General features: G+C 65.0%; 201 protein-coding genes, 7 tRNA genes, 3 pseudogenes and 1 riboswitch (2 of these 212 running past the window's edge). Of the genes and pseudogenes, 78 read left to right on the top strand and 133 right to left on the bottom strand.

Going from position 1 to position 230686, the window contains the following annotated elements; genetic code table 11:
- The 9 genes from ACFVVC_RS04070 to ACFVVC_RS04030 form a co-directional block, all read right to left on the bottom strand.
- A protein-coding gene (locus ACFVVC_RS04070) for a VOC family protein (RefSeq protein WP_387449505.1) crosses the window boundary here: on the bottom strand, positions 1 to 391 show its 5' portion. The gene continues 71 nt to the left of window position 1, outside the view; the window shows 391 of its 462 coding nt (coding positions 1–391); its start codon is at positions 389 to 391; its stop codon lies beyond the left edge, outside the window.
- A 215-nt stretch (positions 392 to 606) separates the two neighbouring features.
- Positions 607 to 1356: an SDR family NAD(P)-dependent oxidoreductase gene (locus ACFVVC_RS04065; protein WP_387449503.1), complete on the bottom strand. Its 750-nt coding sequence runs from the start codon at positions 1354 to 1356 to the stop codon at positions 607 to 609.
- Between the two features lie 94 nt (positions 1357 to 1450).
- The gene (locus ACFVVC_RS04060; RefSeq protein ID WP_387449848.1) at positions 1451 to 2476 is read right to left on the bottom strand and encodes a Gfo/Idh/MocA family protein; all 1026 of its coding nucleotides are present in this window, start codon (positions 2474 to 2476) and stop codon (positions 1451 to 1453) included.
- 117 nt (positions 2477 to 2593) lie between these two features.
- Positions 2594 to 3817 carry a CynX/NimT family MFS transporter gene (locus ACFVVC_RS04055; RefSeq protein ID WP_387449501.1) on the bottom strand — a complete coding sequence of 408 codons (1224 nt, stop codon included), beginning with the start codon at positions 3815 to 3817 and terminating at the stop codon, positions 2594 to 2596.
- A gap of 144 nt (positions 3818 to 3961) precedes the next feature.
- Positions 3962 to 4954 (bottom strand): Gfo/Idh/MocA family protein, encoded by a 993-nt coding sequence (locus ACFVVC_RS04050; protein ID WP_387449499.1) that lies wholly within the window; start codon positions 4952 to 4954, stop codon positions 3962 to 3964.
- Positions 4954 to 5853 carry a sugar phosphate isomerase/epimerase family protein gene (locus ACFVVC_RS04045; protein WP_387449497.1) on the bottom strand — a complete coding sequence of 300 codons (900 nt, stop codon included), beginning with the start codon at positions 5851 to 5853 and terminating at the stop codon, positions 4954 to 4956. The genes ACFVVC_RS04050 and ACFVVC_RS04045 overlap by 1 nt, the downstream gene beginning before the upstream one ends.
- 3 nt (positions 5854 to 5856) lie before the next feature.
- The gene (locus ACFVVC_RS04040) at positions 5857 to 6423 is read right to left on the bottom strand and encodes a VOC family protein (protein ID WP_387449495.1); all 567 of its coding nucleotides are present in this window, start codon (positions 6421 to 6423) and stop codon (positions 5857 to 5859) included.
- Positions 6420 to 7415 (bottom strand): LacI family DNA-binding transcriptional regulator, encoded by a 996-nt coding sequence (locus ACFVVC_RS04035; RefSeq protein ID WP_387449493.1) that lies wholly within the window; start codon positions 7413 to 7415, stop codon positions 6420 to 6422. Before ACFVVC_RS04035 ends, ACFVVC_RS04040 begins: the two co-directional genes overlap by 4 nt.
- Positions 7408 to 8400 carry a Gfo/Idh/MocA family protein gene (locus ACFVVC_RS04030; RefSeq protein ID WP_387449491.1) on the bottom strand — a complete coding sequence of 331 codons (993 nt, stop codon included), beginning with the start codon at positions 8398 to 8400 and terminating at the stop codon, positions 7408 to 7410. Before ACFVVC_RS04030 ends, ACFVVC_RS04035 begins: the two co-directional genes overlap by 8 nt.
- A gap of 142 nt (positions 8401 to 8542) precedes the next feature.
- On the opposite strand from ACFVVC_RS04030, the gene ACFVVC_RS04025 reads away from it, so the two are divergent.
- The 8 genes and pseudogenes from ACFVVC_RS04025 (at position 8543) to ACFVVC_RS03990 (ending at position 15059) form a co-directional block, all read left to right on the top strand.
- Positions 8543 to 9190, top strand: coding sequence for a bifunctional 4-hydroxy-2-oxoglutarate aldolase/2-dehydro-3-deoxy-phosphogluconate aldolase (locus ACFVVC_RS04025; RefSeq protein ID WP_387449489.1), 648 nt, complete (start codon positions 8543 to 8545; stop codon positions 9188 to 9190).
- Positions 9190 to 9732 carry an AAA family ATPase gene (locus tag ACFVVC_RS04020; protein WP_387449487.1) on the top strand — a complete coding sequence of 181 codons (543 nt, stop codon included), beginning with the start codon at positions 9190 to 9192 and terminating at the stop codon, positions 9730 to 9732. Before ACFVVC_RS04025 ends, ACFVVC_RS04020 begins: the two co-directional genes overlap by 1 nt.
- 332 nt (positions 9733 to 10064) lie before the next feature.
- Positions 10065 to 11474, top strand: a complete 1410-nt coding sequence (locus ACFVVC_RS04015) for an MFS transporter (protein WP_387449485.1) — start codon at positions 10065 to 10067, stop codon at positions 11472 to 11474.
- A gap of 169 nt (positions 11475 to 11643) precedes the next feature.
- Positions 11644 to 12471, top strand: coding sequence for a sugar phosphate isomerase/epimerase family protein (locus ACFVVC_RS04010; protein WP_387449483.1), 828 nt, complete (start codon positions 11644 to 11646; stop codon positions 12469 to 12471).
- Between the two features lie 163 nt (positions 12472 to 12634).
- Complete coding sequence (locus ACFVVC_RS04005) at positions 12635 to 13426, top strand: SDR family NAD(P)-dependent oxidoreductase (protein ID WP_387449481.1); 792 nt, start codon at positions 12635 to 12637, stop codon at positions 13424 to 13426.
- A gap of 310 nt (positions 13427 to 13736) precedes the next feature.
- Positions 13737 to 13973: pseudogene (locus tag ACFVVC_RS04000) on the top strand (hypothetical protein); the annotation flags it as partial.
- A 148-nt stretch (positions 13974 to 14121) separates the two neighbouring features.
- Positions 14122 to 14349 (top strand): hypothetical protein, encoded by a 228-nt coding sequence (locus ACFVVC_RS03995; RefSeq protein WP_387449874.1) that lies wholly within the window; start codon positions 14122 to 14124, stop codon positions 14347 to 14349.
- Positions 14346 to 15059, top strand: a complete 714-nt coding sequence (locus ACFVVC_RS03990) for a transposase (RefSeq protein ID WP_387449846.1) — start codon at positions 14346 to 14348, stop codon at positions 15057 to 15059. The genes ACFVVC_RS03995 and ACFVVC_RS03990 overlap by 4 nt, the downstream gene beginning before the upstream one ends.
- A 201-nt stretch (positions 15060 to 15260) precedes the next feature.
- Here ACFVVC_RS03990 and ACFVVC_RS03985 read toward each other — a convergent pair whose 3' ends face one another.
- From ACFVVC_RS03985 to ACFVVC_RS03965, 5 genes are all read right to left on the bottom strand, one after another.
- Entirely contained in the window at positions 15261 to 16619 is a 1359-nt protein-coding gene (locus ACFVVC_RS03985) for an IS110 family transposase (protein WP_387449479.1), read from the bottom strand.
- 1840 nt (positions 16620 to 18459) lie between these two features.
- The gene (locus tag ACFVVC_RS03980; RefSeq protein WP_387449477.1) at positions 18460 to 19296 is read right to left on the bottom strand and encodes an ABC transporter ATP-binding protein; all 837 of its coding nucleotides are present in this window, start codon (positions 19294 to 19296) and stop codon (positions 18460 to 18462) included.
- A gap of 10 nt (positions 19297 to 19306) precedes the next feature.
- Positions 19307 to 20080 carry an ABC transporter permease gene (locus ACFVVC_RS03975; RefSeq protein ID WP_387449475.1) on the bottom strand — a complete coding sequence of 258 codons (774 nt, stop codon included), beginning with the start codon at positions 20078 to 20080 and terminating at the stop codon, positions 19307 to 19309.
- Positions 20077 to 20949, bottom strand: a complete 873-nt coding sequence (locus tag ACFVVC_RS03970) for an ABC transporter permease (RefSeq protein WP_387449473.1) — start codon at positions 20947 to 20949, stop codon at positions 20077 to 20079. Before ACFVVC_RS03970 ends, ACFVVC_RS03975 begins: the two co-directional genes overlap by 4 nt.
- A 99-nt stretch (positions 20950 to 21048) precedes the next feature.
- Positions 21049 to 22041, bottom strand: coding sequence for an ABC transporter substrate-binding protein (locus ACFVVC_RS03965; RefSeq protein ID WP_387449471.1), 993 nt, complete (start codon positions 22039 to 22041; stop codon positions 21049 to 21051).
- Between the two features lie 281 nt (positions 22042 to 22322).
- On the opposite strand from ACFVVC_RS03965, the gene ACFVVC_RS03960 reads away from it, so the two are divergent.
- The gene (locus ACFVVC_RS03960; RefSeq protein ID WP_387449469.1) at positions 22323 to 23090 is read left to right on the top strand and encodes an IclR family transcriptional regulator; all 768 of its coding nucleotides are present in this window, start codon (positions 22323 to 22325) and stop codon (positions 23088 to 23090) included.
- A 114-nt stretch (positions 23091 to 23204) separates the two neighbouring features.
- Here ACFVVC_RS03960 and ACFVVC_RS03955 read toward each other — a convergent pair whose 3' ends face one another.
- From ACFVVC_RS03955 to ACFVVC_RS03910, 10 genes are all read right to left on the bottom strand, one after another.
- Complete coding sequence (locus tag ACFVVC_RS03955; protein ID WP_387449467.1) at positions 23205 to 24167, bottom strand: alpha/beta fold hydrolase; 963 nt, start codon at positions 24165 to 24167, stop codon at positions 23205 to 23207.
- A gap of 102 nt (positions 24168 to 24269) precedes the next feature.
- Positions 24270 to 25952 carry a flavin-containing monooxygenase gene (locus ACFVVC_RS03950; RefSeq protein WP_387449465.1) on the bottom strand — a complete coding sequence of 561 codons (1683 nt, stop codon included), beginning with the start codon at positions 25950 to 25952 and terminating at the stop codon, positions 24270 to 24272.
- Positions 25953 to 26607: 655 nt separating this feature from the next.
- The gene (locus tag ACFVVC_RS03945; RefSeq protein WP_387449844.1) at positions 26608 to 26991 is read right to left on the bottom strand and encodes a transposase; all 384 of its coding nucleotides are present in this window, start codon (positions 26989 to 26991) and stop codon (positions 26608 to 26610) included.
- 813 nt (positions 26992 to 27804) lie between these two features.
- Positions 27805 to 28644 carry an SDR family oxidoreductase gene (locus ACFVVC_RS03940; protein ID WP_387449463.1) on the bottom strand — a complete coding sequence of 280 codons (840 nt, stop codon included), beginning with the start codon at positions 28642 to 28644 and terminating at the stop codon, positions 27805 to 27807.
- Between the two features lie 236 nt (positions 28645 to 28880).
- Positions 28881 to 29648 (bottom strand): SDR family NAD(P)-dependent oxidoreductase, encoded by a 768-nt coding sequence (locus ACFVVC_RS03935; protein WP_387449461.1) that lies wholly within the window; start codon positions 29646 to 29648, stop codon positions 28881 to 28883.
- 292 nt (positions 29649 to 29940) lie between these two features.
- Entirely contained in the window at positions 29941 to 30414 is a 474-nt protein-coding gene (locus tag ACFVVC_RS03930) for a cupin domain-containing protein (RefSeq protein ID WP_387449459.1), read from the bottom strand.
- 29 nt (positions 30415 to 30443) lie between these two features.
- Complete coding sequence (locus tag ACFVVC_RS03925) at positions 30444 to 31289, bottom strand: ABC transporter ATP-binding protein (RefSeq protein WP_387449457.1); 846 nt, start codon at positions 31287 to 31289, stop codon at positions 30444 to 30446.
- Complete coding sequence (locus tag ACFVVC_RS03920) at positions 31279 to 32052, bottom strand: ABC transporter permease (RefSeq protein WP_387449455.1); 774 nt, start codon at positions 32050 to 32052, stop codon at positions 31279 to 31281. The genes ACFVVC_RS03925 and ACFVVC_RS03920 overlap by 11 nt, the downstream gene beginning before the upstream one ends.
- On the bottom strand, positions 32049 to 32933 hold the full coding sequence (locus tag ACFVVC_RS03915) for an ABC transporter permease (RefSeq protein ID WP_387449453.1): 885 nt from the start codon (positions 32931 to 32933) through the stop codon (positions 32049 to 32051). Before ACFVVC_RS03915 ends, ACFVVC_RS03920 begins: the two co-directional genes overlap by 4 nt.
- Before the next feature lie 125 nt (positions 32934 to 33058).
- Positions 33059 to 34063, bottom strand: coding sequence for an ABC transporter substrate-binding protein (locus ACFVVC_RS03910; RefSeq protein WP_387449450.1), 1005 nt, complete (start codon positions 34061 to 34063; stop codon positions 33059 to 33061).
- Between the two features lie 647 nt (positions 34064 to 34710).
- Between ACFVVC_RS03910 and ACFVVC_RS03905 the strand changes: the two genes are divergently transcribed.
- From ACFVVC_RS03905 to ACFVVC_RS03850, 12 genes and pseudogenes are all read left to right on the top strand, one after another.
- Entirely contained in the window at positions 34711 to 35880 is a 1170-nt protein-coding gene (locus tag ACFVVC_RS03905) for a M24 family metallopeptidase (RefSeq protein ID WP_387449448.1), read from the top strand.
- 220 nt (positions 35881 to 36100) lie between these two features.
- Positions 36101 to 36850: an IclR family transcriptional regulator gene (locus ACFVVC_RS03900; RefSeq protein WP_387449446.1), complete on the top strand. Its 750-nt coding sequence runs from the start codon at positions 36101 to 36103 to the stop codon at positions 36848 to 36850.
- 522 nt (positions 36851 to 37372) lie between these two features.
- Positions 37373 to 38546, top strand: a pseudogene (locus ACFVVC_RS03895) (IS21 family transposase); the annotation flags it as partial.
- A gap of 85 nt (positions 38547 to 38631) precedes the next feature.
- Positions 38632 to 39290 (top strand): annotated as a pseudogene (locus ACFVVC_RS03890) (GntR family transcriptional regulator).
- The gene (locus ACFVVC_RS03885) at positions 39283 to 40803 is read left to right on the top strand and encodes an MmgE/PrpD family protein (RefSeq protein WP_387449444.1); all 1521 of its coding nucleotides are present in this window, start codon (positions 39283 to 39285) and stop codon (positions 40801 to 40803) included. Before ACFVVC_RS03890 ends, ACFVVC_RS03885 begins: the two are co-directional and overlap by 8 nt.
- Positions 40804 to 41709: a methylisocitrate lyase gene (prpB, locus tag ACFVVC_RS03880; RefSeq protein WP_387449442.1), complete on the top strand. Its 906-nt coding sequence runs from the start codon at positions 40804 to 40806 to the stop codon at positions 41707 to 41709.
- A gap of 29 nt (positions 41710 to 41738) precedes the next feature.
- A complete protein-coding gene (locus ACFVVC_RS03875) occupies positions 41739 to 42875 on the top strand; it encodes a bifunctional 2-methylcitrate synthase/citrate synthase (RefSeq protein ID WP_387449440.1) in 1137 nt (378 codons plus the stop codon).
- A gap of 1973 nt (positions 42876 to 44848) precedes the next feature.
- Entirely contained in the window at positions 44849 to 45220 is a 372-nt protein-coding gene (locus ACFVVC_RS03870; RefSeq protein ID WP_387449438.1) for a hypothetical protein, read from the top strand.
- Positions 45217 to 48771 (top strand): MobF family relaxase, encoded by a 3555-nt coding sequence (mobF, locus tag ACFVVC_RS03865; protein WP_387449436.1) that lies wholly within the window; start codon positions 45217 to 45219, stop codon positions 48769 to 48771. Before ACFVVC_RS03870 ends, mobF begins: the two co-directional genes overlap by 4 nt.
- Before the next feature lie 20 nt (positions 48772 to 48791).
- Entirely contained in the window at positions 48792 to 49322 is a 531-nt protein-coding gene (locus ACFVVC_RS03860) for a hypothetical protein (protein WP_387449433.1), read from the top strand.
- Between the two features lie 69 nt (positions 49323 to 49391).
- Positions 49392 to 49676, top strand: coding sequence for a hypothetical protein (locus ACFVVC_RS03855; RefSeq protein WP_387449431.1), 285 nt, complete (start codon positions 49392 to 49394; stop codon positions 49674 to 49676).
- Positions 49677 to 49771: 95 nt separating this feature from the next.
- Entirely contained in the window at positions 49772 to 49915 is a 144-nt protein-coding gene (locus tag ACFVVC_RS03850; protein ID WP_387449428.1) for a hypothetical protein, read from the top strand.
- A gap of 178 nt (positions 49916 to 50093) precedes the next feature.
- On the opposite strand, the gene ACFVVC_RS03845 is transcribed toward ACFVVC_RS03850, so the two are convergent.
- The 9 genes from ACFVVC_RS03845 to ACFVVC_RS03805 form a co-directional block, all read right to left on the bottom strand.
- Positions 50094 to 50597, bottom strand: a complete 504-nt coding sequence (locus ACFVVC_RS03845; protein WP_387449425.1) for a single-stranded DNA-binding protein — start codon at positions 50595 to 50597, stop codon at positions 50094 to 50096.
- Positions 50598 to 50654: 57 nt separating this feature from the next.
- Positions 50655 to 51737: an ArdC-like ssDNA-binding domain-containing protein gene (locus ACFVVC_RS03840; protein WP_387449422.1), complete on the bottom strand. Its 1083-nt coding sequence runs from the start codon at positions 51735 to 51737 to the stop codon at positions 50655 to 50657.
- Positions 51738 to 51898: 161 nt separating this feature from the next.
- A complete protein-coding gene (locus tag ACFVVC_RS03835) occupies positions 51899 to 52411 on the bottom strand; it encodes a hypothetical protein (RefSeq protein ID WP_387449419.1) in 513 nt (170 codons plus the stop codon).
- Complete coding sequence (locus ACFVVC_RS03830; RefSeq protein ID WP_387449416.1) at positions 52398 to 53942, bottom strand: type IV secretory system conjugative DNA transfer family protein; 1545 nt, start codon at positions 53940 to 53942, stop codon at positions 52398 to 52400. Before ACFVVC_RS03830 ends, ACFVVC_RS03835 begins: the two co-directional genes overlap by 14 nt.
- Before the next feature lie 275 nt (positions 53943 to 54217).
- A complete protein-coding gene (locus ACFVVC_RS03825) occupies positions 54218 to 55663 on the bottom strand; it encodes an ATP-binding protein (RefSeq protein WP_387449413.1) in 1446 nt (481 codons plus the stop codon).
- Positions 55660 to 57153 (bottom strand): SCO6880 family protein, encoded by a 1494-nt coding sequence (locus tag ACFVVC_RS03820; protein ID WP_387449411.1) that lies wholly within the window; start codon positions 57151 to 57153, stop codon positions 55660 to 55662. The genes ACFVVC_RS03825 and ACFVVC_RS03820 overlap by 4 nt, the downstream gene beginning before the upstream one ends.
- Positions 57146 to 58510, bottom strand: coding sequence for a type IV secretion system protein (locus ACFVVC_RS03815; protein WP_387449409.1), 1365 nt, complete (start codon positions 58508 to 58510; stop codon positions 57146 to 57148). Before ACFVVC_RS03815 ends, ACFVVC_RS03820 begins: the two co-directional genes overlap by 8 nt.
- Positions 58511 to 58513: 3 nt before the next feature.
- Positions 58514 to 58801 carry a hypothetical protein gene (locus ACFVVC_RS03810; RefSeq protein ID WP_056393728.1) on the bottom strand — a complete coding sequence of 96 codons (288 nt, stop codon included), beginning with the start codon at positions 58799 to 58801 and terminating at the stop codon, positions 58514 to 58516.
- A 40-nt stretch (positions 58802 to 58841) separates the two neighbouring features.
- Positions 58842 to 59153, bottom strand: coding sequence for a hypothetical protein (locus tag ACFVVC_RS03805; RefSeq protein WP_387449405.1), 312 nt, complete (start codon positions 59151 to 59153; stop codon positions 58842 to 58844).
- 215 nt (positions 59154 to 59368) lie between these two features.
- Here ACFVVC_RS03805 and ACFVVC_RS03800 point away from each other — a divergent pair, with 215 nt between their 5' ends.
- The 6 genes from ACFVVC_RS03800 (at position 59369) to ACFVVC_RS03775 (ending at position 63514) form a co-directional block, all read left to right on the top strand.
- Positions 59369 to 59896, top strand: coding sequence for a hypothetical protein (locus tag ACFVVC_RS03800; RefSeq protein WP_387449403.1), 528 nt, complete (start codon positions 59369 to 59371; stop codon positions 59894 to 59896).
- A gap of 3 nt (positions 59897 to 59899) precedes the next feature.
- A complete protein-coding gene (locus ACFVVC_RS03795) occupies positions 59900 to 60427 on the top strand; it encodes a hypothetical protein (RefSeq protein ID WP_387449400.1) in 528 nt (175 codons plus the stop codon).
- Positions 60428 to 61206: 779 nt separating this feature from the next.
- Positions 61207 to 61689, top strand: coding sequence for a hypothetical protein (locus tag ACFVVC_RS03790; protein WP_387449397.1), 483 nt, complete (start codon positions 61207 to 61209; stop codon positions 61687 to 61689).
- A 10-nt stretch (positions 61690 to 61699) separates the two neighbouring features.
- A complete protein-coding gene (locus ACFVVC_RS03785; RefSeq protein ID WP_387449395.1) occupies positions 61700 to 62350 on the top strand; it encodes a hypothetical protein in 651 nt (216 codons plus the stop codon).
- A gap of 39 nt (positions 62351 to 62389) precedes the next feature.
- Entirely contained in the window at positions 62390 to 62887 is a 498-nt protein-coding gene (locus ACFVVC_RS03780; RefSeq protein WP_387449392.1) for a hypothetical protein, read from the top strand.
- Positions 62888 to 62890: 3 nt separating this feature from the next.
- Positions 62891 to 63514, top strand: a complete 624-nt coding sequence (locus tag ACFVVC_RS03775) for a hypothetical protein (protein WP_387449389.1) — start codon at positions 62891 to 62893, stop codon at positions 63512 to 63514.
- 386 nt (positions 63515 to 63900) lie between these two features.
- Here the strand turns inward: ACFVVC_RS03775 and ACFVVC_RS03770 are convergent, their stop codons facing one another.
- A complete protein-coding gene (locus ACFVVC_RS03770) occupies positions 63901 to 65016 on the bottom strand; it encodes a C40 family peptidase (RefSeq protein ID WP_387449386.1) in 1116 nt (371 codons plus the stop codon).
- Between the two features lie 742 nt (positions 65017 to 65758).
- On the bottom strand, positions 65759 to 66658 hold the full coding sequence (locus ACFVVC_RS03765; RefSeq protein WP_387449384.1) for a hypothetical protein: 900 nt from the start codon (positions 66656 to 66658) through the stop codon (positions 65759 to 65761).
- 185 nt (positions 66659 to 66843) lie between these two features.
- Between ACFVVC_RS03765 and ACFVVC_RS03760 the strand changes: the two genes are divergently transcribed.
- On the top strand, positions 66844 to 67173 hold the full coding sequence (locus ACFVVC_RS03760) for an ArsR/SmtB family transcription factor (protein WP_387449381.1): 330 nt from the start codon (positions 66844 to 66846) through the stop codon (positions 67171 to 67173).
- 14 nt (positions 67174 to 67187) lie between these two features.
- Here the strand turns inward: ACFVVC_RS03760 and ACFVVC_RS03755 are convergent, their stop codons facing one another.
- Positions 67188 to 67697 (bottom strand): hypothetical protein, encoded by a 510-nt coding sequence (locus ACFVVC_RS03755; protein WP_387449379.1) that lies wholly within the window; start codon positions 67695 to 67697, stop codon positions 67188 to 67190.
- On the opposite strand from ACFVVC_RS03755, the gene ACFVVC_RS03750 reads away from it, so the two are divergent.
- On the top strand, positions 67666 to 68196 hold the full coding sequence (locus ACFVVC_RS03750; RefSeq protein WP_387449376.1) for a winged helix-turn-helix domain-containing protein: 531 nt from the start codon (positions 67666 to 67668) through the stop codon (positions 68194 to 68196). The two genes, ACFVVC_RS03755 and ACFVVC_RS03750, sit on opposite strands and share 32 nt — an antisense overlap.
- On the opposite strand, the gene ACFVVC_RS03745 is transcribed toward ACFVVC_RS03750, so the two are convergent.
- The 4 genes from ACFVVC_RS03745 to ACFVVC_RS03730 all read right to left on the bottom strand — a co-directional run bounded on the left by ACFVVC_RS03745 (position 68121) and on the right by ACFVVC_RS03730 (position 71223).
- Positions 68121 to 69026: an alpha/beta hydrolase family protein gene (locus tag ACFVVC_RS03745; RefSeq protein ID WP_387449373.1), complete on the bottom strand. Its 906-nt coding sequence runs from the start codon at positions 69024 to 69026 to the stop codon at positions 68121 to 68123. The genes ACFVVC_RS03750 and ACFVVC_RS03745 overlap by 76 nt on opposite strands.
- A 250-nt stretch (positions 69027 to 69276) precedes the next feature.
- Positions 69277 to 69654, bottom strand: coding sequence for a hypothetical protein (locus ACFVVC_RS03740; protein ID WP_387449370.1), 378 nt, complete (start codon positions 69652 to 69654; stop codon positions 69277 to 69279).
- 55 nt (positions 69655 to 69709) lie between these two features.
- Positions 69710 to 70738, bottom strand: coding sequence for a hypothetical protein (locus tag ACFVVC_RS03735; protein WP_387449368.1), 1029 nt, complete (start codon positions 70736 to 70738; stop codon positions 69710 to 69712).
- Positions 70735 to 71223: a hypothetical protein gene (locus tag ACFVVC_RS03730; protein WP_387449365.1), complete on the bottom strand. Its 489-nt coding sequence runs from the start codon at positions 71221 to 71223 to the stop codon at positions 70735 to 70737. The genes ACFVVC_RS03735 and ACFVVC_RS03730 overlap by 4 nt, the downstream gene beginning before the upstream one ends.
- A gap of 424 nt (positions 71224 to 71647) precedes the next feature.
- Here ACFVVC_RS03730 and ACFVVC_RS03725 point away from each other — a divergent pair, with 424 nt between their 5' ends.
- The 3 genes from ACFVVC_RS03725 (at position 71648) to ACFVVC_RS03715 (ending at position 75161) form a co-directional block, all read left to right on the top strand.
- On the top strand, positions 71648 to 72748 hold the full coding sequence (locus ACFVVC_RS03725; RefSeq protein ID WP_387449362.1) for a hypothetical protein: 1101 nt from the start codon (positions 71648 to 71650) through the stop codon (positions 72746 to 72748).
- A gap of 352 nt (positions 72749 to 73100) precedes the next feature.
- Positions 73101 to 73811 carry a hypothetical protein gene (locus tag ACFVVC_RS03720; RefSeq protein ID WP_387449359.1) on the top strand — a complete coding sequence of 237 codons (711 nt, stop codon included), beginning with the start codon at positions 73101 to 73103 and terminating at the stop codon, positions 73809 to 73811.
- Positions 73812 to 74168: 357 nt separating this feature from the next.
- The gene (locus tag ACFVVC_RS03715; protein WP_387449357.1) at positions 74169 to 75161 is read left to right on the top strand and encodes a hypothetical protein; all 993 of its coding nucleotides are present in this window, start codon (positions 74169 to 74171) and stop codon (positions 75159 to 75161) included.
- 191 nt (positions 75162 to 75352) lie between these two features.
- Here ACFVVC_RS03715 and ACFVVC_RS03710 read toward each other — a convergent pair whose 3' ends face one another.
- The 4 genes from ACFVVC_RS03710 to ACFVVC_RS03695 all read right to left on the bottom strand — a co-directional run bounded on the left by ACFVVC_RS03710 (position 75353) and on the right by ACFVVC_RS03695 (position 78070).
- A complete protein-coding gene (locus ACFVVC_RS03710) occupies positions 75353 to 75682 on the bottom strand; it encodes a histone-like nucleoid-structuring protein Lsr2 (protein WP_387449355.1) in 330 nt (109 codons plus the stop codon).
- A complete protein-coding gene (locus tag ACFVVC_RS03705) occupies positions 75673 to 76386 on the bottom strand; it encodes an HNH endonuclease family protein (protein WP_387449352.1) in 714 nt (237 codons plus the stop codon). The genes ACFVVC_RS03710 and ACFVVC_RS03705 overlap by 10 nt, the downstream gene beginning before the upstream one ends.
- Positions 76387 to 76770: 384 nt before the next feature.
- Complete coding sequence (locus ACFVVC_RS03700; protein WP_387449350.1) at positions 76771 to 77901, bottom strand: tyrosine-type recombinase/integrase; 1131 nt, start codon at positions 77899 to 77901, stop codon at positions 76771 to 76773.
- Between the two features lie 87 nt (positions 77902 to 77988).
- Positions 77989 to 78070 (bottom strand) — tRNA-Leu (locus ACFVVC_RS03695).
- A gap of 203 nt (positions 78071 to 78273) precedes the next feature.
- Between ACFVVC_RS03695 and ACFVVC_RS03690 the strand changes: the two genes are divergently transcribed.
- Positions 78274 to 78879, top strand: coding sequence for an ANTAR domain-containing response regulator (locus ACFVVC_RS03690; RefSeq protein WP_009358190.1), 606 nt, complete (start codon positions 78274 to 78276; stop codon positions 78877 to 78879).
- A gap of 117 nt (positions 78880 to 78996) precedes the next feature.
- On the opposite strand, the gene pyk is transcribed toward ACFVVC_RS03690, so the two are convergent.
- From pyk to hisI, 11 genes are all read right to left on the bottom strand, one after another.
- Positions 78997 to 80487, bottom strand: a complete 1491-nt coding sequence (pyk, locus tag ACFVVC_RS03685) for a pyruvate kinase (protein WP_387449346.1) — start codon at positions 80485 to 80487, stop codon at positions 78997 to 78999.
- A 64-nt stretch (positions 80488 to 80551) separates the two neighbouring features.
- Positions 80552 to 82009 carry a glutamate synthase subunit beta gene (locus tag ACFVVC_RS03680; protein WP_387449343.1) on the bottom strand — a complete coding sequence of 486 codons (1458 nt, stop codon included), beginning with the start codon at positions 82007 to 82009 and terminating at the stop codon, positions 80552 to 80554.
- Positions 82002 to 86615, bottom strand: coding sequence for a glutamate synthase large subunit (gene gltB, locus ACFVVC_RS03675; protein WP_387449341.1), 4614 nt, complete (start codon positions 86613 to 86615; stop codon positions 82002 to 82004). Before gltB ends, ACFVVC_RS03680 begins: the two co-directional genes overlap by 8 nt.
- Before the next feature lie 260 nt (positions 86616 to 86875).
- On the bottom strand, positions 86876 to 88057 hold the full coding sequence (gene lgt, locus ACFVVC_RS03670; RefSeq protein ID WP_387449338.1) for a prolipoprotein diacylglyceryl transferase: 1182 nt from the start codon (positions 88055 to 88057) through the stop codon (positions 86876 to 86878).
- Between the two features lie 3 nt (positions 88058 to 88060).
- The gene (gene trpA / locus ACFVVC_RS03665; protein ID WP_387449842.1) at positions 88061 to 88873 is read right to left on the bottom strand and encodes a tryptophan synthase subunit alpha; all 813 of its coding nucleotides are present in this window, start codon (positions 88871 to 88873) and stop codon (positions 88061 to 88063) included.
- An 11-nt stretch (positions 88874 to 88884) separates the two neighbouring features.
- Positions 88885 to 90204, bottom strand: a complete 1320-nt coding sequence (gene trpB, locus ACFVVC_RS03660; RefSeq protein ID WP_387449335.1) for a tryptophan synthase subunit beta — start codon at positions 90202 to 90204, stop codon at positions 88885 to 88887.
- A 122-nt stretch (positions 90205 to 90326) separates the two neighbouring features.
- Entirely contained in the window at positions 90327 to 91148 is an 822-nt protein-coding gene (trpC, locus tag ACFVVC_RS03655) for an indole-3-glycerol phosphate synthase TrpC (protein WP_387449332.1), read from the bottom strand.
- Complete coding sequence (locus ACFVVC_RS03650; protein WP_387449329.1) at positions 91148 to 91435, bottom strand: HGxxPAAW family protein; 288 nt, start codon at positions 91433 to 91435, stop codon at positions 91148 to 91150. Before ACFVVC_RS03650 ends, trpC begins: the two co-directional genes overlap by 1 nt.
- Before the next feature lie 103 nt (positions 91436 to 91538).
- Positions 91539 to 92183: a Trp biosynthesis-associated membrane protein gene (locus ACFVVC_RS03645; protein ID WP_387449326.1), complete on the bottom strand. Its 645-nt coding sequence runs from the start codon at positions 92181 to 92183 to the stop codon at positions 91539 to 91541.
- Positions 92183 to 93745, bottom strand: a complete 1563-nt coding sequence (locus tag ACFVVC_RS03640; protein WP_387449323.1) for an anthranilate synthase component I — start codon at positions 93743 to 93745, stop codon at positions 92183 to 92185. The genes ACFVVC_RS03645 and ACFVVC_RS03640 overlap by 1 nt, the downstream gene beginning before the upstream one ends.
- A 114-nt stretch (positions 93746 to 93859) precedes the next feature.
- A complete protein-coding gene (hisI, locus tag ACFVVC_RS03635) occupies positions 93860 to 94312 on the bottom strand; it encodes a phosphoribosyl-AMP cyclohydrolase (protein WP_387449321.1) in 453 nt (150 codons plus the stop codon).
- A gap of 111 nt (positions 94313 to 94423) precedes the next feature.
- Here hisI and ACFVVC_RS03630 point away from each other — a divergent pair, with 111 nt between their 5' ends.
- A complete protein-coding gene (locus tag ACFVVC_RS03630; protein WP_387449318.1) occupies positions 94424 to 95068 on the top strand; it encodes a TIGR03085 family metal-binding protein in 645 nt (214 codons plus the stop codon).
- A 10-nt stretch (positions 95069 to 95078) separates the two neighbouring features.
- On the opposite strand, the gene hisF is transcribed toward ACFVVC_RS03630, so the two are convergent.
- The 14 genes from hisF to ACFVVC_RS03560 form a co-directional block, all read right to left on the bottom strand.
- On the bottom strand, positions 95079 to 95855 hold the full coding sequence (gene hisF / locus ACFVVC_RS03625) for an imidazole glycerol phosphate synthase subunit HisF (RefSeq protein ID WP_387449315.1): 777 nt from the start codon (positions 95853 to 95855) through the stop codon (positions 95079 to 95081).
- A gap of 64 nt (positions 95856 to 95919) precedes the next feature.
- Positions 95920 to 96780, bottom strand: a complete 861-nt coding sequence (gene hisG, locus ACFVVC_RS03620) for an ATP phosphoribosyltransferase (protein WP_387449312.1) — start codon at positions 96778 to 96780, stop codon at positions 95920 to 95922.
- 84 nt (positions 96781 to 96864) lie between these two features.
- Positions 96865 to 97128: a phosphoribosyl-ATP diphosphatase gene (locus ACFVVC_RS03615; RefSeq protein ID WP_009358176.1), complete on the bottom strand. Its 264-nt coding sequence runs from the start codon at positions 97126 to 97128 to the stop codon at positions 96865 to 96867.
- Between the two features lie 105 nt (positions 97129 to 97233).
- Positions 97234 to 97719, bottom strand: coding sequence for a 6,7-dimethyl-8-ribityllumazine synthase (gene ribH / locus ACFVVC_RS03610; protein WP_308931252.1), 486 nt, complete (start codon positions 97717 to 97719; stop codon positions 97234 to 97236).
- An 18-nt stretch (positions 97720 to 97737) separates the two neighbouring features.
- Positions 97738 to 98472: a GTP cyclohydrolase II gene (gene ribA / locus ACFVVC_RS03605; RefSeq protein ID WP_387449307.1), complete on the bottom strand. Its 735-nt coding sequence runs from the start codon at positions 98470 to 98472 to the stop codon at positions 97738 to 97740.
- A complete protein-coding gene (gene ribB, locus ACFVVC_RS03600) occupies positions 98469 to 99221 on the bottom strand; it encodes a 3,4-dihydroxy-2-butanone-4-phosphate synthase (RefSeq protein ID WP_387449304.1) in 753 nt (250 codons plus the stop codon). The genes ribA and ribB overlap by 4 nt, the downstream gene beginning before the upstream one ends.
- On the bottom strand, positions 99218 to 99877 hold the full coding sequence (locus ACFVVC_RS03595; protein ID WP_387449301.1) for a riboflavin synthase: 660 nt from the start codon (positions 99875 to 99877) through the stop codon (positions 99218 to 99220). Before ACFVVC_RS03595 ends, ribB begins: the two co-directional genes overlap by 4 nt.
- Positions 99877 to 101016: a bifunctional diaminohydroxyphosphoribosylaminopyrimidine deaminase/5-amino-6-(5-phosphoribosylamino)uracil reductase RibD gene (gene ribD, locus ACFVVC_RS03590; RefSeq protein WP_387449299.1), complete on the bottom strand. Its 1140-nt coding sequence runs from the start codon at positions 101014 to 101016 to the stop codon at positions 99877 to 99879. The genes ACFVVC_RS03595 and ribD overlap by 1 nt, the downstream gene beginning before the upstream one ends.
- 170 nt (positions 101017 to 101186) lie before the next feature.
- Positions 101187 to 101334: riboswitch (FMN riboswitch) on the bottom strand.
- A 39-nt stretch (positions 101335 to 101373) separates the two neighbouring features.
- Positions 101374 to 102051, bottom strand: a complete 678-nt coding sequence (rpe, locus tag ACFVVC_RS03585) for a ribulose-phosphate 3-epimerase (RefSeq protein ID WP_387449297.1) — start codon at positions 102049 to 102051, stop codon at positions 101374 to 101376.
- Positions 102052 to 102120: 69 nt separating this feature from the next.
- Positions 102121 to 103752, bottom strand: a complete 1632-nt coding sequence (locus tag ACFVVC_RS03580) for an RsmB/NOP family class I SAM-dependent RNA methyltransferase (RefSeq protein WP_387449293.1) — start codon at positions 103750 to 103752, stop codon at positions 102121 to 102123.
- Positions 103749 to 104669 carry a methionyl-tRNA formyltransferase gene (gene fmt / locus ACFVVC_RS03575; RefSeq protein ID WP_387449289.1) on the bottom strand — a complete coding sequence of 307 codons (921 nt, stop codon included), beginning with the start codon at positions 104667 to 104669 and terminating at the stop codon, positions 103749 to 103751. Before fmt ends, ACFVVC_RS03580 begins: the two co-directional genes overlap by 4 nt.
- A complete protein-coding gene (gene def, locus ACFVVC_RS03570; RefSeq protein ID WP_387449286.1) occupies positions 104666 to 105256 on the bottom strand; it encodes a peptide deformylase in 591 nt (196 codons plus the stop codon). The genes fmt and def overlap by 4 nt, the downstream gene beginning before the upstream one ends.
- Before the next feature lie 77 nt (positions 105257 to 105333).
- Positions 105334 to 106194: a cytochrome gene (locus ACFVVC_RS03565; protein WP_387449283.1), complete on the bottom strand. Its 861-nt coding sequence runs from the start codon at positions 106192 to 106194 to the stop codon at positions 105334 to 105336.
- Positions 106195 to 106298: 104 nt separating this feature from the next.
- A tRNA-Val gene (locus ACFVVC_RS03560) sits at positions 106299 to 106370 on the bottom strand.
- A gap of 395 nt (positions 106371 to 106765) precedes the next feature.
- On the opposite strand from ACFVVC_RS03560, the gene ACFVVC_RS03555 reads away from it, so the two are divergent.
- From ACFVVC_RS03555 to ACFVVC_RS03525, 7 genes are all read left to right on the top strand, one after another.
- A tRNA-Gly gene (locus tag ACFVVC_RS03555) sits at positions 106766 to 106838 on the top strand.
- Positions 106839 to 106885: 47 nt separating this feature from the next.
- Positions 106886 to 106956 (top strand) — tRNA-Cys (locus ACFVVC_RS03550).
- Between the two features lie 37 nt (positions 106957 to 106993).
- Positions 106994 to 107065 (top strand) — tRNA-Val (locus tag ACFVVC_RS03545).
- A gap of 57 nt (positions 107066 to 107122) precedes the next feature.
- A tRNA-Gly gene (locus ACFVVC_RS03540) sits at positions 107123 to 107195 on the top strand.
- Between the two features lie 31 nt (positions 107196 to 107226).
- Positions 107227 to 107298, top strand: a tRNA-Val gene (locus ACFVVC_RS03535).
- Positions 107299 to 107445: 147 nt separating this feature from the next.
- A complete protein-coding gene (locus ACFVVC_RS03530; protein ID WP_387449280.1) occupies positions 107446 to 107709 on the top strand; it encodes an antitoxin in 264 nt (87 codons plus the stop codon).
- A 160-nt stretch (positions 107710 to 107869) separates the two neighbouring features.
- Positions 107870 to 109102, top strand: a complete 1233-nt coding sequence (locus ACFVVC_RS03525) for a benzoate/H(+) symporter BenE family transporter (RefSeq protein WP_387449278.1) — start codon at positions 107870 to 107872, stop codon at positions 109100 to 109102.
- Here the strand turns inward: ACFVVC_RS03525 and zapE are convergent.
- Entirely contained in the window at positions 109099 to 110136 is a 1038-nt protein-coding gene (gene zapE, locus ACFVVC_RS03520) for a cell division protein ZapE (protein WP_387449276.1), read from the bottom strand. The two genes, ACFVVC_RS03525 and zapE, sit on opposite strands and share 4 nt — an antisense overlap.
- Positions 110137 to 110351: 215 nt before the next feature.
- On the opposite strand from zapE, the gene ACFVVC_RS03515 reads away from it, so the two are divergent.
- Genes ACFVVC_RS03515 through ybaK form a run of 3 tightly spaced genes read left to right on the top strand, consistent with a single transcriptional unit; the run spans position 110352 to position 112293 of the window.
- Positions 110352 to 111275, top strand: coding sequence for a sulfurtransferase (locus ACFVVC_RS03515; RefSeq protein WP_387449273.1), 924 nt, complete (start codon positions 110352 to 110354; stop codon positions 111273 to 111275).
- 30 nt (positions 111276 to 111305) lie between these two features.
- Positions 111306 to 111767: a SufE family protein gene (locus tag ACFVVC_RS03510; RefSeq protein ID WP_387449270.1), complete on the top strand. Its 462-nt coding sequence runs from the start codon at positions 111306 to 111308 to the stop codon at positions 111765 to 111767.
- A gap of 13 nt (positions 111768 to 111780) precedes the next feature.
- Positions 111781 to 112293, top strand: coding sequence for a Cys-tRNA(Pro) deacylase (gene ybaK, locus ACFVVC_RS03505; RefSeq protein WP_387449267.1), 513 nt, complete (start codon positions 111781 to 111783; stop codon positions 112291 to 112293).
- Between the two features lie 25 nt (positions 112294 to 112318).
- Here the strand turns inward: ybaK and ACFVVC_RS03500 are convergent, their stop codons facing one another.
- From ACFVVC_RS03500 to ACFVVC_RS03485, 4 genes are all read right to left on the bottom strand, one after another.
- Entirely contained in the window at positions 112319 to 114103 is a 1785-nt protein-coding gene (locus ACFVVC_RS03500; protein ID WP_387449264.1) for a multicopper oxidase family protein, read from the bottom strand.
- Positions 114104 to 114209: 106 nt separating this feature from the next.
- Positions 114210 to 115043, bottom strand: coding sequence for an SDR family oxidoreductase (locus tag ACFVVC_RS03495; RefSeq protein WP_387449261.1), 834 nt, complete (start codon positions 115041 to 115043; stop codon positions 114210 to 114212).
- A 38-nt stretch (positions 115044 to 115081) separates the two neighbouring features.
- Complete coding sequence (locus tag ACFVVC_RS03490) at positions 115082 to 116653, bottom strand: succinic semialdehyde dehydrogenase (RefSeq protein WP_387449259.1); 1572 nt, start codon at positions 116651 to 116653, stop codon at positions 115082 to 115084.
- 1 nt (position 116654) lies between these two features.
- Positions 116655 to 117908, bottom strand: coding sequence for an alpha/beta hydrolase family protein (locus ACFVVC_RS03485; RefSeq protein WP_387449257.1), 1254 nt, complete (start codon positions 117906 to 117908; stop codon positions 116655 to 116657).
- Positions 117909 to 118065: 157 nt separating this feature from the next.
- Between ACFVVC_RS03485 and ACFVVC_RS03480 the strand changes: the two genes are divergently transcribed.
- From ACFVVC_RS03480 to ACFVVC_RS03440, 9 genes are all read left to right on the top strand, one after another.
- Positions 118066 to 118557, top strand: coding sequence for a hypothetical protein (locus ACFVVC_RS03480; RefSeq protein WP_387449254.1), 492 nt, complete (start codon positions 118066 to 118068; stop codon positions 118555 to 118557).
- 59 nt (positions 118558 to 118616) lie between these two features.
- Positions 118617 to 119093 (top strand): peptide-methionine (R)-S-oxide reductase MsrB, encoded by a 477-nt coding sequence (gene msrB / locus ACFVVC_RS03475; protein ID WP_387449840.1) that lies wholly within the window; start codon positions 118617 to 118619, stop codon positions 119091 to 119093.
- A 172-nt stretch (positions 119094 to 119265) separates the two neighbouring features.
- On the top strand, positions 119266 to 120633 hold the full coding sequence (locus ACFVVC_RS03470; protein WP_387449251.1) for a DUF6421 family protein: 1368 nt from the start codon (positions 119266 to 119268) through the stop codon (positions 120631 to 120633).
- Complete coding sequence (locus tag ACFVVC_RS03465) at positions 120630 to 121358, top strand: SDR family NAD(P)-dependent oxidoreductase (RefSeq protein ID WP_387449248.1); 729 nt, start codon at positions 120630 to 120632, stop codon at positions 121356 to 121358. The genes ACFVVC_RS03470 and ACFVVC_RS03465 overlap by 4 nt, the downstream gene beginning before the upstream one ends.
- 40 nt (positions 121359 to 121398) lie before the next feature.
- Positions 121399 to 122496, top strand: coding sequence for a threonine aldolase family protein (locus tag ACFVVC_RS03460; RefSeq protein ID WP_387449838.1), 1098 nt, complete (start codon positions 121399 to 121401; stop codon positions 122494 to 122496).
- 58 nt (positions 122497 to 122554) lie between these two features.
- Entirely contained in the window at positions 122555 to 123205 is a 651-nt protein-coding gene (locus ACFVVC_RS03455) for a DUF3000 domain-containing protein (protein ID WP_387449245.1), read from the top strand.
- Between the two features lie 39 nt (positions 123206 to 123244).
- Complete coding sequence (locus ACFVVC_RS03450) at positions 123245 to 124579, top strand: HRDC domain-containing protein (RefSeq protein WP_387449242.1); 1335 nt, start codon at positions 123245 to 123247, stop codon at positions 124577 to 124579.
- Positions 124580 to 124697: 118 nt separating this feature from the next.
- Positions 124698 to 125978: a thiolase family protein gene (locus ACFVVC_RS03445; protein WP_387449239.1), complete on the top strand. Its 1281-nt coding sequence runs from the start codon at positions 124698 to 124700 to the stop codon at positions 125976 to 125978.
- A complete protein-coding gene (locus ACFVVC_RS03440; protein WP_387449236.1) occupies positions 125975 to 128134 on the top strand; it encodes a 3-hydroxyacyl-CoA dehydrogenase NAD-binding domain-containing protein in 2160 nt (719 codons plus the stop codon). The genes ACFVVC_RS03445 and ACFVVC_RS03440 overlap by 4 nt, the downstream gene beginning before the upstream one ends.
- Before the next feature lie 60 nt (positions 128135 to 128194).
- On the opposite strand, the gene ACFVVC_RS03435 is transcribed toward ACFVVC_RS03440, so the two are convergent.
- The 11 genes from ACFVVC_RS03435 to ACFVVC_RS03385 all read right to left on the bottom strand — a co-directional run bounded on the left by ACFVVC_RS03435 (position 128195) and on the right by ACFVVC_RS03385 (position 143266).
- Positions 128195 to 129751 carry an ABC transporter ATP-binding protein gene (locus ACFVVC_RS03435; protein ID WP_387449836.1) on the bottom strand — a complete coding sequence of 519 codons (1557 nt, stop codon included), beginning with the start codon at positions 129749 to 129751 and terminating at the stop codon, positions 128195 to 128197.
- A gap of 7 nt (positions 129752 to 129758) precedes the next feature.
- Positions 129759 to 130547, bottom strand: a complete 789-nt coding sequence (locus ACFVVC_RS03430) for an energy-coupling factor transporter transmembrane component T (RefSeq protein WP_387449233.1) — start codon at positions 130545 to 130547, stop codon at positions 129759 to 129761.
- 10 nt (positions 130548 to 130557) lie between these two features.
- Positions 130558 to 131409 (bottom strand): ECF transporter S component, encoded by an 852-nt coding sequence (locus ACFVVC_RS03425; protein ID WP_387449229.1) that lies wholly within the window; start codon positions 131407 to 131409, stop codon positions 130558 to 130560.
- 183 nt (positions 131410 to 131592) lie between these two features.
- A complete protein-coding gene (locus ACFVVC_RS03420) occupies positions 131593 to 132630 on the bottom strand; it encodes a nucleoside hydrolase (RefSeq protein ID WP_387449226.1) in 1038 nt (345 codons plus the stop codon).
- Positions 132631 to 132664: 34 nt separating this feature from the next.
- Positions 132665 to 133642 (bottom strand): aldo/keto reductase, encoded by a 978-nt coding sequence (locus tag ACFVVC_RS03415; RefSeq protein ID WP_387449223.1) that lies wholly within the window; start codon positions 133640 to 133642, stop codon positions 132665 to 132667.
- A 9-nt stretch (positions 133643 to 133651) separates the two neighbouring features.
- Positions 133652 to 134212, bottom strand: a complete 561-nt coding sequence (locus tag ACFVVC_RS03410; RefSeq protein ID WP_387449220.1) for a hypothetical protein — start codon at positions 134210 to 134212, stop codon at positions 133652 to 133654.
- The gene (locus ACFVVC_RS03405) at positions 134209 to 134826 is read right to left on the bottom strand and encodes a DUF402 domain-containing protein (RefSeq protein ID WP_387449217.1); all 618 of its coding nucleotides are present in this window, start codon (positions 134824 to 134826) and stop codon (positions 134209 to 134211) included. Before ACFVVC_RS03405 ends, ACFVVC_RS03410 begins: the two co-directional genes overlap by 4 nt.
- The gene (gene dxs / locus ACFVVC_RS03400; RefSeq protein ID WP_387449213.1) at positions 134823 to 136796 is read right to left on the bottom strand and encodes a 1-deoxy-D-xylulose-5-phosphate synthase; all 1974 of its coding nucleotides are present in this window, start codon (positions 136794 to 136796) and stop codon (positions 134823 to 134825) included. The genes ACFVVC_RS03405 and dxs overlap by 4 nt, the downstream gene beginning before the upstream one ends.
- Before the next feature lie 129 nt (positions 136797 to 136925).
- Positions 136926 to 139739 (bottom strand): aconitate hydratase, encoded by a 2814-nt coding sequence (locus tag ACFVVC_RS03395; RefSeq protein ID WP_387449209.1) that lies wholly within the window; start codon positions 139737 to 139739, stop codon positions 136926 to 136928.
- Positions 139740 to 139904: 165 nt separating this feature from the next.
- Positions 139905 to 141293: a class I SAM-dependent RNA methyltransferase gene (locus ACFVVC_RS03390; protein ID WP_387449206.1), complete on the bottom strand. Its 1389-nt coding sequence runs from the start codon at positions 141291 to 141293 to the stop codon at positions 139905 to 139907.
- Positions 141290 to 143266: an APC family permease gene (locus ACFVVC_RS03385; RefSeq protein WP_387449202.1), complete on the bottom strand. Its 1977-nt coding sequence runs from the start codon at positions 143264 to 143266 to the stop codon at positions 141290 to 141292. The genes ACFVVC_RS03390 and ACFVVC_RS03385 overlap by 4 nt, the downstream gene beginning before the upstream one ends.
- Before the next feature lie 118 nt (positions 143267 to 143384).
- Between ACFVVC_RS03385 and ACFVVC_RS03380 the strand changes: the two genes are divergently transcribed.
- Together ACFVVC_RS03380 and ACFVVC_RS03375 are read left to right on the top strand one after the other, a co-directional pair.
- Positions 143385 to 144059 (top strand): potassium channel family protein, encoded by a 675-nt coding sequence (locus ACFVVC_RS03380; protein ID WP_387449199.1) that lies wholly within the window; start codon positions 143385 to 143387, stop codon positions 144057 to 144059.
- Positions 144056 to 144817, top strand: a complete 762-nt coding sequence (locus tag ACFVVC_RS03375; protein WP_387449195.1) for a potassium channel family protein — start codon at positions 144056 to 144058, stop codon at positions 144815 to 144817. The genes ACFVVC_RS03380 and ACFVVC_RS03375 overlap by 4 nt, the downstream gene beginning before the upstream one ends.
- Before the next feature lie 38 nt (positions 144818 to 144855).
- On the opposite strand, the gene ACFVVC_RS03370 is transcribed toward ACFVVC_RS03375, so the two are convergent.
- The 4 genes from ACFVVC_RS03370 to dut form a co-directional block, all read right to left on the bottom strand.
- Complete coding sequence (locus ACFVVC_RS03370; protein WP_387449191.1) at positions 144856 to 145650, bottom strand: DUF3159 domain-containing protein; 795 nt, start codon at positions 145648 to 145650, stop codon at positions 144856 to 144858.
- Positions 145647 to 145955, bottom strand: a complete 309-nt coding sequence (locus ACFVVC_RS03365) for a hypothetical protein (protein ID WP_387449834.1) — start codon at positions 145953 to 145955, stop codon at positions 145647 to 145649. The genes ACFVVC_RS03370 and ACFVVC_RS03365 overlap by 4 nt, the downstream gene beginning before the upstream one ends.
- A gap of 46 nt (positions 145956 to 146001) precedes the next feature.
- Complete coding sequence (locus tag ACFVVC_RS03360) at positions 146002 to 146715, bottom strand: DUF3710 domain-containing protein (RefSeq protein WP_387449189.1); 714 nt, start codon at positions 146713 to 146715, stop codon at positions 146002 to 146004.
- A gap of 105 nt (positions 146716 to 146820) precedes the next feature.
- Complete coding sequence (dut, locus tag ACFVVC_RS03355) at positions 146821 to 147339, bottom strand: dUTP diphosphatase (protein ID WP_387449186.1); 519 nt, start codon at positions 147337 to 147339, stop codon at positions 146821 to 146823.
- A 103-nt stretch (positions 147340 to 147442) separates the two neighbouring features.
- Between dut and ACFVVC_RS03350 the strand changes: the two genes are divergently transcribed.
- The 3 genes from ACFVVC_RS03350 to ACFVVC_RS03340 all read left to right on the top strand — a co-directional run bounded on the left by ACFVVC_RS03350 (position 147443) and on the right by ACFVVC_RS03340 (position 150137).
- Positions 147443 to 147931: a DUF3093 domain-containing protein gene (locus ACFVVC_RS03350; protein WP_387449183.1), complete on the top strand. Its 489-nt coding sequence runs from the start codon at positions 147443 to 147445 to the stop codon at positions 147929 to 147931.
- A gap of 192 nt (positions 147932 to 148123) precedes the next feature.
- A complete protein-coding gene (gene sepH / locus ACFVVC_RS03345; protein WP_387449181.1) occupies positions 148124 to 149437 on the top strand; it encodes a septation protein SepH in 1314 nt (437 codons plus the stop codon).
- Between the two features lie 115 nt (positions 149438 to 149552).
- Positions 149553 to 150137, top strand: coding sequence for a dihydrofolate reductase family protein (locus ACFVVC_RS03340; protein ID WP_387449179.1), 585 nt, complete (start codon positions 149553 to 149555; stop codon positions 150135 to 150137).
- A gap of 179 nt (positions 150138 to 150316) precedes the next feature.
- On the opposite strand, the gene ACFVVC_RS03335 is transcribed toward ACFVVC_RS03340, so the two are convergent.
- The 5 genes from ACFVVC_RS03335 to ACFVVC_RS03315 form a co-directional block, all read right to left on the bottom strand.
- On the bottom strand, positions 150317 to 151867 hold the full coding sequence (locus ACFVVC_RS03335; protein ID WP_387449176.1) for a DUF222 domain-containing protein: 1551 nt from the start codon (positions 151865 to 151867) through the stop codon (positions 150317 to 150319).
- Positions 151868 to 152021: 154 nt separating this feature from the next.
- Complete coding sequence (locus ACFVVC_RS03330; RefSeq protein ID WP_387449174.1) at positions 152022 to 152753, bottom strand: thymidine kinase; 732 nt, start codon at positions 152751 to 152753, stop codon at positions 152022 to 152024.
- Positions 152746 to 153978, bottom strand: a complete 1233-nt coding sequence (locus tag ACFVVC_RS03325; protein WP_387449171.1) for an alkaline phosphatase family protein — start codon at positions 153976 to 153978, stop codon at positions 152746 to 152748. Before ACFVVC_RS03325 ends, ACFVVC_RS03330 begins: the two co-directional genes overlap by 8 nt.
- Position 153979: 1 nt before the next feature.
- On the bottom strand, positions 153980 to 154723 hold the full coding sequence (locus tag ACFVVC_RS03320; RefSeq protein WP_387449167.1) for a DUF5998 family protein: 744 nt from the start codon (positions 154721 to 154723) through the stop codon (positions 153980 to 153982).
- Between the two features lie 41 nt (positions 154724 to 154764).
- Complete coding sequence (locus tag ACFVVC_RS03315; protein WP_387449165.1) at positions 154765 to 157449, bottom strand: GNAT family N-acetyltransferase; 2685 nt, start codon at positions 157447 to 157449, stop codon at positions 154765 to 154767.
- Positions 157450 to 157525: 76 nt separating this feature from the next.
- On the opposite strand from ACFVVC_RS03315, the gene ACFVVC_RS03310 reads away from it, so the two are divergent.
- Positions 157526 to 160039, top strand: a complete 2514-nt coding sequence (locus ACFVVC_RS03310; RefSeq protein ID WP_387449162.1) for a DNA topoisomerase (ATP-hydrolyzing) subunit A — start codon at positions 157526 to 157528, stop codon at positions 160037 to 160039.
- A 37-nt stretch (positions 160040 to 160076) separates the two neighbouring features.
- Here the strand turns inward: ACFVVC_RS03310 and ACFVVC_RS03305 are convergent, their stop codons facing one another.
- Both ACFVVC_RS03305 and ACFVVC_RS03300 read right to left on the bottom strand, forming a co-directional pair.
- Entirely contained in the window at positions 160077 to 160877 is an 801-nt protein-coding gene (locus tag ACFVVC_RS03305) for an ABC transporter permease subunit (protein ID WP_387449159.1), read from the bottom strand.
- A complete protein-coding gene (locus tag ACFVVC_RS03300) occupies positions 160867 to 161853 on the bottom strand; it encodes an ABC transporter ATP-binding protein (RefSeq protein ID WP_387449156.1) in 987 nt (328 codons plus the stop codon). The genes ACFVVC_RS03305 and ACFVVC_RS03300 overlap by 11 nt, the downstream gene beginning before the upstream one ends.
- A 70-nt stretch (positions 161854 to 161923) precedes the next feature.
- Between ACFVVC_RS03300 and ACFVVC_RS03295 the strand changes: the two genes are divergently transcribed.
- The gene (locus ACFVVC_RS03295) at positions 161924 to 162442 is read left to right on the top strand and encodes a DinB family protein (RefSeq protein ID WP_387449153.1); all 519 of its coding nucleotides are present in this window, start codon (positions 161924 to 161926) and stop codon (positions 162440 to 162442) included.
- A gap of 49 nt (positions 162443 to 162491) precedes the next feature.
- On the opposite strand, the gene cydD is transcribed toward ACFVVC_RS03295, so the two are convergent.
- The 3 genes from cydD to ACFVVC_RS03280 are packed head-to-tail and all read right to left on the bottom strand — an operon-like array spanning position 162492 to position 168638.
- Positions 162492 to 165938 carry a thiol reductant ABC exporter subunit CydD gene (gene cydD, locus ACFVVC_RS03290; RefSeq protein ID WP_387449149.1) on the bottom strand — a complete coding sequence of 1149 codons (3447 nt, stop codon included), beginning with the start codon at positions 165936 to 165938 and terminating at the stop codon, positions 162492 to 162494.
- A 1-nt stretch (position 165939) separates the two neighbouring features.
- Positions 165940 to 166989, bottom strand: coding sequence for a cytochrome d ubiquinol oxidase subunit II (gene cydB, locus ACFVVC_RS03285; RefSeq protein WP_387449146.1), 1050 nt, complete (start codon positions 166987 to 166989; stop codon positions 165940 to 165942).
- Positions 166990 to 167033: 44 nt separating this feature from the next.
- On the bottom strand, positions 167034 to 168638 hold the full coding sequence (locus tag ACFVVC_RS03280) for a cytochrome ubiquinol oxidase subunit I (RefSeq protein WP_387449144.1): 1605 nt from the start codon (positions 168636 to 168638) through the stop codon (positions 167034 to 167036).
- A 261-nt stretch (positions 168639 to 168899) separates the two neighbouring features.
- Here ACFVVC_RS03280 and ACFVVC_RS03275 point away from each other — a divergent pair, with 261 nt between their 5' ends.
- Both ACFVVC_RS03275 and ACFVVC_RS03270 read left to right on the top strand, forming a co-directional pair.
- Entirely contained in the window at positions 168900 to 169283 is a 384-nt protein-coding gene (locus ACFVVC_RS03275; protein WP_387449141.1) for a BlaI/MecI/CopY family transcriptional regulator, read from the top strand.
- Positions 169284 to 169289: 6 nt separating this feature from the next.
- On the top strand, positions 169290 to 170282 hold the full coding sequence (locus ACFVVC_RS03270) for a M56 family metallopeptidase (protein WP_387449138.1): 993 nt from the start codon (positions 169290 to 169292) through the stop codon (positions 170280 to 170282).
- Between the two features lie 46 nt (positions 170283 to 170328).
- Here the strand turns inward: ACFVVC_RS03270 and ACFVVC_RS03265 are convergent, their stop codons facing one another.
- Complete coding sequence (locus tag ACFVVC_RS03265) at positions 170329 to 172437, bottom strand: type IIA DNA topoisomerase subunit B (RefSeq protein WP_387449135.1); 2109 nt, start codon at positions 172435 to 172437, stop codon at positions 170329 to 170331.
- Positions 172438 to 172692: 255 nt separating this feature from the next.
- Here ACFVVC_RS03265 and ACFVVC_RS03260 point away from each other — a divergent pair, with 255 nt between their 5' ends.
- Positions 172693 to 172914 carry a hypothetical protein gene (locus ACFVVC_RS03260; protein ID WP_013600696.1) on the top strand — a complete coding sequence of 74 codons (222 nt, stop codon included), beginning with the start codon at positions 172693 to 172695 and terminating at the stop codon, positions 172912 to 172914.
- Positions 172915 to 173088: 174 nt separating this feature from the next.
- Here the strand turns inward: ACFVVC_RS03260 and ACFVVC_RS03255 are convergent, their stop codons facing one another.
- The 4 genes from ACFVVC_RS03255 to ACFVVC_RS03240 all read right to left on the bottom strand — a co-directional run bounded on the left by ACFVVC_RS03255 (position 173089) and on the right by ACFVVC_RS03240 (position 178475).
- Positions 173089 to 174405, bottom strand: a complete 1317-nt coding sequence (locus ACFVVC_RS03255) for an RNA polymerase sigma factor (RefSeq protein ID WP_387449131.1) — start codon at positions 174403 to 174405, stop codon at positions 173089 to 173091.
- 305 nt (positions 174406 to 174710) lie between these two features.
- Positions 174711 to 176039: a DUF4192 family protein gene (locus ACFVVC_RS03250; protein ID WP_387449128.1), complete on the bottom strand. Its 1329-nt coding sequence runs from the start codon at positions 176037 to 176039 to the stop codon at positions 174711 to 174713.
- Positions 176040 to 176138: 99 nt separating this feature from the next.
- A complete protein-coding gene (locus ACFVVC_RS03245; RefSeq protein WP_387449125.1) occupies positions 176139 to 177485 on the bottom strand; it encodes a nitrate/nitrite transporter in 1347 nt (448 codons plus the stop codon).
- Positions 177486 to 177536: 51 nt separating this feature from the next.
- Positions 177537 to 178475, bottom strand: a complete 939-nt coding sequence (locus ACFVVC_RS03240; protein WP_387449123.1) for a proteasome assembly chaperone family protein — start codon at positions 178473 to 178475, stop codon at positions 177537 to 177539.
- Positions 178476 to 178730: 255 nt separating this feature from the next.
- On the opposite strand from ACFVVC_RS03240, the gene ACFVVC_RS03235 reads away from it, so the two are divergent.
- The 5 genes from ACFVVC_RS03235 (at position 178731) to ACFVVC_RS03215 (ending at position 184839) form a co-directional block, all read left to right on the top strand.
- A complete protein-coding gene (locus ACFVVC_RS03235; RefSeq protein WP_387449119.1) occupies positions 178731 to 180254 on the top strand; it encodes a leucyl aminopeptidase in 1524 nt (507 codons plus the stop codon).
- 254 nt (positions 180255 to 180508) lie between these two features.
- On the top strand, positions 180509 to 181891 hold the full coding sequence (gene lpdA / locus ACFVVC_RS03230; protein WP_387449116.1) for a dihydrolipoyl dehydrogenase: 1383 nt from the start codon (positions 180509 to 180511) through the stop codon (positions 181889 to 181891).
- A 114-nt stretch (positions 181892 to 182005) separates the two neighbouring features.
- Positions 182006 to 183745: a 2-oxoglutarate dehydrogenase, E2 component, dihydrolipoamide succinyltransferase gene (sucB, locus tag ACFVVC_RS03225; protein ID WP_387449113.1), complete on the top strand. Its 1740-nt coding sequence runs from the start codon at positions 182006 to 182008 to the stop codon at positions 183743 to 183745.
- A 161-nt stretch (positions 183746 to 183906) separates the two neighbouring features.
- Positions 183907 to 184260 (top strand): hypothetical protein, encoded by a 354-nt coding sequence (locus ACFVVC_RS03220; RefSeq protein ID WP_018761078.1) that lies wholly within the window; start codon positions 183907 to 183909, stop codon positions 184258 to 184260.
- Positions 184261 to 184410: 150 nt separating this feature from the next.
- The gene (locus ACFVVC_RS03215) at positions 184411 to 184839 is read left to right on the top strand and encodes an OsmC family protein (protein WP_018761077.1); all 429 of its coding nucleotides are present in this window, start codon (positions 184411 to 184413) and stop codon (positions 184837 to 184839) included.
- Between the two features lie 84 nt (positions 184840 to 184923).
- On the opposite strand, the gene ACFVVC_RS03210 is transcribed toward ACFVVC_RS03215, so the two are convergent.
- Positions 184924 to 188460 carry a S41 family peptidase gene (locus tag ACFVVC_RS03210; protein ID WP_387449108.1) on the bottom strand — a complete coding sequence of 1179 codons (3537 nt, stop codon included), beginning with the start codon at positions 188458 to 188460 and terminating at the stop codon, positions 184924 to 184926.
- A 73-nt stretch (positions 188461 to 188533) separates the two neighbouring features.
- Here ACFVVC_RS03210 and ACFVVC_RS03205 point away from each other — a divergent pair, with 73 nt between their 5' ends.
- Positions 188534 to 189436 carry a TIGR01777 family oxidoreductase gene (locus ACFVVC_RS03205; protein ID WP_387449106.1) on the top strand — a complete coding sequence of 301 codons (903 nt, stop codon included), beginning with the start codon at positions 188534 to 188536 and terminating at the stop codon, positions 189434 to 189436.
- A 42-nt stretch (positions 189437 to 189478) separates the two neighbouring features.
- Here the strand turns inward: ACFVVC_RS03205 and ACFVVC_RS03200 are convergent, their stop codons facing one another.
- A complete protein-coding gene (locus ACFVVC_RS03200; RefSeq protein ID WP_387449104.1) occupies positions 189479 to 191140 on the bottom strand; it encodes a protein kinase in 1662 nt (553 codons plus the stop codon).
- 137 nt (positions 191141 to 191277) lie between these two features.
- Here ACFVVC_RS03200 and lipB point away from each other — a divergent pair, with 137 nt between their 5' ends.
- The 4 genes from lipB (at position 191278) to ACFVVC_RS03180 (ending at position 194273) form a co-directional block, all read left to right on the top strand.
- Positions 191278 to 191946 (top strand): lipoyl(octanoyl) transferase LipB, encoded by a 669-nt coding sequence (lipB, locus tag ACFVVC_RS03195; RefSeq protein ID WP_387449103.1) that lies wholly within the window; start codon positions 191278 to 191280, stop codon positions 191944 to 191946.
- Complete coding sequence (lipA, locus tag ACFVVC_RS03190; protein WP_387449101.1) at positions 191943 to 192962, top strand: lipoyl synthase; 1020 nt, start codon at positions 191943 to 191945, stop codon at positions 192960 to 192962. Before lipB ends, lipA begins: the two co-directional genes overlap by 4 nt.
- 90 nt (positions 192963 to 193052) lie before the next feature.
- Positions 193053 to 193805 (top strand): DUF4191 domain-containing protein, encoded by a 753-nt coding sequence (locus ACFVVC_RS03185; protein WP_387449098.1) that lies wholly within the window; start codon positions 193053 to 193055, stop codon positions 193803 to 193805.
- A 114-nt stretch (positions 193806 to 193919) separates the two neighbouring features.
- Positions 193920 to 194273: a DUF3817 domain-containing protein gene (locus tag ACFVVC_RS03180; protein WP_387449097.1), complete on the top strand. Its 354-nt coding sequence runs from the start codon at positions 193920 to 193922 to the stop codon at positions 194271 to 194273.
- A gap of 12 nt (positions 194274 to 194285) precedes the next feature.
- On the opposite strand, the gene ACFVVC_RS03175 is transcribed toward ACFVVC_RS03180, so the two are convergent.
- The gene (locus tag ACFVVC_RS03175) at positions 194286 to 194723 is read right to left on the bottom strand and encodes an RDD family protein (RefSeq protein ID WP_387449095.1); all 438 of its coding nucleotides are present in this window, start codon (positions 194721 to 194723) and stop codon (positions 194286 to 194288) included.
- A gap of 287 nt (positions 194724 to 195010) precedes the next feature.
- Between ACFVVC_RS03175 and glnA (ACFVVC_RS03170) the strand changes: the two genes are divergently transcribed.
- On the top strand, positions 195011 to 196435 hold the full coding sequence (gene glnA / locus ACFVVC_RS03170) for a type I glutamate--ammonia ligase (protein ID WP_285242527.1): 1425 nt from the start codon (positions 195011 to 195013) through the stop codon (positions 196433 to 196435).
- 281 nt (positions 196436 to 196716) lie between these two features.
- Here the strand turns inward: glnA (ACFVVC_RS03170) and ACFVVC_RS03165 are convergent, their stop codons facing one another.
- Genes ACFVVC_RS03165 through glnA (ACFVVC_RS03155) form a run of 3 tightly spaced genes read right to left on the bottom strand, consistent with a single transcriptional unit; the run spans position 196717 to position 201613 of the window.
- Positions 196717 to 197262, bottom strand: coding sequence for a GNAT family N-acetyltransferase (locus ACFVVC_RS03165; protein WP_387449093.1), 546 nt, complete (start codon positions 197260 to 197262; stop codon positions 196717 to 196719).
- The gene (locus tag ACFVVC_RS03160; RefSeq protein WP_387449091.1) at positions 197252 to 200263 is read right to left on the bottom strand and encodes a bifunctional [glutamine synthetase] adenylyltransferase/[glutamine synthetase]-adenylyl-L-tyrosine phosphorylase; all 3012 of its coding nucleotides are present in this window, start codon (positions 200261 to 200263) and stop codon (positions 197252 to 197254) included. The genes ACFVVC_RS03165 and ACFVVC_RS03160 overlap by 11 nt, the downstream gene beginning before the upstream one ends.
- 9 nt (positions 200264 to 200272) lie before the next feature.
- The gene (glnA, locus tag ACFVVC_RS03155) at positions 200273 to 201613 is read right to left on the bottom strand and encodes a type I glutamate--ammonia ligase (RefSeq protein ID WP_109864349.1); all 1341 of its coding nucleotides are present in this window, start codon (positions 201611 to 201613) and stop codon (positions 200273 to 200275) included.
- 277 nt (positions 201614 to 201890) lie between these two features.
- Between glnA (ACFVVC_RS03155) and panB the strand changes: the two genes are divergently transcribed.
- A complete protein-coding gene (gene panB / locus ACFVVC_RS03150) occupies positions 201891 to 202787 on the top strand; it encodes a 3-methyl-2-oxobutanoate hydroxymethyltransferase (RefSeq protein WP_387449088.1) in 897 nt (298 codons plus the stop codon).
- A 63-nt stretch (positions 202788 to 202850) separates the two neighbouring features.
- Here panB and ACFVVC_RS03145 read toward each other — a convergent pair whose 3' ends face one another.
- The gene (locus ACFVVC_RS03145; RefSeq protein WP_018763572.1) at positions 202851 to 203015 is read right to left on the bottom strand and encodes an SPOR domain-containing protein; all 165 of its coding nucleotides are present in this window, start codon (positions 203013 to 203015) and stop codon (positions 202851 to 202853) included.
- Between the two features lie 122 nt (positions 203016 to 203137).
- Here ACFVVC_RS03145 and map point away from each other — a divergent pair, with 122 nt between their 5' ends.
- Positions 203138 to 204016, top strand: coding sequence for a type I methionyl aminopeptidase (gene map, locus ACFVVC_RS03140; RefSeq protein ID WP_387449085.1), 879 nt, complete (start codon positions 203138 to 203140; stop codon positions 204014 to 204016).
- A 111-nt stretch (positions 204017 to 204127) separates the two neighbouring features.
- On the top strand, positions 204128 to 204931 hold the full coding sequence (gene ppgK / locus ACFVVC_RS03135) for a polyphosphate--glucose phosphotransferase (protein ID WP_018763570.1): 804 nt from the start codon (positions 204128 to 204130) through the stop codon (positions 204929 to 204931).
- Positions 204932 to 204982: 51 nt separating this feature from the next.
- On the opposite strand, the gene nrdR is transcribed toward ppgK, so the two are convergent.
- The 3 genes from nrdR to ACFVVC_RS03120 all read right to left on the bottom strand — a co-directional run bounded on the left by nrdR (position 204983) and on the right by ACFVVC_RS03120 (position 207542).
- Complete coding sequence (gene nrdR / locus ACFVVC_RS03130; RefSeq protein WP_387449081.1) at positions 204983 to 205483, bottom strand: transcriptional regulator NrdR; 501 nt, start codon at positions 205481 to 205483, stop codon at positions 204983 to 204985.
- A 150-nt stretch (positions 205484 to 205633) separates the two neighbouring features.
- Positions 205634 to 207007 (bottom strand): histidinol dehydrogenase, encoded by a 1374-nt coding sequence (gene hisD, locus ACFVVC_RS03125; RefSeq protein ID WP_387449078.1) that lies wholly within the window; start codon positions 207005 to 207007, stop codon positions 205634 to 205636.
- A 4-nt stretch (positions 207008 to 207011) separates the two neighbouring features.
- The gene (locus ACFVVC_RS03120; RefSeq protein ID WP_387449075.1) at positions 207012 to 207542 is read right to left on the bottom strand and encodes a hypothetical protein; all 531 of its coding nucleotides are present in this window, start codon (positions 207540 to 207542) and stop codon (positions 207012 to 207014) included.
- A 125-nt stretch (positions 207543 to 207667) separates the two neighbouring features.
- Between ACFVVC_RS03120 and ACFVVC_RS03115 the strand changes: the two genes are divergently transcribed.
- Positions 207668 to 208168, top strand: coding sequence for a flavin reductase family protein (locus ACFVVC_RS03115; protein ID WP_387449073.1), 501 nt, complete (start codon positions 207668 to 207670; stop codon positions 208166 to 208168).
- A gap of 94 nt (positions 208169 to 208262) precedes the next feature.
- Here ACFVVC_RS03115 and dnaE read toward each other — a convergent pair whose 3' ends face one another.
- From dnaE to ACFVVC_RS03020, 19 genes are all read right to left on the bottom strand, one after another.
- The gene (dnaE, locus tag ACFVVC_RS03110; protein ID WP_387449070.1) at positions 208263 to 211820 is read right to left on the bottom strand and encodes a DNA polymerase III subunit alpha; all 3558 of its coding nucleotides are present in this window, start codon (positions 211818 to 211820) and stop codon (positions 208263 to 208265) included.
- A 49-nt stretch (positions 211821 to 211869) separates the two neighbouring features.
- Positions 211870 to 212796, bottom strand: a complete 927-nt coding sequence (locus ACFVVC_RS03105) for an RluA family pseudouridine synthase (RefSeq protein ID WP_387449067.1) — start codon at positions 212794 to 212796, stop codon at positions 211870 to 211872.
- Complete coding sequence (gene lspA / locus ACFVVC_RS03100; protein WP_387449064.1) at positions 212789 to 213361, bottom strand: signal peptidase II; 573 nt, start codon at positions 213359 to 213361, stop codon at positions 212789 to 212791. Before lspA ends, ACFVVC_RS03105 begins: the two co-directional genes overlap by 8 nt.
- A 94-nt stretch (positions 213362 to 213455) precedes the next feature.
- A complete protein-coding gene (locus tag ACFVVC_RS03095) occupies positions 213456 to 214139 on the bottom strand; it encodes a DivIVA domain-containing protein (RefSeq protein WP_387449062.1) in 684 nt (227 codons plus the stop codon).
- A gap of 176 nt (positions 214140 to 214315) precedes the next feature.
- Positions 214316 to 214603: a YggT family protein gene (locus ACFVVC_RS03090; protein ID WP_387449060.1), complete on the bottom strand. Its 288-nt coding sequence runs from the start codon at positions 214601 to 214603 to the stop codon at positions 214316 to 214318.
- 134 nt (positions 214604 to 214737) lie between these two features.
- Positions 214738 to 215268, bottom strand: a complete 531-nt coding sequence (locus tag ACFVVC_RS03085; RefSeq protein WP_387449057.1) for a cell division protein SepF — start codon at positions 215266 to 215268, stop codon at positions 214738 to 214740.
- A gap of 89 nt (positions 215269 to 215357) precedes the next feature.
- Positions 215358 to 216110 (bottom strand): YggS family pyridoxal phosphate-dependent enzyme, encoded by a 753-nt coding sequence (locus tag ACFVVC_RS03080; protein WP_387449054.1) that lies wholly within the window; start codon positions 216108 to 216110, stop codon positions 215358 to 215360.
- Positions 216103 to 216792, bottom strand: a complete 690-nt coding sequence (locus ACFVVC_RS03075) for a polyphenol oxidase family protein (protein WP_387449052.1) — start codon at positions 216790 to 216792, stop codon at positions 216103 to 216105. Before ACFVVC_RS03075 ends, ACFVVC_RS03080 begins: the two co-directional genes overlap by 8 nt.
- 8 nt (positions 216793 to 216800) lie before the next feature.
- Positions 216801 to 218054: a cell division protein FtsZ gene (gene ftsZ / locus ACFVVC_RS03070; RefSeq protein ID WP_387449050.1), complete on the bottom strand. Its 1254-nt coding sequence runs from the start codon at positions 218052 to 218054 to the stop codon at positions 216801 to 216803.
- 185 nt (positions 218055 to 218239) lie between these two features.
- Positions 218240 to 219157 (bottom strand): cell division protein FtsQ/DivIB, encoded by a 918-nt coding sequence (locus tag ACFVVC_RS03065; protein ID WP_387449047.1) that lies wholly within the window; start codon positions 219155 to 219157, stop codon positions 218240 to 218242.
- Positions 219150 to 220526: a UDP-N-acetylmuramate--L-alanine ligase gene (gene murC / locus ACFVVC_RS03060; protein ID WP_387449045.1), complete on the bottom strand. Its 1377-nt coding sequence runs from the start codon at positions 220524 to 220526 to the stop codon at positions 219150 to 219152. The genes ACFVVC_RS03065 and murC overlap by 8 nt, the downstream gene beginning before the upstream one ends.
- The gene (murG, locus tag ACFVVC_RS03055) at positions 220523 to 221623 is read right to left on the bottom strand and encodes an undecaprenyldiphospho-muramoylpentapeptide beta-N-acetylglucosaminyltransferase (RefSeq protein WP_387449042.1); all 1101 of its coding nucleotides are present in this window, start codon (positions 221621 to 221623) and stop codon (positions 220523 to 220525) included. Before murG ends, murC begins: the two co-directional genes overlap by 4 nt.
- Before the next feature lie 6 nt (positions 221624 to 221629).
- The gene (gene ftsW / locus ACFVVC_RS03050; RefSeq protein WP_387449039.1) at positions 221630 to 222955 is read right to left on the bottom strand and encodes a putative lipid II flippase FtsW; all 1326 of its coding nucleotides are present in this window, start codon (positions 222953 to 222955) and stop codon (positions 221630 to 221632) included.
- A 2-nt stretch (positions 222956 to 222957) separates the two neighbouring features.
- Positions 222958 to 224535: a UDP-N-acetylmuramoyl-L-alanine--D-glutamate ligase gene (gene murD / locus ACFVVC_RS03045; protein WP_387449036.1), complete on the bottom strand. Its 1578-nt coding sequence runs from the start codon at positions 224533 to 224535 to the stop codon at positions 222958 to 222960.
- Entirely contained in the window at positions 224517 to 225626 is a 1110-nt protein-coding gene (gene mraY / locus ACFVVC_RS03040) for a phospho-N-acetylmuramoyl-pentapeptide-transferase (RefSeq protein ID WP_387449033.1), read from the bottom strand. The genes murD and mraY overlap by 19 nt, the downstream gene beginning before the upstream one ends.
- Complete coding sequence (gene murF, locus ACFVVC_RS03035; protein WP_387449029.1) at positions 225623 to 227086, bottom strand: UDP-N-acetylmuramoyl-tripeptide--D-alanyl-D-alanine ligase; 1464 nt, start codon at positions 227084 to 227086, stop codon at positions 225623 to 225625. The genes mraY and murF overlap by 4 nt, the downstream gene beginning before the upstream one ends.
- Before the next feature lie 6 nt (positions 227087 to 227092).
- On the bottom strand, positions 227093 to 228724 hold the full coding sequence (locus tag ACFVVC_RS03030) for a UDP-N-acetylmuramoyl-L-alanyl-D-glutamate--2,6-diaminopimelate ligase (RefSeq protein WP_387449026.1): 1632 nt from the start codon (positions 228722 to 228724) through the stop codon (positions 227093 to 227095).
- Between the two features lie 95 nt (positions 228725 to 228819).
- On the bottom strand, positions 228820 to 230625 hold the full coding sequence (locus ACFVVC_RS03025) for a peptidoglycan D,D-transpeptidase FtsI family protein (RefSeq protein WP_387449022.1): 1806 nt from the start codon (positions 230623 to 230625) through the stop codon (positions 228820 to 228822).
- Positions 230626 to 230672: 47 nt separating this feature from the next.
- Positions 230673 to 230686: the final stretch of a hypothetical protein gene (locus ACFVVC_RS03020; RefSeq protein ID WP_387449019.1), read on the bottom strand. Its footprint extends 679 nt past the window's final position; only the last 14 of its 693 coding nucleotides appear in the window; its start codon lies off the right edge, out of view — the gene reads right to left on this strand; it ends in the stop codon at positions 230673 to 230675.

Raw genomic sequence — 230686 nt, 5'->3', positions numbered from 1 at the left:
AGATCAGCAGGCCTCCTGAAACCGGGCCAGACGTGGGTGCGACCGGTTCGGACAAAGCCCTGTACCCGAGCGCTGTCATTCTGGCGTAAACCCGGCGCAGGTCAATATCGGTGAAGGCAAGATGGGCAGTCCCCGGCTGCGCCTCTGACGGGTTTACGGCCGGTGGCGGATCTTCAACCTGGACCAGCTCCAAGTTGAAGGTCCCGTCACCCGTTGAAAGCATCAGCGCGTGGACCCTGACGTTGGGACGGCCGTAAAGTTCGCCGACGTACGGGCCCGACGTCCACGCTTTCACGCGTGTAAGCCCAAGCCCTTCCACGTAGAACCGTGCGCTGCGCTCCAAGTCCGTGACGTGCAGGGCAGTGTGGTGATGACGGATTGCAGTTGTCATTTCTCCCACCCCAACATTCCCAAAGGCTTGAACCGGATTAAAAGAACGGACATAGGCTTCTCCTCCTAGTTTTGGACGCGAATTTCGCCGCGCTTGGTCACACACATCGTTGAGGGGTCGGTGCTGGTTTGCCTGGCGTACGGGCATGTTGTGCTGCCACTCTGCAAAAGGTGTGGCACGGGGCCCCTACGACTGCGAGGCACGGTACAGGGGTTTTAGGTTCCCATTCCCAGGTGCGCTCCGCCGGCCACATCCAGAGAAACTCCGGTGATGTAGCGGTTGTCGGGATCGGTCAGGAAAAGGATGGCGCGGGCCACTTCGTCGGGTTCGGCAAACCGGCGCATCGGCAGTTGGGCTGCCCGCTTTGCCCGGTTGGCAACCGCATCCGGGCCCGAATCTTTGGCGAACTGTGCCCACATAGGGGTGTTAACAGGACCCGGTGCGATGGCGTTGACGGAGATGCCTTGAGGACCCAGCAGTTCCGCGAATGACCACATGATGTGCAGGACGGCGAGTTTGCTCGCGTTGTAAGGCAGGTAGTTGAGGCGTGCTTCTTTGGCCGCGACGGAGGATAAGACCACGATTGCCCCGGTCGTGCCGGACTCAAGCATTGACTTTGCTGTCTCCCGTACCATCGAGAACGTTGCAGAGGCATTGATCCTCAGGATGGAGTCGAATTCCTCTGTGGTTGTCTCCATGATGTCGGGGGTGGTGCCGAGCACTCCTGCTGCATGGACGAGGACATCGATGCGGCCGAATCTGGTTTTAGTGTCCTGGACAACCGTTGCGCATTGTTGCTCGGAGGTGATGTCGAGCGGATAGAAGGCCTCCAGAGCCTGGTCCTCTTTGGGGGAACGATCAGCGCCAATGACGACGGCGCCGGCAGCTTTGTACGCGCTGACAGCAGCATCGCCGATTCCCCCGCTCGATCCGGTTACCAGAACTACCTGGTCTTTGAGGCTCATCGGTTCTCTCCCCTCTGGAGACGGCTGCACCGCGGTTCTCCTGCGGTCGGAGCGTAAGTTGCTGGCTTCATGTCTAGTTCCTTCGTTGTGTCGTTCAGTCGACGGTTGGTGTGGTGTTCAAGGTTTTGGAGATGCTACGGGGAGACGATGTCCCCGGCGCGGACGGCACCGCTGCCAGGACTGTATCTGCGATTTCTGTAGCGCGGAGCGCTTGGGCGAAGGCGACCGCAGGAATTCCACCTGCGCAGAAATTCAGCGCCGTCTCTGCCTGGCGAAGGAAAAGGTCGGAAGGCTCGAACGTCTTTTCGTACTGGCCTCCTTTACGCTCCCAGATGTGAAGCGAATCGTTCGACCACAACATCCGGCCTTCACTTGCCAGGACATCGATGGTGAGGCTCCAATCGCCCTGATTGAGACCTTCAGGCTCCCGCCAGGGTGACCAGTAGCTCTGCAAGGTGAGTACGACGCCCTCAGCAAACTCGAGGGTGGAAACGATATGCTCCGGCACCGGCGACCCATACAGACCGCTGCTGGCGCTGCTGGCCAGGACTTTCGGGGCGCCGTCGAACCAGGACGAGACCAGCTCGATGGCGTGAATGCCATTCACTACAGCGACGCCGCCCTCCTTCGGGTCAGCGCGCCATGAATTGAGGTTCTGTTTATGGGCCACGGAACGAACAGACACAGCGATCACGTCCTTGTTCCTGATCCATTGGGCGACCAGCGCGGCGGCGGGATGGTGGTGGAGCGTATACCCGACCATGAGTCTCTCGTTCACCCCGGAAGCGGCAGCCAGGACGGCAGCTCCTTCGGCATCTGCGGACACCGGCTTTTCAGTCAGCACATGAAATCCCCTGTTCAGCAGATCTGCGCATATGACCGGCTGCATGGTGGTTGGCAACGCAACGACTACAAGGTCCAGGTCCTCGGGGTTGAGTTCCGCGGTACTGGGCACCAACTGTGCGCCCAGATCCTGGGCGAGGGCGACGCCGCGACCGTCCTTCTCCACAAGGACGCTGACCTTGGCACCTGCCGCGGCGAATGCCCGTGCGTGCCGGGTTCCGGCCCATCCGGCCGCTCCGACGACGGCGACGCGCGGGGCAGCTGCCGTCCCGGTCATGTGGCTACACCGGAGGTCAGGCCGGCGGTAAACCAGGTGATCATGAGACTCTCCTTCGAGATCAGTTGCGGTTATGTGCTCCGCTGGAGCCGGGCTCTGCATCAGCTTCTTGGTTCTTCAGGGCCTTGCTGTCCCAACGGGGAAGGCGTCCTCGAGCAAGCGCGGCTTGTTGACCATCACCGCTCCTGCCGAAAGCACCAGGAGCCAGGCTACGAGCATGCCGAACGAGGGCACCCAGCCGTCCCCTGGATGATGCAGCAGGCCAAAAAGGAACGGGCCAACACTTGCCAGGGCGTAGCCGACTCCCTGGGCGAACCCGGAGAGGGCCCCTGAACCGGATTGCGTTCGTGTTCGCTTGTTGATCATCGTGAACGCGAAGGAGTACACGCCTTGGCCAAGTCCTGCGATGATGACCCAGATCACTGCAGAGGCCGGTGGAGCCCAGATGATGCCCGCATATCCGATGGCGAATGCGACGACAAACAGGATGGCGACGGGTAGCGGGCGAGGCATTCTCACCACGACCAGAGGCACAACTAAGGCAACAGGCAGGGCGAGGATTGAATAGAGCGCCAGCATGGATCCGGCGGTTTCCTGACTCATTCCTCTGTCGATCAGAACAGCCGGAAGCCATGTGAGAGCCGCAAATGTATTGCTGGAGCAACCGGCGAAGATCAGTGCCACGCCCCAGCCGATCGAGGATCTCCAGGGTTTGACCGCGTTTGTAGTGGGAGGCCGGTTGCTGGCTGGTGATGTCCTGGAGCGGGCCGCAGTCCGTTTGCCTGCGAGAACAAGCAGCCAAGGTATCGCTGCGACTGCACTGAAGGCCGCCCATATGCCGATGGAGAACCGCCAGCCATGAAGATGTGCAAAGGGTATGGCAGATTGGGCAGCCACTGCCGTGCTGACGCCCAGGAGAGTTACGTGGAGCGCTGCGAGGATGCCGGTTTTGTCCGGAAAGTACTTCACCAGCAGAGGCGGAATCACGACATTGACCAGCCCGATTCCGAGCATGGCGACCCAGGTGAACATCAGAAATGCCGGGATGTTCCATCCCAGTGCGCGGCCGACCTGACCAAGTGTTGTCAGCAGGATCGAAACCAATAGTAGGTGTTCCAGTTGGATTCGCCGGAGGAGCGGCAGAGCCAGGAAGCCCATCATCGCGAAGCCCGCGGTCGGAAGCATCCCCAGGATCCCGGTTGTCACCGCATCGAGGGGAAGATCCGCGCTGATTGGACCAAGGAGTGGGGACACCGCTGAAACGGCTTCTCTGGCGCTGAAGGCGACCAGCAGGATGCCGGCTAGCGCGGTGAGCCGGCCGCGTAAGGGTTGTCTCCCCACTCCCCCGATTTCTCGTCGACCCTGACGGAGGCGAAGTAGAGCTATGTCTGCACCTCCCTCTTTTCAGCAGGTTTGTTCAAGTAACGGTTCCACAGTGCTCAAGGGGCGGCGAGTGCCGTGGAGAATGGGTGGGCCCGGTTGTTGTTAGCTTTCGTTTACTGCGTGGCTGGCCCATTCCCGGCCGGCTTGCTCTTCTGTGGGCAAACCGGAGGCCGCGAGGATCCGGTCGAGCAAGCGTTGGGTGTGGACCGCTTCCCGGCCTGAGGTAAGTGGCTGCGCCCTGTCACTAACCCGGTCTAGGAAGTGATGAACGGCGGCCGAAAACCCCAGAGTGTCTGTCGCCGTCGCCCAGCCATACGCTTCGGCGCTGAGTTCACGTGATGTGGTGACACCCTTGACGGTGGTCGAAACCGTCTCCGGTGCCCTGACTTCGACGGTCTTTCCGTCGCCGTAGGCGTCCAGTTTTTCGTTCCACGCTCCTGCCGTACGGGCTGCCATCAGAACGCCGGTGTTCCCTGTGCTGAAGCGGATAGTTGCTGCGACGCCGTCTTCTTCCCACGGGTCGTCACCGGCGGCGTGGGCGGCGACGTCTACTGGTTCACCGCCGCAGTACCAGCGGAGGAGATCGACCATGTGAATGGCGTTCTCGAACGTCGCACGGTATTCCGATCCAGGACGGTTTTTCTGGGCGACGCAGAAGGTGGCCCCTTTGGCGCCGAATACTTCCCGGCCGGCCGTATAGACGGGCGCGTAACGGCGGTTGAAGTCCACCATCAGGATCCGGCCACGGTCGTCGGCGAGGTCTGCGAGGTGCTCTGCTTCATCAGTTGCTGGAGCCAGCGGCTTTTCGCAGAACACATCGACGTCTCGGTTCAGGCACAGCTGGACGGCGTGGGCGTGCTCGGAGCGTGGCGTCAGCACGAAGACTGCATCCAGCTCCTGGGAATCAAGCATGTCCTCCACCGTTTTGTAGGCGGTGTTGAACCCCCAGCGCCGGACCAGGCTGCTTGGATCCTCACGCCGGGACACCAGGGCGGCCAACTCAACGTCATCGCGTTGTACAAGGGTGGGTAATTGGGCGATGGTGGCGATGTTGCCTGCGCCGACAACTCCGACGCGGAGACGGGTGGTGTTCATCAGGCGTTCCTCACTTCAGCCAGATCAGAGAGCATTGAGCGCAGGACGGCGGCGGATTCCCGGAATCCGTTCTCGGGCGCAGGGAGGTCTTGCGGGTGCCAGCGGTACTCGAGCTCGATGCTCAGTACGTCGTCGTAGCCATGCTTCAGCAACCCGGCCAGGATTTGGGGCCAGGGAACGACGCCGCTTCCGACGATGCGGGAGCGGACGGCCCGCTCGGATGCGTTGACTCGGGCTGTTTCCGTGGCGCGGAAGGCCGCGTCGGGGTCGGTGAAGACGAGGTCCTTGACGTGGACGTGACCGATCAGGTCACCTTGAACAGCGAGGGCCTGTTCGTACTTTTCGTCGTGGGTGAATGTCAGGTTTGCCTGGTCGTAGAGAACACGGACGGCGGGGTGGGCTATCTCGCGGACCAGGGCAGCGGTGTCCGCCGCGGTCTGGGTCATGGTGCCGAAGTGGTTTTCCACGCAGAGACGAACCCCGGCCTGGTCCGCAACAGGGGCGAGAGTTTCCAGTGCTTCACGCAGTTTTGCCCAATGCGCTGCGTGGTCGTTGTCCCCAGGGTGCCAGGATCCGGCGTAGACCCGGACCCGGTTAGCGCCGAGCAGGTGCGCGGTGTCTATGGCGCCACGGAATTCATCGACTGCTGTGCGCCATTCCGCGTCGTCCAGGGAGTTGATGGCGGTGGTGTACGGCGTCAAACCCACGATGGGTACGCCTGCGCTTTCGGCTGCTTTCAGTGCCTCCCTCGCGGCGCGACGGTCACCTAACGGCAATCCTGACTTGTAGTCATTCTGGTAAATGACTTCGGCGGCGTCGAGCCCAGCGGCCCGGAAGAGATCAAGTGCTTGGGGAACCGTGTGGTCCGGGGTGCCTAGTGTGTGACCCGCTAGCCGCATTGTTCATGTCCTTTCTGAAGTGTTTGGAGCGGCTGTCCAGTCCGCAGGACCGACCAACCGGGGCGGGGCTGCAACGCGGGATCGATCCACGATTTCCATCAGCAATCCCCAGGGGGTGACGAAGTAGGTCCACCGGTTGCCGGCTACCCGGGGGCTGTCGCCGGCGACTTCCTTGCGCTCACCGAGCACCCGCACCCCAGGGATGTCCTGCAGCACGGCGATCGCTTCATCCACGTCTTCGACGACGAAGCACAGGTGGTGCCCGCCGGCGTCGCAGTGCCGCGGTGGCGTATCGCGCCGCTCAGCACTGCTCCACTCGAAAAGCTCGATGTTGAGGTTCGGTGGCAGGCGCAACATGGCGAGCGTGAGCTTGGCATCGGCCGGGACTTCGAAGTTTGTGGGCATGAAGTTTTCGTCAGGGCCGCGTTCGGAGCGGTACAGCACTTCAGCTCCCAGAACTTCAACGAAGAACCGGATGCCCTCTTCAAGGTTTGGCACCGTCAGGCCGACGTGGTCCGTGTGCCGGAGCCCCGGCAAACGCCGGAGCATCGGCTCCTGTCCCCCGCTCATTTACGAGGTCCAGAGGTGGAGCCGCGGACCAAAAGTTCAGGTTCGAGGACGATGTGGTCCACGGAGCCGTCTGCGTTCTGCTTCTCAGCCAATTCGATGGCAATGTGCCCCATGTCGGCGATGGGCTGCCGGATGGTCGTCAAGGCCGGGTTGAAGCGGGCCCCCAGTGCCAGGCCGTCGAAGCCGATGACCGACACGTCCTCCGGTACCCGCACTCCGCCTCGGCCGAGTGCCGATATGACCGCAAAGGCCACCATGTCATTGGCTGCAATGATCGCCGTCGGCGGATTGTCCATCTCGAGGAAGTGCTCCGCACCCCGCGTGCCCGCATCCAGATCCGACCCGCTGTCCAGCACGACAGGTGTGCCACCGCTCTCGGCGGACAGCTCCAGATACGCGTCCATCCGGTCCTGGGCGGTGTGGGTTCCGGCGATGCCGGAAACGTAACCGATTGAGGTGTGCCCCAAAGAATGCAGGTGATCCAAGGCCAGCATGATCCCGCGGCGGCTGTCGACGGTGACGGTCGGGACCGAATCGTCCCCCTCCACCCGGTCGATCACCACAACCTTGTGACCGAAGTCGAAACTCTTCAAAGCCTCGGTATCGACCTTTGTGGATGGGGCGACGATCCCGAAGGGAGCATACATGGCCTGCATGGCAGTGAAGTATCCGTCGGTTTTGGCCGGGTCCCCGTTGGTGACGCAGAGCAGCAGCTGGTAGCCCCGCTCGTCAGCTGCCTGAGTCATCGTCTTGGCAAGTTCAGCGAAGAACGGATTCGTGATGTCAGGGACAATCAGCGGGACAAAGGTGCTGGTCTTTCGGCGCAGAGCCTGGGCAAGTGGACTCATCGTGTAGCCGAGTCCCTCGGCGACCCGGAGGATGTGCTCCCGAGTTTCGCTCTTCACCGCTTCCGGGCGTGAAAATGCCCGGGAAACGGTGGACCGGTGGACGCCGGCAGCTTTCGCGACGACATCGATACTCAAGTCAGGCATGTTCTTTTCCTCCGTGCTGGTCGTCATAGGCCCGCCAAATGGGGCGCATGACGTCTTCGAGCTGGGCCAGCGTAGTCAGGCCCCGGAATCCATCTTCCAGCGTCCGGGCGACGCTCCGCACGAACGGGTCATAAAGAGGGTCACTGTCCACATTGATCTTGTCGACCTCCGTGGTTCCGTTCGCTGCCGTGAACGTAGCTGTGCCGTCCGAATCAACGGTGGCGAATCCTGCCTCGCCGACCGAGGTGAAGCTGCAATAGCGCTTAAGCGGGGAGCCGGGGAATGCGTAGCCAACCTCCACAATGGCTTCGCGTCCTTCCGGTGTCGTGATGATGAGGCTGGCATGATCCTCAACGGCCTGGTTGTGAAGAACCGATGAGAGCCGGGAGTCCACATGTGCCGCTGACTCCTTGCTGCCCTGGAGGAACAGATCGACAAAATGCGGTGCCAGGTTTGCCAGGCAACCCCCGCCCGCCTTGACGGGATCGAGCATCCAGGGATTGGCATTGTCGAGATACCGGGATGGTGGCCCGGCGATGAAGGTGCTTCGTTGGTATGTGGGCCGGCCCGCCTTGGCCAGCCATTTCTCCGTGGGTCCGCCGCGCTGGACTAGTGGGACAGTGGCGGGCACGCCCGCTGCCTCGGCGGCCTGCCGCACGGTGGAAAGCTCGCTAAGGGAAGTGCCCAATGGCTTTTCCACGACGAACGGAATGCCACGCTCAATCAGGGCAAGACACTTTCCGGCCATGCCGTCATGGGGACCAAAAACGTATGCGAGTCCGACGTCGGGGAGATCCACCAGTTTCTGCCAGTCGGCCTCAACCGGTGCACCCCATATTTTGGCCAGATTCTGCACCTGCACCCGGGATACGTCGTCGTCACCGACGCCGATCACCTCGTGCTCTTCGGCTATGGCCGGCGCACAAAGCGGAACATGCCAATGGGAAGCACCCAGAATGATTGTGCGTACGTTGTTCAACCGCAATACCCCCTTGTATGAGATCGGTTGCTGAGATCGGTTGCAATAACAGTATGGATGGTGGGAGAGTTTGTCAACGGAACCAAACAGCAACCAAGGTCGGGGCCCCTTCCGAAAGGTAGGGATTCCCGGCCAGAGAAAGGCCAGCATGTATAAGAAACTTCGCACCCTGCAGACCATTGACGAATCCGGGGCCGTCCTCATCGTGCGACTGGAGAACGCGGAGGTTGCCGAGCGCGTCGCGGAGGCTGCCATCGAAGGAGGGTTCCGGGCGCTCGAAATCACGCTCTCGATCCCCGGCGCTGTCGACGTGATCCGTCGGCTCGCCGACAAACACGGGTCCGCCGGCGTGGCCATCGGCGCCGGGACGGTGCTGGACGAGCACTCAGCGTATGAATGCATCCGGGCCGGCGCCCAGTTCCTGGTCAGTCCTCAGCTGAACCCCGCGATGATCCGTACCGCGAACCGGTACCAGGTGCCGACCATCAGCGGCGCTTACACACCCACCGAGCTCGTTAACTCCGCCGAAGCAGGCGCCGACATCCTCAAGCTCTTCCCCACCGAAGCCGGCGGCATCCCCTACGCCAAATCACTCCTCGCCCCGCTCGCACATCTGCCGATCATGCCGGCAGGTGGCGTGACGCTGGACAACGTGGGCGAATGGTTTGCGGCAGGCGTGGCAGGTGTCGGCGTGGGCAGCTACGTGACCAAGGCATGGCAACCCGATGGCGACTTCTCGCGTGTCACCGAGGCCGCCAGGGAGTTCCTGTCAGCTGTGGCAGAGGCCCGTAAATAATGTCTCCCCGCGTCTTCATAGTTATTGGACCGGCAGGCTCAGGGAAAACAACGATTGCGCAGCAAACAGCACAACGGCATGAAGCTGCGTATCTGGACAAGGACCGGGTCAGCGGCCGCTTCGTCGAATTCGCGCTGACCGCCACTGGGCATGATCCCACTGACCGCGAGTCCAACGACTACTACCGCGCCAATTTGCTGCCCCTCGAGTACGAGACACTCATGGACGTGGCCGGGATCAACCTGCGCCTCGGCAGGTCAGTCGTCCTCGATGCTCCCTTCGGAGCCTATTTCGGGGACCCGGACTACTTAACCCGTGCAGCAAAGGACTTCCAGTGGCCCTCGCCCGCCATCACCGTGGTACGGGTCCGGGTACCCCAGGATGTATTACGCACACGGCTCACGCTGCGCGGACTGGAGCGGGACCAGTGGAAACTTGCCCACTGGGACGAGTACTGGTCCATATACGGCAGCCTCGAGTGCGCCTGGTCCGGCGTGGAATTCCAGGACTTCAACAATGAGGCGCCCCTTCCGGTCAATTGATGCGGGCTGGTCTCGGGCGGCGTCAGCTTGCACACGACGGTCCACGGGGCCATGTGGTGCCCTCCCCCGGAAGCGAAGGCCTGTGATCAGCCCCTTCCGCGGCCCCACGGGATGTTGACAAGGATCACATTTCGCTCGTATCGTTGATTGCAACCGATCTCAGCAACCGATCTCATTACCGAAGTGCCAGGCAAGCGCCCGGCGTTGCCCCGGCTGCTGGGCAGTGATTGCCCCGCGAGTCGACTTACAGTCGGACGCGACCCGCACGCCGAGGTGTCGGGACAACTTATCTTTCCCTCCGCGACAAACGTGAAAAACATATGGAGAGCTCAATGAAGACCTCACAAGATGCCCTCAGCACCCCGGGCCCGGATCAGATCAAGGCGCCCGACCGAAGCCGCCACAACATCGTTGCAGGCACGATCGGCCACTTCGTGGAGTGGTACGACTGGTACATCTACGGGCTCCTGGCAGCTGTGTTCTCATCCCAGATATTCCCCAGCGATTCCCCTTTTGCCTCCCTTATCGCAGCTCTGCTCACCTACGCCGTCGGGTTCGTTGTACGCCCGCTCAGCGGCATCATCATCTCTCCACTGGCCGATCGCTTCGGCCGAAGGCTCATCTTGACGCTGTCCGTCTCCGGGATGGCGCTCGGCTCGCTCATCATCGGCCTCACGCCCTCATTTGCGACCATCGGTTATGCTGCCCCGGTTCTCTTCCTGGTTGCCCGCATCATCCAGGGCATCTCCGCCGGCAGTGAGGGGCAGAGCGCCATCGCGTTCATGGTTGAACACGCTCCTGCGAACCGGAGGGGCCTGTTCGGCTCATTCACCAACATGGCCAGCGGCCTCGCCACCCTCGCAGCCACCGGGGCTGCCGCGATGGTGACCTCAGCCTTTGCTCCGGCCGATCTCGCCGCCTGGGGCTGGCGCATCCCGTTCGTTATAGGAGGCATCCTCGGCATCGTCGGTCTCATCCTGCGGGCACGGGCAGAAGAGACCCCTGAATTTGAGGCAGAGGCCCTCGTCGATCAAAAGTCATCCGCGGCCCGGCTGATGGATTTGCTTCGCGAACACCCGAAGGCCCTGCTGCAGGCGGCAGCACTCTCCGCACCGGCCGTGGCCTACTACACTTGGGCCACCTTCCTTCCCACCTACGCCAAGCTGACCACCGGCCGGGACCTGTCCTCCACCCTGGCCGGCAGCGTCATCGGGCTGGCCTTACTCGTGATCATCGTGCCGGTCTGTGGATACCTTTCCGACCGACTCGGCCGGCGCAAAATCTTCCCCATCATCGGCGCCATCGGCATGATCGTGCTCTTCTACCCCATGCTCCTGCTGCTGAATCAGCCGGGCTTCGGCGTCTATGTTCTGGTGTCGGCCTCCGGGTGGGTTGTTCTCGGTATCTGGCAGTCGGTATATCCGACCATCCAGGCCGAGCTGTTCCCAGCTTCGGTACGGGTATCGGGCATCGGCTTTGCGCACCAAATCGTGATTGCCGTTTTCGGTGGCACCGCACCGCTGATCGCCGCTGCATTCGTCGGCGCCGGACAGCCAATGCTCGTTGCCGTCTACATGATCGCCATCGTCGCCCTCAGCCTCATCGTCTACTTCACCCTGCCCGAGACCGGCAGCCGCGCCACCCGGGCAACCGTAGCTCCCGTCGATCCTGAGGTACTCGAAGGCGAACGCCTGCTCCTGGGTGCTCCGCAGGCCGCCGACGAAACGACGCGCTCCCGGTAGGCACACTTCTCCGCAGGGAACCATGGACCGGGCAAGAAGGGGCGTATCCGGCCCGGGTCTCGTCGAGCCGCCCGGCTCGGAAGCGGTCCTCCAAGCAGGAACGGCATTTATGGCGTCAAGCATAGGACGCAATTTCTACACTGGCGCAGAACCGAGAGGATGTTTCCAAATGAACCAAAACCAAATGATCATTAACACGTTTTCCTATCTATGGTCATCCAGCGCAATTGATGCGATTGCTGAATTGGTCGACAACGGGTATGCGACTTTTGAGGTTCCGATCAGCTCCCCGCACTGCTGGCCCGATGAACTATCCGGCCCGGAGCGCTCGGCAATTTCTGCGCGGCTCAATGGGTACGGCGCGAAAATCAGGTCGCTGAATGCCGGCGGCTATGACATCAACCTGGCAAGCCCCGGCGCAAACATGCGCCGCAAGAGTGTCGAGCACATCAAACAGGTGATCGACCTTGCCGAAGCCTGGGACGTCTCCGAAGTGGTCATATCCCCGGGCACAAGACGTCCCATGATTTCACCGTCACTTGAAAACGTTTACGGGTGGATGTACGAAAGCCTGGAAAATCTCATCCCGCTGGCTAAACAGGCCGGCACCCGTCTGCTCTTCGAAAACACTCCCTATTGCTTCACCCCCACCATCCAGGACCTGGCAGGGGTCGTAAACACAATCAACGACGACTCAGTCAAAATCGTGTACGACGTCGCCAACGCTGCCTACATCGGAGAAGATCCAGTGGCCAGTTTGCTCTCCCATCATGAATCAATTGGACTGGTACACATTTCTGACACGGGCACTGACACCTGGGGCCACGATCCGATCGGCACCGGAGTGATCGACTGGAGCGGCCTGGGCAAGGCGGTCCAGGAAACGTGCGGGGTCAACAACGTAGTTCTTGAGATCATTCGCGAAGAGAATCCTTTGCAGGAGTTCAAGAAGGCGATGCAGGATCTCAAAGATCAGGGCTGGAAACTGGCGAACTAGCCAAATTGGTGGGGTCACGACGTGATAGCCGAAGACCAGAAAAAAGTTGTAAATAGTTCACATCGCGAATCGGTCGATGCCATGAACTGGGTAGGTCCCGGTTCTTAAGATCACTGCATCCGAAATTTTTCGCATGTGAACCACGGATAAAGGAGTATGTGCGATGAGAGCTTTGGTTAGTGGCGGAAGTAGCGGCATAGGAGCAGCGACCTGCCTGAGAATCGCAGAGGCCGCTCTGGCCCGTGGCGTACACCCGATGATCGCAGTGGCAGGACACGATTCGAACGGCAACCAGGAACAAGTCGTTCGTTCCATCCAGTCAATGGGCGGTACCGCTATCGCATTGGCGGGCCACCTTGGTGACCCAGAGGTGCCAGGCAAATTGGTAGAAGCCGCGGTAGCCGAATTTGGCGGGTTGGACGCACTCGTAGCAAACGCCGGGATCGCAAACCCAGGCGCCATCTGCGACGTGTCCCTTGAAGACTGGGACGAGATGTTCTCCGTGAACCTTCGCGGCGCGTGGCTTCTCGCGAAAGCAAGCCACCCACATTTGAGGCAGAGCCGCGGTTCCGCCTGCTTCACCTCTTCCATGTCTGGTCAGATACCACACGCTGGATCGGGTGCCTACAGCCCCAGCAAAGCAGCGCTGACGATGCTGGCCCAAACACTCGCGCTGGAATGGGCACCCGAAGGAATCCGCGTCAACGTCGTCTCCCCGGGCATGACCCACACGCGGATGACCGAAAAAATGTACGCAGATCCCCAAATCAAAAAGGCAAGGGAAAACATCATCCCCTTGGCAAGAATTGGAGAGCCCATGGACATTGCCAACGTGATCGAGTTCCTTATAAGCCCCCTGGCAGGCTACGTCACCGGGCAGGACATCTGCGTTGACGGCGGCTTCACCAAGTCAATCCTTAGCCATATACCTGGTCGACCCAGCTCCAAATCTTAACCCCGGTCCAAAGCGGTAACCGGGAAGTAACCTAGCTATCCCCAGGAAACAGCGGCAGCCCGCACCGCAGCGCCCACCACCGCAGGCGAACCACCCCCAAGCTGTGCCCTGACTCCCCATCGCGAGTCAGGGCACAATTGTGCTGGGTCTGGCCCGCTAGGCCTTCCGGCGTTCGTGCTCGGCTCAACGCTACTGCCGTCGTGCCGGAATCTGTCGGCTGCCGCACTTATGCAAACGGGTTATTCGTGGTTGATGGTGAAACAGGTTCCGTGTCTTGAAAGCTGACGGGCTCGTAGCCCTGCTGTGATGGATGTTCTCTACGCATTCATCAAGTCAGGAGCTACGAGCCTTGATCGAGCCTACTTTCCCATGCCCCGATGCTGGCACCGCGATTTTCAACTTGCCCTACTACCACGTCACCGATACTGACGTCCTTGCCTTCGGGCAGCGTCGGATTCATGTTGCGGCCACCGCCGAGGCCGGCTGCCCTTCGTGCGGGGTGATCAGCACCCGCGTTCATTCCCGCCGGTCACAACGTCTGCGTGACATCCCTGTCGCCGGGCCAGTCGAAGTGGTGTGGGCCAAGCGGAGGTTCTTCTGCGATGAGTACTTGTGCCCGCGCCAGACATTCACCGAGGAGACCGCCGAGGTCCCACGCTGGGCGCGGTCCCCCCCGCCGGCTCCGGGAGGCCTTGGTGGCCACCGTCATCGGATCGGGAAGAGCCGCCGCCGGGGCCGCCACCTCGTTCGGTGTCTCCTGGTGGCTGGTCCAGCGGGCTTTGGATTCCGCGGCGCTGACGCTACCGGATGTCGACGCCCTGGCACCGCGGATGCTCGGCATCGCGATGAACACCGCTACCGGTCCGTGCGGTTCTTCCGCGACCCGGCCACCAAGGCCTGGAAACGCCATGAACCATGGATGACCACCATCGTCGACCTGGACACCGGACAGGTCCTGGGAATCGTGGACGGCCGCGACAGCGAGGGTGTAAGGGACTGGCTGTTCGCCCGCCCGCTTCAATGGCGCTTGGGCGAGCAGGTCGTTGCCATCGACACACCGCTGTTTCAGTCGACGCGTATCACCTGGTCAAACTCGGTAGCGACATGCTCACCGAAGTCCGACAGCGCCTCACCCAGCAGGTCCATGGCTGGCGGGGGCGTTCCATTGATCCGGTCTGGGCCAATCGGCGACTACTCTTGCGCGCCGGTGACCCTCTCGGACCGGGCACGGGACAGGCTCCGCAACGTGTTCAAGACCGACGATGCCACCGGGAAACTGCAGGCCGCCTGGCTGGTCAAAGAACAGCTCCGTGCCCTGCTCACCACCGGTTCTCTTGCCGACGCGGCCGCAGCGAAAGACCGGCTGCAGGTTCTTGGGCGAGCGAGCCGCGCAGTCGGAGACGAACCGGTTCTGGCGCACGGTCTGTCGATGGTGGAAAAGATCGAAGTCCTCATCGTCACCGGTGCAACAACCGCGAAAGTCGAGGCCAACAACACTGCGATCAAGCACATAAAGAGCACAGGCCGGGGATTCACCAACGCACGCAACTACAAACGCGTATCCTATTGCGCAGTGCCGCCAGAACAGCGGCATGAACATCCCTCACGACAGAACGTTCACCACGAACCGTGACAAGATTCCCTAACGCTTGTCAACAGTTTTTTTAGCTCTGGACGGCAGGCAGGGTGAGTGCACCGTCACCTGAGCTCCGCGGTGACGGGAAGTGCGTCCATCGGGACGGGACCGGGTCGTTGGGTCGCTGGTTTGCACCCCCGGGCTGGTGGGGCGGAAGATCGCCAGCGGCCTCAGAAACGGGGTGGTGGTGATCAATACTTACCGTGTCAGGCGGGCCCGTTTCGCTTCGATCGTGTGGGACCGCGACTGGCTGCGTTGCTTGGGTGTGACGGTGTAATGGGAGGCGATGAGTTCTTTCGCGGCCCGTTTGGAGACTGGCTGTCCCTCGAGGTCCCGCAGCTCATACATTTGCCCGGTGCTGAGGGTTTTCCAGGTTCTTTCGGCCAGTTTCCTGGCGACAGCGATCGTGGCCTGTGTGTGGCAATGGCCGTGTTCGGTCATGAGCCGGTGATAGAACGCGGCCAGCTGGGGATCCATGGTCCGGGCGACGCTGCCGGCCTGGTAGAAAGCCAGGCGCAGGGGTGCAGGTCCTTCCTTGCTGATGGCCCGGCGGGACTGGTTCATCGTCCCGGAGGACCAGTTCGAAGGAGTGATGCCGACATAGTTGGCTGCCTTCTTGGCGCTATCGAACCCTGATCCGTCGCCGAAGTAGGCGCGGATGCAGGGACCGGTTGCCGGGCCAACACCTGGCAGGGACAGGATCAGGGGGTCATCGCCGTAGAGCTGCTCCCACCACTGACGTGCGTGGGAAGTGAAGCGCTCCACCCTTGCCCTGGATTCCTGCAGGTCCGTGAGGTGTTCGGTGACGTCGACGGCCAGCGCGTCCAGGTCCAGGTGACCGTCCCAGAAATCCGCCCATCCCCGGGCTGCGGTCTTGATCGCCGTCGCGCGGGCGGGTGTGTCGGCGACATCGCGAGTGTGCTCGGCGACCACAGCCGTCAGGGTCGCAGCGCGGGCCGATGCCAGGGAACGGAGGTGGGGCCAGCGGCCCAGCACGGCGAGGGCCGTGGATTCGGATCCGGCGAACGCGGTCCACACATCGGGAAACGCCCACCTCGCCAGCGACAGCAGCCGCCGCCAATACCGGTTCCCGTCGACCACGGCGCCGGCCCGGCGGACCACGGCCCGCCGCAACGCCAGCTGTCCCGGAGATGCCAGGACCAGGGGTGGAGGGTCGAAGATCTCCCCGGCATGGGTGAGGACTTCGGAGTCTATGACATCGGATTTATTCTTGCCCATGATGGCTCCGCGCAGCCGTGCGGAGTGGCGGGCACCGATCATTTCCATCTGGCCGCCGGCCCGTTCGACCGCGAGGGCCAGCGCCAGCCAGGTCATCGAGGTCGGTTCCACGACCGCTGTCACAGGTGCCGGAACTGCGGCCAGCCGCGCAGAGAGTCTCTCCAACCCGGCCAGTGTCGGGTCGACCGTGAAACGGCTTAGGTGTTCTGTTCCGTCGTCGAAAAACTCCCGCACCGCGATATGGTGGCGTGCCGTGATGGCCGCGTCGATACCCGCCACTGCGCGCACGACTCCGCCGGGTTTATCCTGATTTTGCATGATGGTTCTCCTCCTCGCATCAAATACGTGCGGTGGGAAAACCCGTCTTTGCCGGTCCACCAGCCGAGTCACCAGACCGGGCTTCCCCATCCGTGGGGAGAACCGTCATGCACTGTTCTGAGCGCCGGCGGCGACCTCCCTCACACGCCCGCGACTGCTGAGGAAGCGTCGGATACAGTTCCCGCGCTTGTGAGTCATTCGGTGCCCGCCCGGATGAAACCCGGTGCTGCGCACCGTTCTCCTCCGGCCACCAATTCCCTCAATCGGGTCTGCTTGGAAGACAGGCCGGGGGCGACGATCTCTTTCACGGGCCATGACGCCCAGCCGAAAACCGGAACCACCCCGGCCCCTCCCAAGGCCACCGTAAACGACGACCACCCCACGTCAACAGGGGTACTTAAGAGATACAAGCCTGAAAACGCCACGGCGGTCGCCTTGAGCAAGCGCCTCTGCGCTCCGGTGGTCTATGCGTTAGAAGACCCAATCGTGTAGATGGGAGCGGTGCCCGTCCGGTTCGCGTACACCCGAAACGGACGTCAGAGCCTCCCGACATCGGAGGACGTTGCCCGCGGGCGGAGCTCCCACTTATTCTCCGACGTCCAACCCAGTCGCAACATGTGACATGGCCACCCCTGCCGAAAACGGACTTCATCAAGTCCCACCTCGGCATCGACCGCTATACCTCCCGAGTCCGCATCCTCAAAACCATCGCCGACTATTTCACCATACACTGGCCCCCCGAACGCGAGATCAGGACCTGGCACCGCCGTCGAACAAGCCCGCCTCTACGCCCACCTTCGACCGGACCTCGTGTGGCTCGGCGCCCCTACTCAGGCATGGAAACTCATCGACGAACTCGTCGATGTGGTGATCGGCGTCCCTTAATGACCGCACCGACAATTTCCTCTTGTCTCCGACGTGTTCCCGACCGGCAAGGGCAGCGGCCCGTCAGCTCCAATCACGCTGCGGTTCCTCGAGGCAGTCATCGTGGCCGAAGCACCCAACTGCTCTGCCACACCCAGGCGAAAGGGGGCCGAATTTCCGCCGTAAATCCCGCTTCTCGCCAAGATGGCTGTCAACTCAGCTGATGCACCCCCGCGCGGCCCACGCTGCCCTGACCACAAATCTGCATTGTCAATTTCGCCAACTACGCTGGCAAGCCACGTAACCCGGCCCATCTTCCTTTTCGGTGTTCTCGCAGTTCAGATGGCAAGTCCTCGCCCCGACGAGGCGCTTCGGGGCATTGGATGCGTGCACTTGAGGGCTACTTCAGCGCATTCAAAGGGCTAACCGAGCCGCTTCTGGCCGCCGAGAGGAATGCAAACCGGACAATCTTTCTTACCCTCCCTGACTTCTGACCCTCCCGGCGATCAATCTATCGCCACCACCAGCTTGTACTTGACGTGGCGCAGTTCCGCGGCCACGTCGCCCCCTCGCTCAAGGACTACAACAACATGTCATGTCCCCAACGCAGCGTCGATCGCGTGGATAAAGGGCACAGGCGCCGCGGACTACGCCTCGCTGGAGGCCATACACGCCATCCTCGAGACCAAGAACAACGACGGCTCGGAGCAACGCATCGACGGAAACGTCCAGCGTCGGCTCGGTCCCTGTTGGACTCCTGGTGGTCCTAAGTCCGGAGCCCATGCCTATATGGTCGAACCCGAGCCCTCAGGCAGTGCTGTCGACACAGGCTTGATGTTTGCGAAGAAGCCTAACTCAAAAGATCTTTGGACAATCACAAGATTCCGGCTCGGTTCGGCTCCTGGACCTCGCCAATGAAAAGTTCAAAAACTCTCTCATCCGCAGGGTTGGGGATCGTACGGTGACTACGACTAGTTTATTTGGCGCCCCCAGGCCGGTGTCCTTGTTTGGCTAGCTGGATCTGTTCGTATACATGATGGCGGAGCTCAGTGAAACGGGGAAGCGAGCGGGTGTTGAGTTGGTCACGTTCCTCCGGGAGATCTATGGTGAGGTCCTCCTGGATAACGGTCGGCGAGGAGGAGAGGATGATTACGCGTTCGCCCAGGTAGACGGACTCGTCGATATCGTGCGTGACGAACAGGACAGTCACGCCGAGTTTGCGCCAGACGGCGCGGATCAAATCTTCCAGATCGGCACGGGTCTGCGCGTCCACGGCGGCGAAGGGCTCGTCCATCAGAAGCACTTCGGGTTGGTAGGCTACGGCGCGGGCGATTGCCACACGTTGCTGCATGCCGCCGGAGAGCTGCCAAGGGTAGGACTGCGGCACATGGGACAGACCCACGGCCTCCAGTGCGTCGTCAACAAGCTTGTCCCGCTCGGCCCGGGGCATGCCCTGGTTTTTCAGCGGCAGTTCCACGTTCTCGCGTACCCGCATCCACGGGAAGAGGGACCGGCCGTATTCCTGGAAGACAACTGCCATCTTCTTCGGTGGCCCGGTGACGCGGGTGCCATCCAGGAGCACTTCGCCTTCAGTTGGTGCCATCAGCCCGGAGATGCATTTGAGCAGGGTGGTCTTGCCGGAGCCTGACGGGCCCACCAGGCAGGCAAGCTCCCCGGCCTTGAGGTCGAATGTCAGATTCCGCACGGCCTCGATGTCGCCGCCGTCCGTCTTGTACACCTTCTTGAGGTTGCGGACCGAGAGCATGGCTTCTTTGGCTGGCACGATGCCGCCAGCCGGGGCAAGGTTGGTCATTGGTGTTGTTTCAGACTGCATTTTCTACCTCTCGCAGGCCGTGGTACCAGCGCAGCACACGCCGCTCGGTCCACTGGAAGATGAATGACAAAGCGACACCGATAAGGCCCAGGAGGACAATGCCGGACCACATTTCGGGGATCGCGAAGGACCGCTGGAACTGCACAATGGTGAAACCAAGTCCGGACGATGATGCGAACATTTCGGAAATGACCATGAGGATCAAACCGACGGACAGGCATTGGCGGATACCGGCCATGATCTGAGGGCCGGCCGAGGGAAGAACCAGATACTTCACCCGCGCCCAGCCCTGAATGCCATAAGTGCGCGACGAGTCAGAGAGCACTCCATCGACTGCTCGGACGCCTTCGATCGTGTTCAGCAGCACCGGCCAGACGCAACCGGAAATGATCACCACGATCTTCATGGAATCTGTGATGCCCATCACCAGCATCAGCACCGGTACGAGGACGGGCGGCGGAATAGCCCGGAAGAACTCGAGTGCGGGTTCCGTGAGATCCCGCAACCATCTAAACGACCCAATCAGCAGACCCAGCACGATGCCGATAGTCAGTGCAGAGGCAACGCCGACGATTAGCCGGCCGATACTGGGCAGCACGTCTGAAAGAATCCGCTCCCCGAACCAAGTCGCAGTAAACGCCTCAGCCAGGAGGGCCGGCGTCGGGAAGAAGAAGTTTGTTTCGCCCAGCGTTGAGGCCCACCAAATGATCAAGAGTAGGGCAGGCAGCGTCAACGCATACCCAAGAGATTTCAGGATGGTCATGCGATCACCTCGGAACGGATTGAGGAGTGCCATGACAACGCCTTGCGTTCGATGAACCTCATGGCCAGGTTTATCGCCACCCCGATCAATCCCGTGGCAAGAACGAGGGAGTACATGCCCGAGATCGAGCCTCCCGATTGCGCCAGCGCTATCTCGCGGCCCAAACCCGGAGCGCCGATTACCAGCTCGGCGGTAATCGCCAGAATGAGGGCCACGGAGGCAGCCAGACGGGCACCGGTCATCAGGTACGGGAGTGTGGTCGGGAACACCACGTGCCGGATCCGTGCCATGGTGCCGAGCCCGTAGGACTTAGCGGTCTGCATCGCGACATTGTCCACATCGGCCACGCCGTAGAGAACTTGGATGAAGACCTGCCAGAAAGAGGCATAAACCACTAGCAGCAATGTCGATTCAACCCTCACTCCAAACAGCAGCACTGCCAGCGGAATCAATGCCACTGACGGGATTGGGCGCAGGAATTCTACGGTGAAATGGGTTAGCTTCCGCAAGAACATTGATGAGCCAATACTGAAACCGAGCACTACAGCAAGTGCGGCCGCCGTCAGCAGTCCTACCGCCCAGGCCAACATGGTATCCCCGACGGCAAGCCAGAATGTTGCGAGACCGAAGTCCGCGATAAGCGTGGCGATCACCTCACTCGCCGGAGGCAAAAACCGTGGGTCAACAATGCCCGCGCGCGGCACGAACTCCCACACCACCAAGAGCCCAATAATGCCGGCAATACCGCGCGAGCCCCGACCGTATTGCCTCTTCGGCTGCTTGCGAAGTCGGCCACGGTCAGGAGGAAGGCTCCCAACCGGGTGAAGGCTGGGGCTGCTACTTCCATCCCCGGTTGCCAGTTGTGTCATGTTTTGTCCTTTGATGGCTCCCGTCGTAGGACGGGATGCTGCGGAGATTTTCGTGGGGCCTGTCCAACGTTTCGGGAGACCCGCGGCCGCTGTCTGCGGTCAGTTTTTGGCGCCGGTGTCTACTTTGATAACGAATTGCTCCATGTTGATGGGCTTGTTGATGATGCCTCGCTCGATCATGAGGTCTTGGACCTTGGAAAGGGTGGAAAGGTCGGATTCTTCGGCAAACGCAATGGGCTTCATCTTGTCCGCTACTTCCTTGGGAATCTTCGTGTAGGAGGTAATGGCATCCACGACCGCGGCTTGGTCTTTGACGGCGATGGCCATCGCTTTGTCCATGGCACGGACAAACGCTGCCGTTGTCTTCGGGTTTGCCTTGGCAAACTGATCCGTCACGGACCAACCAGCAACCGGAAGGTTCTCGGTTGGCCCCTCAAAAGCGCTGACGACTGACTTGACCTGGCCTTTGGAGGTTGTTGTGGTTACAAACGGCTCGACAAGCCACGCGGCGTCCACCTGCTTCAGTTCGAGAGCTGCTTCCATCTGTGGCGGTGCTATCTCGACGAACTTCAGTTGGTCCTGGTTCACACCGTGCGAGCCCAGAACAGCGCGAGTGGTCAGCTCCATGATGTTACCGAACCCATTGATCGCAATCGTTTTACCGGCGAGATCGGATGGCTTCGTGATACCGCTGTCGGACCTGACATAGAGGGCTTGGGCTCCGGGGCGGTCGTTCTCGCGAATGACACGCAGAGGAAGTCCCTTTGCTGCCCCCTGGATGAGTGAAACGTAGTTGCTGTAGACGATGTCAGTGTTTCCTGACACCAGGCCAGTGATTAGGCCGGCTCCACCTCCGGTGGAGTCTGTCAGCTTGACTTCCAGACCTTCATCCTTGAAAAATCCTTGCTTGATAGCGATGTGCAAGGGTGCCAGTTCAGCGAAGGCTTGCGTGCCGACCGTTATGGTCGATTTCTCCACGGCTGTGCCGCTTGATCCGGCGGGTGCCGACGCTGACCCGCAGCCTGTGAGTCCGGCCAACACGGCTAAAGCAGCTGCCAGTGCTGCCACCCTTTTGAGTGCTTTAAACGTCATTGTTTCCACAGTCTTTCTACATGAATATGGGCGGATTGCTTGCCCCTTCATCGGGACGCTTCGCGCCGGTAAGTAATTGTTGAAGCTAAAGCCAGCATGCCGGAAGAAACAGAGACATACGAAGTACCCTTCTCGCTGAGCGAGAATACAGTTATGACTGGAATCACATCGAACGCGTGCCCAGCAACCCGCACATCATTGGCGGCCCGCCCATGGCCCACTGGAACTGCAGACCACAACTGGGTTCCTGATCGGCGCCAGGCATGTGGGACCATAGGGCCGTGAAGAAACCAACCCCGGGCGAATCCGGGCTGAGCAGGGCGATGAAAATTTTGGCAGTGTTCAATAGCGAACACTCCACGCTGTCCCCCGCCGAGATAGCTCGACGGACCAACCTCCCCGTTGCCAGCACGTACCGGATGGTGAATGAGATGGTGAAACTGGGCATCTTGGACAAGACCTCAAGTGGAGTCCAGACCGGCGTCCGCCTTTGGGAACTGGCTTCTCGAGGCTCAAAAACAGTGAACCTCCGCAACACCGCCCTTCCCTATATGGAAGATATACAAAGGGCTATGCAGCAGCACACACAGCTGGGCGTGCTTGAAGGCAAGGACGTCCTATTTCTAGAGCGCCTCTCCGCTAGCGAAGGAGCAGTAGTCAATATCCTGAAAGTCGCGGAGCGGTTGCCCGCGATTATCTCTGCTCCAGGCTTGGTTATAGCGGCCTTTTCGCCGCTCGATGTGCAACAGGGGCTTTTGGCGGAAGCACCGAAACGATATACGTCTCTCACACCAACTGATACCAAAGGGTTTCCGGCAATTCTCGCCGACATTCGCCGCAAAGGCTTCGTTCAGATCGATGGCTGGATCGCTGAGGGAGTCTCGGCCGTGAGCGCTCCCATAAGAGACGCGGAAGGATCTGTCGTCGCCGCACTGTCCGTCCTCTTGCCCAATGACGGCAAGACGCCTCGTGTGGCACACCCGGTGGTACAAATTGCAGCTGCCGGAATTTCGCGTGCCTTAGGTTATGCCCCTGTCAGGGCGGGTTGATGACTTCACTAGGAGGGCAGGCCGGGGGTACGTCAAGGGTTCCTTTTGCATGGGCTTTATGAGTCGTCCGCGAGCGTAATGGTCAGGGACTGAGCCGCCTGCCCAGCGTGTGGATCAGGACTTGGCCTGGGCGTACTGGTTCGGCCGAAGTACCTCCGGCTCTTCAACCCGATTTTCGCTCCGGATTACGTTGAAGAACGTACTTGCGCGCTCGGCAGTCTGGAGATGCTGGAGGACTAACTCGGCAATTTCGTGGGGGCGGTCAAGATTGGGCGAGTGAAGGGAGTCAATCCGCTTTATGGTCGCGTGGGCAATGACGTCCGCGATGCGGTCGGGCCATTCCGGGTCGAAAAGTTGATCGTGCAAACCCGCTATAAGCAGGGTTGGTACATCACTTCGCTGAAGCGCATCGGGCCACCGGTCCGGCTCGATCGTGTTCCGCATGGATGCCGGAATTGACATGGCCGCGGAGGCGACCGCACGGTAGTGTCCGGGAGTGCTCGCGGCTTTGAAGCGCGCCGCAAGCTGGCGTTCAAAATGGTCATCCTCCTCCGTCAGGAATCGGAGTATCCTGGCGAGGTCGGCGCGGGAGCCGTCCCACCTGCCGAGTTGTTCCTTCATGATCTCTGTCTTCCCATGCCCCCCCGAGCCGCCAATCGACGTTACAGAACGTATCGGCAGGTTGCCTTCAACCAGAAGCCTGAGTGCAACGGACCCGCCAAAGGAGGTTCCGACGATGTGCACAGGCACGCTTATGCCAAGAACCTCCATGAGGTCTTCCAGTTGCGTGATGCGGGGCTGGTAAGGGGATCGATCGAAGAACGTGGCCTTGTCGCTCCCTCCGAAACCTAGAAAATCCGGGGCAAGTACCCGGTAGCGCTGCGCAAGCAGCGGTAGGCAACGGGACCAACTTACGTCGCTGGACCCGCCCCAGGCTCCGTCATGAAGTAGCAGGACGATGTCCGCCTGCGGGTCTCCTGCTTCAAGGAAGCGGGTCTTGAATCCACCGGTTTGTACGTGGCGCTCCGGTAGAGTCGTCGGGGCCAGCTGGCCGGTCTCAGCCGTCGTTTTGCTCAATTTCTGCTCCTTGCCTTGAACCCTGATCAACCCCGATCACGGTGTCCTTTTTCGGTACTTCCACTGTGGCCCGCATGGGGCAATGCCCTTGGCGGCTGGTGGTCAAGCGACGACGCTGGGCTCAGGATCCGTGGCTGACTCTTGCTCGGCTCTCGTGGATGTGTTCGGCTGCAGTTGCCCTGCATCGAATCGAAGGCCTTCGAATCCGGCTGCGGCCACCTCTGTTATCCGCTTGTGGTAGTTTCCTACTCCCCCGACATAGGGCATGAAGACCACCGGTTTGCCCGGGGTGTTGGCACCGTAGAACCAGGAATTCCGCGAATGCGCGTAGAGGGTTTTGCTTGCCAGATCACTTACGTGCTCCGTCCAGTTGTCCTGGGCTTCAACTGTTGCTTCGATTGTGCTCCGTCCCTCGGATTCCATGTGGGCAACACACGTGGCAACCCAGTCCACATGTTGCTCAATAGACGTAACCATGTTGCTGAACACTGAGGGGCTCCCGGGACCTGCAAGGATGAACATGTTGGGAAATCCGGCAACGGTCAACCCAAGGTAGGTGCGCGGTCCCGCCGACCAAGCCTCCGCAAGATTCACGCTGTTACGGCCCACGGGATTAATCCTCCTCATAGCTCCGGTCATGGCATCAAACCCGGTGGCGAAGACCAGAACGTCCACTTCGTAGTCGCCACCAGCCGTTCGAATTCCGGAGGGGATGACCCGCTCAATCGGAGCATCCTTGACGTTGGCCAAAGTCACGTTCGACCGATTGAAGGTCTCATAGTAGTTGGTCCCTGAACACAGGCGTTTCGTGCCGAGGTAGAGTCCGCGCGGAGAAAGGGCCTCAGCAGTCTGTGGATCCGCAACGATGTCGCGGATCTTTTCGCGCACGAACTCCGCTGCTTCATCGTTAACGTCGGCATCAGTCAGGATGTCCTTGAAGGCGCGCATCATGTACAGTCCCCCGAGTTCCCATCGGTTCTCAAATTCCGCGAGCCGTTCCTCCGAAGTCACTTCCTTGCCGGATTTAGGATTGCTTACCTGGTTATGACCAAAGTTTGAGGCCCACGCGAATTTCCGGCGCTCAGCGTACGAAGCCTTCCATTCTCTTTCGACCTCAGGCTTCATCGCATAGTTCTGCGCCGGCATAGTGAAGTTCGGCGTTCGCTGGAAGACATAAAGGTGCTCGGCCTCTTCGGCCAGTAACGGAATCATCTGCGTTGCGGAAGACCCTGTTCCAATGACGCCGACCCTCTTACCTGCGACCTCAACGCCGCCCTTTGGCCAGTCGCCGGAGTGATACCAAGGACCGTCGAACGACTCCAGCCCCGTCATGGAGGGGACCTGCGCTACGGACAGAACACCCGTCGCCATGACGGCATACTTAGCGGAAAAGACTTCCCCCGCCTCCGTCGTAATGGTCCATCGATCTTCCGCTTCGCTAAACGTGGCACCGCTTACACGAGTGTTGAGCTGAATGTCCTGACGCAGATCAAAACGATCAGCAACATGATTGATGTATTCGAGAATTTCCGGCTGCGACGCATAGCGTTCCGTCCAACGCCACTCCTGCTGCAACTCGTCAGAAAATGCGTATGAATAGTCCAGGGACTCTATATCACACCGCGCACCTGGATACCGGTTGTGATACCAAGTGCCCCCAATTCCATCGCCGGCTTCCAACCCACGGACGGAAAGGCCTAGCTCGCGGAGCCTGTAAACGGAATAGATACCGGCGAACCCGGCGCCCACCACGATCGCGTCAAAGTACTGCTTATCCTGAATCATCCTTGATTCCTGCACAATTGGTTCCCTTCTACAAAAGCTGTGTGAATACAACTATGCGAAGGTCGCTTGCTCACCCACAGCCCATTTCTCGCTCAGCGGTAATGAGAGTTTCGTGTTCCCACTGATCAGCACGGCTTACGCGCGCGCAGCGATGGATCAGACCACTGCTCTTTGTGTGAAGTGGCTTCCGAACCTGCCGCAGGAGAATGGGTGCAGTGGACGTGAAAACACTCGTCCCGAAAGACGCCGGGGTGAAAGCGCCGTCCGGAACGCCGCGGAGGCGTCGATCGCAACGACTTGCTCGGCCAGCTGCCACTCCAGATGCCGGGCGAGCAGCCAGTCCCCGACACACTTGTGGTCCCGCCCCCATCCACGACGCCAAGAACCTGCCCGGTGTCCAGGTCCGCGATCGGTGTCATCCTTGGTTCGAACCGTGCCCAGGCCTTCGTTTCCGAGCCTTGGAAGTCGTGCGCGGACCGGATGCAGCTCATCAATGCCGAGGCCAGCCAACACCGCGCGAGAAGACGCAGGCTGTAGGCCGTGGCCTCGGCCGCTGTGACCGGCTTTTTCGGTGGTCTCGACGTCGCCGGCACGGCGATCAGTTTGGTGTTTGACAGGTCACGGTAGCGGGCTCGGAGTTGCTCAGATGCTGCAATCAGCATGCCCTTGATTTGGTTGATCGTGGCGGTCCTGGCCGTGAATGCTGAGGATCTTGTCGTGCGTACCCCACGCCAGGTGGCCCGTAGCTAGACTCTACGAGGCCGTCACAGCCCTTTGGTGCAGCCGTTGCGCGCCCGAACAGTACCGCTTCGGCGGCCGAGTATGCGTCGAAGACGTCAGTCTTGCCCCGGAGCCTGCGATCGAAGCGGTTCGCCCGGTTGACTTCGTACACCTCAATACCGGCCTCGCGGACGACACGGGTCACCGCGGCCCCATAGGAACCGGTGCACTCGATGCCCACGCTCACGAATGCCGGCCACGTTCCCAGGAACCGTAACGCCGCTTGGTAGCCAGCAGCGGGTAGCCGGCACCTGCACATCCGCCACCCGTTGTCCTGTTGCGTCGATGACCGCGACGTATCGGCATGCGTGTCGATCCCGCCGTAGACCTTCATCTGCTTCTCGCTCACCATGGAAACTGCGCCCTTCCTCGTTGTCGGGTGCGCAGCTCGGTGGCGTCAGTCAGTTCACTATGGGGGACTCGCCAGACTCCTATCAGGACATGACGGCCTGCCGGGCTGCACTTCGAAAATGAGCCAGGTCGGCCGACACGTCGCGGTCAGGACAATCACCATGGGGGTGATGTCAGAAGAGCCGACAGTCAGACCCGCCTCACCAGACCATCCTGCGTCCAGCAAGCCGAGGCCGCCACGCCCATCCAGAAGCCAGACCAACCGGTCCCACGACTCAATAGTGAAGAGCCAATTTCGCCTATTAGGACAGGACGCCTAGGCAGGCCAAGTACGCAACCGTAAGCCCTTCCAAATCCAGCACGTCGGTCGTGATGGCCCAACTTTTCGGACCCGTCTCTGTTCGGCAACGTGGTTGGGTTTCAACTCCAGTACTTGCCGGCCGGCTTGACGGACGCCGCCAACACCCGGTGGTGGGTGCCTTCCACCCCAGTGCCGGATATCTCGAAGGTCAGCGGGCCCAATACCTGTGTCGACCGGAATCGGTCACCACCGACAGTGCTGCAGCATCCCCCACATTGACAGGGACCGCAAATTGGCCCCTCACCAGCCAAACAGGTAAATGGATGTCGCAGAAAAGTGAGCAAACCTAATTCCGCAGGTCTGGCTGTGGTCCAATACCAGTTTTAGTTGACTCGCCTCCTCCAGCGTCAACTTACGCTGTCAGCTTGCCTTTGATGATAGGAGTTCGGCCGCACGCAGTGCCGCGGAGGATCCACCGTCTACCATCAGGGTTGAGCCGGTGATACCTGAAGCGAGGGGACTGTTGAGGAACAGCAGCGCCTTCGCAGGCTCATCGGGGCGGAGGAAGGACCCTAGCGGAGTAGGGTGGGTTTCAGCCAAGCGATCACCGAATGTTTCACGGAAGTCCGTCGACATCGGAGTCTCCGTGAATCCAGGCATTAGGGCGTTGTGCCGGATCTGTCTGGCCCCGAGTGAAGGACCTCGCAGGACCGCCCAGGCTGTTACAGCCTCCTTGGAAACGCGGTAGCCGGCAGTTGCGGTAAATCCGGATGTGGGCACGATCTCGGGGTGCTCCACGAACCACGCGGCGGCTGAATCAAAATCGGGCGTTTCTAATAGCTCGTTGTAAAGAGCGGCATTCTGTTCCCAACCGCGACCGGCAACCGAAGCGATTGTTGCAATGGCGCCCCCGTCGTTCATGTTCTCGACGACGGACTCGGTGAGATGGCGGACTCCGGCAAAGTTGATTAGGAAGGTGTCTAGGTTGCTCGTTCGGGTTCCGGGCACGCCTACGCAGTTGAAAAGCGCGTCGACTCCGGGTCCGATCGCGTTAACCGCCTCATACATTGCCGTCGGGTCTTTCAAATCCACAGAGCGGTGACTGGCCACGACTACCGGTGGTTCTTTAAAGTCGAGCACGTGAACTTCAGCGCCCGCATGAACTAAAGCCTCGACGGTGGCCGCCCCCATTCCCTGACCACCACCGCCGGTCACAATGATCTTTTTTCCTTCGTATCCGAGTGGATCGTGCAATGTCATAATTTCCCTCTCGCTGTTCTTGCAGTCAATAGTTTTGGTCGGGGAGCAAAGTGCTCTCCGAGGTTGTGTTGTACTTGGAATCGCAAATGGGAGCGGATGTGGCTCGGAGACGTCGGAGAACCCTTATGGGCTAGACCACCATAACCAAGCAAGAGCACGACACTCAGGCACGGATTTCTGGCGACTAGGGTTGTCTGCTTTATCCGAAATGGACGCTCCGGCGGCGAGTGGAAACCCTAGGCTGTGAGGCCGCCGTCGACAGGCAGGTCAATCCCGGTGATATAGGCACTCTCGTCTGAGAGCAAATATCGAACCGCGTACGCTACGTCTATGGGTCGCCCAAGCTGCCCGAGCGGGATTTCCGCCCGGGCCTGGACTTCGAACGCTGCCCGCTCCTTCGCGGCCATTTTCGGAGTCGCGGCTTCGTGCATCCGGTTCTCCATAGGGCCGGGGTGCACCAAGTTCACCCGGACACCGTGGGGCGCGTATTCTCGTGCGGCGGATCGGCTCAGCAGCCTTACGCCGCCCTTTGCCGCATGATATGCAGACTTACTTCCGCTACCAACCAGTGCATCAATTGACCCCACGTTGACGATCGAACCGCTTTTCTGGCGCCGCATCACTGGGACGACCGCGCGCATGCCAAGCCATGTGCCCGTTAGATTGACATCCAACGTGAGTTGCCAAGCCGTCAAACTAGTAGCTTCGAGGCCCGCTGCGCTGTGGACTGCCGCGAAATTTGCCAAACCGTCGATGCGATCGAATCGGCCGAGGGTCCCATCGACGACTCGGGTCCAGTCTGTCTCACTCGATGTGTCGGCTTGAATGTCAACGGCTAGTCCGCCGTCCCTCTTGATCGTGTCCGCAGTTTGCCTGGCGCGCTCGGCAGAATTGTCTACAACGACCACCTTCGCTCCCTCGGCCGCAAAAAGGCTGGCGGAAACCGAACCCATCCCACCACCGCCGCCGGTGACAAGAACGACTTTTCCCTCAAGAGTTCCCATGAATTATGCTCTCCGTTGCTATTGCGAACCCCGTGGGTACAAATCCCAATAGGGAGGAGTTCGCGACTTTGTTTACTAGGTCCTCACCTGACATTGCCCGCGCGGCCCAGTTGTTTGCGCATTTACACCCGCGGGTGCCTGACACCCGTTGACGACAAAGCCTTCGCCTGATTCTCCTTGGACGCCGGGAGGATGGAACGATAGGCATTTCTGCCCCGCTCAGCCTTTTGTTCCCAGAGCGTTTACCGCCCTTCTCTGCGTGAACGACCTACTCTGTAGCCATCGGCAGGGGTCATGGCGTGTGGTGATCCTGGTTTCTTTTGGCACCGACTAGCGTCACTGCTAGTACGCATGGTTCATCGTACGGGTTGCGCCATTCGTGCAGCGTTCCGTGTTGCACGACGGTGTCGCCGGTATTCACTTCGACCACGCTTCCGTCGCCCATTTCGAGCATGGCCTTCCCGGCGAGAACGAGGGTGACGTCTGTGGTGTCTGTGGCGTGCATTCCCAGTCCTCCCGGCTCCCGGGAAGTTCCGTGGCCAGATGGGAAAGTGACTATTGTTACTCTCACCCCGCCGGCTGATGGGAATTGCTCGACTGCCGCCGGAACTGATCCGTCCTCCGGGTAGCTGAGTGTTTGATCGGCTCCCCAGACATGGTGCATGGCGAAGCCCGGACGCGACGGATCTTGTGTGGCTTCGATTGGTTCGTCGGAGACAATGGTGGATTGGCGGTTGGGGTCATAACCTGTTGTTACGCGTCTCATGGAGACCTTCCTCCTTCTGGTAGGGATTGTTACCCGTCCACCGTGGTTTTGCGGTGCCCTTGCTTGGCGAGCTGGATTTGTTCGTAGACGTGATGACGTAGCTCGGTGAACCGTGGGAGGGCTCTTGTTTCGAGCTGATCGCGGCGTTCGGGGAGATCGATGAGGATGTCCTCCTGTACCACTGTGGGCGAACTCGAAAGGATGATTACGCGCTGACCGAGGTAGACCGACTCGTCGATGTCGTGGGTGACGAAGAGGATCGTAACCCCAAAATCGCGCCAGATCTTACGGATCAAATCTTCGAGGTCTGCCCGCGTTTGAGCGTCCACGGCGGCGAACGGCTCATCCATTAGTAGGACTTCGGGCTGGTAGGCGATCGCACGGGCGATGGCCACTCGTTGTTGCATCCCCCCTGAGAGCTGCCATGGATACGACCGTGGCACATGCGACAAGCCGACTGCTTCGAGTGCTGCGGCGACGAGCGGCCCACGCTCGGCCTTGGACATGCCACGATTGCGTAGGGGCAGTTCGACGTTTTCCGCCACTCGCATCCACGGGAACAGTGAGCGACCGTACTCCTGAAAGACGACAGCCATCTTCTTGGGTGGGCCGTCCACTCGCTTTCCGTCCAGCAGCACTTCGCCTGACGTCGGTGCCATGAGCCCGGCAATGCACTTGAGCAACGTGGTCTTGCCCGACCCTGAGGGGCCCACAAGACATGCGAGCTCGCCTGGCCTCAGATCGAATGTCAGATCGCGTACTGCTTCCACGCTTCCGGCGTCGGTTCGATAAACCTTCTTTAGGGACCTGACCGATAGCAGAGCGTCCGCGTGGCTTTGAAGTTGATCATTTGTAACTGTTTGTTCAGGCAGCATTTTGTGTATCTTTCAGGCCGTTGTACCAGCGCAGTACCCTGCGCTCGAGGAATTGGAAGAGGAACGCAACGGCAACCCCGATGAGACCAAGGACCAGGATGCCGGACCACATTTGAGGGATGGCGAACGTGCGTTGGAACTTCACGATCGAGAAACCGAGTCCGGATGAGGCGGCGAACATCTCCGAGATAATCATCAGGATCAGGCCGACTGAGAGGCACTGACGGATGCCCGCCATGATTTGGGGGGCGGCTGAGGGAACTACCAGGTATCGGATACGCGCAGCGCCGCCGATCCCATAGGTCCGTGCTGTCTCGGCAAGCACGGAGTCAACGGCTCGAACTCCCTCGACGGTGTTTAGAAGGACCGGCCAAATACACCCGGTTACGATGACAGCGATCCGCATGGTGTCATTTATCCCAAGAACGATCATAAGGATGGGGAGCAGAATGGGCGGTGGAATCGCCCGGAAGAATTCAAGCCCCGGTTCTGTGAACTTGCGCAACCATCGGACTGAACCTATGACCACACCGGATACCGTTCCGATGATGATGGCCAGAATGACCCCGAGGAGGAAACGGGCAAGACTGGGCAGGACTTCTGTGAGGAATCGAGGGCCTATCCAGGTCTTGACGAACTGCTCGCCGATGCTTCGGGGCCCGGGAAAGTACAGGCTCGGGCTCTGGGCGGTCACTATCCACCAAACCGCGATGAGAATTAGTGGGAGGGCAAGCAGATAACCAACCCGGCGGACGATGCTCATGCGTAAGTCTCCGATCGAACCGAGGCGTGCCATCTCAGAACGAGACGTTCTACGCGCCGTGTGACTAGGTTGATAGCGACACCGAGAACGCCCGTGCTTAGGGCAAGAGCGTACAACCGCTCGTTCGCTCCGGCCTCTTGTGCAGATGCCACTTCACTGCCCAGTCCCGGCGTCCCGATCACAAGCCCAGCAGTGACGGCAAGAATGAGTGCGATGGCGGCGGACAGGCGAATGCCCGTCATGAGGTAGGGAAGAGCTGTGGGGAAAACAACGAACCGAATGCGGGAAAAGCCCGTGATTCCGAAGCTCCTTGCCGTGCTGTCAGCGACACTATCAACGTCGGCTACCCCGTACAGCATCTGGATAAAGACGGGCCAGAATGAGGCGATCACCACCAGCATCAGCGCGGATTCGATGCCAATGCCGAACAAAAGAATAGCCACCGGGATCAGAGCAACAGATGGGATCGGCCGAAGGAACTCAATTGTCGAGTGGGTGGCCTTGCGAAGGAACGGAGACGACCCGACGAAGAAGCCCAGCCCCACCCCGCTCACGATCGCGATCGCCAGTCCGAGCAGCCATGCCGCAAGTGTGTTGGCGACCGCCATCCAAAACGCAGCTGTGGCTATCTCCGTGACCAAGGTAGCGGCCACGGTGGTGAAAGCCGGCAGCACCTGCTCACTCACGAGCCCGACTGACGGTAGCAACTGCCAGATCAACAGGAACGCGACAATCCCCGCGGTTTCGAGGAACGGAACCCGAGACGCGATTTGGTGTGAAAGACCTTTCTTATATGGCTCAGGCGTCGTCTTTGGGCCTGGGTCATTGGCTGCTTTACTGGGTAAGACACCCAGATCAGCCGAATGCATTAACGCCTTCATAACTCTCCCTCGGTCGGACAGGCATGAGCAACCACATGCCGGGTCCTTTTCTTACTGAAAGACACTCCTCACGAAAATCGCCGGTGAGTATGCGTTCAACGGCCCGCCCCGGCGATTTTCCGTGCCTATGGTTTGAAAACGAGCTGTTCAAGGTCAACGGGCCCGTCCAGGATCTTGTAGCGGATCATCTCGTCCTGTAGCTTCGGCAAGCCATCGAGATCATTGGCGGGGTCGAAATCGAGATACGTGAACTTGCCGGCCACATCGGCTGAGATGTCAGTGAAAGTCGGAATGGCTTCCTTGACCTTGGCCTGCGCCTTGTCGGCAGTAGATTCTTCGAGAACCTGCTTCATCACAGTTGTGAAGGAAGCCAGCGCCTCTTGGTTCTTCTCGGCGAACTGCTTGGTGGTCACCCAGCCGGACTGAGGAATTCCCGCGGTGCGACCGTAAAACGCTGGAGCCACCTGACGAAGACCGCTGCTTTGGATGCCGATTGTCAAGAACGGTTCAGCAATCCAGGCGGCGTCGACCTGGCCGCCATCCAGTGCCGCAATCATATTCGGTGGCGGAATCTCAACCAGCTCGTAGTCACCCTCACCGACGCCGGCGTCCTCCATAATGCGCCGGGTGGTCATCTCCATCACTGCGCCCAGCGAGTTGATAGCGATCTTCTTGCCTTTAAGGTCGGCCGGCTTCTGGATGGGGGAACCCGGCTCAACCATCAGGCCGCTGTTTAGATCTTTGCCTGTACTGCCCAGGTCGTTCACGAGGAATATCTGCACCGGCAAGCCCTGCTGGGATGCCTGGAAAGCGGTGACGAAATTCGTGTAAGTGATGTCGATATCGCCGGCCATCAGCGCGGCAACCTGTGCCGCACCGCTGGCTGCTTCGTGTGTTTTGATCGTAAGTCCGGCGTCTTTGAACCGACCTTCTTCATCAGCGATGTGGAAAGGTGCGAGCGTCGAGAAAGGCAACGTGCCCACAGACAGTTCAAGGGTGGTTTTTGTACCTGCCGACGACACCGCCTCTCCCCCGCCTCCCCCGGCGCAGGCAGATAGTAGGAGCAGCGCGGTCGCGGCGAGGGCCGTCTTGACCAAGAATCGAGCACTGCCGTGGTGGGTTTTGCTCACAGATAGCCTCCTGGAATCTTCATTGACTCTGTCCGCGCACCGGGGTCCATCGCGGATGCGATGCCGGTCTGCTGCGGGTGTCTTGAGCCTATAGCCGCAATCAACAAGCCCATAGTGCTTTTCTGCAAAACGGAAACCCATCCTGGGTCGTGACGGCATCTGCCCGAACTGATTCGTCGACTTAGGACTTGGAAGTGCAGGCAGTGCGCTCGGATGGTTCTCTATCGATGTGCACCGGTGGCCCCACAAGTCGGTCCTGGGAAGATCTGGGCGACGTCCCGGTGCCGGCCGCGACCCCTTGGGCTCGCTTACTGACCACAGGCCGGGCTCATCCTGGCCCTGCGGTTCTCAGCGCGTTAGGTCGAGGCATCTGCCTTCGCCTGCAATCCAGAGCTGGACTACGGCCCGAGCGCCGTGTTTTCCGCTTTGAAGAATTTGGATAGCGCCCCTTGCACCCTACCTCGTAGAGTGACGGTGAGCCTGACTTCTGGGGGACGAGGCCGCACCGATTGCACCGCTGCTCACATTGCATACGTGCCTCACCGCGTTGCATCAAACTTCGCAGAACGGTGCCGCGCAGCCCTCGATCGTAAATGAGATCAGTCTCACGAACTACCACCATGCCAACGACGACAACGGAGGTCCTAATGACGACGGAGACACTGCAGTTTAGTTCCAAAGAGCGCGACAGGCGGTTCGCCGAATTGCGGACAGCGCTCAAGGATAACGGATTCGCTGCGATTGCATTAAGCGGACAGCACCACATTTTTGGTGAGGCAGCACTACGCTATTACACCAACACCATGGTTCTTCCCTCGGCGGTGAACCTCTTGCTGATTTCCGTCGATGACGATCCCATCCTGTTCGTAGACAAGCCAACTGACCAATACTGGGTATCACGACTATCCTGGATCTCCGATGTTCGGCTGTCACCTAACCACATCCATGAGAGTCTGGCCGATGAGATTCATGCTCGCTGGGGTACCGGCGACCGAATCGCCGTAAACGGCTTGATTGGTTGGCGAGCAGTGGACTACCTCACGCTGACCAACAGGAATCCTGGCGTCGAGTTCATCGATGCCGATGCAATGCTCATGAACCTGCGCGGGAACAAGAGCGAAGAAGAGGCGCACTTCGTGCGCGAGGCTACGCGGGTCTGCAGCCTCGCGCAGGAAGTCTTCGCCGCGAGCGTGCGCCCCGGCATGTCGCAGGCAGAAGCCGTAGCCCCGGTAGAGCATGCGATCAGGGCCGAGGGCGTCGAGGACCGGCTTTGGTTGATGACAAGCCGATACGACGACGGTGCAGCCTGGGTGCCTCGCGATGACAAGTTCATCACGGCCACGGACCCGATCGTTTTCAGCGCTGAAATTGTCCGTGGCGGCGGCTACGGGTCGCAAATCGTTCGGACATACAGCCCAACAGAGCCGACGGGACAGTATCGGGACATGTTCAGCGTCCGCGCCGAGATACGCGACCGGATTGCGGATTGGCTTCGACCGGGAGTTGTCCTACGCGATTTCGCGAAGCAAGTGATCGAACTGGGGGCGACCGCTGGACTGAATGTGCAGCAACTCGGGCACAGCGTCGGCGTGGACATGGCCGACGATCCCTTCATAAACGTCTCCCCCGACGGATACCGGGACCTCGGGGAATGGACAGTCGAGGCGGGACAGTTCTTCGCAATCCATCCGATGCTCCGTCCTGCTGTAGCTACCCCCCCACTTGTGTGGATCGGGGACGTATACTCTGTCGGCGAAGATACAACGTCCCTCGTCGAACACAACCTTCCAGCGGTCCCAGAGCACCTGGGCTGGTAGAGGTCAGGAGTGGGACTATGTGGAGGACTCGGGCTGGCGCATGGCGCCAGCCCCCGCCACCACGACAATCCTCGCGTTACTGCGGGGCATTGGGGTTTCTTCAGGGCGGAAATTCCAGGTATAGATCTAAGTTCCTGAAGTAGAGTGAGCCATCCATCAACGTAGCCGGACGGGAACTAACTTGGTCGATAGAGGCAAGATCCAACGTCCGTCGTACGCGGTGGCGTCCGTCGACAACGCCCTGCGGCTCATCCAGATTTTGCGAGACACAGGGGAACTGCGGGTCTCAACCGCATCGAATGAGCTTGGCATGGCAGTGTCAACCGTTCATAGGCTCCTCGCAATGCTTGTATATCATGGTTTTGCCATTCGCGATGACTCGAAGGCGTACTTACCTGGGCCAGCGCTGGGTGCCGTACCAGTGATGGGCCACTCATTGAAGACAGTACGGAACGCATGCCTTCCGCATCTCGAACTTCTCTCTGGCTACCTCAACGAGACGGTCACATTACACTTCCGAGTTGGCAGTAAGGTGCGGTTCCTGGACGCAGTCGAGTCCACAGCAGTATTGCGAATCGGTTCCCAACGAGGCGTGATCCTAGACGCCAGAAGCGCCTCGGGAGGGAAGGCTCTGCTGGCGGAGGCTTCCCTTCAGACGTTAGAGCGCCTGTATCGGAGCAGGGCAGCCGAGATTGCCGGCGAAGCACTAAACGATGCGGACTTCGAGAAGCTGCTACGCCAGCTCGAGCAGGTGCGTCGTGACGGCTATGCCCGCAATTTTCAGGAAACGGCTGCCGGGGTTTGTGCCATAGGCATGAGCCTTCACTCTCGTGATGGGAACGCCATCGCCTCGTTTTCCGTCGCGGTCCCAGCCGAGCGATCAACCTACCTCTTCGATGAGAAATTGCTTGCCCTTACCCGCGAAGCTAGAAGGGACATGGAGGCCGCCCTCGCGGAGGCCTTGACCTAACTTCCGCTCGCGACACCCTTCTGGGGTAACCGTCTTCACACCACCGCCGAAACACATCGGTCTTGCTCCTAACGCAGGTAAGCCGGCATTTCGACAATCGCCTGCCGCACTTACAGGTGGTCTGCACTTCCTCATGAACACGTTCACTGCCTCGACGTCGACCGCCAAGTTGCAGTACACCCAAACCTGACGTTAAAACCTCCTGAACAGGAAGGGCTTGGCCTGTGAGCGGAGCTCTTCCTGTTCTTCGACGCCCTATCCGGCCACAACCGATGATTTAGCAAACCGCTGCCCAAGCAGAGTTCATCAAGTCCAGAATCGTTGTGTTAGCGGCCATGAAAAACTGCCCATAGGCGGCCACGAAAATGCCCACTGACGGCCAGTAAAACTGCCCACCGGTGGCCATGAGATCTGCCCACTTCCTCAACTGAACCTGCCGCGTCTTAAGCGGCGGGGGCCTCTCCCTGGGATTTGATGACGGTGTCTAGTCGCACCAAATGTCGTCCCAGGAAGAGGCCCTGTATGAAGCATGACGGAGAAATCATGGAAATTCTTGCTGCCTACGATCTGACCGGATCGCTGCGCGCCACGGCGGAACTCACGGGCTGCTCGCACCACATTGTTGCCAGGCTCGTCGCCGCGCGGGACGCCGGCCGGCCGATCGCTGAGCCCGCGCCCCGCGATCGTGTCACTGACGCGTTCCTGCCCAAGATCGAGGAATGGATCGAGGCGTCCAAGGGCCGGATCGCGCCGATAAAGCCCACGAGAAGCTGCTGGCCCTTGGTTATGGGGGATCCGAACGGTCCACCCGCCGGGCGATCGCGCAGGTCAAGGCCGCTTGGCGGCTCGGCCACACCCGCGTTCACCGGCCGTGGATCACCGAGCCTGGGATGTGGCTGCAGTACGACTTCGGCGACGGACCACGGATCGACGGCGTGAAGACCATCTTGTTCGCAGCCCTGGACCGGTGCTTCCGGATCCTGGGCGGGGCACCGACCTACGTCCTGACCGATAACGAGAAGACCGTGACCACCGCCCACGTCGCCGGGGTCCCGGTGCGGAACCAGCAAACCTTGGACTTCGCCCGCCACTACGGAGTCACCGTGCTGACCTGCCAACCCGCGGACCCCGCGTCCAAGGGCGGCGTCGAAGCGTCCGTGAAACTGGCCAAGGCCGACCTTGTCCCGAAAGACACCAACCTCCGACCCGAGTATGCCTCCTTCGCCGAGCTCGAGGCCGCCTGCCAGGCCTTCATGGACGAGATCAACCACCGCGAACACCGCGCCACCCGCCGCAAACCGGCTACCGTGCTGGCTGAGGAACAGCCCCGGCTGCACCGGATCCCGGACCCTGCCCACACGGTCGCGTTCGGACTGGCCCGCACGGTCCCGGAGAACACCCCGATGGTGACCTTCGAGAACGCCCAGCACTCGTGCCCGCGCACCTGCTCGGGACCCGGGTATTCGTCCGCTCCCACGGCGCCGGGCCCGATGAGCAGGTCATCATCGTCCACCACGATCCCGCCGGCCCGGTCGAGGTCGCCCGACACCACCGGGCCAGGCCCGGCAGCCCCGCTGTCATCGAGGAGCACTTCCCCGGAACCAGGACCAGGACCCCGGGCGACTACGCGGTGAGGGCACGCACCGCCGGGGCAGCCGAGTTCCTGGCTATCGGCGAGGGCGCCAAGACCTGGCTGAGCCAACCCGTTTTCTATGTATACAAAAAACGCGTTTCAGAAGTCCTTATTGCCTAAAACGCCGTTCAATGTATACATTGTCTCTGTGCGTGCAAGCGAAAGGGCTTACAGGACCCTCCGTGACGAGATAGTCGAATGGCGTCTTCTGCCTGGAACAGTTTTGGCCGAAGTCGAACAGGCGGAACGTCTTGGCCTCTCCCGAACCCCGCTCCGTGAGGCTCTTGGAAGGCTAAGTGCTGAAGGTCTCACGCAGACTGCTCGGGGCCGTGGGGTGGTAGTCAGCGATATCTCATTGGAGGATGTCGATGAACTCTTCGAGCTGCGCGAAGTCCTGGAGTGCAGCGCGGCAGCTCTGGCTGCACGGCGCGGAGACAGCAGGGTCTTCGCGACGCTCCACTCGGAGCTACGCGGTGCGCCAAAGCTTCTGACTTCAGATGACCCTGCCCGACACAAATATTACGAATTGGTGGGCCGGTTGGATGAGGCCATCGACGCGGCGATTTCCAACTCGTATCTTGCCCAGGCCATGCGCAGTTTGCGCGTGCACCTTGTTAGGGTCCGGCGGCTGGCCGCCGACGATGAAGCCCGGCTCACTGCCGCCGCTGCGGAGCACTCGGCCATTGCCGAGGCCATAGCTGCGGGGAACCCTCGGCTGGCCGAGGCGGCCACCACTGTTCACCTGCACCGCAGCCTTTCCCATATCAAAGCAACCCACACGCCCCACTGAAGGAGCACCATGGTTAAGCTCAACCACGTCCGTGTTTACAAGAGCGAAGAGAGCCTGCCCCGCGAGGACCAGCTGGCGCACAAGATTGCCCTTGTGGCCGCTGACCAGGTCGACGTCACGCCGGAAGTGACGGAGATGGTGATCAACCGGATCATCGACAACGCGTCGGTGGCCGTCGCTTCACTGAACCGGGCACCGATCGTCGCAGCCCGGGCCCAGGCACTGGCCCATGCGCCCAGCACGGGCGGCAAGGGCGCGAAGGTCTTCGGTATCGGTGAACGCGTTTCCCCTGAGTGGGCGGCCTGGGCCAACGGGGTTGCTGTCCGCGAGTTGGATTACCACGACACGTTCCTGGCGGCCGACTACTCCCACCCCGGCGATAACATCCCGCCAATCCTCGCTGTCGCCCAGCACACCGGCGCCAGCGGCAAAGACCTGATTCGCGGCATCGCCACCGGCTATGAAATTCAGGTGAACCTGGTGAAGGCGGTCTGCCTGCACAAGCACAAGATTGACCACGTGGCCCACCTAGGCCCGTCCGCCGCGGCCGGGATCGGCACCCTGCTGGGCCTCGATGTGGAAACCATCTTCCAGTCGGTGGGTCAGGCGCTGCATACGACGACGGCCACGCGGCAGTCGCGCAAGGGTGAGATTTCCACGTGGAAGGCCCACGCCCCGGCGTTTGCCGGGAAGATGGCTGTCGAGGCGGCCGATCGGGCGATGCGCGGGCAGACCTCCCCGGTGCCAATCTACGAAGGTGAGGACGGTGTGATCGCGTGGTTGTTGGACGGTCCGGACGCCTCCTACGAGGTCCCGCTGCCCACGCCGGGTGAGGCCAAGCGGGCCATACTGGACACCTACACAAAGGAACACTCGGCGGAGTACCAGGCCCAGGCGTGGATCGACCTCGCCCGCAAACTGCACCGCGAACACCCCGACGCCGCGGACCCGGCCAAGGTTAAGTCCGTGCTGATCAGGACCAGTCACCACACGCACTACGTGATCGGCTCCGGCGCGAATGATCCGCAGAAGTACTCCCCTACCGCGTCGCGGGAAACCCTGGATCACTCGATTCCGTACATCTTCACGGTCGCGCTGCAGGACGGGTCCTGGCACCACGTGGACTCCTACGCCCCGGAACGCGCCGCCCGGCCGGACACCGTGGACCTGTGGCAAAAGGTCACCACCGAGGAGGACCCGGAGTGGACCCGCCGCTACCACTCCCTGGACATCAACGAGAAGGCCTTCGGCGGCTCGGTGGAAATCGTCCTTACCGACGGCAACGTCATTCGGGATGAGATCGCCGTGGCCGATGCCCACCCGCTCGGCGCCCGCCCCTTCGCCCGCGAACAGTACGTGCACAAGTTCCGCACCCTCGCCGCCGGGCTCGTAGAGGAGGCCGAAATCGAACGGTTCCTCGCCGCCGCCGAACGCCTCCCCGAACTCGGCGCCGGGGAACTGGACCAGCTCAACATCACCGCCGCCCCAGGCGTCATCGATCTCGATGCTGCACCGAAGGGACTGTTCTAATTGCTGTATTCCACCACCACACCCGAGCAAAAGCGTGCCAAGCTGCGGGAAATCCTCGCTTCGGGGACCATCGCCCAGTTCCCCGGCGCGTTCAACCCCCTGTCCGCCCGGCTTATCCAGGAAAAGGGCTTCGCCGGGGTCTATATCTCCGGCGCGGTCCTGGCCAATGACCTTGGCTTGCCGGACATCGGCCTGACCACCCTCACTGAGGTCGCCACCCGGGCCGGGCAGATCGCCCGCATGACGGACCTGCCCGCCATCGTCGACGCAGACACCGGGTTCGGCGAACCCATGAACGTGGCCCGCAGCGTCCAGGAGATCGAGAACGCTGGCCTCGCCGGACTCCACATCGAGGACCAGTTCAACCCCAAACGCTGCGGCCACCTCGACGGCAAAAACGTCGTGGACCTGGAGACCGCCACCAAACGCATCCGCGCTGCAGCCGACGCCCGCCGTGACCCGAACTTTCTCATCATGGCCCGCACCGACATCCGCGCAACCGAAGGTCTCCAGGCCGCGAAAGATCGGGCAAAAGCACTCGTCGATGCCGGAGCGGACGCGATCTTCCCCGAAGCCATGAAGGACCTGCATGAGTTCAGGGCTATCCGGGATGCCGTGGACGTGCCCATCCTCGCCAACATGACCGAATTCGGCAAAAGCGCCCTGTTCACCACCGAACAGCTCCAGGGCGTCGGGGTGAACATGGTGATCTATCCGGTGACACTTCTCCGCAGTGCCATGGGCGCTGCCGAACGGGTTTTGGACACGCTCAAGAGCTTGGGAACCCAGCAGGTGCGTGTGCCGGAAATGCTCACCCGCGCCCGCCTCTATGACCTCGTCGACTACGAGGCCTACAACAAATTCGATACCAGCATCTTTAATTTCCAGGTTCCCGACATTCACTAGCACACAGAACTGCAACGAAGGAGTTCAGCATGGCTGAAACAGAGATCAAAAAAGGCCTCGCCGGCGTCGTCGCTGACTACACCGCCGTCTCCAAGGTCAATGCAGAAACTAACTCACTGCTGTACCGCGGGTACCCGGTCCAGGAACTCGCCGCACGGTGCAGCTTTGAGGAGGTGGCTTACCTGCTCTGGAACGGGGAACTGCCAACGCAGGACCAGTTAGCCCAGTTCAGCAGCCGCGAACGTTCGGGAAGGGCACTTGATCCTGCGCTGAAAGCAGTCATTGATGCACTGCCAACCGGGGCTCATCCCATGGATGTCTGCCGGACGGCGGCCTCAGTCATGGGCGCCAGGCATCCCCTGGCCGAGGACTCCACCCCGGAGGCCAACATGGCAAAGGCAATCGACCTGTTCGCGGCTATGCCCGCCGTCGTGGCCTACGACCAGCGCCGCCGGCACGGCCAGGACCTCGTGGCGCCCCGCGACGATCTTGGCTATTCGGCCAACTTCCTGTGGATGACCTTCGGTGAAGAGCCAGTGGATGAAGTCACCGAGGCTTTCAACGTCTCAATGATCCTCTATGCCGAACACTCCTTCAATGCGTCCACGTTCACCGCCCGGGTCGTAACGTCCACCCTATCGGACCTGCACTCGGCAGTAACGGCAGCCATTGGTGCGCTGAAGGGCCCGCTGCATGGCGGCGCCAACGAAGCCGTCATGCACACGTTCGACGAGATCGGCATCCGACCCGAAGAGTCGTTGGAGGACGCTGCTGCCCGGGCCAAGGCATGGATGGAGAACGCCCTGGCGCAAAAGAAGAAAGTCATGGGCTTCGGTCACCGTGTCTACAAGCACGGCGACTCCCGGGTTCCCACCATGAAAGCAGCCCTGGACAAAATGATCGCCCACTACGGCCGACCGGAGCTCCTCGGACTGTACAACGGTCTCGAGCAGGCCATGGACGAAGCCAAGGCCATCAAGCCCAACCTCGACTACCCCGCAGGGCCCACCTACCACCTCATGGGCTTCGACACCCCCACGTTCACGCCGATCTTCGTGGCCAGCCGCATTACCGGCTGGACCGCACACATACTCGAACAAGCCGCTTCCAACTCACTGATCCGTCCCCTCAGCGCCTACAACGGCCCGGAAGAACGCTCACTATGACCACCGGTCTCTGAACCGGCACTAAAGCTGCGGTGAGGCGCTGGATGATCACCCGGATCATCAACTATTCGCAACGGCTCTCGGCGCCTCACCGCTTAATAGGGATCAAACAAGTCTGACACCCGCCGAAAATTAAGGGTCAGCACGAAGGATAGGGCCGGTAATTGAACCTTCACCTGCAACCAGACTGGCAACGCGCCTTGGGCCAGCATGTCGAAATACGCCGGCACGGTAAAACGGTGGGAGCGGGCACTGTTGAAGCGGTCATGCGTGACAACTCCATTCTCTGGCTGTCAGCGCATGGACTAAACCCGCGCATGATGGTGGAAAGATCTGACGGCAGCCAGGTCTACGCCCGGTACGCATGGGACGCGCCTCCCTCCCCCTGACGGGCCACCCTTTCGTACTAGGGCCAACCAGTAAGCCTTCGCGTAAGCGGACGTCAACGGTGATACGGGTGGTCTTTTGCACCTCATGCCCGGACAATGACCGCCCCGGTACAGAAATAACTGCAAGCGTACTTGGGTTTTGTTGGCTCCTGATACGTAGGATCCTCCTTGCTGCTGTAGCTCCCCGAGTCGATACGGCACCGAAATTTTCTCCCAAGGGTTCCCGGGGTGGCAAATACCGTCACATCATGGAAAGCAGCTAGCAGTTGGCCCGCTCCCAGCCAGTGGTCGCCGTGTGCATGAGTAATGTACACGTGCCGCAAAGGTCTTTCCTGAGTCCAGGATCCAGTTCCGCACCCGCTCCACCTGGCCGAAGGTGTAGGGCGCGTCCACCAGGACCGGATCATGCTGGCCACTGATCAAGGTGATGCTGAGGGGCGAGGAAACGATGGACTCCCCGCTCGGTAGCCGCTGATCGCTGACCCGGGGCGTCCCGTCCAGAACCAGCACTTCAAAGGTCAACTCCGTCATGTTTGTAGCTCCATCCGGCCTGCGGCGACCGCGTTCAATTGCTTGTAATAGCCATACCGCAAGTGGTTATTACATGAGTAGGTAAGTGATAGCCGCACACGTGATGCGTATTACGCAAGGGTAAGCATTCAGGGGAAAGGGTCTGTGCAAAGGGTTATCCAGCCAAGGCGGCCGAAGGTCTGCTATCGGGTGCATCTCTACGACCCCGCCAGCGTTCGAACGCTCTTGGTCGCTGCCGCACTCGTCATCGACGCCGGTTGTGGTTCAGGAGTACTACCGACTAAACCAAGGTGCCGGCCGCCTGCCAGGTCACCTTATGGGATGGAAGGCCGAAGACCAGTACAATCGGGTTGACCAGGAGCTTCTGGCCGTCATTGGACAGAATCGACCCAGACGCACGGCGCCAACGAGTTGTTTGCAGGTTCCAAAGAAACGACGCCGAGAAACCGGCAGTCCCGCAAGGGCACATCCCACCTGACGTCAGGAAACGCTGAAAAGACCGTCAGAGTAGGGTGCGAAAGCCAGTTTCTGCACACGCCCAGTGAACAGTCTTAGATTCAAACCTGATTGCCGCCCCTGTTGCTGAGCTGTATTGGCGGGTGCCTTGCAATTGTGCAACAGCGTGTTGCGCAATTGTCCAGAGGCCGTCTGGACAATCAGACATTCGCGCAGGCAGGGCTCCAAATGTCCGAGCCCTGCCTGCTCGAATGTGCGGCAATAGTGCCACAAGCTGTGGCAGTATTCAGCGGTCCGCCTCATCCTCCACACGCCCAGCGTCGATACCCATGCCAGAGCGTTGGCCTCCCCACCTGCCTATCACGGGATCAACTCCTCACACCTCTGGCATCCAAGGTCATCAGCGTGAGGACGACACAGGTCTGGTCATGTCGGAGTCTTTTCTCGCACTGATGAACCTTCGTGACCGTCAAGAACTGCGAAGAGTGCAAGGCAACTTTCAACCCCTCCCGGAATAGTCAGCGTTTTTGTTCCGTCCGCTGCGGCAATAGGCAGCGTGACCGTCGACGACGTGCTGGCAGGAGTCGCGCCGTGGTAGTGGCTAACGCGCGCGGCTCGGATCGGGGAAGCATACTCGATGCTGAAAAGCCCGAGACAGACACCACGACAAAAATTTGCCAGCGTCGCAACGAAATTCTCCATTCCAAACTCCGTGCACAGTCCTGCGAAATCGATCGCCTCGAGGCCGAGAACTCAGAGCTGCGTCAGAGCAATAATGTCCTTCATGCGGAGGTGGTCCGCCTCAAGCGTGCACAACGAACCAACGTGCAGGACCTTGCGCACATTGCTGCCTGGCTGGTCGCGCTGGCCAACGCAAAGGGCGTCGCCCTCGACTCCAGATCGTTGGACATTCTTAACCGCCGTGGATGGAGTCCGAGCAAACGCCGTACTGGAACCTCACGGCTATGACCATGTCCATCGCACGACTGTCCGCACAATCGGGCCTGCGCTACTTGTTCAAGACCACGATGATGGACGACCTCATCACCACTCCCACTGACGCCACCACCTACTACATGAAGTCCGGAACACCCCAAGGACGTTGGATAGGCTGCGGACTGCAAGGCATCAACAGAAGCACTGGTGAGGTTGTTATCGAGTCCGACGCCAAGGCCGTCTTCGACGCAGCCACGCATCCAGATACCGGTGGCCCGCTGGGCCGCCCGCACAGCCAACCCACCGCCGTCGACAGCAAAACCGGCCCACCCACGGTGAGACACGCCGTCGTAGGTTTTGACCTGACCTTCAGCGTGCCAAAGTCGGTGTCGGTCCTCTGGGCCCTCAGCCCTCGCAGTTTGCAAGACCACATTCTCCGCACACACCACGAGGCTGTCCAAGCAACCCTCGCCTGGTTGGAAGATCAGGTTATCCATACCCGAGCCGGCCGGAACGGGGTCGCGCGCGTCGGCACAAGGGGTGCCATCGCCGCAGCCTTCGACCACTGGGAATCTCGTACCGGAGACCCACAACTTCACACCCACTTGGTGATCGCCAACCGCGTCCAGCGCATCACCGACGGCGCCTGGGTAACCCTCGACTCCCGCACCCTCTACAAGGCCGCCGTCGCTGCCAGCGAGCACTACAACGGACTCCTGTTCGACGCCCTCCGCGCGCAACTTGGAACCGACACCGACATCCGCATTCCAGCCTTTAGTACGCACAACCCCAGCCAGCAGCTCACCGGAATAGACGAGGACCTCATCCGGGAGTTCTCCAACCGCTCGCGCCTCATCAACCTGGAAACGGACCGACTCGTTGCGGAGTGGACGAAGGAAAACGGCCATCCGCCAACCACCGCCACAGTCATCAAGCTGCGGCAGCAAGCCACTCTGACCACTCGCGTCCCCAAGGCCGAACTCCCCACTCCCCTGCGCGAGCTTTCAAGCCAATGGAAGGCCCGCGCCACCGCCAAAGAATTCCAGCCGGAGGACGTCATCACCGCAACGGTCAACCGCTCCAAAGTTTCCCCCTTCGTTTTCGAAGACTTCGCCCCGGACTGGATCTGCGCCCTTGCAACCGTTGCTCGTGAGCGTGTTGCCCAGAAACGCTCAACGTGGAACCACTGGAACCTCCTGGCGGAAGCCGAACGCGTCTGTGCCCAGGTTCGCTGTAGAACCGCAACCGACCGGAGCGTCCTCATGGACGCCGTCGCCACCACAGCCGAACAGCAGTCCGTCCCGCTAAACGAATACCGGTACACCGTTCCCTCCGACACTGAGGCAGACCTCCGGCACGGATCGCACAGCGTCTTCGACTTCCACGGGTCACGCCTCTACACCGATACGTCGACGCTGGCCTGCGAGGACGCGATTATGGCGGCAAGGAACGACGACGGCGGCCCAGCAGTGCGCGCGGACGTCATCATGGATCTACTCGACCAAGTCCAACAACCTGCCAGGCATGCGCTTCACTCCGACCAGCGGGCCGCGGTCGCCGACGTGATTCTCAGCGGCAACCGGCTCAACGCCATCGTAGGGCCAGCCGGCACAGGAAAGACCACAACCCTGGCAGCGGTGAAGGCAGTGTGGGAAGCAGAGTACGGTGCCGGCAGCGTTGTCGGGCTGGCCTCGGCTGCCACCAGCGCGGAGGTTCTGGGGCGCGAACTGGCCATGTCCACTGAGAACGTCAGCAAATGGCTCCACGAGTCGGCCGGCCAGGGCGCAAGTTCAAGGGCCGGCCGCTTCTTCAACGTCCAGACGCAACTGACCATGGCTCCTATCGGCGAGCGCCGAAGCATCGCGTTAGCGCAGGAGGCTGCGCGGCTCGCTGCCATGCAGCAACGTTGGTGTTTCCATGCGAATCAGCTGGTGATCATCGATGAGGCGTCCATGGTCTCCACTTTCCAACTTGCTGCGCTCGTGGACCAGGCGCAGGACGCCGGCGCGAAGATCCTCCTGGTGGGTGACCCTGGTCAGCTGGACGCTATCGACGCCGGTGGCGTTCTTGGTTGGCTGGACCGGCAGGAAAAGGCAACCCGGCTCAGTACCATCTGGAGATTCCATGAGGCGTGGGAACGGGCATCATCGCTCAAGCTCCGGAAGGGTGACTACTCAGCCATTCCCGAATACGAAAAACATGGGAGGATCCGGCACGGAACCTACCTGGATATGGCTGACCAGGCGTACCTCGCTTGGCTCACAGATACTCGGACGGGCAAGTCGTCCATCCTTATCGCCGCGGATAATGAGACAGTCGGGATGCTCAATGAGCGCGCCCAAGCGGACCGTGTGGCACAAGGGGAAGTAGACCCCGAAGTGACGATGCTGCTCAGCGACGGCCTATGCGTAGGTTTTGGTGACACGATCATCGCCCGCGGAAACGACCGGAAGCTCGTGGACAGCAACGGTGAGTTCGTCCGGAATGGCACGCTGTTCGACGTCGAAGGCATCAGCCAGCGTCACGGCTCCCTGCTTGCACGCCGTCGCGACACGGGCGCCAGCGTCAGACTCCCCCGGTCCTATCTTGAGTCGTCCGTTGAGCTCGGCTACGCCACTACCGCTCACCGTTCCCAGGGCATCACGGTGGACACCGGCCATACCGTGGTCACTCAGGGCAGGCTCACGCGCGAGCTGCTGTACGTCAGCATGACCCGCGGCCGTTACGGCAACTTCGCGTACGTCAGCGAAGGCGACGACGCCGACCACGCTGCTGTCGACCCGTCCCTGCAGCTGTCGTGGCGGGGCATCCTTGGCGAGGTACTCGCGGCTGAAGGCGCCGAACGGACTGCCCACGAAATGCGCGACGCGGAGCGAAGGAAGGCCGACAGCCTCGAGCGACTCTACGCAGAGTATGACTACCTTGCGCAGATCGCCGCAGGGCTGGATCTGAAACAGTGCCTGGACGAATACATACCTGGCGCGTCGCAGGGATTCGAGGACTCTCCGTCATGGGGCGCAACCGTAGCGGCATGGCGCAAAGCCACGGCCATCAGCCGGCACGAGACCGAACGTGTTCTCCAACAGTTCTGCCACGAAACCAGCAGCGCCAATGATCGCTGCGCCGTGCTCAGCGTGCGCTTACGTCGGCTAGCAAGGGGAACGACGGCGGCTGCGGAACCTTTGGTTGAAAAGCTCACCATTTCCCGTCCCGACTTAGCGGAGATGGTTGAGCAGGTCCGGGTCCGTATCTCGCACAGAACGGAGACCGTGAGCCTTGCAGCGCTGACAGATGAACCCGAGTGGAAGCGTGCTTTGATTGATGCCTCCGGAGGCTGCACCAGCGGCGAACTGTGGCAGCTGGTTCGTGACGTCGCCGTCTATCGGGACAGGTGGGCATTGCCGGACTCCGCCCTGCCGCTTGGGGTTGCGCCCGCCAACTACGAGTGGGAACAACTGACTCACCGGGCCCGGCTTAGCCAAGCAATTGAAAACGCTCGTTTCAGATCTGAACCAGGCATCAGCTCCGAGGGATTCTCCCTGCCACAGCAAGTCGTCCTTACGAGCGCCGGCTGGCAGCTCTAAGCTGATAAAGAGGTGAACGAATGGTCGAAAACCCGGCAGTGAAACCCAAGGTAGCGACAGCAGGGCTGGTGCTGACCAGCGCGGCGGTTCTCATTCTCCTTGCCCTCGTCCCCTCCACCCTTTTGGCTTCTGAACTGCCTGCCGTTGTGAAGGTCGTATTGGCGTGCGTGCCGCTGGCAGCGGCTCTTACGCTGTTATGGCTCTGGGGGAGGCGCTTTGCACAACGACGGACCTGGACTGCCAACGCGGACGACAGATGGCGGTCCTTTGACGATGCCAAGATGAGCAGTGGGACCTCGACTGAGCTGACCTTGCTGAGCGTTGAAGCGGTGCAACCCACAGGCACATGGGTGACCATTAGGTGGAACCGCTTCAATCACGTCCAGCCGGCTTGGATAGAAGCACTGCCCGAACCTCTGTGGGTCGGGTACGTGCTGCTCATAGCTCCCGACCCTGCCCAGGTCATGCCCGGAGCACCTTGGCCAGAAGCTTACTTCATTCGGGCCGCCGACTGCTTAGCATGGGCGCCCGCGCAGGGGCGGCAGGTCTAAGCCGCATCGACTGCCGCGCACACCACCGCCTCGATGCGACTATTCGAATATATGTTCTAAACTTCCTGCATGATCAAGTCCGGCTCTCCTGAAGATCTGGAGCGAATGATCATTCGGATGGACACAGAGGCGAATCGGCCGATAGACGACCCCGCGCCGTTGAGGGACTTCCCGAAGTATGGTCGGCCGCTCGTATTCGTCAGTGGCATTTACGGCAAAGCCGTGGGCTGGACGCAGAAGTACGGCCTCATCGAATGGCTGGATCCTTCAGGGAAGTACCACATGGGGTGGGCGCATTCCTCGAGTATCAAGCGCGTCCAACCCGAAGAGTGGAAGGGCAGCAGTGCCCTCTAGTTGGCAGCCCATCCGGCGAGGTTCTTGTAACCATTCAATAGCGCCGCGCATAGCAAAGATGCCGACGGCCTCTGGTCGTGCCTAAATTCATGGGCGTGGAACGAGACCCCTCGGGGGAGCTGAAAGGGCAGATGTCGATCAACGACCTGCTCGACGAACCGGTCGGGGCTTCGCCGGTGCAGCTCGCGCTGCCGATCCTGGTACAGGTGAAGCCTGGACAGTTCCTTCGCCTGTCTTAAAAGAGTGCAAACGGTTCTTGTCCGGCACCTGCGGCATATCGGCTGGAAGGAACCTGACCAACGCCATCGAAAACCAAGCCTTTGCCAGCGAAGGCGTCTTAGTGAACGGGGGGCACCTTTAAACAGTGATGGCCTGATCCAATTGAGGAACAGGCCATCAAGGTCCAGCACTAAACAGCTACATACTGATGTCAGCTCGCGCCGGCCCGCCTAAAGGGGGCACGGCCACCGACCCTTTCGTAGCGATGCTGTAGGCGGGCTGCGCCGCTTCCGGCGTCGCTTGCACCCCGTCGTCGAACCCAGCCTCCGGACCCGCAGCCACACGCGGTGAGCGCTGATAGGACGCCGTGCCGAACCGAAGGTCTGGACCAATGGTGTCGGCAACAATTCGGCGGGCTTCCCGCTTCTCGCCATCCTTTTCGAACGCGCGGAACTCAAGTTCACCCGACACGGTGACCGGGTCGCCCTTCTTCAGGGAGTTTGAGGCATTTTCTGCGAGCGCCCGGAACGCGGAGACGTTGTGAAACACGGGTTCGCCGTCGTGCCAGTTTCCGTCTGCGCCTTGAATGCGCTGGTTCACAGCGACCCGAAGCTTCGCGTGAGCGACACCGGACTCACCATAGGTGAGCTCAGGGTCTGCGACGAGGTTACCGGCGATGTTGACAGGGATTTTGGTATTCATGTGTGCTGCCCTTTCTTTTGCAGACGGGGCTCTCCCGTCCAACATCTCTTGGATCGCTTACGGACCCGATATTTCCAAGCCACGGGATGGCCCGCCTGGTAGCTGCGGGCCAACGTACGGATCCTGGCCTTGCACTCGCGGTGAGACGTCGACGGCGGGGACTTTCCCACCGAAGCCTGGAGGATCCGTGACTTCGAGGATGTCCTTGCCTGCCGCCGTAACGCGGCCCAAGACTGACTTCGCGATGTCCACCCTCAAAGCGGGCTGTTTCGGGGAACCGTCCCGCGCACGCGCTGAGTGTTCCGCTTCAATGACTGCGTCAGCCCAGCCCGAAAGGTAGCTTGCCGATTGCGGACCGCGGTCAATCCCATGGGCCTTCAGCACCGTGTATGCGACTGACTCCGCCTCGACTTCAGCAAGGCCGCGGTGGTCCATGCTGCTCCCGTACAGCCTTCCTACTTTGTCGTCGGGCCCGTGAAGCAAAACATGGCCGAGCTCATGCGCCAGCACGGCGACACGTTCCTCCGCGTTGAGCCAGCCGCCCACCTGCACTTGCCGCTGAGAGAAGTCGGTGAAACCGCTCGTGAGGCCAAACTGCGCGTCCGTGATGTGGATCGAGAATCCGTGCGCGCGAGCAACCTGAGTCAGGGGCTCCCACAGCTGCGGCGCATCCGCGGACGAAGCCGGTCCGGGCTTGGGAACCAGGAACGGAGTGCCCTGAGTTTGCGAGACATCGAAGACGGCTTGCCCGCGCCAACCCGTGATGAGGGTCTTCTTCCCCTCGTCGATTGCGCCCTTGGGAAGCTTGTCGCCCAGCGGAATGCGCTGGTGTGTACCGTCGGGCAGGAGCATCTGCTGCACACGGGCAGTCCGTGGTGCAATTACCCACAGCGCATGCTCGCCCTTAAGCACAGTGCGTCCGTGGCGTTCCCACTCCTTGTAACCCGCGACGAGAGTCGGCTCATCAGTCCCGCGCTGCGCCATCTGCATCATCAGCAAGGCGACGTTGCCACCGGAGTACCGCCACAGATTGGCTGATGCATCGAGCAGAACCTGCCATTGTGAAGGTGACTCGACAGCCTCCACCAGGATCGAGTGCAGCCCGTCCATCAGTGCGGCGATCCGCTCCTCGGGCGCCAAGCGGCGAGCGCCCTGCCCGGCTACTGGGGAACTCGAGTCGGGCAGGTTGCTGGGAGGAACTTCAGGTATAGCGGCCACGACAGCCACCCTTCATGCTTCTTGGACCGCAGCGTTGCTGCGCAGACACCCGTTCATGGTTGAGCGCTGCAGGAGCGGCATGACTAGAAGTCGGCGACCAGCTGATGGGCAGCCTTGCGCCACTCAACTAAGGCAGGATCGTCGTTCGCCAGGATTCGGGGCGCGGGCTCCTTGTGCGCCTGCAGCCCCACGCATCCGGCAGTCCTGGTGTGCATCCGCAGGCGTTCGACGGCGTGCGGGAGCCTTTCGTGAAATGCCAGCGGGCCAAAGCCCCGGTCATCCTGGGTGTAGGAGGCGAGCTCCGCGCGGTGCAGCGCGTACAGCTCAGCCACAATCTCGGGGTGACGCCACCAGCAATCCGGAACAACCGAAGTCGTCAGTTGGTAAGTAGCCACCAGCCACCGCACCCAAGCGAATAGGGCACCCCAGACTTCCTGGGACTGTTCGGGCGTCATGTCCCGCCACCGGCGCGTCACGCTCTTGTGGGCGGCAGCTCCACCAAAGGCGGATCGAAATAGCTGCGCGGTGATTTCATCGTCCCCAAAGGAGCCGGCGGACGGGATATCGAACTCCTCGGTCTCGTCATGGCTGCGCATCGGGCGCTCCTTCCGCCTTCTGCTGACGCTCCCTGTGCCCGTCGGCCAAGACGCGCTCCATCTCCGCTTTCAGGCGGCGCAACTCCCCGGCGTCCTTCCGCTTATGCCACCCCAGCAGGTCCAGCAGGATGGGCCGCGTGCGCCGGCCCAGCATGAGCGCCGTGCCAGCGGGCAGGCGCCGGATCTCGTCCAGAGCGATCACCGGACTTTCGCGTATTTGCTCCCCGTCCTGCCTGCCTGCAGAAGACCAAGACCGGGTGGTCAGGGTGAGGCTACGCTCCCCCAGCAACCCGGCTAGCGAGCGCAGGTCGCGTTCGTCCGATCCGCCGCCGAAGATGACTTTGATGATGGCCGAGTCCCAGATGGTCGATGCCTCGTCGATTGACCACCCTGAACGGGCCTGGGACAACGACTGCAAGACGACGAGCGTCGAGATCCCGATGCCGCCGCCGTCGGACAATGCCACAGGAAGCCCGGGCCAAGGGGCGAGATTCGCGATCTCGTCCAGGATCAAGGAAAGCGGCGGTTCCAGCCGCCCGCCGGGTGACACGAAGGCCATCTCCCGGGCCGCGTTGTCGATGTCATCGATCAGCGCCGAAAGGTATGGCCCCGCAGCCGCGGCTCCCGCCCGGGTGCCGATGAGATACAGCGTTCCCCGTTCCCGAATGAATGCTTTCGGCTCGAATTCCTCAGACTCATCCTGCGGATTCAGCGCAGCCAATACCTTGGGCGATGACAGCGGTGCCACCGCCGCCGAAACACCGATCCAAGAGTTCGATGTATTCCGCGGATCGTCCTCCAGGATGCCCATCAGGTCGGCCTGCCAACCCAGCGCGGCACCAGGCTGGCCCAGCACCTCAAGCGCTTCCCGCGCCAGGACTGGACTGGAAGACCAGCGTCGGAATGCCGCCACTCCCTCACCGCACAGCGCCGCAGCGTGAAGCAGACATTGAAGGACTATCAGCGAGCGCTTCTGCCACGCCGCGTTCTCACCCTTCATCTCGGTGTCCGCGGTAATGACCAACGCCCGCCGGGTCGCGATATCCGGATCTTCACATCCACGCACAGGCGACCAGCGAAGCGACGTCGGTATCCCCGACATGCCCTGAGGGTCGAAGACGGTCACGGGACGCCCATCCGAGGCCCGGGCCTTCATCGTCACCACCAGGTTGTCCGCCCGAGTGGATGTCGTGACGACGGCACCTGGTGCATCCAGAATGGCGTTGATGACCACGTATAAGCCCTTGCCGGACCGTGGCGCACCCTGGATCACCATCGACTCCTCCGTGGAGACATGAACGGTGACACCGCGGGAACGCCCCAGGGTCCACGACACGTCCTGCACTGAAGGATTCACAAGTCCGGGACGCGTGAACTTGCCCCGCTTACGCACTGCCCTTGCCCCGAAGTCGTGGAGGATTTCGGCCCGGCGGGCAACGCCGTCGCGGTTCAGGATATCCTGACGCAGCCACCCGCCTGATTGCTTCCAACGCCGCCAGGCAATAACGGCGCCAGCGGCGAGCGCGCCCACCAGGAGCAGTACAGGCGCAAGAAGCCACCAAACAGCATCAGTGCCGATTAGACAACCGGGGCTCGACACCACTATCCAGTCCATCCGGTTGGCCAGAAGTCCGACTGCGGCGCCCGGGTTGAAGGGCGACGGCGGCGTGGTGCCGCAGCGCCAAGAGGCAACCAGGTGGCCGGCAGCTTGAACTACCGCGCATAGGCAGACATAGGCCGCCGCCCCAACCAGGCCAGCGGTCACTAGTGGATTGTCGCTTGCAGCCCTTGAGCTGCCTGGCCGCCTCACAGCATCCTGTCATCAGTGCCGAATACGGCCAGCTCGTCAGTTGTCACGCGGTTGGCGACAATGAAGGAGCGGTTTCCGACTTTCCAGAGCCCGACGCCCTTGGGAAGGTTCTCGACGTGCTCGCACTCAGCTTCGGTCAGGCCGAGAGCTTCCTTGGTCAGGCGCATCGCGTCGTGCTTCTGGCGGTAGATGATCCGTGTATCAGCCTCCGTCAGCAGACCCAAGGCCTTCTGCCGGTGCCCACTGGTGCTGTCGCCGATCTCGTTCAAGTCAGCCACCTTGTGCATGATCAACAGGTTCGCGATCCCGTACGTTCGGGCCAGCCGCCACTGCTCGCTCATCTTCGCCAACATGTACGGATCGGCGAGCATCCGCCACCCCTCGTCGTACACCACGAGCCGCTTCCCGCCGTCGGGATTTGTGATGGCCGCCTCCAGCCAAGTGGCCCCGCAGGCCGCCGCCAGCGAAAGCGCCTGCTCCGAGGCCCCGATCAGGGCGGATGTGTCCATCACCATCATGGACGCGTCGGCATCGAAGGCTACGGTGGACGGCGCATCGAACATGCCTTCGAGGTCGCCGGACACGGTGCGCCTCAGGGAGTGACTGACGGCCGTCCCGCCCTCCGCGCCGACCAGTGCGATCATCTCCTTGGATGGCTTCAGCAGGTGGTCCAGCACCATGGGCAGGGTCGGGTTCGAATTCTCCGACATGGTCTCCATCAGGGCGATGTCCAAGGCCGTATGTTCCACCGGGCGCAGGGGCGTGCCCTGCCGCATGAGGGAGACCAGCGCCACGAGGAGATAGCGACGGCGTTGCCGCACCACTGCCTGCCACTGCGCCTCGGTGAGGGCGGTGGGGCGGGGACCGGCGTCGAGCGGATTGACCCGGGCGGGACGGCCGGGCCCGACGGAGATAACCTTGCCACCAACAGCTTTGGCGACGGCAACCCACTCACCCTTTGGATCGGAGGCGACAGCTGCCTTCCGCCCCAAGGTGATAGACCGCGTAACCAGCGACTTGCCGCACATCGACTTGCCGGTACCGACGGTCCCGATGACGACGATGGACGGGCCGCTGATGATGCCCTTGTCGTAGAGGATCCAAGGGTCATAGGAGAAGGCACCGGAGCCGAAGACGTCGGTGCCGATGTACGTTCCTTCGTGGCCCAGGCCGGACTCGGTGAGGAAGGGGTAAGCAGCGGCGAAGGTCAGGGTGGAGGCGCGGTGCGGGGCAGGACGCAGCCGGTGTGGTCCCCGCAGGGAGTTCTTCTCCTTGCTGCCCCAGTCTCCGGCGAGGTGCAGGTCCCCGAGATCGATCCGTTTGTCGGCGGGCGCCGCGTTCGTCCCGGTCGCCGCGGATGGCGACGTCCGCCGTCGTGCTTTCTCTTCCCTCCGCTTCTTCCCGGACGGAAGGTACTCGAAGCTCGTCGTTGCCCGTTTCACCGCAAGCCCCTTCCGAACGGCAGCCCGCCCGCGACAAACGCGGCCCATTGCTGACCGTAGAGAAGGCGCAACTCGACGAACGCTCCAGCGGCAGCGGACTCCAGTTCCTGGCGGTGCCGTGCGAGGTCCTCCAATGAGGTTGCAGTGACAGTGATGTACGCGGCCGGGCGCACGTCACCGTGGCCGGCGACAATCTCTTCCTCCCGCTGGAACACTTCTTCTTCCTCGGCTTTTTGCTCGCGAGTGAGTGGCCTGTCGAAGCGTGCATTGATGCGGCGGCGGGTCTCATGCGCTTCCTGCGCGGAACGGATGTCGCGCAGCGCCTCAGCCGTTGGAACCGCCCGGATGACTTCCGTGAAGGTGTGGCGGAACTCGCCGACGTAGATCAGGGGATGCAGAAATCCGGGAAAGACTTTCTGCCGCGGCCATTCGGCGACCCAGAAAGTCTGGTGGAACCCGCTGTCGGTGCGCAGGTAGGTCCAGTGTTCCTCCACGGCCATGGGACCATGGCCATGGAGGTGGTCTGTCTTTTTGCTTTGTGGGAGGTCCGACGGCGGCCCTGCCGCCACCGCCGTCTTGGCCGAGGGCACAGCAGCGGGGTCGAAGGCGCCACGGATGACGCCGAGCAATCCTGGTTCGCCGATCCACTCCTCCACTTTCACGTTGTGTGTCCCCAGCGATGTCTTCATTGCCTCAACCTCCAGGCGGAGGACGCGCTCCATGCCGGTGAGCCCACCGCCCGACTCTTTGATGCGGCGTCGAGACTTGCTCGTGTCCAGGACGATCGCCACCAGCAGCTCATGGCTCATGGTCGACCCGGCGGCACCCAGTAAGTCCTCATAGGCGCGTTGTCCCCAAGTTGCCTTCGTGTCCTGAGACTGCTGCGCGTTGTCGCGGTAGAAGTCCCAGAGCGCAGACGACGGGTACGGCACGGTGTAATCCTGAACAGAAATCCGGGCTACTCCGGGCCGTTGTGCCATGCCAGCTTGAACTCGTGACCATGCTTGGACAGCCCAGGCCTTGTCGTCCGAGTCGAGGAGGGCAAAGGACCGGGTACTGCAGCGCAGGACGGCGACCGCTTCCCTACCGTGTCGGTCAACGATGAAGCATTCGCCATTGGCCGTTGTCCGGATTTCGAGGTTGCCCAGCCCGCCGGGGAGAGCGAGCCTTCCGGCAAGTTGGGGCGCAGCCGGCCTGACGAGGAAACGCGTTTGCCCTGCAGCTGCCCGGTAGAAGTACAGAGCGATTTGTTTTGCCCAAACCGGGTAAGGGATGCGGGAGTACTGAAGGAGCCCGAGCAGCATAAGGCCGAGCCACATAGGGCCGGAGGTGAACAGGCCAGCCGGACCGCTGGTCGCCGATGCGACGATGGCGACCGCGCCTCCCCCGGCAACGATCAGCAGCTGGTACCACTTGAGCCCGAGGAAGAATCCCCGGCGTTCGTACCTGGGAAACTTCACGGACTCAAGGGCGCGTACGTCTTCAGACATGCGGATTGCCTCCGTTCGGAGGGTCGATTCTTGGTGGATGTGGTTTCGGTGGCTGGATTCGCGATGGGCCAGTTGCGCTCGCGTTCGGATGCGCTCGCGGTTCTGCTTCTCCTGATGGTGCATGCGGAGCAGGTGCTGGGGCTGCGCCTGTGTGTCTCGGCGGGACCGTGGGTACGAAGCCCGGTGGTTCTTGTCCTTGCAGGGCGTTTGGGGCCATAGTCGAGGATCCCGAGTTCAGGGCCAACTGGCCGCCGCCACGTCCGCCTGCGCCGCCAGAGCGGGCAGGCGCCAGAACTTGTGTCGGGATGACGTTGCGGCTTGAGCTGATTGGCCGGGTCATCGCCGAGCGACTAATCATGCTCGCGAGCGTGAACCGTCCGCCGGTTTGCCTGCTGATCTGCCGGGCCGCGATACTGCTGCTGCGGGACAGGACGTGCCCGCCTCCGGCAGTTTGTGCCGCAGCAGCCAGTTCCCCGCCGGCAAAGCTCACCAAGCGCGAGGCCATCAGAGGTGCGCCGCACGCGAGTGCCATGCCCACAGTACCGGCGGCCAAACCCGCAAAGGACTTGGACTCCGCAAAGAGCTTCACCGCCACGGCTAAGACTGTCGCGGCGAGTGGTTTTGCGATTACCAGGGCGACAACAACCTCGCACCAACGCCGTGCCCAGGATTTTGTCTTGTCCCAGGGAAGCAGCATGAGGGCAACAGGAGCGACGGCGGCCAAAACGACGAGAGCAAAAGACCGGAAGATCATCGAGCACATGAGGATGAAGGCGAGGATCCAGACGACAATGACTGCCATCACGGTCACCACGACGGCGCCGGGTGCGCCGCCGGTCGTTCCCGGCGCCAGTGAGACCAGGTTCCATTCCCGGGCTGCTCCTTCCGGTGCCCGTTCGAAGCCAAAGAGTCTCATGAACACCAGGTAAGGGTCAGAACCGATCGATTCGAGTAGAGCGGCGGCGGCTTGGTCGCTGGCTCGCGTCAGTTGCTGGACAAGATAGACGGCAGCGCCAACAAGGGGAATCGCCGCCGCTCCCCCGAGCATTGCGCGGCCTATGCGCCTCGGTTGCTGGCTCACCAGCCCTGACAGGACCTGCAGGATCATGACGACGACCAGCGGGGTCAGCATGACAATGACCCACCAGCTGGTTAGGCCTTCGACCGACAGCCACTGGGAGTCATCGACGTTCGATACGGCGAAGGCGCCGGTGATGAAGGCCCACAGCCAGGACGCCATGTTCTGAAGGATGTTGGCGAAGAGTGAGGTGACCGCACCAAGTGCATTGTCGTTCGCCTGCGAGACAAGCCCGCAACCGGGCGGCCACCATCCGTTGAGATCGCACTCAACAGGCATGAGTCAGAACCCTAGTGGGAACGCCGTCTGCGACCAGAGGATGTAGCCGTTGATGCCGCCGAGGATGGCGGCCACTGGTCCCGTCCAAAGCAGGATCACACCGCCACCGGAGGCGAGGCGTGAAGACTGGCTAAGTTTGCCGGCCAGCAGCATCGCGGCGCCGATGATGGCCACGATGGCAATGATGATAAAGGCGCCGACGAGAATGCCGCCGCCAATCTGTTTGAGCGATTCCAGGAAGGGAAAGCTCGCGTTTGGGGTGATCCCCGGGTCCACCGCTGCAAAATACATGGTGCTCCGTCCGTTTTGTTCCATGGAGTGAGCAATGAGCTCACGGGTTCATGGAGGTTGCGGGACGAAGCGACATGACTCCACCAGCGATCACCCTCATATGAATGGCAAAAGCACCAGAGGCACAATGACTCCAGACAAAGTTCAGAAGGGCTGGCGGGTCCTCATCACTCCATATCGGCGGGCTGAACGATTTTGCACCCGTATTGTCGGCGCCCTCACGGCTCACATCTACGGCCAATGCTTTTGAGGCATACGGAAATACTAGGTCTAGCTGCTCGATAATTTCTTTAAAGGTATAACCGGCGTTCCGTAGTTCTATTACTTTGTCGTGATTGAATAGCTTTATCATGTGGGCATTATGAGCCTCTAGTGGCATCCGACAATAGGCCCCCACAACGGCCATTTTTAGACTGAATGCCGACGGATTACGCGACGATGCACCTATATCGTGAACCGGGTAAAACTGGAGCGGCCGTCACGCTCAATCCGATGTTCGGGAATGCCCTCACTTGACACGGTGCCGTTGCCATGGCTGAGCATGTTCATCGTGCAAGACTGCTTGTCATGGATCAGGAGACGATACGGCTGCTGGTAACGGGCCTGCTGACGGCCAGCGCCGGTATCGGCGGCGCAGTCATAGCAGGCTTCTTCAACCGCAGGAACACGCATGCGGTCATCAGGGCGGGCGCTGATGCCGCAGAAGCTACGCGCAGGCACGAGAAATCCTTGGAACATACCCAGTGGCTCCGCGACCGCAAATTAGCCGCCTATACGACCTTGATGGCTCAGATGCAGGAACTGGACCTCCTTATTCAGGACACCCACAAATTCCCTGGATCCTCAGATACAATCCGGATACCGGAACTAGCGTCAAAACTCGGCAGCGATGAGCTTATGCTACTGGTGCCGAAGAAAGTAGACGCGGGAATCACGTCCCTGTTCCTCGGCGTAAGGGCAATGATCGCCGCCACCGAATCCTTCCCTGCAGGCGAAGAGCGGGAAGCAGCCTATGAAAAAGCAGCCGACGAATTCGCCACTAGGTTCGTAAAGCTCCGTTCCCTCATTCGTAAAGATTTGGGAGTTAAGGACTAAGGCATGGACTTCAACCCTGACACCTGGGGAACCGTCGCCGATTGGGTCGGAGGCCTGGGTACTACCGCTGCGTTCCTGGCGACCGCCTTGGTTATATACCGCGATGCCAAAGTACGGCGCTTGGCTCAGGCTCGGAAGGTGGTCTACACCTCAGAGCGCACGGACACCTTTTCGTTGGCCATGGTCGCCTTCCACGATGACGAGGATGAACCAGTTCCCTCAATCCGACGACACGTTATAAAGAATCTCAGCGATGAGCCGATTTACATGGCCTACTTCTACTACCAGGATCGTCACAAGCGCCCCCAGTTTCTTGCCAAGCAAAACATAGTCCTTCCTGGTGCGGAGTTCGTTTACGAAAGCGACGAGGCGCGGCTGCCCCTGGTTCTGTTCCGCGATAATTCGGGGGTCGGCTGGATTCGCACACTAGGTGGTTCTGTATACCCGGCAGGTGGGATATATAAGCTCAATCAAAGGCAGCTGGAGGATGTTTTGTTCGCTCAGTACATGCAAAGGCAATCAGTTCGGTGAAGTATCACTGGCTCCGTTCCCCCTCCTCTAGGGCGGTTAGCTTGGCGGTGACGGGATAGCGAGGTGCGGGGTCTACGCCAGCTATGGCCTTGCATCGGTCACGCATACTGTTCTTCAGGCCTTTGAACAGTGGGTCGACAGTGCGGTGAGCCGCCCCGCCGATTAGGCAGCTCGTCAATTACGCCGACCGCCCACGCTACGTCCCGCAGTTCAGCTTCCCTCCGGCCCTCAGTACGGGCGGCGGGGATGGCCCCCAGGTATTCCTTGCTGTTGAGGACTATTTTGTCACCAGGACGAAATTGTCGTTCAATCGTCGGTGATTTTTGGCCGATCTGCTTATAGCAATCTAGATTACCTCCCGTCAGCAACAACGCGTCGAATGCCAGGACGAACATGAAAGCGAGCGGGCCGAGCCAGCTTATTACTTCATTCCGCGGCAGAACGCCAGAAGGGAGAATTGAAATAGGAGTGTTTTAGACATTAGTATTGTGAGCTCTGTTTTCTTATATGCTTTATGAGTTATTATGCTTACGGGGTCAATACTAGTTATAAGTACCTGACAACAGCAGTTATGCACAGCAATTTGGATTTACCTGCGTTGAAGTGCTAATGCAATTGCATAACCCCGACCCAAACGTGCCTTGTTTTTGTCGGGGTTTGTTGTGTCTTACTTCGTCTTATAGTTTCGGTCGTATAGCCTTCAACTAAAGGTGCGCTGCTGGGGGAAGCTAGCTGGGCTCCTGACCCCAGCTACATCGCATCCGAAAGAAGTCCCGCCCATGTCCACCGAAACCACGCCAGACGCCAAGCCGTCCGGGAATCGCAACCTGCTCATCATCATCGGCTCCGCCATCGTCGTCCTCCTGGCGATCATCGCTGTTTCCGTCAGCTCACAAGCGATTCGAGCCGGCCAGGAGGCGGACGCCAAAGCCAGCGCTATCGCCGAGGAATCTAAGCTGGCAGCGATCGCGGCAGCCGGCGAGAAAGCTCTGGTTGACCAACGGACTGAAGAGGCCAAGGATGCCAATTACGTCTGCGAACAGCGTTTGTTGAAGAAGCATCCAACAGCCACGGTTCAGGCCGGCAAGACTAAGTCCACCTACAAGGCTTCGGACGGCAGCTTTGACACTGTGGGCGCGTACACTGACGCTCCGGCAGGTAACCCGATCCCAATGCAGTTCAAGTGCTCGTCAATCAAGGGCAGCGGCGCCAGTTGGACGGTATTCCTCAGCAATGACGGCCATGGTTCGACGATTCCTTAGTAGTGCGATATTGAGGACGATCAAGCGAAGCTACACACCGCCGCTGGTTCTCACGCTCATAAGCGTCGCTTTGCTGACCGTTGCAGCTCTCATCTGTCTCAACGCGCTCGGACCACACGGCGATCCTAAGCCGAGCGTTACGGACTGGATAAGTGCTGTGGGCCAGGCAGCCGGAGCCCTATTGACTGGTGGCGCAGTGATCTACGCGGCCCGCACGTACGACAAACAGCGACAGGACAAGCACGATGAGTTGGAAGATAGGCGCCAGGAAGAGGAGCGCAAGCGCAAAGAACAAACGGACAAAATCATCGTCCGAGTAGAGCGCGGCCTCCCGGATGGCAAAACTCTTGTGGATGTCAAAAACTCCACCAACTTGCCGATCTTCAAGATGAACCTGTATGCGATCAATGTTGATGGGCGGGTTATTGATGCACAGCCACTTTCTCAGGAAGTAGTCGTGGGTGACTATCCGGGCCACCAGTTTGAAAACTGGGCAAACGTCCACAGCGCCTATGCAGAGTTCACTGACAGTGCTGGAGTCGCTTGGATTCGCACGTCAAAAGGGACGCTGGTCGAGAAGGGGAAGGAGCCAGATGGCTTTGACCCAAGGGAGATGCCGAAACCTGGCGACCCCATGCATACATACATGGGTTGGTACTGACGTGGCCCTTCGATACCGCCTCAAGCAGAGTGACGAACTATGACAACTGAAGTAACTGACTGGATTAGCGCCGTCTCTGATGCGGCCGCCGCTGTCGGCACGGTGGGAGCCCTTTGGGTTGGAGCGATCACTCTCCGCCGGCAAGTGAATGACCAGCACCGGGCACAAGCGTCAGCAGTGACGGTATCGGTGCAAAAGACTAAGCAAAACGGTGAGATTTTAGAGTTCATGGTGCAAAATGACAGCCCGTTACCTATCTACGAGGTCATGCTCATTGCCAGCGACCGCGGCGATGATATTCACCAAGATTTTGTTGCCGCTATGCCTCCCCGAACCAGAACAAGTTTCCAGTTGAGGGAAACGTCCTACATGGGTTGCCGCGCAAAGTTTTACGATAGTTCCGGGAAACGCTGGGTTCGTCACTTCAATGGGCAGTTACGCGACATCACACCAAAGCGGACGAGCAGATTGGAATTGCTTTATATCGCCCTAAAAACCCATGATCCGGCTAGAAAGATCAAGCGGGGTATGAATTAGTTCATGAAACAAATTAGGAAACTGCGGAATTGGAAGCACTGGCCGGGGGTGCTGAGCAGTGCCGCGATCATACTGGGCATTGTTGCCGTGGTCATTTTCGTGTCAGGTCTCTTGCAAGGCCCAACGACTGCGGAACCGCCCAACGCGGCCGAGTGGTTGAGCGCGATATCGACGTTCTGGGGAGCGGTGGCGACTGCCATAGGTTCTTTGCTGACCGCGGGCGCTTTGCTGATTGCCGCTCTCAGCTACCGCAAGCAAGTAGCAGACAGACACAAAGCCCAAGCTGTGAGCGTGACCGTCGGGAGTCGCACTGAAGTGACTCCTGCTGTAAGCGCAAGAAGGGCCGTAAGTGGCTACTTCCCGACCAATGAGAAACACTTCTATTTTGTGCGCAATGACAGCCAACTACCCATATACCGGGTGGAGCTAAGGGTCGGCGAATCAGACGACTTGAAGAGTTCCACACGTGAAGTTCTGGCTCCTGGGGACGAAGAATCGTTTGAAGTGTCCTTCGCTCCATTTCCGGCTTATGCACGATTCACTGACAGCTCCGGGGTCACGTGGACGAGAGACAGCTCCGGTAAGCTGACCGAACTGTACGACGAGACTACCGTGCTGACATGGTGACTAGGCCGGGTGAAGGATAAACGCCTCGTAAATGATCCTGGAGCCAGTCTTGCTGCTCTGGTCAGGCACCACGATCGTGACACCTGAACGCTGACGTGGCCGGATTCGTAGGTGCGGACTAGCCGGTTCACCTGGTCGGTGACAAACTTGCCGGAATCGGCTTAGATGTACCCGATTTTTGCTGCCATTGCTGCTCTCCTTCTGCTGTAGTCAGTCGCTACGGTTTATGGCATCCAGCATCTGTTCGTCAAGAGTGCTTTAGTAGGCGCTCACGTTGGAAGATTTTTATTGCGTTGGGTATCTTCGTGTCTCTCTAAGATTGCTCTCACGTCGTGTCAGATTGTGTCCCCGGAGACAGCGGTGGGGTGGGTCTGCCAATGTCCGCCTTATCGCGACAACAGGTCGAAATAGGCCGCACCGCGATTCCAGCTAACCGGATGCAACAGCGTCCCTACTGATGGGTTCAATGCGCTCCACATCATGCCGTCCCCGGCGAAAATGCCGACGTGACCCCAGTTGTTCGGTCCTTGAGGATTCTGAACCACTAAATCTCCGGGCTGCGGGTCATTAGTCCGTACTCCTACCCGCCACTGCTCGACCCGCGGCAGCTCGATTCCCGCCTGCCGGTAAATCCACTGCACGTATCCCGAACAGTCCCAGGCCTTGAAAGCAGTACCGCCCCAGACATACCGCCCGCCCAGCCCTTCCTGCGTGAATCGCAGAACGTCCTGACGAACTTGGCTCAGGTTGCGTATGGATCCGACAAGATGCTTCCCTGCCTGGGAATCGTCACAGGCGGCAGGAGCCGTGTCCGTTTCCAGGACAGAAACAATCGCAGTAGCCGCTGGTTCCCAACGCGCATAAAGCTCGGGGAAAGCCGAAACCTGAACCGCCTGCGCGGCCATCCCTTTGTCCATCACCTCCCAGCCGCGGATATCAAGCAGCCCACGCGGACTTCCCCCGTTTGGTCCATCCGGTCCGCCATAGAAAGCACGGGCGTTGTAGGCGGCGTCCATCAGCTCCGGTACTGTCCCCCAGCCTGCAGCCGGGCGCTGTTGGGCCGAGCCAATAGAGTCGTGGTCCCGACCAAGGCCGTCATTCGGGTAGTTCAGGGAGTCCGGCACGGCTGGGTTGGCAAGCATACGAAGGCTCGACTCCTGCAGCGCCATCATGATCGCGATGATGTACCCAGAACGCGGTAAAGCAAGCTGTTTGCCCACGGCGATGTAGGTCCTTGCGACGTTTTCTTGCCGGGGCGTTAGAACGTAAAGCAACTGACCACCGGCCCGGATCTCCAGCCCTGCGCCAGTCTCATTGACCACTGTGCCAGGGCCAGACGGCGCACAGGCAACAGTGCGTTGTCCCCCAATGCCGGTTAGTACCACCACCCCTCCCACGAAAGCCATCAACACGGCAAGCAAGACGGCCACACCAGCGGCGCAGACACCCTTCAGCAATGCCCGTCGTCGTGCGAGAAGTGCGGCGGCTGCTACAGCTGCCATCAGTAGACGATCCGCTCGGCAGTCGCATAGAAGCCGACCACCGCACAGCGTCCAGCTGGAGCAGTGACCGCCGGCGGACAGTTGACCATCACAGTGACCGGTGCTACAAAGGCGTTTCGGCTGTTACTCGACTCGTCCACGACCTGAACTGTCACGGTGCACACGTGGAGGCCATCCCAAGGCGCCGGGTACTCCTGGACCTTGGCCAGCTCAAGGTCACACCGCAGGGTCTGCGCAACGCCGCTTCGCCGTGCGGACTGTTCTGCCAGCACAGCGAAGCTGCCTGCTGTCAGACCAGTCCCCTCAAATTCCCGGACCAACGCTGACAAGGGGTTCGACCCATCCGGGAGAAGCTCCCACCAGGACCGCACCCGGGCATAAATTTCGGAATACGACGACGACCGACTGTCCCACGTATAAATCCCCTGCGCTGCCGCCGAAGCAAGCGCCCTGTGATCCAGAGTGCGCGGCAGTGCGCCATCAGTGGGCTGGGCCGGCACCCTGACTTCGGTGGGGGCAGCGGAGGGGCGGCTCTGACCTGACGAAGTATCCGACGGCTTGGGTGCAGCGTCCGGCGCCGTCGCAGACGGCCGAGGCACGGCATCCCCGCCAGAATCGGCGGGACAAAGCAGGAAGACTGCGCTGACCATCAACAGTGCAACGAGCCCTGCAGCCAAAAAGCGTTGGCGGCCAAACCTCCACATCGAACTCATCGTTCCCCCTGAATTCTGAAAACCATGCTCTACACAAACGGCACATGTGCTTCATGCTGGATCACGCGCCAGGCGGCCCGGTACAGCTGCCGGGCGAAGCCAATATTCACGGCGATATACCTTTCCGAAACGCCTAACTCACTCGCTAGGGCAGCCATCTGCGCGGATCTCTCCGGTCCACGTAAGCCCGGGCGGACTATCGACATCGCAACCCGTCGAAGCACTTTGGTGGGAAGGCAGCTGGCAGCCAATCGGCATAGGCCGTCCAGCCCTACACCTGCCTCCGGGTGGCAGTTCAGCGCCGCGTTGAGTGTCTTGGCGGTCTGCCGGACGACAGTGACGGCGTGCCAGCGGCGTCGGTCCTGAGGAGACGGCGGTCCGTAATGCCGCGGGCTGACAAGGCTGGATATAGCCAGCTTCCAGGTTTCCTCAGTGACGCTTCGGTGAACCAGATCCAACATGGAGTGCGCCCATGCCTGATCGATGCAGCCTTCCGCACTTCCTGATACGGCTGAGAAGCCGATGACTGCAAGGACCTCCGGGGACCCTTCCGTCGTCGTGAAGTCCACGAGCAACGGCAGCGTTTGATGGCTAAGCTCGCGCCGGATGTGGGCAGCACAGATCTTGTTGCAGACTCCCTGCACCCAAGCTTCGAAAGGAATTCCTGGAAGCTCCCGGTAGCGGCCCTTCGCAACCCCGTCCCAAACAGCGACACGGATCTCCTGCATGACATCGTCTACATCGCAAGACCGTCCAATTCGTCGCAGGCGGGAGTCTACGTAGCGGTGGACACCATAAACCGCGACCAGAATCCGGTCGATGGGAATGATGAGTTCGCGCGGCGGGGGCGAACTCCGCAGCGAGACATCCACCCCAGAAGGAGCCGTTGGCTGGCTCTTGGTTTTCAAGGCCTCAGATTCGATTTCCATGGCTTCACCGGCTTTGACTGTTCAGATCAAGTACCTCGCAGGGCCACGGAACGCAGCCCCGGTGTGTGGATTTGAAGACCCAGCAACGATCAGAAGAAGCTATACGAATTATTGTCGAAGATACTTAAAGTATCGTCAAGAGTGCTGTTCTTACTTTTTCCGGATTCTTCGGGAAGAATGGCGCTATGCCGAGAATTACGCAGCCACATGACGAGGCCTGGTCGGCCGACGTCGAGGCTGCCGTCGCGACGTTCGGCAACAAGTCGCGCAATGAAATTCTCCGGTTCCTTTCCGCGAGCGGGCCGGCAACCCGGGGCGATATCGTCGCAGCGGTCAGCGCTGGCGATCCCAGCGTCGCCAAGCACCTCGCCGTGCTTGAGGAAGCTGGGGTGGTGATGGTCGACGTCGAGCCCGGCCGCAGGCACGGAAGGTCACCCCGGTATTCCGCCAATCCCGTCCGGATCAAGGAGTTGCTCGACGCTCACCTGAAGTACCTGCTCGAGGAACAGCAGTAGTCGTCGGCGGCGAGTCATTCCCCCCGCTCCAGCGATTCCGGTGGCTCCGTTTGCGAATGCACCGCGGCGCGCTCGCCTTCGGGCCGCCGACTGATGTCTCTGTTCAGGTACTCGGTGATTGCGCGAAGCGTGTCCGGGGACACGTCCCCAAGAGTGCGGGCCGCGAAAGTTTTTACCCTCGCAGCGCGCAGGGACTTCACAAATTCAAGCTGGGAGTCAATGCGTTGGGGCAGGTCCGCAGAATCGGCATCCAATAGATAGGCGGGATCTACATCGAATATCCCGCATAGGGCGCTTAGGAGGGCGGGGTCGCTTACTAGTCTTCCCGTACCGTCCTTCATATAAAACCAACGCGCCCGGGATAGCTTGATCCCTTTGTCCGCCAGCTTCTCCTGAACCTCTCGGAAGGTGATCGGTTGCCCCCGCTCCGCCACAACGACGTCGAGCAGCAGGTTCAGGCGGCGGGCCAGCTCAGCCTGGGGAGAGACACCCATGTTCGCCGCGTGCTTGTCGACGCTGGACACCGCTCACCTCCCGACGATGGCAAGTGCAGTTGTCACACTGCTTGTGATGCTCAGTATTCCGGGGGTTTCCACGGCACGCAATGATTCGCGCCGTTCGCTTCCATCAGCTCATATGCAGGCGTATCGTATTGCTGTAGACCCGTCTACAGCGGGAAACGGACTTCCTCATCACTTGGTTGTGGTCTCCATGGCGAACATCTTGATGCATAGGACGAGAAGCAAGATAATCCGCTTCTTGATGGCCCATGGTCCTGCAACCACCCACGAAGTCGCCGCCGCTATCAACGGGTCCGCGTCATCCCTCCAAAAGCACCTGAACCTCCTGTCCCAGACCGGTATCCTGATGCTCGAATCGGGCCGATATAGGGCGCGGCCGGATGAGATCGAGAGGCAGTCAGCCGAGCTTGCAGCTGCGTTTCAGCCTCAAAACAGTGACTTCACGAAACTCATAACGGACGCTTCCCATTTCTCGGTGTCGCCGTTCCACTCCAGCGAGTGACCCGGAACGTCGAACCGTTCCAACTGGACCAAGTCGGGACGCAGTTCCGCCAACCGCTCCGAAACGGCCACCGGCGTCGATTTGTCTCCGGCACCGTGCAGGATGAGCGTCGGCTTTTTGAGTTCCCCGGCGCGCGCCACCCAGTCCAAAGTAGAGAGGTCGATGGGCTGCGCAAGGCCAGTCACCCAACGACCGGCACCAGTGCCCAACATTCGTAGGCCCAGCCTTGTCACGGGTCCCGGTAGCCCACTGGAGCTGCCATTGGCCGTCAGGGTCACCCTCCAGTCCAGCACGGGAGCTACGAGTACCAGTCCAACGATCCGATCGGAGTGAATAGAGAGGTCTGCCGCGCGCATCGCCATCGAGCCGCCCAGCGACCAGCCGAACAACACTAGGCGCTCCGCGCCATTGTCGACCGCGAATTGGATCGCTGCCTCGAGATCAAGCCATTCGTTCTGCCCCAAGGAGTAGCGAGCATCGTTCGAAGGCGGAGCGTCGCCGTCGTTGCGGTATGACACCACCAGCGACGTGAGGCCTAGTTGGTTGGCAACGGGGACGCCACGAAGGGCACCGGCCCGCTTTCCACCCATACCATGGACGTGGATTGCCCACGTCGAGGATGCTGGACCTGCGGTCTCCGGAACGAACTTCCATGCAGGCGCCATTCCGTCAGTCACGGGGACGACTACATGTTCGAACGGCAGACCCAATTGCTCAGGCGCGGAATAGGCGTAGCCACTCCAAATTCCGGCCCTGGCACCGTAAAGGTTGCCTGAGTCGACGCGCTCGACGAGCCGCGTCACCGTTCCGGCCCTGGCGTCTTCATCCACCACCGCACCTATACAGGCGTGGCCCTTACCGCCGGCGAACCAAAGGCTGTACCTGCCTGGGGCCGCCGTCAGAGGGGAGCTCGGCAACTCAACGAGCAACGCGCCATCTTCTCCAGGAAAGACTCTTCGGATGGCGAGGTCCTCCCGCCGGGTAGCCGACGGGACCACGACCCGCCGTGCGAAGTAGCCAGCCGCCAACACTGTGGCGGCAGCTGCGCCGAGGGCGGTCAGGGAAAGAACCCCCAACAGCTTAGGAGTCCTCATCGTCTTCCCTGGCGTGCTCGTCAATGACTTCTCTGAGCTTGGCTAAAGTCTCGGGAGACAGCTCCTGCAGTTGCCTGGCAGCAAAGTTCTTGACCCGCGCTTCCCGCATCGACTTCAGGAGATCGAGCTGGGCCTCTACCAGTTCCGGCACCCCTGCCGAGTCATCAAGAAGGTAGCGGCGATCCACACCGAAAAATTCTGCGAGATTCTCCAGCAGCGCATGGTCCACGGCCAGCGAGCCATCACCGCTGCGCATGTAGGCCCAGCGCGACCGGGACAGCGGGGTGCCGCGATCTGCCATGTTTTCGCTGATTTCCCGATAAGAGATGGGTCCCCGCCCTTGGGACTCATAAAGGTCGAGCAAAAGGGTAAGTTTTCTAGCGAGTCTGGACTGGGGCGACTCCTGAGGCTCCGCGGCATCATCTTTCACGTATGCCGTGCCTCCTCCCCCACATCGCCGGGCTCAACCGACTTTCCTGCACCCCATGATGGAAAGCGAGGAAGTCTTCTGTCCGGACCACTGTTTGCATATCAACTTCATCCAGCAACCTAGCAGCAGATGGATCCATCAAGAGTGCGTCTTGAATTTCAACGAGCATCCGATGGAGTCTTCGCGTTTTGCCGTCGATGCCTTCTGCAGGTGCGGCCAAGCGGCTGTCTTCCCGGGTGGCTGTCGCCTTCTCCCAGGTGTCAGTGAGGCTGGTCAGCAATGCTTCTCGAGTTTTCAACTCGGTGCGTCGAGACATACGACGGGCGACCGGTGGCAAAGCCAGGCCGGCACACAGAAACAGCATCGCCCCGACGAAGCTCACGTCATAAACAACTGCTAACTGCCCCATCACGGCCAAGTCTCCAAGCAGATGGGCGACGTCCATTCCCAAGACTGCGAAGACGACTACCAGTGCCAGAAGGCAGCCGATGCCGATCAGTGTGAAGGCGAGCCGGAAATGAAAGGTGGCCATCCGCCGTCGGAATCTAATGCAGACGTAACCCGTTACGCTGACGACAACGCCGACGTAGACAAACTGGATGGCCGAGTAGAGGGCGGCAGCAGGCTGATCACCATAATCGAGCATGAACCGCGTCGACGAGGCCGGCGCTTCGATGCTGAAGAACGCAGCAACCAGTCCCGCGGCAACGCACGCCAGTATTGTCAGGCCGAGGCGGTCGCTGCGCACGGATGCATCGTTGAACTCTGCCGCCCGGAGGATCGCCTGGGAAAGGAAGTAGATTCCAACGACCATGAGGATGTTCGCGCACAGGTCCACAAGGTTGCGGCCGCCAAGCGCTGCATCACCGGCGATGTATATCGAATCAACATTCAAGGTGAGCGCGGTTGCGATAGCAACCGCAGCGACAAGAATGCTGTGATCCTTCCTAGTGCGCACGCCCGGGAGAAGGCACAGGACGAGGACCCAGATGACCGCAGCCCCGATTGTCTGGATCACCCGAAAACCTGCTCAAATGATTTCGGTTCCAGGCTGCTTTCGCGAATTGCTGCGGCGAGGAGGTCAGCGAGTGTCTCGGCCGCGGCCTCCATGTCGTCCACGAAACTGCTCCGCGCCAGCGCTCGGGACACCATCTCGCCGTTGAGGTTTGGGAAAAGACTGGCCGCGTATTCCGCCGAGATCCCTAATTCATCATGGCGCAGGATCATGTGGCCGAGCTCATGGAGGACGAACTGCTGCCTGTGGAGCACTGAGTCTGTGACTGCGTGGAGAATGATTTCCCGGGAATCGGTCGATAGCCACAAGCCGCAGACTTCTGTGCCGTTGAGTACGGTGGTGGCTTCAATTTCGATCGGACGACGGCGGCGGGCCGCCACGATCGCGATCAATTTCTCCAGAGTGAGATGACGGGGTAACCACAGCGCTTGAAATGCTGCCGCCGCAACCCGTGCTGGTTCCGTTCGCTTAATTCTTTGCTCGTCCATACCGCCCCCTCTTTGCAGTGGACAGCAAGGGTGGCCGATCGACCACCGCGGCGCGTTGGGCGCCTCTTCGTCAATTGAACGCCTGTGCTCTGGACATGTCCAGAGCGGTGACAGTCGGTTTTGCTTATCACATGCCCTGACTAATCGCGGGGCTTCTTCAGAATTCTGTCGACTCCCTCCTTCGCGCACTAGCTGAAGCTGATTCAGTAGGGGAAGGAAAACTGTTGGGCGCAAACCGTAACTCGTGCAAATTTTCATAACAGCCTCAGTGGCAGTGCAACCATGACGTGCACCGCAGATACTGAATCTGAAGGGGGTCCAGACGCGACCGACTCGCGTCTTCTCCCCCTCCCATGCCGTCAACACTGGCCTAAGGGCTTGTCTGGCACAGGCAGCTAAGGCTCTCGCCCACTAGGCTGTTTTCATGCAAACCGAAGGGCGATCAAAGCAACGTCCTGACATGGCCCCCTTTGACCTCGTCTGGCCGCCTGGCCTAACAAGACCAGCAACCCCGCCCGCATTGCTGTACCTGGATCTCAACCACTGGATCAATCTCACCAAGGCGAAACTGCAGCGCGGCAGTGCTGAACGCTACCAAGCACTCCTCTACGAATGCCGACTAGCCCTCGCTGAAAGACGAACTCGCATCCTGTTATCGGCCCCTTTGGTAGAGGAGATTTACGCAATACGCGATCCCCGCCAGAGGAATGACCTAGCAGACCTCATTGAGGAACTAACCGATTTCGAATACATGGCCAGCCTTGTGGACGTTAGAAAACTCGAACTGCAGGCAACGTTAGATGAAATGACGGGCACGCAGGGCTTATCATTTTCACCTATTCCCCTGATTGGTAAAAGCCTTCTCCACGCCTTCGGAAAGGTAGGTGGACTGCGTCTAATGGGCGCCGATGGTGAAGCCGTCGACAGAAACACTCTCGAGCCGGAGCGTCTGCAGCAGCTCAGAGCGCTGGAACACCAAGCTGAGCGGGCGCTTATTGCGGGGCCGAGCGACGAGGAAGTCCCCGGGATGCGAGAACGAGGATATGCGCCTGAGGTCCATCGCGAATCTCTTGCCGGCAACGTACGAATCGAGCAGCACTTCGCGGATAAACAGCTTAGCGAGAGCTGGCGCCGTGGGCGATTGAGGGATGTGCTTCTCGCGCGTGAGGTGAATCTCGAACTCAACGACATGCTCAGTGCCGAACTAGCTGCGCGCCACAGGACTCTTGGTGAAGTGGCGGGCAACCTCAAAGATGCCCGCAGACTGGTACTGAGCATGCCCAGCAGTTGCGTGACCGTTGAGCTAAAAACCCACTATCACCGCGACGCAAAAAAACGTTGGTCCGTCAATGACCTCCACGACATCAATGCCATGTCAATCGCCGTGCCGTACTGCGACATCGTTTTCACCGACGCCGCTGCAAGGAACGGTTTAATACGAGCAAAGCTTCATGAACGGCTGAACACCATCCTGCCCCGAACTCCCGAAGACCTGGCAGGCATTCTTAGAGACCTTAAGGTGTAATTCCTACGAAGGTCGGCACGTGCCTGATGAGCCCACCGCAGCATCCCGGGCCCTGAACCGCGGTAGAAATACCCCGACCCATCCTGCATGTGGTGTCCAGATAGGATTTTCAATGCGCCGAGACCTCCCGGGCTGGCGACTTGTACTCGAGTCGTTCAAAGCATCTCGTCCGCGTGGAATGCATGCCCAGACAGGGGTACACCGCCTCGCGGGAGGCGCAGCTTTGAGGCGCATCTGTGATCTGCTGAGGAGGCGCCTTTCCAAATCTTTGTCTCATGTCGTATGCCTAAGCGACTGAGAACACGCTAAATAGGACCCGCCAGCTATGGGCACACCCAGGAGCAACTAGAAGATGAAAATAACTCCCTTCCACTTTGCCTACATCAGCATCACCGTAGCGCTTGTGGCTTCAACGGTGGTTTGCGCCATCGGCTGGAGTTTACAGTTGGCCCCCCTTAAGACTGAATGGGGGGACGTTGCCACGTGGGTTGGAGCCGGCGGCACGATCTTGGGTTTTACCATCGCTATTGCGACGCTTTGGCACAATGAAAAAGCGGGCCGCGATGATGAAGAGGCTGAACGACTCGCCCAGGCGAGGCGAGTGGGCATCACCTCTCACATGGTTCTGGAGCGCGATCCCCTATTTTGGGAGGCGCACCAGGATGCATGGAAGGGCTGGCGGGAACATACTGGCTTGCCGTCAGTTGAGGAACGAATTCACCTGGACTCGTACGAAGGCCCATGGGATGGAAAGGTCACCTTCACCGTGCAAAATGGCAGCCCCTATCCCCTTTCTAATCCTGTAGTAAGAGTTCGCGATGTTTCGACGTTGTCCTCCACGACACCTGCTCCCCCGTTGAAGACGATCGCCATGCCTGTGATCTTGGCGGGAGGAACAGCCGAGGGGAAAGCCACCGTCAATCTGCCGGCCCACTCCGGAGAGTCGATGATTCCGGATCTCGTCGAGTTGGAATTTTCAGACGTCTGGGAGGGCCGATGGCTTAGTTCATCGAGCGGATGCCGCAAAGTCGAACCCGCGGATGGTCTTCCGCCGCAAGCCTGAGCAAAACGGCAGTCGCGCGCGAGTTAGGACACCCGCGGGAGCCCTGCACCGCGCCAAGCGCCCCATCGTGCCCGCGGTGGAGATCCCCGACATCCGACGCTGCCCTGATGCGCGGACGACGAGGACGGGGTCCTGCTGGGCAGGTGGTATCTGCGCGGTGCCAGCCGTGAGGCACTGTCGGAAGCTGTGGGCGCAGGACTGGGAAACGTGCGACAGCGGCTCTCCGTCGCGCGTTGATGACCGGGCACTGATCGGGCATCCAGACGGGCCCGAAACATTCGGTCCAAATAGCCAGGCCCCGGCCGTCCTGCGCATATCCTTGGCGTCAACGGCAGCGACGAGGACCGGGGGAAGCCTGTGGCACCACAAGACCAAGAGAGTGCACCAGAGCGGTCCGGTTTGCGACCTGATCGAACGAATGGCCGGCGCAGCCGTCCGACCGTCGCAGGCGAGAAGCTCGTTGACGCGATTGAGTTCTGGAAGAAGCACCCATGGTGGAGACTCCTTGCCTGCATCGTTGCCTTGCTGGCTGTACTTGGCAGCACAAACCAGCTCTTCGGATGGCCGCCCTCTTTTTCGATCCCTAAGGCGCTCGAGACGCTCGGTCAGTCAGGGCAAAGCCCTTCGGCCGCCCCCAGCGCCACGGTGTCTGAACCTCCTTCTCCCTCAGCGACGCCTTCTGCGACGCCGACCATCACCCAGCCCGCCCCCGAGGTGCTCCATGTGGCCTCCGCGGGTCGGGCATGTCCCAACCCCAACCCTTCAGACTTCAAGCTTCCTGACGTGGAAGTCTGCGTCACCATGTGGTGCCAGTCCCTAACCTACGAACGAGACGGGAGGCTCCAAGGGAACCAGACCCAGATCAAGCTGAAGGCCAGCGTTTTCAATAAGACCACGCAGCCGCTCGACATCTCGATTACCAATGCATCCGCCATGCGCCTCCTGGTCTCCCATAAGGACTTACCCGGAAGCTGGCGGCCGCCGGAGAAGACGGTGGCCGCCGGAGACAGCCCCGTGCTCGTTGAATGGTCCGGCACTGGATCGAAGCAGAACTACTGGGCGTTGCCCCCGAATGTTTTTGCTGATTCCTACCCGACGCCGGCCGGGGTCGTTACCGGTTTTTACACGCAGTGGGATCCTCCGATCCTCGAGTCGGGCGAAGGCTATTATCGTCCGAGGGCCGAGCCATTCGACCCCTTCTACGCGGACGGCAACCTGGTGTTCCAACTGCCGGTGGGAAGCGTTGTTACCGGGCTGGCTGTCGTGGATAAGACTGACCCGACCAAGATCATCGCCGTGACGCCGTTCAGCGAGTGGAAGGACCGGGAAGTCCCCCCGTACACCTTCTAGCCCGTGGTGCAGGTAAAAGCCCCGGCCGGACGAGCTGTCCAGCCGGGGCTTTTTCGGGTGAAGGTGTTTAGACGTCCTCGCGGACCAGCAGCTCGATCAGGCCCATCTCGGCCAGGCTCTCCAGGTAGGCGGTCTCCGTGTACGGGTCCAGCTACAGCACGTTCCCGGTGGGTTGCCCGGCACGTCTTCTCTCATGCCGTCAGGCTACTCAGTCGTCGCTGATGGACTCCAGCAGTAATTCGCTGCAGCCCAAGCTCGGACAGCCTTGGTGTCAGTGGCCGGTGCCAAACGGCGGACGACGGGGGTTTCCCGCGGCCCGCTTTGCGTTCAGCCTCCACGAAGGGAATCAGTTCGCCTCGGAGCGCTTCGGCGTTCTGCTTCGCCAGGTCAATTTCGTATTCGCCGCCGTCAAGTGCAAATCGGAATATGACATAAAGCGCAACTTCAAGGCAGGACCTCCCCCAAGGCCCTAAGACCGAACGGTGTCTCGTGCCCGATCTCAGCGCCAGCCCTATTCGCAATCATTCAGAATTCCGATGATCGCATCGTGTTCCGCCTGAGTGACCCAGAGGCCGTACTTGGCCTTCACGGCGATTTGACGAGCAACATACTCGCATCGAAATGCCTGGTTTGGCGGCAACCATGTAGCGGCGTCATTTTCGCCCTTGGCGGTGTTGGTTGGTCCGTCCGTGGCCATGAGGTTCAGCGGGTCGTTGGCTAGTTCCCGGCGAAGCTCCGCCGTGAGTTGCTGGGCGCCGTTCTGCCATGCGTCGCCGAGCGGGACGATATGGTCAATCTGGACGGCGCTGCTGGTGTTCTGGCCACGTACAAAGCGGGTGGTGGTGCCAGTGTACTTGTCGGCAAGCGTGCCTGTGGTGACCACGCAGTTGTGGCTACCGGGTTTAAAGGTCCTATTCGTGAGGTCCCGGGCGAGGATGTCGTTGCGGGTGTCGCAGCCGTTGTGGTCCGTGTCGGCCCAAGCCGGGCCAAACTCTTCGCGGGAGTAACCGGCTGCGGATGCACGCCCCTTCACCGGGATACCCTCCAATTCGGCCAGCGCCTTGTCCATGGCGACGGCAGGATGTGGGACATTTACAGCAACACCCGGATCGGAATGTATGGCTTCAACGGCGTTGCATGAGGCTCCGCACCCTGCCACGGAGACAGCCAGGAGAGCGCCGGTTAAGAGCCCGAAGAATTCAACGCCCGAGCGGGTCTTCTTCATGGTCCTGCCCCGTAACCCGTCATAGCGCGAGAACAGCTCAAGGTGCCGGGGCAAGGCGGACTTTGGCCCGCGTACCGATCAACCTCTCCTGAGACGCTAGTCGTCTCACCGGGAGCGGCTGACTCATGCTGCCGGGGAGAATCTCACTCAGCTTCGCGATTTCCAGGATGTGCTCGGAGGTAAAGATGATCTTTCCTTTTCCCCAGCAGGCATGAGGGAAGCGTCCGCTCGTCGCGCCGTCGCGAAGCCATGACTCGGTGCATCTCATGAGAGCGGCAGCCTCGGCTGGCTCGAAAAATTCGATGTCCATTGAAACCTCCAAGTGGAAGATCTGGTTTCCACGTTCATGCCGGCAGTTCAACACGCCTACATGACCAAGCACGGTCACCGCTGGAAGGCCGCCACCGAGCGTTCCATGGCATCGGCGCTCACCTGCAGGGCCTCCGGCATCAAGTGCCCGTAAACCTGCTCCGTCGTCTTAGTTGAGGCGTGTCCCAGCCGGCGGGAGATGGTGAACAAGGGCACCCCGTCCTGGATGAGCCACGAGGCATGGGTGTGCCGGAGGTCGTGGATCCGCGGATTCTTGGTCAGTCCGATGGCCTGCGCCGTGCGGACGGCAGGAATCCAGTAGTGGTGCCAGTAGAGTTTATGGATGATCCGCCCGCCCTTGGGTGTCGTGAACACCAGCTCCTTCCCCGGTCTGCTGGCGACCAAAGGAATAAGGATCTCCACCAAAGCAGGGTTAAGCCCGATGGTGCGCTTGCCGGCACCCGTCTTCGTCGGGCCAAGGTAGAACTGGGATTGCCCGTCACGTTTCCAGGCTTTGTTGATCCGCGCAATTGGCGGCTTGGATAACAGGTCCACGTCCGCTACGGTCAACGCGGTTGCTTCACCAAACCGCGTCCCAGTCATGACAAGAAAGTTCGTGAAGGCCTTGTACCGCTCCCCCATGCCCTCCATGATGAGGCTGAATTCGGCATGGGTGAGGAACATGGCCTCATCCTCCGCCTTCTCAATAGGCGGCAGCTGAACACCCCGGCAGGGGTTGCGGGGAATGTAACCCAGCATCTCCGCGGTGTTCATTGCGGCGGAGATCAGACCGTGGATATTGTGAATGGTCTTCGGCGCCAGCCCCTTCGCAGCCATCGCCTTCACCCAGTGGGCGATCAGGCGGTAGTCCAGCTTGTCCACCGGGACGTGTCCGATGACGTTCCGTATGTGCCGGTCCAGCATGGTCTGGTAGGTCTTAGTGGTTCCGCTGGACGGCCGGATCAGCAGGTCGATGTGCTCTTGGATGACGTCGGCGACGGTGGGCGTGCGCTTCTCGTTGGACAGCAGGGCATGCTGGGCAATTTCGAAGGATTGGCCATTCGCGTCGAGCAGGCGCTTCAACGTCTCAGCCTCGACGAGCGTCGTCACCGTCAGGCCCTGCGCCGTGTGGGTTTTCTTATCCCGCCAGCGCACCATGTAGGACTTCGTACCGTCCTTTTTGGTGCGTGCACTGATGCTGGCCATGTAGAAAACCGTACGCGCCTGTACACACTTTTGGTGATTTTGTACACCCAAAAGTGCTCAACCGGCCTCTGACCTGCAAAGACACTGTGCCCGAGGTGGGACTCGAACCCACACACCTTTCGATACCGCATTTTGAGTGCGGCGCGTCTGCCAATTCCGCCACTCGGGCGCGGAATACATGGAGGGAAACGCTACGCCCACAGCTGACTGTGAGCAACGCGATCGCTTCACGTACGCGGAATTACTCTACATGCAGATAGGCTGAATTCCAGAATCGCGCCGCCGTCGCCGCAAAGAAACCCTGCAAGCCAAGTACAGCCGCGGTGGCACCTAAGATAGTGATGTCCCGCCGTACCTTTTCAAGGAGATCCCGTGACTGAACAGACGGAGTCCAAGCCCACGTCCCAGCCGGCGCGCCGCGTCATTGTGGCAGAGGATGAAACCCTCATCCGCCTCGACATCATCGAGATCCTGCGCGGCGAAGGCTATGACGTTGTGGGCGAGGCGGACAACGGCGAGAAGGCCGTCCAGCTCGCCGAGGAACTGAAGCCGGACCTGGTCCTCATGGATGTCAAGATGCCCGTCATGGACGGCATTTCGGCGGCCGAGAAGATCGTCAAGGCCCGCATCGCCCCCGTGGTGCTGCTGACCGCCTTCAGCCAGAAGGAACTGGTGGAGCGCGCCCGCGACGCCGGCGCCATGGCCTACGTGGTGAAGCCGTTCACTCCGGCAGACCTCATCCCGGCCCTGGAGATCGCCCTCTCCCGCCACGAGGAAATCAAGGCCCTCGAGAGCGAGGTCTCCGACCTCCAGGAGCAGTTCGCCACCCGCAAGCTCGTCGAACGCGCCAAGAGCCTGCTGACCACCAAAATGGGCCTGACAGAGCCGGAAGCCTTCCGCTGGATCCAGAAGACCTCCATGGACCGCCGCCTCAGCATGCGCGAGGTCGCCGAAACCATCATCAACCAGGTCAACTAGGCCACAGGCCGGCCCTGCCGGGACCCCTAAGGGCTCCGACAGGTTCAATCACCGGACGTTCAAAAAAGGGAGGATCCCCGCCAAGCGGCGGGGATCCTCCCTTTTTTGTTCCGAAGGCTAGGCCTTCTTCTTCTTTTCCGGCCAGGGGCCGAGCTTTTCCTTGTTGCTGCTGACTTCACCGGCGCGGGTGGAATCTGCCAGGTCGCCTACCTTGTGCACCTTCAGGGAGTTCGTGGAGCCGGCTTTTCCGGGAGGGGACCCGGCAGCGATGACCACCAGGTCACCGTCCTGCACCAGGCCCATTTCCTCGAGGCTGCGGTCCACCTGCGCGGTCATGGCGTCCGTGTGGTCCACCATCTGCACCAGTACCGGCTGGATGCCCCAGGTCAGCGCCATCTGGTTCCAGACCTGCTCCACCGGGGTGAAGGCGAAGACCGGCTTGATGGGCCGCAGGCGGGACAGGCGGCGTGCGGAGTCGCCGGACTGGGTGAACGCGCAGATGTACTTGGCGTCCAGCTGGTCGGCGATTTCGACGGCGGCACGGGTGATGGCGCCACCACGGGTCTTGGGCTTGGTCCCCAGCGGGGGGACGCGCTCCAGGCCGTGGACCTCAGTGGACTCGATGATCCGGGCCATGACCTTCACGGTTTCGATCGGGTACTTGCCCACGCTGGTCTCACCGGAGAGCATGACGGCGTCGGCACCGTCGAGGACGGCGTTGGCGCAGTCGGAGGCCTCTGCACGGGTCGGGCGCGGGTTGTCGATCATGGACTCGAGCACCTGGGTGGCCACGATAACCGGCTTCGCCCAGCGGCGGGCCAGTTCGATGGCGCGCTTCTGCACGATCGGCACTTCCTCCAGGGGAAGCTCCACGCCGAGGTCGCCACGGGCCACCATGATCGCGTCGAACGCGTCGATGATCTCCGGAAGCTGCTCCACGGCCTGCGGCTTCTCGATCTTGGCGATGACCGGCACGCGGCGGCCTTCTTCATCCATGATCTCGTGCACGCGGGTGATGTCGGACGCATCCCGGACGAAGGACAATGCCACCAGGTCAACGCCGCGGCGCATGGCCCAGCGAAGGTCGTCCTCATCTTTTTCGCTCAGCGCGGGAACGTTGACGGCCACGCCGGGCAGGTTGATGCCCTTGTTGTTGGACACCATGCCACCAACGGTCACCTCGGCAACCACCTTGACGTCGTCGACCTCAATGGCGCGCATGGCCACCTTGCCGTCGTCGATCAGCAGTGCGTCCCCAACCTTGACGTCCTCGGTGAGGCTCTTGAGGGTGGTGGAGCAGATTTCCTGGGTGCCGGGGACGTCCTCGGTGGTGATGGTGAAAATGTCACCCACGGCCAAGGCGTGCGGACCGTCCACGAAACGGCCCAGGCGGATCTTGGGGCCCTGCAGGTCGGCCATGATGGCCACGGCCTTGCCCAGGCTCCCTGCCGCCTTGCGGACATTTTCGTAGGTGTTGTCGTGCACGGTGTAGTCGCCGTGGCTCATGTTCATGCGGGCGACGTCAACGCCGGCCTCCAGCACAGCCAGGGTGTTCTCGTAGCTGGCAATTGCCGGGCCAAACGTAGCCACAATTTTTGCGCGTCTCATATACCTACCCTATTGGTCTCTTGCATTGGTTAAGTTGTCGGCGAGGTGAACCCTCGATGCACCCCTAGAGGACGGCGATGGCGCGGTCCGTCGGCGCGACGGGAGCGGGAAGGATGGTGCTTCCCATCAGGTACTTGTCAACGGCTGCGGCGGCGGCACGGCCCTCGGCGATGGCCCACACGATCAGGGACTGCCCGCGGCCGGCGTCACCGGCAACGAAGACACCTTCGGTGTTGGTCATGTAGTAACCGTCGCGGGCCACGTTGCCGCGGCCGTCGAAGTCGGCGTGCACCTGGTCGGTGATCCCGGCCGGTTCGGCTCCGGTGAAACCCAGGGACAGGAACACCAGGTCTGCGGGAATGATCCGCTCGGTGCCCGCCTTGGGGAGGCGCTTGCCGTCGACGAATTCGGTTTCGGCCACCTTGACGCCGGTGAGCTTGCCGTTTTCGCCAACGAATTCCACGGTGGACGCGAGGTAGGTGCGTTCGCCGCCTTCCTCGTGGGCGCTGGCCACTTCGAAGAGGTTGGGGAACGTGGGCCACGGCTGGTGGCTGGCACGTTCCGCCGGCGGCTGCTTGCCGATCGCCAAGGTGGTGACGGACGCTGCGCCGTGCCGGTGGGCGGTGCCGAGGCAGTCGGCTCCGGTGTCGCCGCCGCCAAGGATGACCACGTGCTTGCCGTTGGCGTGGATCTGGTTGTCGATGGTTTCTCCGGCCACCACGCGGTTGGCGGGCACCAGGTAGTCCATGGCGAAGTGGACGCCTTCAAGGTCCCGGCCCGGGATGGGCAGGTCCCGCGGGACGGTGGCACCGGTGCAGACCACGACGGCGTCGTAGCGCCTGCGCAGCTGCTCCCAGGTCACGTCGGTCCCCACGGCCACGCCGGTCCGGAAGCGGGTGCCTTCGGCCTTCATCTGTTCGACGCGGCGGTCCACCTGCTCTTTTTCCATCTTGAAATCGGGGATGCCGTAGCGCAGCAGGCCGCCGATCTTGTCGTCCCGTTCGTAGACAGCAACGGTGTGGCCCACACGGGTCAGCTGCTGGGCGACGGCCAGGCCTGCCGGCCCGGACCCTACCACCGCGACGGTCTTGCCGGTCAGGCGCGCCGGCGGCAGCGGGTTGACCCAGCCGTTCTCGAACGCCTCGTCGATGATGGAAACTTCAACCTGCTTGATGGTGACGGCGGGCTGGTTGATCCCCAGGACGCAGGAGGCCTCGCAGGGGGCGGGGCACAGCCTGCCGGTGAACTCGGGGAAGTTGTTGGTGGCGTGCAGCCGCTCAATCGCTTCCTCGCCCTTGTCCCGCCACATGAGGTCGTTCCACTCGGGAATGAGGTTCCCCAGGGGGCAGCCTTGGTGGCAGAACGGAACGCCGCAGTCCATGCAGCGTCCGGCCTGCGCCTTCAGGACGCCTTTCTCCTGCGCCTCGTAAACTTCCTTCCAGTCCATGATGCGCACGGGAACGGGACGGCGCGGCTGGGTTTCACGCTGGCGTACTTTCAGAAATCCGCGTGGATCAGCCACCGGTCACCTCCAGGATTCGAGACCATACTTCTTCGCCGTCGGGGTCAAGGCCCTCTTCGATGGCGTCAAGACGGGTTTGCAGCACGGCCGCGTAGTCGCGCGGCAGCACCTTGGTAATGCGGGCAGCGGTGTCATCGAAGTTTTCGAGGAGCCGCGCCGCCAACTGGGAGTCGGTTTCCTCGATGTGCTTCACCAGCAGCCCATGGACAATGTCGCGGTCCTCGGCGTCGAGCTCGCGCAGCTGCAGCTCGCCGGACTCGAGGGCCTGCTTATTGACGCGGGTGGTGCGCAGGTCCAGCACGTAGGCGGTGCCGCCTGACATGCCCGCGCCGAAGTTGCGTCCGGTGCGTCCCAGGATCAGCGTCTGGCCGCCGGTCATGTACTCGCAGCCGTGGTCCCCGATGCCTTCGACGACGGCCGTCGCACCGGAGTTGCGGACCAGGAAGCGTTCGCCCACCTGGCCGCGCAGGAACATTTCACCACTGGTGGCGCCGTAGCCGATGACGTTGCCGGCGATGACATTGGTCTCCGCCTTGAAGACGTTGGTACGGTCCGGGCGGACGATGATCCGGCCGCCGGACAGGCCCTTGCCCACGTAGTCGTTCGAGTCGCCGAACAACCTCAGGGTGATGCCGGCCGGCAGGAAGGCGCCCAGCGACTGGCCGGCAGTGCCGTTCAGCGTGATGTCGATCGTGTCCGTGGCCAGTACGTCGGTGCCGTAGGTCTTGGTAACGACGTGGCCGAGCATGGTACCCACGGAACGGTCGGTATTGATGACGTCCACGTTGATCTTCACGGGGCTGCGGTCCGTCAGCGCCTCGGTGGCCATGGTGATCAGCCGCTGGTCGAAGTGCTTGTCCAGCTCATGGTTCTGGCCGGTCATGTTCCGCAGCGGCGCGTCGTCGTCGAACTCCAGGCCGTGCAGGATCGGGTCCAGGTCCAGGCCGTCGGCCTTCCAGTGGTTGACCGCCTCGCGGGCATCCAGGACCTCGGCGTGGCCAATGGCCTCTTCGAGGCTCCGGAAGCCAAGCTCGGCCAGGATTTCACGGACTTCCTCAGCCAGGAACTCGAAGAAGTTGACCACGAACTCCGGCTTGCCGCTGAAGCGGGCACGAAGCTCGGGGTTCTGGGTGGCAACGCCTACCGGGCAGGTGTCCAGGTGGCAGACGCGCATCATGATGCAGCCTTCCACCACGAGCGGGGCGGTGGCGAAGCCGAATTCCTCGCCGCCCAGCAGCGCGGCGATGACCACGTCGCGACCGGTCTTGAGCTGGCCGTCAACCTGGACCACCACGCGGTCGCGCAGGCCGTTGAGCATCAGGGTCTGCTGGGTCTCGGCCAGGCCAAGCTCCCAGGGGACGCCGGCGTGCTTGAGCGAGTTCAGCGGCGAGGCGCCGGTTCCGCCGTCGTGCCCGGACACCAGTACGACGTCGGCCTTCGCCTTGGTCACGCCGGACGCCACGGTGCCGATCCCCACTTCGGACACGAGCTTCACGTGCACCCGTGCGGACGGGTTGGCGCGCTTGGCATCGTAGATCAGCTGCGCGAGGTCCTCGATCGAGTAGATGTCGTGGTGCGGGGGCGGAGAGATGAGTCCGACGCCGGGGGTTGAGTGGCGGGTGCGGGCCACCCACGGGTAGACCTTCTGCGCCATCAGCTGGCCGCCTTCACCGGGCTTGGCACCCTGGGCCATCTTGATCTGGATGTCGTCGGCGTTGGTCAGGTACAGGCTGGTGACGCCGAAACGGCCGGAGGCGATCTGCTTGACCGCGGAGCGGCGCTTGGGGTCGAGCAGGCGGTCAACGTCCTCGCCGCCTTCGCCGGTGTTGGACTTGCCGCCCAGCTGGTTCATGGCGATGGCCAGCGTCTCGTGGGCCTCCTGGGAGATGGAGCCGTAGCTCATGGCTCCGGTGGAGAACCGCTTGACAATGCTGGAAACCGGCTCCACTTCCTCGAGCGGAACGGCCGGACGCTCGTTCTTGAACTTGAGCAGCCCGCGGAGGGTCATCAGGTTGGTGGACTGGTCGTCCACGCCCTTGGTGTAGGCCTTGAAGATGTCGTACCGCCGCTCACGGGTGGCGTGCTGCAGCCGGAAGACGGTCTCAGGGTTGAAAAGGTGCGGTTCGCCGTCGCGGCGCCACTGGTATTCGCCGCCGCCCAGCAAGGGCCGGTGCGGCTGTTCGATGCCGCCTTCCGGGTACGCCATCTGGTGGCGTGCGGAAACTTCGGCAGCGATAACGTCCAGGCCCACGCCGCCCAGCTGGGAGTGCGTGCCGGCAAAGAATTCATCCACGAGTTCCTGTCCAAGGCCCAGGGCCTCGAACGTTTGGGCGCCGGTGTAGGAAGCCACAGTGGAGATGCCCATCTTGGACATGATCTTCAGGACGCCCTTGCCGAGGCCCTTGATCAGGTTGTAGACGCCGTCCTGCGGGGTCACCCCGGTGACGTCCCCGGCGGCGATGAGCTGCTCCACGGATTCCATGGCAAGGTACGGGTTGACGGCGGAGGCGCCGTATCCGATCAGGACTGCCACGTGGTGGGTTTCGCGGACGTCGCCGGCCTCGACCACCAGGGCGGTCTTGGTGCGGTTGGCGCTGCGCAGCAGGTGGTGGTGCACGGCACTGACCAGCAGCAGCGACGGAATGGGCGCCCACTGGGCGTTGGAGTCGCGGTCTGACAGCACGATGTACTGGACACCGCGGTTGATGGCGCCGGAGACCTGCTCGCAGATTTCGGTGAGCCGGGCGCGGAGCGCGTTCTCGCCGCCCTCGGGGCGGTAGAGGCCGCGGACCTTCATGGCCACGCGGTCGCCGTCGGGGCTTTCGATGTTGGCGATCTTGGCGAGCTGGTCGTTGTTGATCACCGGGAAGGGCAGCTGGACCTGGGGCTGGCGCACCTGCTTGGTGTCCAGCAGGTTGCCGTTGGGGCCGATGGCGCAGGTCAGGGAGGTGACCAGTTCTTCGCGGATGGCGTCCAGCGGCGGGTTGGTGACCTGCGCGAAGGACTGAACGAAGTAGTCGAACAGCAGGCGGGGGCGCTTGGACAGCACGGCAACCGGGGTATCGGAGCCCATGGCGCCGAGCGGCTCGGCGCCGGTGCGGGCCATCGGACCCAGCAGGATCTTCAGTTCCTCGGTGGTGTAGCCGAAGGTGCGCTGGCGGATGTTCACGGACGCGGCAGTGTGGACCACGTGCTCGCGCTCGGGCAGCTCGTTGAGGTCGATCAGGTTGTCCTTGACCCACTCGGCCCACGGGTTGGCTGCGGCGACTTCGGCCTTGACCTCTTCGTCGTCGATGATGCGGCCGGCCTCGGTGTCCACCAGGAACATCTTGCCCGGGGAGACACGGCCCTTCTTGACCACCTTGGAGGGCTCGACGTCGATCACGCCCACCTCGGAGGCGAAGACGATCAGGCCGTCTTCGGTGATCCAGAAGCGGCCGGGGCGCAGCCCGTTGCGGTCCAGGGTGGCACCCACCAGGTTGCCGTCGGTGAAGGAGACGGCGGCAGGGCCGTCCCACGGTTCCATCAGCAGCGAGTGGTACTCGTAGAACGCGCGCCGTGCCGGATCCATGGTGGCGTGGTTCTCCCACGCCTCGGGGATCATCATCATGATCGAGTGCGTGATGGGGCGGCCGGAGAGCCAGAGCAGCTCGGCGACCTCGTCAAACGAGGCGGAGTCCGACGCACCCGGGGTGCAGATGGGGTACAGCTCTTCGGGAGAGTCGCCCAGCAGCGGGTTGGCCAACTGTGACTGGCGGGCACGCATCCAGTTCCGGTTGCCCTTGACGGTGTTGATTTCACCGTTGTGGGCGATGGTGCGGAACGGCTGGGCCAGGGGCCAGGACGGGAAGGTGTTCGTGGAGAAGCGTGAGTGGACGATCGCCAGCTTGGTCTTGAAGCGCTTGTCCGAAAGGTCCGGGTAGAAGGGCTCCAGCTGCGCGGTGGTCAGCATGCCCTTGTAGACGATGGTCCGCGAGGACAGCGAGGGGAAGTAGACGCCGAACTTGTTCTGGGCGCGCTTGCGGATCCGCCAGGCGCGGGAGTCCAGTTCGTTGCGGTCCAGTTCTTCACCGGTGGCCGAGGCCAGGAAGGGCTGGGAGAAGTAGGGCATGCAGGCGCGGGCCATGGCGCCCACGAGGTCCGCGACAACCGGCACCTCGCGCCAACCGAGGACCTTCAGGCCTTCATCGGCGGCGAGGCCCTCGATGCCTGCCTTGGCGGCGTTGGCTTCACGCTGCTCGGCAGGCAGGAAGGCCGTGCCCGCCACGTACAGGCCGGGGGCCGGCAGCTCGAACTCGGTGACCGCCCGGAAGAACTCGTCGGGGATCTGCATGAGCAGGCCCGCGCCGTCGCCCGTTCCCTCGTCGGCACCCACGGCGCCGCGGTGTTCAAGGTTGCGCAGGGCAGTCAGTGCGGCATCGACGATGTCGTATCCGGGCTCGCCGCGCAGGGTCGCGATGATGGCGAGGCCGCACGCGTCCTTCTCCTGCTCCGGGTTGTATAGCCCGGCAGCCTCCGGCATGGCGGCGAAGCGCTTGAACGGCGAGAGTGCAGTCTCAGGCTGGTCCGGTTCGGACCAGCTGGGAGTGTTAAGAGTTTGGGTCATGGGAGACGTCCTTCCTCCTGATCGTGCGTATGGAAGGGACACCGTTGGCCCCACTCGTCGGCGCCGTTGCAAGGGCACAACAAAGTGTTGATTACTGGAAATTGTAGGTCAGCGCAGCCTGCTGAACTAACGGTTACGCAGGCACCTGCCCGGGGCTGCATCCGGCAGCATCTCTTTGCTGCCAGGACGGGCCCCATGCCACGACATTGTGGTTTCGGGCCCTTCGAGCGGTGGCTCTGCTGCCCTGCCTGGCCGGCTTCCTACTTACCGGCGCCGGCCTCCGATGCGGGTCCTGTGGCTGTGCTGCCGGAAGTTCCGGAAGCCGTGGCATCCGTGCCAGGCTTGGAGCCTGCCGGAGCCGCCGCGGGTTCTTCCGTGGGGTCGGAAGCATGCCGGGAACCGCTTTGGTTATCAGGGAGATTACCACGCGAATCACTATCTGAGACAACAGTGTCCGGATCACGGACTTCCTGGTCGTCGTCGCCGGCTGCCCCGGCCACTGCCGTTTCGCCCGCGGCTACGCCGTCCGGTTCGCGCCCGGTCAGGTACACGGTGTCCGGCTCCGGCCGGCCCTTGAGGCCCAGCATGAGGAAGGCAACCAAGGCCGCCACGAAGACGAAGATGCTGGTCCACACGTTGAGCCGGGTGGTGATACCGAGGATGTTGATCTGTTCGGCGTCGTCGATGCGCAGCAGTTCGATCCAGACGCGGCCCAGGGTGTAGTACATGGCGTACAGCCAGAAGAGGCGGCTCCGGCGGAAGTGGAACCGCCGGTCCAGGGCGAGCAGGATGAGTACCCCTGCGACGTTCCAGAGCGATTCGTAGAGGAACGTGGGGTGGAAGAGGGTATCTGCAGGCATGCCGGCCGGGAAGTTCGGGTTGTTGGCGTCGATCTGCAGCCCCCACGGAAGCGTGGTGGGGCCGCCGAAGAGCTCTTGGTTGAAGTAGTTGCCCCACCGGCCCAGGGCCTGGGCCAGGAGCAGGCCTGGCGCGGCGGCGTCGACGAAGGCGCTGAGCTTGACCCCGCTGCGGCGGCACCCGATCCAGGCACCGACGGCTCCCAGGACCACCGCGCCCCAGATTCCGAGGCCGCCGCGCTGGATCTGCGGGATCAGCGAGAGGTCGCCGGTGCCGTTGAAGCCGGGCCCGAAGTAGGCATCGGGGGACGACACCACGTGGTAGAGGCGCCCGCCGATGATGCCGAAGGGAATGGCCCAGATGACGATGTCCCAGACGCTGCCTTCGGGGGCCCCGCGCTTGGCCCAGCGGACGGAGGTCAGCCACAGGCCAACCACGATCCCGGCCAGGATGCACAGCGCATAGGCGTGGATCCGCAGGCTGCCCCACGGCAGGGGGATGTCGAACCCGGACCAGCTGGGGCTGGGGATGCTGCCCGGCACCAGTGCGGGTGCCAGGGCGGCTGCCTGGATCAGTGCCTGCATGGGTTAGGCCCCGTCCGTGGTGTGGCCGGCTTCCGGCGCCAGGCCGGTGCTGAGGTCCTTGGTGAGGGCGGCGACGGCGTCCACTCCCCCGTCGCGGAGGGCAGCGACCAGCGCGGTGCCCACAATGACGCCTTCGGCGTAGGCGGCGATCTCGCGGACCTGGTCCGCGGTGGAAACTCCAAGGCCCACGCAGACGCGCTCTGCTCCGGCGTCGTGCGCGGCGGCAACCACGTCTTTGGCGGCGGTGCTGACGGACGTGCGGGCACCGGTGACGCCCATGATGGAAACGGCGTAGACGAACCCGCGGCTTGCATCCACGGTGCGCTGCATGCGCTCGGCGGTGGAGGACGGGGCAACCAGGAACACCCGGTCCAGGCCGTACTTGTCCGACGCTGCCATCCACTCGGCAGCCTCGTCCGGAATCAGGTCCGGCGTGATGAGCCCGGCTCCCCCGGCCTCGGCAAGGCGGCGGGAGAATTCGTCCACTCCCATGCGGACCACGGGGTTCCAGTAGGTCATGACCAGGACGGCGGCGTCGGTCTTGCTGGTGATGCCGGCGACGACGTCGAAGACCTGCTTGACGTGGAAGCCGTTGGCCAGTGCCTCGGTGGTGGCGGCCTGGATGACCTGGCCGTCCATGACGGGGTCGGAATAGGGGATGCCGATCTCGATCAGATCCGCGCCGTTCTCCGCCAGGGCGATGCCGGCGGCGATGGTGTCCTCGACGCTGGGGTAACCGGCGGGGAGGTACCCGATCAGTGCCGAGCGGCCCTGGGCTTGGGCCCGGTCAATGGCGGCCGCCGACTTGCTGGTCATCTCTGCGCTGTTCACAGCTGCTCCCCCTCTTTGCCGATTTCCGATTCGGCGGAATCTTTGTCCAGCAGGTCAAACCATTCGGCGGCGGTGGCCACGTCCTTATCGCCCCGGCCGGAGAGGTTCACGATGATGATCTTCTCCGCCGCGTTGGCGGGGTCTTCGGCGGCAAGCCGCTGGCCCACCTTGATGGCGCCGGCCAGCGCATGCGCGGACTCGATGGCGGGAATGATGCCTTCGGTGCGGCACAGGAGGCGGAAGGCTTCCATGGCTTCGGTATCTGTGATGGGTTCATAGCTGACCCGTCCGATGTCCGAAAGGTAGGAGTGTTCCGGGCCGACCCCGGGGTAGTCCAGGCCGGCGGAGATGGAGTGCGATTCGATGGTCTGCCCGTCGTCGTCCTGCATCAGGTACGAGCGGGCGCCGTGCAGGACGCCAGGTTTGCCCAACGAAATGGTGGCGGCGTGCCGGCCGGTCTCCACGCCGTCGCCCCCGGCCTCGAAGCCGTAGATCTTGACGGAAGGGTCATCCAGGAAGCCGTGGAAGATGCCAATGGCGTTGGAACCGCCGCCGATGCAGGCGCAGACGGCGTCGGGGAGCCGGCCCTCCTGCTCCAGGATCTGGGCGCGGGCTTCCTCCCCGATGACCTCGTGGAAGTAGCGGACCATGGCGGGGAACGGGTGGGCCCCGGCCGCTGTCCCGAGCAGGTAGTGGGTGTTGGCGACATTGGCCACCCAGTCCCGGAGGGCGTCGTTGATGGCGTCCTTGAGGGTCTGTGATCCGCTGGTGACCGGGATGACCTTGGCACCCAGGAGCTCCATCCGGGCAACGTTCAGCGCCTGGCGGCGGCAGTCCTCGGCTCCCATGTACACCACGCACTCCAGCCCCAAGAGGGCAGCCGCGGTGGCACTGGCCACGCCGTGCTGGCCGGCGCCGGTTTCGGCGATGATCCGGGTCTTGCCCATCCGCTTGGCGAGCAGCGCCTGGCCCAGGACGTTGTTGATCTTGTGCGAACCCGTGTGGTTGAGGTCCTCGCGCTTGAGGAACACCCGCACTCCCCCGGCATGCTGGGCGAACCGCTTGGCTTCGGTCAGCAGCGACGGCCGGCCGGAGTAGTTCTTGTTCAGGTCGGCTATCTGGGCCCGGAATTCGGGATCGTCCTTCGCCTTATTGAAGGTTTCCTCAAGTTCATCCAGGGCGGCGATCAGGGACTCGGGCATCCACCGGCCACCGTAGCTGCCGAAGTACGGCCCCGGCGCGTGGCGGAGGGATCCGCCCTGCAGGAATGCTTCCGCGGTGTTGTTCTCAGCGTTCCCTGAGGGTGCGTCGGCCATCAGTCCCGTCCTGTTCCAAATTGATCGGTCAAAAGTGAGCTGTTCCGGCCTGGGCCGGATGGTTGCAGGCATTGCGTGGCCGGTACGGACCGGCTCCGCAATGCAGGGTGTGCCGGCTGCCGTCAGCGGCGCGCGGCGATCGCGGCGGCACCCGCGGCAGTGAATTCGGCGATCCGTTCCCGGGGAGTCGCGTGGCTCACCAGCGCCTCGCCCACCAGTATGGCGTTGGCGCCGCTTGCGGCGTAATGCGTGACGTCATCGGCGTCGCGGACGCCCGATTCGGCGACCACCACGGCTTCGCCGGGGATCAGGCCCGCCAATGAGGCGAAGACTGAACGGTCGACGTCGAGCGTCTTCAAATTGCGTACGTTGACGCCGATGATCCGGGCGTTGGCCGCCATGGCGCGCTCGATTTCCTCTTCCGTGTGGGTCTCCACGAGCACGTTCATGCCCAGTTCGGCGCTGAGGGCACTGAACTCGGTGAGCTGGGCGTCGGAGAGCGCGGCAACGATCAGGAGGATGAGGTCGGCGCCGTGGGCACGGGCCTCCCAAATCTGGTACTCGTCAAGCGTGAAGTCCTTGCGGAGCAGCGGAACCTCGACGGCGGCGCGCACGGCGTCGAGGTCGGCGAGGGAACCGTTGAAGCGGCGCTGTTCGGTGAGGACGCTGATGACGGAGGCACCGCCGTCGGCGTACTGCCTGGCCAGCGACGCCGGATCCCCAATGCTGGCGAGGTCGCCCTTGGAGGGGCTGCGGCGCTTGATTTCCGCGATGACTTTCAGCTGTTCCCGGGTTGGCGAGGTGCCACCGAGTGCCGCCCAGGCATCGCGCGCGGGCACGGCTGCCTGGGCCCGGTCCTTCAGCTCAGCCAGCGAAACGAGCCGTTTCCTGGCCTCCATGTCCTCCCGGACACCGGCGTTGATGTCGTCGAGAACAGTTGCCATCAGTGGCCGGAGTTCTTCAGCTTGCTGCCTTCGACGCCGTAGCCTGCCTTGCGCATGACGTAACCGAGGATCAATCCGATCACCATGACCACGGCTCCGCCGATGAAGATGGGGGTGCTGGCGATGACGAACGCGATGGCTGCGATGAGTGCGCCGACGAGCATGACAATGACGCAGGTCCAGGCGGCCGGGCTGTTGCCGTGGCCAAGTTCCTGGCTGTGGTCAATGGCCCCGGGGGCCACCGTGCGGGTGCCGGGCGTGGAAACGGACGCAGGTGCTTTGCTCATGGAAATCTCCTCAGGATGGATACTGCTTACATTCTGCCATTTTTTGGCTGCCGCCCGCGTACCGTCAGGCGTCCCGCCGGTTCCGGCGCCGCCGGGGCCGGCCTCAGGTGGGGTCGTCGCCGCGGGAAAGCCGGTCCCAGCTGTCGATCTCGTCCACGGGTCCGGCCGTCGCGGCCTGCCCGGCCGCGACAGGTACGTCATATTTGGTGCGCGCCTTCCAGTGCCGCGACGCGGGAATGATCAGCAATGCGCCCAGGGCCAGCAGGCAGCCGGCGACGACGGCTATCGCCGGGAAAGCGGTGAGTTCAACGTGTGCCTGGCTGCCGGAGACGCCGGTCGCGGTGGCAATGGTTCCCTGCGCGGCTGCCAGCGGGTCGGCAAGGACGGTGGCGGCCGCGGTCACGACGCCCGCCGAGGCAAGGACGATGATGGCAGTGATCACCCACCGGGCGATCCTGCCGGCGATGGAGGCGGCAAGCCCGCCGGCCAGGGCCACCAGGGCCAGTGCCGTGACGGTGGTGGCCGCCTTGCTCCCCTGCACGGGCAGGACGCTTTGCGCGGCGCCTACCTGGTTGGGGTCCAAGGTGGCGGTCATCCACGTCTGGGTGGTGGTGCCGAACGCGGCCAGGGCGAGGAGTGTGATCAGCAGGACCAGCGTGGACTTGCGCGCCCATACCGGCGTGGTCCTGGCCTTCCGGGCTTTGCCCGCTGTGCCCGCGCTGCCGGCCGCCATCCCGGAGTCAGCCATCAGGCCTCCGTCCGGCCGGGAAGGGATTCCGCGGAGATGTTGTGCAGGGAGCCGGCCGTATGGACAGCACGAAGTGGGGCCGCGGCCTTGTTGACGGTTTCGAGGGCCTCCGTCGGGTTCACGGAATCAGCCACGATGCCGCCGCCGGCCTGGACGTATGCCCGGCCTTCGCGGATCAGCGCGGACCTGATGGCGATGGCCATGTCCATGTCGCCGGCGAAATCGAGGTAGCCCACCACGCCGCCGTAGATGCCGCGGCGGTGCGGTTCGAGTTCGTCCAGGAGGCGCAGCGCCCTGGGCTTGGGCGCGCCGGAGAGGGTGCCGGCCGGGAAGGTCGCCTTCAGGACGTCGTAGGCCTTGGCCTGCGGTGCGAGCCTGCCCACCACGGTGGACACCAGGTGCATGATGTGGCTGAAACGCTCAACCTCCATGAACTGGGTGACGTCGACGGTGCCGGCCACGCAGACCTTGGAGAGGTCGTTGCGGGAGAGGTCCACCAGCATCAGGTGTTCGGCACGTTCCTTCTGGTCGGCGAGCAGTTCCTCGGCGAGGGCCTTGTCCGCTTCCACCGTCTTCCCGCGGGGACGGGATCCGGCGATCGGGTGGGTGATGACTTCCTCACCGGTGACCGTGACCAGGGCTTCGGGCGAAGACCCGACGATGGAATACTCGCGGCCCTCGGCGTCGGCCAGGCTGAAGATGTACATGTAGGGGCTGGGGTTGGTGTTCCGCAGCACGCGGTACACGTCCAGCGCGGAGGCTTTGCATTCCATCTCGAACCGGCGCGAGATCACCACCTGGAAAACCTCGCCGTCCACGATGGCTTCCTTGCCGCGGTCCAGTGCGGCCAGGTACTCGGCCTCATCCCAGCGTTCCTGGACGCTGGACGCAAAATCCAGTGCCGCCGGTTCCAGCACGGAGACCGGCTGCGGCACGGGGGCGCTGATCTTGGCCAGGAGTTCCTTCACCCGCGCGACGGCGTCGTGCCAGGCCTCGTCCACGCGCTCGGAGCTGTTGTCGAAGTTGATGGCGTTGGCAATGAGCAGGACCGTGCCGTCAACGTTGTCGTGCACGGCCATGTCGGTGACCAGGTTCAGGGCCATTTCCGGCAACTGCAGGTCGTCCTCGGGCGGGCTGACCAGCCGCTCCCAGTGCCGGACGGTTTCCCAGCCCAGGAACCCCACCAGGCCGGAAGTGAAAGGCGGGAGCCCCTCGAAGCGGTCGGTGCGCAGCGCGTCGATGGTGTCGCGGACGGCGTCGACGGGGCTGCCGCTGACCGGAACACCGGCGGGCGGCTCGCCCAGCCAGTGGGCTTGTCCGTCCTTCGTGGTCAGGGTGGCGCGGGACCGGGCACCGATGAAGGAGTAGCGGGACCAGGCGCCGCCAACGGCCGCGGATTCCATCAGGAACGTTCCGGGCTGGCCCTGCGCCAGTTTGCGGTACAGGCCGATCGGTGTTTCGGCGTCGGCCAGCACCTTGAGCCTGACGGGGATGACGCGGCTGTGGCCGGCGAGTTCCCGGAATTCCTCAAGGCTTGGGCTGATGGTTCCAAGGTCCTGCATGGCTATGCTTGTCCGCCTGTTCTTCTAAAGGGCCGGCCGTGCCGGACTCCTTGAGTGTGCTTGCTGGGTTGGCCGCGGCCGGCCGGGACGCCGTGGCCCGGCAGCCGGTCCGGCCTAGCTTGCCTGGCCTGTGACGACGTTGAGGTCCCTGCCGTCGAAGCAGGTCCGCGTACCGGTATGGCAGGCGGCACCGACCTGGTCGACGCGCACCAGCAGTGCGTCGCCGTCGCAGTCCATGGCAACTGACTTGACCCACTGGACGTGCCCGGAGGTGTCGCCCTTGCGCCAGTACTCCTGGCGTGACCGCGAGTAGAACGTGACGCGTCCGGTGGTCATGGTCCGGCGCAGTGCCTCGTCATCCATCCAACCAAGCATCAGGACCTCGTTGGTGTCGAACTGCTGGACCACCGCTGCCACCAGTCCGGCGGCGTCGCGCTTGAGCGCTGCTGCCACGTCCTCGGGCAGCGGGCCGGCGGCGGGTGTTTCCCCGGCGGATTCAACGGACGACGACGGTACCTGGGATCCGTTGGATCCGGCGGTTGGGGCGGGGGTTGGCTGCTCAGACATCGGGTCAAGTCTAGTGCCTTTGGCGGCCGCCCTCCCGATGTGAACAACGGCACGCCACCGGGCGGTGCGATGCTGCCCAACTTCGCAGCTCTCGTGCTAGTTTCACAAGTGATGCATTTCGTCGAACCGTCCCGAGAAGTCCTGGCCGAGACCCTGCTTGCGGCCGGCCCTGATGCGCCCACACTGTGCAAGGGCTGGCGCACCAGGGACCTTGCCGCGCACCTCTACCTGCGGGAGCGCAAGGCCGCCGTCGGGCTCGGTTTGATCATCAAGCGCCTGGCCAAGGCCTCCGACCAAGCCACCGCCAAGCTTGCGGCCAAGCTGACCACTGCCGAGGACTATGCCCGGCTGGTCAACACCTTCCGTGCCGGTCCGCCGGCGCTCTCACCAATGAGCATCAAGGCCTTGGACGAAAGCGCCAACCTGATCGAGTACTTCGTACACACCGAGGATGTCCGCCGCGCGGTGGACCGGTGGGCGCCACGGGCCCTGGACGAGGCGTACTCGGATGCGCTCTGGGACGAACTGGTCAAGCGTGCTGCCATCCTGTACCGCGGCGTGGACCTCGGCATCGTGCTGGTCCGTCCGTCCGGTCCCCGGCACGTTGCCAAGCGGGCGCCGGTCTCCGTGGCCATCGTCGGTGAGCCGGGCGAACTGCTGATGCACGCCCACGGCCGCACGCGCCACGCCCTCGTCACCTTCGAAGGCCAGCCCGACGCCGTCGCCCTCCTCCAGTCCGCCGAAGTGGGCCTTTGACCCAGTTGGGTTAACGTACTTCGAAGCCTGCCGCTCGGATGGCGTCCTTGACCTGGGACATCATGTCGTCCGGGCCCCAGTGGAAGATCGACGCGGCGAGCACGGCATCCGCGCCGGCAGCAACCGCCGGCGGGAAGTGGGCGGGCTCCCCTGCGCCGCCGGAGGCGATGATCGGCACCCTGACGGCGGCCCGGACAAGCTTAATGAGCTCGAGGTCGAAGCCGTCCTTGGTGCCGTCGGCGTCGATGGAGTTGAGGAGGATCTCCCCCACGCCGCGGTCGGCGGCTTCCTTCGCCCAGGCGATGGCGTCGATCCCGGTGCCGGTGCGGCCGCCGTGGGTGGTCACTTCGAATCCCGACGGCGTGGGCCGGGACCCTGGGCGGGTGCGGCGGGCGTCGACGGACAGAACGAGCACCTGGGATCCGAAGTGGCGCGTGATTTCGTCGATGACGTCCGGCCGGGCCACGGCCGCGGTGTTGATCGAGGCCTTGTCAGCACCGTAGCGAAGGAGTTTGTCCACCTCGGCGACACCCCGGACACCGCCGCCGACAGTGAGCGGGATGAACACTTCCTCAGCGGTCCGGCGGACCACATCGAATGTGGTCTCGCGGTTCCCGGAAGAAGCCGTGACATCGAGGAAGGTGAGTTCGTCGGCGCCCGCCTTGTCGTACCGGTGGGCCAGTTCCACGGGGTCCCCGGCATCGCGGAGGCCCTCGAAGTTGACGCCCTTGACGACGCGTCCGGCGTCGACGTCGAGGCAGGGAATGACCCGTACTGCTACTGCCATGGAAGCTCCTGGAATGCTGCGGTTCTGGTGAACGGGGCCTGGACCGTGCTCTGCGCCGGAGGCGTCAGATACGGCAGGCGTGGATGCTGCTGACCAGGATGGCGCGGGCGCCGAGGTCGTACAGTTCATCCATGATCCGGTTGGTTTCCTTCTTGGGAACCATGGACCGGACGGCGACCCAGTCGGAGTCCCGGAGCGGCGAAACCGTGGGCGATTCCAGGCCGGGGGTCAGGCCGGCGGCCTTCTCGACGAGCTCCTTGCGGATGTCATAGTCCATCAGCACGTACTGGCGGGCCACCAGGACGCCCTGGAGGCGCCTGATGAGCACCTCGATTTCCTTGGCGGTGCCGTTCGCGGCGCCGCCATTGCCTGTGCGGCGGATCAGCACGGCCTCGGACTTCAGGATGGGATCGCCGAAAATTTCCATGCCGGCGGCCTTGAGGGTGTTGCCGGTCTCCACGACGTCGGCGATGGCGTCCGCGACGCCGAGCCGGACGGAGGACTCGACGGCGCCGTCGAGCCGGACGACCTTGGCGTTGATGCCGCGTTCGGCGAGGTAGTTGCGCAGCAGTCCGTCGTAGCTGGTGGCCAGGCGCTTGCCTTCGAGCTCGGCGGCGGAGCTGAAGTCGCCCACCGGACCGGCAAAGCGGAAGGTGGAGGCGGCGAATCCAAGCGGGAGCAGCTCTTCGGCTTCCACCTCGGCGTCCAGCAACAGGTCGCGGCCGGTGATGCCGACGTCGAGCGTTCCCCTGCCAACATAGACCGCGATATCGCGGGGGCGGAGGAAGAAGAACTCGATGTCGTTGTCCGGGTCCACCATGACCAGTTCGCGGCTGTCGCGCCGCTGGCGGTATCCGGCTTCGGAAAGCATGGCGGAGGCGGCTTCGGACAGGGAGCCCTTGTTGGGGACGGCTACTCGCAGCATGGGGAATTCTTTCTGGGGTGGAAGGTCTGGGTTTTCAGGCAATGCAGGCCACAGGGGGCCCGGCGGCAGGCGCCGGACCGGTGGCTACAGATGCTTGTAGACGTCTTCCAGGGTCAGGCCTTTGGCGAGCATCAGAACCTGCAGGTGGTACAAAAGCTGGGAAATTTCCTCTGCCGCGGCTTCATCGGATTCATATTCGGCAGCCATCCATACTTCGGCTGCTTCCTCAACGACTTTCTTGCCGATGCCGTGAACACCGGACTCCAATTCTGCGACGGTGCGGGAGCCTTCCGGACGGGTGGCTGCCTTCTCGCTGAGCTCAGCGAACAGCGTCTCGAAATTCTTCACGCCCTCCAGCCTACTTGCTGCGGCCGCACGGGCGCTTCCCGGGCCGTTCCATGACGGGCGCGATGTGAGCGAATACACACCGCGCCCGCCGCGCTGGATCCGGTCCTACGCGTACTGCTTCAGGACTACGGCAGTGGCGAGGGCAGCGGTGACGGCCTCGTGGCCCTTGTCTTCCTTGGAGCCCGGCAGTCCGGCACGGTCCAGGCCCTGCTGTTCGTTGTCGCAGGTGAGCACGCCGAAGCCCACCGGGACACCGGTGGAGACGCTGACGTCGGTGAGGCCCGACGTCGCGGCCTGGCAGACGTAGTCAAAGTGCGGCGTGCCGCCGCGGATCACGACGCCGAGGGCCACCACGGCGTCGAAATGCGGGGCCAGGCGTGCGGCCGCCACAGGCAGCTCGAAGCTGCCGGGAACCCGCAGGACGGTGGGTTCGCTGATACCCGCGTCCTTCGCGGCCCGCAGGGCGCCGTCCAGGAGGCCGTCCATGATCTGCGTGTGCCAGCTGGCTGCCACGATGGCCAGCTTCAGCTGCGAAGTCTCGGACGGGTTGAGGGTGCTGAGGTCAATGTCGGGGGCGCCGTGTCCGCTCATGGGTGTGTCGTGTTCCGTTCAGTCTTGTTCGTGGTCGTAGGGGGATTCGGGGGCTGTGACGGGCACGGATGCCACGTCGGTGTCCAGGAGCAGCCGGTGCTCCATCCGGTCCTTCTTGGTGCGCAGGTACCGGATGTTCTGTTCGCGGGAGGGAACCTCGGTGGGGACCATTTCCACCACTTTGACGCCCGCCTGGGCCAGCCTGTTCTGCTTGTCCGGGTTGTTGCTCAGCAGCCGGACCTCGTGCAGGCCCATTTCGGCGAGGATCTGGGCTGCGGCCTTGTAGCACCGCGCATCAACAGGCAGGCCCAGCTGTTCGTTCGCTTCCACGGTGTCGAAGCCCGCTTCCTGCAGCGCATAGGCCTTGATCTTGTTCGCGAGTCCGATGCCGCGGCCTTCCTGGCCGCGCAGGTAGAGCAGCGTGCCGCCATTGTCCCGGATCAGTTCCAGCGCGAAGGCGAGCTGTTCCCCGCAGTCGCACCGGTAGGAACCGAAGACGTCGCCGGTGAGGCACTCGGAGTGCAGCCGCACCAGGGGGGCCTTGCCGTCGGTGGGCGCGTCAGGCGAGCTGACGGCCAGATGCTCAACACCGGTGAGCAGGTCGGTCCACGCCTGGGCCACGAAGTCGCCGAAGGCGGTGGGCAGTTGCACAACGGGACCTCCGCTGACGGGGTAGGTCCCGGCGCCGGGTACGGAGTGGTGGTCCCTGTGGCCGTCCTGGTGGCTGTCGTCTCTGGCTGCCGATGCCGTCATGGCTTCTCCTTCTCTTCGCCCGGCGTGACCCGGACTTCCTCGCGCTGGGTTCCCCCGGCCCCGGCTTCAAGATACGCCACCAGGTCCTCGATCGAGATCAGCGGGCACCCATGGTCCGCCGCAAACGTCCTGAGACCGTCCAGGCGCATCATTTCACCGTCGTCGTACACTACTTCCGCAATCACCCCGACCGGCTCGAGGCCGGCAAGGCGGCACAGGTCCACCGCGGCCTCGGTGTGGCCCTGGCGTTCCCGCACACCACCCTCAACCGCACGAAGCGGGAAAATATGCCCCGGACGGGTCACGGACGCCGGAACGGCGTGCGGGTCCGCCAGGATGCGGGCCGTCAAGGCACGGTCCGTCGCGGAAATTCCGGTGCTCACGCCGGTGGCCGCGTCGCAGGAGACCGTGTAGGCGGTGCCCTTCGCGTCCTGGTTGACGGCCGTCATAGGGGGCAGCTCCAGGGCGTCGGCCCGGGCACCCGTCAGCGGCACGCAGATTACGCCCGAACTGAAGCGGATGGTCCAGCCCATCAGCGCCGGTGTGGCGTGCTGGGCCGCGAAGATGATGTCGCCTTCGTTCTCGCGGTCCTCATTGTCGACCACCAGCACCGGCCTGCCGGCGGCCATGGCGCGCACGGCGTCCTCGATCGGGTCCAGGCCTTTCCCCGGGCCTTGGGCCGGGGCCACCGGTTGGCCGGTTGCCGGGTCTCCGGCGACGGGCGTGTCCAGGCGTACCGCGGCGTTCACCGTGCACCTCCAGTGGCAGCCTCGCCGGCACCGGCTGCGGAGGCCGGTTCGCGGAAGGCCAGCAGCCGTTCGGTGTACTTGGCCAGCACGTCGACTTCCAGGTTCACCCTGCTGCCGGTGTGCTTGGTGCCCAGGCCGGTCTCGGCCAGCGTGGTGGGAATGAGGCCCACCTCGAACCAGGGTTCCTGCTCGGCAGCGGGGCTGACGGCAGTGACCGTGAGGGAGACGCCATCGATGGCGATGGAGCCTTTTTCGGCAATGTAGCGGGCCAGGTTGGCGGGAACGCCGAAGCGCAGCCGCTCCCAGTTGCCCTGGGCTTCCCGTTCCAGCAGGACACCCACGCCGTCCACGTGGCCTTGCACCACATGCCCGTCCAGGCGGCCGCCGGCGGGGACGCAGCGTTCAAGGTTGACGGAGTCGCCGGCGGTGAGTTCGCCGATGGTGCTCCTGACCAGGGTCTCGCCCATGACGTCGACGCTGAACTCCTTGCCGTCAATGGCGGTGGCCGTAAGGCAGACCCCGTTGACGGCGATGGACCCGCCAAGTGCGAGGCCCTCCGTGGAGCCGGGTGCGTGGAGCCGGACGGTGGCGCTGGTGTCGCCGTCGCGCTCCACGGACAGCACCTGCCCCTGCTCGGCAATAATTCCGGTGAACATCAGCGGCCTCCCTGGGCTTGCTCCGCGGTACCGCGGGTTGGTTGGTGGTCCAGTGCAACTCTCCGTTGCGGTCTTAGGTGAAGTCTCAGGTCCCGGCCGAGTGTCCGCACGGAGCCGCCGTCGGACTCGTCCCAGTCCCATTGCTGGGCATCGGCAAGGGTGGTGATGCCCAGCCCGTCCAGGGCGGGGGTGCCCGAGCCGAGCAGGGTGGGGGCCAGATACATGATCAGTTCATCCACGAGCCCGGCAGAGAGGAACGAGCTGAGGATCCGTGATCCGCCCTCCACCATGATGTGGCGGGAGCCGGCGTCGTACAGCATGGACAGGGCTTCGGCGGGGTCGCGCGTGGGCAGGTGGGTGGCCAGGCCGTCGTCGCCGCGGATTGCGGCGTCCTCGGGAATGTCCCGGAGCCCCATGACGGCCCGTACGGGCTGTTTGGCGGCCAGCCCACCGGAGGGGTTGCGGGCGGTCAGGCGGGGGTTGTCCACCAGCACGGTCTGCGTGCCCACCAGGATGGCGTCGATGCGGCCGCGGATCCCGTGGTTGTCTGCCAGCGACTCCGGGCTGGAGATCCACTGGCTGGTGCCGTCATCGGCGGCGATCCGGGCGTCCAGGGTCTGTGCGATGTGCAGCGTGACGAAGGGCCGTTTAGCCGCGACCGCCTCAAACCATTGCCGGTTCAGGTCCAGCGCTTTCTCGGCGCCGAGGCCACTGCGGACACTTACCCCGGCGTCGCGGAGGGTGGCGGCTCCCCCGGCGGCGGGGTCGTGCGGGTCGTCGATGGCGTAGACCACGTCGGTGATCCCCGCGGCGATAATCGCTTCCGTGCACGGCCCGGTGCGGCCCACGTGGTTGCAGGGTTCGAGCGTGACCACCATGGTGCAGCCGGAGAGGTCCAGGCCGACGGCGGTGGCTTGGGCTATTGCGTCGGCTTCGGCGTGGGCGGTGCCGGCTCCGCGGTGGTGGCCGGTGACGAGGTGGCGGCCGTCGGGGCCGATGACGACGGCACCGACCAGGGGGTTGGCGCCGCGCGGACCGCGCAGGGCTGCCTCGAGAGCTTCCTCCATGGCCCGGATTTCATCGGGGCTGAAGGCAGTGACTACTCCTGCGGCTGGTTTCAGTTCAGCTGCGCCGCTCATGCGGCGGCCGTCGGGGAGTTGGTGCCTGCCGTGGAAGCAGCAGGACTTGCGGCGTTTAAGAGCCATCGCTGGGGGTTCATTCGTGTCGTTCCTTCCCTCTCGAACCGCGATGGCTCCGGGGATATACGACAGCAGAACGCTGCGGAGCCCAAAGGCCCGCAGATACAGCTGTACGTGCTTCTCTCATCCAGACTTTAACTGTCGGTACCGGAATTCCACCGGTTCAACCGTCTGCCGGGTCCTCGTGGAAGGGCACCGGCTCGCGGGTCGCGGACTGTCACCGCCGGTTCGGACTTACACCGACCCCGGAGCACGTATGTGTGTTGTTATTGTGCCATAACCGGCAGGGGCAGCCGGTTATTCCGTCGCCGCACGTAATGTCCGGCTGCCCTTTGCACGGAGCAGCTCGATGGCTGCGGCGGGATCCTTCGCACCGTAGACCGCGGAGCCGGCCACGAAGACGTTGGCGCCGGCCTCGGCGGCGCGGGCGATGGTGTTCTCAGAAATGCCGCCGTCCACCTGGATGGCCACTCCCAGTCCCGAACCGTCCACCGCTTCCCGGGCCTTGCGGATTTTGGGCAGCGTGATATCCAGGAAAGCCTGGCCGCCGAAGCCCGGCTCCACGGTCATGATCAGCAGCATGTCCAGTTCCGGCAGCATGTCCAGGTACGGTTCAACCGCCGTGGCGGGCCGCAAGGCCATCCCGGCCTTGGCTCCCCTGCTGCGCAGTTCCCGTGCGAGCTTGATGGGGGCGATCGAGGCCTCGGCGTGGAAGGTGACCGACGCGAGCCCGGCGTCGGCAAAACCAGGTGCCCAGCGGTCGGCATCGGCAATCATCAGGTGCGCATCCAGCGGAACGGGGCTGACTGCCTGGATCCGCTGCACGACGGGCAGCCCGAGGGTGAGGTTGGGGACGAAGTGGTTGTCCATCACGTCCACGTGCACGGCGTCGGCATTGCTGATCCGCTGGAGTTCGGCCTCAAGGTTGACGAAGTCGGCGGAGAGGATGCTCGGGTTGATGCAGCATTGCGCCACGGATGTGCCTTTCGCTGAAGGTGCTTTGTGTGTTCGGAAGAAGTTCCCGCCGGGGCAGGAACTTCCCGGTCAGGATTTCTTTTTGATAAGGGCCAGGAACATGGCGTCGGTGTGGTGGACATGGGGCCAAAGCTGGGCCGTCAGCTCGTGTCCGGCGCCGAGGTTGCCGGTCAGGCTGACGGCGTCCAGGGCGGCGCCGGCGTCAAGGAGCTCAAGGTCGTCGCGTTTGCGGATGGCGTCAGCCACGACGGCGGTGGTTTCGGCCGGATGCGGCGAGCAGGTCACATACGCCACTACTCCCCCGGGACGCACCGCTGCCAGCGCGGAGGCCAGCAGCTCGCGCTGCAGCGGGCCGAGGTCTGCGATGTCCTTGGGTGAGCGCCGCCACCGGGACTCCGGACGGCGGCGCAGCGCACCCAGGCCCGTGCACGGCACGTCCACGAGGACGCGGTCGAAACCGCCGGGCTGCTCCGTTCCGACATCGCGGCCGTCTCCGGTGCGGACCTGCCAGCTGTCGTGCGGTACGGCGGCCAGGGCCTGGCCCACGAGCTTTGCCCGGTGCGGCGCCGGTTCGTTCGCCAGGAGCGTGGCGCCGCGCTGGTGGGCCAGGGCGCCCAGCAGTGCCGCTTTCCCGCCTGGCCCCGCGCACAGGTCGAGCCACGCCTCCGGGGAAGCATCCGCCGCGGCGGTTGGCACGGCAGCGGCCTCCGCCGCCGTGCCGAGGTCGACGCCGGCAAGCGCCCTGGCCACCAATTGGGAACCGACGTCCTGCACGCGGGTGGTGCCGGCGCGGACAGAGGACAGGCGGCCCAGGTCCCCGCCGCTGGACAGCGCGGATCCCTCCACCAGCTCGCCGGGGGTGGCACCGGTTTCCAGGGCTTCCTCCAGGCTCCCGAGCCCGGGCAGCGCCACCAGGTTGACCACGGGTGCGGCGTTGTCAGCTTCCAGCAGCGTGTTGATCTCTGCAGCCGGGCGGCCGTGCGCCACCAGCGATTGCCGCATGGCCCGGACAATCCACTCCGGATGGGCGTACCGCAGCGAAGCGACCTTCGTTTCGTCGGTTTCGCCCGCCACCAGCAAGTCCAACCATTCATCAAGGGTGCGGGCCGTGACCTTGCGCAGGACTGCATTGATCAATGCCGAGGGGCCTGCACCGATGACAGCGCGGGCAAGCCCAACGGTCTGGTCCAATGCCGCATGGGCCGGGACCCTCATGGCCAGCAGCTGGTGGACGCCGATCCGGAGGGCATCCAGGACGGCCGGATCAAGCTGGTCGAGCGGCCTGTCCACGCACCGGGCCAGGATGGCGTCGTAGGTGCCTTGGCTGCGCAGGGCACCGTAGCTCAATTCGGTGGCGAAGCCGGCGTCCCGTTTGTCCAGGTGGTGATGCCGGATCCGTGCGGGAAGCACCAGGTTGGCGTAGGCATCTTCCTGTGCGACGGCGCGCAGCACCTCGAAAGCCACCAGCCGGGCGGGGTCGGCGCGTCGGGTCCGCTGCGACGGCGCCTGCCCGGTGAAGCTCCGTTGCGGTCCACGGTTGCGTTCCCGTCCCTTGGCGTTCCGCCGGCTGGCATCGCCGGGACCGCCGTTGCCTCGTCCGCCGCCGGCGGACCCACTGCTGCCGCCCTGGCCGTTTCGCCCGGCGTTGCCCCGCCCTCCGGACCTGCCCTGGCCGCCCGGGTTTGCTCCGGAACCGCTCATTCGAACACCACGCCCTCCACTGAAGCCATACCGCGCGCCCAGTCGGCGGCAGCCATCATTTTCTTGCCGGCGGGCTGGATCCGGGTGAGTTCCACCGCGTGCGACCCCGTTCCCACCATGACGCTTTTTCCTTGGACGGACACCGACCCCGGCGCAAGGCCGGCAATATCCGGCCGGAGCCGGACGGGCTCAAGCTTGATCCGCTGGCCATTCAGCGTGGTCCAGGCTCCTGGCTCCGGGGTGACGCCACGGGCCTGCCTGCTGATGGCAAGCGCCGGATGGCCCCAGATGAGGCGGCCGTCGTCCAAGGTCAGCTTCGGTGCGAGGGTGACATCGCCCGTCTGGGGCTGCGGCACGGCTTGTCCGGCGTCGATGGCCGACAATGTCTGCGCGAGCAGGACCGCTCCGCTGTGTGAAAGCCGCTCGAGCAGGTCGCCCGCGGTGTCATTGGCGCCCACGGGCTCGGTCAGGGTGCCGAAGACGGGACCGGTATCGAGTCCTTCTTCAAGCCGGAAGGTGACGGCACCGGTGAGGTCGTCACCGGCCATCACGGCCCGCTGCACCGGCGCCGCGCCGCGCCAGGCCGGCAGCAGCGAGAAGTGCAGGTTGACCCAGCCGTGGCGGGGCACGGCCAAAGCGGCCGGCGGGACCAGGCCGCCATACGCGACGATGGCTGCCACGTCCGGCGCGGCAGCCGAGATACGTGCGGTGGTGTCGGCGTCGACCTTGGCCGCATGGATGATATCGATGCCGAGCTCGGATGCCCGCCGGGCAACCGGGGAGGGCGTCAGCACGCGCTTGCGGCCCAGCGGCGCATCGGGGCGGGTCAGGACCGCGACGACCTCAAAACCGGCGTTGACCAGGGCGTCGAGCGAGGGAACGGCGACGGCCGGAGTACCGGCGAAGAGGACCCTCATTCGACGGTGCCAAAGCTGCCTGGGGCACCAAGACTTGTGCCGCCGAAGCTGGACCCGACGCTCTTGGCGCGCTTGGCCGTGGTGCGTTCGGCGACGGCGTCGTAATTGGCGTTGCGGATGGAGCGCAGCGCTGCCTTCCGGTCGTCGCCCTCGAGCCGGTCGGTGTAGAGGATGCCGTCCAGGTGGTCGTTTTCATGCTGGAAGCACCGCGCCAGCATGCCCTCGGCGTCGACCGTCACCGGGGTGCCGTGCATGTCGACGCCGGATACCCGGGTGGCGCGGAAGCGGCGGACCGGGAAGCCGAGCCCCGGGATGGACAGGCAACCCTCCACATGGTCCGGCTGGTAATCCTCGCTGTTCTCCAACACCGGGTTGATGATGTGGCCCTCCACGCCGTCGATGCGGTAGGTGAAAACACGCTTGCTGACGCCGACCTGCGGCGCGGCCAGGCCGGCACCTTCCACGTCCTCCATGGTTTCGGTCATGTCGGCGACCAGTTTGGCAAGCTCGGGTCCGAATTCCGTCACGGGATCGGCCACTGTGCGGAGCACGGGATCGCCGATGATGCGGATATTCAGGATAGCCATGCGCAGTTATTCCTCACGGTTGGCGGCAAAGGGAACCTGTCCAGTTTAGGCGCAGTCCCCCGCGGCGCGGCTCCGTCCTAGGCGGTGCGGGCCTGTGCCAGCGGCGGCGGGGCGATGGGCAGCAGCGCCGTGCCGGCGCTGAGGGTGTCCGCGGACAGTTCCCACACCCGACGCAAGGCACAGAACTTCCACCAGTGATGCTTGAGGACTTCGGGATTGGCGCGCACTGGACGCACCTCGGTTTCACCGATGGCGACAGCCAGCAGGACCGGGTTGTCGCCGTATTTCCAGGGCTCCCAGGTTCCGGCCTCCCCATCCACCAGGCTTTCCTCCGCCTTCATGCCGGCGACCAGCTGCATGACCACTTTGTCATCGAGCGGTTTGACCAGTCCGTCGCGGGTGGTGCCCTTGGTCTTGTAGTCGATCAGGCAGACGCGTCCGTTAATCCGGGCCACAAGGTCAAGGGTGCCTGCATAGCCCACGGTGTTGTTCCAGACCGTGATCTCCGGGGCGATAGGTTCCACCCGGAAGAGCTCCCACCACTCGTCAAAGCGGACCGCGAAGGCTTCTTCGCCGTTGGCGGCCAGGGCCTCGCGGGCTTCCTTCATGGTGTGCGGGCGCCCCAGCGCGCGGAGCGCCACCTGCTCGCAGTAGTTGTGGACCCGGTCCCCCCGCCTGGCGGCGTCGTCCCGATAGGTTTCGGCAGCCTTCGCCGCACGGTTGATGGCCTGCTTGATTTTCGCCGGGCTCCCCAGGCAATCTGCGAGCAGGGGGTCGTTGGCCAAGCTGCTCGCACCCATGTATCCGAACCAGCCGTCGAGGCCGTGCGGCTGCTGGCTGATGACGGTGGTGATGGACGGCACGGAGAACTGTTCAGACGTGGACCGTGCGTACATCCGGCCGTATTCAGTGGCGTGGGCAAGAAGCGGATCAGTCATACAAAAGACTCTTTCACAGGGGGCCGACAAAATCTCCGGACGCTGGATCCGAACACAAAAAAGGTCCGTTTCCGCTGCGTATGAGCGGAAACGGACCTCTGCGGTGGGCGATACTGGGTTCGAACCAGTGACCTCTTCGGTGTGAACGAAGCGCGCTACCACTGCGCCAATCGCCCCGATGCATTTGAATGCTAGCCGACCATCCGGCCATTTCAAAAATCGACTCCTGGAAGCAGCAACCATGCACGGGGTTCGGGGTGGGGGTCTGGACTGCCTCCCGCCCGCCTAAGGACGTCCCGGTCGAAGAAGCGGGCGGCCCGCGGAACCCGTTCGCGGCAAACGGACCGTATTCGCTGCAAACGGATCAGCCCGGGCAGCCGCTCCCGCCCGCTCCGGCCGTTGCGAATTACACGCTTGTAAGTTGCAAAATCCGCGTCATGACGCGGAAGTGGGGCCGCATGACCATCACCGGCCGGGGGCAATTTGGAGAATCCCGGAACCTCCTATATTGTTTTTACTCGTTGGAACGCGAGGAAATGCCGGAAACGGCAAGGAATCAAGCCTCCAAAATGCGGACGTAGCTCAGCTGGTAGAGCACCACCTTGCCAAGGTGGATGTCGCGAGTTCGAATCTCGTCGTCCGCTCGCAGGACACTGTCACAGCTAACATTCTTTGGAATTGAAGCTAACACGGTGGGTTGGCCGAGAGGCGAGGCAGCGGCCTGCAAAGCCGTATACACGGGTTCGAATCCCGTACCCACCTCGGTGAAAACCATGGTTTCCGGGATACCGGAGGCAATGGGCGATTGGCGCAGCGGTAGCGCGCTTCCCTGACACGGAAGAGGTCACTGGTTCGATCCCAGTATCGCCCACTCGGCAAGGAAACTTGCCGGCAGTACCACCGGATTATCCGGGACAACCTGCAAAATGCGGACGTAGCTCAGCTGGTAGAGCACCACCTTGCCAAGGTGGATGTCGCGAGTTCGAATCTCGTCGTCCGCTCTCTTATATCCCATACCGGTCTTCCGGTTCCGGGCGATTGGCGCAGCGGTAGCGCGCTTCCCTGACACGGAAGAGGTCACTGGTTCGATCCCAGTATCGCCCACACAAAGGCAGCAGCTCTCCGGAGCTGCTTTTTTGTTGTCCCGGCATATGCTGCGGGCGAACGCGATTTCCTTGGCATGCCTTCGCGCCGCGGCTAGGATCGATTGCGCGAGGAGCGACCTGGCTCCGCGATCGAAGGGAGGTGCTCGTGGGTTTACTTGACGATCTAAAGGGCAAGGCTCAGGGTCTGATCCGAGGCAACGAGCAGACCATCAAGGACGGCATCACCAAGGCCGGCGATTTCGTCGACACCAAGACCGGCGGCAAGTACGCAGGCCACGTCGACAAAATCCAGGATGGCGCTTCCAAGCTCGTTGACAAGAACGGAACTCCGGGCCAGGCACCTGCCGCCGGGCAGGTTCCCCCGGTTGCTCCTGAAAATCCGGTTCCGCCGGCTGACAGGACGCCGTAGAAGGATTTGGCCAGGGGCCCTTGCCCCGGCACGTCAAGGAGGTGCAGGTCCCGCCGGGAGGCGGCACCTGCACCTTTGTCGTTTAAGGCGGGCCCCCGCTGCGACCGTCCACCGAGCACCCAATTGCCGGTTCGCCAAGCCACGCCGGTAGCCTGCCGGTATGCCAAAGTCCGCAGCATTTCCCAAAACAGCCCCCAGCGGGCGGTCCCGGCCGGATTCCCGGCCGGTGGTCGCCGGAATCGTCACGGCGCTGGTGGGCTTCACGTCGTCATTTGCTGTGGTCCTCGCCGGACTGAGGGCGGTGGGTGCCGATCCTGCCCAGGCTGCCTCCGGTTTACTGGCGGTCACGCTCGCCGTGGGAGTTGGTGTGCTGCTGCTTGCCTGGCGCTCCAGGGTTCCGGTGACGCTGGCGTGGTCAACGCCGGGCGCCGCGTTGCTGGCAGCTTCGGGAACGCCCGACGGCGGCTGGCCGGCCGCCGTGGGGGCCTTCCTCGTGGCGGGGGTACTGCTGGCACTGACCGGCCTGGTGCCTGCGCTCGGCAGGCTGATGGCAGCCATCCCGCCCACGCTTGCGCAGGCGATGCTGGCAGGGGTCCTGCTTCAATTGTGCCTGGCGCCCTTCAAGGCCCTGGGCACGGTTCCCCTGTTTGTGGCCCCCGTGATCCTGTGTTGGCTGGTGCTGATGAAGTTCGCTCCCCGGTGGGCCGTGCCGGGCGCCCTGCTGGTGGCATTGCTGGTGATCGGGATCCAGCTGGCGGCCGGCGGGACCGCCCTCGGCGCCGAAACCCTCATGCCCTCGCTGGTGTGGACTCCTCCCGCTTTCACCCTGCAGGCGCTGGCGGGCATCGCGGTCCCGCTGTTCGTGGTGACCATGGCATCGCAGAACGTCCCCGGGGTGGCAGTCCTGCGGTCGTTCGGATACGAGACCCCGTGGCGGCCGGCCATGCTGGTGACGGGTGCGGGGACCGCCCTGGGGGCACCGTTCGGCGGCCATGCCATCAACCTTGCAGCGCTCAGCGCGGCTCTTGCCGCCGGCGAGGAGGCGGGCGCGGACCGGAGCAGGCGGTGGATCGCCGGTTTCGTGTCCGGCCCCGCGTACCTGGTGTTGGCTGCGTCGTCCGCTGCCCTGGTGGCCGTGGTGGGTGCGGCACCGGCGGGGATGCTGGAAGCAGTCGCCGGGCTTGCCCTGCTGGGCACCCTCGCTTCGGCGGTGTCGGCCGCGTTGGCCGACCCGGAAGACCGGATTGCTCCCGCAGTCACCTTCCTGATGGCGGCGTCGGGCCTGGCTTTCGCCGGAATCGGGTCCGCGTTCTGGGCGCTCCTTGCCGGCCTGGCGGTGCGGTCGCTGCTGGTTCCTCGGCGGCGGCCCGCCCCGGAACGGGCCGCGAACTAGGAAGGTTCGTGGTTCTGGCCCTCACGGGCCAGCGCGGTGAGGCGGGACACGGCACGGAAGTACTTCTTCATGTATCCGCCGGTCATCATTTCCTCGGTGAACAGCTTGTCGAACGGCACACCGCTGGCAAGGATGGGAACGTCCTTGTCGTAGAGCCGGTCCGCCAGGACGACGAACCGGAGCGCCACGGCCTGCTCGCTGATGGTTTCCACGTTGCGCCACACCACGCCGTCGATGCCGTCGATGAGTTGCCGGTAGCGGCTGGGGTGCACGCCCGCCAGGTGGTGGATCAGGGTGGCGAACTCGTCCTGGGCCACCGTCTTGCCGTCGAATTCGGCCTTCATGTGCGTGTTCAGTTCGCTGTTCTTCAGCGGGGCGGGAGCGGCGGGAAGGCCACGGTGCCGGAAGTCCTCACCGTCGATGCGGATGACGTCGAACTGGTCCGCGAGCACCTGGATCTCGCGCTGGAAATCCACCGCGGCGAAGCGGCCGTCGCCCAGGGATCCGGGGAGGGTGTTGGACGTGGCAGCGAGCTTGACGCCGGCGTCGGCCAGCTCCCGCATGAGCCGGGACATCAGGACGGTGTCGCCCGGATCGTCGAGTTCGAATTCGTCGATGCACACCAGCTTGTAGCTGCTCAGCGCCTCGACCGTCTTGCGGAAGGACAAGGCGCCCACCAGGTTGGTGTACTCCACGAACGTGCCGAACGCCTTGGGCCCGGGCGCTGCGTGCCAGAGCGATGCCAGCAGGTGGGTCTTGCCCACGCCGAATCCGCCGTCGAGGTAGATGCCTGCCCTGGATTCGTCTTTCTTGCCGAACAGCTTCTTGAACAGCCCGCCTCCGTTGCCCGATCCCACGCCGCCGGCAAATTCCTCGAGGGCGCGCACTGCGGCAGCCTGGCTTGGCTGTTTGGGGTCCGGGCGGTAGCTCGAAAAGGAAACCTCCCCGAACCGCGGCGAGGGGTAGAAGCCCTTGAGGAGTTCGTCCACCGAAACTGCCGGAGTACGGGCGGCAAGCTGTTCGATCTGTACCAAGGTGGTCCGTTCTGCTCGTGGTTGGTCCCCAGAAAGGATACCGGCAACCGGGGGCGTACCCGGGGTTGGCTGGATCCCCGCCACGGCCGCGTGACCAAGCCAACATTTCGCCCTGTTAACGGAATACGGACAACGCCGGGGGTGCTGGCTAGGGTGGGAACAGGTTCCATTGCCGGTCCCACGGTCCTCCGTGCCCTTAGTGAAAGGCCAACGCCATGCCCTACCCGGTTGAACAGAATGAGAAGTTCGCAGCCTACGTCCACCCCGAGCGGCTCGTTTCCACGGAATGGCTGGCCGCCGCCATCGAAGGTGGCGCTGTGGCCAACGGCGAGCTCATCGTGGTCGAATCCGACGAAGACGTCCTCCTGTACGAAACCGGGCATATCCCCGGTGCCGTCAAGATCGACTGGCACACGGACCTGAACGACGACGTCTCGCGCGATTATGTCAACGGCGCCGCTTTCGCCGAACTCGCGGCGTCGAAGGGCATCTCCCGGGACAGCACCGTGGTGATCTACGGCGACAAGTCCAACTGGTGGGCCGCGTACGCCCTGTGGGTGTTCACGCTGTTCGGCCACCAGGATGTCCGGCTGCTCGACGGCGGCCGGGACAAGTGGATTGCCGAGGGCCGCGAACTGACCAGGGACAGGCCCTCCCCCGCATCCGGCAGCTACCCGGTGGTTGAGCGCGAGGATGCGCCCATCCGCGCGTTCAAGGACGACGTCCTGGCCCACTTGGGCAAGCCCCTTATCGATGTCCGCTCTCCCGAGGAATACACTGGCCAGCGGACGCACATGCCGGCCTACCCGGAAGAGGGCGCCCTGCGCGGCGGCCACATCCCCACCGCCGCATCCATCCCGTGGGCCCGTGCGGCCGCGGAAGACGGGACATTCCGCAGCCGCGAAGAACTCGAAGCCATCTACCTTGGCGAGTCCGGGCTGACGGAGGGTGACGACGTCGTGGCGTACTGCCGGATCGGTGAGCGGTCCAGCCACACCTGGTTCGTCCTGAAATACCTCCTGGGCTTCGAGACCGTCCGCAACTACGACGGCTCATGGACGGAGTGGGGCAACGCCGTCCGCGTGCCGATCGTCAAGGGCACCGAGCGCGGTTCCATTCCGGTCGGCGTCGGGGCCTGACCCCCTGCGTGTCCGCGTAGACTTGGAACGATGACTACTCAAGCCTTGCCCACCGCCCTGGCGGCGATCGTGGACGATTTCCAGGCCCTGTCCGAACCCGAGCGGCTCCAGCTGTTGCTGGAGTTCTCGGAGGGGTTGCCGGAACTTCCAGACCGACTCAAGGACCACCCTGAACTCCTTGAGCAGGTGGTGGAGTGCCAGTCACCGCTGTTCCTCACCATCGAAACGGAGAAGAACGACGACGGCCCGGCCGGTGTGGTGCACCTGTACTTCAAGGCCCCGGCCGAGGCTCCCACCACGCGGGGCTTCGCCGGCGTGCTGCACGAGGGCCTGGATGGCTTGTCCGCCGGGGAAATCTTGTCCGTCCCGGATGACATGCCGGAACTGCTGGGCCTCACCCGGGCCATCACTCCGCTCCGCATGCGGGGCATGACGGCAATGCTGGGGCGGATCAAGCGCAAGGTGGCCGCTGCTTCACGCGTCCACGGTTGACCTCGCCCCACCGATGGCGCGCAAGAATACTTTCCAGGGAACTCCGGCCACGGCGGCATTGACCGCGGCCGGGGTTCCCTTTGTGCTGCACCCGTACAACCATGATCCCGCCGCCGGCAGCTACGGCGCAGAGGCAGCCGCTGCCTTGGGTGTCGATCCGTCCAGGGTCTTCAAGACCCTGATGGTGGACGTCGAGGGGAGGCTTGCCGTGGGCATCGTGCCGGTCAGCGGGAGCCTTGACCTCAAGGCCATGGCCGCGGTGCTTGGTGCGAAGAAAGCGTCCATGGCTGATCCCGCTGCCGCCCAGCGGCGCACCGGTTACGTCCTGGGCGGCATCTCACCCCTCGGCCAGCGCCTGCCCTCCCCCGCGGTCCTGGATTCCAGCGCGTTGGCACTGGAGACCCTGCTGGTCTCCGGCGGCAGGCGCGGACTGGACATCGAACTGGCGACCGCGGACCTTATCAGGCTCACGGACGCCGTGGCGGCTCCCATCAGCTCTGTCACCGCCGGACATCCCGCCCCTTAGCCGGGCGGGCGTTGCCCGACCGCCGCTACTCAATCACATAGCGCTGCATCATGTCGTTGTCCTCATGCTCCAGAATGTGGCAGTGCCAGACGTATTCGCCCTTGAATGATGAGCCAATGGCCAGTGGAGCCCCGCCTGCCGCCGCTGCACCAAACGGCACCCGGATCCTGGTGACCTCGCCTGGGAACGCCACCACGGTGTCCTTCCACCCCTGCTCGTTGTCGGCCGGTCCTTTGGGACGGCCGATCAGGAAGGGCTTGACGGGGATTGCGCTTCCCCGGCCCGGCGTGACGAGGCCGGTCGCCGGATCTACATAGCCGGTCTCGCCGAGGTACGCCTGGACATCGAACTTCTGCCGGTCGCGCACCTGGAACTGGCTGAAGTGCAGATGGATGGGATGGGCGTCCTCCGTGGTGTTTATCAGTTCCCATTGTTCGAGGGTGTCGCTCTTCACAACAGTAACGTCCGGGCTGTCGAACATCCTGTTGTTCAGCAGCGCCATCACAGGCACGTCGTCCGCGTTGGCCACTTCCACCAGCGCCATCTGCCGGGTGGCGACGGTGTGCACCGACCTGAGGTCGGTGATGGGGGTAGCCCTCAAACGCGCGGGCAGCGGCACCGCGAAGCCGGCCAGGGATGTCACAGTGAACTGCATGATCTGCGGGAGGGGCAGGCCGCCGCGTACAACGGCGGCAGGCCCGTCCGGATACGGTGCGCGGGCACTGTTGCGCAGAATCACGCGGGAGCCGGCCGGGAGCCCGGCAAAATCCACGACAAGATCTGCCCGTTCACCAGGGCCAATCACCAGTCGGTTCAGCCGCACAGGTGCGTTGAGGAGGCCGCCGTCGGACCCGATCTGATGGAAGGCAAGTGCGGAACCCGCGGCATCAAACTTGAGATCGTAAAACCGGGCATTGGAGCCATTGAAGACGCGCAAGCGGTATTTGCCCCTGGCGACATCGAGGTTGGGCCGACATTTGCCGTTGACCGTGGCGACGTCGCCGAAGAACTCCGGCGCCCAGGGGCGCGGGCCGCCGTCGGGTCCGTTGAGGTCCGGGTTCGGCGGGTAGGCGAACGAGCCATCCGGTGTGAACATCCGGTCCTGGATGATCAACGGAACTTCGAAAGGTGGCGGCGGCAGGTGCGTGCCATCCCCCGTGTCTATTCCTGAGCCTCCAGGCCCGGGCGTATCCCGAAGCAAATACGCGCCGGCCAGCCCCGCGTAGACGCTAAGGCGGGTCATGCCCAGTGCATGGTCGTGGTACCAAAGCCCGGCAGCATCTTGGTTGTTCCCATAGCGGTAGGTATACGATTCGCCCGGTCCAAACGCCTGATCCGGGCCGCCGTCGGACTGCGGGCTGGTGTTGCCGCCATGAAGGTGGACGGCCATCCGGGGCCGCTTCGCATCGTCTCTGCCTGCTGGAAGCAGCTCGCTGTCAATGGCGAAGGCAAGGGGATGCAATATAGCCCCATTGTGGACGGTCAGCTCGAACGGAGTTCCTCTCCGAGCCACGATGACGGGGCCAAGGTAGGTCCGGGATGACCCGGCCTCCTGGTACGCCAAGGTGTTCGTCAGGCCCATTTGTTCCTGGAACCTGTGCCGGGCGTTGCGGATCCACAACGAGGTGCTCCCGCCGGCCTGCATATCCAAAACACCAAGATCGTCCAAAGTGGGGAGTTGCTCGGCAAACATGGCCTGCTGCCCGGACGCAGGTCCGCGCGTCGCGGCTGCCGGCGAGCCGGGCGAGGCCAGCAGCCCTGTGCCGGCCACCGCGCCGGCCTGCAAAAGTTGTCGTCTTGTAATACGCATTTGGGGGCCCATTTCTTCGCAGCGGTATCCCCCTGGGCAGCAGGATAGACCCGTGCGTTGGTCCGTCATAGGGTCCCCACTCCCCCGTCCCCTGAAAGGGGGGAGACTACCCGGAAATCCCTCCGGTCCGTCCCGCGCTGCGGCCGGTGAAGTGATCCATGGTCCGGTTGACGCCCAGCACGTCCATGAGCCGGTCGAAGGCACCGACCGGAAGGATCCGCAGCACGGGCAGCAGGTTGACGACGGGTGGCAGGAACAGTTTGCGGCGGCCGGCCTCGATGGCGTCAAGGACACTGGTTGCCACCTGCTCTTCGCGGAGGATGGGCAGGAGCAACGGCCACCGGGTCCGGACGCCGTCGAACATCCCGGTATCAATGTAATAGGGGCAGACCACAAGGGTGTTAACCCCCGCCTGCGCGGCCCGGAGCTCGGCGCGGAGGGACTCGTCGAAGCCGAAGGCGGCGAACTTGCTGGCGGAGTAGTCCGTCTGCCGGGCGACGCCCACCAGTGCGGCAGCGCTGGCCACGGTCACCACGGTTCCGCGGCGCCGACTTACCATGCCGCCGAGGAACGCGCGCGTTACCCAGTACAGGGACAGCACGTTGACCTGCATGGTCCGTTCGATGTCCTGGTCGGTTGCCTCCAGGAGCTTCCTGCCGCTGACCACGCCGGCGTTGTTGACCACTATGTCGACGGGCCCTGCCAGTTCTGCGGCAGCCTTGACGGCCTGGCTGTCAGTGACATCCACGGCCTGTGCTTCGGCGGAGCCGCCGGCGGCGCGGATTTCGTCACGGACTGCTGCACCGCGTTCCGCGTCCACATCCCAGACCACCACCCGGCTCCCGCGTCCGGCGGCACCCAGCGCGACGCGCCGGCCCAGCCCGCGTCCGCCGCCCGTGACCAGCAGCGTTGCACCGGAAAGCCGGGTTCCTTTAGCCATGTCAGTCCTCCTGGGATTACGGCGCCACGGACGCTGTCCTAGCGGCCTCGGGGAAGTCGGGCCATCAGGGTGATGGCCCGTTTCATGATGCGGGCGTATGCCTTGTTCGACATGCCCGCGGCCGGTGCCACCCGCAGCAGCCGCTGCACCGCAATGGTCTGCGGCTCGGTGTACTTCAGCATGCCTTCCCGGCCGTGGCGGCGCCCGGCCCCGGAATCCTTCATGCCACCGATCGGTGCGTCATGGGAAGCCCAGGTGGCGGCATATCCTTCGTTGACGTTGACCGTGCCCGTCATCAGCCGGCGGCCAACCTCTTCGCCGCGGCGGGCAGACCACACGCTGGCGTTCAGCCCGAAGTCGGAGTCGTTGGCCAGGGCGACTGCTTCGTCGTCGTCCGCTGCCCGGTAGATGGCAACCACCGGCCCGAACGTCTCTTCCCGGGCCATGAGCATGCCGGCGGTCACGCCTGCCAGGACGGTGGGTTCATAAAAGAGCGGTCCCAGGTCAGGCCGCCGCCGGCCGCCGGCGAGAAGTTCTGCGCCGTTTGCGAGCGCGTCCTGGACATGGCGGTCCACCCGCTCGACCTGCGCCTGGCTGATGAGGGAGCCCATGCCGATGTCCCAGTCGGGTCCCGGTCCCAGGCGGATGTCCTTCACCCTGGCGGTAAAGGCGGCCACGAAGTGGTCGTAGACTGCCGCGTGCACATAGATCCGTTCAATGCTGACGCACAGTTGGCCGGAGTTGGAGAAGCAAGCGTGCACCGCACCCCCTGCGGCCCTGCCAACGTCTGCGTCCGCCAGCACGAGCATGGGATTCTTGCCGCCAAGTTCGGCGGAGAAGCCAATGAGCCGGGCGCTGCACTGCCGGGCGACGGTCTTGCCGGTTTCCGATGATCCGGTAAACATCAGGAAATCGACGTGCCGAATCAGGGCGGGGCCGATCTCCGTGCCGGGCCCCGTCACCACCTGGAACAGGGTTGTTGGAAGCCCGGCCTCCCGGAGCAGCCTGACCATCAGGAGGGCCGTGAACGGGGTCTGCGAATCCGGTTTCAGGACGACGCCGTTTCCGGCCAGCAGTGCAGGAATCGCATCCGAGACCGCAAGCGTCAAGGGATAGTTCCACGGGCTGATGACGCCCACCACGCCCTTGGGCAGCAAGTATTCGGTGGTGCGGGTCAGAACCGGGAATGCTCCCTTCCGGCGGCGCGGCCGGAGGTACCTCTCCGCGTTGCGTTCGTAGTAGTCCGCCGTCATCACGACGTCTGCGAACTCTTCGAACGCACTCAGCCGCGATTTCCCGCTCTCGGCCTGGACCAGGTCCAGGACGTCCCGTTCCCGGTCCAGCAGGAGTTCCCGGAACCGCCGGATGACTGCCCGGCGTTCGGCGACCGTCCTGCCTGCCCAGGCACGCTGTGCCTCGCGGGCAGCGCCGACGGCGGTTTCGACGTCGGGCGTGCTGCACACCGGCACGTCCCCCACCGGCGAGCCGTCGAACGGTGCATGCGTGGGGTGCCGCAGGCGGCCCGGCGCCGCTGACACCAACCCCTGGAGTCCGGCAGCAAGGTCCCGGCCTCGGGCAGTCAGGGTGGCGACGCCGCCCGGCGCGTCCATGTCAGGCCCCGGCCGGGGTGGCCCGGCCAAGCGCCCCCGGATTGAGCCGGGGGGCGAGCTGTTGCCGCAGCCACGCTTTGACCAGGCGTTCCCAGCGCTCCGGGTCAACGTTCCATTCCTTGGTGTGCCGCGCGTGGTTGAACGTCTCGAACGTCACCATTTCGGGGTTGCGCTCGGCCAGCATGGCGGACGGTCCGTAGGGCACGTACTCGTCGTCCACGCTGTGGATGACCAGCGTGGGGGTCCGCAGCTCGACAGCACGGGAGACCCAGTCCATGACTTTCAGGTCGACGGGAGCCGAGAGGCCGGTGAGCCGGCGTCCCAGCGGGTGGCCCAGCATCAGCTGCCCGTACCGGCCCACCAGCGAGGGGATCCGGTTCAGCTGGGCGTGGTGGGCAAGTACCGTCACCCAGTCGATGACGGGCGCATCGAGCACCATGGCCCGGATCAGGTGCCGGTGGCGGGACAGGTCTGCAGTCTGCAGGCAGATGGCGCCGCCCATGGACCAGCCGAACAGAACCACTTCCTCGGCGCCGTTAGCCAGGGCGTACCCGATGGCGGCTTCGATGTCCTGCCATTCGGTTGAGCCCAGGCCGTAGCGCCCGTCATCGGCCGACGGCGCAAGGCCGTCGTTCCGGTAGGACACCAACAGGCTGGTCAGGCCCAGTTCCAGTGCCGGGCCCACCGCTCGCAGGGCTTCCTGCCGGGTGGCACCGCGGCCGTGGACCATGATGGCCCACGTCCGGGCGGCCCCCTTGGCACGCACCAGCCAGGCGGGCGCCTCGCCGCGTTCCACGGGGATGAGCACATCCTCGAACGGAATGCCGGCCGCGGCCGGGTCAGGATAGGTGGCGCCGCTCCACCATCCCCAACGGGCCGTTGACAGGTCCCCGCTGTAGACGGCTTCCACCTCGCGCAGGACTGTCCGCTCCGCCGGAAAATAGGACACGATGCGGCCGATCCGGGCGTGGCCCTTGCCGCCGTCGAAGAAGAAGCCGTACACACCGTCAACGGTGGTGTCGTCGTTGGCTGCCAGGATCACCTGCTGTTTGTGGCCGTCACGGATAACGGCGAGGACTTCCTTGTCCGCCGCTCGCTGCCGCGCCGGGGTGATCACGCGGCGCGCGAAGTACACGGCCAGGGCAGAAGAGCCGGTTCCGAGCAGGCCGGCCAGTGAACCGCCGGCAATGGCACCGCCCACTGCCCACTTCGCTCCCGGCGACATCCCGCCGGAATCCCGGGTGGGTGCAGTCATTGCAGGGCGCGCTCGCCGGAAAGGTGCCATGGCTCTATTCTTACCGGCGTTGAGGCAGATACCCGCATTCCTAGGCGGCTGCGGCATGCCCTGCGGCAATCCGCCGGTGTTCGCGGGGCGCAGTGCAGGCGTGCGCGGGCCGGACTAGGCTATGGCCATGAGTGATCCAATCGTCATCCTGACAGAAGAACCCCTGGGCGCGGACGACCGCCTGAACATCGAACAGCTCGTGGACGGGTCCGACAGCAGCCTGGTGGTCCTGGTGCCGGCCAATACAGAGCGGCACCTGCTGGTGGACTTCCTGGAGAACCTTTCCATGCTGGACGTGGCCAAGGCGTTCCGGGAGCTTGCCGGCGGCACTCCGGATGACGCCACCGAGCGGGCGCATGCTGATGAGACACTCGCCGCCTCCCTCGCAGCACTGGCGGGACTGGGCTCCGGAGTCACCGGCCAGGTGGTGGCCGGCAAGGCCGTGGACAGCCTCGTCTCAAAAGTCAAGGAAACCGGTGCCTCGCAAGCGGTGGTGATCACGCGTCCGCACGCCGTGGCAGATACATTCCACACCGACTGGGCCAACAAAGCCCAGGACCAGCTGGGCGTTCCCGTACTCCACCTGTACGCGGGTTCGGGATTTATCGGGGACTCCTGAGCGTTGGTATTGCCATGAGCATCTTTGGAAACAGTATTTTTGGTCATAAGGCAACAGGCATGGTGGACGTCGATGGGCAAGCGGACAGCAAGGAAAGCGCTGCAACGGAATCTCCCGTGCAGAAGAGCGATGCCCAGTGGCGGGAAGAACTGACGCCGGAGGAGTACCGGGTCCTTCGCAAGGCCGGAACGGAACGCCCCTACACCGGCGAATACTGGGACACGCATACGGCTGGGGTCTACCAGTGCCGCGCCTGCGGGACTGAACTGTTCACCAGCAATGAGAAGTTCGATTCCCACTGCGGCTGGCCCTCCTTCTGGGCCCCCCTGGCCGAGGAAACCGTGAGGTACATCCACGACCGGACCCTGGGCATGGACCGTGTGGAGGTCCGCTGCGCCGCCTGCGATTCGCATCTGGGACACGTGTTCGAGGGCGAGGGCTACGGCACTCCCACCGACCAGCGGTATTGCATCAATTCCGTGTCCCTGCGGCTCGTGGAGCAGGACAGCCCTGAAGACGCGCCGTCCGGGAAGTGAAGCTCGGGATCACCTGACGCCGGTGCCGATCAACCAGTCCCATGCGGGCCTCGGGGATCTTGGAAGCACCTGTAGACCAACAGTTTCTTACGCTCAGCGCCGCTGGGCATAAGTCATTCTGGTTGCTTGTTACGCTCGCCAAAGAAGCAAGCAACCAGAAAGGCAGCCGACGATGACACAGGCCCTGACCACCGCCGTGGCGGGAATTTCCGCCCGGAACGAAGACTGGCTCCGGCTCAAGGGCGCCGCAACTGCCCTGCAGGCCCTCCAGGCCCAGGACGGCTCGGTTCCCGAGGCCGGAAACCATCCCGAGGCGTCCAGGCACGTGTCCGCCATTATCGACGCCGTCCAGGCCTTGGCTCCCGCGTTCCCCCACGACGCTGCCTACCTGGACGCCCTTCGCCAGGACTTCTCCGCGTGGGCGGCCGGCGGATTCGCAGTGCCAGACTTCCTGTCCTCGCTGCTGGCGTTCCAGCCGCAGCAGCAGCGCCAGGACGGTCTCCAGCACCTGGTGGTCTTCCCCATGTACACCCAGAACGGCAGCAGCAACCGACTGGTTGAGGCAGTCCTCATCGAGGTCATCTGGCCCGAATTCATTGCCGGGCTGGAGGCCGGGGATTACTCGAACAAGCTGTTCGTCCCCATCCGTTTCCTGGACTTCACCCCCGGCTACGACACCAACTCTGCCGTGCTCTTTCCCGAAACCGTGGCGGTCAGCCAAACTCCCACCTTCACGTGGGGAGCCATCTTCGCAGACCGCGAAGCAGCGAGGTTCCGCCGCGTCCTCAAGGCCGCTGCGGACATCACGTCGCTGGAATTGCCGGCAGGCGCCGCCGAACTGCTGGCCGACCAGGACCTGACCGAAGCCACCTTCGTCATGTGGGACCTGATCCACGACAGGACGCACATGCGCGGCGACCTGCCCTTCGATCCGTTCATGATCAAGCAGCGGATGCCCTACTTCCTGTACTCCCTCGAAGAACTCCGCTGCGACCTCACCGCCTTCCGCGAATCGGTCCGGATCGAAAAGGACGACGACGCCGACCCGCAGGCCCGGCGCCACGCGAAGCTGGTGCAGTACGCCATCATCTTCGACCGGATCTTCCGCTTCGCCATCACCGGCAGCCGGGTCCGGAACTACGACGGCCTGGGCGGCCAACTCCTCTTCGCCTGGCTCCACCAGCAGCATGTGCTGCACTGGACGGACACCCGCCTGACCATCGACTGGGACGAGGTCGCAGACGCCGTAATCGCCCTGGGCGATAGCATCGACGAACTCTACTGGCGCTCGATCGACCGCCCCAAGACAGCACACTGGCTGGCCGCGTACCAATTGGTGTCGGCTACCGTCACCCCCAACCCGGCCTCTGTCTGGGCCAAGGGCCCTGACGCCCTGCCGCTGGCTGGAACCCCGCGCGGACTGACGGACCAGGTGCTGGACGACGAGTTCCCGCTGTCCATGTTCTACGAGGCATTGGAGAAGAAGATGCGTCCGGTCATCGAATCGACCGCCGGAATCACCGGCCGGTCGGCACTGTGAGCCAGTTGCCGGACGGCCAGGCACTGACCGTCCTGGTCGCCGGCGGCAGCGGCGCCTCCGGAATTGCCGTTGCCCGGGCCCTGGCCGCCGCCGGGCACCGGGTGGCCACGGTGGGCTCGGATGCAGCCCGCATCAAGGCGGCCGCAGAGGAGGCGGGCGACGGCGTCACACCGTTCGCGTGCGACCTCGCCGCGCTGGCGGAGGTCCGCCGGCTGCGCGACGACGTTGGCGATGCTTTGGGGACGGTCGACGCGGTGATCCACCTGGTGGGCGGCTGGCGCGGCGCCACGGGCATCGCCGACCAGTCCGACGACGACTGGGAATTCCTGGAACGCGGCGCCATTACCACCCTGCGCAATGTCTCTCGCGTCTTTTTCGACGACATTGCCGCCTCCGCGCACGGCCGCTTCGCCATGGTGTCCTCCACCTCACTCGATAGGCCCACCGCAGCTCTGGCCAGCTACGTGGCCGCGAAGGCCGCCGCCGAAGCCTGGACCATGGCCGTGGCGGACGGCTTCCGAAAGGCTTCGATGGACGGCGGCGGACAGGCAGCCGCTGTAGTCCTGGCAGTGAAAGCCCTGGTGGATGACGGACTGCGCCGCAAGCATCCGGAACGGTCCTTCGCCGGGGCGACGGACGTGGCCGACCTGGCGGCCGCCGTCGTGCGGCTGTTCAACACCCCCGCCGCCGAACTGAACGGTGCCCGGCTCCGGCTGGCGGACTGACCGCCGCGACTGTCCCTACACTGAAAGCGTGAGCAATCCAATGACGACAACAGCAGAAACACGCGCCCCGCAGAGGCTTCACGACCCCGGCGTGCGCGGGTTTGCCTCCGACAACTATTCAGGGGTCCACCCCGAGATCCTGGCAGCCCTGGCCGCCGCCAACGAGGGGCACCAGGTCTCCTACGGCGAAGACGATTACACCGCGCGGCTGCACGAACTGATGGTCGACCACTTTGGCCCGGGCATCGAATGCTTTCCGGTCTTCAACGGCACCGGCGCCAATGTCGTGTCGCTCCAGTCGCTGCTCCCCCGCTGGGGCGCCGTGGTGTGCGCCTCCACCGCCCACATCAACATGGACGAAAACGGCGCACCGGAACGCATCGGCGGCCTGAAGCTGCTCCACGTCCCCACTCCCGACGGCAAGCTGACGCCGGAACTCATCGACCGGGAGGCCTGGGGCTGGGGTGACGAGCACCGCGCCCAGCCACTGGCGGTCTCCATCACCCAGACCACGGAACTGGGCACCTGCTACACCCCCGAGGAAGTGCGGGCCATCGCCGACCATGCGCACGCGAAGGGCATGAAACTGCACATGGACGGGGCACGGCTGGCCAATGCGGCCGCCCACCTGGGCGTCCCGCTGCGGGCCTTCACCAGTGATGCGGGCGTTGACATCCTCTCCTTCGGCGGCACCAAGAACGGGCTGCTCTACGGGGAGGTGGTGGTGGCCCTGAACCCGGAGGCGGCGCACGGCCTGGTATACCTGCGCAAAATGGACATGCAGCTTGCCTCGAAGATGCGCTTCCTGTCCGCCCAGTTCATCGCCTTGCTCGAAGGCGACCTGTGGCTGCGCTCGGCCTCGCACGCCAACGCCATGGCAAGCCGGCTCCGCGCCGCCGTCGACACCATCGACGGCGTCCGGCCCACCCAGCAGACGGAGTCGAACGGCGTATTTGCCGTCCTTCCTCCCGGCGTGGCCGACCGGCTCCGCGGCTCCTTCCGTTTCTACGACTGGGACGAGGCCGCCGGCGAAGTCCGGTGGATGTGCTCCTTCGACACCACAGAGGAGGACGTCGACGCCTTCGCCGCCGCGATCCGCCACGAACTCCGGGACTACCGGGATGGCCGGACCGGGTGACCAGCCCGCGACGGCGAGCCTTCCCGCCGTACCGCCTCCGGCCCCGTAATCTGCCAAGGTGAACGCACTTGACCAGGTTCCCCCGGCTTTCCTCCACGCCTTGGGAACCCTCAGGAAGGCACAGTGCCGCAAGGAACTGCGCCTCGCCGAGATCCCGGCACCCGCACGCCTGGCACCCTTCGCCGTCGCGCTGGGCGCCGAAGTCATGGCACCCGGCGCCGGTACCCCCGCTACTCCCGTGCACGGTCCAGCGGCCATGGCCTTCGCCGCAGCCCCGGTTACGGGGGACGATGACGAAACGGAACTCGCCACGGGGCGTTTCATCCTGCTCCACGACCCCGACGGCTCGGCCGTCTGGGACGGCGAGTTCCGGATCGTCACCTACATCCGTGCTGAACTGGAACCGGACATGGGCAACGACCAGATGCTGGGAACCGTGGCCTGGACCTGGCTGGTGGAAGCGCTCGAAAACCACAAGGCGCCCTACCGGGCGGCCGGCGGCACCGCCACCCGTGTCCTTTCCGAAAGCTTCGGCACCCTGGCCGGCCGCCCGGGCTCCATCGACATCGAGCTCAGGGCCTCCTGGACACCGGATTCCTCCGACGTCCAGGCGCACCTGGAGGCGTGGTCGGACATGGTGTGCACCTTCGCCGGCCTGCCGCCACTCCCGGACGGCGTGACCGCCCTCCCGCACCGGCGCCGAAGCTGACCGGGCTTTGACGGACCTGCCCGGTAAACTGGGGAAACCATGACCCCAAACATTCCGGAAAACACCACAGCCGGCGTCCCGGCTGCTGCTGCCGCACCCCAGATCACCGTGGAGGGCTTCGACAGCCCCATCCCCGAAATCATCGACCTTGACTCGCCCCGCGACGGCGTTCCCCTTGTCATCGAAACGCAGTCCGGCCTGGAGCGCTGCGCCGCCGCCATCGCCGCCGGCACCGGACCGGCGGGTGTGGACGCAGAGCGCGCCTCCGGATTCCGCTACGGCCAGCGGGCTTTCCTGGTCCAGATCCGCCGCGAAGGCGCCGGGACCTGGCTCATCGATCCCGAACCCTTCGGGAACCTGGACATCATCAATGACGCCCTGCGAGGTGTCGAGTGGATCCTGCATGCCGCCAGCCAGGACCTGCCCTGCCTTTCCGAGCTCGGCATGTGGCCGGACAAGCTCTTCGACACCGAGCTTGCCGCGCGCCTGGCGGGGCTGCCCCGGGTTGGCCTTGCCGCCGTCATCGAGCAGTTGCTGGGGTTCGGGCTCGCCAAGGAGCACTCCGCTGCCGACTGGTCCACCCGCCCGCTTCCGGAACCCTGGCTGCGTTACGCCGCCCTCGACGTCGAGGTCCTCACGGAGCTGCGCGAGGAACTCATCGAACTGCTGCAGGCTGACGGGAAGCTGGAGTACGCGGAGCAGGAATTCGCCGCCATCCTGGCGGCCGGCATCGCACCGCCGCGGGTGGATCCGTGGCGGAAGACCTCAGGCCTGCACCAGATCCGGGACCGCCGGCAGCTCGCCGCCGTCCGGGAGCTGTGGCTTGAACGCGACTCCTTGGCACAAAAGCGCGACGTCGCACCGGGCCGGCTCATTCCGGACTCCGCCCTGGTGGCGGCAGCTAAGGCCATGCCCGCCACGGTGCCCCAGTTGCTGGGAACCAAGGGCTTCCATGGCCGGGCGGCGCAGCGCGAGGCCCCGCGCTGGCTTCGGTGCATTGCCGCCGCACGGGACCTTGAGGACCTGCCGCCCCTGCACCTGGCCACCAATGCCCCGCCACCGCCACGGGTCTGGGCAGACCGGGACCCGGAGGCCGCCGCCCGCCTTGCCACTGCCCGGCCGCTGCTCCAGGAGAAGGCCGAGGAGTTGAAGCTGCCGCTGGAGAACCTGCTGACGCCGGACTTCCTGCGGCGCGTCGCCTGGCGACCGCCTGCCGAGGTCACGGAGGAATCCATTTCCGCCGAACTGCGGGCGCTCGGTGCCCGCGAGTGGCAGGTGGATCTGGCGGCACCGCTGATCGCCGAGGCTTTCCTGAACCCGCAGCCGCTGCCGCCCAGGGAGCCCAAACCCGCTGCCGCCGCGGGCGGCCAGTAACCAGGGCCTCCGGCCCTTGCGGCCTAAGTTACTCGCGAGTAACATCGGTGGAACCGACGCCTTGCTGCTGCCGTCCTCCGGCATGCACCCGGCGCTACGTCTCGATGAGGAGTTACACGTGAGCCAGCACGGAAGCGGCGCATCCCCGCGCACTGTCCGCGACGTCGTCTTTGTGGACGGCATCCGCACACCCTTCGGCAGGGCCGGCGAGAAAGGAATCTACGCCGGGACCCGGGCCGACGACCTGATCGTCAAATGCATCCGCGGCCTGCTGCGCCGCAACCCGTCCCTTCCGGCGGAGCGGATCGACGAGGTAGCCGTCGCCGCCACCACCCAGACCGGGGACCAGGGGCTCACCCTCGGCAGGACCGCCGCGCTCCTGGCGGGACTTCCGCGGACAGTACCGGGTTTTGCCATCGACCGGATGTGCGCAGGCGCCATGACCGCCGTGACCACCACGGCAGGCAGCATCGGTTTCGGCGCCTACGACGTGGTGATCGCCGGCGGAGTTGAGCACATGGGCCACCACCCCATGGGCTCCGGCGCAGACCCCAACCCGCGGTTCATGTCCGAGCGCCTGGTGGACCCGGCAGCCCTGAACATGGGCAACACCGCCGAAAACCTGCACGACCGCTTCCCGGCGATCACCAAGCAGCGTACCGACGCCTACGCGGTGGCCTCCCAGGACAAGCTCGCTGCTGCCTACCAGGAAGGCCGGATCCAGCCGGACCTGGTTCCGGTGGCCGCCAGGAAGCCGGGCCAGGGCTGGACCGTCCACAGCAAGGATGAACCACCCCGCCCCGGCACCACGATGGCGGACCTCGAAGGGCTCCGCACACCCTTCCGCGCGCATGGCAGGGTCACCGCCGGAAATGCCGCCGGACTGAACGACGGTGCCACGGCTGCTGTCCTGGCGTCCTCCGATGCCGCCGCCGAACTGGGGCTGCCCGTGAAGATGCGTCTGGTCAGCTACGCGTACGCCGGCGTAGAACCCGAGGTCATGGGCATCGGGCCGGTACCGGCCACCGAAAAAGCCCTCAGGAATGCCGGTCTGACCATCGACGACATCGGCCTGTTCGAGATCAATGAGGCCTTCGCCGTGCAGGTCCTAAGCTTCCTGGACCATTACGGCATCGCCGACGACGACCCCCGGGTCAACCGCTACGGCGGGGCGATCGCCGTGGGCCACCCGCTGGCATCCTCAGGAGTCCGGCTGATGATCCAGCTGGCCCGCCAGTTCGAGGAAGACCCCTCGGTTCGCTACGGCATCACCACCATGTGCGTGGGCCTGGGAATGGGTGGCACCGTGATCTGGGAGAACCCGCACCACCCCGACTACAGTGGAACCCCCTCCGGGCAGACCGCCGCCACCACCGTTTCCGAAGGAGCCCCCGCATGAGCGCCGCAGATTACCGCAAGTTGGCGGACCTTTTCCCCAACGAAACCGTGACCCACTCCTACGTTCAGGACATCGTCCTGCCGGGCACAGACGGCAAGCCAGGACCTGGCACGTTCGCCCTCGTCACCCTCGACAACGACCTCGACCACACCAAGCCCACCACCCTGGGCCCCAACACGCTGGTGGAGCTCGGCACGACGCTGGAAGGCCTGCGCGAACGTGCAGCCCGCGGCGAGATCGTCGGCGTCGGCGTCACCGGAAAACCGCACTACCTGGTGGCCGGCGCGGACCTCTCCGCAGTGAAATCGCTGGAACAGCGTGAGCACGGCCTGTGGATGGCACAGCTGGGCCACGACGTCTACGCGACCCTGGCCAACCTCGGCGTCCCCAGCTTTGCCTTCATCAACGGGGCAGCGCTGGGCGGTGGCCTGGAAATCGCCCTGCAATCCACCTACCGCACCGTGTCCACCGGCGCCGGCGCCCTGGCACTGCCGGAGGCATTCCTTGGCCTCGTGCCCGGGTGGGGCGGCGTCTACATCCTCCCCCGCCTGGTGGGCCCGGAGAACGCCGTCAAGGTCATGATCGAAAACCCGCTCAGCAACAACCGGACCCTGTCCGGCCCGCAGGCGTACGCGCTGGGCATCGCCGACGCCGTCTTCGAGCCAGCGGATTTCCTGGAACAGTCGCTGGCATGGGCCGCGGAAGTCATCTCCGGCAACGTCATACCGGAACGCGCCAACGCCGTCGACCCTTCCGCCACCGGGGTGGAAGCCCGCTGGCAAGCCGCAGTGGCGGCGGGCCGGAAGTTCGTGGAGGCCAAGACGTCGGGCGCGTCGCCGGCGCCGGGAAAGGTCCTTGACCTCCTCGAGGCCAACCGCACCATGACCGCAGCAGAATCCGCCGCGGTTGAGTGCGAGACCCTGGCCGAGCTGATGCAGACCGACGAGTTCCGCAGCACCGTGTACGCGTTCCTGGACCTGGTGCAGAAGCGCGCCAAGCGCCCGGCCGGGGCACCCGACCGCAAACTGGCCCGCCCGGTCACCAAGGTGGGGGTGGTGGGCGCCGGACTCATGGCCGGCCAGCTGGCGCTGCTCTTCGCACGCCAGCTCAAGGTGCCCGTTGTGCTGACGGATATCGACCAGGCCCGCGTGGACAAGGGCGTTGCCTACGTCCATGCCGAAGTGGATAAGCTGCTGGGCAAGAAACGCCTCAGCCAGGAAGCCGCCAACCGCACCAAGGCGCTGGTGACCGGATCGGTGTCCAAGGATGCCTTCGCGGATGCGGACTTCGTGATCGAGGCGGTCTTCGAAGAACTCGGCGTCAAGAAGCAGGTGTTCAAGGAGGTCGAGGCGATCGTCTCGCCGGAATGCATCCTGGCCACCAACACGTCCTCGCTGTCCGTGACGGCGATGGCAGAGGACCTGGAGCACCCGGAGCGCCTGGTGGGGTTCCACTTCTTCAACCCCGTGGCCGTGATGCCGCTGCTGGAGGTTGTCCGCGCCCCGCGGACAGACGACGCCGTGCTGGCCACTGCTTTCGAACTGGCGAAGGCCTTGAAGAAGAGCGCCGTGCTGGTCAAGGATGCGGCCGCGTTCGTGGTCAACCGCATCCTCCTGCGGCTGATGGGAGAGGTCACCGCGGTATTCGATGAGGGAACCCCTGCGGAGGTGGCCGACAACGCGCTGCGGCCCATGGGGCTTCCCATGACGCCGTTCACGCTCCTGGCCATGGTGGGCCTCCCTGTGGCGCAGCACGTCCAGGAGTCACTGAACGCAGCATTTGGCAACCGCTTCCCGGTCTCCGGCAACCTGGCTGCGCTGATCGACAACAACGTGAAGGCGCTCTGGGAAACTGCCCCTGACGGTACCCGGGCTATCCCCGCCTCCACCCTTGAAATGCTGTCCTTTGGCTCCAGCCCCTCCACCGGGGAGCAGGTGCTGCGGCGCGTCCAGGATGCACTGGCCGAGGAGATCGGCCTGATGTTGGACGAGGGCGTCGTGGCAGGCCCGGAAGACGTGGACCTGTGCTTGATCCTTGGCGCCGGCTGGCCACTGTTCCTCGGTGGCATCACGCCATACCTGGACCGGGTGGGAGCGTCGGAGCGCGTGAACGGACAGCGTTTCCTGGCCCCCGGCGTGGCGTCCCGCCCGGCCTAGGCCCTCCCGTCCAACCTGGCCGCTCCCGTCCCGCCTGGGAGGCCCTTCCGGGCGGGATGGTCAGGCGGGGACCAGTCGGCCGCCGTCGAGCGCCAGGATGCGGTGCGCCGCCGAGCGCGCGTAGGCCAGGTCATGGGTGACCAGTACGACGGCGGCGCCTTCCGCGGCTGCCAGGCGGACGGCTGCATCCAGCAGGGCCAGTCCGTCGCCGTCCAGCGCCACGGTGGGTTCATCCAGCGCGAGGACGGCGGGCCTGCGTGCCAGGACGGTGGCCAGGGCCAGGAGGCGCTGGGCTGACGCCGGCAGCTCGGCGGGGTGTTCGTGCGCGGCCTCTGCCAGCCCGACTGACGCCAGCGCCGCCGCGGCACGGTGGGATGCCTGTGCCGGACCGGCCATGCGGTCAAGGCCAAAGCTGACTTCCCGCAGGGCGGACCGTTCAAACAGTTGGTCTCGGGGCTGCTGGAACAGCAAGCCCACCGAGGCCGCCGTCCGTCCCACGGGTGCGCCCGAGATGTCGGCGCCCTGGACCTGCACGGACCCCGAGCTGGGTCTGAGCAGCCCGTTGAAATGCCGCAGGAGGGTGGATTTTCCCGCCCCGTTGGGTCCGGTGACGGCGACGATTTCCCCCGGATGGACGGCAAGGTCGACCGCCCGCAGCACGGGTGCAAGGACAGCCGGCTCCCCAGTGTGTACAGCTCCCCGCCGCCTCCGGGCGGCTCCTGCCACGGCCGGGTATGCGAAGTCGACACCCCGCAGCTGCAACGCCGGGATACCAGTCTGCGGCACCACGGGCCGGGGACCGGCAACCGCGGCCGCCGCGGGTGCGGGCCGCCGGATGGCCGGCGGCAACACTCCGGGGCCGGCACCCATGGCGGCGGGCGGACCGCTGGCGGTGACGGTCCCCCCGGAAAGGACCACCCACGTCCCGGCCTCCAGGAGCAATGGATCGACTGCCTGGCTGAGGATGACGACGGCGGTCCCCCGCGCCAGGAGGTCCCGCACCACGGCGGCGAGCCCGTCGGCACCGGCCGCGTCAAGGGAGGCGAAGGGCTCGTCCATGACGAGCACCGGCGGTCCGGTAATAATGGCGCAACCGATGGCCAGCCGGCGGAGCTGGCCGCCCGAGAGCCGGGCGGGGTCCTGTTCCAATTGATCGTGCAGGCCCAGCAGCGCCGCAGTGCGCCCCACCGCGGCTTTCATGGCGGCACGCTCCATCCCGGAGTTCTCCAGGCCGAACGCCAGCTCCTCAGCCACGGTTGACCGGACGGTGGACAGGACCGTCGCAGGGTCCTGTGGAACGAAGCCCACGTGCCGGCCCCACTGGGCCGGATCGATCCGGGGATCTTCGGGGCCGCCGTGGAACTCAAGCCGGGAGCCGGACAGCTCCAGGAAGCCGGCCAGCGCTCCGTGGCCACCAGGCGGCAACCATGCCGCCAGCAGTCGGCCCAGGGTGGACTTGCCGCTGCCGGAAGCGCCCAGGATCGCCGTGAAGGTGCCTGCCGCGAAGGACACGGCGACGTCGCGCAGGGCGGCTGTCTCGTCGTCGTGGAATGTAAAGGACCGGATGCCGGCCGCCAGGACCGGACGGTTGCCTTGAATGGCGGTATCGGCATCCATCAGGCGCTCAGGCACTGGCACCTGCCTGTACCAGCCGCAGCACCAGTGCAGCCGCGGCCGCCAGCACCAGGACGATCCGTGCCGTACGCTGCAGCCGCGAGTCGGGCACTTCCCGGTAGCTGGTCCGGGGTCCGGTGTTGCTGAGTCCCCGTGCTTCGAGGGCCGCGGACCGGGTGCCTGCATCCTCCACCAGGGAAAGGACCAGGGGAACCGCCTGGAGCCGGAACGCGGCAAGCCTGGACAGGAGGCCCCGCTTCACTACCAGCCCCCGCGACTCCTGGGCCTGGCGGATCCGCCGCGCCCGGGCGCCGATGGCCGGAAGCAGGGTCAGGGTGGAGGCCAGGACGAAGGCAAACCGGCCCTGAACGCCACGGGCGGACAAAGCCGCCACGAGGTCCGGGAGGCTGACACTGAAGGAGAAAACCAGCAAGGCCAGGACCACGGCGCCCAGCTGCAGGATCCGCTGGCCGGCGAACCCCAGGCCCTCCGCCGTGACCCGGGCGGGTCCCCACGCCGCCAGGACGGTGGTTCCCTCGGGGAAGAAAAGCCCGTGCAGCAACAACAGCGACAGGCCCAGCGGAACCAGGATTGCCGCGGCGGCAGCCAGCACGCGGCGGGCGGTGCCGCCTGCCGCCGCGAGCCCCGCGGAAGCGGCGATCACGGTGAGCGAAAACAGCCAGTTGGCGGCCGCCGTCGTGATGACCGCTGTACTCCCGGCAGCAGCCAGCAGGGTCAGCGGATTCAGGCGCACCGGCCTTCCCGGCCCGGCGGCACTGCGTTCGGGAGATGCGGTCACGGCCGTGCGGTCAGTTGTTCCGGGTGGCGTCCTGCGCCGGCGCCTCGGTGGTCCCGGCCGGGGACTTGCCGGCCAGGACCCGGTGGCGGCGCAGGAACGGGAACTGCTGCCGGGCCCTGCGCGGCAGGGCGTAAACGAGGATGGCCACGATGGTGAACACGATGGCCTTGTCCATGGGGTCGGAGATCAGTGCCTGCTTGGTGATGGCCGCCAGGAGGGTGTCACCCATGGCCCGGAAGGCGCTGACGATCGCGCCGGTGGCCACGCCCGAGGTTCCGCCGAAGACAAACGCTGCCACTGGGGCAGACACCACGCCGGCGATGATGCCGGTGACGAAGCCGGCCACCGGGGCGAGGTAGAAACGGCGGAAGAGGCCGTAGCGGGCGGCGAGCCCGGCCAGGCAGCCGATGAGGGCGGCGCCGGCCGCGAAAGGCAGCACCGTGGGGTTGAAGAAGGACCAGACGATGCTGCTGAGGGCGCCGGTGGCAGCGCCGGCGGCGGGACCGGCCAGGACGGCGATCAGTACGGTGCCGATGGCGTCGAGGTAGAAGGGCACCAGGGTGCTGCCGACGAACTGGCCCAGCACGATGTTCAGGACCAGCGCCACCGGGATAAGCACCAATGTGGATGCGGGAAGCGTGGGCAGGACGGCCACGATCAGCAGGACCGCCCCGGCCAGGAAGCCGGAGAGTGCGATCAGGGCCGAGGCACTGCCCGGGCCTCCGGTGATGTCGGCGGGCTGGTTCAGGACCAGGTAAACGTAGGTTGCGGCGATGGCCAGGGCGCCGAGGATCTCCAGCAGCCGGCGGCGGCGGGCCGCCGGGCGTTCCTGGGACGGAAGCGTCAGGGAGGGCGATGACATGGGAAATGTTCCTTCGGGTGCGGGCAGTGGCCCGGCAGAACCGGGCTGGGGTGGGACTGCCTATGTCACCTCGGCAGCAGCCGGCGGCAACTGCGCCGGGCCGGTCCGTGGCCCATTCTACCGGGCATTTCGGGGCCGGAGGTGGGCCGTGGTCCGGTAATCCGGCGCGCCCTGGACGGGCCGCTAGGCCGGCGTCTGTCCCACCCGCCGGGCCAGGCCGCCGACGGCGGACACCAGTTCGCGGAACGCCTGGTCCGGGTTGTTGCCGGAAACAATCCTGGCGTTCGGCGGAGCGCCCCAGAGCCCGCGGAAATCGGCCACCGTGGTTCCCATCAGCAAGGGCGAGCCGGTTTCGACGTCCACCGTAGCCGGCCGGACGTCGTACTCGACCGTGCCCGCGGCAACTCCGGCGGCGAAGAAATCATGGACGTGTGCCAGGTAGCCCTGGTCGTACAGCCGGTGGAACTCGAAGTAGAACCGCAGCGCGTCGGACAAATGGCGGATCAGGGTGTTGCCGGACGTGCTGCGCAGGCCCTCAGGCTGGTCCGGCAGGACCAGTTCCGGCACGGCTGCACCGGCGGCCACGGCTAGCTGCCGGACGTGTTCCGGGCGCAACTCCATCCGCTCGGTGGTGTCCAGGGAACAGACAATCGGCAGCTTCGCCAGGGGCTTGCCGCGGTACGCCGCGTACACCTCCTTGGCTGCGTGCGGGTCCACGTGCGTGTTCCACTCGGCCGTCGGGGTGGTGTTCCCCTGGTGGTAGAAGCTCCCGCCCATGATCACCGCGCCGGCCAGGAGGTCCGGCAGCTCGGGCTCCCGGCGGAGGGCCAGGGCGAAATTGGTCAGCGGCGCCGTGATCAGGGCGGTGAGCTCCCCCGGCCTGGCGCGGGCGTGGTCGACCCACAGGTCGACGGCGCTCCGCGCCGAGACCTGTCCGGCAGGCTCGGGCAGCACCGCGTAGCCGATCCCCTGCGGCCCGTGGGTTTCGGGTGTGGTGGTGAGCGGAATGGACAGCGGCCCGCGCGCCCCGATGGCCACCTCGACGTCCGGCCGGCCACACAGTTCCAGCAGTGCCAGGGTATTCCGGGCCACTTGGTCGGCGTCCACGTTTCCCGGCGTTGCGGTGACGGACACGAATTCGGTCTCCGGCAGCGCGGCGAGGTAGGCCAGGGCCAGGGCGTCGTCAATGCCGGTATCGACGTCCACCAGGTATGAAGTCACTATCGCGGTACGGTGTTTTTCGGTTTCCGGGGCCCTAGAAGAGGGCAACCTTGGGAACGGCGGGGAAGATGGCATCCAGCTCCGCGAGGTCTTCGGCCGACGGCTGCCAGTCGGCGGCCGAGGCGTTCTGGCGGACCTGCTCCGGTTTGGTGGCGCCCGCGATGACACTGGCCACGGACGGTTGCGCGGCAAGCCAGGAGAAGGCCACCTCCACCTCGGTCAGGCCGCGTTCCTTGGCGAACAGGCTGAACCGGCCCAACTGGTCCCAGTCGGCGTCCTCCACCATGTTGGTGCGCGTGTGGCTGAGGCGGGAACCGTCCGGCGCATGGCCGGGCGCGTACTTGCCCGTCAGCAGCCCGTTGGCCAGCGGGAAATAGGGCAAGACGCCCAAGCCAAGGGCTTCGGCGGCGGGGGTGACCTCCTGCTCCGCCCGGCGGTCCAGGAGGTTGTAGTGGTTCTGGGTGGACACGAAGCGTGCGCTGCCGAGTTCGCGGGCCACGTACTCGGCCTGGGCGATCTGCCAGCCGGCCCGGTTGGAGTGGCCGATGTACCGGACCTTGCCGCCGCGGACGAGGTCGTCCAGCGCTGCGAGGGTCTCGTCGATGGGCGTCAGCGGATCCGGGGTGTGGAACTGGTAGAGGTCAATCCAGTCGGTGCCGAGCCGGCGCAGTGATGCTTCGACGGACTGGATGATGTAGCGGCGGGAGCCCCGGTCACCGAAGTCGGGGCCGTTCGCGCCTTGGGTGTCCATCCCGAACTTGGTGGCCACCACGGCCTGGTCCCGCCGGTTTCCGAGCGCCTTTCCCAGCATGGTCTCGCTCAGTCCCGGTTCCCGGCCGTAGTTGTCTGCGACGTCGAACAGCGTTATCCCGGCCTCCAGGGCTGCGGATACCACGGCGTCCGTGCCGTCCTGCGACTCGGTGGTGGTGTTGGCGCGGCCCAGGTTGTTGCATCCGAGGCCTACCGTGGAGACGGTGAGGCCTGATTTTCCAACGCGGCGGTAACTGGTCACGGACGACTCCTAGAGGCTGAAGCTGTTGGCGGGCTTGGCTGAGTGCTTGAGTTTGAGATGCCCGGGTTCGCTGTACGGGGCCGCACCAATGCTGAGCTTGGTGAAGTCCAGGTCCTCGCCGCGGGCGCACACCTTGATGGCGTTGACGGCCTTGTTCACCTCCGGGCAGAGGCAGAAGATGTTGAGTTTGTAATCCGTGAACTCGGACCGTTCCACCGTTCCGAGTCCCCGCCAGGCGAGATGGCTGATCAGGGCATCCTTGGCTTTCTGCTCCAGGTAGCGGTCCCGCTCCGTGCCTTCCCGGGTCTTGAGGGCGAACTGGGCCACCACCCAGGACTGCTCCTCGTTGGGGATTTCGGCGTAGCCGTCCTCCTGGCACTGGGCTGCGAAGGCGTCCAGCAGGCTCTCGGCCCCATCGGCGTCGGGGACGTCGGTTTCCTCCGTCTTGCTCTGGTGCCCCACGGCGCCGAAATTCATGACGAACTGGGAGTACTCCTCGTCGAACCAGGCTTCCCGGAAGTGGAGGGTTCCCTCGTCGTCGCGCTTGTAGACCCTGACTATGCCGCTCATATGCGTCCCTTTGTAAACCATTCAACGTCGGTACCGTCGAAAGGCGCCTGCTGCGCCTTCACGGCATGGAAAAGCTCATCCGCGGCCGCCTGGATGTCCTCGATCAGCCGTTGGGGGTAGCGCATGGACACGCTGTGCTCGGCAAATTCGTCCTGGTCGTCGATGAAGACGCCCCGTGCTTCGGTGCGGATCACGTCCAGGTCCATGTCGATCACATGGAACTCCGTGACGGCGGGCCGGATGTCCGTCCATTCGTGGCCTACGGCGAGGTCGATGTAGAGCCGCACGCCGGCAGGATGCGCGGAATCGTAGAACGTGGCCACCCAGTCACCCTGGCGCGGCACCAGGAGCACGGCGTCAGACCGGGTGTAGAACGCGGCACCGGGGCGAGAACAGAACTCGTTGGTGCCCTGGAAGATCCACCAACCGTGCCGGTCTTCGCCAAGGTACCTCCCGGGGACCACCCAGTGTGCCTTGCCGTTCCATTTGCGGTTGCGGGATACCACCAGCTGCCCGGGCTGCAGGTTGCCGGGGACCCGCGTGGTAGTGGTGTGCAGAACCGGCCCCGACTCCCCCACGGCACCCGGGTATTTCAGTGCGTCTTCGTCCCTCACAGGATCGGGAGGCTGCCAGTGGTGGGGTGCTGTTGCCCGGGCAGGGGACGCGCGAACGGTACCTTTGTTCCCAAAACCTGCGCGACGACGTCGTGCGTTATTTGCTGGGCGGTGAGCCCCACGCGCTCCATGACCTGGGCGCGGGTGCCGTGGTCGAGGAACTCGACGGGCAGGCCAACCTCGTTCAGTGCGGTATCCACCCCTGCTGCGCGCATCTCCTGCCGGATGCGCGAGCCGACGCCGCCGGCCCGGACGCCGTCCTCGATGCAGATCACCAGGCGGTGGTGCGAGGCCAGCGCGATGATGGAGCGGCGGACCGGGAGCACCCAGCGCGGATCCACCACTGTGCTGCTGATGCCCTGTGCACCGAGCCGGTTTGCCACATCGAGGGCGAGCTCGGACATGGCACCGACGCTGACGATCAGGACGTCGTTCTCGGTGGAGCCGGAGGGGCGGCGGGCCAGGATGTCCACGCCGTCGCTGAGCCGTTCCAGGGCGGTCACTTCGGGGCCAACCGATCCCTTGGAGAAGCGGACCACACTGGGCGCGTCGCTGATGGCCACCGCTTCCCGCAGTTCTTCCCGGAGGCGGGTGGCGTCGCGTGGTGCGGCGAGGTGGAGGCCCGGAACGATCTGGACCATGGCCATGTCCCACATGCCGTGGTGGCTGGCGCCGTCCGGGCCGGTCACGCCGGCGCGGTCCAGCACGATGGTGACGCCGGCCTTATGGAGGGCGACGTCCATCAGCAACTGGTCGAAGGCCCGGTTCAGGAAGGTGGCGTAGACGGCGACGACGGGGTGGAGTCCGCCGAACGCCATGCCGGCAGCAGCGGTGAGGGCATGCTGCTCGGCGATGCCGACGTCGACGACGCGCTGCGGGTGCTTGGCCGCGAACTTGTGCAGGCCCACGGGGATCAGCATGGCGCCGGTGATACCGACGATGTCCTCGCGTTCGTCGGCGATGGCGGCGATCTCGTCGGCGAAGACGGAGGTCCAGGACTGCGCGCCGCCGGTGCCCGTTGGTTCGCCGGTTTCGGGATCGATGATGCCTACCGCATGGAACTGGTCCGCTTCATGGGCGCGGGCCGGCGCGTAGCCGTGCCCCTTTTCGGTCATGGCGTGCACGATGACGGGTCCGCCGTAGTTCCTGGCGGTGGAGAGCGCATGCTCCATGGCCTGGAGGTTGTGCCCGTCCACGGGGCCGATGTACTTCATGCCGAGGTCCTCGAACATGCCCTGCGGAGCCCACCAGTCCTTGATGCCTTTTTTCATGGCGTGCAGGCTCTTGTAGGTGAACTGTCCTGCGGGTCCGCCGTTTTGGAGCTTCTTCTTCCACCAGTCCAGCGCGCCTTCATAGGCGGGCGCGGCTCGGAAGGAGTCGATGGTGGGGCGCAGGGACGCGAGGTAGTCGGCAAACCCGCCCACGGTGGGGGCGTAGGAACGTCCGTTGTCGTTGACGACGATGACCACGCGGCGTTTCTTGTCCGCCGCAATGTTGTTGATGGCTTCCCAGGCCATGCCACCGGTCAGGGCGCCGTCGCCCACGATGGCCACCACGTGCCGGTCGCCTTCGCCGGTGAGCTGGCGGGCCCGGGAGATGCCGTCCGCCCAGGACAGGGAGGAGGATGCGTGCGAGCTTTCCACGATGTCGTGTTCGGACTCCGCGCGTGAGGGGTAGCCGGAAAGGCCACCTTCCTGCCGGAGGGTGCTGAAGTCCTGGCGTCCGGTGAGGAGCTTATGGACGTAGGACTGGTGGCCCGTGTCGAAGACGATGCTGTCGCGGGGGGATTCGAAGGTGCGGTGTACGGCCAGCGTCAGTTCAACGACGCCAAGGTTGGGTCCGAGGTGTCCGCCCGTCTGTGAGACGTTCGTGATCAGGAACTCCCTGATCTCCGAAGCCAGCTGCTCCAGCTGTTCCTCGGTCAACTCGTTCAGGTCCTGCGGATTCCGGATGGTGTCCAAGATTCCCAATGACCCCTCCTTCGGGTGGTAGACGTGCCGTTTAACTCTAACGCCTTGGCTTGGTTGCAAAGCCGAAGCCCCGGCTGGTCGGTGACCGGCCGGGGCTTCGGGGAGGATGCTGGCTGCGCAGCGGTTCCGCTAGTTCGCGGAGATCTGGCGCAGCACGTACTGCAGGATGCCGCCGTTGCGGTAGTAGTCGGCTTCACCCGGGGTGTCGATGCGCAGGACCGCATCGAAGGAGGTGGTGGAACCGTCTTCGGCCGTCGCGGTGACCTTCAGGGTCTTCGGCGTGGTGCCTTCGTTCAGGGCGGTGACGCCCTCAACTGCGAAGGTTTCCGTGCCGGTCAGGCCCAGGCTGGCAGCGGACTCGCCGGCCGGGTACTGCAGCGGCAGGACGCCCATGCCGATCAGGTTGGAGCGGTGGATGCGCTCGTAGCTTTCGGCGATGACGGCCTTGACGCCCAGGAGCGCCGTGCCCTTGGCGGCCCAGTCACGGGACGAACCGGAGCCGTACTCCTTGCCTGCCAGGACCACCAGCGGGGTGCCGGCTGCCTGGTAGTTCTGCGCGGCGTCGTAGACGTAGGCCTGGGGGCCGTCTGCCTGGGTGAAGTCGCGGGTGAAGCCGCCCTCGACGCCGTCGAGCAGCTGGTTCTTGATCCGGATGTTGGCGAACGTGCCGCGGATCATGACCTCGTGGTTGCCACGGCGTGAGCCGTAGGAGTTGAAGTCCTTGCGCTCCACGCCGTTGGCCAGCAGGTACTGGCCGGCCGGGGTGTCGGACTTGAACGAACCGGCCGGGGAGATGTGGTCGGTGGTGACGGAGTCGCCAAGCTTCAGCAGCACGCGCGCACCGGTGATGTCCTTGACCGGTTCCGGCTGGGCCTGCATGCCCTCGAAGTACGGGGGCTTCCGGACGTAGGTGGACTTCTCGTCCCAGGCGAAGGTGTCGCCGGCGGGGGTGTCCAGGGCCTTCCACCGGTCGTCGCCTTCGAAGACGCCCTCGTAGCCGCGGGCGAACATGCCCTTGTCGATCGAGGAGTCGATGACCTGCTGGACTTCGACCGGGTTCGGCCAGATGTCCTTGAGGAAGACGTCGTTGCCGGCCTCGTCCTGGCCCAGGGCATCGTTTTCGAAGTCGAAGTCCATGGTTCCGGCCAGGGCGTAGGCGATGACCAGCGGCGGGGAGGCCAGGTAGTTCATCTTGACGTCCGGGTTGATCCGGCCTTCGAAGTTGCGGTTGCCGGAGAGCACTGCCGTGACGGAGAGGTCGTTGGCCTGGATGGCCTCGGAGATTTCGGCGTCCAGCGGGCCGGAGTTGCCGATGCAGGTGGCGCAGCCGTAGCCCACGATGTAGAAGCCGAGCTTCTCCAGGTACGGGGTCAGGCCCGACTTGTTGTAGTAGTCGGTGACCACCTTGGAGCCGGGAGCGACGGAGGTCTTGACCCAAGGCTTCGCGGCCAGGCCCTTTTCCACGGCGTTGCGGGCCAGCAGTGCCGCGGCCAGCATCACGGAGGGGTTGGACGTGTTGGTGCAGGAGGTGATCGAGGCGATCGACACGGCTCCGTGGTCCAGTTCGAACTCGCGTCCGTCGGCGGTGGTGACGGCCACCTTGTTGGACGGACGTCCGTTGGACTTGGGACCGTGGCCGTGCGGGGCCTGCTCGGTGAGGTGGGTCGCCGAGGCGGTGAAAGACGGCGAATCCGACGCCGGGAAGCTCTCGTCGATCGCTTCGTCCAGGCTGCCGTCAGCGAGGTCCACCTTGACGTAGTTGCGGAGGTCCTCGCGGAACTGCGCCTTGGATTCGGTGAGGATGATGCGGTCCTGCGGGCGCTTCGGGCCGGAGATCGACGGGACAACCGTCGACAGGTCCAGCTCCAGGTACTCGGAGAACTTGATCTCGCGGGAGGGGTCGTGCCAGAGGCCCTGTTCCTTCGCGTAGGCCTCGACCAGGGCGACGTTCTCGTCGGACCGACCGGTGAGGCGCAGGTAGTCGAGGGTGACGTCGTCGATCGGGAACATGGCGGCGGTGGAACCGAACTCGGGGCTCATGTTGCCGATGGTGGCGCGGTTGGCCAGCGGCACGGCCGCGACGCCTTCGCCGTAGAACTCAACGAACTTGCCCACGACGCCGTGCTGGCGCAGCTGCTCGGTGATGGTGAGCACGACGTCGGTGGCGGTGGCACCGGCGGGGATGGAGCCGGTCAGCTTGAAACCGACGACGCGCGGGATCAGCATGGAGACGGGCTGGCCCAGCATGGCAGCCTCGGCCTCGATGCCGCCGACGCCCCAGCCGAGCACGCCCAAGCCGTTGACCATGGTGGTGTGAGAGTCGGTGCCGACGCAGGTGTCGGGGTAGGCGCGCAGCGAACCGTCAACCTCGCGGGTCATGACGGTGCGGGCCAGGTATTCGATGTTCACCTGGTGCACGATGCCGGTTCCCGGCGGGACAACCTTGAAGTCGTCGAACGCGGTCTGGCCCCACCGGAGGAACTGGTACCGCTCGCCGTTGCGCTGGTACTCGATCTCCATGTTGCGCTCCAGTGCGCCGGAGTTGCCGAAGGCGTCGATCTGCACGGAGTGGTCGATGACCATTTCCGCCGGTGCCAGCGGGTTGACCCGCTTGGGGTCGCCACCCAGTTCCTTGACGGCCTCACGCATGGTGGCGAGGTCCACAACGCAGGGCACGCCAGTGAAGTCCTGCATGATCACGCGCGCCGGCGTGAACTGGATTTCAGTGTCGGGCTCGGCGTTGGGATCCCAACCGGCCAGTGCGCGGACGTGGTCGGCCGTGATGTTCGCGCCGTCCTCGGTCCTCAACAGGTTTTCAAGCAATACCTTGAGGCTGAACGGAAGGTTTTCTGCACCTTCAACGGAGTTCAACCGGAAAATTTCGTATTCGGTTCCGGCTACATTAAGTTTGCCTTTTGAACCGAAGCTGTCCACAGTGCTCATCGCAGGACTCCTCTCGCAACAGTTTCATCTTTGTCGCGCGGTTGACCGCCTGCTAGTTAGGATGCCCTAAGTAGTTCGAGGGCCCGAAAATTGCACACGGCCGGCCGAGAATTCGGGCGCGACGTGGGACTACTACGGCCATCGTAGTCCAAAACGCCGGTGGCATCACGGACCGGGAGCCAGCAGCGCCACGGTCTCCAGGTGGTGGGTGTGGGGGTACAAGTCGAAGGCGCGGAGCCCGGCGAGTTCCCAGCCTGAGCGTCGGAAGTAACCGAGGTCACGGGCAAACGACGCCGGATCACAGGACACATAGGCAATGGCGCGGGGCTGCGAGGCAATGAGTTGCCCGACGACGGCCTTCCCGGCTCCCGCACGCGGCGGGTCGAGGATGAGGGCGTCGAAATTCCGCGGTTTCTGGCGGAGCACACGCTCCACGCGGCCCTGGACCACCTCCACCTGCGGTGCGGAATGGAGGTTCTTACGGGCATCGCGGCTGGATCCGGGCGCGCCTTCGACCGAGAGGACGGACCCGGTCTCTCCCACGGCATCGGCCAGCACCCCCGTGAAAAGGCCGGCACCGGCGTAGAGGTCCGCAACGACTGCCCCGGCCTGCAGGAAGCCTCCGCCCCGCAGTAATTCTGTGACAGCGCCCACAAGTGTTTCGGGCGCGTCGCGGTGGATCTGCCAGAAGCCTGCACCGGACACGCGGTAGTCGTGGCCGGCCGCCGATTCCTGGACCCACGCCCGGCCCCTGACCTGGGTCACGTCTCCGCTGTCCGGATCGAACGCCGCCACGGACACGTCCGCCGGCAGTCCTGCCGCAATCGCCCGCAGCCGCTTGTCCTTGGTTCCGGGCGCCGGCGCCAAAAGCACCAGCGGCCGGGATCCGTTGGCCGGAGCTGCCACCTCAACACGCTCGATGCCCTGCAGGTCGATGTCCCAGAGCCTCAGCGCGTTGATGGCGTCGATGGCCAGCGGCATCTCGCGGACCGGCAAGACGGCGTCGGAGCGGTGCGCGTGCATCCCAAGCTTCCCGCCCGGGGTGACCGAAAAACTCGCCCGTGTCCGCCACCCGAGGCCGGAGCCGTCGTCGTGCGCCTCCCCCACGGCTTCCACGCCGCCGGTCCACGCGGACGCTGCAGGGTCGACGCCGGCGAGCCGGGTGAGCTGCTCGGCCAGGACGTCAGCTTTCAGTTGCCGCTGCCGGGCCAACCTGATGTGCCCGAACTCGGCGCCGCCCACCGGCGGATGGCCATGGCCCCAGGCCCGGCCTGAATCGGCGAGGTGCCAGAAGTGCTCCACCCGGTCCGGGGATGCCTCAAGGATCGCCACGGCGTCCGCACGCCAGAACTTGGCGTCCTCGCCGGCATCGGTCAGCCGGGCACGGACTTTCTCGCCGGGGATCGCATGCCGGACAAAGACCACCCGGCCTTCATGGCGGGCCACGCAGTGCCCGCCGTGGGCCACGGGCCCGACGTCGAGGACGGCCTCTTCGCCGGCGTGGCCAGCCTGGTCGGTTGCCGGTACTGCCGTGGGCGAGGTTCTTACGGTCACTGGACGTCCTGCAGGTTCTTGGCTTCTTCGGAGGATTTGAGCTGCCAGGGAACGCTGGCCACCATGACGCCGGGTTCAAAGTGCAGACGGGTCTTGATGCGCAGTGCGGTCTGGTTGTGCACCAGCTGTTCCCACCATTTGCCCACGACGTATTCGGGAATGTAGACCACGATAAGGTCACGCGGGGAATCAAGGCGCATCTGCTTGACGTAGTCCATGATGGGCGTGACCGTCTCGCGGTATGGACTGGCGAGGACAGTCAGCGGGACCGGGATTTCGAGCTTTTCCCAGTCGGTAATGGTGTGGGCGGTCTCTTCGGGGTCGATGTCCACCGTGATGGCATCCAGCCGCGAGGGCCTGGACGCGCGGGCGTAGGCCAGGGCACGCAGGACGGGCTTGCGGACGTGCGATACCAGCAGCACGGCGTGGACCCGGGTGGGCAGGGCGCGAGGCGAGGAGTCCTCGTCCACGGCGAGTTCCTTGGCCACGTTGTCGTAGTGTGCCCGGATGCTCCACATGATCAGGAAGAGGACGAACATGGCCAGCAGCGCGATCCAGGCGCCTTGCTGGAACTTGGTGATGAGGACGATGACCAGCACCAGGCCGGTCATGCCGAACCCGATGGTGTTGATGGTCCGGGATTTCATCATCCGGCGCCGGACGGCCTTGTCCTTGGCGAGTTTCAGTTCGCGGCCCCAGTGCCTGATCATGCCGAGCTGGCTGAGGGTGAAGGAGATGAAGACGCCCACGATGTAGAGCTGGATCAGCTTGGTGACGTCGGCGTCGAAGGAGATGATCAGCACCAGGGCGCCGGCGGCGAGGGCCAGCACGCCGTTGCTGAAGGCGAGCCTGTCGCCGCGGGTGCGCAGCTGCCTCGGCAGGTAGCCGTCCTGCGCCAGGATGGAGCCCAGCACGGGGAAGCCGTTGAAGGCGGTGTTGGAGGCGAACACCAGGATGACGCCGGTGGCTGCCACCACGATGTAGAACGGGATGGAACCGGGGCCGAAGATGGTCTGCGCGATCTGGCTGATGGCCGGGTTCTGGATGTAGCCCTCGGGCAGTGGGTTGCCGTTGAGCAGGAACTCCTTGGCCGGGTCCAGCACGATGTGGACCTTCGTGGCGTTCGCCAGGTAGATGATGCCTGCGAGCATCGCGGCACCGATGATGCCCAGGAGCAGCAGGGTGGTGGCTGCGTTCTTGCTCTTGGGGTGCCTGAAGTTGGGAACGCCGTTGCTGATCGCTTCAACACCAGTCAGGGCTGCAGCGCCGGAGGAGAAGGCCCGCAAGAGCAGGAATGCACCGGCCAGCCCCACCAGGCCTTGGTCGAAGCCCTCGGTCGGGACGATGGTGAAGGCTGCCGACGGCGCCTGCCCCAGCTGTCCGGTGGCCGCCTGGAAGATGCCCACCGCCGTCATGCCCAGGATGGAGGCCATGAAGATGTAGGTGGGGACGGCGAAGACGCTGCCCGCTTCCTTGATGCCGCGCAGGTTCACCAGGGCAAGGATCACGACGCCGATGGTGGCTATGACTGCCTGCTGGCCGTGCAGGGACGGGACAGCCGTCGTGAGGTACGCCGCGGCCGATGACATGGACACGGCAACCGTCAGGACGTAGTCCACCAGCAAAGCCGAGGCCACGGTCAGGCCGGCGAACTTCCCCATGTTCACGTTGGCGATCTCGTAGTCGCCGCCGCCGGACGGGTACGCATGGACGTTCTGCCGGTAGGAAGCGACGACGGTCAGCAAGACCACCATCACGGCCAGGCCCACCAGCGGTGAGATGGCCACCGCACTGACGCCTGCGAGGGCAAGGGTCAGCAGGATCTCGTCCGGGGCATAGGCCACGGACGACAACGCGTCCGATGCGAAGATCGGCAGTGCGATCTTTTTCGGAAGCAGGGTATGGGCGAGGCGGTCATTCCGGAAGGGCCTGCCCACCAGCACGCGTTTGACGGCGTTCAGTATTGTCAACACCCCACAAAGCTAGTCTGAATCGCGGACGATGTCATGACGGAGCCAAGCCGGGCCGAACCGCGGACGTGCCGGTAGAGTTCTAGCTGCACGATCGTGACGTACATACAGAGGAGATACGGTGGCGCATTTCGTGATCATGGGATGTGGCCGGGTGGGGGCAACGCTGGCGCACACGCTGGAGGATGCCGGCCATTCCGTGGCCATCATCGACCAGGACGACCGCGCGTTCCGCCGGCTCCGCCAAGGGTTTACAGGCCGGAAGGTCACGGGTGTGGGATTCGACCGGGACACCCTGAAGCAGGCCGGGGTCGGTGAAGCCTATGCCTTCGCGGCGGTTTCCAGCGGCGACAATTCGAACATCCTGGCTACCCGCGTGGCCCGCGAGACGTTCCATGTCCCGCATGTAGTCGCCAGGATCTACGACCCCGGACGCGCCGAGATCTACCAGCGCCTGGGCATTCCCACCGTTGCGGCCGTCCGCTGGAGCGCGGACCAGGTACTGCGCCGCATCCTGCCCGAGCAGCACCTCGCCGGCGATTTCCGCGAACCCTCCGGGCGGCTGGTCTTGGCGGAACTGGACCTGGACAGCGGCTGGGTCGGGCACCGGATCAGCAGCATCGAGAAGGCCGCCGGTGTCCGTGTGGCCTATCTCACCCGTTTCGGCGAAGGCCTGCTGCCCGAGGCGGGCACCGCGTACCAGGACGGCGATACGGTGCACGCCATGCTGCAGGTGGACCGCAGCGCCCTGATCGCCCAGATCCTCGCCAAAGCCCCCGCCAAGGAGTATCAGTGAAAGTAGTCATCGTCGGCGCCGGCAGCGTCGGATCATCCATCGCCCGGGAACTGCTGGCGCACAAGCACGAAATCCTCCTGATCGACCTGAAACCGGAGGTGATCGGGCGCAGCGGACTGCGTGGTGCCCACTGGCTGGTGGGTGATGCATGTGAGCTGTCGACCCTCCAGGGCGCGAAGGTGGAAGACGCCGACGTCGTGGTTTCCGCCACGGGTGACGACAAGGTCAACCTGGTCGTGTCGCTGCTGGCGAAGACCGAGTTCGGGGTGGGCCGCACGGTGGGCCGGGTCAACAACCCCAAGAACGACTGGATGTTCAATGACTCCTGGGGTGTCGACGTCGCCGTCAACACCCCTCAGTTGATGACCGCCCTTGTGGAGGAGGCGGTGGAGATCGGCGACCTCGTCAGGCTCCTGACGCTCCAGACCGGCGTTGCGTCGCTGGTGGAGTTCACGGTGCCCCACGACTCGCACGTTATCGGCATGACCGTGGGGGACATCCACTGGCCGGATGACGCCACGCTCGTGGCAATCCTCCGCGACCAGGCTCCCATCACCCCGAGCCGCGACGATGTGATTGACGGCGGCGACGAACTCTTCTTCGTCACCACGATCGCCGCGGAGGACAGGTTGCGTGAGCTTCTCTCCTCAGCTCCCGGCAGCATCGACGCCGGCGCCCCGCCGCAGCCCGCCGTCGGCGCCGAGCCTGCCGTGAGCGGGTACGGTCCGGTTCCGGACGACGACGGCTTCGACGGCTAGGTGCGCCAGGCGCCTTGAGGCGTCAGGCGGCTTGGGTATCAGGCGTCGGGGCCGGGGACGGCCTGGTCTTCGACGACGGCCGGAGCCGGGCGGGTGACGAGCCAGGCCACCCACACACCAAGAATGTAAAGGGGCGCGCCCATGATCAGGCGCGTGGTGGCGAGGGCGGCCAGGCCGTCCGCGCCCATCAGGTACAGGGGCACCTGGACGATGAGCCGGAGCGCCAACACCGCAACGATGATCCAGGTGCCCAGCCGGTAGGCCTTGACGCGGTCGGGGTCCTTGCGCCAGTCCACTCCCTCGTTGCGGATGAAGCCGAAGAGGAGCCCGGCCACCGGCCATTTGACGATGATCGAAACCACCATCGCCAGGATGTAGGCGCCGTTGGTGAAGAAGCCGGGCAGGTAGAAATCCTCCGCCTTGCCGGTGGTGTTGGCCAGCCACGCTGAAATGCCGACGCCTACCACGCCCGCCAGGGCCTGGGTCAGGGGGCGCCGTTGTGCCAGCCTGGCGATGGTGAACGCAGCCGCCGAGGCCAGGGCGGCCACCAGGGAAAGCGTGAGCTCCCGCGTAACGGTGAACGCCACGAGGAAGACCAACCCGGGGACAGTGCTCTCCGCAATGCCCTGGACTCCCCCGGCGCTCCGCAGAACGTCCACCCGGCCGTCGTGGGTGCGGTGGAGCCCCGCCTTGGCCGCGTATTCGGCGGCCAGGCCGGCCACCGGCGACGGGGCGGCTGCCGGACTCTGGGCGGCTGCCGGCGATGGGACCGCACCCCGCCGCCGGCCCGGGCCTGCGTTTTCGGACGACTGTTCGGGCTGCTGCTCGGTCATTCGGTCTCCTGGCGGGACATGATCTCGTAACGGGGATTAAAGATGGTGGGCATGTCCTTGCCGCGCGCAAGCATTCCCTCGACCCGGATCTCGGCGCCGGCTTCGATGCCCGGCACCCGTCGTCGGCCCAGCCACACGATGCGAAGCCGTGCGGGCTTGTTCCGGCCGGGGCCGCCGCCCGGCCGTCCGGTTCCGGTCTCGGAGACGATGGCGCTGAACTCTGCTGTCCGGTCTGCGGGTACGAAGGTGACAGATTCAATGTGCCCCTGGCACAGCACGCGTCCTTTGTCCGGGAGTTGGTCCAGCGGAGTCAGCCCACCGGATACCTGGGCGGGTCCGCCGTGTTCGGCCTCAGCCGATTTGGGTGATTTCGGGACCACGTTCTGGTTCCTCCAAAGTGGGACCGGCGGGCGGAGGAGTAGCGGAGGCATCCTTCGGCAGCCGCAGCTGCAGGAGGTCCCGCGGCGGCATGGGGCTGTCACCCCGGACCACCACCACTTTCCGGAACAGCGTCTCGAGCGGTTCGGCGGCGGGGCGTTCCAAGGCTGCGGGTCCGCCCAGGACGCCACGCAGGAACCAGCGCGGACCATCGACGCCGATGAAACGGGCTACCCGGTAGCCTTGGCTGCCATCCGGAAGCCCGGCAGGGAGTTTGGCGACCAGTTCCGTGCCAAACGAGCCTTCCACCTCTTCGACCTGGCCGCCCTGGGCACCGACCGACTGGCCGATCTGTTCGCGGATTTCGTCCCACAGCGTCTCTGTCTTGGGGGCGGCGAACGCCTGCAGTTGGAGGCTGGATCCGTTCAGGTCAAGCGTGACAGCCACCACGCGCTGCGTTGCTTCTTCGACCTCGAGGCGGAGCTGGAGTCCCTCGCTGGGCGTGATCAGCAGGGCACCGAGGTCAACGAAGCCGTCCCGGCTTCCTACCTCGGACTCATCGAAGGGGCCGTCCTGGCCACGCGTGGAAGCGGCGGCAGCGTCTTCTCCAGGTTCCGCTGCCGTGAGCTCTTCGGCCGGTTGCGCCAGCTCTTCCTTCTTGGCTTTCCTGCCGAGCCCAAAGACCATGGGTGACTCCTTCGTTCCTAAAATGTGCCAGTTCTCAAAATCTGCCGGCCGGGACCAGGTCCTGCCGTCGTGCGTGCTGGCGTGGCAGCGGTTGTTGGGGAGGTGTCAGGCTCCGGGAACGTTGAACCCGCCGGTGGAGCCGAAGCCTCCCGTGCCGCGCACGGAACCGCTCAATTCGCTGACAGGAATGAAGTGCGCGTGTTCCACCCGCTGGATAACCATCTGGGCAATTCTATCGCCGCGGCGCAGCTCAATCGGCTGGGATGAGTCGGTGTTCAGCAGGGTTACCGAAATCTCCCCCCGATAGCCGGCATCCACCGTGCCTGGTGCGTTGACGATGGTCAGGCCGTGCTTGGTGGCGAGTCCGGAACGCGGGTGGATCAGCGCCACGAACCCGTCGGGCAGGGCAATGGCCACACCCGTGGGGACCAGTTTGCGCTCCCCCGGCATCAGGACCACGTCTTCGCGCGCGCGGAGGTCCGCTCCGGCGTCGCCCGGATGCGCGTATGAAGGAGCCTCCAGGTCCGGATCCAGCATCTTCAACTGGACCTGCAAGGTGGGCCTGGCAGGGGCTGGGGCTGCCGTTTCCGGGACGAGGTCTACTGCGGTGGGATGTTCAGTCACAGTCACTCACTCTAACCCGCGTCCCCGCAACAGTCCCAGATGGCCGGATCCGGAGCCCGGGACCCAAGATGAAATAGCGGACCAAAGGTGGAAAGCTTGGCATATGCCCGAATCAAGCACGCCAGCCTCCGTTCCCAGCAAACCCTCGGCCGGGACCCCTGTCACTTACCAGGAGAAGCTCTGGCCCAATGCCTGGATTTGGGTCATCGCCGTGGGCGTCTCCGCAGCCGGCATCCTGGTCTTCGCACCCATCAGCATGGCGGCCGGGTATACCGCGGCGGTGGTGCTCCTTGCGATCATCAGCGTGCTCCTGGTCCTGTCTACTCCCGCCATTACGGTTACCCGGGACGCGCTGACGGTTGGACGGGCCACCATCGACCGTAAATTTGTGGGCGCCGTTGAGCCGTTCACCTCCGGCGAAGCCACAGCAGAGCGGGGCACGAGGCTGAACGGGCTCGCCTACCTCTGCATCCGGGGCTGGATCGATCCAGTCGTGAAGATCGAGATCACCGACCCGGCCGACCGCACCCCGTACTGGCTCGCCTCCACCCGGCACCCGGAAAAGCTGACCGCAGCCCTGACCCGGGGCTAAGGAACCAGGTACCTGCCGCGGCAGCCCCCTCCCCGCCTGCCGATGCTCTGCCTGGCGCAGGGTGGCCCTGGCGCTGACTTCTTCCGGCCGGACTCAGGCGGAAAATCACGGCGCGCCCTGCCCCTTGAGCCAATTCCGTCCCACCGGGTGGCAGAGTTTCGATTGATAGTAATGCCAGGGTGGAGGATTTGTATGCAGGATCTACGGCTTGTAGGCGTGCACGACGACGGGACGCATCTCCTGTTGAGCGGGGCCGGCGGCGAGATGTTCCAGCTGCCGATCGATGAGGCCCTCAGGACGGCCAGCCGGTCCGCGGCCAAACCGCGGGCGGAGCGGCCTGCCGTTCCGATGTCCCCCAGGGACATCCAGGCCCGGATCCGCGCCGGTGCCACCGCTGCCGATGTTGCGGAGTTGTCCGGCATGCCGCTGGCCAAGGTTGAGCGTTACGAAGGGCCGGTCCTTGCCGAGCGTGAGTACGTTGCGCAGCAGGCGCGGAAAGTTGAAGTCGCGGCGCCCTCCCCCGGCCACGACATCTACCGGTCCGCATTCGGCGACAACCCCGCCACCCTGGACGACATGGTTTCCCATCGACTGTCCGCACACGGCATCGACCCGGCAACGGTGGAATGGGATTCGTGGCGGCGCCAGGACGGCACCTGGACGGTAGCTGCGAGCTTCGAGGCCAAACCCGGCGGGACGTCGGGTATCGGCGAGGAGCCTCCCGCTTTGTGGACGTTCAGTCCCGCACGCAAGTCGCTGCAGAACACCAACCGCTGGGCTCAACAACTAAGCGAGCTTGAGCCGCTGGACGGACCTGTTCCGGCCCGCCGCCTCACAGCAGTATCGGACCGGCCCTTCGACTTTGAAACCGACGCGGACTCGTCCAAGGCTTCCTCCGGCACCCAGGGTGCCCCGGCACAGGAGGCCGGCAAGGAGTCCGACGGCCTCCTGGACATGCTCCGGTCGCGGCGTGGCCAGCGGATAGGCGTCGACGAAGATTCCGATGACGCCTTGGCGCTGCTGCTGACCCATGGGGTACCGGCGGCCCATCCCCGCCCGTCCGAGGTGGTTCCTGAACCAGAATCAACCGAACCGGAGCCCCAAGACGACAAGCGGGACGGACCGGCAGCCCAGGGTGATTCGTTCATCCGTCGCAGGGACGCCAGGCCGTCCATGCTATCGAGGCTCAGCCTCATTCCGCCGCACCGCGACACCCAGGACGACGCTTTGCGGCTTCACGACGGCGTCAGCACGGACACGAGGGAAATCACCATTGCCGCGTCCCCGCAGAAACCGTCGGCCGGCAGCCAGGGCGCAGGAACAAGCGGCGCCGGGCTGGATGAGTTGCTTGGCGGCAACCCCCGCCGCACCACAGCGAAGCAGGACGACTCTTCCCCCACCACCGGCCAACTTCCGGAAGCCGAGGCACCCGAACGCCCGGCAAGGCCAAAACGATCCAGCGTCCCTTCCTGGGATGAGATCGTTTTCGGAACCCGAAGCGACTAGGAGCTTCCCTCCAACGGCCCCTGATGGACTCGGGCCCGTGCTAGGATCCCCACCACGCGGCCGCGTGTAAAGCGCAATCACCAGGAGGTTCTCGGTGCCGGACACAACCTGCCATATGTCTATTTCGCTGGACGGCTTCGTCGCCGGACCGGACCAAAGCCTCGAAAACCCGCTGGGTAAACGGGGACTTGAACTGCACGGCTGGCATATCGGCGACCCCCGGGCCACTGAAACCAACCAGGTCGCGGCTGATTGGCTCATGCGGCCCCGCGGCGCCTATGTGATGGGCCGGAACATGTTCGGCCCCGTCCGCGGCGAGTGGAATGAGGAATGGAACGGCTGGTGGGGTCCGGAACCGCCGTATCATGCGCCGGTGTTCGTCCTGACCCACTATGAACATGACCCGATCCAGATGGAGGGCGGGACGACATTCCACTTCGTCACCGACGGATTCGACGCCGCCTACGCCGCCGCGTCCCAGGCCGCGGGAGAAAAGGGCGTGGATATCGCAGGTGGAGCCTCGACCGTCCGCCAGGCACTGATTGCCGGCGTGGTGGACGAATTGACGCTAGACATCGCACCGGTCCTTCTCGGTTCGGGCGAACGTATCTTCGACGGCGTGGAGTCTTTCGACTTCGAACCCGTCGAGGTGCTTCACTCTCCGTTGGCAACCCACATCCGCTACCGGCGCAGGAGCTAGCAGGCGCCTGCAGGTCGCCGGGCGGCAGGGTGCAGGGCAGGCAGGGTGTCGGGCTGGCAGCTATGCCGACGGCGCGGCGGGGGTCCTTCCGTGAGTACAGGAGAGTCCCGTTCGACGGCGGCGCACTGGTCAGCCGCGAGCTTCGCCTTTCATGCCGGCTGGTGTCAGGCGGGCTGGTGTCAGGCGGGAGCGTGAAGGATCCGTGCCAGGCTTTCCTCTCCTGGCGACAGCCCTAAGTAGGCGAAGTCGGGGTGGCTGCCCGGCGGTTCGCCCGCTTGGCTCCGCCACTCTTTCGGACGTTGGCCCGGTGGTTGGGGCCACTTTGTCGGTTCCCAGTCCTGGTGTTCGCTTTGGTAGTGGCGGCCGATGGGTGAGGTCCAGCCGGGTGGGTCGGTTTTGGTGGCTGGGGTGGGTTTCCAGCCGGTGGCGTGCCGGAGTCGATGATGTTTGGGGCACGGCTGTCCGAGGTTGCTGATCCCGGTGGTGCCACCATTGGCCCAGGCGAGGATGTGGTCGGCCTCGGTGTCCAGGGAGGGGCTGCTGCACCCGGGGAACGGGCATTTACCGTCCCGCAGCCGGAGCCAGTTCCGCATCGCTTTGCCCACCCGGTAGCTCTTCCTGCCGATCTCCAACGGTGCCCCGTCCCGCGGATCCACAAGCACCCGGTAGAACGAGCCCGCCCCCTCCGCGACCAGCCGCCGGGCCATCGAGGCCGGGATCGGCCCATGACCATCCAACACCGCCGCCTCATCCGTCAACCCCAGCAGCGAGAACACCGGCACCGTCACCAACACCTGCGCCCGGACCGAGGAAGACAAGCCAGCCACCGCCCCCTCCCCGTCCCCGGTCCCGGTCCCGGCGCTGCCGCTGGCGTGGTCCCCGGCACCGCTACCGCCCCCTCTGGTGCTGCCGGGGACGAGTCCGTTGGTAAGGATCGCATCGGCGAAAGTATCAGCCCGCAGTTGGGTGAGAGTCCTGCCCTCGCCCGGGCCCTGGAGCCCACGGGCAAGAGCGGTAAGCCGGTTCCAGGCCGCTGCCCCCTGGTCCGCGGGCAGGTAAGCGGCGAGCCAGGCCATCCCGTCCTGGTCCGGCCGGTACTCCACCCGCCGGTCCATGATTCCCTTGGCGTGGCGTTTCTCGATGCTCTCGGCATGGTGGCGTTCCCGCCAAACCCTGGCTTTGGCCCGGAACCGGTGCGCCGGCAACTCCCCCACCGGGCACCCCCGGGCCGCATCCGGTGCGTCCGGGTCCAGGAAATGTGCCTCCAACCCCGCCGCCCCGGCAGCATCCAGACCCGCCGTTTCATCAGCCATCACCGTGGCGTGCTGCCACGACAGGGTCCCGTTGTTCAAAGCTGCCGCGGTCCGCGGCAACGAGGCGCTCAGCGCGTGCGAGGTGGCCAGGAACGAAGACGCCGCCCGCGGACCCAGCGCCAGCACACAGCCGATCTCGGCCGCGACCGCCATCTCCTGCGCCACCACCGGCAGCACCGGCCCCGCCACAGCACCGGCCGCCTCCGCATACGCCACCGCAGCCCGGGCCTTCACAGCGGCGACCCTGGCCTCCACCTCACGCGCACCGGCCAGGACATCCAGGCAGCCATCCGCCAACCCGGCCAACGGATCAGCAGCACAGAACAGCTCCGCACCACACCCGTCCACCTCCGCAACCAGCACGGCAAGGGCAGCGCGAATGTCCTCAAACGCCCCCACCACCGCCGCTTTCCCCATAAACCCATCGTCACAACGGGGTACGACATTTAAGCCGAGCAGCACAACCGGGCGCCAAGAAGACCGGACGGGTTTCGACAAGCCCAACCACCGGTTTCCAGGTTTCGACAAGCCCAACCACCCGCGCGCTCAACCAGCGGTTCCGTCCGGACCGTTACGTCCCGCGGGGCTCCCCTGGCCCGCCTGAACCACGCCACAGGCAGGCGTCCACTTCGAACGGCAGCAATTCGTCCTGCTGGGCCATCAGTTTGGCGCCGTGCGCCGTCACCCTGCGCATGAAATGCCGGCGGCACAGCGTCTCGTACCCCACCACGGGGACGTGTTCGGCAGCCTGAGTGGTGGCCGCGTCCGCCACCATGTCCACGTCGCCGACCACCACCTGCGCACCCTCGGTGACCATGACGCCGTCGACCGTCCTGGCGTTGTGCGTGGCCCGGCGGCCGCACCAGCACAACGCCTCCACCTGGAGCACCTGCACCCGGTCCGCCAACTCGATGAGGCGTTGGGACCCGGGGAACAAACGGGTGCGGAAGTCGGCGGTGATGCCGAAAGCGAAGACGTCGACGTCGATCTCGTCCACCACTTTGGCCAGCTGCTCCACCTGCTCCGGGGTGTAGAACTGGGCTTCGTCGCAGATAAGGTAGTCCACCCGCCGGCCCTGGGTGCGGCGGACCATGACTTCCTCCCAGAAGTCCGTGGTGTCCAGTACCTCCACGGCGTCCGTCTCCAGGCCCAGCCGGCTGGAGATGCGGGATTCGCCGGCACGGTCGTTGCGGCTGAACCGCACACCGCCACGGCCGCGTGCCCGGTGGTTGTAGTCCATCTGCAGGGCCAGCGTGGATTTTCCGCAGTCCATGGTGCCGGAGAAGAAAATGAGTTCAGCCACGCCGGCGGCTCCTTCCGTCCGCCGTAAAGCAAAGCAGCGGGACCTCCCGCTCAGCCTTGGTCAGGGAGCCGTGCTGGCCCACCACTTCCATGGCGCTGGACCGCATGCGCCGGCCGTCATAGAGGGCGACGGCATCCCGCGCCGCGATCATGACGTCACCGATCCTGCCCTCCACGGCAGGCCGGACGTCACCAAAAAGTCCCCCGGCAATTGCTTCGTCCCGGGTGAAGGCCCACACACGGTCGCCGAACCTTGCCTTCCAGGCCGCCACCAGCCGTTCCCGGCCGGCAGCGCCGTCCACGTGCGTGTCGTCGAGGTACAGGTGGACCATCCGGGGTTCGCCGGCCGTATGGCGGACGCCGTCGACCAGCGCGGAGTCGGCGGAGAAGTCGATGCGCTGCGGTTCGGGAATGTCGAGCATGCCGTGGTCTGCGGTGAGCAGGATCGTAGTCCCTGCGGGCAGCGAGGAATTGAGCCGCTTGACCGTGGCGTCGAGCTCCTCCAGCTGGTGTTCCCACTGTTCCGACCGGCAGCCGTAGCGGTGGCCTGCCTTATCCAGTTCATTCACGTAGAAATACATCAGGGATGGACCGGCGCCCGCCATCGCGTCGGCGGCAGCCCCGGTGCGGGCATGGGCGGTGGTTCCGGAGATGAACCTGCCTCCGCGCAGGGCGGCCCGGGTCATGGGCGAGCCGTTGAACTGGGCGAGGCTGACGGTGCTGACGTCCACCTGCCCGGCCGCCCGCTCAAAGACGGTGGGGAACGGCTGCCACGTGGCCGGGTCGACGCCGGGATCCCAGTTCCCGAGGAGGTTGACCACCTTGTCCTGGCCGGGGTCCAGGACGTCGTAGCCCACCATGCCGTGCTGGCCGGCCGGGAGCCCGGTCCCGAAGCTGGCCAACGCTGCCGCTGTGGTGGAAGGAAAGGCCGAGTCCAGCCATACGGGGACGTCGCCCTGCCCTGCCTGGACCACGGAACGCAGGAACGGGGTGTGGGCGGCTTTCTGCTTCAGGAGGTTCCGGCCCAGGCCGTCGGCGAGGACCACGCAGACGCGGCCGGCGGCGGGAAGGGCCAGGGTGTTGTCGAAGCCTTCCACCCCCAGGCTCGCCGCGGCGCTGGTGAGGACTTCGGCGACGGAGCGGTGCCCGTAAGCGGGAGGGGGCGGGAGATCGGGGGTGTGTCCGGAAGCGGGAGTCGGTTCGGCTTGGTGGCGGGCTTCGGGCATCTCAGCGCTGCTGGTGCCCGCGGCTGAGCCGGTTTCCGAACACCCCGGACCGCGGGCGGGGAGCCATGGACTGCACGTGGGACGCGGGCGCTGCCGAGCCGGTGTTGACGGCGCGCAAAGCCCGGGCGAAAAGCTTGGCGTCCTGCACGGCCTGCAGCCCGTCGGCCTCGGCGCTGATGCGGAGCACGATGTCCTCCTGCGCGATGGTGCCGGTGTAACCGTGGTCCGCTTCGCACTGCGGGTCCCCGCAGCTGGCAGGCCCCATGTCCAGGCGCTGGCCGCCGGACCACGCAATGGACAGGGTCAGCTCGCGCACCGGATCCGAGGGCTTGTAATTTTGCGGCTGGGCGTACATGTAGCTCAGGACCACCGAGCGGATCTGGGCCACGGGAACGGATTCGGTGGAGATTTGCGCGACGATCTGCTCCCCCGCCTCGTCCAGCTGTTGGTCGTCCACATGGGTGATAACCAGCATGTCCGCGGTGAGCACCAGAACGGTGATGTGCCGCCGCACCTCCGCCCGGTCAAAATGCGTTTCCAGGTGCACCAGATGCGCCACGCAGTCCCGGCCGTCCAGCGCATCGTCAACGACGTCGGAGACCAGGCGTGGGTAGAAGCCGGCCTTCTGCAGCGCGTCTTCGAGGCTCTGGCCCTGGAGTCCGTGATGGTGTGAGCTGTGCTGGCGGAGTGCCTGGTTTTCATTGCCGGGCGTTTCGGGCGCCGACGCGGGAGGCTGGAAGCTCATGCCCCCATTTTCACAGATCGGCCGGTCACTTGCTAACCGCCTCAGCCCAGCATTGCCCTGCGGGCACTGTCCGTCCGCTGCGCTGCGTTGCCAATCCGCACGTCAGCGGCGAGGATCGTAGCCCCGGACGTGCCGCACAGGACGGGGTTGAATTCCACGAGCGCGATCTCCGGATGGTTGTCCTTCATCCAGGCCAGCCTGGCGGCCAGGTCCTCGAGGGCCTGAACATCAACGGCGGGCAGCCCCTGGTACCCGAACAGTTTCCGCGATGCCCTGGGGGCACGGATGAAGTCGTGGAGGTCGGCGGCGGACAGCGGCGGAACCCGGTGGGCCCAGTCGTCGAGCAGGTTGACGGCGTCACCGGCGAGGCCGAACGAGATCACCGGGCCAAGCAAGGGGTCTTCGATGGCCCGGAAGGTGCAGGCCTGGCCCACCGATGCCATGGACTGGACCTCCAGGGCCGGGTCTCCGTAGGCGGCGAGCGCCCGCCGCATCTGCACCACGTTCTGGCGCAGCGATTCGGCGTCCTCGATGCCAAGGCGTACCCCGCCCAGGTCCAGCCGGTGCCGGAGGGCCGGGTCCGTGGTCTTCAGCACTACCGGCCAGCCGAGGGCTTCCGCTGCCTGCACGGCCTCGTCGGGCGTATTGAAGGCCGCCGATGGCAGGACGGTGATGCCGTAATGCCCCAGGAGGGAAGCCGCTGCCGCCGGTTCCAGTTGCTTGAGCTGTTCACCGGTGACGTCCCGGAGCAGCCCGTCGAGTTCGGCTTCGGCCTTGCGGGGATCGCAGCCCGCCGGTTCCACGAACGGTCCCTGGTCGCGGGCAGCCCATTCCGCGTACCTCACCACGGCGGCGAGCGCCGCTACCGCGGCACCGGGGTTGGAGAAGCAGGGAACCGTGCACCCGTCGGCGCCCACCAGGCCCTCCACGTTAATGGCCGGGTCCAGGATGCCGCTGAACGCCGCCACCACGGGTTTCCCCGCTGCGGCAGCACACTCCGCCAGGACCCGGGCCACGGCGTCAACGGTCAGGCCCCGGGCGGGCAGCAGGGCTGCGACGGCGGCGTGCACGGTATCCGAGGCCAGGGCGTCCAGGAGAGCCTTCCGCAGCGCGGGCAGCGCCACCGACTGGCCCGCGTCCAGGTCGAGGCCGGAGAGCACCTGGGCAACGCCCAGCCCGTGTGCCACTGCGCTGTCCGCCACGACGTTGCCGAGGGCCTGGGAGTTGCTGAAGATGGCGACGTCGGGCCCGGCCGGAAGCCCCTGGCCCGACACCACTTGGGCGACGTCCACGAGCTCTTCCACGGTCTCCACGCGGATTACCCCCGACTGGCGCAACATGGCGTCCAGGGCGCCGGCCGGTGCCTGCGTGGTACGGACGGCGTGTCCGGGCGGCAGCCGCAATCCCATGGTGTCCGACTTGGCAACGATCACCGGCTTGGTGCGGGCCAGGCGCCGGGCGATCCTGGAGAACTTGCGTGGGTTGCCTATGGACTCCAGGTACAGGCCCACGGCGGCGGTATCGGCGTCGTCCTCCCAGTACTGCATCATGTCGTTGCCGGAAACGTCCGCCCTGTTGCCGGCGGAGAGCAGGCTGGAGAGCCCCAGCCTGCGCCGGCTTGACGCGGCGTACAGCGAGACGCCGATCGCCGCGGACTGGCTGAACAGGCCCAAGCCGCCACGCAGCGGCATGGTGGGGGCCATCGACGCATTCAGCGACACGTCCGGGTGCGTGTTGGCGATGCCCAGCGACGCCGGGCCGATCACGCGCATCCCGTTGGCCCTGGCCTGGCGCACCAGGGCGCGCTGCCGCAAAAGGCCGCGTTCGCCGTCGTCCGCGAAGCCTGCCGTGGCAATCACCGCGCCCTTGACCCCGGCAGCTGCGCAGTCTTCCACGACGCCGGCCACCTCTTCATAGGGCACGGCGATGATGGCCAGCTGGACGGGTTCGGGAACCTCGGACAGCTTGCCGTAGGGGATCATCCCGGCCAGTTCCAGCGCCTCCGGGTTGATGGCGTAGACGGACCCGTGGAAGCCTCCCTCGATGATGTGTTCAAGCAGCTGGTACCCCACGGTGCCCCATTTGCGGCTGGCTCCGATCACGGCAACGGACGACGGCGTCAGCAGGTCCCGGACGCTTCTCGCCTCCGCGCGGTGCTCGCGGGATTCCATGACGGCGCGCGACTTCTCGGTGGGCTCCACGTTGAACTCAAGGCTGACGACGCCGTCGTCGAAATGCCGCTTGACGTCGTAGCCGGCGTCGGAGAACACCATCAGCATCTTGCGGTTCTCCGGCAGCACCTCGGCGGTGAACTTGCGGATCCCGTTTTCGTGCGCGGCGGCGGCCAGGTGCTCCAGCAGGATGGAGCCGATGCCCCGGCCCTGGTGGGCGTCGGCTATGTTGAAGGCCACCTCGGCCTCGGTGGGGTCGGTGAGCCGGTCGTAGCGGCCAATGCCGATGATCTCGCCGTGGATGGTGATGACGAACGCCACCCGGTCCTTGTAGTCAACCTCGGTGAAGCGCTTGAGTTCCTTGGCGGACAGCCTGGCCTTGAACGCGAAGAAGCGCATGTAGATCGAATTCTGCGACTGTCCGGTGTGGAAGGCCTGGACAGCGTCGGCATCCGACGGGTGGATGGGCCGCAGGTGCGCCGTTCCGCCGTCCCTCAGGACGACATCGGCCTCCCAATGTTCCGGATATTCGCCGTCCCCGGGCTGATCCACCATAGGCTTAGCCTAGCCAAGAACTCCCGCAGCATGCCCGAAAAGCTGCAAGCACCCGCAGAAGGATCCAGCAAACCCCATGGCCCGCCGCCAAAGTTCAAAACCCATCGTGGACGACAACTACACGGAGAACATCGTCGATATCGATGTCACGTCCGAAATGCAGGGCTCCTTCCTGGAGTACGCGTACTCGGTGATCTACTCCAGGGCGCTCCCGGACGCCCGCGACGGGCTCAAGCCGGTGCAGCGCCGCATCCTGTACATGATGAGCGACATGGGCCTGCGACCGGACCGCGGCCACGTCAAGAGTGCCCGCGTGGTGGGCGAGGTGATGGGAAAGCTGCACCCGCACGGGGACGCGGCCATCTATGACGCCATGGTGCGCATGGCCCAGGACTTCTCCCTGCGGCTGCCGCTGATTGACGGGCACGGCAACTTCGGCTCGCTCGACGACGGCCCGGCGGCACCGCGGTACACCGAGGCCAGGTTGGCGGCCGCGGCCCTCACGCTCACCAACCACCTCGACGAAGACGTGGTGGACTTCGTCCCCAACTACGACAACCAGCTGACCCAGCCGGACGTCCTGCCCGCAGCCTTCCCCAACCTGCTGGTCAACGGCGCCACCGGCATCGCCGTCGGCATGGCAACCAACATGGCCCCGCACAACCTGGTGGAAGTGATCTCGGCCGCCCGGCACCTGATCGCCCACCCGGACGCCACGCTGGAGGACCTCATGCGGTTCGTGCCGGGCCCTGACCTCCCCAGCGGCGGCAGGATCGTGGGCCTGGACGGCATCCGGGACGCGTACGCCACCGGCCGCGGCTCGTTCAAGACCCGGGCCAAGGTGGAAATCGAGCAGCTTTCGGCACGCCGCACCGGCCTGGTGGTCACCGAACTGCCGTACATGGTGGGCCCGGAAAAGGTGATCGAGAAGATCAAGGACGCGGTCAACGCCAAGAAGCTGACCGGTATCAGCGACATCGTGGACCTCACCGACCGCAAGCATGGACTCCGGCTGGTCATCGAACTCAAGAACGGCTTCAACCCCAACGCGGTCCTGCAGCAGCTCTACCGCTACACGCCGATGGAGGACTCCTTCGGCATCAACAACGTCACCCTCGTCGACGGCCAACCACAAACCCTGGGCCTGGTGGACCTGCTCTCGGTCTACGTCAACCACCGCATCAACGTGGTGCGCCGCCGCACCGCCTTCCGGCTGGGCAAGAAGAAGGACCGCCTGCACCTGGTGGAGGGCCTGCTCATCGCCATTGTGGACATCGATGAGGTCATCCAGATCATCAGGTCCTCGGACGAGGCCTCCGCCGCCCGCGAACGGCTGATGTCCATCTACGACCTCACCGAAGTCCAGGCCAACTACATCCTGGAACTGCGCCTGCGCCAGCTGACCAAGTATTCCCGGATCGAGCTGGAAAAGGAGCAGGACGAGCTGCGCCGCGAGATCGCTGAACTGCAGGCCATCCTGGACTCCGAGGAACTGCTCCGCACGGTGGTTTCCGACGAACTCGGCGCGATCGCCGAGGCACACGGCACCCCGCGGCGCACCGTACTGCTGGAATCCGAGGCCGTGTCCCCCACCATCGCCGCCGAACTGGCAGCGGCCCCCGGGAAGGGCAAGGCAGCCCCGCTGGCGCTGGAAATCGCCGACGACCCCTGCTGGGCGATCCTCACCGCATCCGGTCAGGTGGCCCGGACCAGCAACCAGGAACCCCTCGCCGAAGCGGGGCCCCGGAACAAGCACGACGTGTACGCATCGGTGGTCAAGACGTCGGCCCGCGGCGAGATCGCGGCCGTCACCTCGCTGGGCCGCATGCTCCGCCTGCAGGTCATGGACATGCCCGTCCTGCCGCCGGTGGCGGGGCTGCCCAACCTGGCCGGCGGCGTACCGGCCAAGGAATTCCTCACCCTCGTCAAGGGCGAATCCCTGGTGGCATTCGTTCGCCTGGATGAGGTCCTGGCCATCGGCACCGCCCAAGGCGTGGTGAAGCGCGTCCAGCCGGACTACCCCCTGAACCGCGAAGACTGGGAAGTCATCACCCTCAAGGACAAGGATTTCGTGGTGGGAGTGGCTCCCGCCGGCACGGATGACGCCGAGCTGGTCTTCCTGACCAGGCAGGCCCAGCTGCTGAAGTTCCCCGCCGCCGTCGTCCGCCCCCAGGGGCGCACCGCAGGTGGCATGGCCGGCATCAAACTGGCCGACGGTGACCAGGTGGTCTTCTTCGGCACCGTCCAGCCGAACGACGCCGCCGCCGTCGTGGTCACCATCGCAGGGACCAACGGCGCCCTTCCCGGGACTGCCCCCGGGACCGCCAAGGTCACCGCCTTCGATGAATACCCTGCCAAGGGACGGGCCACTGCGGGCGTCCGGGCACACCGGTTCCTGAAGGGCGAGGACACGCTGCTGCTGGGCTGGGCAGGACATGGGCCGGCCAAGGCGTCATCCGCCGCCGGCGTGGCACGGTCCCTGCCGCAGGAGCATGGCCGTAGGGACGGCTCGGGCGTCCCCCTGTCCCAGGCCGTGGAAGTCGTGGGACCGGCCATGGCGTGGGAGTCCGAACCGGCACCCGAAAACTAGCGGCCGGCGCCGGGCCCACCCGGCATTTACCCGGCGATTACCCGGCGACGTCGCGGCGGCGGAAGCCGGCGACGGCGAGCGCCACGAAAACGGCGATCGTGGCTGCCGAGACCAAGACGCTGTCCCAAGCGGTGCCCTGCCGCAGCGGATCGTGGCCGATGTACTGGAAAAACGGCGAGACCTGGTGGATCCGGTCGAAGGCATCCACCAGCGGGGCGAGCGCGTTGACGATGTAGGCGAGCACCGCCAGGACGGCGGGTATGCCGCGGCTGAGCCCGGTCCGTCCGGTGGCCGCCGACAATGCCAGGGCAAGGCTGCCGAAGACGACGCCCAGCAAGGCCAGGTGCAGCATGGCGGCGGCCACTTTATCGGGCGGCAGGACCATGTCCACCAGGCTGCCCTCCAGCACCAGCGAAACGCCCATGACCGCGGCCAGCAGGAAGGTGCCCAAGGCCATGGCCGCGAACTTGTCCACTACTACCCTCCCGCGGCCCACCGGATTGGAGAGCAGCAGGTCCATGGTGTGCCGGTCCTCTTCCCCGCCGATGGCGCCAGCGCCGGCGCTGACGGCGTAGATCAAGACGGCGATGGGTCCCATGAAGGACATCAGCTCCACTTGGATGTACCCCGTGGGGGTGGACATATCCGCGCTGGAGGTGGCGAACAGGGACCGGAAGGCCTCCGGCATCTGGTCGATGAAGCCGCTGATGGATGGCTGGGACTGGACCGCCGGCCACACGGCTGCGTACATGGCCACGATCAGGGCCAGGGAGACGGCCCACGCGAGCAGCGTCCTGCTTTGGTCCCGGAGCGTCTTTACCAGGACGTTAGCCAGCATGGCGTGCCTCCGTCCGGGCTGCATCCAGGGCCCTGGTGCCGCCCTGGTCCGAGCCGTAGTAGCTCAGGAAGGTTTCCTCCAACGGAGCCTCGGAACACTCAAAGTCCTCCACGTCCCGGGCGCTCACCAGCTTCAGGAGTGCATCCAGGGCCGATTGCGGGGCGTTGCAGCTCAGCGAGCGGCCATCCACCGTCAGGTCCCGTACGCCCGGGACACCGGCGAACTCTGCCGCGGACACCGTGTTGGTGAACCGGGCCCGCACCCGGTGCAGGGACCGAGCAGCGAGGTCCTGCAGCCGCTCCACCGCCACGAGCTTCCCCGCCCGGACCACGCCGATCCTGTCCGCGACGCGTTCCACCTCACCCAGGACATGCGAGGAGAAGAGCGCGGACCCGCCGCCGGCCGTGTGCTCGCGGAGGATGGAGTGGAATACCTGCTGCACCAGGGGGTCGATCCCGCTGGTGGGCTCGTCCAGCACCAGCAGCCGCGGCCCGGACATCACTGCCAGGACAACGGCAAGCTTCTGCCGGTTTCCGCGCGAGAGGGTGCGGGCCTGGCGGTCCAGGTCCAGGTCGAGCCGGTCCGCCAGCTCGGCGGCGCGCGGGGCATCATCCCGGTGCCGCAGGTGGGCGCAGTACGCCACGTGCTGGTGGCCGGTGAGGCGTTCGTAGAGCGCCGGCTCCCCCGGCACATAGCCCACCAGGCGGTGGACGTCCCGGGCCTGCCGCCAAGCATCCAACCCCAGCACCGTCGCTGTGCCGGATGTGGGCCGCAGCATGCCCATCAGGAGCCGGATGGTGGTGGTCTTGCCCGCCCCATTGGGGCCCAGGTACCCGAATACCTCGCCCGGCCCGATGGTGAGGGTCACGTCGTCGAGCGCTGTGTTCCGGCCGAACCGCTTGATCAGGCCGGACAGCTGCACCATGCTGTCCGCATCCATCGGTGCTCCCGCATCCCGGCGGCCATCCGCACTCATGCTGCAAGGCTAGGCAGGCGCCCCCCTGGCGTCCCAGAGTCTTTCGGCCCGGACCCCCTAGACTGCTCTCATGCCTATCGTTCCTGATGAAAAGGACTGGACCTGGGTCTTGTCCCGCACCTGCCCGGAATGTTCCTTCGACGCTTCCACCGCGACCCCGGCAACCGTTCCCGGCATCATCGAAAGCATGCTGCCCCGGTGGCGGGCCGTCCTGCGCCGGCCGGACGCCGCTGAGCGCCCCGACGACCAGACGTGGTCCCCGCTGGAGTATGCCTGCCACGTGCGGGACGTCTTCAGCCTCTTCGACCACCGGCTCAACCTGATGCTGGCCGAGGACGGCGCCCGCTTCGACAACTGGGACCAGGACCTGACAGCCGAGGAAAAGGACTACGCCAATTCCGATCCGTCCGAGGTAAACGCCGAACTGGCCGCCGAAGGACACCAGGCCGCGGATGCCTTCGCCGGTGTCCGCGAAGAGGACTGGGGACGGAAGGGCCTGCGCAGCAACGGCTCCGAGTTCACGGTCCTGACCCTGACTCAATACTTCCTGCACGACGTCGTCCACCACCTGCACGACGTCGACGGCTAGCGGTACGGTCGGCTGAGCCCTGCGGCCTGCTGCGGCGCCGGCAGCATTCTCAACGCGACGCTGCCACGCGTTCCCCGGGCACGCCGGACACGGCCGGAAGTTCCAGCCGGGCGTCCTCAGCGGCAATGTCCGCCCCGTTGTGGGTGACCAGGACCACGGTACGGTCCCGCAGCCCCCTGCGAAGGTCCGCGAGCATGGCCGCGGCCGCCTCCGCGTCCAGGTGGGCGGTGGGTTCATCCAGCAGGATCACGTCCGCGCCGGTCAGCAAGGTCCGCGCCACGGCCAGTCGCTGGCGCTCGCCGCCGCTGAGGAAGGCGCCGCCGGGGCCGATCCTGGTCTCCAGGCCGGCAGGAAGCCTGTCCACCAGTCCGTCAAGTCCGACGGCGGCCAGCACCGCGTCCAGGTCATCGTCGGCAACCGGCGGCTCACCATTCCCGGCGGCACGTCCCAGCAGCAGGTTCCCCCGGATGGTGGAATCGAAGAGATGGGCCTCCTGCGGGCACCAGGCCGCCCGGCCGGTCACTTGCGCCCGGCCCGCCGCCGGGGCCAGGAAGCCGAGCAGGACGGAGAGAAGGGTCGATTTTCCCGAACCTGACGGCCCGGTGACAACCAACCAGCGGCCGGGCTCCGCCACGGCATCCAGCCCCGTGAAGACCGGTGGCCCATCCGGCCAGGCTGCGGCCAGCTCCGTCAAGGCGATGCCCGGGGCGCCGCCGTCCCGGCCCGGGAGGGCCTGCAGCCCGGAGGTGTCCCCGTCCGGGGAGGCCACGCCCGCGCCGCTGCCGGACGGACCGCCGTCGAGGGCCCCGGACTCCCCCACCCGCTGCAGGACCTTGCCGAGCGCGGGGAACTGGCGCACCGCCGTCGTCATGGCTGCGTACGGTTCCACCAGCGCGAGCAGCAGCAGCACCACCACGGCCGCCGTAGCCGGGGCAACCCGGGCAGCGAGCACATCCGGGGCAGCCAGCCAGGCAGCGGCCAAGGCCGCGGATCCGCATCCGACGGTGGCAACGGCGTGTCCCAGCCCGTCCGCCCAGGCGGAGCGCCGTGAGGCGTCCGTCGCGTCCCGGTCCTCGGCCCGGAGCGCCTCGAGCACGTGCGGTGCCAGTCCGTTTGCGTGCAGGTCAACCCTGGCGTCCAGTGCGGCCGCTATCCGCCGCAGGACGCCGGAGCGTAGGGACTGCTCGGCAGTGGCCGAGCGGCGGTCCCCCCACAGGGCGGCCGCCGGCGCGAGCAACAGGCCGATGGCGGCAGCGCCGACCACCGCGGGCAGCGCGGCGGGCACCAGGACTCCTGTGGCCGCCAGGGCCAGGACGGACACCGCGAGTGCCGTGACGGGTGGCAGGACCACGCGGGGCAGGAGGTCGCGGATGGTGTCGACGTCGTCAATCACCGTTCCCAGCACGTTGCCGCCCTGCAGGAGCCGGCGCAGCGACAGGGCCCTGCGGCTCAGGGATTCCCAGAGCCTGCCGCGCAGGCGGGTGAGGGCGGCGAAGACGGCATCGTGGAGCAGCAGCCGTTCCCAGTAGCGCAGCACGGCACGGCCGATGCCAAAGAACCGGACGCCAACGATGGCGGTCAGGAGGTAGAGGATGGGCGGCTGTTCGCTGGCCCGGATGATGAGCCACCCGGAGAGGCCAGACAGGGCGACGGCGAAGATGGCGGCCAGGGTGCCGACCACGGCTGCGGCCGCGAATTTGCCGCGCACCGGCGCCAGGAGCGCTGCGAGGAGTCCGGCCGCGCCGGAAGTGGTGCGGTTGGGGCCGCTGGTGTCGGTGCCGGATGCGTTCGACGCGGTATCTGGGGATGCAGGGCTTTCGGACGGCGGGTTGCCCGTGCCGACGGAAGCGGCCAAGGCCGGGGCGCGGGAGGGATCCTGCAGTTCCACGGCCTGCCCGGGGGGTGCCACCGGAACCAGCTGGTCCGCAAGGTGCCGGGTGCGCTGGTTGTGGGCCACCAGGATCACGGTGACCTGGCCGCGGAGGCTCCGGATGGCGTCTTCGACGACTGCGGCGGACGCGTCGTCCAGGTGCGCGGTGGGTTCATCGAGCAGCAGGATCGACGCCCCGGCCTCAATCCTGGCCAGTCCGCGGGCCAGCGCCACCCGGCGAAGTTCGCCAGGGCTCAGCTCCGCTTGGTGCTTCGCCCCCAGGTGGCCGGCGCCGGCCCGCGCCAGGCAGTTCCAGGCAGCCTCTTCGGCGGCGAACCGGTCCGGGCCGTGGCCCGGGTCCCGTGTCAGGTACAACAGCACCTCGTCCAGGACGGTTGCGGCCACCATGACGGGATGTTGCGGCACCCACGCAATGGCACCGCGGTCCAGGCCCCTGATCGATCCGGTAACACTGGTGCCGTTGCCGGCCCCGATCGTCCCGGCCAGTACGCCGAGGATAGTGCTTTTGCCCGCACCGCTGGGGCCGTCAAGGGCGGTGATCCTGTCCTGCGGTGCGGTGAAGGTGAGGGGGCCGACGGCGGTTCCGGACCGCCCGGCATAGCGCACCGCCAGGCCGGTGACTTCGAGGGGGGCGCCCGGCCGGCCGGTTTTGGCGGCGGGCAGCGGTACCGCTTCGGGGGCGCCGGTCACTGCTGCCGCTTCCGCCAGGGCCACGCGGCCATCGTCACTGGCGTGGTGCGCCGTGCCCAGCTCCCGCAGCGGGAGGTAGCAGTCCGGTGCCAGGAGCAGTGCCAGCAGGCCTGCCTCCAGCGGCATGTCCCCGTGGACCAGGCGGACCCCGATAAAGACCGCCACCACCGCCACCGAGATGGTGGCGATGAGTTCCAGGGCCAGCGCAGAGAGGAATGCGGTGCGAAGGGTGCCCATGGTGCGGGAGCGGTATTCCTCGGAAATCTCCTCCAGGGCCTTGCGCTGCGCGGTGGCGCGGCCCAGGCCCACCAGGACCGGCAGGCCCTTGGCGAGCTCGAGCATGTGCGCTGACAACCGTGCCAGCGACGCCTGGGCCTGGCGCACGCTGTCCTCGGTGTAGCGGCCTATCAGCACCATGAACACCGGGATCAGCGGCACCGTGAGAACGATGACCACGGCACTCACCCAGTCCGCGAAGAGGATGCGCGCCCCCAGCAGCAGCGGGATGGCCGCACAGTTGACCAGGGCGGGCAGGAACTGGGTGTAGTAGCTGTCCAGTGCGTCCAGGCCTCGGGTTGCAAGCACTGCCAGGCCGCCGTCGCCAGGTCCGGATCCGCGGACGCCGGTGCGGAGGGCATGCTCCAGCAGCCCGGCGCGCAGCTCTTCCTTGACCCCCAGGGCGGCGCGGCGGGCCGCGACGGCCTGTCCCCAGACGGTCAGGGACCTCAGCACGACGCCGGCAAGTCCGGCGGTGATTTGGGTTCCCCACGCGGGGTTCCCGGCGACCAGTCCGGCCAGGACGGATGCCACCGCCTGGCCGATCAGGACCAGCGAGAGTGCCTTGAGCGCCGCCAGGACCCCCAGCCCGTAGATCGCTGAACGGGTGGCCGGGCCTGCGGGGAACGTTGGCCGCACGTCAGCCCTTGGTGGTGAACGCCTTGGCGGCCACGGCCGGGAGGAAGCTGTGCGCTTCCGGGATGTGGGCGGCGCTGACGCGGCGGCGGAAGACCCAGTAGGTCCAGGCCTGGTACGCGATCACCAGGGGAAGGCCAAAGGCTGCGACGATGCTCATCAAGCCCAGGGTGTAATCCGAGGAGGAGGCGTTGGAGATGGTCAGGTCAAAGGCGCTGTCCAGCGTGGAAGGGAGCACGACGGGAAACACGGCCCCGAAGATGGCGGCGGTGCCCAGCAGCAGGAAGGCGCCCAATGCCAGGAACGCCCGGCCCTCCGAGCCCTTCCGGGCCAGCAGCCAGGCCGTTACGGCAGCACCTACGGCGAGCACGACGGCGGCCCAGGTCCAGGGCTTGCCGTCCATGAACTGGATGGCAAGGGCCCATGCTGCGATCGGCAGCAGCAGGACAGGCAGGAGCCGCACGAACCACTGGCGCGCACGGTGCCGCACGTCGCCGTCGGTCTTCAGTGCCAGGAACGCCAGGGCGTGCAGCAGGCAGAATCCCACCACGGCCGCACCGCCCAGCAGGGCGTAGCCGCTGAACCAGGCCATGGGGCCGCCTTCCCGGTCGCCGTTGGCGTTCAGCGGCAGGCCGGTGGTGGTCAGGGCCAGGGCGGCACCCACGCCGAAGGCCGCGAAAAAGGAACCCAGGGCAATAGCCCAGTCCCAGCGGTTCCGCCAGCTGTCGGTATCCACCTTGCCGCGGTATTCGAAGGCCACGGCACGGAAGATCAGGGCCAGCAGGACCACCAGCAGCGGCAGGTAAAGCGCGGAGAACAGGGAGGCGTACCAGAGCGGGAAGGCCGCAAAGGTTGCCCCGCCGGCGGTCAGGAGCCACACCTCGTTGCCGTCCCACACAGGTCCGACGGTGTTCAGGAGCACCCGGCGTTCAGTGTTGTTGCGGGCGAAGATCTTCATCAGCATCCCGACGCCGAGGTCGAAGCCCTCCAGAAAGAGGTAGCCGGTCCACAGCACCGCAATGGCGATGAACCAGATGGTGGGAAGCAGTTCCATTGTTCGTTTCCTCTGCTCTTTGGAACCTGTTGGGTCCGGTGCGGCTAGTAGGCGAAGGCCAGGACGTCGTCGGCAGCCTTGGCTTCGCCGGTGCCGCCGGGGCCCGGGGTCCGGTCCTCATTCTCGTCAGCCGGTGCGTGGGCAAGTTCGGGCATTGCGGAGACCACGCCGCCGCGGATGTACTTCACCAGCAGTTTCACTTCCACCACCAGCAGGACGGCGTAGACGGCGGTCAGCGCCACCAGGGACGTGATCAGCTCGCCCGCGGAGACCCCAGGTGAAACGGCGGCAGCGGTGAACATAAACACCTGGTCGATGCCGCTGGGGTCAGGGTTGGGGGCCACGACGAACGGCTGGCGGCCCATCTCGGTGAAGATCCAGCCGGCGGCGTTGGCTCCGAAGGGTGCCAGGATGCCGAACACTGCCAGCCGCATGAGCCAGCGGGATTCCGGCACCGTCCCCTTGCGGGTAATCCAGAGTGCCACCAGCGCAGCCAGGGCGGCGAGGCCACCGAAGCCGATCATCATCCGGAATCCCCAGTATGTGACTTCCATGACGGGTACGTACTGGATCTCCTGGCCGGCACGGTCCCCGTAGATCGGGTTGCCGGGCAGGTTGGTTCCGTATTTCTCCTGGTACTCGGGCAGCAGGCTGTTGACGCCCTTCACCTCGGTGGTGAAGTCACCCTTGGCAAGGAAGGAGAGGATGCCGGGGACCTCGATCACTGCCACGACGTCGTCGCAGTTCTTCGAACCCACGTTGCCCACGCTCAGGACGGAGAAGCCCGTGCCGTCGTGGCAGGCGGCTTCAGCGGCGGCCATCTTCATGGGCTGCTGCTGGAACATGAGCTTGCCCTGCAGGTCACCGGTGACGGCGGTGCCGGCAAAGGAGATCATGGCCACCACGGCACCGATTCGCAGGGACCGGATCCACACCTTATAGTCGGCCCGGTCGCGGCCGGGGATGCGGGCGTCCTCACCGGGGATGGCCCGGCCGTCGGCACCCACGGTGTCGACGCCGTCGTGCCGCCTCCGCCACAGGTGGTACCAGGCGATGCCAAGGAGGAAGCCGCCGGCCACGGCGAGGGCGCCGAACAGGGTGTGCGGGACGGCCACGAGGGCAGTGTTGTTGGTGAACACGGCCCAGGCATCGGTCATGACGGGACGGCCGTTCACCATTTCCACGCCCACCGGGTGCTGCATCCAGCTGTTGGCCACGATGATGAAGTAGGCAGAGAGGGCTGAGCCGATGACGGCCACCCAGAGGCAGGCCAGGTGGATGGCCGGCTTGAGCTGTTTCCAGCCGAAGATCCACAGGCCCAGGAAGGTGGACTCGACGAAGAAGGCCAGGAGGGCCTCCAGTGCCAGCGGGGCGCCGAAGACATCGCCCACGAACCGGCTGTACTCGCTCCACGCCATGCCGAACTGGAACTCCTGCACGATGCCCGTGGCGACGCCCATGATGAAGTTAATGAGGAACAGCTTCCCCCAGAACTTGGTCATCCGCAGGTACTCCGGCTTGCCGGTGCGGTACCACGCGGTCTGGATCACGGCTACCACCAGGCCCAGGCCGATGGTCAGCGGCACCATCATGAAGTGGTAGACGGTGGTGATACCGAATTGCCAGCGTGCGATTTCCAAGGCGTCCATGGCAGTCCCTACTGTTAGCAGTGCAGTTTTCTACGCTTCGTAGAACTGTAACTTCTACACAGTGTAGAACATTGTTGGTGGCTGCAAAAAACCTTCCACCCTCCCCCTAGGATGGCGTGTCCCGGCCCGCCGCGCCAGATGTTCTACCATATGTAGAAAGAAGCAGGTTTTCGGGGTAAATTTAGTTCTGTAGTTGAACAACCGCGTGACGTCACCGGCGCAGCGAAAGCGCATGGTGCGGGGATATAAAGGAAAAGTGAAATGGCTAGTCTTGGTGAACTGGAACGGGCGGTCATGGACCTGCTCTGGGCGGGCCAGGAAGCGGCTACGGCCAACACCCTGAGGGACCGGCTGGCGCGCTCGTCGGCAACACAGGGCGGGCCGGGCCACGAGGGCAAGGAACTGGCCGTCACGACCGTACTTACCGTGCTTTCCCGCCTGGAAAAGAAAGGGCTGGTGGAACGCGAACGCGGCACCCGCCCGCACCGCTACCAGGCGGTGTCCAGCCGTGCCGACCACACTGCCGAACTCATGCACGAGGTCCTCGGGTCAGCCCCTGACCGCGAGGCAGTCCTCGCCCGCTTCATAGGATCGGTCTCCGAAGGTGAAGCCGCTACGCTGCGCAAACTGCTTGGCCACCTTTAGCAGACCATGTTCTGGGCCTCGTACCTGCTGGCGGTCCTTGCGATAGTCCTTGCTTGGCCGGTGCCGATCCTCCTGTCGAGGGCACAATGGCCGGCCAGGTCGCCGTTCACGGCGATGCTGCTCTGGCAGGCGATCGCCCTTGCAGGTGGCCTGTCCATGATCGGCGCCATGCTGGTATATGGCCTGGAGCCGATTGGCGACAACCTGGTGGCCGGCCTCCGGGCCCTCGCCGGCATGGTGCTTTTGGGCGCTCCCACCACCGCACTGGGGTTCTGGCACATCTTCGCCCTGTCCGCCGCGGCCCTGCTGACCGCGCACCTGGTTTTCACCCTGCTGCTCACGTACTACAAGATCCAGCGGCAGCGGCGGCGGCACCGTGAACTCCTGGCCCTGTTGGCCTCACCGTCCGGGCAGGACACCGGAACGCTGGTCATCAGCCACGACTCCCCGGTGGCGTACTGCCTGCCGGGCGGGGCCCGATCAGTGACCGTCCTGTCGGACGGCCTGATGGCCGCCCTTGAGCCTGCCGAACTCCGCGCCGTCCTCATCCACGAGAACGCCCACCTGAGCCAACGGCACCACCTGCTGCTCTGGGCTTTTGCCGCCTGGCGGCAGGCGCTGCCCTGGCTGCCCACCACCCGGCTTGCCCAGGAATCGGTCAATTCACTCATCGAGATGCTGGCCGACGACGTCGCCCTCCGGACCGAAAGCAAGGCGACCCTGATCAAGGCCATCGCGATCGTAGCCAGCGGCTCGGCGGCGAATTCCGGCGCTGGTGACATCCGGCCGTCCTCACCCAGCCTGGCGTTGTCCGGGCTGGAGGCGGCCTCGGTGGGACCGGGCTCGGACACGGTCCGGACTGCGGCCTCCAGGGTCAGCCGCCTGCTGACACCGCAACCCCCACTGCCGGCCGCCGCCCGAAGTGCCGTCCTGGCCGGCTGCATCCTGCTGCTCGCACTGCCAACCGCTTTGCTCGTGGTTCCGGGTCTGCTCGGCTGACCTCCCGCCGTCGCACGCTGGTGGGCCTGTCAAAACCGGGGCAGCCTCAGGCGTCGATGCGCTCCCGGTCCAGGCTGGACGCTCCGGCGATAATGAAGTCCTTGCGCGGGGACACATCCGAACCCATCAGGAGGTCGAAGATCTCCTCAGCCTGCTGGGCGTTTTCGATGCCCACCTTCCGAAGGGTCCGGTGGCGCGGGTCCATGGTGGTCTCGGCCAGCTGCTCGGCGTCCATCTCCCCCAGCCCCTTGTACCGCTGGATCGGTTCCTTGTACCGCTTCCCCTCCTTGGCCAGGCGCGCCAGCAGCACGTGAAGCTCGGCTTCGGAGTAGGTGTAGATCATCTCGTTGGCCTTCTGGCCGGCATTGATGACCTCCACCCGGTGCAGCGGGGGTACCGCGGCGAAGACCCGGCCTTCAAGGATCATGGGCCGCATGTAACGGAAGAAGAGGGTCAGCAGCAAGGTCCGGATGTGGGCGCCGTCCACGTCGGCGTCCGTCATGAGGATGACTTTCCCGTACCGGGCGGCGCTGATGTCGAAGCTGCGTCCGGAGCCGGCGCCCACCACCTGGATAAGGGCTGCGCATTCGGCGTTGGAGAGCATATCCCCCACCGATGCCTTCTGGACGTTCAGGATCTTGCCGCGGATGGGCAACAGGGCCTGGAAATCGGACGAGCGCGCCAGCTTGGCGGTGCCGAGGGCCGAGTCGCCTTCCACGATGAACAGTTCGGAGCGTTCGACGTCGTCCGTGCGGCAGTCAGCGAGCTTGGTGGGCATCGAGGAGGTTTCCAGGGCGTTCTTGCGCCGCTGTGTCTCCTTGTGCACGCGGGCCGAGATGCGGGATTTCATCTCGTTGACGATTTTTTCCAGCAGCAGGGCCGACTGTGCTTTGTCGTTCCGGTTGCTGGAGGTGAGCTTGGCGGTAATCTCCCGCTCCACCACCCGCGCCACGATGGCGCGGACGGCGCTGGTGCCCAGGATTTCCTTGGTCTGGCCCTCGAATTGCGGCTCGGCGAGGCGGACGGTCAGGACTGCGGTCAGGCCGGCGAAGATGTCGTCCTTGTCGATCTTGTCGTTGCCGGCCTTGAGCTTGCGGGCGTTGGTTTCCACGGCTTTGCGGAATGTCTTGACCAGGGCTTGCTCGAAGCCGGACTGGTGGGTGCCGCCTTTCGGGGTGGCAATGATGTTCACGAAGCTGCGTACGGCGCTGTCGTAGCCGATGCCCCAGCGCAGCGCCACATCCACTTCGCAGTCCCTCTCGACCTCAGCCAGCTGGCTGTGGCCCCGTTCGTCCAGGACAGGGACGGTTTCCTTGAACTTGCCGGAACCGTGCAGCCGCCACACATCGGTGACGGCGGGATCGGCGGCCAGGAATTCGACGAACTCCGAGATGCCGCCGTCGTGGTGGAAGACCTCCTCGTGCGGGCCTGCCTCCCCGGGTGTTCCCGGAAGCTTGCGTTCGTCGCGCACGGTGAGCTTGAGCCCCGGGACCAGGAACGAGGTCTGCCGGGCACGGGCTGCGAGGTCCTCGTAGGAAAACTTCGCGTCCGGGGTGAAGATCTGCCTGTCCGCCCAATAGCGGATCCTGGTCCCCGTGACCCCGCGCTTGGCCTTGCCCGTGACATCCAGGACAGAGTCGTTGACGAACGGCGTGAACGGCGCTGCCGGATCCGGCTTGGACCCGGTGTCCTTGAACCGGCCGGGTTCGCCGCGGCGGAATGACATCCGGTACGTCTTCCCGCCTCGGTCCACCTCAACGTCCAGGCGTGAGGAGAGGGCGTTGACCACTGACGCGCCAACACCATGGAGGCCGCCGGACGCGGTGTAGGACCCGCCGCCGAACTTACCGCCGGCGTGCAGCTTGGTAAAGACCACTTCGACGCCGGTGAGTCCCGTCTTCGGCTCTTTGTCGATGGGAATGCCGCGGCCGTCGTCGTGGATTTCGACGGAGTTGTCCGCATGCAGGATGATGCGGATGTCGTGGCCGAAGCCGGCCAGGGCCTCGTCCACCGAGTTGTCGATGATCTCCCAGAGGCAATGCATGAGGCCGCGCGAGTCGGTTGAGCCGATGTACATGCCCGGGCGCTTGCGGACAGCTTCCAGCCCTTCCAGGACGGAGAGGTGCCGGGCGGTGTACTCAGAGCTTGGTGCCACTGGTGATGAACTCCTTCAGGGACGCGGGAGCGGTACGGGAACCGCTCCCTCTAGGGTAGTCGGCGGCAGCGACGGGAGCCTGCTGCCACACCCGCCGGCCGCTGTGCGCCGCGCCACGGGCAGGGTCCCGGCAGTCGGTGGGACATTCTTGACCCAACCTTGCGGATACGCGCACAGCGAACTTGCCCCATCCTTGCGATGGATTGGATACGAATGCTGGTTATATAGATGTACTGATCTACTAAGGAGGCCGACATGACAACAGCAGTGGCAGACCGCACGCTCAACGCACTGGACCGGTGCGACCGTTGCGGAGCTCAGGCATATGTCCGGGTTGTACTCGAGTCCTCCGGCGGTGAGCTGCTGTTCTGCGGCCACCACGCCCGTGCAGTGGAGGCAACGCTTAAGCCGTTGAGCTCCGACTGGCACGACGAGACGGGAAAGCTTCACGAGAAGGCTGCCGTCGAAATCGACTAGATGAGGCATCGGTAACAACGAACCCGGTGGGACCTGTCCGAATGGATGGGTCCCACCGGTGTTTAACCATCGTCACGGGGAAGCCCACGGATAAAGCGCCGGGCTTAAACGGCCGGGCCGCCCCGAGCCCACCGCAGGGTGGCGTCGGGGCGGCCCGTTCGTTGCGCCGCAGACTTAGTCGAGGTAGTCGCGCAGCACCTGCGACCGCGAGGGGTGGCGGAGCTTGGACATCGTCTTCGATTCGATCTGGCGGATCCGCTCGCGGGTGACGCCGTAGACCTTCCCGATTTCGTCTAAAGTCTTCGGCTGTCCGTCGGTGAGGCCGAACCGCATTGCCACGACGCCTGCTTCGCGCTCGGAGAGGGTATCCAGCACCGAGTGCAGCTGCTCCTGCAACAGGGTGAAGCTCACGGCGTCGGCGGGGACCACCGCCTCGGAGTCCTCAATCAGGTCGCCGAACTCGGAATCGCCATCCTCACCCAGGGGGGTGTGCAGCGAGATCGGTTCGCGGCCGTACTTCTGGACCTCGACAACCTTTTCCGGGGTCATGTCCAGTTCCAGTGCCAGTTCCTCGGGCGTGGGTTCGCGGCCGAGGTCCTGCAGCATCTGGCGCTGGACGCGTGCAAGCTTGTTGATGACTTCAACCATGTGCACAGGGATACGGATGGTACGGGCCTGGTCAGCCATGGCACGGGTGATCGCCTGCCGGATCCACCAGGTGGCGTACGTGGAGAACTTGAAGCCCTTGGTGTAGTCGAACTTCTCCACGGCGCGGATCAAGCCCAGGTTGCCTTCCTGGATGAGGTCCAGGAAGAGCATGCCGCGGCCGGTGTAGCGCTTGGCCAGGGAAACCACCAGGCGGAGGTTGGCCTCCAGGAGGTGGTTCTTGGCGCGCTTGCCGTCGTGGATGATGAATTCGAGTTCGCGCTTGTACTTGGGGTCCATGGTGTCCCCGTCGGCAGCGATCTTTTCTTCGGCGAACAGGCCGGCCTCGATGCGGAGGGCCAGGTCGACTTCCTGCTCGGCGTTGAGCAGTGCCACCTTGCCGATCTGCTTCAGGTAGTCCTTGACGGGGTCCGCAGTGGCGCCGGCGGACATGACCTGCTGGACCGGGGCGTCGTCGTCGTCCGCGTCGGAGTAGACAAAGCCCTTGCCGCTGCCGGCGGCACCCTTGACGGGATCGGCGTCGGCGTCCTCAGCCGCGTCGGGGCCCTCGAGGACGATTTCATCGATGTCCTCTTCGACCTCCTCGACGTCGTCCGGGTCAACGTCCCCGGCGGCGGACTTTCCAGCAGCCTCTGCTGCAGCCTTGGCGCCGGGCTTGGGCCCGCGCTTCTTCGGCTCGCGCTTGCCGTCCGTTGCAGCCTCACCGGACGAAGCCTTGTTGGCTGCCCGCGTAGCTGCCCGCTTGGCGTTGGTCGCGGCCTGCTTCTCCTCTGGGGACAAGACGTCCTGGGCGGCGGAATCCTTCTTCGTGGAAGACGGGGTCACAGAAAACCTTTCTAGCGGTGGTCTGTGGAATCGCCATACGGGCAACACCACTATGACCCTGTCAAGTCCGTGATGAAAACCAAGCGCCACCACGGCCGGCAGAGTCACTTAAGACAACTCCCGGAGCGGCTGTAATGTTCCCTTGCGGGCACGGTTACAAGCACTCGATACACGGACCCAACCGGGTCTCGGCATCCATTGTCTCATGATTTGGCCGAATCCGGCCTCTCAGGCCGCCATCCGTTACCACCGCAGCACCTCCGGCGCCCCTGACCGGAGCGCCCTGCGACCACCAGACCCTGGCGTCAGCCCACACGTCCACCGCCTGGCCCCCTGGGATCCGGGCCAAATTTCTGCCAGGCAGCTTCCTTCCGCGCCGCCCAGCCGCAGAGCGCACCGCGGGCGACAATGTCCAGCAACAATTCCGCCAGCCGGTACCCGGGCTCAAGCTGGAGCGCCTCGCCCAGGTGGGCGGCCGCGTACGATCCCCGGCCGCGGCACCAGGCGACCCATCCCCTGCCGGTTAGGGCTGCAGCCCCCGCCCGGCCGCCCGGCCCTGCCAGTTGTTCGAGGATGCAGTCCAGCATGTCCAAGGCATCCCAGTGAGGCACCTCCGGCGCCGCTCCCATCAGGATCTCGCCGTAGCCTGCAACAGTAGATCCGGCCGGGTTCAACCGACCCGGCCGGGTTTCCCGGTCAAACCGTGCGGGCGCTGGTGCGGCCCCGAGACCCGATTTCCGCAACCGCGGCGATGTGCCCCTCCATTCCACCGGCCGGAACGTCGGCGGGAACACGGCGGAGTCGCCGGGGGCGTCCGGATCATTGATGTCGTCGAGGACGCCGAAGTGCTCCGCCCCCGCCACCGCAGCGTTCCTGCCCGCCGCCGCCATGACCAGGATGGCATCTCGCCAGGTCGGCACGACGATCGTGGCGCGAAGGAATGCATCGCGCTCAGCGTCTGGCAGCCACGGCGCCCTTGCCGGCCGGCCCAGGAGCCGTTCCCAGATATCGAGCACGGTGCCGAACTGGGCCCTGCTCCGGGTCCGCCCGGCCAGATCCTCCATCCAGCTGTCCTCCCGCGCAAGGACGGAAGCCACATACGGGGCCGGAAGCGTCGGCCCGGGCGCAGTGCCGGTTTTCGGCGCTGCCCCAACGCTGCTGCCCCGGTAGACCATCTCGGCATTCAGCATGCTGTCCCTGATCTGCTGGACCGGGCGGCCGGGCAGTGGGCAACACAAAGTGTCCCCGCACAGGGCGTCCCGCCAATACTCGTCGCCCACGAACCATGCGTCACGGACAGGCATGCCCGCCTGGTCCAGGACAGCCTGCACTGCGCGGACCAGTTGGTCATAGGCGGTGGGCGGCGCCGCCGCGGCGTCGGTGGTGAAGATGGCCAGCAGCGAGCCGTCGGCCTCGCGGTCCGACTGCAGGTAGCGGCGGACGGCGCGCGCGAACGCCGTCGGGTCCACCTGTGTTTCCAGGCCGGGAAGGTCAAGCCGCAGCGTGGCTCCCAGCGTGGTGCCGCGCAGGGTCATGGCCACGAGGCTCGATGCCGGCCAGTATCCCAACGAATGCGGGATAAAGCCGAGGATGTCTTCGGGACCGCGCACTGTCAATCGTTCCGGAGCTGTCATGGCTCCAGCATTCGCCCCCGGCGGCGCGGCGCGCAGTGGGCAGTGCAGCTATGTGGGAAACCTGCCCGGTGGAGGACCAGTGGTGCCAGGCCTGCGCCCTTAGTCGTCGGTGGTTGACGGCTGCCGGCGGCGTGCCAGGCTCTCGCGGCGCTGCCGCGCCAGGGCGCTGCGCAGGGGCGGAACGACGATTCCCTGCGCCGCCATCTGCCGGCGCACCTTCCGCCGGGAGGCAACAATCGCGGCCGAACCAACCGCCAGCAGCAGGAACTGGACGCTTAGGGCCAGCCGGAACGGGTCAAGGCCGTAGAGGACGCCCTGCGAGAACCCGGTGGCGTAGAGCAGGTCCAGCACCAGGCCGATCAGGAAGATGGACACCAGGGCGGCAATGAAACCGCCAACGTTGACGATGCCGGTGGCCGTCCCGATCCGGTGCGCGGGGTTGAAAGTACGCGCGAAGTCAAAACCGATCATCGAACCCGGGCCGCCGATGGCAAGGACAACCACCAGCATTGCCAGCAGCCACAGCGGAGCCCGGCCGGGCAACAACAGCACCGCCGCCCAGGCGGCGGCCGTGAAACCGGCAATGAGCAGGACCATGGTGGAGCGGCGGAGCGGGTGGCGGGAAACGAAGCGGCCAATGAAGGGGCCAACCGCCATGGCGGCGGCAACATACAGCGCCATCAGGGCTGCAACGGTCCCGGCATCCAGGCCCTGGCCGGAGATCAGGAACGGGTAGCCCCAGGTCATGGCGAACACGGTGCCGCTGAACTGGATGGTGAAGTGGCTCCACATTCCCAGCCTGGTACCGGGCTGGCGCCAGGCGCGCGCCAGCGAGACGCCGGTGGCTTTCAGCCCTTGCCGGGCCTCCGGGCGTTCGGTGCCCGGCGGAACGTCCTGCAGCAGCAGGATGACCAGCACGACGGCGAGGGCTGACATCCCGGCCAGCATGAGGAAGGCGGGGGTCCATCCCGAGAGGTGCAGGACGAGCGCGAAGGGAAGGACACTGAACAGCTGCCCCAGTTGGCCGGACATGCCGGTCAGCTGGGTCACCAAGGGGACGCGGGCCGGGGCAAACCACAGCGGGATGAGCCGGATCACGGAGATGAAGGTCATGGCATCGCCGGCGCCCACCAGCACGCGCCCAAGGACCCCGCCTGGGATGCTCTCGGCAAAGGCAAGCTGCAACTGGCCCAGCCCCATCAGCACGGCGCCGCCGGCGATCATGGCCCGGGAGCCGAACCTGTCAACCAGCAATCCGACGGGGATCTGCAAACCGGCATAGACCAGCAATTGCAGGACCGTGAAAAAGGATATGGCGGAGGCCGAGGCATGGAAGCGCTCGGTGGCCTCAAGGCCCACCACCCCAAAGGAGGTGCGTTGCGCCACGGCCACCAAGTACCCAAAAATTCCAACGGTCCAAATCAGCCAGGCGCGGGGAGCAGTCACATGTTCATTATGCCCGGCCCCGGCAGGCTCCCCTGAAGCCGTGACGCGCCGCTACTGCCTTGGATTCTCCCTGGCAAGGTACGCCTCGACGGCGGCACCGAGGTCATCGGCGTCGGGAAGCTCGTCATTTTCGTTGGCCAGGAGCGAGCGCCGCACCATGCCGTCGGCCTTCTCGTCGTAGCGCGTTTCGAGGCGGGCCACCACCTGCTGGACTTCCTCGGACGCCTCGATCTGTTCGGCGATCTGGCGGCTGACGTCGCGGCCCGACTCACGCAGCCTGTCGGTAGGCAGCATGAGCGACGTCGCAGCACCCAGGTATTCGAGGCCGGCGACGGCGGCCGTGGGGTACTCGGCCTCCGCGAGGTAGTGCGGCACGTGGATGACGTAGCCCGCTACGTTGCGTCCTGCTTCGACGAGGCGCAGCTCCAGGATGTGGCCGACGGCGGCGGGAACTTCCACCGTGGGCTTCCACACCGAAATGCCTTCAATCAACTCAGGCCGGTTTCCATGCACGGTGACACCCACGGGACGGGTGTGCGGTACGGGCATGGGGATCGAGTGGATCCACGTGACCAGGTTGACATCGAGTTTCTCCACGATGTTGACCACGGCGCGGGCGAACCGCTCCCACTGCAGGTCGGGTTCGAATCCAGCCAGGAGGAGGAACGGTTTCCCGAGGCCGTCGACGAGGCGGTAAAGGGCCAGCCGGGGCTCCTGGTAGTCCTGGATATGGTCTTCCACGAAGCTCAGGTGCGGACGGCGGGACCGGTAGTCGATCAGCTGGTCTGCGTCGAAGACCGCAACCGGCTGGGCATCAAGGGTGTCCAGCAGCTCGGCGTTGATCTGCTTCACCACGTGGCCGGCGTCGGCGAAACCGGTGAATCCCATGACCAGGTTCAGCCCCTGCAGCCCGGGGCTGTGGAACAGCTCGATGTTGCTGGCGTAGAGCGCGTCGGGGTCCAGCAGGGAGCCGGAAATCCGTTCAAGCACGGCGTGTTCCTTTCAGGGGTTCGGGTGGACATCCTGCATAACGCGGCGGGGGCGCCGGGCATTCCGACACCCCGTGTGGCGCACATCTCAGGAAATTCTCCCGGCATGGAGCGGAAGGGCTACGATCGGAACTGGCCTGCCAGGCGGGCTTGCACACACCCGGAGCGGTCCACGACGGCCGTAGCCGGGCCACCATGGCAGAGCGCCCTACATGCATCCCTGCCCGAACGTTTCGAGAATTGAGGACTCATCCCTGTGGTCAAGAATACTGAAATCAACCTTAGTACCGTCTCGCGGGACTTGAAGAAGAACCCCAGCGATGCAGTGGTCATCGGGGTGGGGCAGGGAACCGACGGACCCGTCCTCCTGGACAACCCGTTGACGGCGAAGTCCGCTGAAGCCCTCACGGACTCCCTCAAGGCGCTCGGCGTCACCGGCGCCGCAGACCAGCTGGTCCGCCTGCCGGGCCTGCCCGAAACCGGAGCCGGGATCCTGGTCCTGGCCGGGGTTGGCAAAGTGGGGGCCACCGAGCCGCTGGCAGGCGAGTCGCTTCGCCGCGCCGCAGGCTCGGCGGTCCGCCAGCTTGCAGGCCTGGCCACAGTCACCCTGGCGTTTCCGACGGCGACCGTGCAGGACGTAGAGGCCGTCGCCGAGGGTGCCGCACTGGGCGCCTACTCCTTCACCGAGTTCCGGTCCTCGACGGACGGGGTGAAGGACCCGGTCCGGAACGCCGTGATCTTCACCGAACTGGCCGGCACCGCCGGGGTGGACTCCGCGCTGAAGCGGGCCGGCCTGGTGGCCAAGGCCGTGAACGCAACCCGGTCACTGGTCAACACCCCGCCCAGCCACCTGTACCCGGAATCCTTCGCAGAGGCCGCCAAGGATCTCGCCAAGGGCCTGCCGGTGAAGGTGACCGTATGGGACGAAAAGCGCCTGGAAAAGGAAGGCTTTGGCGGCATCATGGGCGTTGGCAAGGGATCCTCGCGCCAGCCGCGCCTGGTGAAGGTCGAATACTCTCCCGCCAAGGCCACGTCGAAGATCGCCCTCGTCGGCAAGGGCATCACGTTCGACACCGGCGGCATTTCCCTCAAGCCTGCCCTGAACATGGGCGACATGAAGAGCGACATGGCGGGCGCCGCCGTCGTCCTTAACACTGTCCTGGCCATCGCCGGGCTGGGCCTGCCCGTCAAGGCGACGGCGTGGCTGTGCATCGCCGAAAACATGCCTGGCGGTGGCGCCTCCCGCCCCGCCGATGTCCTGACCATGTTCGGCGGCAAGACCGTGGAAGTCCTTAATACGGATGCCGAAGGCCGGCTGGTCATGGCGGACGGCATGGTGGCGGCGAGCGGCGAATACCCGGACGCCATTATTGACGTCGCCACCCTTACCGGCGCGCAGCTCATTGCGCTGGGCAACCGCACCGCCGGCATCATGGGCTCGGACAGCGTCACGGGCCCGCTCAAGGCTGCCGCCGACCGTGCCGGCGAGCTGGCGTGGCCGATGCCCCTGCCGGAGGAACTGCGCCCCAGCCTGGACTCCCAGGTGGCTGACCTTGCCAACATCGGCGAGCGGCACGGCGGCATGATGACGGCTGCTGTGTTCCTGCGTGAGTTCGTGGGTAAGGACAAGGCGGGCGCACAGATCCCTTGGGCGCACATCGACATTGCCGGGCCGTCATTCAACAACGGCAGCCCGTACGGCTACACGCATAAGCAGGGCACCGGCTGCACCGTCCGGACCCTGGTTGCATACGTCGAGGACATCCTCGCCGCGGCCTGACCAGGGGTTGACGGACAGTGTCGCGCGGCTTTGCGGCAGGGGTGATCCCTCCGCCACAAAGCCGCGTGACACTGGCCACAAGCGCTCCACAAACGCGCCGCCAAGGTGGAGCATGGACAGGTGGTTCGCTAAGGTGAACCACGGTAGTCACAAATGCAAGAGAGTTGCCCTGCTGACATAATCACGGCAGTGCAAGTTCCAAGACCAGATGATGCGCGCTGATCGCGTCATCGTTCACGCGAGGGAGCGTTTTAGTGGCCGATCAGGCAACTGCGCAAGAATTCGACATCCTGGTACTCGGTGGCGGCAGCGGCGGGTACGCCGCGGCGCTGCGGGCGGTACAGCTGGGCCTTACCGTCGGCCTCGTGGAGAAGGGCAAGCTGGGCGGCACGTGCCTCCACAACGGCTGCATCCCCACCAAGGCCCTGCTGCACTCTGCAGAGCTGGCCGACCACGCCCGTGACTCCGCCAAGTACGGCGTGAACGTCACCCTCGACAGCATCGACATCAACGCTGTCAACGCGTACAAGGACGGCATTATCGCCGGCAAGTACAAGGGCCTGCAGGGACTCATCAAGTCCAAGGGCATCACCGTCATCGAGGGTGAGGGCAAGCTGCAGGGCACCGACACCGTCGTCGTGAACGGCACCGCCTACAAGGGCAAGAACATCGTCCTGGCCACCGGCTCGTACTCCCGCACCCTGCCCGGCCTGGAAATCGGCGGCAAGGTCATCACGTCGGACCAGGCCCTCACCATGGACTTCATCCCCAAGAGCGCCATCATCCTCGGCGGCGGCGTCATCGGCGTCGAATTCGCCTCGGTCTGGAAGTCGTTCGGCGTGGACGTCACCATCGTCGAAGGCCTGCCCTCCCTCGTCCCCAACGAGGACGCCACGATCGTGAAGAACTTCGAGCGTGCCTTCAAGAAACGCGGCATCAAGTTCTCCACCGGAATCTTCTTCCAGGGCGTCGAGCAAAATGACGACGGCGTCAAGGTCACCCTCGTGGACGGCAAGACCTTCGAAGCCGACCTGCTGCTGGTCGCCGTTGGCCGCGGACCCGTCACAGCCAACCTGGGCTACGAGGACGCGGGCATCACCATTGACCGCGGCTTCGTGATCACCAACGAGCGCCTGCACACCGGCGTCGGCAACATCTACGCGGTGGGCGACATCGTTCCCGGCGTGCAGCTGGCGCACCGCGGCTACCAGCAGGGCATCTTCGTAGCCGAGGAAATCGCCGGCCTGAAGCCGGTGGTCGTCGAGGACATCAACATCCCCAAGGTCACTTACTCCGAACCCGAAATCGCCACCGTTGGCTACACCGAGAAGGCTGCCAAGGAAAAGTTCGGCGACGACCAGGTGCAGACCCAGGAGTACAACCTGGCCGGCAATGGCAAGAGCTCCATCCTGGGCACCTCAGGCCTGGTCAAGCTGGTCCGCCAGAAGGACGGCCCCGTAGTGGGCGTCCACATGATCGGTGCCCGCATGGGCGAGCAGGTGGGCGAGGCCCAGCTGATCGTGAACTGGGAAGCCTACCCGGAGGACGTGGCACAGCTGGTGCACGCCCACCCCACCCAGAACGAGGCGCTCGGCGAAGCCCACCTGGCACTGGCCGGCAAGCCGCTGCACGGCTGATTTTCCAAAGCATTACCAGGCCTAGTGCACCCGGCCGCCCAGACCGGGTGCACTAGGCTTCCACCATGGCAGCAATCATTCGCACTAAAGATCAATAAGGAGAACGGGGACGACATGTCTGAATCCGTTAACTTGCCCGCCCTCGGTGAGAGTGTCACCGAAGGAACCGTCACCCGCTGGCTCAAGCAGGTAGGTGACCGGGTAGAGGTGGACGAGCCGTTGCTCGAAGTCTCCACCGACAAAGTAGACACTGAAATCCCCTCTCCCGTAGCTGGCGTGATTGAAGAAATCCTGGTCGCTGAAGATGAGACCGCCGAGGTAGGCGCACCGCTGGTGCGCATCGGTGACGGCTCCGGCGGCGGTTCCGCCCTCGCCGAAGAGGCCCCCGCGCAGGAGGCTCCCGCCCAGGAAGCTCCGGCACCGGCTGAGGAAGCACCCGCCCAGGAGGCACCGGCCCAGGAAGCTCCCGCCCAGCAGCCACCGTCGGCCGGTGGCGAGAGCCACGAGGTCACCCTGCCCGCGCTTGGCGAAAGCGTCACCGAAGGCACCGTCACCCGCTGGCTGAAGGCCGTAGGCGATTCCGTTGAGGTGGATGAGCCGCTGCTCGAGGTTTCCACTGACAAGGTGGACACCGAAATTCCGTCTCCGGTCGCAGGCACCCTGCAGGAAATACGGGTCAACGAGGACGAGACCGCCGAAGTCGGTTCCGTACTTGCCGTTATTGGCTCCGGCGCTCCCGCTGCTTCGGCCCCGGCTCCGGCTGCCGCACCCGCACCCGAGGCCCCCAAGCAGGAGGCCCCTAAGCAGGAAGCTCCCGCCCCGGCCCCTGCCGCGGCTCCTGCTGCTGCCGCCCCTGCCGCACCTGCTGCTGCTCCGGCCCCGGCCGCCGCACCTGCTGCTCAGGCAGCCCCGGCAGCTGGCTCCGAGTCCGGCTATGTCACTCCCCTGGTCCGCAAGCTCGCCAACCAGCACGGCGTTGACGTCACTTCGCTGTCCGGCACCGGCGTCGGCGGCCGCATCCGCAAGCAGGATGTCCTCGCCGCGGCAGTGGCAAAAGCCGCTCCCGCCGCAGCTCCGGCTGCAGCGCCCGCCGCGTCCGCTCCGGCCTCTTCCGGTGCTGCCGCCTCCTCCCTGCGCGGCACCAGCCAGAAGGCTCCCCGCATCCGCCAGGTCATCGCCCGGCGCATGCGTGAATCGCTGGAAATCTCCACCCAGCTCACCCAGGTCCACGAAGTGGACATGACCAAGGTCGCCAAGCTGCGCGCCCGGGCCAAGAACTCCTTCCAGGCCCAGAACGGCACCAAGCTGACGTTCCTGCCCTTCATCGCCAAGGCTGTGGCCGAGGCCCTTAAGCAGCACCCGAAGCTCAACGCTGCATACGACGAAGACAAGCAGGAAATCACTTACCACAACGCCGAGCACCTGGCGATCGCCGTCGACACCGACAAGGGCCTGCTTGTACCGGTCATCGCCGACGCCGGCAACCTGAACCTTGCCGGCCTCGCCGGCAAGATCGCCGACGTCGCCTCCCGCACCCGCGACGGCAAGATCGGCCCGGACGAACTGTCCGGCGGCACGTTCAGCATCACCAACATCGGTTCCGTTGGCGCCCTGTTCGACACCCCGATCATCAACCAGCCGCAGGTGGGCATCCTGGGCACCGGCGCCATCGTCAAGCGGCCCGTCGTGGTCGCTGACGAGAACGGTGACGACTCGATCGCCATCCGCTCCATGATGTACCTGTCCCTGACGTACGACCACCGCCTGGTGGACGGTGCCGACGCCGGCCGCTTCCTCCAGACCTTGAAGGCACGCCTGGAAGAGGGCGCCTTCGAAGCCGACCTGGGGCTCTAGCCTCCACAGCGAAGACAACGACGGCGGTGCCGGCGCAGGTGGGAGACCACCCGCGCCGGTGCCGCCGTCGCGGTTTAACCAACGCACCCGTTCCCGGAGCCGCCGTGGGGCACCGCGTGGTTTTGCTACGTGACGTAGAACTGACTGGCTAAGCTGGTGCCATGACTATTCTCTTCAACATCCTGGTCTTCCTGCACGTCGTTGGAGCCGCCATGATCGTGGGCTACTGGATTGCCACGATGCGGACCCCCACCGTCCACCCCCGCCAGCGCGACGGTGCCTTCCTCCAGCTCCTCACCGGCATTGCCATGATGGGCATCCTGCCGTTCCTCCCGGACAAGGATCCCAATTACGCCAAGCTGGGCATCAAATTCGTCATTGCTGTCGTCGTGGCAGTCCTGGCCGTCATCGGAACCCGCAAGGTCAAGAACGGGCAGCCCGTCTCCACCGGCCTCGCCCACGGCGTCGGCGGCCTGGCACTGGTCAACGTAGCCATCGCCACCATCTGGCAGTAAGCCTGCACCAGGCGGCCCCTTCCGTCCATCCGGTCATAATCCTCTGAGAGCGGACAACCCGTGCACCGGACGGGAGTGGTCCCTAGGATGGAAAACGGCGGGCCCGGCCGCAGCGCCCGGCCCGGATTCGAATCGACGTTGAGGAGAGACATGGCGACAACACGCAACGCGCACACCGTATGGACCGGAAGCCTGACTGAGGGTTCGGGCAACACCACCCTGGACAGCTCCGGACTGGGCACCTTCGATGTCACCTGGAAGGCGCGCACCGAGGCCGCCGGCGGAAAGACCAGCCCGGAAGAGCTGATCGCCGCTGCCCACTCGGCATGCTTCTCCATGGCGTTCAGCCACGAACTGAGCCAGGCCGGCTTCACGCCCGAGGAAGTCAACACGAAGTCCGAGGTCGGCTTCCAGCCGGGGACCGGCATCACGGGCAGCCATCTGACCCTGAATGCCCGCATTCCCGGCATTTCGGAGGAGGACTTCCAGCGGATCGCCGAGGCCGCGAAGAAGGGCTGCCCGGTGTCCCAGGCCCTCGCCGGCATCGAGATCACCCTGGATGCCACGCTGCAGGCGTAGGCCTTCCGGCATAGACCACGCGAAAAGGCCCTGCCCCGCCGGATGTCCGGCGGGGCAGGGCCTTTTGGTTTGCCTGCAGGAACCCTAAGCCGGGGGCTCCGCCTGGCTGACCTGCCGGCGCGCCGGCAGCGGCGCAGGCTTCAGGCGGCGGTATCCGGAGCGGGCCGGGGGACGGTCGGTGGGCAGTTCCTGGATCATTTCCTTCAGCGCGCCGATGCCGTACTCAAGCTGGGGATCGCGGCCGGCGGCGTAAGCGTGCGGCGGGTAGGTCACTTCGATGTCCGGATCCACGCCGTAGTTTTCGACGCCCCAGCCCACACCGCCGCCGAACCAGGTGGCGTACCTGGGCTGGGTGACGCCTGTGCCGTCGGCCAGGGAGAAGCGGTTGTCGATGCCCACCACGCCGCCCCAGGTCCGCGTTCCGATGACTGGCCCGATCCCCCGCAGTTTGGAGACCTGGGTGATGATGTCGCCGTCCGAGCCGGCGAATTCGTCGGCGAGGATGATCACCGGCCCGCGCGGGGCGTGGTGCGGATACGTCCGGGGCTTCTCCCCGCGCGGCATGCTCCAGCCGGTGACCTTGCGGCCGATCAGCTCGGCGACCAGCTGGGAGGTGTGGCCGCCGCGGTTCCGGCGCACATCGACAATGAGTCCGTCCAGCGCGGTTTCAGTGTCCAGGTCCCGGTGCAGCTGCGCCCAGCCATTGGCCATCATGTCCGGGATGTGGAGGTAGCCGAATGTTCCGTCTGAGGCCTCCCGGACGGTGCGCCGGTTGCCGGCGACCCATTCCTGGTAGCGCAGCCGTTCCTCGTCCTTGACAGGCACGACGGCGACCCGCCGCTGGGTGCCTGCAGCGCCGCCGTGTCCCGGGCCGTTGAGCAGGGTCAGCTCGACTGCGCGTCCGGCTGCTCCCACCAGCTGCATGGCCGGGGTGACGGCCTGTGACAGCGGGACACCATCGATGGCAAGGAGGATGTCCCCTGCCTTGGCGCTGACACCCGGCCGGGTCAGCGGCGAGGTGGCGAGCGGATCGGAGGACTCACCGGCCAGGATGCGGGTGATCTCCCAGCCCTGCGGTGTGTGGGTGAGGTCGGCGCCGAGCCGGCCCTGCCCGCGGCTGCCCCGCTCCGTCACAGCGGCCGGGCGCACGTAGGCGTGGGATGTGCCGAGTTCGCCGTGCAACTCCCACAGCAGGTCCACCAGGTCATCGTGCGAGCCCAGGCGGTCCACCAGGGGGCGGTACCGGGCGCGGATCGATTCCCAGTCCTGGCCGGCCATGTCTTCGGTCCAGAAGAAGTCGCGCTGCAGGCGCCAGGCTTCATCGAACGCCTGTCCCCAGACGCTGAGCGGGTCCAGCAGGACCCTGATCCTGCCCAAGTCCACCTTGACGGCTTTGCCGGATTCCTCATCCGCCTTTGCATCGGACGGAACGGCAGTGACCTGCTTGTCCGAGACCAGGACCACCTTGCTGCGGTCCCCGGACAGGCGGTAGCTGTCCACGGCGTCCACCAGCGTGGCTTGCTTGCGGCGGGCGACGTCGTAGCGGACCAGGCTGGGGCGCGCGTCTTTGTCCTCCTGGCTGGCCTTGCCGTCGCCCGTCACGCCGGCCAGGACGGAGTCGAGCCACAGGAGTCCGCCGTCCACGGCCTTCAGTGAGCTGTAGTTGCCTTGGGGTACGGGAACCCCGATGACGCGGTGCGCCAGGCCTTCCGCGTCGACGTGGACAGCTGCCGCACCGTCCTGCTGCCCTTCGCTTGCGTCCGCGCCGTCCTTTACGGTTTCGGGTGCGGTCTCCTCGCCGGCAGGATCCACCGACGGGCCAAAGGGCGACGGCGTGTCAGCTGCGAGTGCCACCAGGTAGGGCTTGATGGGGCTGGGGAAAGAGAGGTCGAACGAGTGCCCGTCGTAGACGGGGTCGAAGCTCCGGTTGGACAGGAACGCCAGGAACTTGCCATCCGGGGTGAAGGACGGTGAGGCGTCACGGAAACGGCCGTCAGTGACCTCCACGGGGTCGGCGTCGAGGCGGTCCACGGTGGCCAGTCGCAGGCGGCTGCGTGAGCCGAAGGACGTGACCGGTTCCGACCACGCCAGCCAGCGTGAGTCCGCGGACCAAGCGAGCTCGGAGATACTGCCTTCGCCGATGCTGGCGACGCGCGTGAGGTTGCCGGTACGTGTATCGGCCACATGGACGTCGCCGAAGGAGGTGCCCAAGGCTATCCACCGGCCGTCCGGGCTGGCTTCGAGGGAACTGGCGCGCGACGGCGTAGGGACCGTGATGCCGGCGAGCGACGTCTCCTCCAGGGCTTCCGCCGCGGCAGTCGAGTCCTGTGGTGCGACGTCGGCCTGCTGGTCGTCGTCAGCGGGAACATGCTGGTTGCCTCCTGAGAGCACTGCGGCGCCGGAGGCGGGGACCGGTTGCGGCAGGTTGACCGTTTCCGGGCCATCCCCGCCGGTCTTGCCGGCATCGGCGGAGTGGTCCGTCGCGGCTTTCTTGTCCTCTGCTGCCGTCATCTGCCGGGCCCCGTGCGGGACAGGGGCGGCGATGTCCTTGATGTGCAGCGCCTCGACGCCGTCGTGGTCGGCAATGTAGGCGATGCGGCCGTCGCCGAGGGGCCTGGGCAGACGGCCGCGGACGCCCGGGGTTGCTTCAATGATGCGGGAGGGGCCGTCTTTGTGGCGTACCCAGTGAATGGTTCCGTGCGATTCGACGGCGCTGGCGGCACCGGTGGTATCAGGTGCCACCGCACCCAGGTGCTTTGCCGCATCGAGGAGGGCCGGACGCCTGGTCTGCGAGGCGGAGCCCAGGGAGATCTCCAGCTTGGCCGCCTCCGACCCGAGGTCGTTCAAGACCCAAAGTTCACCGGCGGATTCAAAGATGACCCGTTTGCCGTCGGTGGCGGCGTGGCGGACATAGAAGTCCTGGTGGTCCGTGTGCCGGCGCAGGTCCCGTCCGTTGGGCAGCACCGAGTAAAGGTTGCCGTAGCCCTCATGGTCGGAGAGGAAGGCGATCCGGCCATCCACCCAGAGGGGGTCGGCGAGGTTGCCGTCCAGGTCCGGCAGCAGCCGCTCGAATTCGCCGTTGCCGTCGTTGTCGATCCACAGCTTTCCGGCCGTGCCGCCGCGGTACCGCTTCCACCATGCCGGTTCGCGGGACAGGACGGTCCCCAGCACCACCGGGCGTTCGTCGCCCACTTCGGGGCCGAACGCCACGGATTCAACCGGACCGTACGGCAGTTCCTGCGCCCACCCGCCGTCCAACGGGACACTGTAGGCGTAGGTGTGCCGGCTTTCAGCCTGCCGGAATGCGCTCGTGACCACCACGGAACCGCCGGCGGTGAACCCCTTGACCCTGGTGCTGCTGTGCCCGAAATACGTCAGTTGCCGGTACCCGCCGCCGTCGACCTGTGCCGAGACAACCTCCGGCGCCGTGCCCTGCACCACTGTCCATACCAGCCGCTTGCCGTCCGGGGTGAACCGCGGGTTGCGGGCGGGTAGCTGGAGGGACGAGACGCGCCAGGCCCGGCCGCCGTCCAAGGGCGCGATCCAGACGTCGTCCTCGGCCACGAAGGTGACCAGGTCGCCGTGCAGATGCGGGAAACGGAAGTAGCTCGAGGAAGTCATCGTTCGATCATAGTCAACCACCGCCTGCCCCCGCGGGAGGTGCCGGAGCCGCGCTGGCGTGGTGAGATGGACCATGCACATCGTCATGGCCGGCGCCTCCGGGCTCATCGGCACCTCCATGTCCGCAGCCTTCCGCGACGCCGGCCACTCGGTGGCGACACTGGTCCGCCGCCAGCCCGCGGGCGCATCAGAGATCAGGTGGGATCCGGCGGCCGGCGTCCTGGACCCCGGCGCACTTGCCGGCGCCGACGCCGTCGTCAACCTGGCCGGAGCCGGCATCGGAGACAGGCCCTGGACGCAGCGCCGGGTAGAGGAACTGTTCAGCTCGCGGCTGGCGCCCACCAGGACCCTGGTGCAGGCCATGGCGCAGCTGGAGTCCCCGCCTGCCACCTTCATCAGCCAATCGGCCTCAGGCTATTACGGCGACGCCGGCAACACGGTCCTGCGCGAGGACGGACCTGCCGGTTCAGGCACCTTGGCGCAGATCTGCATCGAGTGGGAACGGGAAGCCAATCTGGCGCCCGCGGGTGTTCGCGTAGTGACGCCCCGCACCGGGGTGGTGTTCAGCCGTTCCGGCGGAGCACTGGGCAAGCTGCTCCCCCTGTTGCGGCTGGGCGTGGGCGGCCCGTTCGGTAGCGGCCGCCAGTTCTGGCCCTGGGTGACGCTTCCGGATGTATCCGCTGCTTTCCTGTTCCTCCTCGAATCCCAGGTGGCAGGGCCGGTGAACGTCGCGGCACCCGGGCAGGCGGACGTCAATGCGATCGTCGCGGCACTGGCGCGCGCCCTGCACCGGCCTGCCGTGCTGCGGGTTCCGGCGCCCGTGCTGCGGACCGTGATGCCCGGCCTCGCCGAAGAGCTTCTGCTGTTCAGCCAGCGGATGGAGCCTGCCGTCCTGTCGGCTGCCGGCTTCCGGTGGCAGCACGGGAACCTTGACGCCGCAGCCCGCTGGGTCGCAGGGAAGGACAGCGGCAGCTGACCCGAAGTACCGATGCCACAGCCGGTGCTCGAAAGCCCCTCGTCACCCGCCCGGAAGGATGTCGCTGATCCTCCAACGGCCGTCCACGGTCACCAGGACCAGCCTGAGCGGCTGGGCCGGGCTGGCTGACCCCGTCGCTACCACCTCGTCCTCCGGGCTCACGACCTTGTAACCCGACGAGGCGGAGGTCAGCCGCACTATGGCACGGCCCTGGGTCGACCCGGATTCGGGCGTGACGTCCGATACCGTGGTGGTGAAACCGTCGAGGCGCTGACCGGAGGCACCCAATGGCCCGGCAATGTCCTGGTCCGCGGCCGCTGCGGCCGAACCGGGCGCGTTGACGGCGGACAGCAGGTCCAAGCTGCCGGTATTGAAGGCATAGTCCCTCAGCGCTGCCAGCCCACGCACAGCGGTCGTGGGATCGGCGGCCGCGGCTCGTTGCTGGGCCTCGCCCAGCGTGTTGGCGGGCCCACGCCCGGCGTCATGGCCTGGCGCGGCCGGAACAGACGGGGCGCCGGCAGCGGAGTCCACCGGCATGACCGGTCCGGCGCCGCCGGGCCAGAGTCCTGCGCCGGCGAACGCGGACAGCCACCAGATCCCCGCCGCTGCCACACCCACTGCCGGCAAGGCGAGCCGGGCCGGCAGCCGCGGAATGTGCAGAGACCGGGCCCCGGGAGGTCCGGCCGCATGCTTACCGTGTGATGTTGTTTCGGCCTGGATGAAAGGAAGGGGGCGGATCCGGGCGCGCGCTGCGGGACCCGAGAACCGCAAGGTCGAGACCCGCCGCCGCAGTCGCCGGAGTTTCGTGCCCAGCGCGGTACCTTTCGCTGCGGCGGGGATACTGCGGCGGGTGAGCAGCTCCGGAAGGACCGTGGGATGGACGGCACCCGAGAGGTCAAGAGGCAGTGCCTCCGCACTGCGGTAGACGGCGGTACCCAGCGCCATAGCAGTAGGCCGCAGCCGGCGGTCCTCGTTCAACCCTTGTTCGAGGGCTGCGGCAAGCTCGTTCGGGACACCGGGAACCAGCAGGGACAGCGGCGGGCGGTCCAGCGTGCGGCCGGGCGCTTGGCCGGTCAGGCAAAACCAGCCAATCGCTGCCAGCGAGAAGACGTCGCGCCCGGGCTGAAGCCCCGCGCGGGCGGCATCAACCGGCGACGGGTCAAGGAAGCCGCCGGTTCCAGCCGTCACCGCATGGCCAGGATCGCCGAGCATCCGGGCCACACCGACGTCGGAAAGCATCGGTTTCCCCTGCCCGGTGAACAGGATGTTCCCGGGCGCCACGTCCGAGTGCGTGAAACCTTGGGCGTGCAGGTACCCCAGGGCCTGGGCAATGGGAGTCAGCACGGTGACGCTCTCCCCCACGCTGAGGCTGCCCCGGGATGCCACCAACTGCGCCAGCGAACCGCCCGCGGCGAAGTCCATGGTCAGGGCCGTCCGCGGCGCGGGCCCGGCGATGCGCACGGCATTGTGGGCCCTGATGAGGTGCGGGTGGTCCAAGACCGAGAGGATGCGGATTTCCCTCCGCACCTCCTCCTCCGGCATGGCCTCATCCGGGGCCCCGCCCGCCGGGGCACGGAAGCACTTCAGCGCGAAGTCCCTGCCCGTGCGCTGTTCCCTGGCCAGCCACACATCCGCGCTGCCGCCGCGGCCAAGCAGCCGGCCGACGTCGTAGCCGGGGACCTCGGGAGCCTGTGCGCCATCCATGCTCCATGTCTATCGGAATCCCGGGCGGGCTGCAGAAGTTATCCACAGGCCTCGGCCGCCGCAGTCACATTGGGTGCCCCCGGTGAGCTTGGACACTAAACCGGGCCGGGACGGCTTCGGGGTCTAAGCTGGATCCCATGACTCTTGAGTTTTCACGGCTGGGTCTTGCCCCTGACTTCGTTGACTACATGGAAGGCTGGGAAGCCCAGCGCGAACTCCATGACAAGGTTGTCGCCGGAGTTGCCCCCAGCACAGTTCTGCTCCTGGAGCACGCAGCCGTTTATACGGCCGGCAAGCTCACCGAAGACCACGAACGGCCCTTTGACGGCACGCCGGTCGTCGCGGTGGACCGCGGCGGCAAACTCACCTGGCACGGCCCGGGGCAACTGGTGGCCTACCCCATCCTGAAGCTGAAGAACCGTGCCGGCATCCGCGACTACGTGGAACGCCTCGAAGACATCATGATCACGGTCATGGCGGACTACGGCATCAAGGCGGAACGGATCAAGGGTCGGGCCGGCGTCTGGATCAAGGCGGACGCCAAGGGTCCCGACCGCAAGATTGCCGCCATCGGCATCCGGGTCTTGAACGGCGTCACCATTCACGGCATCGCCATCAATTGCAGCAACGACCTCGCCCCCTACGGCCAGATCATTGCCTGCGGCATCACCGACGCCGGCGTGACCACCATGTCCCTGGAAACAGGACAGGACATCCGTCCGGCCCACATCGTGGACCGGTTCGTGGAGGAATTCCACAAGCACGAAGAAGCATTGGTTTCGAGCCCTGAAGGAGCTCTACTGTGACATTGGCACCTGAAGGCCGGAAGATGCTGCGGATCGAGCAGCGCAATGCTGCCGTTCCGGTGGAGCGGAAGCCGGAGTGGATCAAGGCCAAGGTCCAGATGGGCCCGGAGTTCGTCGGGCTGAAGAACCTGGTCAAAAAAGAAGGCCTGCACACCGTCTGCGAAGAAGCCGGCTGCCCCAACATCTTCGAATGCTGGGAAGACAAGGAAGCGACCTTCCTGATCGGCGGGTCCGAATGCACCCGCCGCTGCGACTTCTGCCAGATCGACACCGGCAAACCCTCCCCCGTGGACATGTTCGAACCCACCAAGGTGGCCCGCTCCGTCCACTCCATGCAACTGCGCTACGCCACCGTCACCGGCGTCGCCCGCGACGACCTCGCCGACGAAGGCGTCTGGCTCTACGCCGAAACCGTCCGGAAGATCCACGAACTGAACCCCGGCACCGGCGTGGAACTGCTCATCCCCGACTTCTCCGGCAACCCCGAGCACATCAAAGCGATCTGCGACTCCGCCCCCGAAGTCTTCGCCCACAACGTCGAAACCGTGCCCCGGATCTTCAAACGGATCCGGCCCGCGTTCCGCTACGACCGCTCCCTGGACGTCATCACCCAGGGCCGCAACCTGGGCATGGTCACCAAATCCAACCTCATCCTGGGCATGGGCGAAACCCGCGAGGAAATCTCCGAAGCCCTCCGCGACCTCCACGCCGCCGGCTGCGACCTGATCACCATCACCCAGTACCTCCGCCCGAGTGAACGCCACCTTCCCGTGGACCGCTGGGTCAAACCCCAGGAATTCGTGGACCTCCAGCACGAAGCCCAGGAAATCGGCTTCCTCGGCGTCATGTCCGGCCCCCTGGTCCGCTCCTCCTACCGCGCCGGCCGCCTCTGGGCCACCGCCATGCGCAAAAAAGGCCGCGACATCCCCGCCGAACTCGCCCACATCGCCGACGGCATCCAAGACTCCGGCACCACCCGCCAGGAAGCCAGCACCCTCCTCGGAGCACATTCCTGACGTGCCCCCGCGCCGACTGGCCACAGGGCCGGACACCGGCGGATTCCGGCGTCCGGCCCTGGCGTTTAAGTCACGTAGAATTGAGGCACTATGGCTAAATCCCCTGACTCCAGCAACTCCACCCCGGCGGGCCCAAGCGCGGTGAAGCGCGGCCTGTTCTCGCGCAAGCCAAAGGAAGCGAAGGCCAAGAAGCCCAGCAGGCTCAAGCAGATCGGCGAGGTCTTCACCATGACCCGCCGCCACGACCCCATGGTTCCGTGGCTGATGCTCCTGGTGTTCCTGGGCGTTGTGGCCGCGAGCTTCCTGGTGGGCTTCTGGCTGGATAACTGGATCACCGGCCTGATCATCGGTATTCCGCTGGGCCTGCTGGCAGCAACCTTCATTCTCTCCCGCCGCGCCGAACGCGCGGCGTTCGCACAAATCGAAAACCAGCCCGGCGCCTCCGGTGCCGCGTTGGGCACGCTGCGGCGTGGCTGGATCACCGAGGAACAGCCTGTGGCTGTCAACCCCCGCACGCAGGATGCCGTGTTCCGTGCGGTGGGCCGTCCCGGCGTCGTCCTTGTCAGTGAAGGCCCCACCCACCGCGTGAAGCCCCTGTTGGATGCCGAGCGCAAGCGCCTCGCCCGGATCCTGCCCAACGTTCCGGTCCACACGATCCAGACCGGGCACGGCGAAGGCCAGGTCCCGCTGAGCCAGGTGGCCAAGAAGATGGGCAAGATGAAGAACGAACTGACCAAGCTGGAGGTCAGCACCGTGTCCAAGCGCATCGCATCCATGGGCACCCGGCTGCCGATCCCCAAGGGCATCGACCCGTACAAGGCCCGTCCCAACCGCGGACGCTAGCTCACCGAACGCCCCGGTACCGGCACAGCCGGCCGCCGGGGCGTTTTTTCTTGCCGCCGAAGCGGCGGCCGCCGTATGACGGACCGTGCACCTACCAACGACAGGAACACCACCATGCCGCTGAGGACCACCGTGATCCGGGTTTTCCGGATCCTCGCCATCGCCGAAGCCTGCAGCTGGGCAGCACTGCTGGCCGGGATGTACGTCAAATGGATTGCGGTAACCACCGAACTTGGCGTCCAGGTGGCGGGCCCGGTCCATGGCGCGCTGTTCATCGGCTACGGCTTGGCAGCGCTGACGCTATGGCGCGTGCAGCGGTGGCCTTTCAGGGTGGCGGCACTGGCAGGTTTCTCCGCGATCTTCCCGTTCGCGACCATCCTGTTCGAGCGCTGGGCCGGACGCCGCGGCTACCTTGGTGCGCCCATGCCGGAGAGCACGCCAGCCCGCCTCACGTCCAGCCGCACCTGACAAGCGCAGCGGCTACCGGCGGATCAGCAGCGTATTCATGGCCTTGTCGTGGAGGCCGCGCTGGTCGGGATCGAAGATGACGGCGGGGATGACCAGGCACAGCAGCACCGTCCTCACCAGGGCCGCGAGTGGTCCCGGGGTGCCGCCGCCGGGCCTCACCACGGCAATGCCCATCACCCGGTGGCCGATGCTGTAGCCGAGGGTTCCCACCAGCAGGATCTGCTCAATGGCGAAGACCCCGAGCGTCGCCCAGGAGTCGCCACCGAAGGCGAAGTTGCTGATCAGCAGCGCAATGCCCCAGTCGATCATGATCGCGACGATCCTGCGTCCCGCCCGTGCGATGGAGCCGGGACCGGACTCCGGCAGGCCCAGCCGCTCCCCCGGATATTTGGAGACGCCGGAGGTGTCCGGTCCGCTGAGCCAGGAACCAATGTCTTTGCGATCTACCACCGTCCAAGCCTACCGGCCCTGCGGCAGGTGGGGACGCCCACAGTGTGGATGGGGTTGGACCACACTGTGGACCGGCGATAGCGTTTCCATAGCAGGGCATTCTGTAACCTGCCCGAAACAATGCGGACACGGACGGGAAATGCCTGATCCATAGGCTGTGAGGAGTTTCAAGCAAATCCCCTCGGCAGGTGTACCAGCAGGGAAAACCTTGCGTTCTCCCTGCCTTTGGATTGCGCTGGACCACATGGCTTGCATGCCAGATATTTACATATGCGTTAGGAGCATAGATGTTCAAGACTGCGGACGAAGTCCTCAAGTTCATCAAGGACGAAGATGTAAAGTTCGTCGATATCCGCTTCACCGATCTTCCGGGCGTCCAGCAGCACTTCAACGTCCCCGCGAAGAGTGTTGACGCCGATTTCTTCGTCAACGGCCAGCTCTTCGACGGTTCCTCCATCCGCGGCTTCCAGGGCATCGCCGAATCTGACATGCAGCTGATCCCGGACGTGACCACCGCGTTCCTGGACACCTTCCGCATGGAGAAGACCCTCGCGCTGAACTTCTCGATCGTGAACCCGCGCACCGGCGACCCGTACCACCGCGACCCCCGTGGCGTGGCCGAGAAGGCAGAGGCCTACCTGGCCTCCACCGGCATCGCCGACACCGCGTTCTTCGCCCCCGAAGCCGAGTTCTTCGTGTTCGACAACGTCCAGTACCAGTCCTCACCGCAGGGCAGCTTCTACAAGATCGACTCTGAGGAAGCCCACTGGAACACCGGCCGCGAGGAAGAGGGCGGCAACCTGGGCTACAAGACCCCCGTCAAGGGCGGTTACTTCCCGGTCTCCCCCACCGACAAGCAGGCCGACCTGCGCGATGCCATGTGCGTTGCCCTGGACGAAGCCGGCCTCGAGGTCGAGCGCAGCCACCACGAAGTTGGCTCTGCCGGCCAGGCCGAGATCAACTACAAGTTCACCACCCTGACCCACGCGGCAGATGACCTGCAGAAGTTCAAGTACGTCATCAAGAACACCGCCGACGCCTGGGGCAAGTCGGTCACCTTCATGCCGAAGCCGGTCTTCGGCGACAACGGCTCGGGCATGCACTGCCACCAGTCGCTGTGGAACGGTGGAGAGCCGCTGTTCTACGACGAGAAGGGCTACGCCGGCCTGTCCGATACCGCCCGCTGGTACATCGGCGGCCTGCTGAAGCACTCCTCCGCCGTCCTGGCCTTCACCAACCCGACGGTGAACTCCTACCGCCGCCTGGTCAAGGGCTTCGAGGCCCCGGTCAACATGGTCTACTCGCAGGGCAACCGCTCCGCCGGTATCCGTATCCCGATCACGGGCTCCAACCCGAAGGCCAAGCGCATCGAGTTCCGCGCGCCGGACCCCTCCTCCAACCCGTACCTGGCCTTCGCGGCCCAGCTGATGGCCGGCATCGACGGCATCCGCAACCGCATTGAGCCCCCGGCTCCCATCGACAAGGACCTCTACGAGCTCCCGGCCGAGGAAGCCAAGGACATCCCCAAGGCTCCGGGCACGCTGGAGGAAGCCCTGGAGGCCCTGCGCGAGGACAACGAGTTCCTGCAGGCCGGCGGCGTGTTCACCCAGGACCTGATCGACACCTGGATCGAGTACAAGTACGAGAACGAGATCCGCCCGCTGTCGCTGCGCCCGAACCCCTACGAGTTCGAGCTCTACTACGGCGTCTAGCCTGTTGGCCTGCGTGCCAGGCCCGCTGAGTTAGTGAAAAGGCGGCCACCGGAACCATCCGGTGGCCGCCTTTTTCCGTTCCCCGGCCCCAGGCCCGCAGGAACGGTAGGCAGAAAGGTGGGGGCCCGGCTCCAGACGTGCTGAGACCGGGAGCCGGACCCCCTGACGGATGCCCCCCGAGACGAAGACTCAGTACAGCCTTCCCCCCAACAAGGTTGAAGAACACCGCCAATCCACATGATCGGGCAAACGCTTGCTGAGCGCAATGCCGGTGCGGCGCGTTACGGGGGTGCCACGCCAATGAAACTGTGGAACATGGTCCGTTGCGGCCCCGCGGATCCGCCCAGGTACTGTCCGGTATCAACGAAACGTGCGCGCAGGTAGGCGGACACGCCTGCCTTGTTTGCCTCGTTGACGGACAGGACGACGCCGGCCTCGCCGCTTTGGTGCCGGGCGGTAAGCCGCCGGGCGGCGTCCACGGCGGCAAGGGCCGCGAGCGTCCCCAGCCCTTTGCCCTGGTGCCTGCGGTCGATGAGGAACCCGCGGAGCAGCCAGGCTGAATCGTCGTCCGGCCAACCGGCCAGCCGGGCAGCGCCCAGCTGGAGCGTCAACACCCCGACGGCGGACCCGGAGGCCTCCACCACGTACGGGCGCCTCGATTCTTCTTCCAGCCCTGCCAGTGCCATGCGCAGGGGGTCGCCGACGAAGCGTTCCTGGCCCGGCTGCAACCCCAGGCCAGCTACGGCACCGAGCTGGATGGCCCGGGCGTCCGGGTCGAGGTCGCGAAGCGGGATGAGCCAGACCCACCCCGGCGCCTCATTGGCCATAGAAGACGCGTTCAAAGACCGCCCGGGCCCGCCGGCTCACCCTCAGGTAATCCTCCTCCAGCGCTGCGGCGCGGCCCGGCTCGTAGCCACACCAGCGCGCTACGGCTTCCAGGTCCCGGCGGGAGGATGGCAGGAGGTCCGAAGCCTTGCCGCTCCAGATGACGTTGGCGGATCGGATCCGGCTTGCCAGCCGCCAGGCATCGGCCAGGAGCACGGCATCCGCGTCATCCAGCAGCCCCAGGCCAGCCGCCGCGGACAGGGCCTCCAGGGTGGACGTGGTCCGCAGTTCCGGATGCTTCCCGGCGTGCTGGAGCTGCAGCAGTTGCACCAGCCACTCGACGTCGCTCAAGCCTCCGCGGCCCAGCTTCAAGTGCCGTGCGGGGTCGGCGCCGCGGGGCAGCCGCTCCGACTCCACCCTGGCCTTGATCCGCCGGATCTCGCGTACGTCCTGGTCGGAAACCGACGCCGGGTACCGGATGGGGTCGATCAGATCAAGGAAATCAGCGGCGAGGCCATCGTCGCCGGCCATCGGGCGTGCCCGCAGCAGTGCTTGCGCCTCCCAAATCAGGGACCACCGGCGGTAGTACTCGGCGAAGGAGTCCAGCGAACGCACCATAGCCCCGTTCTTGCCCTCCGGCCGGAGGTCGGCATCCATCTGGAGCACGCGTTCGGCCATGATGGCCGGTTTCAGCGGCTGGGTGAGCAGGCTGGATACCTTTGCCACGAGGCGGGTGGCCTGTTCCTGCGCCTCGGCCTCAGTGAAGCCGGGGAGGGCCCGGTGCACGTACATGACGTCGGCGTCGGAGCCATAGCCGATCTCCCGTCCGCCCTGGCGGCCCATAGCCACCACCAGGACGGTGGTCTTGAGCGGGCCGCCGGCGGAAACGATCCCCTCGGCGACCCTGAGCGCGCCCAGGACGGCTGCACGGTCAGTGTCCGCCAGCGCCCTGCCCACCTGGTCCTGGTCCAGCAGGCCGGCCGAATCGGCGATGGCGATGCGCAGGATCTCCCGGCGCCGGATCAACCGGATCAGGCGCATGGCGCTCTCCGGGTCCGCGTGCCGGGACATCTTGGCGGTGATTTCCTGCCACTGGGCTTCAAAGCCCACCGGCACCAGGTCCTTGTCCTGCCCCAGCCATGCAACGGACTCCGGCGATACTTCCAGCAGGTCGGCGATCAGCCGGGAGTTGGACAGCATGTGGCACAGGCGTTCGGCGGCAGCGTTGGAATCCCGCAGCATGCCCAGATACCAGTGCGTGGTGCCCAGCGCCTCGCTGACGCGCCGGAAGGCCAGGAGCCCGGCATCGGGATCGACCCCCTCGGCAAGCCAGTCCAGCAGGATGGGCAGCAGCTGCCGCTGGAGCGCCGCGCGGCGGCTGACTCCGGCCGTCAGCGCCTCGATGTGGCGCATCGCCCCTTGCGGGTCCCGGTAGCCGAGGGCGGCAAGCCGCCCCTGGGCGGCTTCCGGCGTCAGCTTTGCGTCCTCAGTGCTGAGCTTGGCCGCCGTGTTCAGCAGAGGCCGGTAGAAAATGCGTTCATGCAGTTCCCGGACCGAGCGCTTGGTCCGGTGCCACGCGGACAGCAGCGCATCGGGTCCGGGCCGCTCGTTGGAGAACGGTCCCAGCACTGCCTTGGCCAAGGAGCGCAGGGCCGGCTCCGCCACCGGCATGAGGTGGGTACGGCGCAGCTGGAACAGCTGGATCCGGTGTTCCAGCAGGCGCAGGTACCGGTAGGCATTGTCGAACGCGGCAGCGTCGGACCGGCCGATGTACCCGCCGGCAGACAATGCGGCGATCGCCGAGGTGGTGTCCCGTCGTCGTAATGACTCATCAGCCTTGCCGTGCACCAGCTGAAGCAGCTGGACGGTGAATTCGACGTCCCGCAGGCCGCCGCGGCCCAGCTTGATCTGCCGTTGTTCCTCCGCGGGCGGGATGTGCTCGGTCACCCTGCGCCGCATGGCCTGGACGGATTCAACGAAGCCTTCGCGCCCCGCCGAATTCCAGATCAGCGGCGCCACGGCTTCCTCATATTGCCGGCCCAACGCGGCATCGCCGGCCATGGCCCGCGCTTTCAGCAGCGCCTGGAATTCCCAGCTTTCAGCCCACCTGGCGTAGTACATCTCGTGCGAGGCAAGGGTGCGGACCAGCGGACCGGATTTCCCCTCGGGACGAAGGTTCGCGTCCACTTCCCACAGCCCAGGCTCCCGGGCCACCGACGAGATGGCCCGCGAAATGCCGCTGGCCAGGGCGGTGCCGATGGTGTTGGCGTGCGCGTCGTCCAGGCTTCCGGCGTCCACTACGTAGATGACGTCGACGTCGGAGATATAGTTCAGCTCGCGGGCCCCGCATTTGCCCATCCCGATGACGGCGAGGCCGACGTCGACGACGTCGGGGGCGCCGAACTGGCCGGCCGCCTCGGCGCGGGACACCGCGAGGGCGGCTTCGATGGCGGCGGCCGCGAGGTCCGCCAGTTCACGGCCCACCGACGGCAGGAAGTCCAGCGGATCCGCGGCACAGAGGTCCTTGACGGCCAGGTCCACCAGCCCGCGCCGGTACGCCGTGCGCAGGGCGGCATAGGCGTCGACGCCGGTCACGGCGGCGACGGGACGGGCGGCGCGCGGGTCGGCGCCCACTGATTGCAGGAGTTTGGCCCGGAGCCGGTCAGGATCGGCGGGCAGCGGTTCGGGACTGGCGCGGACCCGGAATGCGTCCAGGTGTTCGGGGTGCCGGATGAGGAACTCCCCCAGCGCCTCGGAGGCCCCCAGGACGCGGTACAGCGGTTCGCTGGCCTCCGGTTCGGCGGCTGCCAGGTCCCGGAGCTGCGGGTGCTTTTCGATCAGCCGGACCAGGGACTGCAGTGCAGTATCCGGGCTGGCCGCCAGCTGCAGCCCGGCGAAGAGCCTGTCCTGGTCCAGCCCCTCGAGTTCGCGCGCGGCCAGGAACCGTTCGCCCTTCTCCAGGTCGCTGAATCCGGCCGCGATGAGGCGGCGTGCCAGGCTCACGCCGGGCACCTAGAGGATGCCGAGGTTGCGCTGCAGCTCGTAGGGCGTCACCTGCAGGCGGTAGTCCTGCCATTCCGCGCGCTTGTTGCGAAGGAAGTGCTCGTAGACCTGTTCGCCCAGGATTTGCGGCATCAGCTCGGAATCTTCCATGGACCGGATGGCATCGTGCAGGCTCGCCGGGAGCGGATCGTGGCCCATGGCGCGGCGTTCGGCCGAGCTCAGCGACCAGACGTCGTCCTCTGCGGCCGCCGGCAGGTCGTAGCCTTCCTCGATGCCCTTCAGGCCCGCACCGAGCAGGACGGCGTAGGCCAGGTAGGGGTTGGCCGCCGAGTCGATTCCACGGTATTCGATCCGGGCGGACTGGCCCTTGCCCGGCTTGTACAGCGGAACGCGGACCAGCGCGGACCGGTTGTTGTGCCCCCAGCTCAGGTAGCTCGGAGCCTCGCCCCCGCCCCAGAGGCGCTTGTAGGAGTTGACGAACTGGTTGGTGACGGCGGTGAACTCCGGTGCGTGCTTGAGGATGCCGGCAATAAACTGCCGGGCCGTCTTGGACAACTGGAACTCGGCGCCGGCCTCGAAGAACGCGTTGGTGTCGCCCTCGAACAAGGAGAAGTGCGTGTGCATGCCGGAACCGGGGTGGTCGGTGAACGGCTTGGGCATGAAGGTGGCATACGTGCCCTGCTGCAACGCCACTTCCTTGATCACGGTGCGGAACGTCATGATGTTGTCCGCCGTCTGCAGTGCGTCGGCGTAGCGGAGGTCGATCTCGTTCTGTCCAGGTCCGGCCTCGTGGTGGCTGAACTCCACGGAGATTCCCACCGATTCCAGCATGGTTACCGCGGTGCGGCGAAAGTCCTGGGCCACACCACCCGGGACGTGGTCGAAGTAGCCGCCCTCGTCAACCGGCACCGGTGCACCGTTCGGGCCCGGTTCCTGGGACTTCAGGAGGTAGAACTCAATTTCCGGGTGGGTGTAGCAGGTGAAGCCCATGTCCGCGGCCTTGGCCAGCGTGCGCTTCAGGACGTTGCGGGGGTCCGCTGCGGAGGGTTCGCCGTCGGGCGTGAGGATGTCGCAGAACATGCGCGAGGTCTGTTCCGTCTCGCCGCGCCAAGGCAGGATCTGGAACGTGGACGGATCGGGCTGGGCCAGCATGTCGGATTCGAAGACCCGGGCCAGGCCTTCGATGGCGGACCCGTCGAAGCCAAGGCCTTCTTCAAAGGCGCCCTCGACTTCGGCAGGTGCCAGGGCGACGGACTTCAGCGATCCCACGACGTCGGTGAACCACAGGCGCACGAAACGTACGTCGCGCTCTTCGATCGTGCGCAGGACAAATTCTTGCTGGCGGTCCATGATGGCCTCTTCTCCGGTCAACGTTCATGCTCCGGGGCCCGCGCAAAGGGGAAAGCCGGCAGCAGTTCATCAACACTGTACTAATCATTCGGCGCCGATGCTTGAGCCTGAGCCGTGCGTAACACAGCATTAACCTCCGGAGCAGTCCCGAGGGCGCCCTGGCGGCGTTTACTGTGGGACGTCCAGGGCGTTCCGCACGGCCGCTATGACGCTAATCACCTTTGCCCGGAACCGGCTGCGGTAGAAAGCACGGCAGGTCCCGCACTACGCTCATCCCATGGCCACCAGCAACAGCTCCGACTCCAGCGCGTCCGCCGAAGTACCCGCCCCCTACGGCAGTGGGCCCGGCCACCAGGATGCATCGGCCGCCGCACGGAAACCGGCCAAGGTCCGGATCCACCACCTGCAGCAGGCCAAGCGCGACGGCACCAGGTTCGCCATGCTCACTGCCTACGAGCAGTACACGGCGGAGATCTTTGACGCTGCGGGCATTGAAGTGCTGCTGGTCGGTGATTCGGCCTCCAACAACGTATACGGCAACGAAACCAGCCTTCCGGTCACCGTGGACGAACTGCTGCCGCTGTGCCGCGCCGTGGCCAGGACCGCGAAGCGCGCCATGGTGGTCGCGGACCTGCCCTTCGGCAGCTACGAGGTCAGCGCCGAACAGGCCGTCGCCACCGGCGTCCGCTTCCTGAAGGAAGGCCTGGCGCATGCGGTGAAAATCGAGGGCAGCGCGTACTACGCGCCAACGGTGCGCGCAATGGTGCAGGCGGGCATCCCGGTGATGGCCCACATCGGCTTCACCCCCCAGAGCGAACACGCACTGGGCGGATACCGGGTGCAAGGCCGGGGCGACGACGCCCAACGGCTGATCGACGATGCCCGCGCACTCGCCGACGCAGGCGCGTTCTGCGTGCTCATGGAAATGGTGCCGGCAGACACCGCGGCCGCGGTGGACGCTGCCGTGGACGTTCCCACCATCGGCATTGGCGCCGGGAACGCGACCACGGGCCAGGTCCTCGTCTGGCAGGACATGGCAGGCCTGCGGGGCGGGCGGATGGCGAAATTCGTCAAGCAATACGCGGACCTGCGCACCACCTTGCTGGACGCGGCCACCGCCTACGGCGACGACGTCCGCTCCGGCCAGTTCCCCGGCCCGGAACATTCCTTCTAACTTTCAACTTCCCCCCGCGGAGGAGTGCCGCACGGACGGCCCGACGCCTGCCCACCCAACCGGTCAGTCGTCGTCGCCCTTTTCCCAGGCCTCGTTGCGCGCCTTGACCTTTTCGATGGCGTGTTCGGCTTCTTCACGGGTCTTGTAGGGCCCAATGAGCTGGCTCCAGTCCGAGAGCCGGTCTTCTTCCACTTCGTGGGTGTTGACGTTGAACCAGTACTCAGTCATCGTTGCTCCTTGTTCCGGCGACAGGAAAGCCGCTGGGTGATCCACGTAACACAAACCCTTACGTGCGTCCTCCGCCGCTTGTCGGTTGTTAGGCGTTCTGCGGTGCCTTATATGATCAATCTATGCCTTCCCTTGCCTCTACTGCACCCACCGGCACCCTCACCCCGGGTACCGTGGGCCCGCAGCGTTCCGTCCCGGCGTCCATCCCCCGTCCGGAGTACGTCGGCAAGCCTGGCCCCGCAAAATTCACCGGCTCGGAGGTCAAGTCCGCCGAAACGATTGAAAAGATCCGCGTCGCCGGGCGGATCGCGGCCCAGGCCATTGTGGAGGTCGGCAAGCACATCCAGCCCGGCGTCACCACCGATGAACTGGACAGGGTGGGCCATGAATTCCTGCTGGACCACCACGCGTACCCGTCCACGCTCGGTTACCGCGGATTTCCCAAATCGCTCTGCTCGTCGCTGAACGAGGTCATCTGCCACGGCATTCCGGACAGCACCGTGGTCCAGGACGGCGACATCCTGAACATCGATATCACTGCCTTCATCAACGGGGTCCACGGCGACACGAACTACACGTTCCTGGTGGGTGATGTGGACGAGGAATCCCGGCTCCTCGTCGAGCGCACCCGGGAGTCGCTCAACCGGGCCATCAAGGCGGTGGCACCGGGGCGGGAAATCAACGTGATCGGCCGCGCCATCCAGTCCTACGCCAAGCGTTTTGGCTACGGCGTGGTGCGGGACTTTACCGGCCACGGTGTCGGCGAAGCTTTCCACACCGGGTTGATCATCCCGCACTACGATGCCGCCCCCGCGTACAACACCGTGATCGAAACGGGGATGGTGTTCACGATCGAACCGATGCTCACCCTCGGCACCGTGGAGTGGGACATGTGGAGCGACGACTGGACCGTGGTCACCCGCGACCACAAACGCACTGCCCAGTTCGAGCACACCCTTCTGGTTACCGAGACCGGTGCGGAAATCCTCACCCTGCCGTAGTCTGTCCCCTGCCCGCACACGGCATCCACTGCCCGTGCAGGCCCCCACCCTGTTGTGGGGCTGCCCCAGGCCGCCCCTTCCCTGCCCGCCCCAGCCTAGAACGGAATCCCATTGGCCAAGAAGGACGAGAAGTCGCACAAGAACGCACCCCTGATCGGCATCGACATCGGCGGTACGGGCATCAAGGGCGGCATTGTCGACCTGAAGAAGGGCAAGCTCCTGGGTGAACGTTTCCGGGTGCCCACCCCGCAGCCTGCCACGCCGGAGGCCGTTGCCGAAGCAGTGGCCCTGGTGGTCGCCGAGCTCTCGGCGCGCCCCGAGGCCCCGGAGGCCGGCTCCCCCGTGGGCGTAACCTTCCCCGGCATCATCCAGCACGGCGTGGTCCACTCCGCCGCCAACGTGGACAAGAGCTGGCTGGATACGGACATTGACGCCCTCCTTACCGAGCGGCTGGGTCGCCCCGTCGAGGTCATCAACGACGCCGATGCCGCCGGCCTGGCCGAAGCCCGGTACGGTGCCGGCGAAGGCGTCGCCGGCACCGTCCTGGTCATCACCCTGGGCACGGGCATCGGCTCCGCCTTCATTTTCGACGGAAAACTGGTACCGAACGCGGAACTGGGGCACCTGGAGATCGACGGCTTCGATGCCGAATCGAAGGCGTCCGCCGTGGCCCGCGAACGGGACGGGCTGTCATGGGACGAGTACAGTGTGCTCCTGCAGCGGTACTTCTCGCATGTCGAGTTCCTGTTCTCGCCGGAGCTGTTCATCGTCGGCGGTGGCATCTCCAAGCGCGCGGACGAGTACCTTCCCAACCTCAAGCTCAGGACCCCGATCGTCCCGGCCGTCTTGCGGAACGAGGCCGGCATCGTGGGCGCGGCCCTGGAAATCGCGTTGCAGCACAAACTCACCAAGTAAAGGTGGTGCCGGTGGCGGCTGCGGCTTCCCCTCCGCTGCCGCCACCGGAGCTTAGAGCGGGCTCTTCTCGGAGCTCTTCGGGCCCGGAGCGCCCTTGGCGCCTTCCTCGGCCTCGTGGCGGAGCAGGGCAATGGCCGATTCGAAGTCCTCCAAGGATTCGAACGCCTGGTACACGCTTGCAAAGCGCAGGTACGCTACCTCGTCCAGTTTCTGGAGCGGCCCGAGGATGACCAGGCCTACCTCGTGCGCATCGATTTCGGCGGCGCCCGAGGAACGGATCTGCTCTTCCACTTCCTGGGCCAGCATGGCGAGGTCGTCTTCGCTGACCGGCCGGCCCTGGCAGGCTTTGCGCACGCCGTTGATCACCTTGCTGCGGCTGAACGGCTCGCCGACGCCGGACCGTTTGATGACGGAGAGGCTGGTGGTTTCGACGGTGGTGAACCGGCGCCCGCATTCGGGACACTGGCGCCGGCGTCGGATAGCCGAGCCGTCATCGGCCATCCGGCTGTCCACGACGCGGGAGTCGGGGTTGCGGCAGAACGGACAGTACATGGCGTTTCCCCTTTCCCTTCCGGCGTCGAACAGCAACGAAACCGGCGGCGCCGCTGGAAGTAGTGTTACGATCCCAGTTTACGGCTGCGTCCGGGGTAATAACAAGCCTGTAATTACTATATGTAGTACCGGCTTGCCTATATGTAGTGGCTAGCCCCGTGCGGGAAACCGCGCACTGACGGCGTCGCCGTGGGCGGGCAGGTCCTCGGCACGGGACAGGCTCAGAATGTGGCCGCTGACCTCCGCCAACGCCTCCCGGCTGTAATTGACCACCTGGATGGCGCGCAGGAACGTGGTGACGTTCAGTCCGGATGAGAAGGCAGCGGTCCCGCTGGTGGGCAGCACGTGGTTCGAGCCTGCGCAGTAGTCGCCCAGGCTGACCGGGCTGTAGTCCCCCACGAAGATCGCGCCGGCATTCCGGATCCGCGCCGCCACGGCGGCGGCGTCCCGCGTCATGATCTCGAGGTGCTCGGCGGCGTAGGCATCGCATGCGGCGATTCCCTGCTCCAGGTTGTCCACCAGGACGACGCCGGACTGGGGACCGGACAGCGCCTCGCGGACCCGGGCGGAGTGCTTGGTTGCGGCGGCTTGCCGTTCGAGCTCGTCCCGTACAGCCATGGATAACGGTTCCGAATCGGTAATCAGCACCGATGCTGCCTTGGGGTCGTGCTCGGCCTGGCTGAGCAGGTCTGCGGCCACCAGCGCCGGTTGGGCGGAGTCGTCGGCAAGGATGGCGATCTCCGTGGTTCCTGCCTCCGAATCGATGCCCACCACTCCCTTGACCAGGCGCTTGGCGGTGGCGACGAAGATGTTGCCGGGGCCGGTCACCACGTCCACCGGTTCCAGTGCGGGGCCGGAGTCGCCGGCGTCCACACCGTAGGCGAACGCGGCGATGGCCTGTGCTCCGCCGATGCCGTAGACCTCGGTGATACCCAAAAGCGCCGCAGCGGCAAGGATGGTGGGGTGCGGCAGGCCACCGAACTCCTTCTGGGGCGGCGAAGCAAGGGCAATGGATTCCACACCTGCCGCCAGTGCCGGCACTACGTTCATGATCACCGATGACGGATACACGGCCAGGCCGCCTGGGACGTACAGTCCCACGCGCGCTACGGGTACCCAGTTCTGGCTGACGACAGCGCCGTCACCCAGTTCCACGTCAACGTTGCGGGGCCGCTGCCGGTCGGCGAATTTCCGTGCCCGGCTGATGGATTCCTCCAGTGCTGCCCGCACCTCCGGGTCGAGCCCGTCCAGGGCTGCGGCGATCGCCTCCCGGGGAACCAGCGGATGGCGCTGCTCCACGCCGTCGAACCTTGACGCAAGGTCAGACAACGCCGCGAAACCGCGCTGCCGGACGGCGGCGATGATGTCCAGGACCTTTGCCTCGGCGTCCGCCACGGTCTGGCCCTTGGCGCGCGGAACGGCGGCGCGCAGGGCCGCGAGGGTCAGGGTGCGGCCGCGAAGGTCGATGGTGCGGAAGTCGACGGCGTTTGTCGCGGGGGCAGGAGGCTGCGGGGAAGTGGTCACCGGACTATTTTACGGCGCTGTTCACGCCCGCCGATCCGCCGCGGCTCCCGGCGGGCTTCCGCCCTGACATTCCCACCAACTCCAAAACGAAGACCGAGACCGCCGTGGCAGCCGGCCACAGCAGCAGCACCGGCAGCGCCCGGAGCGAAAAGGCGATGCTGGCATTGGCCGAGGGGTCCACCGGCGGGCCCCAGAGCCGGGCCGTGAGGATGCCGGTTCCCCAGGCGACCAGGCTGCCGGCAACGGCGCCCACCAGGCCGGCCAGGAGCGCAGTCTGGGGGTCCGGACGCTTGCCGTCGGCCAGGAACACGGCCAGCAGGCAGCCGGCCAGCACCATGATCCCGGCGAGTGTCAGATCGCGTGGCAGCCACACCAGCGGCGCCGTTCCGGATGCCAGGGAGGGGTTCCGGGTGATCAGGTTCAGACCGCCCGGGGCAAGCAGCCACCAGAGGAGCCCGGCCGGAACTCCTGCTACCGCCGGGACCAGCAGCAGGGACCAGGGCAGCCGCCGCGCGGGGCGGCCAAAGTTCGTCATGACAGACACCTTAACAAAGGTTCCTGCGCAGCCCCTCAGGGGTTCCACGGCTGCCCGTTTTCCCGCCTGGCCCGCGGGCCAATACGCTTGGGGAAAGAGATATGCCACTAAGTGCAGGAGTTCCGGTGACCGACAACAGCGAGCCCTTTGAGCAGACGTTCAGGGAGATGTTCCGGCGGCATGCCGCGGGCGTCGCCATCATCACCGTGAACTACCAGGACGAGCCCTACGGGTTCACCGCCACGTCGGTGGCCTCTCTGTCCGCCAAACCGCCGCGCTTCACGTTCAACATGGCCCGCAGTTCCAGGTCCTGGCCCGCCGTTGCCAACACCCAGTTCCTGGGAGTCCACATGCTGGGCCTGGAAAACCAGCAGCTGGCAGCCCGGTTCGCCCGGCCGGGCAACCGGTTCGAGGGGAACCACTGGGAAATCGGGCCCCATGGGGTGCCCATCCTGAAGGATGTGGCCGGCTGGCTGATCGGCGAGGTGCAGATGCGGCTGTCCTTCGAAAACAACGCCGTGGTGGTGGTCCAGGTGGTGGACGGCCAGGTGGGCGGCGACGGGGCGCCGCTGCTGTACCACGGAGGTGCCTACGGGCAACCCGTCCCGCTGGACTACGAAATCTAGCGCACTCCGTCTTCGCGGGTCCGGGCTGCCATGACCCGGGGGCAAAGGCACGCACGACGCCGGACGCCGGCTTCCGGCGTCGTGCTCCCCTGCATCAGGCGTCCAGGCAGGCCGGGCCCAGCAGCACTTTCAGGTCACCGAACAGGGACGGGCTGGGGTTCACCCGCAGGTGGACCGGCAGGCCCATGATTTCCGTGCGGGTGTCGCCCTGGAGGTGCAGCCGCACCTCCGAGTTGCCCCGGTGCGTGCGCAGCACATCCCCCAGTTCCGTGACCACGGCCTCGGTGGCCTTGTAGGTGGGCATGGTGATGACCAGCGGCCCGTTCAGGCCTTCGCTCAGGTCCGGAACGGACAACTCCATGCAGTTCAGGGTGATTGCGCCGTCGTCGCGCTTTTGCAGGCGGCCCTTGACCACCACGATCAGGTCCTCCGCGAGCACGGAGGCGATGGGTCCGTAGACCTGGCCGAAGAACATCACTTCGATGGAACCGCCCAGGTCCTCGATCTCGGCCCGGGCATAGGCGTTACCGCTGGCTTTGGCGATGCGGCGGCTCAACGAGGTGATCATGCCGGCAATGGTGATGATGGCGCCGTCCTGCGGGCCGTCTTCGCCCAGGATGGTGGTGATGCTCATTTCGGCGTGCTGGGCCAGGAGGCCTTCGAGCCCCTGCAGCGGGTGGTCGGAGACGTACAGGCCCAGCATGTCGCGTTCGAAGGAGAGCTTGTCCTTTTTCTCCCACTCGGGCAGGTCCGGAATCTCGATACTGAGCGACGCCTCCGATTCAGCTTCCTCGAAGCCCGCAAAGAGGTCGAACTGGCCGATCGCCTCGTTGCGCTTCAAGGTGATGACGGAGTCGATGGCCTCTTCGTGGATCATGGCCAGCGCGCGCCGGTGGTGGCCCAGGGAGTCGAAGGCCCCGGACTTGATCAGGGATTCGATGGTTCTCTTGTTGCAGACCACCGAGGGCACCTTCATCAGGTAGTCCTTGAAGGACGTGTAGGCGCCTTCGCTCTCGCGTGCCGTGACCATGGCATCGACGGCATTGGCACCCACGTTGCGGATGGCGCCCATGCCGAAGCGGATGTCGTTGCCCACCGGGGTGAAGTTCAGGGCGGACTCGTTGACATCGGGTGGAAGCACGGTGATGCCCATGCGCCGGCACTCGTTCAGGTAGATGGCGGACTTGTCCTTGTCGTCACCGACGGAGGTCAGCAGCGCTGCCATGTACTCGGGTGCGTAGTGCGCCTTCAGGTACGCGGTCCAGTAGGAGATGACCCCGTAGGCGGCGGAGTGGGCCTTGTTGAAGGCGTAGTCGGAGAAGGGCAGGAGGATGTCCCAGAGGGTCTTGACCGCTTCCATGGAGTAGCCGTTGTCCTGCATGCCCTGGGAGAAGCCGGCGAACTGCTTGTCCAGTTCCGACTTCTTCTTCTTGCCCATGGCGCGCCGGAGGATATCTGCCTGGCCCAGGGAGTAGCCGGCCAGTTTCTGCGCCACGGCCATGACCTGCTCCTGGTACACGATCAGGCCGTACGTTCCGCCCAGGATCTCCTTGAGCGGTTCCTCCAGCTCCGGGTGGATGGGAATGACTTCCTGGATCCCGTTCTTGCGCAGGGCATAGTCGGTGTGGGCGTTGGCGCCCATGGGTCCGGGCCGGTAGAGCGCCAGGACGGCGGAGATGTCTTCGAAGTTGTCAGGCTTCATGAGCTTGAGCAGGGACCGCATGGGGCCGCCGTCGAGCTGGAACACGCCCAGGGTGTCGCCGCGGGCCAGGAGCTCGTAGGACGGGGCGTCGTCGAGCTCCAGGTTCTCCAGGTCGAGATCGATGCCGCGGTTCATCTTGATGTTCTCGAGGGCATCGGAAATGATCGTCAGGTTCCGCAGGCCCAGGAAGTCCATCTTGATCAGGCCAAGGCCCTCGGACGTCGGGTAGTCGAACTGGGTGATCACCTGGCCGTCCTGGAAGCGGCGCATGATGGGGATGACGTCGATGATGGGGTCCGAGGACATGATGACACCGGCCGCGTGCACGCCCCACTGGCGCTTCAGGCCTTCGATGCCCAGCGCCGTCTCGAAGACCTTGGCGGCTTCCGGGTCGGTGGCGATCAGCTGCCGGAAATCGCCGGCCTCGCTGTAGCGCTTGGCCTCCGGGTTCTGGATGTCCGCGAGCGGGATGTCCTTGGCCATCACGGCGGGAGGCAGGGCCTTGGTCAGCGTCTCGCCCATGCTGAATGGGTAGCCCAGGACGCGGGAGGAGTCCTTGAGGGCCTGCTTGGTCTTGATGGTGCCGTAGGTGACGATCATGGCGACGCGTTCGTCCCCGTACTTGCGGGTCACGTAGTCGATGACTTCCGAGCGGCGCCGGTCATCGAAGTCGACGTCGAAGTCGGGCATGGACACGCGGTCCGGGTTCAGGAAGCGTTCGAAGATCAGGCCGTGGCGCAGGGGGTCGAGGTCGGTGATGCGCATGGCGTAGGCCACCATGGAACCTGCACCCGAGCCACGGCCGGGGCCAACGCGGATGCCGTTGTTCTTGGCCCAGTTGATGAAGTCCGCAACCACCAGGAAGTAGCCGGGGAACCCCATGGACGTGATGACGCCGAGCTCGTAGTCTGCCTGCTTGCGGACCTCGTCCGGGATGCCGCCCGGGTAACGGTACTGCAGGCCCTTGTCCACTTCCTTGACCAGCCAGGAGGTTTCGTCCTCGCCGGGCGGGCAGGGGAACCGGGGCATGAAGTTGGCGTCCGTGTTGAAGGACACTTCGCAGCGCTCGGCGATCAGCAGGGTGTTGTCGCAGGCATCCGGGTGGTCGCGGAAAAGCTCGCGCATCTCCTGCGGGGATTTGAGGTAGTAGCCGCTGCCGGAGAACGCGAACCGCGAACCGCCGTTGTCGTACGTGGGTTCGAGCAGCGTGGAGCCGGACTGGATGGCCAGCAGGGCCTCGTGGGCCTTGGCATCGTGCTCGTGGGTGTAGTGGAGGTCGTTGGTGGCCACCAGCGGCAGGTTCAGGTCCTTGGCGAGCCTCAGGAGGTCGCCGGTGACCCGCCGTTCAATGTCCAGTCCGTGGTCCATCAGCTCGCAGAAGTAGTTTTCCGCGCCGAAGATGTCCCGGAATTCGGCGGCCGCTTCCAGCGCCTCGCGGTACTGGCCGAGCCGGAGCCGGGTCTGCACCTCGCCGGAGGGGCACCCGGTGGTGGCGATCAGCCCTTCTGAGTAGGTGTTGAGCAATTCGCGGTCCAGCCGCGGCCACTTGCCGAACACGGAATCGAGGGAGGCGATGGAGGAAGCCCGGAAGAGGTTCCGCATGCCCACGTTGTTGTAGCTCAGGAGCGTCATGTGGGTGTAGGAACCACCGCCGGAGACGTCGTCCTTGCGCTGGGATTCGTCGCCCCAGCGGACGCGTTCCTTGTCCGTGCGGGCCGTGCCGGGGGTTACGTAGGCTTCGACGCCGATGATCGGCTTGATGCCCTTGTCCGTGGCCTTGCGCCAGAAATCGAACGCCCCGAACAAGTAGCCGTGGTCGGTGGTGGCGAGGGCAGGCATGCCCAGGCGCTCGGTTTCATCGAACAGCTCGCCCAGGCGGGCAGCTCCATCCAGCATGGAATATTCGGTGTGGGTGTGCAGGTGGACAAACGAATCTTTGCTGGAACTCACCGCACCATTCTAAGCGCTGGCGCGTGGCGGCCCGGCCAGGCGGCCCGTGTCAGGCCTGTCCCGATTCCAGCACTTCCAGGGCGTAGGCCAGGTCCTGCGGGTAGTCGCTGATCACGGTGACGCGTTCCCCGGTCACCGGGTGGTCGAATCCCAGCTGCCGGGCATGGAGCCACTGCCGGGTGAGCCCCAGGGTGGCGGCAAGGCGCGGGTCGGCACCGTACGTGAGGTCGCCGGCGCAGGGATGGCGGAGGGCGGAGAAGTGGACCCGGATCTGGTGCGTCCGGCCCGTTTCCAGGTGCACTTCCACCAGGCTGGCCTTCCCGAAGGCCTCCAGGACTTCGTAGTGGGTTACCGAGGGGCGGCCGTCCTCGATGACGGCAAAGCGCCAGTCGTGGCCGGGATGCCGGCCGATGGGGGCGTCGATGGTGCCCGTCAGCGGGTCCGGAAGGCCCTGGACCACCGCGTGGTACACCTTGTCCACCGTGCGCTCCTTGAAGGCCCGTTTGAGGGCCGTGTAGGCCCGCTCGGACTTCGCCACCACCATCACCCCGGAGGTGCCGACGTCAAGCCGGTGAACGATCCCGGCCCGCTCCGGCGCGCCGGAGGTGGAGATTCGGTAACCGGCGCCGGCCAGTCCGCCCACTACGGTGGGCCCAACCCAGCCCGGCGAGGGATGCGCAGCGACACCCACGGGCTTGTCGACGACGACGAAGTCCTCGTCATCCAGCAGGATCTTCAGGCCTTCCACAACTTCCTCCACGACTTCCAGCGGGTCCCGCCGCTCCGGAACGGTGACGTCAAGGACATCCCCCGCCACAAGTTTTGCCGATTTCCCCAACGCCTTCCCCTGGGTCAGCACATGGCCGTCAGCCAGCAGGGATGCGGCCACGGACCGGGACACGCCCAGGAGGCCTGCCAGTCCGGCGTCGGCCCGGGTCCCGCCGAATTCCTCGGCCACGACGATTCGCTCACTCATGGCCGGGCTTGTCCTTGTGTGCGGTTCCGAGGCGTGTTCCGTCCAGGGCGATTCCGCGAATGGTCAGGATGCAGATGATGGCGACGGCAGACACGACAGCGGAGTCCGCGATATTGAAGATCGCGAAGTTGGGAAGCTGGATGAAGTCCACCACATGGCCCATGCCGAAGGAGGGCTCGCGGAAGAGCCGGTCGGTCAGGTTGCCCAAGGCGCCGCCCAGCAGCAGGCCGAGAGCCAGGGACCACCATGCCGAGCCCAGCCTGCGGACCTGGAAGAGAATGGCGACGGCGACTCCGGCCATGATGATCGAGAACACCCATGTGACGTTCTCGCCAATCGAAAACGCGGCACCGGAGTTCCGGATGAAGTACCAGTGCAGCAGGGGCGGCAGGACCGGGATCCTCTCGCCCTCCACCATGGTGGAGGTCACCCAGAGTTTGGTGAGCTGGTCCAGGACGTAGGCAAAGACCGCGAACCCGCCGAAGAGGGACAGCAGCAAAGCCCGTCGGGGGCGCGGAGAGGATGGGGCAGGGCGTGCGGCGTCGGCTGCAAGTTCGTCAGTCATGGTGCTTTCACTTCGAAAAACTTAGGTGTCAATGCCAAAAGCCGGTGGCCGAGGAATCCTCAGCCACCGGCTTTCAGAATACGTGTTGCCAGGGTTAGTTCGCTTCGCTGACTTCCGGCGTCGCAACGGAACCACGGGCGTCCAGGTCGCGGAGCTGGCCCTCGATGTAGGCCTTCAGGCGTGAACGGTAGTCACGTTCGAAGCCGCGGAGCTGCTCCACCTTGCGCTCGAGGACGGAACGCTGCTGTTCCAGCGCGCCAAGGATCTTGCGGGACTTCTCCTGCGCGTCGTTGACGAGGCTGCTGGCTTCGATCTGCGCCTCGGCGATGATCTTGTCCTTCTGCGCCTGGCCTTCGGCGACGTGGCGGTCGTGCATCTGCTGCGCCATGGCCAGCAGGCCGGCAGCGGACTCGGCGGAAGGAGTGGACGCGGCGGCCGCAGCGGGGGCGGCGGCAACCGGAGCGGCCGGCTCGACGTCCTTCTTCTTGCTGGCTTCGGAAGCCTTCGCTTCGGCTTCAGCCTTCTCGCGGGCTTCATCCTTGTCGGACTTGACCGGGGCGGGGACCTTCTCCACCACAGGTGCGGCAGTGGTGCTTGCCGGGACGCTGGAGCCGGCATCGGCGAGCTTCTTGCGGAGCTCGTCGTTTTCCTGGTTCAGGCGGCGGAGTTCAACGACGATTTCGTCCAGGAAGTCGTCAACCTCGTCCTGGTCATAGCCCTCGCGGAACTTGGTGGGCTGAAAGCGCTTGTTGACAACGTCTTCTGGCGTCAAAGCCATCTGGTCACCTCACTGGTCTGGTTAGTCAGTAGGCCTTCCGGCCGTCAAAACTACGGTACCTAAATTTGGTCTGCTTACTCTAATTCAACACCGCGGTGTCAAACGGGAGGTTTCTTCGCTTTACAGTAGCTGTTCCCGGGAGGATCATCCTGCATTGCCAAGTCTTTGTTGGTGGATCAGGCCAAGTTCCTGGTGATGCTCATCGCAATGCTGACGCCGATGAACAGGATCAGGAAGCCCAGGTCCAGGGAGACGCCGCCGAGCCGGAGGGGCGGGATCATCCGCCGCAGCCCCTTGAGCGGCGGATCAGTGATGGAATATACAGCGTGCGCCACCACCAGGGCCGCGCCCCGTGGCCGCCATTCCCTCGCGAACATCTGCACCCAGTCGTAGACCAGGCGGATGATGAGGGCGACTAAGAACAGCAGCAACACGAGATAGAGAAGTCCGAAAACAATTCCCATGACTTATTTCAAATCTCCATATTTCGTGCGAACCATCCCGTCCGGATGCCGCGGTGTGCTGCAGTTGTCTTGTCTATTTCAGCACAGATGCCAGACAGGTGTCCCTGCCTGGCATCTGTCGTCGGCCTTGGCCGTCAGCTCTGGTTGAAGAAACTGGCCTGCGTGTCGCTGACTTTTTTGTCATCACCGATCACTTCGACGTAGGACGGTGAGAGCAGGAACACCTTGTTGGTCACCCGTTCGATGCTGCCTCTAAGGCCAAATACCAGCCCGGCCGAGAAGTCCACCAGGCGCTTTGCGTCTGCCTCGCCCATGTCGGTGACATTCATGATCACCGGGATACCGTCCCGGAAGCTCTCACCGATGAGCTTGGCATCGTTGTAGGAGCGGGGGTGGATGGTGGTGATCTGGCGAAGTCCGGTGCTCTCTTCGCGGCTCGACGCCGCACGCTTAATCGGGGTCACTGGGGCGCGGTATTCCTCTTCAGGGGTGTAGGACGCCTCACGGCTGACTTCGCGGACCGGTGCCGGGGCACGGCGTTCCTCGCGGTCGACTTCCATGGGTTCGTCCTCATCCTTACGTGTGGTCTGTTGCTCGGACTCGTAATGCTCATCGCCGTCGGCGAGCCCAAGATAGATCATTGTCTTGCGCAGAGCGCCGGCCATGGTCGACTCCTAATCGTGTCCCGTAAGCGGGCCGCCCAATGACTTGACAGCACTGGAGTCCCCGCCCATCACTTCCAACAGGTCCGACGCTACCCCACCGCGGGACGCGAACCGAGAATATCGGAACCGATTCGCAGGTGTGTCGCCCCGAACTTGATGGCCGCCTCCAAGTCCTGGCTCATGCCGGCCGAGATGGCACCGGCGCCCGGATGGTCGGCCACGAGCCGGGCCGAGACGGCCGCTAGTTTCTCGAAGGCCGGCTCCGGCGGCGCGCCCAGCGGCGCCACGGCCATGACGCCGGCGAGGTTCAGGCCGACTGATTCGGCGATCCTCTCCGCCAGGAGCGGCACATCGGCCGGGGCCGCTCCTCCGCGGTGCGTGCCGCCGTCGTCCTCGAGGCTGACCTGGATGAAGCACGCCAAAGGGTCACGCCCGCCGGAATCCATCTCGTTCCGCACTGCTTTGGCGAGGGCGTCCACGAGCTGGAGGCGGTCCACTGAATGGACGGCGGCGGCATACCGGACCACCGACTTGGCCTTCTTGCTCTGCAGCTGGCCTACGAAATGCCAGTTGAGGGCCAGCCCGGCCAGTTCGGCGGCTTTCGCGGCCGCCTCCTGGTCCCGGTTCTCCCCCACGTCGGTGACCCCGAGCGCTGCGAGCCGCCGGATGTCCGCGGCCGGGTGGAACTTCGTGACCACGATGAGCGACGGCGGCCGGTCGCCGCGGCCGCTCGCCTCGGCAGCAGCGGCGATCCGATTCTGTACCGCGGCGAGCCGCTCTGCGAGTTCCGCGGCTCGGGGATCGAGCGCCAGGTCCCTGACGTGGAACGGATGCTCAGTCATGGCACCACACCAGCCCGGCGAAACGGCCGGTGTTCCGGTCACGGCGGTAGGAGTACAGCGTTTCGGTTTCGAGGGTGCAGGGACCGGAGTACGCCACTTCAACGCCGGCGGCCTCAAGCTGGCTCCGGGCACCTGCCGGGAGGTCCAGCCCGGGGGTCCCCCAGGAGGTGGTACTCCACGTTGCGGGCACCTTGCCAGCTACCTCGTCGCGCAGGGCAGCAGGGACCTCGTAGCAGGCTCCGCAGATGGAAGGCCCCAGCCAGGCACGGATACGGGACGCCCCCAGGGATTCCATCGCCTCCACGGCCGCGGGGAGCACACCGTTGGCGGTCCCGGGACGGCCGGCGTGGACGGCGGCGAGGACCGGCCCGTTGGACGACTCCCCCGCGAGCAGAACGGGGATGCAGTCCGCCACCATGACGGCCAGGGGAATGCCCTGGGACACCATGGCATCGGCTTCGGGAACGGGAGAGCCCGCGTCCATTAATGTGACGGTGGTGCCGTGGATCTGGTTCATGAAGCGCAGTGACCGCGGAGCGGCACCGATGGATTCCTCGAGGCGGCTCCGGCGCTCCATGACCCGGGTGGGGTCGTCTCCCACGTGCAGGGCCAGGTTTCCCGCACCCGCATCGGTGAATGCGGCCGACACCCCTGGCAGGATGTCGGCGCGCCAATGGAACAAGCCGGTGCCTACTTCAGGAAGTCGGGGACATCCAGGTCGTCCGGGTGGTTGCCGGTGAGGTCCGGCTCCACGACGGACGGGAGGTCGACATCGAAGCCGGAGTCCGCCGGGACGGCAGACGGACGCTGCTGGCCCCAGTTGCTCAGGCCTGCCGCGCCGACGCCGGCGTGGAGGGGCTGGACGTTCTGCTGGTGGCTTCCGCTGCCCTGGTGGTTTCCGCCCTGCGGGTGGGCCGAGGCGGGAGCGGCAGCGGGGGCAGCGGGTCGCTGGGGGGCGGCCTGCGGCTGTGACTGGTCCATGGACGGCGAGGTGGCCTTGACGTCGTCGAAGCCGGCAGCGATAACGGTGACGCGCGCTTCGTCGCCCAGGGCGTCGTCAATGACGGCGCCGAAGATGATGTTGGCCTCGGGGTGGGCCACCTCCTGGACCAACCGTGCGGCTTCGTTGATCTCGAACAGGCCCAGGTCGGATCCGCCCTGGATGGAGAGCAGCACGCCATGGGCGCCGTCGATGGAGGCTTCCAGCAACGGGGAGGCAATGGCCAGTTCGGCAGCCTTGACGGCGCGGTCCTCGCCGCGGGCCGATCCAATGCCCATGAGCGCGGAGCCGGCACCCTGCATCACGGACTTGACGTCAGCGAAGTCGAGGTTGATCAGGCCCGGGGTGGTGATGAGGTCCGTGATGCCCTGGACACCGGACAACAGGACCTGGTCGGCGGAGCGGAAGGCGTCCAGCACGGAGACGTTGCGGTCGCTGATGGAGAGCAGGCGGTCGTTGGGGATCACGATCAGGGTGTCCACTTCGTCACGCAGGGCGTCGATGCCGGCCTCGGCGGAGCCGGCGCGGCGCCGGCCCTCGAAGGTGAACGGTCGGGTGACTACGCCAATGGTCAGGGCCCCGAGTGAGCGTGCGATCCGGGCGACGACGGGAGCACCGCCGGTGCCCGTTCCGCCGCCTTCGCCGGCCGTCACGAAGACCATGTCGGCGCCGCGGAGGACTTCCTCGATCTCGTCCGCGTGGTCCTCGGCGGCCTGCTTGCCCACCTCCGGGTTGGCGCCGGCACCCAGGCCGCGGGTCAGCTCGCGCCCGACGTCGAGCTTGACGTCGGCGTCGCTCATCAGCAGGGCCTGGGCGTCGGTGTTGATGGCGATGAATTCAACACCCCTGAGGCCGACCTCGATCATGCGGTTGACTGCGTTCACGCCACCGCCGCCGATGCCGACGACTTTGATGACGGCCAAGTAATTCTGCGGAGCTGCCACGTTACGTGTCCCTTGTTCGTGTCTGTATTGCGAAAACTGATGGTGAGCTTGAAGCCTGCAACCTTAACCTTCGACTTGAAGGTTATAGTTATGTCAAGTAACTCATGTCTGTGACGGTATTTCCTCTGGTTCCGACATTCAATAACCGGGTCCGCGTGTCGGATTAATACCGGGAAAGAAAGCGCTCAGCGCGTCACCGGGTGCCGGGGCACACTGACATCGTAGACCCTGACGGGGTTCTTCGGATCCGCCGGAACCTTGAGGAGCGCGGCCAGCACCTTTGCCTTGAGTTCCTTCTCCGAGGCGTTGCCCCACACGATCGTCTGCCCGTCCACCAGCTTCAGTTCCACGGCATCCACGGACTGCGCCGAGGCGTTGGAAAGCTTGGCGAGCACGTCCGCCGGCAACGCACCCAGGACTGCTGCCGTGGCACGGAAAAGATCCTGGCCGATTGCTCCGGCGCCGCCGTCGATCACCGGCAAGGACGCCGATGCCGGGTCAGCCGTGGTGCCCAGCTGGACGCCGTCGACATCCACCAACTGGTACTGCTCCCCCTGCTTGACCAGGGCTACCGGGACCCGCTCATGCACGGCGACAGCCAGCGTGGAGGGCGGCCGTGCCTCGACCGAGACGGACTTGACCTGGACCAGGGGTCCGAGGAGGCCGCGTACGTCATCGTCACTGATCTGCGGCAGCGGCTTGCCGCGGAGCGGCTCCAGGGCTGCCTGCACCTGGGCGGGAGTCAGAAGCCGGGTGCCGCTGACCGAGATGGTCTGCAGGGCGAGGACGGGTGAATAGATGGCACCGGCCAGGATGCCCGCCACCAGCACCAGCACGGTACCGACGGCAACCAGGATTTTCTTCCGGCGCCGCCTGGATTTGGGTTCCGGGAACGCCAGGACCGTCGCGCCGGCGGGTTCCTGCGCTTTGGCCGCTTTTTCCGGTGCCGGGTCCGGCATGCCTCGGGAGGCGGTGATGACGTCGCCGCCGGCGGTTCGGGGCCCACCGTTCGCCGCGTCCTTCCGGGAATCAGGGCCTGCCGCGGCGTCGGTTCGGTTGTTCCGCTTCGGAGGGGCGTAGGTGGGGCGGCGCGAGCTAGGCATGGAGTGCCTCCACTATCCGGGGGCCATAAGCGGTGACATCGCCGGCACCGACGGTCAGGACGACGTCGCCCTCGCCGGCGGCCGCCACCAGGGTGGCGACTGCGTCATCGGCGGCCACCAGCCGTCCTCCCCCGGTGAGGTGGTCGGCGATGAGCTGGCTGCTGACGCCCGGAATAGGGTCCTCCCTGGCCGGGTAGATGTCCAGTACCAGGGCAGTGTCTGCCAGGTTCAGGGCGTCGGCGAATTCGGCCGCGAACTCCCGCGTCCGGGAGAACAGGTGCGGCTGGAAGAGGACGTGGACCTTGTGGTCTCCGGCCACGGAGCGGGCCGCGGCAAGGGCAGCGCGGACTTCCGTGGGGTGGTGGGCGTAATCGTCGAAGACCCGCACCCCCCTGGCTGTGCCTTTCAGTTCGAAGCGGCGGGACGCTCCCGAGAAGCTGGCAAGGCCGGCAGCGGCGGCCGCCGGTTCCACGCCGAGTTCCAGGGCCACGGCAAACGCCGCCGCGGCGTTGAGCGCGTTGTGCCGGCCGGGTACCTGCAGGGCAAGCGGGAACTGCGCTGCGGGGGTTGCCACGGCGACGCGGCCCGGGCCGTCGTCGAGCAGTCGAACGTCCGCGGCTTCGCTGGTGCCGTAAAGGACCACCCGCGTGGCGCCGCGGGCCTTGGTCCTTTCCGCGAGGGCCAACGCGCCGGCGTCGTCAGCGCAGGCAACGAGGAGCCCATCAGCGGGCAGGAGGGCGGTGAACCGGTCGAAAGACTCGTAGACGGCCTCGGCTGTGCCGTAATAGTCGAGGTGGTCGGGCTCGACGTTGGTGACGACGGCGATCCGGGGCCGGTAGTTCAGGAAGGAGCCGTCGGATTCGTCGGCCTCCGCCACGAAGATGCCTGATGTCCCGTGGGCGGCGTTGACGCCCAGCGCGGGAATGTTGGCTCCGACCGCGAAGGAGGGGTCCAGCCCGGCGGCCCGCAGCAATACGGTGATCATGGAGGTCGTAGTGGATTTTCCATGCGTTCCCGCCACAGTCACCACGGCGTCGTCCCCCATGGTGGCGGCCAGGGCTTGGGAGCGGTGCAGTACAGGCAGCCCTCCCTGCCTCGCGGCAACCAGTTCCGGGTTGTCGTCCCTGATGGCTGACCCGGCCACCACCGTCTGCGCATCCTCCAGGTTCTCCGCGGCGTACCCGACAGCGATGCGGGCACCGGCCGCCGCGAGGTCCGCCATGACGGGCAGGTCCTTGGCATCGGATCCGCTGACCGGGACGCCGCGGGCCACCATGATCCGGGCCACGGCGGACATGCCCACTCCCCCGACGCCGATGAAGTGCACCTTGCCGAGGATGTCTGTCCGTGCGCTGGTGTGGAGGTTCATGCGGATACCGCTTCCAGGACAAGACCAGCCATCCGCTGGTCGGCGTTTCGGATACCGAGCCGGTAGGACTTGGCTTCCATGGCCGCGAGCCGGGCTTTGTCCGTGATCAGGGGGATCAGTTCGCGTTCCACCCAGTCGGGCGTGAACTCCCGGTCGGCCACCAGCAGCGCCCCGCCTGCGGCCACCAGGCCGGCGGCGTTCAGGGCTTGTTCGCCGTTGCCGATGGGCAGCGGCACCAGGACCGCGGGAACTCCGACGGCGGCGACCTCGCAGACCGTGGCGGCGCCCGAGCGTGCCAGCAGGAGGTCCGCCGCGGCGTAGGCGAGCTCCATGCCGTCAATGTACTCCACCTGCCGGTACCCCTCTGCGGTGAGAGGTTGGCCGGCCCCGTCCAGTACGGTCTTTCCGCGGCCGGTGACGTGCAGCGTCTGGATGCCGGCGTCGGCAAGCCGGCCCACCGCCGCGGCGATGGTCCTGTTGATGCTTTGCGCCCCGGAGGAACCGCCCGTCACGATCAACGTTGGCTGCTGGGGATCGAGCCCCAGGGCTTCCCTGGCCGCAGACCTGGCAGCTTTACGGTCCAGCCCGGAGATTTCCTTCCGCATGGGCATTCCCACGTGGACGGCGTTCCGCAGCGGGGTGCCTTCGAATGCCACGGCCACCCTGCCGTTGAGGAATGCCCCGACCCGGTTGGCCAGTCCCGGGCGCGCGTTGGCCTCGTGGATCACCACGGGAATGCGGCGCTTTCGTGCGGCCAGGTACATGGGGGTGCAGACGTATCCTCCCACTCCCACCAGAACATCGGCGTGGGCCCGGTCCAGGATGGCGCCGGCCTGGCGGACCGCGCCGGCCAGCCTGCCGGGGAGGCGGAACAGGTCCGCTGACGGTTTCCGTGGGAAGGGCACGCGGTCGATCGTGGCCAGTTGCACGCCGGCAGCGGGCACCAGGCGGGTTTCCATCCCTGATGGCGTTCCGACGGCGAGGATGTCCGCCCCCGGTGCTTCGTTCCGGAGTGCCGCGGCGATGGCGAGCAGCGGGCTGATGTGGCCGGCTGTTCCGCCGCCGGCCAGGACGATTGAGGGTGTGGCAGGTGTCATCTGAGGTTAGGCACGCTTTCTGGAATTCTTGGGTTGGCTCTGGTCGCGGTCTTTCCGGGCCTTGAGCTTGAGCATCCGTTTGGGCCGGATGGCAGGGGCCATTTGTTCCCGGGCGAGGGAGAGGACCACGCCGATGGCGCACAGTGACATCAGCAGGGCCGAGCCGCCGTAGGAAATGAACGGCAGCGGCACGCCGATGACGGGCATCAGTCCGGTGACCACGGACATGTTCACGGTGGCCTGCCCCAGCAGCCAGACCATGATGGTGCCGGCCAGGACGCGGTGGAACATGTCTTCCTGTGCCACCACCACGCGGTAGATCGCGGCGCCGAGGATGGCGAACAGGACCAGTACGACGACGGTCCCCACCAGCCCGAGTTCCTCGCCGATGATGGCGAAGATGAAGTCGTTGTGGGCTTCGGGGATCCAGCTGTACTTTTGCCGGCTCTGGCCCAGGCCCACCCCGAGCCAGCCACCGGAGGCGAGTCCGTAGAGACCGTTGGTTGCCTGGTAGTTGGCGTCGATGCCGTCGGCGCAGGACTGCCCTGTCCACCAGGAAGTGATCCGGCACATGCGGTTGGAACTGGTGACAGCCATGAAAGCGGTGCCGGCGGCGGCGATGATGCCGGCGATCCCGAACAGGTAGAGGGGTACGCCGGCGAAGAACAGGGCCGCGGCCACGATCATCATGATGATCATTGCCGTGCCGAGGTCGTTGCCCACCAGGATCAGGACGATGACGACAGCGGCCATGGGCACGGCCGGAACCAGCACGTGCTGCCAGCGGCTGAGCAGCCTGCCCTTCCTGGCCAGGACCGTGGCCATCCAGAGGGCAAGGGCCAGCTTTGCCGCTTCCGAAGGCTGGAAGGTGATGCCACCGACGTCGATCCAGTTCCGGTTGCCGTTGATTTCGGAGCCCACTATCTGGACCAGCCCCAACAGCAGCACCGCGGCGCCGACGGCGGGCCATGCCAGCCGCTTGAGCCACACCACGTTGATGCGCGAGAGGACGAACATGGTGAAGATCCCGATCGCCGCGAAGACGCCCTGTTTCATGGCGTCGCCGTAGGGGGATTTGCCGGCAGCGATCGATTCGACACTGGAGGCGGAGAGGACCATCATGATCCCGATGGCGGTCAGCGCCAGGGTGGCACCGAGGATCAGGTAGTACGTGGAGCCGTTCTTGGAGGTTCCGGTGCCCTCCAGGGCGGTCCAGAACTTGTGGTGGACGGCCTGCAGTCTCATCCGGGTTGAAGCCGGCGGCCGCGCGGCCTTGGCTGCGGAGCCGGAGCGCGGCTTGCTGCCCTGTGGCCGGGTGGGCGTGCTGACCATTGTTACTCCTCGCCGGTCTGGGCCTGCCCTTCCACCAGCTCGCGGACAGCGTCGATGAATGTACCACCACGGTGAGCGTAGGAAGAGAACTGATCCATGGAGGCCGCTGCCGGAGCCATCAGCACGGTGTCGCCGGATTCGGCGAGCCGGGCTGCTGACGCGACGGCCCGGATCATCACCAGTTCTCCGTTGCCGGGGGAACCGGCCGGTGTGGCACCGGGCGCCGAAGCAGTCTCCACGTCTTCAGTGTCGCCCGCTTCCGGCTCGATGACCGGGACATCCGGCGCGTGTCGCCGGAGGGCATCACGCAGCGGGCCGGTGTCGGTTCCGATCAGGACCACCGCTTTGAGCCGGGCGGCGTGCTGCCTGACAAGGTCGTCGTAGCTGACGCCCTTTGAGAGTCCACCGGCTATCCAGACCACCTTGGTGAAGGCGGAGAGGGATGCCGACGCAGCATGCGGGTTGGTGGCTTTGGAGTCGTTGACCCAGAGGACGCCGTTCATGCGGGCCACCGGCTGGATGCGGTGGTCGCCGGGGACATAGTCAAGGATGCCTTGGCGGACGGCCTTGGCCTCAACCCCGTAGGCGCGCACCAGGCCGGCGGCGGCGAGGGCGTTGGCTACCATGTGGCGCGGTGCCAGCGGACCGAGGTCGGCCATGGAGGCAAGTTCCGCCGCGCTGTCGCGGCGTTCTTCGATGAACGCCCGGTCCACGAGCAGCCCTTCCACCACGCCGAGCATGCTGATGGCGGGCGTGACCGTGGTGAAGCCCACTGCACGGCAGCCCTCAACGACGTCGGCGTTTTCCACCATGCGCTCGGTTTCAATCTGCTCGGCGTTGTAGATGCAGGCCTTCTGGGTGTGCTCGTAAACCTTGGCCTTGTCGGCCAGGTACGAGTCATAGGAGCCGTGCCAGTCCACGTGGTCCTCGGCCACGTTGAGGCACACGCTGGCCACGGGCGAGAGCGATTCGGCCCAGTGCAGCTGGAAGCTGGAGAGCTCGACGGCGAAAACGTCGTAGTCAACCGGATCGCGGAGCGCATCGAGGATGGGCGTGCCGACATTGCCGACGGCGATGGCCTTGAGCCCGGCGGCCCGGAGCATCGATTCCGTCAGGCCGACCGTGGTGGTCTTTCCGTTTGTTCCCGTGATGGCCAGCCAGTCGGCAGTCTTGCGGCCTTCCCTGATCCGGACCCGCCAGGCGAGCTCGACGTCCCCCCACACGGGGATGTGCGCACGTGCCGCCGCCGCGAGGAGGGCCTGGTCCGGGCGCCAGCCTGGTGAGGTGACGATGAGTTCGGGGAGTTCGCCGTCGATCAGCGGAAGACGGTTGACGGCTTCCGCGCCGAGCAGGACGTCGGCCGCACCTACGATCTTCAGGGTTTCGGCGTGGGCCCGCGCCGTGTCGCTGGTGGCGGCGTCCACCACCACCACGCGTGCGCCAAGTTCGATCAGGGTGTCTGCCGCCGCGAACCCGGAGACGCCGATGCCGGTGACGGCAACACGCAGGCCGGCCCAGTCGGAGTCCCAGGAGACGAGGTTGGCCAGGCGGGGGGAAACGGTCACAGCAATACAACCCATTCAGCGTAGAAGATGCCCAGGCCCACGGCGACGAAGAGGCCGCCCAGGATCCAGAACCGGACCACGACGGTGACCTCGGCCCACCCCTTCAGCTCGAAGTGGTGCTGGAGCGGTGCCATCTTGAAGACGCGTTTTCCGCCCGTGGCTTTGAAGTAGCCCACCTGGATGATGACGGAGAGGGTGATCAGCACGAAGAGGCCGCCGACGATGCCCAGGAGCAGTTCCGTCCTGGACAGGATGGCGAATCCGGCCACCGCTCCACCGATGGCAAGCGAGCCGGTGTCGCCCATGAAGATCTTGGCCGGCGAGGTGTTCCACCAGAGGAACCCCACCAGTGCTGCGCTCAGGATGGCGGCAAGGAGGGCGAGGTCCAGCGGATCCCGGACCAGGTAGCAGCCACTGCCGGCTTCCCGGGGCGAGCCGCAGGCTTGGTTGCTCTGCCATATGCCCATGAGCGTATATGCACCGAACACCATGATCGAGGCACCAGCGGCCAGGCCGTCCAGGCCGTCGGTGAGGTTGACGCCGTTGGTGGCCGCCGTGACGATCAGGTTGGACCAGATGACGAATAGGATCGCCCCCAGGACGGTCCCGCCGAAGGCGAGGTCCAGCCATGGCAGGTCCCGGACCAGGGAAATCTTGGTGGACGCCGGAGTGAGCCCGGTGTCATTGGGGAAGTTCAGCGCCAGGATGGCGAAGATGATGCCCACGGCTGCCTGGAGGATCAGCTTGGCCTTGGCGTTCAGGCCAAGGCTCCGCTGCCGGGAGATCTTGATGAAATCGTCCAGGAACCCCACCAGGCCCATGCCCACCATCAGGAACAGCAGGATGAGGGCCGAGGCGGACGGGCCGGGCGAGTCGGGGTTCATCATCAGCATGATGAGGTGGGTAAGCCCGTAGCTGAGCAGGACCGCCGCAACCACTACGGTGCCGCCCATGGTGGGCGTGCCGCGTTTGGTGTGGTGCGAAGTGGGGCCGTCGTCGCGGATGAACTGGCCATAGCCGCGGCGGACCAGCAGCCGGATGAACAACGGGGTTCCGACGAGGGCACACAGGAGGGCAAGGCCCGCACCGATCAGGAGTGCAATCACAGCAGAGTGCTCCTTTCGTCGGCAGGTGTCGGGGATGTTGGTAATGCTATCCGATCGCCCAAGTGGCGGAGCCCGACGCTGTTGGACGACTTGAACAGCACCAGGTCCCCTGGCTGCAGTTCTGCGTCGAGGATCTGGTAGGCCTCATCGGCCGTTTCGGCGAAGAGGCATTCGTCACCCCAGGATCCTTCCTGGACGGCGGAAACGTAGAGTGCACGGGCTTCGCGGCCAACCACCAGCAGCCTGGAGATGTTGAGCCGTACCACCTGGGTGCCCACGGCGGTGTGCTCGCGGATGGAGTCCTCGCCGAGTTCCAGCATCGCCCCCAGGACCGCCCAGGTCCGGCGGCCCCGGCCAAGGTCGGCCAGGGTGCGCAAGGCGGCACGCATCGATTCCGGGTTGGCGTTGTAGGCGTCGTTGATGATGGTCACGCCGTCCGGCCGTTCGGTGCGCTCCATCCGCCAGCGGCTGGCGGCGGCCTGCTTGCTCAGTGAATCAGCGATGCGCTCCCCCGGCACCCCTGCGGCCCACGCAGCTGAAGCTGCCGCCAGCAGGTTGCCCGCGTGATGGGCGCCGATGAGCCGGCTGCGGACGTGCCGTGGCGCTTCGCCGTCCGGCAACTGGAGATCGAATTCGGGGCAGCCCTCAGCGTTCGTGTCGGCATTCAGCGCCTGCACCACGGCATCCGGGCGGCCCTCTGCGGAGAACCCGAGGACTGTCGCGGAGGTCCGGCTGCGCATCGCGGCCACGCGTTCGTCGTCGAGGTTGATGATCGCGGTGCCCGCGCTGGTGAGTCCTTCAACCATCTCGCCCTTGGCCAGGGCGATGTTCTCCACTCCCCCGAATTCGCCTGCGTGGGCCGTCCCGACGGCGAGCACAACTCCGATGTCGGGCTTAACCATCTCCGCCAGGTAGCGGATGTGGCCAATCCCCGTGGCACCCATTTCAATGACCAGATAACGGGTGTCGGTCCCGGCCCGGAAAACCGTCAGCGGGACGCCAACCTCACCGTTGTAGGAACCCTGTGGCGCTACGGTTGGCCCTTGGGTGGAGAGTATTCCGGCCAGGAGGTCCTTGGTGGTGGTCTTGCCGGCTGACCCGGTAATGCCGACGACCGTCAGCTGGTCGCCCGCTGCCGACCGTGCGGCCCGGATCCGGCGGACGGCCTCAGCGGCGAGGGCGCCCATGGCCAGGACGGCGTCGGCAACCAGGACCGTTGGATAGCCACGGCCGTCCGGCGCGGTGACGGGTCGTTCGGCGAGGGCCAGGACGGCGCCGGCCGCAAAGGCGGCGTCCAGGAAGTCGTGGCCGTCGGCCTGCTCGCCGGGCTTCGCGACGTAGAGCGAGCCCTGGGTGGCTTCGCGTGAATCCGTCACCACCGAAAGGGGCGTAATTCCGGGATCGGCGTCCAGGCGCCCGTTGGTGATTTCGGCGATTTCCGCCGCAGTAAATGCAATCATCTCGGTCTAGGACTCTATCCGGTCGTCATGGAGAACGTTGAATCCCCTGGCTGTCAAGGCGCTGCGCAGTTCCACCCTGTCGTCCAGGGCGAGGTTGACGCCTTTTACCTCCTGCCAGACCTCATGGCCGCGGCCCGCGACAAGAATGGTGTCCTGCGGGCGTGCGAGTTCTGCGGCGCGGCGGATGGCCTCCGCCCGCGGGAAGACTTCCAGCAGCGCGGCGCCGAGCGATTCATTCTGCACCGCCTCCCGGGCCCCGGCCAGCACGTCCGCACGGATGGCCGCAGCATCCTCGTCGTGCGGGTCGTCGTCGGTAATGATCACGGTGTCGGCGAGCCGCGCGGCGATGGCCCCCATGGCCGGACGTTTGCCTTGGTCGCGCTGCCCGGTGGCACCGAACACCACGATCAGCCGGGATCCGGGTTCGGGCGAGCGGACCGCTTCCAGTGCCCGCGCCAGTGCGTCGGTGTTGTGGGCAAAATCCACGACGGCGGCGGGCCGGTCCGAGATCAGCTGCATGCGGCCGGGGACGGCGACGGTGAAGGGGTCAACGCGGTCCAGTGCGGCCTGCAGGTCTGCGGCGTCCACGCCCGAGGTGAGGACCATCAATGCGGCAAGGGCGGCGTTGGCAACGTTGAAGCTGCCCGGCAGCCCTGTGTGCAGGTTCAGGACGGCACCTGCCGGCCCCGTGAGGGTGAAGTCGGTTCCGAGCCCGCGCGGCGAAGACGATGTCACGCTCCAGTCGGCGGGGGTGTTGCCGCTGGTGCTGAGCGTGGTGACCGGAACCTTGGCGTTGCCGGCCAGCCGGCGGCCCCACTCGTCGTCGACCGTCACCACGGCCTGCCGGGCGCGCCCGGGGGTGAACAGCTCCGCCTTGGTGGCGAAGTAGCCGTCCATGGTGTGGTGCAGGTCCAGGTGGTCCTGGGTAAGGTTCGTGAATCCGGCGACGTCGAAGACCAGCCCGTCCACCCGCTGGTAGGAGATGGCGTGGGAAGACACCTCCATGGCTGCGGCGTCGAGCCCGCGCTCGTGCATGAGCGCCAGCAGTCCGTGGACCTCGGGGGATTCCGGCGTGGTGAGGAGGCTGGGAATGGGCTCTCCCCCCGCCTGGATTTCGATGGTGCCGATCAGGCCCGTCTGTCGCCCCAGGGCACGCAGGAGCGAGGTGATGAAGTAGGTGGTGGTGGTCTTCCCGTTGGTTCCGGTAACCCCGAAAAGCTGCAGCGGACGGCCATCCGCGGACTGGCTCCGGTAGATCAGGGCGGAGAGGGGCCCCACCTCGTTCCTCGGACTGTCCACAACAAGCACCGGGACAGGTGTGTCCGCGGCGAGGGCAAGGAGCCGGGCGCCGGCGTCATCCGTCAGCACTGCGGCCGCACCGGCTCCGACGGCGTCCGTGACGAAGTCCGCGCCATGCCGGCGGGCCCCTGGCAGTGCCACATACAGGTCGCCGGGCTCCACGGTGCGGGAGTTGATGGAGATGCCCGTGACCTGCACCTCGGCGGCGGGAGCGGGAACAGCTGCTCCCAGGGCATTGCCGACGGCGGCCAGCGGGACGGCCGCTACGGCATCCGGCCGGAAGCGGGCCGGGCTTTCGTCCCGGGCAGCGTCGCCGCCGGGCGTGGTGAACTCTGACAAGGGGATCTCCGATGGTGCTAGTGCGTGCCCGCCATGGTTCGCGCGGGCACTGTGATGCGCTTGATGCTGCTGGTATTTACAGCGTGGCGCAGCGGCTACTTCGCGTACTGGGGCAACCTGGCCGGCTCCCCGGTTGAAGGCTGGATGTTGTAGGTCCGCAGCGTCTGGCTCATGACGGACCGGAAGACCGGCCCGTTCGTGATGCCGTAGATGCTGCCCTTCGGCCGCTGAAGCACCACCTCCACAATAAACCGCGGATCATCCATCGGCGCCATTCCAACGATGGAGGCCGTGTAGCCGCAGTAGCCTGATTTGCCGTCGTCGCAGGGGGATTCGGACGTGCCCGTCTTGGCACCCACCCGGTAGCCGTCGATGCCGGCGTCCTTGATCTCGCCCTCGGTGACGGCGCTTTCCAGAATGTCCTTGACCTGCTGCGCGGTGCTGCCCGAGACCACCTGGCGTGATGGCTGGGCCGGGACTTTCTCCTCCGTGCCGTCGGGGGAAATGTACGAGTCGATCAGCCGCGGCTGCAGCATGACACCGTTGTTGGCGATGCTCTGGTATGCGCGGACGGTCTGGAGCGTGGACTGGGAAACGCCCTGTCCAAAGAGGACGGTGTACTGCTGGCGTCCGTCCCATTGGTCGGCCGGCGAAAGGATCCCCGCCGCCGTTGCAGGCAGCCCGATGTCAGGCGCCTCGCCGATGCCGAATTTCTTCAGCCAGTCGTAACGCTGTTCCTTGCTGAGCCGCTGGCCGGCCATGACGGTCCCGGTGTTCATGGAATACCCGATGATGCCCGCCAGTGTCCTTTCCTCGGTCCCGTGGGTAAAGGCGTCACTGAAGGTCTGGCCGTCCACCGTGTACGTGGGCGGAATCGTGAACTTGTCCAGCGGGCTGGCCAGCCCTTCGTCGATGACCGCCGCCGCGGTCATCATCTTTTCGACCGATCCGGGCTCGTAGGCCGCGGTCACGGACCGCGTGCCGCGGTCCTTTGCTGCAACGGCACCGGGGTTGTTGGGATCGGGTGCGTTGGTGTCCGCCAGGGCAAGGAGGTTGCCGGTCTTGGCATCCATCACGATGATGACGCCCCATTCGGCGCTAAGCTTGTCCGCTTGGCTCTGGATGGCCTGCTGGGCGAAGTACTGGAGGTCGGAGTTGAGGGTGAGTTTGACGTCCTTGCCGTTCTGGGGCGGGGTCAGCTCGTCGAGGCCCACGGGGATGCGCAGTCCGTCTGCGCCGATCTCGAACAGGCGCTTGCCGTCCGTGCCCTTAAGCTTGTCGTCCTGTGTCTGCTCGATGCCGGCCTGGCCGGTGGTGCCGTCCTGGAGGAAGCCCACTACGCCTCCTGCAACCGCGCCGTTGGGGTAGACCCGCTTGCTGACGCCCTCGGCGACGATGCCGGGGACCTGGAGCTTGGAGATGCGGTCCTCGACGTCGGGTTTCACGTCCTTGGCCACGATGTAATAGGGCTGCTGGCCGGTGACCGCATCCCGGACAGCCGCGGTATCCATGCCGAGGGCTGCAGCCAGTTCCGAGATTGCCTGGTCGCGGCTGACGTCCACCAGCTTGTCGTGGCCGTCGGCCTGCGGCTCGTACCGCATGTACGAGTCGGTCTTGGTGTTGACGCGCTGGTCCACCACGATGTTGTAGCGGATCACGCTGTTGGCGAGGACGGTGCCGCGGGAGTCCAGGATGCTGCCGCGTTCTGCCGGCAGGATCGCCGAGGTCATCCGGCTGTTCAGTGCCGCTTCGGCCATGCCGCCGACGTCGAGCCCCTGGACCAGGAACAGCTTTCCGCCGACCACCAGCAGGAGCGTGAGCATGATGCCCAGCCCGAGGCGCAAGCGCTTCGTGGCGTTCGGTGCTTTGCCTTTTCCTGCTTTGCCGGTCGTTTCCGCCACGGTGATATTCCTTGCTGTTCGACCTGCTGACTACCCTGCCTGGCGACCTACTGTCCGGGGA

This window comes from Pseudarthrobacter sp. NPDC058196 (assembly GCF_042882685.1).
Taxonomy (GTDB): domain Bacteria; phylum Actinomycetota; class Actinomycetes; order Actinomycetales; family Micrococcaceae; genus Arthrobacter.
Note: the sequence above shows the minus strand (reverse complement) of the source record. Positions and strands in the feature narration are given on the sequence as shown.

Excerpts from the sequence above, each read along its gene's own strand:
- ACFVVC_RS04065 (WP_387449503.1), bottom strand. The coding sequence starts at position 1,356 with ATGAGCCTCAAAGACCAGGTAGTTCTGGTAACCGGATCGAGCGGGGGA.
- ACFVVC_RS04060 (WP_387449848.1), bottom strand. The coding sequence starts at position 2,476 with ATGACCGGGACGGCAGCTGCCCCGCGCGTCGCCGTCGTCGGAGCGGCC.
- ACFVVC_RS04050 (WP_387449499.1), bottom strand. The coding sequence starts at position 4,954 with ATGAACACCACCCGTCTCCGCGTCGGAGTTGTCGGCGCAGGCAACATC.
- ACFVVC_RS04045 (WP_387449497.1), bottom strand. The coding sequence starts at position 5,853 with ATGCGGCTAGCGGGTCACACACTAGGCACCCCGGACCACACGGTTCCC.
- ACFVVC_RS04040 (WP_387449495.1), bottom strand. The coding sequence starts at position 6,423 with ATGAGCGGGGGACAGGAGCCGATGCTCCGGCGTTTGCCGGGGCTCCGG.
- ACFVVC_RS04035 (WP_387449493.1), bottom strand. The coding sequence starts at position 7,415 with ATGCCTGACTTGAGTATCGATGTCGTCGCGAAAGCTGCCGGCGTCCAC.
- ACFVVC_RS04025 (WP_387449489.1), top strand. The coding sequence starts at position 8,543 with ATGTATAAGAAACTTCGCACCCTGCAGACCATTGACGAATCCGGGGCC.
- ACFVVC_RS04020 (WP_387449487.1), top strand. The coding sequence starts at position 9,190 with ATGTCTCCCCGCGTCTTCATAGTTATTGGACCGGCAGGCTCAGGGAAA.
- ACFVVC_RS04015 (WP_387449485.1), top strand. The coding sequence starts at position 10,065 with ATGAAGACCTCACAAGATGCCCTCAGCACCCCGGGCCCGGATCAGATC.
- ACFVVC_RS04010 (WP_387449483.1), top strand. The coding sequence starts at position 11,644 with ATGAACCAAAACCAAATGATCATTAACACGTTTTCCTATCTATGGTCA.
- ACFVVC_RS04005 (WP_387449481.1), top strand. The coding sequence starts at position 12,635 with ATGAGAGCTTTGGTTAGTGGCGGAAGTAGCGGCATAGGAGCAGCGACC.
- ACFVVC_RS03990 (WP_387449846.1), top strand. The coding sequence starts at position 14,346 with ATGACCACCATCGTCGACCTGGACACCGGACAGGTCCTGGGAATCGTG.
- ACFVVC_RS03985 (WP_387449479.1), bottom strand. The coding sequence starts at position 16,619 with ATGCAAAATCAGGATAAACCCGGCGGAGTCGTGCGCGCAGTGGCGGGT.
- ACFVVC_RS03980 (WP_387449477.1), bottom strand. The coding sequence starts at position 19,296 with ATGACCAACCTTGCCCCGGCTGGCGGCATCGTGCCAGCCAAAGAAGCC.
- ACFVVC_RS03975 (WP_387449475.1), bottom strand. The coding sequence starts at position 20,080 with ATGACCATCCTGAAATCTCTTGGGTATGCGTTGACGCTGCCTGCCCTA.
- ACFVVC_RS03970 (WP_387449473.1), bottom strand. The coding sequence starts at position 20,949 with ATGACACAACTGGCAACCGGGGATGGAAGTAGCAGCCCCAGCCTTCAC.
- ACFVVC_RS03965 (WP_387449471.1), bottom strand. The coding sequence starts at position 22,041 with ATGACGTTTAAAGCACTCAAAAGGGTGGCAGCACTGGCAGCTGCTTTA.
- ACFVVC_RS03950 (WP_387449465.1), bottom strand. The coding sequence starts at position 25,952 with ATGATTCAGGATAAGCAGTACTTTGACGCGATCGTGGTGGGCGCCGGG.
- ACFVVC_RS03945 (WP_387449844.1), bottom strand. The coding sequence starts at position 26,991 with ATGTGCAGGTGCCGGCTACCCGCTGCTGGCTACCAAGCGGCGTTACGG.
- ACFVVC_RS03940 (WP_387449463.1), bottom strand. The coding sequence starts at position 28,644 with ATGACATTGCACGATCCACTCGGATACGAAGGAAAAAAGATCATTGTG.
- ACFVVC_RS03935 (WP_387449461.1), bottom strand. The coding sequence starts at position 29,648 with ATGGGAACTCTTGAGGGAAAAGTCGTTCTTGTCACCGGCGGCGGTGGT.
- ACFVVC_RS03930 (WP_387449459.1), bottom strand. The coding sequence starts at position 30,414 with ATGAGACGCGTAACAACAGGTTATGACCCCAACCGCCAATCCACCATT.
- ACFVVC_RS03925 (WP_387449457.1), bottom strand. The coding sequence starts at position 31,289 with ATGCTGCCTGAACAAACAGTTACAAATGATCAACTTCAAAGCCACGCG.
- ACFVVC_RS03920 (WP_387449455.1), bottom strand. The coding sequence starts at position 32,052 with ATGAGCATCGTCCGCCGGGTTGGTTATCTGCTTGCCCTCCCACTAATT.
- ACFVVC_RS03915 (WP_387449453.1), bottom strand. The coding sequence starts at position 32,933 with ATGAAGGCGTTAATGCATTCGGCTGATCTGGGTGTCTTACCCAGTAAA.
- ACFVVC_RS03905 (WP_387449448.1), top strand. The coding sequence starts at position 34,711 with ATGACGACGGAGACACTGCAGTTTAGTTCCAAAGAGCGCGACAGGCGG.
- ACFVVC_RS03885 (WP_387449444.1), top strand. The coding sequence starts at position 39,283 with ATGGTTAAGCTCAACCACGTCCGTGTTTACAAGAGCGAAGAGAGCCTG.
- ACFVVC_RS03875 (WP_387449440.1), top strand. The coding sequence starts at position 41,739 with ATGGCTGAAACAGAGATCAAAAAAGGCCTCGCCGGCGTCGTCGCTGAC.
- mobF (WP_387449436.1), top strand. The coding sequence starts at position 45,217 with ATGACCATGTCCATCGCACGACTGTCCGCACAATCGGGCCTGCGCTAC.
- ACFVVC_RS03860 (WP_387449433.1), top strand. The coding sequence starts at position 48,792 with ATGGTCGAAAACCCGGCAGTGAAACCCAAGGTAGCGACAGCAGGGCTG.
- ACFVVC_RS03855 (WP_387449431.1), top strand. The coding sequence starts at position 49,392 with ATGATCAAGTCCGGCTCTCCTGAAGATCTGGAGCGAATGATCATTCGG.
- ACFVVC_RS03845 (WP_387449425.1), bottom strand. The coding sequence starts at position 50,597 with ATGAATACCAAAATCCCTGTCAACATCGCCGGTAACCTCGTCGCAGAC.
- ACFVVC_RS03835 (WP_387449419.1), bottom strand. The coding sequence starts at position 52,411 with ATGCGCAGCCATGACGAGACCGAGGAGTTCGATATCCCGTCCGCCGGC.
- ACFVVC_RS03820 (WP_387449411.1), bottom strand. The coding sequence starts at position 57,153 with ATGTCTGAAGACGTACGCGCCCTTGAGTCCGTGAAGTTTCCCAGGTAC.
- ACFVVC_RS03815 (WP_387449409.1), bottom strand. The coding sequence starts at position 58,510 with ATGCCTGTTGAGTGCGATCTCAACGGATGGTGGCCGCCCGGTTGCGGG.
- ACFVVC_RS03810 (WP_056393728.1), bottom strand. The coding sequence starts at position 58,801 with ATGTATTTTGCAGCGGTGGACCCGGGGATCACCCCAAACGCGAGCTTT.
- ACFVVC_RS03805 (WP_387449405.1), bottom strand. The coding sequence starts at position 59,153 with ATGATAAAGCTATTCAATCACGACAAAGTAATAGAACTACGGAACGCC.
- ACFVVC_RS03800 (WP_387449403.1), top strand. The coding sequence starts at position 59,369 with ATGGATCAGGAGACGATACGGCTGCTGGTAACGGGCCTGCTGACGGCC.
- ACFVVC_RS03795 (WP_387449400.1), top strand. The coding sequence starts at position 59,900 with ATGGACTTCAACCCTGACACCTGGGGAACCGTCGCCGATTGGGTCGGA.
- ACFVVC_RS03790 (WP_387449397.1), top strand. The coding sequence starts at position 61,207 with ATGTCCACCGAAACCACGCCAGACGCCAAGCCGTCCGGGAATCGCAAC.
- ACFVVC_RS03780 (WP_387449392.1), top strand. The coding sequence starts at position 62,390 with ATGACAACTGAAGTAACTGACTGGATTAGCGCCGTCTCTGATGCGGCC.
- ACFVVC_RS03775 (WP_387449389.1), top strand. The coding sequence starts at position 62,891 with ATGAAACAAATTAGGAAACTGCGGAATTGGAAGCACTGGCCGGGGGTG.
- ACFVVC_RS03770 (WP_387449386.1), bottom strand. The coding sequence starts at position 65,016 with ATGGCAGCTGTAGCAGCCGCCGCACTTCTCGCACGACGACGGGCATTG.
- ACFVVC_RS03765 (WP_387449384.1), bottom strand. The coding sequence starts at position 66,658 with ATGGAAATCGAATCTGAGGCCTTGAAAACCAAGAGCCAGCCAACGGCT.
- ACFVVC_RS03760 (WP_387449381.1), top strand. The coding sequence starts at position 66,844 with ATGCCGAGAATTACGCAGCCACATGACGAGGCCTGGTCGGCCGACGTC.
- ACFVVC_RS03750 (WP_387449376.1), top strand. The coding sequence starts at position 67,666 with ATGTTCGCCGCGTGCTTGTCGACGCTGGACACCGCTCACCTCCCGACG.
- ACFVVC_RS03730 (WP_387449365.1), bottom strand. The coding sequence starts at position 71,223 with ATGGACGAGCAAAGAATTAAGCGAACGGAACCAGCACGGGTTGCGGCG.
- ACFVVC_RS03725 (WP_387449362.1), top strand. The coding sequence starts at position 71,648 with ATGCAAACCGAAGGGCGATCAAAGCAACGTCCTGACATGGCCCCCTTT.
- ACFVVC_RS03720 (WP_387449359.1), top strand. The coding sequence starts at position 73,101 with ATGAAAATAACTCCCTTCCACTTTGCCTACATCAGCATCACCGTAGCG.
- ACFVVC_RS03705 (WP_387449352.1), bottom strand. The coding sequence starts at position 76,386 with ATGAAGAAGACCCGCTCGGGCGTTGAATTCTTCGGGCTCTTAACCGGC.
- ACFVVC_RS03700 (WP_387449350.1), bottom strand. The coding sequence starts at position 77,901 with ATGGCCAGCATCAGTGCACGCACCAAAAAGGACGGTACGAAGTCCTAC.
- pyk (WP_387449346.1), bottom strand. The coding sequence starts at position 80,487 with ATGAGACGCGCAAAAATTGTGGCTACGTTTGGCCCGGCAATTGCCAGC.
- gltB (WP_387449341.1), bottom strand. The coding sequence starts at position 86,615 with ATGACCCAAACTCTTAACACTCCCAGCTGGTCCGAACCGGACCAGCCT.
- lgt (WP_387449338.1), bottom strand. The coding sequence starts at position 88,057 with ATGCAGGCACTGATCCAGGCAGCCGCCCTGGCACCCGCACTGGTGCCG.
- trpA (WP_387449842.1), bottom strand. The coding sequence starts at position 88,873 with ATGACCAGCAAGTCGGCGGCCGCCATTGACCGGGCCCAAGCCCAGGGC.
- trpB (WP_387449335.1), bottom strand. The coding sequence starts at position 90,204 with ATGGCCGACGCACCCTCAGGGAACGCTGAGAACAACACCGCGGAAGCA.
- trpC (WP_387449332.1), bottom strand. The coding sequence starts at position 91,148 with ATGGCAACTGTTCTCGACGACATCAACGCCGGTGTCCGGGAGGACATG.
- ACFVVC_RS03650 (WP_387449329.1), bottom strand. The coding sequence starts at position 91,435 with ATGAGCAAAGCACCTGCGTCCGTTTCCACGCCCGGCACCCGCACGGTG.
- ACFVVC_RS03645 (WP_387449326.1), bottom strand. The coding sequence starts at position 92,183 with ATGGCTGACTCCGGGATGGCGGCCGGCAGCGCGGGCACAGCGGGCAAA.
- ACFVVC_RS03640 (WP_387449323.1), bottom strand. The coding sequence starts at position 93,745 with ATGCAGGACCTTGGAACCATCAGCCCAAGCCTTGAGGAATTCCGGGAA.
- hisI (WP_387449321.1), bottom strand. The coding sequence starts at position 94,312 with ATGTCTGAGCAGCCAACCCCCGCCCCAACCGCCGGATCCAACGGATCC.
- ACFVVC_RS03630 (WP_387449318.1), top strand. The coding sequence starts at position 94,424 with ATGCATTTCGTCGAACCGTCCCGAGAAGTCCTGGCCGAGACCCTGCTT.
- hisF (WP_387449315.1), bottom strand. The coding sequence starts at position 95,855 with ATGGCAGTAGCAGTACGGGTCATTCCCTGCCTCGACGTCGACGCCGGA.
- hisG (WP_387449312.1), bottom strand. The coding sequence starts at position 96,780 with ATGCTGCGAGTAGCCGTCCCCAACAAGGGCTCCCTGTCCGAAGCCGCC.
- ribH (WP_308931252.1), bottom strand. The coding sequence starts at position 97,719 with ATGAGCGGACACGGCGCCCCCGACATTGACCTCAGCACCCTCAACCCG.
- ribA (WP_387449307.1), bottom strand. The coding sequence starts at position 98,472 with ATGACGGCATCGGCAGCCAGAGACGACAGCCACCAGGACGGCCACAGG.
- ACFVVC_RS03595 (WP_387449301.1), bottom strand. The coding sequence starts at position 99,877 with ATGTTCACCGGAATTATTGCCGAGCAGGGGCAGGTGCTGTCCGTGGAG.
- ribD (WP_387449299.1), bottom strand. The coding sequence starts at position 101,016 with ATGAGCGGCGCAGCTGAACTGAAACCAGCCGCAGGAGTAGTCACTGCC.
- ACFVVC_RS03580 (WP_387449293.1), bottom strand. The coding sequence starts at position 103,752 with ATGAGCGGTTCCGGAGCAAACCCGGGCGGCCAGGGCAGGTCCGGAGGG.
- fmt (WP_387449289.1), bottom strand. The coding sequence starts at position 104,669 with ATGAGGGTCCTCTTCGCCGGTACTCCGGCCGTCGCCGTTCCCTCGCTC.
- def (WP_387449286.1), bottom strand. The coding sequence starts at position 105,256 with ATGGCTATCCTGAATATCCGCATCATCGGCGATCCCGTGCTCCGCACA.
- ACFVVC_RS03565 (WP_387449283.1), bottom strand. The coding sequence starts at position 106,194 with ATGACTGATCCGCTTCTTGCCCACGCCACTGAATACGGCCGGATGTAC.
- ACFVVC_RS03525 (WP_387449278.1), top strand. The coding sequence starts at position 107,870 with ATGCCAAAGTCCGCAGCATTTCCCAAAACAGCCCCCAGCGGGCGGTCC.
- ACFVVC_RS03515 (WP_387449273.1), top strand. The coding sequence starts at position 110,352 with ATGCCCTACCCGGTTGAACAGAATGAGAAGTTCGCAGCCTACGTCCAC.
- ACFVVC_RS03510 (WP_387449270.1), top strand. The coding sequence starts at position 111,306 with ATGACTACTCAAGCCTTGCCCACCGCCCTGGCGGCGATCGTGGACGAT.
- ybaK (WP_387449267.1), top strand. The coding sequence starts at position 111,781 with ATGGCGCGCAAGAATACTTTCCAGGGAACTCCGGCCACGGCGGCATTG.
- ACFVVC_RS03500 (WP_387449264.1), bottom strand. The coding sequence starts at position 114,103 with ATGCGTATTACAAGACGACAACTTTTGCAGGCCGGCGCGGTGGCCGGC.
- ACFVVC_RS03495 (WP_387449261.1), bottom strand. The coding sequence starts at position 115,043 with ATGGCTAAAGGAACCCGGCTTTCCGGTGCAACGCTGCTGGTCACGGGC.
- ACFVVC_RS03490 (WP_387449259.1), bottom strand. The coding sequence starts at position 116,653 with ATGGACGCGCCGGGCGGCGTCGCCACCCTGACTGCCCGAGGCCGGGAC.
- ACFVVC_RS03485 (WP_387449257.1), bottom strand. The coding sequence starts at position 117,908 with ATGACTGCACCCACCCGGGATTCCGGCGGGATGTCGCCGGGAGCGAAG.
- ACFVVC_RS03480 (WP_387449254.1), top strand. The coding sequence starts at position 118,066 with ATGAGTGATCCAATCGTCATCCTGACAGAAGAACCCCTGGGCGCGGAC.
- msrB (WP_387449840.1), top strand. The coding sequence starts at position 118,617 with ATGGTGGACGTCGATGGGCAAGCGGACAGCAAGGAAAGCGCTGCAACG.
- ACFVVC_RS03470 (WP_387449251.1), top strand. The coding sequence starts at position 119,266 with ATGACACAGGCCCTGACCACCGCCGTGGCGGGAATTTCCGCCCGGAAC.
- ACFVVC_RS03460 (WP_387449838.1), top strand. The coding sequence starts at position 121,399 with ATGACGACAACAGCAGAAACACGCGCCCCGCAGAGGCTTCACGACCCC.
- ACFVVC_RS03450 (WP_387449242.1), top strand. The coding sequence starts at position 123,245 with ATGACCCCAAACATTCCGGAAAACACCACAGCCGGCGTCCCGGCTGCT.
- ACFVVC_RS03440 (WP_387449236.1), top strand. The coding sequence starts at position 125,975 with ATGAGCGCCGCAGATTACCGCAAGTTGGCGGACCTTTTCCCCAACGAA.
- ACFVVC_RS03435 (WP_387449836.1), bottom strand. The coding sequence starts at position 129,751 with ATGGATGCCGATACCGCCATTCAAGGCAACCGTCCGGTCCTGGCGGCC.
- ACFVVC_RS03425 (WP_387449229.1), bottom strand. The coding sequence starts at position 131,409 with ATGTCATCGCCCTCCCTGACGCTTCCGTCCCAGGAACGCCCGGCGGCC.
- ACFVVC_RS03410 (WP_387449220.1), bottom strand. The coding sequence starts at position 134,212 with ATGAGCGGCATAGTCAGGGTCTACAAGCGCGACGACGAGGGAACCCTC.
- ACFVVC_RS03395 (WP_387449209.1), bottom strand. The coding sequence starts at position 139,739 with ATGAGCACTGTGGACAGCTTCGGTTCAAAAGGCAAACTTAATGTAGCC.
- ACFVVC_RS03370 (WP_387449191.1), bottom strand. The coding sequence starts at position 145,650 with ATGACCGAGCAGCAGCCCGAACAGTCGTCCGAAAACGCAGGCCCGGGC.
- ACFVVC_RS03360 (WP_387449189.1), bottom strand. The coding sequence starts at position 146,715 with ATGGTCTTTGGGCTCGGCAGGAAAGCCAAGAAGGAAGAGCTGGCGCAA.
- ACFVVC_RS03350 (WP_387449183.1), top strand. The coding sequence starts at position 147,443 with ATGCCCGAATCAAGCACGCCAGCCTCCGTTCCCAGCAAACCCTCGGCC.
- sepH (WP_387449181.1), top strand. The coding sequence starts at position 148,124 with ATGCAGGATCTACGGCTTGTAGGCGTGCACGACGACGGGACGCATCTC.
- ACFVVC_RS03340 (WP_387449179.1), top strand. The coding sequence starts at position 149,553 with ATGTCTATTTCGCTGGACGGCTTCGTCGCCGGACCGGACCAAAGCCTC.
- ACFVVC_RS03335 (WP_387449176.1), bottom strand. The coding sequence starts at position 151,867 with ATGGGGAAAGCGGCGGTGGTGGGGGCGTTTGAGGACATTCGCGCTGCC.
- ACFVVC_RS03325 (WP_387449171.1), bottom strand. The coding sequence starts at position 153,978 with ATGCCCGAAGCCCGCCACCAAGCCGAACCGACTCCCGCTTCCGGACAC.
- ACFVVC_RS03320 (WP_387449167.1), bottom strand. The coding sequence starts at position 154,723 with ATGAGCTTCCAGCCTCCCGCGTCGGCGCCCGAAACGCCCGGCAATGAA.
- ACFVVC_RS03315 (WP_387449165.1), bottom strand. The coding sequence starts at position 157,449 with ATGGTGGATCAGCCCGGGGACGGCGAATATCCGGAACATTGGGAGGCC.
- ACFVVC_RS03310 (WP_387449162.1), top strand. The coding sequence starts at position 157,526 with ATGGCCCGCCGCCAAAGTTCAAAACCCATCGTGGACGACAACTACACG.
- ACFVVC_RS03305 (WP_387449159.1), bottom strand. The coding sequence starts at position 160,877 with ATGCTGGCTAACGTCCTGGTAAAGACGCTCCGGGACCAAAGCAGGACG.
- ACFVVC_RS03300 (WP_387449156.1), bottom strand. The coding sequence starts at position 161,853 with ATGAGTGCGGATGGCCGCCGGGATGCGGGAGCACCGATGGATGCGGAC.
- ACFVVC_RS03295 (WP_387449153.1), top strand. The coding sequence starts at position 161,924 with ATGCCTATCGTTCCTGATGAAAAGGACTGGACCTGGGTCTTGTCCCGC.
- cydB (WP_387449146.1), bottom strand. The coding sequence starts at position 166,989 with ATGGAACTGCTTCCCACCATCTGGTTCATCGCCATTGCGGTGCTGTGG.
- ACFVVC_RS03280 (WP_387449144.1), bottom strand. The coding sequence starts at position 168,638 with ATGGACGCCTTGGAAATCGCACGCTGGCAATTCGGTATCACCACCGTC.
- ACFVVC_RS03275 (WP_387449141.1), top strand. The coding sequence starts at position 168,900 with ATGGCTAGTCTTGGTGAACTGGAACGGGCGGTCATGGACCTGCTCTGG.
- ACFVVC_RS03270 (WP_387449138.1), top strand. The coding sequence starts at position 169,290 with ATGTTCTGGGCCTCGTACCTGCTGGCGGTCCTTGCGATAGTCCTTGCT.
- ACFVVC_RS03260 (WP_013600696.1), top strand. The coding sequence starts at position 172,693 with ATGACAACAGCAGTGGCAGACCGCACGCTCAACGCACTGGACCGGTGC.
- ACFVVC_RS03250 (WP_387449128.1), bottom strand. The coding sequence starts at position 176,039 with ATGACAGCTCCGGAACGATTGACAGTGCGCGGTCCCGAAGACATCCTC.
- sucB (WP_387449113.1), top strand. The coding sequence starts at position 182,006 with ATGTCTGAATCCGTTAACTTGCCCGCCCTCGGTGAGAGTGTCACCGAA.
- ACFVVC_RS03220 (WP_018761078.1), top strand. The coding sequence starts at position 183,907 with ATGACTATTCTCTTCAACATCCTGGTCTTCCTGCACGTCGTTGGAGCC.
- ACFVVC_RS03215 (WP_018761077.1), top strand. The coding sequence starts at position 184,411 with ATGGCGACAACACGCAACGCGCACACCGTATGGACCGGAAGCCTGACT.
- ACFVVC_RS03210 (WP_387449108.1), bottom strand. The coding sequence starts at position 188,460 with ATGACTTCCTCGAGCTACTTCCGTTTCCCGCATCTGCACGGCGACCTG.
- ACFVVC_RS03205 (WP_387449106.1), top strand. The coding sequence starts at position 188,534 with ATGCACATCGTCATGGCCGGCGCCTCCGGGCTCATCGGCACCTCCATG.
- ACFVVC_RS03200 (WP_387449104.1), bottom strand. The coding sequence starts at position 191,140 with ATGGATGGCGCACAGGCTCCCGAGGTCCCCGGCTACGACGTCGGCCGG.
- lipB (WP_387449103.1), top strand. The coding sequence starts at position 191,278 with ATGACTCTTGAGTTTTCACGGCTGGGTCTTGCCCCTGACTTCGTTGAC.
- ACFVVC_RS03185 (WP_387449098.1), top strand. The coding sequence starts at position 193,053 with ATGGCTAAATCCCCTGACTCCAGCAACTCCACCCCGGCGGGCCCAAGC.
- ACFVVC_RS03180 (WP_387449097.1), top strand. The coding sequence starts at position 193,920 with ATGCCGCTGAGGACCACCGTGATCCGGGTTTTCCGGATCCTCGCCATC.
- glnA (WP_285242527.1), top strand. The coding sequence starts at position 195,011 with ATGTTCAAGACTGCGGACGAAGTCCTCAAGTTCATCAAGGACGAAGAT.
- ACFVVC_RS03165 (WP_387449093.1), bottom strand. The coding sequence starts at position 197,262 with ATGGCCAATGAGGCGCCGGGGTGGGTCTGGCTCATCCCGCTTCGCGAC.
- glnA (WP_109864349.1), bottom strand. The coding sequence starts at position 201,613 with ATGGACCGCCAGCAAGAATTTGTCCTGCGCACGATCGAAGAGCGCGAC.
- panB (WP_387449088.1), top strand. The coding sequence starts at position 201,891 with ATGGCCACCAGCAACAGCTCCGACTCCAGCGCGTCCGCCGAAGTACCC.
- ACFVVC_RS03145 (WP_018763572.1), bottom strand. The coding sequence starts at position 203,015 with ATGACTGAGTACTGGTTCAACGTCAACACCCACGAAGTGGAAGAAGAC.
- map (WP_387449085.1), top strand. The coding sequence starts at position 203,138 with ATGCCTTCCCTTGCCTCTACTGCACCCACCGGCACCCTCACCCCGGGT.
- nrdR (WP_387449081.1), bottom strand. The coding sequence starts at position 205,483 with ATGTACTGTCCGTTCTGCCGCAACCCCGACTCCCGCGTCGTGGACAGC.
- ACFVVC_RS03120 (WP_387449075.1), bottom strand. The coding sequence starts at position 207,542 with ATGACGAACTTTGGCCGCCCCGCGCGGCGGCTGCCCTGGTCCCTGCTG.
- ACFVVC_RS03105 (WP_387449067.1), bottom strand. The coding sequence starts at position 212,796 with ATGAGTGAGCGAATCGTCGTGGCCGAGGAATTCGGCGGGACCCGGGCC.
- lspA (WP_387449064.1), bottom strand. The coding sequence starts at position 213,361 with ATGACTGACGAACTTGCAGCCGACGCCGCACGCCCTGCCCCATCCTCT.
- ACFVVC_RS03095 (WP_387449062.1), bottom strand. The coding sequence starts at position 214,139 with ATGGCTTTGACGCCAGAAGACGTTGTCAACAAGCGCTTTCAGCCCACC.
- ACFVVC_RS03090 (WP_387449060.1), bottom strand. The coding sequence starts at position 214,603 with ATGGGAATTGTTTTCGGACTTCTCTATCTCGTGTTGCTGCTGTTCTTA.
- ACFVVC_RS03085 (WP_387449057.1), bottom strand. The coding sequence starts at position 215,268 with ATGGCCGGCGCTCTGCGCAAGACAATGATCTATCTTGGGCTCGCCGAC.
- ACFVVC_RS03080 (WP_387449054.1), bottom strand. The coding sequence starts at position 216,110 with ATGACTGAGCATCCGTTCCACGTCAGGGACCTGGCGCTCGATCCCCGA.
- ACFVVC_RS03065 (WP_387449047.1), bottom strand. The coding sequence starts at position 219,157 with ATGCCTAGCTCGCGCCGCCCCACCTACGCCCCTCCGAAGCGGAACAAC.
- murC (WP_387449045.1), bottom strand. The coding sequence starts at position 220,526 with ATGAACCTCCACACCAGCGCACGGACAGACATCCTCGGCAAGGTGCAC.
- murG (WP_387449042.1), bottom strand. The coding sequence starts at position 221,623 with ATGACACCTGCCACACCCTCAATCGTCCTGGCCGGCGGCGGAACAGCC.
- ftsW (WP_387449039.1), bottom strand. The coding sequence starts at position 222,955 with ATGGTCAGCACGCCCACCCGGCCACAGGGCAGCAAGCCGCGCTCCGGC.
- murD (WP_387449036.1), bottom strand. The coding sequence starts at position 224,535 with ATGGGTTGTATTGCTGTGACCGTTTCCCCCCGCCTGGCCAACCTCGTC.
- murF (WP_387449029.1), bottom strand. The coding sequence starts at position 227,086 with ATGATTGCATTTACTGCGGCGGAAATCGCCGAAATCACCAACGGGCGC.